The 230686-nt window shown below is 60.4% G+C and carries 204 protein-coding genes, 2 tRNA genes and 1 other RNA gene (2 of these 207 cut by a window edge); 106 read left to right on the top strand and 101 right to left on the bottom strand.

From position 1 onward, the window contains the following. Positions 1-156 carry the 3' portion of a tRNA (guanosine(46)-N7)-methyltransferase TrmB gene (gene trmB, locus MRS74_RS02340; protein ID WP_254578658.1) on the top strand. The gene continues 537 nt to the left of window position 1, outside the view, so 156 of the gene's 693 nt are visible here — the last part of the coding sequence; its start codon lies beyond the left edge, outside the window; its stop codon occupies positions 154-156. A 137-nt stretch (positions 157-293) separates the two neighbouring features. Here the strand turns inward: trmB and gcvA are convergent, their stop codons facing one another. Further along, positions 294-1196 (bottom strand): transcriptional regulator GcvA, encoded by a 903-nt coding sequence (gene gcvA / locus MRS74_RS02335; RefSeq protein WP_254578657.1) that lies wholly within the window; start codon positions 1194-1196, stop codon positions 294-296. A 202-nt stretch (positions 1197-1398) separates the two neighbouring features. Between gcvA and MRS74_RS02330 the strand changes: the two genes are divergently transcribed. The 9 genes from MRS74_RS02330 (at position 1399) to MRS74_RS02290 (ending at position 11190) form a co-directional block, all read left to right on the top strand. Next, the gene (locus MRS74_RS02330) at positions 1399-2253 is read left to right on the top strand and encodes a transketolase (RefSeq protein WP_254578656.1); all 855 of its coding nucleotides are present in this window, start codon (positions 1399-1401) and stop codon (positions 2251-2253) included. Beyond that, a complete protein-coding gene (locus tag MRS74_RS02325; protein WP_254578655.1) occupies positions 2250-3248 on the top strand; it encodes a transketolase family protein in 999 nt (332 codons plus the stop codon). The genes MRS74_RS02330 and MRS74_RS02325 overlap by 4 nt, the downstream gene beginning before the upstream one ends. A 50-nt stretch (positions 3249-3298) precedes the next feature. Continuing rightward, positions 3299-4063, top strand: coding sequence for an SDR family NAD(P)-dependent oxidoreductase (locus MRS74_RS02320; RefSeq protein ID WP_254578654.1), 765 nt, complete (start codon positions 3299-3301; stop codon positions 4061-4063). Positions 4064-4242: 179 nt separating this feature from the next. Next, positions 4243-5214, top strand: a complete 972-nt coding sequence (locus tag MRS74_RS02315) for a TRAP transporter substrate-binding protein (protein WP_254578653.1) — start codon at positions 4243-4245, stop codon at positions 5212-5214. Continuing rightward, positions 5211-5774, top strand: a complete 564-nt coding sequence (locus MRS74_RS02310) for a TRAP transporter small permease (RefSeq protein ID WP_254578652.1) — start codon at positions 5211-5213, stop codon at positions 5772-5774. Before MRS74_RS02315 ends, MRS74_RS02310 begins: the two co-directional genes overlap by 4 nt. Beyond that, entirely contained in the window at positions 5771-7030 is a 1260-nt protein-coding gene (locus tag MRS74_RS02305; protein ID WP_254578651.1) for a TRAP transporter large permease, read from the top strand. The genes MRS74_RS02310 and MRS74_RS02305 overlap by 4 nt, the downstream gene beginning before the upstream one ends. Positions 7031-7094: 64 nt before the next feature. Then, the gene (locus tag MRS74_RS02300) at positions 7095-7973 is read left to right on the top strand and encodes an NAD(P)-dependent oxidoreductase (protein WP_254578650.1); all 879 of its coding nucleotides are present in this window, start codon (positions 7095-7097) and stop codon (positions 7971-7973) included. Between the two features lie 238 nt (positions 7974-8211). Continuing rightward, positions 8212-10200, top strand: coding sequence for a transketolase (gene tkt, locus MRS74_RS02295; protein WP_368671245.1), 1989 nt, complete (start codon positions 8212-8214; stop codon positions 10198-10200). Between the two features lie 24 nt (positions 10201-10224). After that, positions 10225-11190 carry a D-2-hydroxyacid dehydrogenase gene (locus MRS74_RS02290; protein ID WP_254578648.1) on the top strand — a complete coding sequence of 322 codons (966 nt, stop codon included), beginning with the start codon at positions 10225-10227 and terminating at the stop codon, positions 11188-11190. Positions 11191-11222: 32 nt separating this feature from the next. Here the strand turns inward: MRS74_RS02290 and MRS74_RS02285 are convergent, their stop codons facing one another. Together MRS74_RS02285 and MRS74_RS02280 are read right to left on the bottom strand one after the other, a co-directional pair. Further along, positions 11223-12233, bottom strand: a complete 1011-nt coding sequence (locus MRS74_RS02285; RefSeq protein WP_254578647.1) for an aldose epimerase family protein — start codon at positions 12231-12233, stop codon at positions 11223-11225. A gap of 69 nt (positions 12234-12302) precedes the next feature. Further along, on the bottom strand, positions 12303-13091 hold the full coding sequence (locus tag MRS74_RS02280) for an IclR family transcriptional regulator (protein WP_254578646.1): 789 nt from the start codon (positions 13089-13091) through the stop codon (positions 12303-12305). A gap of 233 nt (positions 13092-13324) precedes the next feature. On the opposite strand from MRS74_RS02280, the gene MRS74_RS02275 reads away from it, so the two are divergent. From MRS74_RS02275 to MRS74_RS02260, 4 genes are read left to right on the top strand one after another with little or no spacing between them, the layout of a single operon-like run. Continuing rightward, positions 13325-13516, top strand: coding sequence for a hypothetical protein (locus MRS74_RS02275; RefSeq protein ID WP_254578645.1), 192 nt, complete (start codon positions 13325-13327; stop codon positions 13514-13516). Continuing rightward, positions 13513-14448, top strand: coding sequence for a 2-dehydro-3-deoxygalactonokinase (locus MRS74_RS02270; RefSeq protein WP_254578644.1), 936 nt, complete (start codon positions 13513-13515; stop codon positions 14446-14448). The genes MRS74_RS02275 and MRS74_RS02270 overlap by 4 nt, the downstream gene beginning before the upstream one ends. Position 14449: 1 nt before the next feature. After that, complete coding sequence (locus tag MRS74_RS02265) at positions 14450-15061, top strand: 2-dehydro-3-deoxy-6-phosphogalactonate aldolase (protein WP_254578643.1); 612 nt, start codon at positions 14450-14452, stop codon at positions 15059-15061. After that, on the top strand, positions 15058-15918 hold the full coding sequence (locus MRS74_RS02260) for an SMP-30/gluconolactonase/LRE family protein (RefSeq protein ID WP_254578642.1): 861 nt from the start codon (positions 15058-15060) through the stop codon (positions 15916-15918). The genes MRS74_RS02265 and MRS74_RS02260 overlap by 4 nt, the downstream gene beginning before the upstream one ends. Positions 15919-16025: 107 nt before the next feature. Here MRS74_RS02260 and MRS74_RS02255 read toward each other — a convergent pair whose 3' ends face one another. Further along, positions 16026-16373: a hypothetical protein gene (locus MRS74_RS02255; RefSeq protein WP_254578641.1), complete on the bottom strand. Its 348-nt coding sequence runs from the start codon at positions 16371-16373 to the stop codon at positions 16026-16028. Between the two features lie 309 nt (positions 16374-16682). Continuing rightward, positions 16683-17162 (bottom strand): Spy/CpxP family protein refolding chaperone, encoded by a 480-nt coding sequence (locus MRS74_RS02250; protein WP_254578640.1) that lies wholly within the window; start codon positions 17160-17162, stop codon positions 16683-16685. Positions 17163-17318: 156 nt separating this feature from the next. Between MRS74_RS02250 and MRS74_RS02245 the strand changes: the two genes are divergently transcribed. Continuing rightward, entirely contained in the window at positions 17319-18023 is a 705-nt protein-coding gene (locus MRS74_RS02245) for a response regulator transcription factor (protein ID WP_254578639.1), read from the top strand. Beyond that, a complete protein-coding gene (locus tag MRS74_RS02240; RefSeq protein ID WP_254578638.1) occupies positions 18020-19306 on the top strand; it encodes an ATP-binding protein in 1287 nt (428 codons plus the stop codon). Before MRS74_RS02245 ends, MRS74_RS02240 begins: the two co-directional genes overlap by 4 nt. A 4-nt stretch (positions 19307-19310) precedes the next feature. On the opposite strand, the gene astD is transcribed toward MRS74_RS02240, so the two are convergent. From astD to glnK (MRS74_RS02210), 6 genes are all read right to left on the bottom strand, one after another. Then, positions 19311-20783, bottom strand: a complete 1473-nt coding sequence (gene astD / locus MRS74_RS02235) for a succinylglutamate-semialdehyde dehydrogenase (protein WP_254578637.1) — start codon at positions 20781-20783, stop codon at positions 19311-19313. Next, positions 20780-21814, bottom strand: a complete 1035-nt coding sequence (gene astA, locus MRS74_RS02230) for an arginine N-succinyltransferase (protein WP_254578636.1) — start codon at positions 21812-21814, stop codon at positions 20780-20782. The genes astD and astA overlap by 4 nt, the downstream gene beginning before the upstream one ends. 21 nt (positions 21815-21835) lie before the next feature. After that, positions 21836-22639, bottom strand: coding sequence for a DUF1338 domain-containing protein (locus MRS74_RS02225; RefSeq protein ID WP_254578635.1), 804 nt, complete (start codon positions 22637-22639; stop codon positions 21836-21838). Between the two features lie 531 nt (positions 22640-23170). Continuing rightward, on the bottom strand, positions 23171-23509 hold the full coding sequence (gene glnK, locus MRS74_RS02220; RefSeq protein WP_254578634.1) for a P-II family nitrogen regulator: 339 nt from the start codon (positions 23507-23509) through the stop codon (positions 23171-23173). 268 nt (positions 23510-23777) lie between these two features. Then, positions 23778-25052 (bottom strand): ammonium transporter, encoded by a 1275-nt coding sequence (locus MRS74_RS02215; protein ID WP_254578633.1) that lies wholly within the window; start codon positions 25050-25052, stop codon positions 23778-23780. A 35-nt stretch (positions 25053-25087) separates the two neighbouring features. After that, positions 25088-25426, bottom strand: a complete 339-nt coding sequence (gene glnK, locus MRS74_RS02210; protein WP_254578632.1) for a P-II family nitrogen regulator — start codon at positions 25424-25426, stop codon at positions 25088-25090. Between the two features lie 330 nt (positions 25427-25756). Between glnK (MRS74_RS02210) and MRS74_RS02205 the strand changes: the two genes are divergently transcribed. Together MRS74_RS02205 and MRS74_RS02200 are read left to right on the top strand one after the other, a co-directional pair. After that, positions 25757-26020, top strand: coding sequence for an accessory factor UbiK family protein (locus MRS74_RS02205; protein WP_254578631.1), 264 nt, complete (start codon positions 25757-25759; stop codon positions 26018-26020). A 129-nt stretch (positions 26021-26149) separates the two neighbouring features. Next, positions 26150-27673 (top strand): YifB family Mg chelatase-like AAA ATPase, encoded by a 1524-nt coding sequence (locus MRS74_RS02200; protein WP_254578630.1) that lies wholly within the window; start codon positions 26150-26152, stop codon positions 27671-27673. A 42-nt stretch (positions 27674-27715) separates the two neighbouring features. On the opposite strand, the gene MRS74_RS02195 is transcribed toward MRS74_RS02200, so the two are convergent. Next, complete coding sequence (locus tag MRS74_RS02195; protein WP_254578629.1) at positions 27716-29428, bottom strand: two-component system response regulator; 1713 nt, start codon at positions 29426-29428, stop codon at positions 27716-27718. Positions 29429-29749: 321 nt separating this feature from the next. Here MRS74_RS02195 and rep point away from each other — a divergent pair, with 321 nt between their 5' ends. Further along, on the top strand, positions 29750-31762 hold the full coding sequence (gene rep, locus MRS74_RS02190) for a DNA helicase Rep (protein ID WP_254578628.1): 2013 nt from the start codon (positions 29750-29752) through the stop codon (positions 31760-31762). Between the two features lie 23 nt (positions 31763-31785). Beyond that, positions 31786-32346, top strand: coding sequence for a class I SAM-dependent methyltransferase (locus MRS74_RS02185; protein WP_254578627.1), 561 nt, complete (start codon positions 31786-31788; stop codon positions 32344-32346). Positions 32347-32373: 27 nt separating this feature from the next. Here MRS74_RS02185 and MRS74_RS02180 read toward each other — a convergent pair whose 3' ends face one another. Together MRS74_RS02180 and MRS74_RS02175 are read right to left on the bottom strand one after the other, a co-directional pair. Then, positions 32374-32772, bottom strand: a complete 399-nt coding sequence (locus MRS74_RS02180) for an acyl-CoA thioesterase (protein ID WP_254578626.1) — start codon at positions 32770-32772, stop codon at positions 32374-32376. 29 nt (positions 32773-32801) lie between these two features. Beyond that, positions 32802-33455, bottom strand: a complete 654-nt coding sequence (locus MRS74_RS02175) for an HAD family hydrolase (protein WP_254578625.1) — start codon at positions 33453-33455, stop codon at positions 32802-32804. A gap of 147 nt (positions 33456-33602) precedes the next feature. Here MRS74_RS02175 and MRS74_RS02170 point away from each other — a divergent pair, with 147 nt between their 5' ends. Next, on the top strand, positions 33603-35525 hold the full coding sequence (locus tag MRS74_RS02170; protein WP_254578624.1) for a PhoX family protein: 1923 nt from the start codon (positions 33603-33605) through the stop codon (positions 35523-35525). 38 nt (positions 35526-35563) lie between these two features. On the opposite strand, the gene radD is transcribed toward MRS74_RS02170, so the two are convergent. Both radD and MRS74_RS02160 read right to left on the bottom strand, forming a co-directional pair. Further along, positions 35564-37318, bottom strand: a complete 1755-nt coding sequence (gene radD / locus MRS74_RS02165; RefSeq protein ID WP_254578623.1) for a DNA repair helicase RadD — start codon at positions 37316-37318, stop codon at positions 35564-35566. After that, on the bottom strand, positions 37318-40416 hold the full coding sequence (locus tag MRS74_RS02160; RefSeq protein WP_254578622.1) for an ABC transporter transmembrane domain-containing protein: 3099 nt from the start codon (positions 40414-40416) through the stop codon (positions 37318-37320). The genes radD and MRS74_RS02160 overlap by 1 nt, the downstream gene beginning before the upstream one ends. Before the next feature lie 387 nt (positions 40417-40803). Between MRS74_RS02160 and MRS74_RS02155 the strand changes: the two genes are divergently transcribed. Then, entirely contained in the window at positions 40804-43059 is a 2256-nt protein-coding gene (locus MRS74_RS02155) for an arginine/lysine/ornithine decarboxylase (RefSeq protein WP_254578621.1), read from the top strand. A 374-nt stretch (positions 43060-43433) separates the two neighbouring features. Next, positions 43434-44789, top strand: a complete 1356-nt coding sequence (locus MRS74_RS02150) for an MFS transporter (protein WP_254578620.1) — start codon at positions 43434-43436, stop codon at positions 44787-44789. A gap of 140 nt (positions 44790-44929) precedes the next feature. On the opposite strand, the gene ilvN is transcribed toward MRS74_RS02150, so the two are convergent. Continuing rightward, a complete protein-coding gene (ilvN, locus tag MRS74_RS02145) occupies positions 44930-45421 on the bottom strand; it encodes an acetolactate synthase small subunit (RefSeq protein ID WP_254578619.1) in 492 nt (163 codons plus the stop codon). Positions 45422-45423: 2 nt separating this feature from the next. Then, entirely contained in the window at positions 45424-47145 is a 1722-nt protein-coding gene (locus MRS74_RS02140; RefSeq protein ID WP_254578618.1) for an acetolactate synthase 3 large subunit, read from the bottom strand. Positions 47146-47716: 571 nt separating this feature from the next. Between MRS74_RS02140 and MRS74_RS02135 the strand changes: the two genes are divergently transcribed. Further along, complete coding sequence (locus tag MRS74_RS02135; RefSeq protein WP_254578617.1) at positions 47717-47983, top strand: hypothetical protein; 267 nt, start codon at positions 47717-47719, stop codon at positions 47981-47983. Between the two features lie 117 nt (positions 47984-48100). On the opposite strand, the gene MRS74_RS02130 is transcribed toward MRS74_RS02135, so the two are convergent. Beyond that, positions 48101-49066, bottom strand: a complete 966-nt coding sequence (locus MRS74_RS02130) for a LysR substrate-binding domain-containing protein (protein WP_254578616.1) — start codon at positions 49064-49066, stop codon at positions 48101-48103. A gap of 189 nt (positions 49067-49255) precedes the next feature. Next, complete coding sequence (locus MRS74_RS02125; RefSeq protein WP_254578615.1) at positions 49256-50959, bottom strand: BCCT family transporter; 1704 nt, start codon at positions 50957-50959, stop codon at positions 49256-49258. Between the two features lie 677 nt (positions 50960-51636). Between MRS74_RS02125 and MRS74_RS02120 the strand changes: the two genes are divergently transcribed. The 3 genes from MRS74_RS02120 to MRS74_RS02105 all read left to right on the top strand — a co-directional run bounded on the left by MRS74_RS02120 (position 51637) and on the right by MRS74_RS02105 (position 55895). Beyond that, a complete protein-coding gene (locus tag MRS74_RS02120) occupies positions 51637-52821 on the top strand; it encodes an aromatic ring-hydroxylating oxygenase subunit alpha (RefSeq protein WP_254578614.1) in 1185 nt (394 codons plus the stop codon). 157 nt (positions 52822-52978) lie between these two features. Continuing rightward, a complete protein-coding gene (locus MRS74_RS02115) occupies positions 52979-54424 on the top strand; it encodes an aldehyde dehydrogenase family protein (RefSeq protein ID WP_254578613.1) in 1446 nt (481 codons plus the stop codon). A 100-nt stretch (positions 54425-54524) separates the two neighbouring features. Then, positions 54525-55895 (top strand): FAD-dependent oxidoreductase, encoded by a 1371-nt coding sequence (locus tag MRS74_RS02105; RefSeq protein WP_438362311.1) that lies wholly within the window; start codon positions 54525-54527, stop codon positions 55893-55895. Positions 55896-56242: 347 nt separating this feature from the next. On the opposite strand, the gene MRS74_RS02100 is transcribed toward MRS74_RS02105, so the two are convergent. The 6 genes from MRS74_RS02100 to hemB form a co-directional block, all read right to left on the bottom strand. After that, entirely contained in the window at positions 56243-56983 is a 741-nt protein-coding gene (locus MRS74_RS02100; RefSeq protein ID WP_254578612.1) for an ABC transporter permease, read from the bottom strand. 40 nt (positions 56984-57023) lie between these two features. Further along, positions 57024-57716 (bottom strand): ABC transporter permease, encoded by a 693-nt coding sequence (locus tag MRS74_RS02095; protein ID WP_254578611.1) that lies wholly within the window; start codon positions 57714-57716, stop codon positions 57024-57026. Positions 57717-57783: 67 nt separating this feature from the next. Next, on the bottom strand, positions 57784-58539 hold the full coding sequence (locus tag MRS74_RS02090) for a transporter substrate-binding domain-containing protein (protein ID WP_254578610.1): 756 nt from the start codon (positions 58537-58539) through the stop codon (positions 57784-57786). Positions 58540-58598: 59 nt separating this feature from the next. Next, positions 58599-59375, bottom strand: a complete 777-nt coding sequence (locus MRS74_RS02085) for an ABC transporter ATP-binding protein (protein ID WP_254578609.1) — start codon at positions 59373-59375, stop codon at positions 58599-58601. 282 nt (positions 59376-59657) lie between these two features. Then, entirely contained in the window at positions 59658-61853 is a 2196-nt protein-coding gene (gene ppk1, locus MRS74_RS02080) for a polyphosphate kinase 1 (protein ID WP_254578608.1), read from the bottom strand. Positions 61854-61912: 59 nt separating this feature from the next. Further along, entirely contained in the window at positions 61913-62923 is a 1011-nt protein-coding gene (gene hemB, locus MRS74_RS02075; protein ID WP_254578607.1) for a porphobilinogen synthase, read from the bottom strand. 310 nt (positions 62924-63233) lie between these two features. Here hemB and MRS74_RS02070 point away from each other — a divergent pair, with 310 nt between their 5' ends. After that, a complete protein-coding gene (locus MRS74_RS02070) occupies positions 63234-64112 on the top strand; it encodes a phosphate/phosphite/phosphonate ABC transporter substrate-binding protein (RefSeq protein WP_254578606.1) in 879 nt (292 codons plus the stop codon). A gap of 5 nt (positions 64113-64117) precedes the next feature. Then, a complete protein-coding gene (locus MRS74_RS02065) occupies positions 64118-66250 on the top strand; it encodes a putative bifunctional diguanylate cyclase/phosphodiesterase (protein WP_254578605.1) in 2133 nt (710 codons plus the stop codon). A 66-nt stretch (positions 66251-66316) separates the two neighbouring features. Here the strand turns inward: MRS74_RS02065 and hisF are convergent, their stop codons facing one another. The 4 genes from hisF to hisB all read right to left on the bottom strand — a co-directional run bounded on the left by hisF (position 66317) and on the right by hisB (position 69171). Further along, positions 66317-67090 carry an imidazole glycerol phosphate synthase subunit HisF gene (hisF, locus tag MRS74_RS02060; protein WP_254578604.1) on the bottom strand — a complete coding sequence of 258 codons (774 nt, stop codon included), beginning with the start codon at positions 67088-67090 and terminating at the stop codon, positions 66317-66319. Positions 67091-67103: 13 nt separating this feature from the next. Then, positions 67104-67841 (bottom strand): 1-(5-phosphoribosyl)-5-[(5-phosphoribosylamino)methylideneamino]imidazole-4-carboxamide isomerase, encoded by a 738-nt coding sequence (gene hisA / locus MRS74_RS02055; protein ID WP_254578603.1) that lies wholly within the window; start codon positions 67839-67841, stop codon positions 67104-67106. Positions 67842-67929: 88 nt separating this feature from the next. Continuing rightward, positions 67930-68577: an imidazole glycerol phosphate synthase subunit HisH gene (hisH, locus tag MRS74_RS02050; RefSeq protein ID WP_254578602.1), complete on the bottom strand. Its 648-nt coding sequence runs from the start codon at positions 68575-68577 to the stop codon at positions 67930-67932. Beyond that, positions 68578-69171, bottom strand: a complete 594-nt coding sequence (gene hisB / locus MRS74_RS02045; RefSeq protein ID WP_254578601.1) for an imidazoleglycerol-phosphate dehydratase HisB — start codon at positions 69169-69171, stop codon at positions 68578-68580. 188 nt (positions 69172-69359) lie between these two features. Between hisB and MRS74_RS02040 the strand changes: the two genes are divergently transcribed. The 10 genes from MRS74_RS02040 to MRS74_RS01995 all read left to right on the top strand — a co-directional run bounded on the left by MRS74_RS02040 (position 69360) and on the right by MRS74_RS01995 (position 79420). Further along, on the top strand, positions 69360-71510 hold the full coding sequence (locus MRS74_RS02040; protein WP_254578600.1) for an AsmA family protein: 2151 nt from the start codon (positions 69360-69362) through the stop codon (positions 71508-71510). Beyond that, positions 71510-72553 (top strand): A/G-specific adenine glycosylase, encoded by a 1044-nt coding sequence (gene mutY, locus MRS74_RS02035; RefSeq protein ID WP_254578599.1) that lies wholly within the window; start codon positions 71510-71512, stop codon positions 72551-72553. The genes MRS74_RS02040 and mutY overlap by 1 nt, the downstream gene beginning before the upstream one ends. Before the next feature lie 227 nt (positions 72554-72780). Beyond that, positions 72781-73059 carry an oxidative damage protection protein gene (locus MRS74_RS02030; protein WP_067376707.1) on the top strand — a complete coding sequence of 93 codons (279 nt, stop codon included), beginning with the start codon at positions 72781-72783 and terminating at the stop codon, positions 73057-73059. Positions 73060-73383: 324 nt separating this feature from the next. Then, positions 73384-76179 carry a monovalent cation/H+ antiporter subunit A gene (locus MRS74_RS02025; protein ID WP_254578598.1) on the top strand — a complete coding sequence of 932 codons (2796 nt, stop codon included), beginning with the start codon at positions 73384-73386 and terminating at the stop codon, positions 76177-76179. Continuing rightward, positions 76179-76532, top strand: a complete 354-nt coding sequence (locus tag MRS74_RS02020; RefSeq protein ID WP_254578597.1) for a Na+/H+ antiporter subunit C — start codon at positions 76179-76181, stop codon at positions 76530-76532. Before MRS74_RS02025 ends, MRS74_RS02020 begins: the two co-directional genes overlap by 1 nt. 1 nt (position 76533) lies before the next feature. Beyond that, complete coding sequence (locus MRS74_RS02015) at positions 76534-78057, top strand: monovalent cation/H+ antiporter subunit D (protein WP_254578596.1); 1524 nt, start codon at positions 76534-76536, stop codon at positions 78055-78057. Position 78058: 1 nt separating this feature from the next. Beyond that, positions 78059-78547: a Na+/H+ antiporter subunit E gene (locus MRS74_RS02010; protein WP_254578595.1), complete on the top strand. Its 489-nt coding sequence runs from the start codon at positions 78059-78061 to the stop codon at positions 78545-78547. Then, positions 78541-78810 (top strand): K+/H+ antiporter subunit F, encoded by a 270-nt coding sequence (locus MRS74_RS02005; protein WP_067376718.1) that lies wholly within the window; start codon positions 78541-78543, stop codon positions 78808-78810. Before MRS74_RS02010 ends, MRS74_RS02005 begins: the two co-directional genes overlap by 7 nt. Before the next feature lie 66 nt (positions 78811-78876). Then, complete coding sequence (locus MRS74_RS02000; RefSeq protein ID WP_254578594.1) at positions 78877-79227, top strand: Na+/H+ antiporter subunit G; 351 nt, start codon at positions 78877-78879, stop codon at positions 79225-79227. A gap of 117 nt (positions 79228-79344) precedes the next feature. Then, a tRNA-Phe gene (locus MRS74_RS01995) sits at positions 79345-79420 on the top strand. A 143-nt stretch (positions 79421-79563) separates the two neighbouring features. On the opposite strand, the gene MRS74_RS01990 is transcribed toward MRS74_RS01995, so the two are convergent. Together MRS74_RS01990 and MRS74_RS01985 are read right to left on the bottom strand one after the other, a co-directional pair. Next, positions 79564-79893 (bottom strand): hypothetical protein, encoded by a 330-nt coding sequence (locus MRS74_RS01990; RefSeq protein ID WP_254578593.1) that lies wholly within the window; start codon positions 79891-79893, stop codon positions 79564-79566. Between the two features lie 312 nt (positions 79894-80205). Then, positions 80206-80913, bottom strand: coding sequence for a FadR/GntR family transcriptional regulator (locus MRS74_RS01985; RefSeq protein ID WP_254578592.1), 708 nt, complete (start codon positions 80911-80913; stop codon positions 80206-80208). 832 nt (positions 80914-81745) lie between these two features. Between MRS74_RS01985 and MRS74_RS01980 the strand changes: the two genes are divergently transcribed. From MRS74_RS01980 to MRS74_RS01955, 6 genes are all read left to right on the top strand, one after another. Continuing rightward, the gene (locus tag MRS74_RS01980) at positions 81746-82249 is read left to right on the top strand and encodes a DUF3015 family protein (RefSeq protein WP_254578591.1); all 504 of its coding nucleotides are present in this window, start codon (positions 81746-81748) and stop codon (positions 82247-82249) included. A gap of 64 nt (positions 82250-82313) precedes the next feature. Then, complete coding sequence (locus MRS74_RS01975) at positions 82314-84197, top strand: Lnb N-terminal periplasmic domain-containing protein (RefSeq protein ID WP_254578590.1); 1884 nt, start codon at positions 82314-82316, stop codon at positions 84195-84197. 151 nt (positions 84198-84348) lie between these two features. Beyond that, entirely contained in the window at positions 84349-85572 is a 1224-nt protein-coding gene (locus MRS74_RS01970; RefSeq protein ID WP_254578589.1) for an MFS transporter, read from the top strand. Positions 85573-85677: 105 nt separating this feature from the next. Continuing rightward, positions 85678-86391, top strand: a complete 714-nt coding sequence (locus MRS74_RS01965) for an NYN domain-containing protein (protein WP_254578588.1) — start codon at positions 85678-85680, stop codon at positions 86389-86391. Between the two features lie 580 nt (positions 86392-86971). After that, complete coding sequence (locus MRS74_RS01960; RefSeq protein ID WP_254578587.1) at positions 86972-88045, top strand: sugar ABC transporter substrate-binding protein; 1074 nt, start codon at positions 86972-86974, stop codon at positions 88043-88045. Positions 88046-88064: 19 nt separating this feature from the next. Next, on the top strand, positions 88065-90185 hold the full coding sequence (locus MRS74_RS01955) for an adenylate/guanylate cyclase domain-containing protein (protein WP_254578682.1): 2121 nt from the start codon (positions 88065-88067) through the stop codon (positions 90183-90185). 111 nt (positions 90186-90296) lie between these two features. On the opposite strand, the gene MRS74_RS01950 is transcribed toward MRS74_RS01955, so the two are convergent. From MRS74_RS01950 to MRS74_RS01910, 9 genes are all read right to left on the bottom strand, one after another. Further along, positions 90297-91895: an alkaline phosphatase gene (locus tag MRS74_RS01950; protein ID WP_254578586.1), complete on the bottom strand. Its 1599-nt coding sequence runs from the start codon at positions 91893-91895 to the stop codon at positions 90297-90299. 150 nt (positions 91896-92045) lie between these two features. Further along, positions 92046-93242: a choline ABC transporter ATP-binding protein gene (gene choV, locus MRS74_RS01945; protein WP_254578585.1), complete on the bottom strand. Its 1197-nt coding sequence runs from the start codon at positions 93240-93242 to the stop codon at positions 92046-92048. A gap of 2 nt (positions 93243-93244) precedes the next feature. Then, positions 93245-94090: a choline ABC transporter permease subunit gene (choW, locus tag MRS74_RS01940; protein ID WP_254578584.1), complete on the bottom strand. Its 846-nt coding sequence runs from the start codon at positions 94088-94090 to the stop codon at positions 93245-93247. A gap of 94 nt (positions 94091-94184) precedes the next feature. After that, positions 94185-95135: a choline ABC transporter substrate-binding protein gene (locus tag MRS74_RS01935; protein ID WP_254578583.1), complete on the bottom strand. Its 951-nt coding sequence runs from the start codon at positions 95133-95135 to the stop codon at positions 94185-94187. A 172-nt stretch (positions 95136-95307) separates the two neighbouring features. After that, the gene (gene betB, locus MRS74_RS01930) at positions 95308-96768 is read right to left on the bottom strand and encodes a betaine-aldehyde dehydrogenase (protein WP_254578582.1); all 1461 of its coding nucleotides are present in this window, start codon (positions 96766-96768) and stop codon (positions 95308-95310) included. A 2-nt stretch (positions 96769-96770) separates the two neighbouring features. Beyond that, positions 96771-97394 carry a transcriptional regulator BetI gene (gene betI / locus MRS74_RS01925; protein WP_256557731.1) on the bottom strand — a complete coding sequence of 208 codons (624 nt, stop codon included), beginning with the start codon at positions 97392-97394 and terminating at the stop codon, positions 96771-96773. 408 nt (positions 97395-97802) lie between these two features. Then, positions 97803-98399, bottom strand: a complete 597-nt coding sequence (locus tag MRS74_RS01920) for a DUF938 domain-containing protein (RefSeq protein WP_254578580.1) — start codon at positions 98397-98399, stop codon at positions 97803-97805. Positions 98400-98528: 129 nt separating this feature from the next. Beyond that, positions 98529-100058 (bottom strand): sensor domain-containing diguanylate cyclase, encoded by a 1530-nt coding sequence (locus tag MRS74_RS01915; RefSeq protein ID WP_254578579.1) that lies wholly within the window; start codon positions 100056-100058, stop codon positions 98529-98531. A 453-nt stretch (positions 100059-100511) separates the two neighbouring features. Beyond that, positions 100512-100928, bottom strand: coding sequence for a c-type cytochrome (locus MRS74_RS01910; protein ID WP_254578578.1), 417 nt, complete (start codon positions 100926-100928; stop codon positions 100512-100514). Between the two features lie 618 nt (positions 100929-101546). On the opposite strand from MRS74_RS01910, the gene MRS74_RS01905 reads away from it, so the two are divergent. The 3 genes from MRS74_RS01905 (at position 101547) to MRS74_RS01895 (ending at position 104698) form a co-directional block, all read left to right on the top strand. Then, positions 101547-101623, top strand: a tRNA-Arg gene (locus MRS74_RS01905). Between the two features lie 47 nt (positions 101624-101670). Next, positions 101671-101795, top strand: a non-coding RNA gene (locus tag MRS74_RS01900) — RtT sRNA. 671 nt (positions 101796-102466) lie between these two features. After that, positions 102467-104698, top strand: a complete 2232-nt coding sequence (locus tag MRS74_RS01895; RefSeq protein ID WP_254578577.1) for an NADP-dependent isocitrate dehydrogenase — start codon at positions 102467-102469, stop codon at positions 104696-104698. A gap of 137 nt (positions 104699-104835) precedes the next feature. On the opposite strand, the gene MRS74_RS24150 is transcribed toward MRS74_RS01895, so the two are convergent. Both MRS74_RS24150 and MRS74_RS01885 read right to left on the bottom strand, forming a co-directional pair. Beyond that, positions 104836-106731, bottom strand: a complete 1896-nt coding sequence (locus tag MRS74_RS24150) for a sensor histidine kinase (protein ID WP_254578576.1) — start codon at positions 106729-106731, stop codon at positions 104836-104838. Positions 106732-106751: 20 nt separating this feature from the next. Continuing rightward, positions 106752-108968, bottom strand: a complete 2217-nt coding sequence (locus tag MRS74_RS01885) for a putative bifunctional diguanylate cyclase/phosphodiesterase (RefSeq protein WP_254578575.1) — start codon at positions 108966-108968, stop codon at positions 106752-106754. 256 nt (positions 108969-109224) lie between these two features. On the opposite strand from MRS74_RS01885, the gene MRS74_RS01880 reads away from it, so the two are divergent. The 5 genes from MRS74_RS01880 (at position 109225) to MRS74_RS01860 (ending at position 113763) form a co-directional block, all read left to right on the top strand. Beyond that, positions 109225-109569 carry a metalloregulator ArsR/SmtB family transcription factor gene (locus MRS74_RS01880; RefSeq protein ID WP_254578574.1) on the top strand — a complete coding sequence of 115 codons (345 nt, stop codon included), beginning with the start codon at positions 109225-109227 and terminating at the stop codon, positions 109567-109569. Positions 109570-109711: 142 nt separating this feature from the next. Continuing rightward, the gene (locus MRS74_RS01875; protein WP_254578573.1) at positions 109712-110725 is read left to right on the top strand and encodes an ArsJ-associated glyceraldehyde-3-phosphate dehydrogenase; all 1014 of its coding nucleotides are present in this window, start codon (positions 109712-109714) and stop codon (positions 110723-110725) included. Further along, entirely contained in the window at positions 110725-111948 is a 1224-nt protein-coding gene (arsJ, locus tag MRS74_RS01870; protein WP_254578572.1) for an organoarsenical effux MFS transporter ArsJ, read from the top strand. The genes MRS74_RS01875 and arsJ overlap by 1 nt, the downstream gene beginning before the upstream one ends. A 283-nt stretch (positions 111949-112231) precedes the next feature. After that, on the top strand, positions 112232-112876 hold the full coding sequence (locus tag MRS74_RS01865; RefSeq protein ID WP_254578571.1) for a GNAT family N-acetyltransferase: 645 nt from the start codon (positions 112232-112234) through the stop codon (positions 112874-112876). Beyond that, positions 112873-113763, top strand: a complete 891-nt coding sequence (locus MRS74_RS01860) for a carbon-nitrogen hydrolase family protein (RefSeq protein WP_254578570.1) — start codon at positions 112873-112875, stop codon at positions 113761-113763. Before MRS74_RS01865 ends, MRS74_RS01860 begins: the two co-directional genes overlap by 4 nt. Positions 113764-113767: 4 nt before the next feature. Here MRS74_RS01860 and MRS74_RS01855 read toward each other — a convergent pair whose 3' ends face one another. The 3 genes from MRS74_RS01855 to MRS74_RS01845 are packed head-to-tail and all read right to left on the bottom strand — an operon-like array spanning position 113768 to position 115603. Further along, positions 113768-114097 (bottom strand): DOPA 4,5-dioxygenase family protein, encoded by a 330-nt coding sequence (locus tag MRS74_RS01855; protein WP_254578569.1) that lies wholly within the window; start codon positions 114095-114097, stop codon positions 113768-113770. A gap of 40 nt (positions 114098-114137) precedes the next feature. Next, a complete protein-coding gene (locus tag MRS74_RS01850) occupies positions 114138-114542 on the bottom strand; it encodes a hypothetical protein (protein WP_254578568.1) in 405 nt (134 codons plus the stop codon). Between the two features lie 17 nt (positions 114543-114559). Beyond that, complete coding sequence (locus tag MRS74_RS01845) at positions 114560-115603, bottom strand: phytanoyl-CoA dioxygenase family protein (RefSeq protein WP_254578567.1); 1044 nt, start codon at positions 115601-115603, stop codon at positions 114560-114562. 163 nt (positions 115604-115766) lie between these two features. Here MRS74_RS01845 and MRS74_RS01840 point away from each other — a divergent pair, with 163 nt between their 5' ends. After that, the gene (locus MRS74_RS01840; protein WP_254578566.1) at positions 115767-116009 is read left to right on the top strand and encodes a GlsB/YeaQ/YmgE family stress response membrane protein; all 243 of its coding nucleotides are present in this window, start codon (positions 115767-115769) and stop codon (positions 116007-116009) included. A gap of 73 nt (positions 116010-116082) precedes the next feature. Here MRS74_RS01840 and purT read toward each other — a convergent pair whose 3' ends face one another. The 4 genes from purT to MRS74_RS01820 form a co-directional block, all read right to left on the bottom strand. Further along, a complete protein-coding gene (gene purT / locus MRS74_RS01835) occupies positions 116083-117258 on the bottom strand; it encodes a formate-dependent phosphoribosylglycinamide formyltransferase (protein ID WP_254578565.1) in 1176 nt (391 codons plus the stop codon). A gap of 154 nt (positions 117259-117412) precedes the next feature. Further along, the gene (locus tag MRS74_RS01830) at positions 117413-118126 is read right to left on the bottom strand and encodes a DUF5602 domain-containing protein (RefSeq protein ID WP_254578564.1); all 714 of its coding nucleotides are present in this window, start codon (positions 118124-118126) and stop codon (positions 117413-117415) included. Positions 118127-118407: 281 nt separating this feature from the next. Beyond that, positions 118408-120978 carry an ATP-dependent chaperone ClpB gene (gene clpB / locus MRS74_RS01825; RefSeq protein ID WP_254578563.1) on the bottom strand — a complete coding sequence of 857 codons (2571 nt, stop codon included), beginning with the start codon at positions 120976-120978 and terminating at the stop codon, positions 118408-118410. Positions 120979-121306: 328 nt separating this feature from the next. Then, positions 121307-121933, bottom strand: coding sequence for a M15 family metallopeptidase (locus MRS74_RS01820; protein ID WP_254578562.1), 627 nt, complete (start codon positions 121931-121933; stop codon positions 121307-121309). Between the two features lie 175 nt (positions 121934-122108). Between MRS74_RS01820 and MRS74_RS01815 the strand changes: the two genes are divergently transcribed. Then, entirely contained in the window at positions 122109-123326 is a 1218-nt protein-coding gene (locus tag MRS74_RS01815) for a GGDEF domain-containing protein (protein ID WP_254578561.1), read from the top strand. A 125-nt stretch (positions 123327-123451) separates the two neighbouring features. Here MRS74_RS01815 and MRS74_RS01810 read toward each other — a convergent pair whose 3' ends face one another. Further along, the gene (locus MRS74_RS01810) at positions 123452-123949 is read right to left on the bottom strand and encodes a MarR family winged helix-turn-helix transcriptional regulator (RefSeq protein ID WP_254578560.1); all 498 of its coding nucleotides are present in this window, start codon (positions 123947-123949) and stop codon (positions 123452-123454) included. Between the two features lie 321 nt (positions 123950-124270). Here MRS74_RS01810 and ectA point away from each other — a divergent pair, with 321 nt between their 5' ends. From ectA to MRS74_RS01780, 6 genes are all read left to right on the top strand, one after another. Then, a complete protein-coding gene (gene ectA, locus MRS74_RS01805; RefSeq protein WP_254578559.1) occupies positions 124271-124786 on the top strand; it encodes a diaminobutyrate acetyltransferase in 516 nt (171 codons plus the stop codon). An 11-nt stretch (positions 124787-124797) separates the two neighbouring features. After that, positions 124798-126075 carry a diaminobutyrate--2-oxoglutarate transaminase gene (gene ectB / locus MRS74_RS01800; protein WP_254578558.1) on the top strand — a complete coding sequence of 426 codons (1278 nt, stop codon included), beginning with the start codon at positions 124798-124800 and terminating at the stop codon, positions 126073-126075. Positions 126076-126086: 11 nt separating this feature from the next. Continuing rightward, positions 126087-126482: an ectoine synthase gene (locus MRS74_RS01795; protein ID WP_254578557.1), complete on the top strand. Its 396-nt coding sequence runs from the start codon at positions 126087-126089 to the stop codon at positions 126480-126482. A 74-nt stretch (positions 126483-126556) separates the two neighbouring features. Then, entirely contained in the window at positions 126557-127486 is a 930-nt protein-coding gene (gene thpD / locus MRS74_RS01790) for an ectoine hydroxylase (RefSeq protein ID WP_254578556.1), read from the top strand. A gap of 76 nt (positions 127487-127562) precedes the next feature. Continuing rightward, a complete protein-coding gene (locus tag MRS74_RS01785) occupies positions 127563-128993 on the top strand; it encodes an aspartate kinase (protein ID WP_254578555.1) in 1431 nt (476 codons plus the stop codon). 253 nt (positions 128994-129246) lie between these two features. Then, entirely contained in the window at positions 129247-130491 is a 1245-nt protein-coding gene (locus MRS74_RS01780; protein ID WP_254578554.1) for an EAL and HDOD domain-containing protein, read from the top strand. 63 nt (positions 130492-130554) lie between these two features. Here MRS74_RS01780 and bfr read toward each other — a convergent pair whose 3' ends face one another. The 3 genes from bfr to ilvD all read right to left on the bottom strand — a co-directional run bounded on the left by bfr (position 130555) and on the right by ilvD (position 133803). Beyond that, entirely contained in the window at positions 130555-131031 is a 477-nt protein-coding gene (gene bfr / locus MRS74_RS01775; RefSeq protein WP_254578553.1) for a bacterioferritin, read from the bottom strand. Positions 131032-131221: 190 nt separating this feature from the next. Then, positions 131222-131416 (bottom strand): (2Fe-2S)-binding protein, encoded by a 195-nt coding sequence (locus tag MRS74_RS01770; RefSeq protein ID WP_254578552.1) that lies wholly within the window; start codon positions 131414-131416, stop codon positions 131222-131224. Between the two features lie 539 nt (positions 131417-131955). Beyond that, complete coding sequence (ilvD, locus tag MRS74_RS01765) at positions 131956-133803, bottom strand: dihydroxy-acid dehydratase (protein ID WP_254578551.1); 1848 nt, start codon at positions 133801-133803, stop codon at positions 131956-131958. A 210-nt stretch (positions 133804-134013) separates the two neighbouring features. On the opposite strand from ilvD, the gene MRS74_RS01760 reads away from it, so the two are divergent. The 4 genes from MRS74_RS01760 to MRS74_RS01745 are packed head-to-tail and all read left to right on the top strand — an operon-like array spanning position 134014 to position 137023. Further along, complete coding sequence (locus MRS74_RS01760) at positions 134014-134583, top strand: glycine zipper 2TM domain-containing protein (RefSeq protein WP_254578550.1); 570 nt, start codon at positions 134014-134016, stop codon at positions 134581-134583. A gap of 36 nt (positions 134584-134619) precedes the next feature. Next, positions 134620-134964: a PepSY domain-containing protein gene (locus tag MRS74_RS01755; RefSeq protein ID WP_254578549.1), complete on the top strand. Its 345-nt coding sequence runs from the start codon at positions 134620-134622 to the stop codon at positions 134962-134964. Beyond that, positions 134961-135647, top strand: a complete 687-nt coding sequence (locus tag MRS74_RS01750) for a response regulator transcription factor (protein WP_254578548.1) — start codon at positions 134961-134963, stop codon at positions 135645-135647. The genes MRS74_RS01755 and MRS74_RS01750 overlap by 4 nt, the downstream gene beginning before the upstream one ends. Then, positions 135647-137023, top strand: coding sequence for an ATP-binding protein (locus MRS74_RS01745; RefSeq protein ID WP_254578547.1), 1377 nt, complete (start codon positions 135647-135649; stop codon positions 137021-137023). Before MRS74_RS01750 ends, MRS74_RS01745 begins: the two co-directional genes overlap by 1 nt. Before the next feature lie 107 nt (positions 137024-137130). Here the strand turns inward: MRS74_RS01745 and argA are convergent, their stop codons facing one another. From argA to MRS74_RS01725, 4 genes are all read right to left on the bottom strand, one after another. After that, positions 137131-138474, bottom strand: a complete 1344-nt coding sequence (gene argA / locus MRS74_RS01740; RefSeq protein ID WP_254578546.1) for an amino-acid N-acetyltransferase — start codon at positions 138472-138474, stop codon at positions 137131-137133. 1 nt (position 138475) lies between these two features. After that, positions 138476-139645: an acetylornithine deacetylase gene (argE, locus tag MRS74_RS01735; RefSeq protein WP_254578545.1), complete on the bottom strand. Its 1170-nt coding sequence runs from the start codon at positions 139643-139645 to the stop codon at positions 138476-138478. Positions 139646-139959: 314 nt separating this feature from the next. Next, the gene (locus tag MRS74_RS01730) at positions 139960-141225 is read right to left on the bottom strand and encodes an inorganic phosphate transporter (RefSeq protein ID WP_254578544.1); all 1266 of its coding nucleotides are present in this window, start codon (positions 141223-141225) and stop codon (positions 139960-139962) included. A gap of 24 nt (positions 141226-141249) precedes the next feature. Further along, a complete protein-coding gene (locus MRS74_RS01725; RefSeq protein WP_254578543.1) occupies positions 141250-141930 on the bottom strand; it encodes a TIGR00153 family protein in 681 nt (226 codons plus the stop codon). 193 nt (positions 141931-142123) lie between these two features. Between MRS74_RS01725 and MRS74_RS01720 the strand changes: the two genes are divergently transcribed. Then, on the top strand, positions 142124-143218 hold the full coding sequence (locus tag MRS74_RS01720; RefSeq protein ID WP_254578542.1) for a CYTH domain-containing protein: 1095 nt from the start codon (positions 142124-142126) through the stop codon (positions 143216-143218). Between the two features lie 107 nt (positions 143219-143325). Further along, the gene (glnE, locus tag MRS74_RS01715) at positions 143326-146253 is read left to right on the top strand and encodes a bifunctional [glutamate--ammonia ligase]-adenylyl-L-tyrosine phosphorylase/[glutamate--ammonia-ligase] adenylyltransferase (protein ID WP_254578541.1); all 2928 of its coding nucleotides are present in this window, start codon (positions 143326-143328) and stop codon (positions 146251-146253) included. 204 nt (positions 146254-146457) lie between these two features. Here the strand turns inward: glnE and MRS74_RS01710 are convergent, their stop codons facing one another. After that, entirely contained in the window at positions 146458-147453 is a 996-nt protein-coding gene (locus tag MRS74_RS01710) for a branched-chain amino acid aminotransferase (protein WP_254578540.1), read from the bottom strand. Between the two features lie 353 nt (positions 147454-147806). Here MRS74_RS01710 and MRS74_RS01705 point away from each other — a divergent pair, with 353 nt between their 5' ends. The 8 genes from MRS74_RS01705 (at position 147807) to MRS74_RS01670 (ending at position 156401) form a co-directional block, all read left to right on the top strand. After that, on the top strand, positions 147807-148688 hold the full coding sequence (locus MRS74_RS01705; protein ID WP_254578539.1) for a mitochondrial fission ELM1 family protein: 882 nt from the start codon (positions 147807-147809) through the stop codon (positions 148686-148688). Continuing rightward, positions 148685-149785: a glycosyltransferase family 4 protein gene (locus MRS74_RS01700; protein WP_254578538.1), complete on the top strand. Its 1101-nt coding sequence runs from the start codon at positions 148685-148687 to the stop codon at positions 149783-149785. The genes MRS74_RS01705 and MRS74_RS01700 overlap by 4 nt, the downstream gene beginning before the upstream one ends. Beyond that, complete coding sequence (locus MRS74_RS01695) at positions 149782-150588, top strand: polysaccharide deacetylase family protein (RefSeq protein WP_254578537.1); 807 nt, start codon at positions 149782-149784, stop codon at positions 150586-150588. Before MRS74_RS01700 ends, MRS74_RS01695 begins: the two co-directional genes overlap by 4 nt. A 7-nt stretch (positions 150589-150595) precedes the next feature. Further along, entirely contained in the window at positions 150596-151585 is a 990-nt protein-coding gene (locus MRS74_RS01690) for a glycosyltransferase (protein ID WP_254578536.1), read from the top strand. Continuing rightward, positions 151578-152612, top strand: a complete 1035-nt coding sequence (locus MRS74_RS01685; protein ID WP_254578535.1) for an ELM1/GtrOC1 family putative glycosyltransferase — start codon at positions 151578-151580, stop codon at positions 152610-152612. Before MRS74_RS01690 ends, MRS74_RS01685 begins: the two co-directional genes overlap by 8 nt. A gap of 63 nt (positions 152613-152675) precedes the next feature. Beyond that, positions 152676-153725: a glycosyltransferase gene (locus tag MRS74_RS01680; protein ID WP_254578534.1), complete on the top strand. Its 1050-nt coding sequence runs from the start codon at positions 152676-152678 to the stop codon at positions 153723-153725. Positions 153726-153788: 63 nt separating this feature from the next. Continuing rightward, positions 153789-155357: a capsular polysaccharide export protein, LipB/KpsS family gene (locus tag MRS74_RS01675; RefSeq protein WP_254578533.1), complete on the top strand. Its 1569-nt coding sequence runs from the start codon at positions 153789-153791 to the stop codon at positions 155355-155357. Between the two features lie 66 nt (positions 155358-155423). Beyond that, a complete protein-coding gene (locus tag MRS74_RS01670; RefSeq protein WP_254578532.1) occupies positions 155424-156401 on the top strand; it encodes a sulfotransferase family protein in 978 nt (325 codons plus the stop codon). Positions 156402-156469: 68 nt separating this feature from the next. Here MRS74_RS01670 and MRS74_RS01665 read toward each other — a convergent pair whose 3' ends face one another. From MRS74_RS01665 to MRS74_RS01635, 7 genes are all read right to left on the bottom strand, one after another. Then, on the bottom strand, positions 156470-157156 hold the full coding sequence (locus MRS74_RS01665) for an acylneuraminate cytidylyltransferase family protein (protein ID WP_254578531.1): 687 nt from the start codon (positions 157154-157156) through the stop codon (positions 156470-156472). Then, positions 157156-158307: a UDP-N-acetylglucosamine 2-epimerase gene (neuC, locus tag MRS74_RS01660; protein WP_254578530.1), complete on the bottom strand. Its 1152-nt coding sequence runs from the start codon at positions 158305-158307 to the stop codon at positions 157156-157158. Before neuC ends, MRS74_RS01665 begins: the two co-directional genes overlap by 1 nt. Next, positions 158304-159317, bottom strand: a complete 1014-nt coding sequence (locus MRS74_RS01655) for an N-acetylneuraminate synthase family protein (RefSeq protein WP_254578529.1) — start codon at positions 159315-159317, stop codon at positions 158304-158306. The genes neuC and MRS74_RS01655 overlap by 4 nt, the downstream gene beginning before the upstream one ends. After that, complete coding sequence (locus MRS74_RS01650; RefSeq protein WP_254578528.1) at positions 159314-160327, bottom strand: hypothetical protein; 1014 nt, start codon at positions 160325-160327, stop codon at positions 159314-159316. The genes MRS74_RS01655 and MRS74_RS01650 overlap by 4 nt, the downstream gene beginning before the upstream one ends. After that, complete coding sequence (gene lpxL / locus MRS74_RS01645) at positions 160324-161283, bottom strand: LpxL/LpxP family Kdo(2)-lipid IV(A) lauroyl/palmitoleoyl acyltransferase (protein WP_254578527.1); 960 nt, start codon at positions 161281-161283, stop codon at positions 160324-160326. The genes MRS74_RS01650 and lpxL overlap by 4 nt, the downstream gene beginning before the upstream one ends. A 491-nt stretch (positions 161284-161774) precedes the next feature. Beyond that, positions 161775-162944: a nucleotide sugar dehydrogenase gene (locus MRS74_RS01640; protein WP_254578526.1), complete on the bottom strand. Its 1170-nt coding sequence runs from the start codon at positions 162942-162944 to the stop codon at positions 161775-161777. Between the two features lie 178 nt (positions 162945-163122). Further along, positions 163123-163287 (bottom strand): lysophospholipid acyltransferase family protein, encoded by a 165-nt coding sequence (locus tag MRS74_RS01635; protein WP_254578525.1) that lies wholly within the window; start codon positions 163285-163287, stop codon positions 163123-163125. 356 nt (positions 163288-163643) lie between these two features. Between MRS74_RS01635 and msbA the strand changes: the two genes are divergently transcribed. Both msbA and waaA read left to right on the top strand, forming a co-directional pair. After that, the gene (gene msbA, locus MRS74_RS01630; protein WP_254578524.1) at positions 163644-165404 is read left to right on the top strand and encodes a lipid A export permease/ATP-binding protein MsbA; all 1761 of its coding nucleotides are present in this window, start codon (positions 163644-163646) and stop codon (positions 165402-165404) included. A 3-nt stretch (positions 165405-165407) separates the two neighbouring features. Next, entirely contained in the window at positions 165408-166682 is a 1275-nt protein-coding gene (waaA, locus tag MRS74_RS01625) for a lipid IV(A) 3-deoxy-D-manno-octulosonic acid transferase (RefSeq protein WP_254578523.1), read from the top strand. A gap of 79 nt (positions 166683-166761) precedes the next feature. Here the strand turns inward: waaA and cyaY are convergent, their stop codons facing one another. Further along, positions 166762-167085: an iron donor protein CyaY gene (cyaY, locus tag MRS74_RS01620; protein WP_254578522.1), complete on the bottom strand. Its 324-nt coding sequence runs from the start codon at positions 167083-167085 to the stop codon at positions 166762-166764. Positions 167086-167195: 110 nt separating this feature from the next. On the opposite strand from cyaY, the gene lptM reads away from it, so the two are divergent. The 6 genes from lptM to MRS74_RS01590 are packed head-to-tail and all read left to right on the top strand — an operon-like array spanning position 167196 to position 171767. Further along, a complete protein-coding gene (gene lptM, locus MRS74_RS01615) occupies positions 167196-167345 on the top strand; it encodes an LPS translocon maturation chaperone LptM (protein WP_254578521.1) in 150 nt (49 codons plus the stop codon). A gap of 14 nt (positions 167346-167359) precedes the next feature. After that, positions 167360-168619: a diaminopimelate decarboxylase gene (lysA, locus tag MRS74_RS01610; protein ID WP_254578520.1), complete on the top strand. Its 1260-nt coding sequence runs from the start codon at positions 167360-167362 to the stop codon at positions 168617-168619. 14 nt (positions 168620-168633) lie between these two features. Further along, positions 168634-169464 (top strand): diaminopimelate epimerase, encoded by an 831-nt coding sequence (gene dapF, locus MRS74_RS01605; protein ID WP_254578519.1) that lies wholly within the window; start codon positions 168634-168636, stop codon positions 169462-169464. Next, positions 169461-170147 carry a DUF484 family protein gene (locus MRS74_RS01600; protein ID WP_254578518.1) on the top strand — a complete coding sequence of 229 codons (687 nt, stop codon included), beginning with the start codon at positions 169461-169463 and terminating at the stop codon, positions 170145-170147. Before dapF ends, MRS74_RS01600 begins: the two co-directional genes overlap by 4 nt. Beyond that, on the top strand, positions 170147-171049 hold the full coding sequence (gene xerC, locus MRS74_RS01595; protein WP_254578517.1) for a tyrosine recombinase XerC: 903 nt from the start codon (positions 170147-170149) through the stop codon (positions 171047-171049). The genes MRS74_RS01600 and xerC overlap by 1 nt, the downstream gene beginning before the upstream one ends. Continuing rightward, positions 171042-171767, top strand: a complete 726-nt coding sequence (locus tag MRS74_RS01590; RefSeq protein ID WP_254578516.1) for an HAD family hydrolase — start codon at positions 171042-171044, stop codon at positions 171765-171767. The genes xerC and MRS74_RS01590 overlap by 8 nt, the downstream gene beginning before the upstream one ends. Positions 171768-171798: 31 nt before the next feature. Here the strand turns inward: MRS74_RS01590 and hemW are convergent, their stop codons facing one another. The 8 genes from hemW to MRS74_RS01550 form a co-directional block, all read right to left on the bottom strand. Continuing rightward, entirely contained in the window at positions 171799-172938 is a 1140-nt protein-coding gene (gene hemW / locus MRS74_RS01585) for a radical SAM family heme chaperone HemW (RefSeq protein WP_254578515.1), read from the bottom strand. 134 nt (positions 172939-173072) lie between these two features. Further along, on the bottom strand, positions 173073-173690 hold the full coding sequence (gene rdgB / locus MRS74_RS01580) for an RdgB/HAM1 family non-canonical purine NTP pyrophosphatase (RefSeq protein WP_254578514.1): 618 nt from the start codon (positions 173688-173690) through the stop codon (positions 173073-173075). Further along, positions 173687-174148 (bottom strand): DUF4426 domain-containing protein, encoded by a 462-nt coding sequence (locus MRS74_RS01575; RefSeq protein ID WP_254578513.1) that lies wholly within the window; start codon positions 174146-174148, stop codon positions 173687-173689. Before MRS74_RS01575 ends, rdgB begins: the two co-directional genes overlap by 4 nt. A 14-nt stretch (positions 174149-174162) precedes the next feature. Then, entirely contained in the window at positions 174163-174753 is a 591-nt protein-coding gene (metW, locus tag MRS74_RS01570) for a methionine biosynthesis protein MetW (protein WP_067377042.1), read from the bottom strand. A gap of 1 nt (position 174754) precedes the next feature. Next, on the bottom strand, positions 174755-175921 hold the full coding sequence (gene metX, locus MRS74_RS01565; protein ID WP_254578512.1) for a homoserine O-succinyltransferase MetX: 1167 nt from the start codon (positions 175919-175921) through the stop codon (positions 174755-174757). 306 nt (positions 175922-176227) lie between these two features. Continuing rightward, a complete protein-coding gene (locus tag MRS74_RS01560; RefSeq protein WP_254578511.1) occupies positions 176228-176770 on the bottom strand; it encodes a YggT family protein in 543 nt (180 codons plus the stop codon). 78 nt (positions 176771-176848) lie between these two features. After that, the gene (proC, locus tag MRS74_RS01555) at positions 176849-177673 is read right to left on the bottom strand and encodes a pyrroline-5-carboxylate reductase (protein WP_254578510.1); all 825 of its coding nucleotides are present in this window, start codon (positions 177671-177673) and stop codon (positions 176849-176851) included. Then, positions 177670-178383 carry a YggS family pyridoxal phosphate-dependent enzyme gene (locus MRS74_RS01550; RefSeq protein ID WP_254578509.1) on the bottom strand — a complete coding sequence of 238 codons (714 nt, stop codon included), beginning with the start codon at positions 178381-178383 and terminating at the stop codon, positions 177670-177672. Before MRS74_RS01550 ends, proC begins: the two co-directional genes overlap by 4 nt. Positions 178384-178476: 93 nt before the next feature. On the opposite strand from MRS74_RS01550, the gene MRS74_RS01545 reads away from it, so the two are divergent. The 4 genes from MRS74_RS01545 (at position 178477) to MRS74_RS24145 (ending at position 182849) form a co-directional block, all read left to right on the top strand. Then, on the top strand, positions 178477-179511 hold the full coding sequence (locus tag MRS74_RS01545) for a type IV pilus twitching motility protein PilT (protein WP_254578508.1): 1035 nt from the start codon (positions 178477-178479) through the stop codon (positions 179509-179511). Between the two features lie 27 nt (positions 179512-179538). Beyond that, positions 179539-180705, top strand: coding sequence for a PilT/PilU family type 4a pilus ATPase (locus MRS74_RS01540; RefSeq protein ID WP_254578507.1), 1167 nt, complete (start codon positions 179539-179541; stop codon positions 180703-180705). A 231-nt stretch (positions 180706-180936) separates the two neighbouring features. Further along, the gene (locus tag MRS74_RS01535) at positions 180937-182181 is read left to right on the top strand and encodes an MFS transporter (RefSeq protein ID WP_254578506.1); all 1245 of its coding nucleotides are present in this window, start codon (positions 180937-180939) and stop codon (positions 182179-182181) included. 146 nt (positions 182182-182327) lie between these two features. Then, positions 182328-182849, top strand: a complete 522-nt coding sequence (locus tag MRS74_RS24145; protein WP_368671242.1) for a 2-amino-4-hydroxy-6-hydroxymethyldihydropteridine diphosphokinase — start codon at positions 182328-182330, stop codon at positions 182847-182849. On the opposite strand, the gene MRS74_RS01530 is transcribed toward MRS74_RS24145, so the two are convergent. From MRS74_RS01530 to metK, 13 genes are all read right to left on the bottom strand, one after another. Next, complete coding sequence (locus MRS74_RS01530) at positions 182730-183443, bottom strand: SDR family NAD(P)-dependent oxidoreductase (protein ID WP_254578505.1); 714 nt, start codon at positions 183441-183443, stop codon at positions 182730-182732. The two genes, MRS74_RS24145 and MRS74_RS01530, sit on opposite strands and share 120 nt — an antisense overlap. Positions 183444-183503: 60 nt before the next feature. After that, entirely contained in the window at positions 183504-185465 is a 1962-nt protein-coding gene (locus tag MRS74_RS01525) for a putative bifunctional diguanylate cyclase/phosphodiesterase (RefSeq protein WP_254578504.1), read from the bottom strand. Positions 185466-185494: 29 nt separating this feature from the next. After that, on the bottom strand, positions 185495-186001 hold the full coding sequence (locus tag MRS74_RS01520; protein ID WP_254578503.1) for a putative pterin-binding protein: 507 nt from the start codon (positions 185999-186001) through the stop codon (positions 185495-185497). Positions 186002-186306: 305 nt separating this feature from the next. Then, complete coding sequence (locus MRS74_RS01515) at positions 186307-187578, bottom strand: dihydroorotase (protein WP_254578502.1); 1272 nt, start codon at positions 187576-187578, stop codon at positions 186307-186309. Positions 187579-187598: 20 nt separating this feature from the next. Beyond that, positions 187599-188609, bottom strand: coding sequence for an aspartate carbamoyltransferase catalytic subunit (locus MRS74_RS01510; RefSeq protein WP_254578501.1), 1011 nt, complete (start codon positions 188607-188609; stop codon positions 187599-187601). 14 nt (positions 188610-188623) lie between these two features. Then, a complete protein-coding gene (gene pyrR / locus MRS74_RS01505) occupies positions 188624-189133 on the bottom strand; it encodes a bifunctional pyr operon transcriptional regulator/uracil phosphoribosyltransferase PyrR (protein ID WP_254578500.1) in 510 nt (169 codons plus the stop codon). Beyond that, positions 189114-189590 carry a Holliday junction resolvase RuvX gene (ruvX, locus tag MRS74_RS01500; RefSeq protein ID WP_254578499.1) on the bottom strand — a complete coding sequence of 159 codons (477 nt, stop codon included), beginning with the start codon at positions 189588-189590 and terminating at the stop codon, positions 189114-189116. Before ruvX ends, pyrR begins: the two co-directional genes overlap by 20 nt. A gap of 161 nt (positions 189591-189751) precedes the next feature. After that, positions 189752-190321 (bottom strand): YqgE/AlgH family protein, encoded by a 570-nt coding sequence (locus MRS74_RS01495; RefSeq protein ID WP_254578498.1) that lies wholly within the window; start codon positions 190319-190321, stop codon positions 189752-189754. 33 nt (positions 190322-190354) lie between these two features. Then, positions 190355-191332: an energy transducer TonB gene (locus MRS74_RS01490; RefSeq protein WP_254578497.1), complete on the bottom strand. Its 978-nt coding sequence runs from the start codon at positions 191330-191332 to the stop codon at positions 190355-190357. 8 nt (positions 191333-191340) lie between these two features. After that, positions 191341-192291: a glutathione synthase gene (gshB, locus tag MRS74_RS01485; RefSeq protein ID WP_254578496.1), complete on the bottom strand. Its 951-nt coding sequence runs from the start codon at positions 192289-192291 to the stop codon at positions 191341-191343. An 80-nt stretch (positions 192292-192371) separates the two neighbouring features. Then, positions 192372-193106 (bottom strand): 16S rRNA (uracil(1498)-N(3))-methyltransferase, encoded by a 735-nt coding sequence (locus tag MRS74_RS01480; RefSeq protein ID WP_254578495.1) that lies wholly within the window; start codon positions 193104-193106, stop codon positions 192372-192374. A 572-nt stretch (positions 193107-193678) separates the two neighbouring features. Then, positions 193679-194797 (bottom strand): alanine dehydrogenase, encoded by a 1119-nt coding sequence (ald, locus tag MRS74_RS01475; RefSeq protein WP_254578494.1) that lies wholly within the window; start codon positions 194795-194797, stop codon positions 193679-193681. 285 nt (positions 194798-195082) lie between these two features. After that, positions 195083-196273 carry a methionine adenosyltransferase gene (metK, locus tag MRS74_RS01470; RefSeq protein ID WP_254578493.1) on the bottom strand — a complete coding sequence of 397 codons (1191 nt, stop codon included), beginning with the start codon at positions 196271-196273 and terminating at the stop codon, positions 195083-195085. Between the two features lie 291 nt (positions 196274-196564). Here metK and tkt (MRS74_RS01465) point away from each other — a divergent pair, with 291 nt between their 5' ends. The 4 genes from tkt (MRS74_RS01465) to fba all read left to right on the top strand — a co-directional run bounded on the left by tkt (MRS74_RS01465) (position 196565) and on the right by fba (position 202026). Further along, the gene (tkt, locus tag MRS74_RS01465) at positions 196565-198559 is read left to right on the top strand and encodes a transketolase (RefSeq protein ID WP_254578492.1); all 1995 of its coding nucleotides are present in this window, start codon (positions 196565-196567) and stop codon (positions 198557-198559) included. Between the two features lie 49 nt (positions 198560-198608). Then, positions 198609-199628 (top strand): type I glyceraldehyde-3-phosphate dehydrogenase, encoded by a 1020-nt coding sequence (locus MRS74_RS01460; RefSeq protein ID WP_254578491.1) that lies wholly within the window; start codon positions 198609-198611, stop codon positions 199626-199628. Between the two features lie 49 nt (positions 199629-199677). Continuing rightward, complete coding sequence (locus MRS74_RS01455; RefSeq protein ID WP_254578490.1) at positions 199678-200838, top strand: phosphoglycerate kinase; 1161 nt, start codon at positions 199678-199680, stop codon at positions 200836-200838. Between the two features lie 123 nt (positions 200839-200961). Beyond that, positions 200962-202026: a class II fructose-bisphosphate aldolase gene (gene fba / locus MRS74_RS01450; protein WP_254578489.1), complete on the top strand. Its 1065-nt coding sequence runs from the start codon at positions 200962-200964 to the stop codon at positions 202024-202026. Positions 202027-202107: 81 nt separating this feature from the next. Here fba and MRS74_RS01445 read toward each other — a convergent pair whose 3' ends face one another. From MRS74_RS01445 to MRS74_RS01410, 8 genes are all read right to left on the bottom strand, one after another. Further along, positions 202108-203586, bottom strand: a complete 1479-nt coding sequence (locus MRS74_RS01445) for a mannitol dehydrogenase family protein (RefSeq protein ID WP_254578488.1) — start codon at positions 203584-203586, stop codon at positions 202108-202110. A 152-nt stretch (positions 203587-203738) separates the two neighbouring features. Then, positions 203739-204848 carry an ABC transporter ATP-binding protein gene (locus MRS74_RS01440; protein ID WP_254578487.1) on the bottom strand — a complete coding sequence of 370 codons (1110 nt, stop codon included), beginning with the start codon at positions 204846-204848 and terminating at the stop codon, positions 203739-203741. 71 nt (positions 204849-204919) lie between these two features. Continuing rightward, positions 204920-205753 carry a carbohydrate ABC transporter permease gene (locus MRS74_RS01435; protein ID WP_254578486.1) on the bottom strand — a complete coding sequence of 278 codons (834 nt, stop codon included), beginning with the start codon at positions 205751-205753 and terminating at the stop codon, positions 204920-204922. A gap of 113 nt (positions 205754-205866) precedes the next feature. Further along, on the bottom strand, positions 205867-206709 hold the full coding sequence (locus MRS74_RS01430) for a carbohydrate ABC transporter permease (protein ID WP_254578681.1): 843 nt from the start codon (positions 206707-206709) through the stop codon (positions 205867-205869). 187 nt (positions 206710-206896) lie between these two features. Beyond that, on the bottom strand, positions 206897-208216 hold the full coding sequence (locus MRS74_RS01425) for an ABC transporter substrate-binding protein (protein WP_254578485.1): 1320 nt from the start codon (positions 208214-208216) through the stop codon (positions 206897-206899). A 423-nt stretch (positions 208217-208639) separates the two neighbouring features. Further along, on the bottom strand, positions 208640-209674 hold the full coding sequence (locus MRS74_RS01420; protein ID WP_254578484.1) for an NAD(P)-dependent alcohol dehydrogenase: 1035 nt from the start codon (positions 209672-209674) through the stop codon (positions 208640-208642). Between the two features lie 162 nt (positions 209675-209836). Next, the gene (locus tag MRS74_RS01415; RefSeq protein ID WP_254578483.1) at positions 209837-210727 is read right to left on the bottom strand and encodes an AraC family transcriptional regulator; all 891 of its coding nucleotides are present in this window, start codon (positions 210725-210727) and stop codon (positions 209837-209839) included. A gap of 176 nt (positions 210728-210903) precedes the next feature. Continuing rightward, entirely contained in the window at positions 210904-211797 is an 894-nt protein-coding gene (locus MRS74_RS01410; protein ID WP_254578482.1) for an AraC family transcriptional regulator, read from the bottom strand. A gap of 253 nt (positions 211798-212050) precedes the next feature. On the opposite strand from MRS74_RS01410, the gene MRS74_RS01405 reads away from it, so the two are divergent. Both MRS74_RS01405 and MRS74_RS01400 read left to right on the top strand, forming a co-directional pair. Next, on the top strand, positions 212051-212608 hold the full coding sequence (locus MRS74_RS01405; protein WP_254578481.1) for a L,D-transpeptidase family protein: 558 nt from the start codon (positions 212051-212053) through the stop codon (positions 212606-212608). Positions 212609-212693: 85 nt separating this feature from the next. Beyond that, entirely contained in the window at positions 212694-212969 is a 276-nt protein-coding gene (locus MRS74_RS01400) for an Lpp/OprI family alanine-zipper lipoprotein (protein WP_254578480.1), read from the top strand. Positions 212970-213270: 301 nt separating this feature from the next. Here the strand turns inward: MRS74_RS01400 and MRS74_RS01395 are convergent, their stop codons facing one another. Next, positions 213271-214215, bottom strand: coding sequence for a L,D-transpeptidase family protein (locus MRS74_RS01395; RefSeq protein WP_254578479.1), 945 nt, complete (start codon positions 214213-214215; stop codon positions 213271-213273). Between the two features lie 92 nt (positions 214216-214307). Next, the gene (locus MRS74_RS01390) at positions 214308-216080 is read right to left on the bottom strand and encodes a SulP family inorganic anion transporter (protein ID WP_254578478.1); all 1773 of its coding nucleotides are present in this window, start codon (positions 216078-216080) and stop codon (positions 214308-214310) included. Positions 216081-216207: 127 nt separating this feature from the next. Here MRS74_RS01390 and MRS74_RS01385 point away from each other — a divergent pair, with 127 nt between their 5' ends. Both MRS74_RS01385 and MRS74_RS01380 read left to right on the top strand, forming a co-directional pair. Continuing rightward, complete coding sequence (locus MRS74_RS01385; RefSeq protein WP_254578477.1) at positions 216208-217044, top strand: LysR family transcriptional regulator; 837 nt, start codon at positions 216208-216210, stop codon at positions 217042-217044. A 142-nt stretch (positions 217045-217186) separates the two neighbouring features. After that, positions 217187-218494, top strand: a complete 1308-nt coding sequence (locus MRS74_RS01380) for a Glu/Leu/Phe/Val family dehydrogenase (RefSeq protein WP_254578476.1) — start codon at positions 217187-217189, stop codon at positions 218492-218494. A 50-nt stretch (positions 218495-218544) separates the two neighbouring features. Here the strand turns inward: MRS74_RS01380 and MRS74_RS01375 are convergent, their stop codons facing one another. The 3 genes from MRS74_RS01375 to MRS74_RS01365 form a co-directional block, all read right to left on the bottom strand. Next, positions 218545-219282 (bottom strand): DUF6969 family protein, encoded by a 738-nt coding sequence (locus tag MRS74_RS01375; protein ID WP_254578475.1) that lies wholly within the window; start codon positions 219280-219282, stop codon positions 218545-218547. A gap of 120 nt (positions 219283-219402) precedes the next feature. Beyond that, entirely contained in the window at positions 219403-220149 is a 747-nt protein-coding gene (locus tag MRS74_RS01370) for a c-type cytochrome (protein WP_254578474.1), read from the bottom strand. 31 nt (positions 220150-220180) lie between these two features. Continuing rightward, a complete protein-coding gene (locus tag MRS74_RS01365) occupies positions 220181-220582 on the bottom strand; it encodes a hypothetical protein (protein WP_254578473.1) in 402 nt (133 codons plus the stop codon). Between the two features lie 347 nt (positions 220583-220929). Here MRS74_RS01365 and MRS74_RS01360 point away from each other — a divergent pair, with 347 nt between their 5' ends. From MRS74_RS01360 to nuoJ, 11 genes are all read left to right on the top strand, one after another. Continuing rightward, positions 220930-221343: an NADH-quinone oxidoreductase subunit A gene (locus MRS74_RS01360; protein WP_254578472.1), complete on the top strand. Its 414-nt coding sequence runs from the start codon at positions 220930-220932 to the stop codon at positions 221341-221343. A gap of 59 nt (positions 221344-221402) precedes the next feature. Beyond that, positions 221403-221972 carry an NADH-quinone oxidoreductase subunit B gene (locus MRS74_RS01355; protein WP_254578680.1) on the top strand — a complete coding sequence of 190 codons (570 nt, stop codon included), beginning with the start codon at positions 221403-221405 and terminating at the stop codon, positions 221970-221972. 12 nt (positions 221973-221984) lie between these two features. After that, positions 221985-223766, top strand: a complete 1782-nt coding sequence (nuoC, locus tag MRS74_RS01350) for an NADH-quinone oxidoreductase subunit C/D (protein WP_254578471.1) — start codon at positions 221985-221987, stop codon at positions 223764-223766. A gap of 18 nt (positions 223767-223784) precedes the next feature. Beyond that, on the top strand, positions 223785-224309 hold the full coding sequence (gene nuoE / locus MRS74_RS01345) for an NADH-quinone oxidoreductase subunit NuoE (RefSeq protein ID WP_254578470.1): 525 nt from the start codon (positions 223785-223787) through the stop codon (positions 224307-224309). Between the two features lie 3 nt (positions 224310-224312). Next, a complete protein-coding gene (gene nuoF / locus MRS74_RS01340; RefSeq protein WP_254578469.1) occupies positions 224313-225596 on the top strand; it encodes an NADH-quinone oxidoreductase subunit NuoF in 1284 nt (427 codons plus the stop codon). A 127-nt stretch (positions 225597-225723) separates the two neighbouring features. Next, positions 225724-228534: an NADH-quinone oxidoreductase subunit NuoG gene (gene nuoG / locus MRS74_RS01335; RefSeq protein ID WP_254578468.1), complete on the top strand. Its 2811-nt coding sequence runs from the start codon at positions 225724-225726 to the stop codon at positions 228532-228534. Beyond that, entirely contained in the window at positions 228527-228649 is a 123-nt protein-coding gene (locus MRS74_RS23945) for a hypothetical protein (RefSeq protein ID WP_256557724.1), read from the top strand. The genes nuoG and MRS74_RS23945 overlap by 8 nt, the downstream gene beginning before the upstream one ends. Further along, positions 228642-228836, top strand: a complete 195-nt coding sequence (locus tag MRS74_RS01330) for a hypothetical protein (RefSeq protein WP_254578467.1) — start codon at positions 228642-228644, stop codon at positions 228834-228836. The genes MRS74_RS23945 and MRS74_RS01330 overlap by 8 nt, the downstream gene beginning before the upstream one ends. Continuing rightward, positions 228818-229762: an NADH-quinone oxidoreductase subunit NuoH gene (gene nuoH / locus MRS74_RS01325; RefSeq protein ID WP_254578466.1), complete on the top strand. Its 945-nt coding sequence runs from the start codon at positions 228818-228820 to the stop codon at positions 229760-229762. Before MRS74_RS01330 ends, nuoH begins: the two co-directional genes overlap by 19 nt. Positions 229763-229795: 33 nt before the next feature. Then, positions 229796-230311 (top strand): NADH-quinone oxidoreductase subunit NuoI, encoded by a 516-nt coding sequence (gene nuoI, locus MRS74_RS01320; RefSeq protein ID WP_368671241.1) that lies wholly within the window; start codon positions 229796-229798, stop codon positions 230309-230311. Between the two features lie 9 nt (positions 230312-230320). Beyond that, positions 230321-230686, top strand: the 5' portion of a protein-coding gene (gene nuoJ, locus MRS74_RS01315; RefSeq protein ID WP_254578465.1) for an NADH-quinone oxidoreductase subunit J. The gene runs 144 nt beyond the window's last position; 366 of the gene's 510 nt are visible here — the first part of the coding sequence; it begins with the start codon at positions 230321-230323; its stop codon lies off the right edge, out of view.

The raw sequence follows: 230686 nt of genomic DNA, 5'->3' as shown, positions 1-230686 counted from the left end.
ATGGAAGTCATGTCGGCGGCCGATGGCTATCGTAACAGCGCCGGCGCCGGCGAGTTCTCGCCGCAGCCAGATTTCCGCCCGGTGACCAAGTTCCAGAACCGTGGCGAGAAACTCGGCCACGGCGTCTGGGATCTGATCTTCGAGCGCATCGACTGATCTTGAATCAGTCGGCAGCGAAACAGAAATGCGGACAGAGATGTCCGCATTTTTTTGCCTGTCGTTTGGGAATTCAGGCCGTATTGTAGGTCCGCATTATTCTCTGGTGTCTATGACTGCAAGGCGTACCGGGCTGCTCAGGTCGCGTTTCTGTCCAGCTCTCCGAACAGCCAGTCCTGAAAGGCGCGGATCTTTGGCAGTCCGGCCTGGTTTTTCAGGATGTTGAACGTATAACCCTGGACCTTGGGGCCGTCGAAGCCCAGCGGTGCGACCAGACGCCCGCTCGCGAGCTCGCGCTGCACCAGCAGCAGACTGTCCAGCAGTATGCCCATGCCGTCGACCGCCGCGCTGATGGCCATGAAGGAGCGGTCGAAGCGCGGACCCCGGGAGATATCGAGTTGCACCTTGCGGTGCTCGCGCAACCAGTCGCGCCAGCTGACCAGGCAGATCTCGCTGTGTATCAGGGAGTGGTGCTGCAGGTCCGCCACTGTGCGGATGGGATGCTCGCCCTCGGCCAGCTCGGGCGCGCACATCGGCACAATGGTTTCCGGCGGAAAGGGCAGTACCATGGTGCCGGCCGGCTGCAGCCGTCGCAGGCCATAGCGGATGTCGATGTCCACACCCTGCGTCAGCAGATCCGGCGGTACCGGGTAGGAGGCATTCAGTCTAACGTCTATATCAGGGTGGCTGGCACTGAAGCGCGCCAGCCGTGGCATCAGCCACTGGGAGGCAAAACTCGGTGTCGAGTGCACCGTCAGGATATCGCTTCGCGCGGTGCGTCCGAGTTCCCGTGTCGCCAGATCGATGCGGCTGAAGGCCCCCGTCACTTCTTCTGCATAGCGCCGGCCGGCGTCGGTCAGGATCACCGCCCGGTGCACCCGGTGAAACAGTTTCACCCCGAACTGCTCTTCCAACTGTTTGATTTGATGGCTGATGGCCGACGGTGTGACGAACAGCTCTTCAGCCGCCAGCGCGAAGGAAGAAAGCCGTGCAGCTGCTTCAAATGCCTGTACCGCCTTGATTGGAACCCTGCTTAGCATGGCACTTTTCACCTGAGCTCAGATCATCTGTAAGCCATATTAATTCGTTTGAGCGCAAGTTACCAAGCGCATAACCTAAACAGGACTCATCGGAGAGCAGAAACAGCATCCGCTACGAGTACTGACAAGGACTGCTCCTGAACACGAATACAGATTTTTCGGACGCCTCCGACAGGTGGCGCTTTAAAACGAGGAGAACCGCGTGGATACAAGCATAAAACCCACCCGCGCCGACTTGGCAAAGCTCATGGACCATGCCTACCGCATCCGGCGCTACGCGCTGCTGATGGGTGAAGTCCAGGGTCAAGGCTATGTCGGTCAGGCACTTGATATCGCCGACGTACTGGCAGTGGCCTACTGCCATGCCATGACGTACCGCCCCGAAGACCCAAAATGGGACGGCCGCGACCGCTTCCTGCTGTCCAATGGCCACTATGCGATCGCGCTGTATGCCGCGCTGATCGAAGGGGGCATCATCTCCGAAGCGGAACTCGAAACCTACGGTAGTGACGACAGCCGGCTGCCGATGTCCGGCATGGCCAGCTACACCCCGGGCATGGAAATGTCGGGTGGCTCCCTCGGCCAGGGCCTGACCATTGCCGTCGGCCATTGCCTGGGCCTCAAGCGCAAGGAGTCGGATGCCTTCGTCTACACGCTGTTTTCCGATGGCGAACTCGACGAGGGCGCCATCTGGGAAGGCCTGATGTCGGCCGCCCACTGGAAGCTCGACAACCTGATCGCCATCGTCGACGTCAATAACCAGCAGGCTGACGGTCCTTCCAGCCAGATCATGGCCTTCGAGCCGCTGGTCGACAAGATGGAAGCCTTCGGCTGGTTCACACAGCGTGTCGACGGCAACGATATCGAGGCTGTCGCCAATGCCTTTGATGCCGCACGCAATCACCCCGAACCGAAACCGCGGATGATCATTGCTGATACCCGCATGGGCTGCGGCGTGCCGTTTCTTGAAGCCCGCGAAAAGAACCACTTTATCCGCGTCGACGAGCACGAATGGCAGCTCGCCCTGCAAGCGCTGGAAGCCGGGAGGACAGCATGAGCACCACAACCCAGAAACCCAAGCTCAAGACCTCGGCAATGATCGCCTCGATCGCGTCTGAAGGTCAGAAGACCCAGTCTGCACCCTTCGGACATGCGCTGGTCGAACTTGCCGCAGAGCGTCCCGAGATCGTCGGCATGACGGCGGACCTTGGCAAGTACACCGATCTGCACATCTTTGCCAAGGCCTTTCCTGAGCGCTTCTACCAGATGGGCATGGCCGAACAGTTGCTGATGGGCGCGGCCGCCGGCTTCGCGCATGAAGGCGCGATGCCGTTCGTCACCACCTACTCGGTATTCGCCACCCGTCGCGCTTACGATTTTATGCACCAGGCGATCGCCGAGGACAAGCTGAACGTCAAGATTGCCGGCGCGCTGCCGGGTCTGACCACCGGCTATGGCCCCAGTCATCAGGCGGCGGAAGACCTGGCCCTGATGCGGGCCATGCCGGGCATGACCGTCATCGATCCCTGTGATGCGCTCGATATCGAGCAGATGGTGCCGGCGGTGGCGGATCACAACGGGCCGGTCTACATGCGCCTGCTGCGGGGCCATGTGCCGCTGGTGCTGGACGAGTACAACTACAAGTTCGAACTCGGCAAGGCCAAGCTGGTGCGTGACGGTCGCGATGTGCTGGTGATCTCATCCGGCATCATGACCATGCGGGCTCTCGAGGTCGCCAAGGAACTTGCGCGCGACAACGTCGATGTGGCGGTACTGCATGTCGCGACGATCAAGCCCCTGGACACCTCGACCATCCTGCGCGAGGCAGGCCGTTCCGGCCGTCTGGTGGTGGTGGCCGAGAACCACACCTCGATCGGCGGTCTCGGCGAGGCGATCGGCACCGAGCTGCTGCGCGCCGGTGTTACGCCTCAATTCCGCCATATCGCGCTGCCCGATGCGTTCCTCGATGCCGGTGCGCTGCCGACGCTGCACGATCGCTACGGCATTTCGACCAACGTGATGGCCGAGACCATCAAGAGCTGGATCAGCTGAACGCAAATCACCGATACGTATCCACAAAAACACAATAACGGGATTACATCATGAGCAACTCGCTTCTTCTTCAGGACAAGGTCGCGATGATTTCCGGCGCAGCATCTGCGCGTGGTATCGGCCTGGCTACTGCCCGCCTGTTCGCCAGCCACGGTGCCAACGTCATCATTCTCGACCTCGACGAACAGGCTGCGGCCGAAGCTGCTGCTGCGATCGGCCCTCAGCATCGTGGCTATGCCTGCAATGTCACCGACAAGGACGCGTGTGTGAAAGCTGCAGAGCGTGCGGTCGAGGAATTCGGCCGGATCGACATCCTGATCAACAATGCCGGCATCACCCAGCCGGTGAAAACGCTCGAAATTGACCCGGCTAGCTGGGACCGCATTCTCGACGTCAACCTGCGCGGTGTGCTGTACCTGTCGCAGGCCGTTATCCCGCAGATGCAGAAGCAGCAGTCGGGCTCGATCGCCTGCATGTCCTCCGTCTCGGCCCAGCGCGGCGGCGGCATCCTCGGTGGTCCGCACTACTCGGCGGCCAAGGCCGGCGTGCTGGGTCTGGCAAAGGCAATGGCGCGGGAATTCGGCCCCGAAAACATTCGCGTCAACTGCGTTACCCCGGGCCTGATTCAGACCGATATCAGTGCCGGTAAACTGAGTGACCAGCAGAAAAGTGACATCGCCGCGAGTATTCCGTTGAATCGCCTGGGCAATGCCGGCGAAGTCGCTAGTGCCTACCTGTTCCTGGCGTCCGACCTGTCGTCCTACATCACCGGCGCCGTGATCGATGTCAACGGCGGCATGCTGATTCACGGTTGATACCGTACCGCCACGGACGGCGTAACTTTTTGAAAAACAGTGGAAAATTGTCGACATCAAGCCCATCTCTGCCGCACTACGGACGACAGGAGGGCGCAGTCGCAATAGAATCGATTTCAATCTGCGTGGCGTCGCCACGATATCCTGAACTATCACAAAAACAATAGAAGGAAACAGTCATGAAAAAGACACTGATCGCACTTGCAGCGGGCCTGGCGCTCACGGCGTCCTCAAGCTGGGCGGAACAGGTACTGCGTCTGTCGCACAACGCGGCGCCGGGCAACCCCAAGGCCGAGGCGTCGCTGAAATTTGCCGAGCTGGTTGAGCAGAAGACTGACGGGCGCGTCAAGGTAGAGGTTGGCGGCAGCGCACAGTATGGCGACGATGCCGAATCCATCACCAACATGCGCCTGGGCACCTTGGCCTTTAGTGCCAACTCGCAGGGCACCACGTCCAGCGTTGTGCCTGAATTCGGGGTGCTTGGGCTGCCGTTCCTGTTCCGTGATCTGCCCCATGCCTACAAGGTTGTCGACGGTCCCGTCGGCGACAAGCTCAACGAGCTGGCGCAGGACAAGGGCCTGGTGCTGCTGGCGCTGTGGGACAACGGCATCCGCCAGGTCAGCAACAATGTGCGTCCGATCACCAAGCCGGAAGACCTCGCGGGTATCAAGCTGCGTACTCCGCCCGATCCAGTGACCCTGGACATCTTCAACTCGCTGGGCGCCAACCCGGCCCCGCTGGCATTCTCCGAGCTCTACATCGCGCTGCAGCAAGGCGTGTTCGACGGTCAGGAGAATCCGCTGATGAACATCTATTCGTCCAAGCTCTACGAAGTCCAGAAGTACATCTCCCTCACCGGCCACAAGTACGAGACCACGCCGCTGCTGGCGAGCAAGATGATCATGAGCCAGCTGTCGCCGGAAGATCAGCAGGCGGTGAAGGAAGCCGCCGTTGAGGCCGGCACACTCAACCGCGAGATGTCGCTGGCGGCCGACGCCGATCTGCGCCAGAAACTGACCGACGCCGGCGTGATCATCAACAAGGTGGATCAGGCGCCGTTCATCGAGAAGACCCAGTCCGTTTACGCCAAGTGGGAGAAGCAATACCCGGAACTGGTCAAGCTGGTTGTGTCGGAGGCTGCCAAACAATGAATACTACCCACTCCCCCAATACTGTGATGGCGAACGGCCTCACGGGCTCGGTGGTGAAGTGGGTGGACTCCTCGATCGTGGTCGCCGGCTCGGTGATCGCGATCTCGGCCCTCGTCATCATGTTTGTGTCACTGATGGCCGAGGTGATCGTCCGCTACTTAACCAATCAGGGCATGGGATGGCCCACCGAGATGCCCAATATCCTGTTCCCATGGCTGGTCATGAGCGGCGTCGTGCTGGCCGCCCAGCGCGGGCAGCATATCGCTGTCTGCGCCATCAATACCCTGCTGGGAACCGCCGGCAACCGCATCCTGATGCTCGCGTTGCAGGCGCTGGTGGCGGCGACCTTTTTCTACCTCGCCTGGGTCGGCCTTGATGTCATCGAGATCACCGGCAGCGAAGTGTATCCGGTCACCGGTATCTCGTCGCGCTGGGCCTACATGGCGCTGATCGTCGGTTTCGTCGGCCTGGGTATAACGGCGCTGAGTACCTTCGTACGCCTGCTGCTGGCCAGCGACCCGCTGAGTGTGCGCGTGCATCATGTTGAGGAGGACGTATGACTATTGCAATGATCCTCGTGTTTGGCGTCCTGCTGATGCTGGCCATGCCGGTGGGCTATGCGCTTGTCATCAGCTCCGGCCTGGCCGCTATCACCGTCGGCGGCATACCGGCCGTGGCCGCGGTGGTGAAAATCTTTCAGCCGACGCAGAGCTTCCCGCTACTGGCGATTCCGTTCTTCATGCTGTCCGGCAGCCTGATGATGGGGGGCGAGCTGGGCAAGCGACTGATCCATTTCGCCACCTCGCTGGTGGGACGTTTCCACGGCGGGCTCGGGCAGGTGACGGTGGTTGGGTCGACCGTATTCGGCGGCGTCTCCGGCTCGGCAGTGGCCGAAGCCTCGGCACTCGGCGCCATGCTGATCCCCTGGCAAAAGCGCGAAGGCTATCCGGCCGCGTTTGCCGCCTCGGCCACGGCGTCGTCGTCGGTCATCGCCGGCCTGATTCCGCCGTCGATTCCACTGATCCTGTTCGCGACCGTCTCCAACCAGTCGATCGCTGCACTGTTCCTGGCCGGGGTGCTACCGGGCCTGCTGCTGTGCTCAGGATTCATGCTGGTCTGTTACCTGTCCGGGCGTCTGCGTGGCTTCAAGCGTCTGACCGCCAAGGTGACGCCACGCGATATCCTGCGCGCGACGCTTAATGCAGCGCCGGCGCTGGCCATGCCGGCCTTTATCGTGGTGTTGCTGCGTGCCGGTATCGCGACCCCCACCGAGGTGAGCGTGCTCGCTGTCGCCTATGGGCTGTTCGTCAGCTCGGTCATCTACCGTGACCTGACGGTCCGTCGCCTGTATGAGGCGCTGTCCCATACCGCTGTTACCACCGGGGTGGTGATGCTGGTCATTGCGGCGTCGAACCTGGTGGGCTACGTGCTGACGGTGGAAGCGATCCCGACCCATGTCGCCGAATGGGCGCTGGAGACGCTCAAGTCGCCGGTGATGATCATTCTGATGATGAACCTGATCATGCTGATGGTCGGCATGTTCCTCGACCTGCCGGCGGCGATCCTGCTGCTCGGCCCGACCTTCGTCGCCATCGGCAACGCCATCGGTCTGGACCTGGTGCAGCTTGGCGTCATGATGGCGGTCAACCTGAGTATCGGTCTGTTCACGCCGCCGGTCGGCACCACCCTGTTCATTGCCGCAGCCATTTCGCGCGAGCCGGTCGGCAAGATCGCCCGTGAACTCTGGCCATTCTATCTGGTGGCGATCTCGGTTCTGGGACTGATCTCCTTCGTACCGGGCTTCACCCTGTACTGATATGGGCCGGCCCCGTGATCACCGGGGCCGCCCGTCCAATACACGACTGATACGGACAACAACAATGAAGACGATTGCATTCGCCGGCCTCGGCGCGATGGGGCTGCCTATGGCCAAAAATCTGCTTGCCGGCGGCTTTCGCCTGCGCGGCATCGACCTTAACCCCAACGCACTGGCGGCACTGGCCGAGGCCGGAGCCGAGCCTGCAGCCTCGGCCGTCGAGGCGGCCACCGGTGCCGATGTGCTGATTTTGATGGTCGTCAATGCCGCCCAGGCGGAACAGGTGCTGTTTGCCAACGGCGCACTGGCGGCGCTGAACGACGGTGGCACGGTCTGCCTGATGGCTACCTGTCCGCCTGGCGGTGTCGAGCGTATCGCCGAACAGGTGGCCGCTTCCGGCCGGCGCTTTGTCGACGCACCGGTGTCGGGGGGCGTCGCCGGGGCTGTCGCGGGTTCGCTGACCATCATGGCCGCGTGCGAGGCCACCACCTATGCCGACGTGCTGCCGGTATTCCAGGCTATCGGCCAGCGCATCTTCCATGTCGGCGACAAGCCCGGACAGGGCGCGGTGGTCAAGACGGTGAACCAGCTGCTGTGTGGCGTGCACATTGCGGTCGTTGCCGAAGCCTTTGCACTGGCGGCAAAGGTCGGTGTGGATCTTGAGGTGCTGCTTGAGATCATGGGCGGTTCGTCGGCCTCGAGCTGGATGCTCCGGGATCGCGGGCCGCGGATGCTCGAAGCCGATCCGCTGGTCACCAGCGCGGTGGACATCTTCGTCAAGGATCTTGGCATCGTGCTGCAAACCGGACGCGAGACCCAGGTGGCACTGCCGCTGGCGGCGGTCGCGCATCAGCTGTTCCTCGCGACGTCCGGTCGCGGCGACGGACGCGCAGATGACAGCCAGGTGATCCGAAGTTATCAGGTGCTGAACGGCACGGGCTGAATCCGGCCCCCGTTTTATCGCATCCAGTCAGTTATTTTCAGTAGCGCCTCCCCAGCAGCCTGTCGGACTTGACCGAGCGTAGCGAGGGAATGGCCGTTTTGAGGCAGTTTTTGGGCTCTTTTGAGGCGAATAGTGGTTCTATTTAACGAAAAAGAGTACGAAAAATGGCCAAAATCGGCGTTTCCGCAGTAGGTCAGTGTTAAGTCCGACAGGCTGCTAAGGGAAAGGTGCAGAGGATATTTTTGCCATGACCACTGACGATCTGAAGCCGTTGGCCAATGCCATCCGTTTTCTTTCCATCGACGCCATCGTGCGCGCCGGTGAAGGCCACCAGGGTGTGCCGCTGGGGATGGCCGAAATCGCCACGGCGCTCTTTGCGCAACACCTGAAGTTCAACCCCCAGGATCCGACCTGGGTCGATCGCGACCGCTTCGTGCTGTCGAACGGCCATGGCTCCATGCTGCTTTATTCGCTGCTGTATCTGACCGGATACGAGGCCATCAGCCTGGATCAGATCAAGCGTTTCCGCGAGATGGGGTCCCACTGTTCCGGCCATCCCGAGATTGATCCGGCCTGTGGCGTCGAAGTGACCACCGGTCCGCTGGGCCAGGGCATCGCCAATGCGCTGGGCATGGCCGTCGCTGAGGCGTTTCTCGGTGCCCGCTTCGGTAGCGGGCTTGTCGATCACTACACCTATGCCTTCGTGGGTGATGGCTGTCTGCAGGAGGGGATCGGGCAGGAGATGATTTCGCTCGCGGGGCATCTGCGCCTTGGCAAGCTGATGCTGTTCTGGGACGACAACCGCATTACCGACGATGGCAGCACCGAGCTCTCGATCAGCGAGAATGTTGCCGACCGTTTCCGCGTCGCCGACTGGCACGTTATCGAGGTCGATGGCCACGACATCGAGGCGGTTGCGGCCGCGATCACGCTGGCGAAACGGGACCCGCGTCCGTCGCTGGTCGCCTGTCGTACCGTCATCGGGTGCGGTATTCCAAGGGTTCAGGGGCAGCGCGGCGGTCACAGCGCGCGTCTGTTCAACGAGGATGCGGCCGAGGCCCGTAATCTGCTGAACTGGCCGCACGAACCCTTCAGCGTCCCGGACGATATCCTCGCCACCTGGCGAGAAGCCGGCCGTCGCAGCCGTCCGGACTATGCTGCCTGGCAGACCCGCTATGCGGCGTTGTCTGCCTCCGAGCGCGCCGAATTCGACCGTATTCAGGCGGGTGAGCTGCCGCAGGGCTGGCGGCAAACGCTGCTGGACTACAAACAGCGGGTGGCGGGCGAAACCGAACCCAAGCCCGGCATTTACGCTTCCGCCGAAATCAATGACCTGCTGGTGGATATCCTGCCCGAGCGTCTTGTCGGCTGTGCCGACCTGGAGGCGCCGACTTCGCACAAGCGCAATCTGGCGGCCTTTACCGCCGATGAGCGGGGTGGCGGTTACGTTCACTGCGGCGTGCGTGAGCATCTGATGGCGGCGATGGCCAACGGCATGGCGGCCCACGGCGGGGTGATTCCGCTGGCCGTTACTTATCTGGCGTTCTCTGATTACGAGCGACCGGCGATGCGCATGGCCGCGCTGATGGGGTTGCCGGTGCAGTTCGTTTTCAGTCACGACTCCATCGGCGTCGGTAAGAACGGCCCGACGCACCAGCCGGTGGAGATTCTGGCGTCGCTGCGCGCGATGCCCAACATGCTGGTGCTGCGCCCGGCCGACGCGGTCGAGGCCGCCGAGTGCTGGGAAGTCGCGCTCGAACATCGCACCGGCCCGAGCAGCCTGATATTCGCCCGCCAGGCCCTGCCCGTGGTTCGTCAGTCTGTGAACGACGAGAACCTGTGCCGTCGTGGTGCCTATGTGCTCGCCGAAGCGCAAGGCGGCGAGCGGACGGTGACCCTGCTGGCCACCGGGTCCGAGGTTGCGCTGGCGGTGGAGGCGCGCCGGCTGCTGCAGGCGGACGGCGTGCCGACGGCGGTCGTCTCGATGCCCAGCTGGGAGCTTTTCGATGAGCAGGACGCGGCATACCGCCGCGAGGTACTCGGGGTGGGTACGGTACGCATTGGCATCGAAGCGGCGCTGCGTTTTGGCTGGGACCAGTATCTCGGGGAGCGCGGCGGTTTCATCGGCATGCGCGGTTTCGGGCTCTGTGCGTCGGCCGAACGTCTGTATGAGCATTTCGGCATCACGCCGGCCGCGATTGTCGCCGAAGCGAAACGTCACCTCTGAAGTCAACGCAGGAGAACGATAACAATGCACAAGATGGTATTTCTCGACCGTTCCACCATCGCCCCGCAGATTCGCCTGCGCAGCCCGGCCTTCGAGCATGGGCTGATTCAGCACGCGAGCACCCGACCCGATGAGGTGGTGGAGCGGCTTGCCGGCGCCACGATCGCCATCACCAACAAGGTGCCGTTGCGGGCCGAGACGCTGCGACAGCTTCCTGAGCTGCGGCTGATCGCCGTTGCTGCGACCGGCACCGACTGCGTCGACAAGGCGTTCTGTCAGCAGCGGGGTATTGCCGTCGTCAATATCCGCGGTTATTCGGTCAATACCGTGCCGGAGCACACCTTCGCGCTGATGCTCGCCTTGCGTCGCAATATCGTCGCCTACCGCGATGATGTGCTCGCCGGTGAATGGCAGAAATCCGGGCAGTTCTGTTTCTTTAACCATTCGATCCACGACCTGGCCGGCGCCCGTCTCGGGATTATCGGCGAAGGGGCGCTGGGGCAGCGTGTGGCCGACATTGCACGTGCCTTTGGCATGCTTCCGCTGTTCGCGACGCACAAGGGCAAGAGCGGCTACGGCCGGCTCTACACGCCCTGGGACGAGGTGCTGGCGACGAGCAACATCATCACGCTGCACAGCCCGCTGACCCCTGCAACCCGCGGCATGATTGGGCTGGACGAATTCCGCGCGATGCAACGCCGACCGCTGATTATCAATACCGCCCGGGGCGGCCTCGTGGTGGAGGAAGACCTGGTCACCGCGCTCGATGAAGGCTTTATCAGCGGTGCCGGCTTCGATGTCACCGAGAGTGAACCCCCGGCCGTGGACAGTCCGCTGATGCTCATCGCCGGGCGTCCCAACGTGATTCTAACACCGCACGTTGCCTGGGCCTCCGACGAGGCCCAGCAGGCACTCGCCGATCAGCTGATGGACAATATCGACAATTTCGTGCGAGGTGAGCCGACAAACCTGGTGGGAGGATCCTACTAAACAGTCTGTTTTTGGTACGGAATGGAGTGCGCTCAGGCCAGCCCTTCAAAATGCCAGGCGCTGGTCTGTCGGTAGACATCGCCCGGGGCCAGCGCAATGGACGGGAAGGCCTCATGGTGCGGCGCGTCGGGCCAGCGCTGGGCTTCCAGGGCCAGGCCGGCATGGGGGCCGTAGGGCGCCTTGCTGAGCGTGTGCTGTGCCGGTGCGCTGATGTGACCGCCATCATAGAGCTGCAGGCCGGGTTCGGTGCTGTGCAGCTCCAGGCTGACCCCGGATTTGGGGCTGAACAGGCTGGCGATACGGCGCAGTGGCTGCACCTGCCGGGCCAGGCAGAAGTTGTGGTCATAGCCTGGGTGCGGCTCTGCGCTGCGTAGCGGTCGTGCGGTACGAAAATCAAAGCGCGTGCCCTGGACGGGGGCGATCTCGCCGCTGGGAATCAGCTCGGCATCGACCGGCAGGTAATGGTCGGCATCGATCTGCAGCTGGTGATCCAGTATGTCGGCGCTGCCATCGAGATTGAAATAGCTGTGGTGGGCGATATTGCACAGGGTTGGCGCGTCGGTGACGGCCTCGATGTCCAGCTGCAGTGTCGCCGGCGCACTGATGCGATAGGTCAGGCGTACATCCAGGTTGCCAGGAAAGCCCATATGGCCATCGGCCAGGCTCAGGCCGAGCGTGATCTGCGCCTCGTCCGCCTCAATGATGTGCCACAGCAGGGTGTCCATGCCGTTGGCACCGCCGTGCAGCAGGTGTTTTTCGGCGCCCTGCAGCGCAAATGCATGGTCGCTGCCATTGATGCTGGCGCGGCCACCGGCGATGCGGTTGGCCACGCGCCCGACATTGGCGCCGAAGCAGCGCATGCTGTCCTGGTAGGGGGCAAACCGGTCGGCGCCCAGCACCAGCGGGTGCGCAATGCCGTCCAGTCGCAGATCCTGCACGCTGGCGCCGTAGGTCAGAATGGCTGCGCGCAGGCGGCCGGATCGCAGCCAGTGGCGATGCACTGGCTGGCCGGTTTTCAGGTAACCAAAAATTTCTGTTTTCACCACATTCGCCACCGTTGCGAGGGATCTTGCAGGGGATGAGCCCGGCATTTCGACAGTGCGCTGCGGGCACTACGACTGTAATTCCGGGAACTGCCAGAGGTCGGCCTGTTCACCGATTCTGCGGGCCGTTTCGAGCAGGTCCGGCTTGAATTTTTCCAGTGTCTGCAGCGTATAGCGTTGCGTGGAGGTCGCAATGGACAGGCCCCCGAGCACCCTGTTGCCGCCGGAAAGTATGGGAGCGGCAATGCAGATGATATTGGGCTCGTGCTCCTCGCGGTCGAATGCCACGCCTTCCCTGCGTATGGTGTCCAGTTCGGCGCCCAGCGCTGCGGCAGAAGTGAGCGTGTGGGCTGTGTAGGCATGGTAGGCCTGCTGTGACAGGCACTGTGCACGACGGGCATCGTCCAGAAAGGCCAGCATGGCCTTGCCCACCCCGGTGCAATAGCCCGGTCCTATCTTGCCGGCATCGGAAAACATGCGCAGCGGCGCGGCCGGGTTGCGCTTGTCGACATAGAGCACCTGGCCGTGATCGAGCTGGGCCAGATGCACGGTCTCGCCGACCCGCTGCGACAGCGCATCCAGCAGCGGCCGTGCTATGGGCGCCAGGGATGACTGCTGCCAGGCGGCATGGGCCAGCTTTACCAGCCGTACACCCAGACTGTAGACCTGGCGGTCCGTATCGTAGCTGAGCATGCCCTGGCTGGTCAGGGTCTGCAGCAGGCGGTAGAGCGTGGCCTTGGGGTGTTCGCTGTCGGCCAGCAAGTCGCTGAAGCGTACCGGGTGACCGATAGCGGCTACCTGATCCAGCAAATCCAGCGCCTTACCGACCGTGCCATCACTGTTTTTAGCGGCTGTCATCCAGGCGTCCTCATTTTTTCATTGTGCCAAACTGTGTAATCAGCGTTGACAAACATAGGCTGAATCCCGCATATTTTCAATAGTTGGTACGTTGTTCCAATATATGGAACCAATATCAGGTCTAAACGACACAAGAATAGGGTGATGTGACGGCCGTTTACAGGCATTTGGCCGCTAGTGTCCGGGTAAATCGCATTCCCAGCGGCCCGCAGGGGTCTTGAAGGTAAAAAATTATGACAACCAAGAAAATGCGCCGCTCCCAGGCCTGGTACGGCAAACTCGACCGTGACGGCTTCATGTGCCTTAAAGAGCACCTGGTACCGCTGGACATCGTGGACGCCACGCTGTTTCTGGCCTCCAAAGCCAGCCGGATGATGACCGGTCAGACCCGGGTCGTCGACGGCGCCCTAGTGGTGACCGGATGAGCATCACCGATAAAAGCACCGATAGCACTACCGATAAAAGAGCAGACTGGATCGCCGTTGACTGGGGTACCAGCCGGATGCGCGCCTGGGCCATGACGGACGGCGGTGAAACCCTCGCCAGCGCCAGCAGCGACAAGGGCATGGGCAGCCTGGCGCCGCACCAGTTTGAAGCGGCCCTGCTGGCCGACATCGGCGACTGGCTGAGCGCGGGCCGCACCACCCCGGTGGTTGCCTGTGGCATGGTGGGTGCCCGTCAGGGCTGGAAGGAAGCGGCTTACAGGGCGGTGCCCTGTAAGCCGGCCCCAGAGCTGATGAGTGTGCCCGTGACTGACGACCGCATCGCGGTGTACCTGTGTCCCGGGCTCAAGCAGCAGGTGCCCGCCGATGTGATGCGCGGCGAAGAAACCCAGGTGGCCGGCCTGCTGGCCGCTCACCCCGGTTTTGAAGGGGTCGTCTGCCTGCCGGGGACCCATAGCAAGTGGGCGCGGGTGATTGACGGCCAGCTAAGCAGGTTCCAGACCTTCATGACCGGCGAGCTCTATGCGCTGCTGGCAACCCAGTCGGTGTTGCGCCACTCCGTTGGCGCCGAGGGCTGGGATGATGTCGCCTTTGCCAGCGCGATTGCAATCGCGCTGCAGAGCCCGGCTGCGGTTTCGGGGCGGCTATTCTCGCTGCGCGCCGAAGCCCTGCTGGCCGACCTTGCGCCCGAGTCCGCCCGGGCGCGGCTGTCCGGGTACCTGATCGGGCTCGAGCTGGCGGCAGCCAGAGCCTACTGGGGCGGGCAGTCGGTGGCCATCATAGGCGCGTCGGCGCTGGGACGGCACTATGCAACGGCGTTGCAGCTGCTGGATGCACGCAGTGAGATTCACGATGGCGAGGCACTGACCCTCAAGGGACTGCACGCCGCCTATCAGCAGATCACCGGAGTTTAAGATGCCAGAACGCGAACTGATTGCAATATTACGGGGTATTCAGCCCCATGAAGCCGAGGCCATTGCCGGCGCCCTGATCGAGGTTGGTATTACCAAGATTGAAGTGCCGCTCAACTCGCCGCAGCCGCTGGACAGTATTTCCCGCATGGTGCGCGCCTTTAAGGGCCTGGCGACATTCGGGGCCGGTACTGTGCTGAGCTGTGATGATGTTGATGCCGTGGCACAGACTGGTGCCCAAATGATCATTTCCCCCAACTGTAATCTGGATGTTATCCGCGCCACCAAGGAGAAGGGCATGCTGTCCTATCCCGGCGTATTTACGCCCAGCGAGTGCTTCGCGGCTCTGGCCTGCGGTGCCGATGGTCTGAAATTTTTCCCGGCCTCGATCATAGGCCCGTCCGGTGTGGCGGCGATGCGGGCGGTGCTGCCGGCGGCGGTACCGGTGTATGCCGTGGGCGGCGCCAGCGCCGACAACTTTGCCCAGTGGATCGCTGCCGGCGCCCAGGGCTTTGGCATAGGGTCGGCGCTCTACAAGCCAGGTCGCAGTGTCGCGAAGGTGCGGGCGCTGGCGCTGGAAATGGTCGAAGCCTATGACCGGGCAATCGCGTCATGATGCAGGTCTATGACAATACCGTCTGCGGTCTGGGTGAAGGGCTCCTGTGGCATCCGCTGCGCGGGCAGCTGTTCTGGTTTGATATCACCGGCAGGACGCTCTATTGCCGCGATGGAATAGAGTTGCAGCAGTGGCATTTTGACGAGTGTGTCTCGGCGGCAGGCTGGGTCGATCGCGATACGCTGCTGATCGCCAGTGAAACGGCGCTGTTGCGCTTTGATCTTGTGAGTGGCGCCCGGACACCGCTGGTAGCGCTGGACGCCGACAACGGGCTGACACGTTCCAATGATGGTCGCGCAGACCCCTTCGGCGGCTTCTGGATCGGTACCATGGGCAAGCAGGGTGAGCGAGGGGCCGGCGCCATCTACCGCTATTACCGCGGCGAACTGCGCTTGCTGGTCGATAATGTCTCCATCACCAATGCCATCTGCTTTGCGCCGGACAAGAGCTGTGCCTACTACGCCGATACGGCGGAGCAGATTGTCTGGCGTCAGCCGCTGGAGCCGCTGCATGGCTGGCCTGTGGGCGAGCGGCAGCTGCTGCTTGATCTGCGCGGGGAGGATCTGAATCCAGACGGCGCTGTCTGTGATGCCGCTGGCAATCTGTGGATCGCCCAGTGGGGCGCTGCGCGTGTTGCCCAGTATTCCCCGGCAGGCGAGTTTCTCCAGGCGGTTGCGGCGCCCACGCAGCATGTCACCTGCCCCGCCTTCGCCGGCCCCGGCCTGAACCGGCTCTATGTCACCTCGGCGACCCAGGGCCTCTCGGCGGCTCAGATCGTCGCAGAGCCTGCCGGCCAGACACTGTTTATTGATACCGATACCAGGGGCCTGGCTGAATACCCCGTCATTTTGGAGTAGCAGCCTGAGGCGCATCCGCGGCGTTGATGTTTGATGACAAATCGGTCTGGTGCTGGTGGATCCAGCCCCTGAGTTGGGTGCCGCTCTTGCGGTTAAATCAAATGGGGTTAAAGCCAGACGCGCTCGGGGGCTTGCAGCGGCTGCGGGCTGTGATTCTGCGGTGGCACCAGCTCGGGTGGGCAGGCGCTGGACTGGGGCAGGAGCGGGCTGGACTCGGTCCCGGGACTGGACTGCCGTCTGTCCGTTGTGCTCCAGTCGCTCAGAGCCCGATTGTGTGATTCTTGCGTTGGCATCAGATACTGCATGCGCAACAAGGCTCCGTGATCGGAATTGACCGGATCACGACTGTCGTGACCCGGTGAATCCAGCGGGTCGCAAACGAACGTATTGGCCTGTGCGACGGCGCTGAGCGCGAGGCTCAGAAGCAGCAGTGCCGGAGTCAGGTATCTTTTCATCACTCTGTTCATGGCGTTGCAGGTTTTAACCCTGTTCTTGCAGTCTAGACGCGATGCCCCAGGTTCAGGCGGCCTGTTGCCAGCGGTCGGCTCTCGGCGAAATGCAGGCGCCTGCTGCAGGTCGCTGCAGCGGCAGGGCTCTGACACGCAGCAGAACATGCAGTTTTTTCAGTAATGTTGCAAACATATTAGGGTCCCGGTCGTCCTGATGCGAGGGGTGAGCACGGTTTTAGCCGGCCCTCGCGAGGGATTGGCGAATCAAAAAAAAACGGCCCGGCGGGGCCGTAAAGGAATGTTCGTCTGGGGCTATCAGCTCTTGTCGCGCTCGCCGCCGTGGTGACCATGGTGTTCCATCTTGTCCATGCGTTTTTGGGTTATTTCTGCGAGTTTCTTTTCCTGTTCATCGGTGAGGATGTCCTGCATGGCCTGGTGTTTGGCCTGGCGTTCACGAATCTGCTCGCCGAGCTGCTGCTGTGCCTGTTCGATCAGGCCGTCGAGGCGCTGATTGTAGTCGGCAGCGGTTGTGTCCAGTTCGCGGATCTGACGCTGCAGATCACGTTTCTCGTCCCTGCTGGCCCTGCGCTCGGCGGGTTCGTCCATCAGTTCCTTCACCTGGGCGCGCTGTTCGTCACTCAGTCCGAGTTCTTCGCTCATGTGTTCAAAGCGTTTCTCCTGGTGGCGCTGCTGCCGCTCGCCATTGTCGTCGCCCTTGCCGTGGGCCATTGCCAGTCCGCTTGCGGTGCCGGCCAGAGCCAGGGTGGTCAGAACTATCATCATGGGCTTGCGCATGGGGTCTCTCCTGCTGTGTTTGATATGACGCGTTTTGATGAGTCCAGTATCCGGTATTGGCCTGCAAACTTGGGTTACGGCACTGTAAAGTTAGGTAAAGGCTCAGTGCGTATCGGGTGGCGGCGGTATCATGGGGCCTGAATAACGGGGGCCGGAATGAAAGAACGACTGCTGCTGGTGGATGACGACGTTGAGCTGTGCGAGCTGCTGGGCGACTATCTGCGTCACGAAGGGTATGAAATTGACTGTGCCCATAACGCGCGTGAAGCGCTGGTACGGCTGGAGGGGAATCACCCTTATAGCCTGATGGTGCTGGATGTAATGATGCCGGGCCAGAGTGGTCTTGAGCTGCTGCAGCAGATGCGCCCGCGGGTGCAGCTGCCGGTGATCATGCTGACGGGCCGGGGTGAGGAGATCGACCGTATTCTGGGCCTCGAAATGGGCGCCGATGATTATCTGGGGAAACCCTGCAATCCGCGCGAGCTGCTGGCGCGCATCCGGGCCATTCGCCGGCGCAGTGAAGTGCCGGCGCAGCAGACGGAGTTCCCGCAGCGGCCGATCGAACTGCACGGGATCCGCCTGGACCCGGGCCAGCGGGAAGTGCGGGTGGCGGGCGAAGTGGTGGAATTGACCTCCGCCGAATTCAACGTGCTGGCCTATCTGCTGCATAACGCCGGTCGGGTGATGTCAAAGGCGGAGCTGACCGAGCGGGTACTGCACCGTCCGCTCACGGCCTATGATCGCGCCATCGATGTGCACGTGAGCCGCTTGCGGCAAAAACTGCAGCGTGGCGGCGATAGCCAGGAGCTGATCAAGACATTGCGCGGTGAAGGTTACCTGCTGGTGCTGGAGGCCGGATGAAGTGGTATCGCAGTCTGTACTGGAAGATCTTCCTGGCCATCTGGCTCAGCAGCGTGCTGGTGATCCTGGCCACGGTGGTGATTGTCGGCAGCATGTCGCACCATGAACGTGATGCTGAGGTGCAGGAGACCCGTGCCCGGGCCCTGGCCGAGCGCATGCTGGAGCGCTACGAGGAAGGTCATGAACTGGAGCGGCTGCGGCGCAAGTTATCCCGCGGCGGTCCCGGCATGCGCATTGTTGAGCTGAGCAGCAATGAGCGGGTATTTGATTCCCTGCCCAAGCGCGGACCCGGTGCCAAGCCTGTTCTGAACTTCGAGCTGGTGTCCGAGTCCGGGCGCAGCTACCGCGTGCAGGTTGGCGCCTGGCCGCAGCGGGAGCAGTTCGGTCGTTTCCTCGGCTTGCTGGTGTCGGTGCAGATAGTGCTGATACTGCTGGTGTCGGCGCTGACCAGCCTGGTGTTGACCTGGCTGGTGGTGCGGCCGCTAAAACGCCTGCGGCTGCATACAAGGGCCTTGGCCCAGGGTGATCTGGCGGTACGCAGTGATCAGAAACTGAGCACCCGGGGTGATGAGATCGGCGAACTGGCGCGGGAGTTCGATACCATGGCGGACTATGTCGAGCGCACCCTGGGAGCCAGTCAGCGGCTGATGCAGGATGTATCCCACGAACTGCGTGCGCCCCTGGCGCGCCTGCAGGCCGCGGCCGGGCTGTTGGAGCAGCGCCTGGGCGAGACGGATCCCCTGTTACAGCGGCTTAATCGTGAGTGCGGTCGAATCGATCGCCTGATTACCGAAATTCTCTCGCTGTCGCGCCTCGAGGCGCTGGAGCCGGGGACCGATGCCTTCAGCGTGCAGCAGCTGGTGACGGAACTGAGGGAGGATATCCACTTTCAGCAGCCTGAACGCAGACTGTCCTTTGATGTGCCGAGAAGCTGCCGGGTGCGGGGCAATCGCCAATTGCTGGAACGTGCGCTCAGCAATGTATTCAATAACGCCCTCAAGCATACGCCCGCGGGTACGGCGATTGAACTGAATCACGCCGTCGTTGGCGGCCTGCACGAGCTGCGGATTCGGGATCATGGCCCGGGTGTGCCGTCTGATTCCCTGGAGCAGCTGTTTGATCCATTCTTCCGTCAGCGTAGCGGCGTCGATGCCGAAGCTGATGGCTATGGCCTGGGGCTGAGCATTGCGCGCCGTGCGCTGCGCATTCTGGGGGGCAGCATCGAAGCGCGCAATCACCCCGGGGGCGGGCTGGAGCTGCTGATTCGCCTGCCCCAGGCTTGAGCCGTCAGAGGTTCAGGCCGGGCGGCAGAGTGGCCGGCATATCGAGCTGCTCCGCCTCCTGGGACGCTACCGGATAGGCGCAGTAGTCTGCCGCATACCAGGCGCTGGGCCTGTGATTGCCACTGCGGCCTATGCCTCCAAAGGGCAGGCCGCTGCTGGCGCCGGTGAGCGGGCGATTCCAGTTGACGATACCGGCGCGGATGCGCTGCAAAAACCGCTGATACTGCTGTGCGTCGCTGCTGAACAGGCCCGCGCTCAGGCCGAAGGCCGTGGCATTGGCCAGATCCAGCGCCTGATCGAAGCTGTCGTAGCGGATGATCTGCAGCAGCGGGCCGAAATATTCCCTGTCTGGCAGGTCGCGTACGGCGCTGACATCAATCAGCCCCGGCGACAGCAGGCCGGTACGGGGGCGCAGCTGGCTCATGGACACAAGCACCCGGGCGCCGAGCTGCACCAGCTCGTGCTGGGCCTGCAACAGCTGCTGTGCCGCCTGCTCACTGATCAGCGCACCCATAAAGGGCTGTGGCTGCTGGTTGTAGGGCCCCACCTGAATATCCAGCACGGCCAGGCGCAACTGTTCGATAAAGGCATCGCCGCTGCGCCCCCTTGGCACCAGCAGCTTGCGGGCACAGGTACAGCGCTGGCCCGCGCTCAGATAGGCCGACTGAATGGTCATCAGCACTGCGGCGCGCAGGTCCGGGGTGTCGGCCACGATCAGCGGATTGTTGCCACCCATCTCCAGCGCCAGAATCTTTTCCGGATGGCCTGCGAACTGCTGGTGCAGGTAACTGCCGGTATCGGCGCTGCCGGTAAAGAACAGGCCATCGAGCCCGGGGTGAGCGGCCAGGGCCTGGCCGGTGCTGCGCCCGCCCTGCAGCAGGTTGAGCACGCCATCCGGCAGGTCGGCCTTCTGCCAGAAGTGCATGCAGAGTTCCGCCACCCGGGGCGTCAGCTCGCTGGGTTTGAACAGCAGGGTGTTGCCCGCCAGCAGCGCCGGAATGATGTGCCCGTTGGGCAGGTGGCCGGGGAAGTTGTACGGGCCAAACACCGCCACCACGCCGTGGGGATGATGCCGCAGCGTTGAGGTGATGCCATTGCCGTGCTGGCGCTTTTCGCCGCTGCGTTCCAGCGCCGCCTGAATCGAGATGTCGGCCTTACCGATCATGGCGGCCACTTCGGTGGCGGCTTCCCATTGCGGCTTGCCGGTTTCCTGGCCAATGGTGTCGGTGAGCAGGTCGCGGTGCTGTTGCAGCTGGCTGACGAATCGGCGCACCAGGGTGGCGCGCTGCTCAAAGGTCATCAGGCGCCAATGCTCAAAGGCGTCGCGGGCCGCCACAACCGCGTCGTTAACCTGTTCATTGCTGGCGGCGCGCCCGCGCCAGATGCGCTGGCCGTTTCCCGGGTTGAAGGATTCCATGTCGGCGTCGTCACCACGACACCACTGGCCATTGATAAACAGGGAGGCGGGTTCGCTCATTCGGACTGTCTCGCTTTGATGGGGACTATGCGCAGCGGATCACCGTTTGAGACCCGCAGTGCTTCAGCCAGCTGGTGGCTGATCTGGGCAGCACTGCCCTCGGGTTGCAGGGGCGCGACTGTGCAGCGAAAGTCTTCCAGCAGGGTGTTGCTTATCAGGTAGAGGTGGTCACTCCTGGATGGGGTGTCGCTGATCCTTGCCTTGACGTAACGGCTGTCGCGTACGCTGCGAATGTCGTTGAGGCGGGTCGCGACTGTGGGGCCGGCGTCGAAGATGTCGATATAGCCCTCAAAGCGAAAGCCTTCGTTTTCCAGCATGCGCTTGGCAGGCTCCGTATTACGGTGCACCTGGCCGATCACCCGTTGCGCATCCTTTGGTAGCAGATGCAGATAGATGGTGTGCTTGGGCATGAGCTCGGCGATAAAGACCTTGTTGCCGGAGCCTGTGAGGTAATCCGCCTGGGAATATTCCATGGAAAAAAAGTGCCGTCCCAGGCCGTCCCAGAAGGGCGAACGGCCCCTGTCATCGGAGTAGCCGCGCATCTCGGCGATGACCCGCTCGGAAAAGCGTTCCGGGTACTCGGCCATGAACATGAAACGGCTCTTGGAGAGCAGATTGCCGTTGCTGCCCTTGCGAAAGTCGGGTTTCAGGTACAGGGTGCAGACCTCGGCGCAACCTGTGTAGTCGTTGCACAGATCCAGGGTGCGGAAATTGTTGTAAACGTTCAGCTCGCGGGAAGCATGGACGACGGTGCCGATACGGTAGTGATACCAGGGCTCGTTCAGGCCGACGGCGGTTTCGATGCCGCTGGTGCCGATCACCTGGCCGCTGGCAAGGTCCTCCATGACGAACAGGTAGCCCTGGCTGCCGTCCAGGGCGGGTTCCTGTTGCAGCGTCTGGCGGGTACGTTCGATCTTGGCCTGCAACAGTTCGCGGTTGTCCGGCAGAGAGGTAAAGCCGGGCCCGGACTCCCTGGCGATGTCACACAACACATCCAGATCGCTCTCGCGGATCGGCCTCATTATGATCATGCAACTCTCCTTGCCATGGGGTCAGCGGTATTGTGGGTAAGACGCCGATGACGCGGCGGATGTTCTGATAAAGCCCTGGTAGAGCCTGCCATCGCTGCCGGGGTAGCGGCGGATAAAGGCGCAATGACTGCCTGGCACCTGTGCCTGCTTGTCGCTGAATTCTACCTCCGTGCTGGCAGGGACTGTGGCGGACTGTTCGAGGTACTCATCGGCAGATCCCTGCACCAGACCAAAGCGACTGTCGAGACGAAAGCCCTGCTCCAGCAGATAGTCATTCAGCTCATCAATGCCGTCGTCGTGACTTAAGCTATTGATCAGTAAAGCATAGTGGTGGACACAGAAGCCAAAAGCGGCGATCCAGGCGGCATGCTCGGAACTGCGCTGCAACTGCTGATAGCTGTCGAAATCGATCTTCCAGTGCCGGCCTGATATGCAGAAGTCGTCCTGCTGCGGTGCCGCAGACGGAATCTGACTGATCAGCTGGTGCAGAATATTGCGCACCTCATCGCCGAGAGAATCGACATTCAGCTCGGTGAACAGCAGTTTCGGCAGTGTGGTGTCGGGGTGTTGATAGTGGCGGGCAAACAGGCGGGTGCCGCTAATGTCGAATTCGCCGCAGGCCTGGTAACCGGCGCGCTCGAATGGTTTGGCCAGCTGGGTAATATTAACCCTTGGCAGTGCCAGGGTGTGCAGGCTCAGGTGGTCAATGCGCAGCTGAGGATTATCGTTCAGCAGCAGGCTGTGAATGCGGCGGGCATCGGGGGTTCGTGTAAGGAAGTCTTGCCAGAGCATCTCCAGCATATGATCCAGCTGCTCGCGTCTCATAACGCACCCCCTCAGGATTGGTTGCACCGCTATTATCCCGCAGTGTGTTACAGCGCAGTGGTCACACCATTGCAAATGTCAGTTTAGACGCTCTGCCATCAATTAGGCGCCGCGAGGGCTGCGGTGTCTGCTGTGAGTGTCACGCGCATTGGCCGGCTAATCGCCAGGCGAACCGGCATGGAAAAAACAGGAAAGCGGGGGTAATGCGAGGGAGCCTAAATTGGGGGTAACTTTTCAGGGCTCTGTTTTAGCGTGCTGTGCATAAATAGGTATAAGTAGTTTAATGTCTAACTATTTCAATATAAAACAGCATGTTAGCGTTTATTTTTTGAGCAGGGCACAGGCTTGAAACAGGTTGTTCACAGCTTTTGTTTTGTGAATATCTTGTGGGCTATTTGTCGACAGAAAATATCCACATTCGGTTTAACGCTTTGATGGGCACAAAAAAAAGCACCTGACAGGTGCTTTTTGGTGCCTGAAGTTATCCACAGATGGGCAGAATCGAGCGCCGTCGGTGGAAAATGTCTGTGCTCAGAGTGCGTCCGGGCCGGTTTCGCCGGTGCGGATACGGATAACCTGTTCGAGCGGGGTGACGAAGATTTTGCCGTCGCCAATCTTGCCTGTGTTGGCTGTCTTGGTGATGGCTTCAATGACCTGGTCAATCATGTCGTTGTCCACAGCCACTTCAATCTTGACCTTGGGCAGAAAGTCGACCACATACTCGGCGCCACGGTACAGCTCGGTGTGGCCTTTCTGGCGACCGAAGCCTTTGACTTCGGTTACCGTAACACCCTGGATGCCGATTTCGGACAGGGCTTCGCGAACATCATCAAGTTTGAATGGTTTGATAACCGCAGTAATCAACTTCATAGCGTGCTCCCTATGCGATCCTGTGCCAGATACGGCGCTGGACGCTGTAATGGAAAGTAAAATCCGTGTTCTCGCCCGGCTTTGCAAGCCCGGTGCCGGGGCTGTCTGATGCCCCCAGAACCTGAATGCTCGAAAAATTCACGTCAGTATACCCGTAAAATCAGCCTGGCGCCTACGCTGCACTCTGTGCAGATCAGAGTGGTCGCCGCTGTGTCGGGGGAACGAAAAGGGCGCCCTGCGGCGCCCTTGAGTTCCAATTACCTCAGCACTATTTTTTGCTGGAGCTGAATTCCGGGTAGGCTTCCATGCCGCATTCGGCAAGGTCGACACCTTCGTATTCTTCTTCTTCGGTGACACGGATACCCATGACAGCCTTGAGCAGCAGCCATACCAGCAGGCTGGCGAGGAAGACCCAACCGAAGATGGAAATGATACCCAGCAGCTGACCACCGAAGGTCGCATCAGCATTGTTGAGCGGTACCGCCAGCAGACCCCAGACACCGGCGATGCCGTGTACAGAGATGGCACCAACAGGATCATCAATCTTGATCTTGTCCAGGGTGACGATGGAGAACACCACCAGCACGCCACCCACACCACCGATCAGGGTTGATACCAGGGCACTGGGAGACAGCGGATCGGCAGTGATGGCAACCAGGCCTGCCAGAGCGCCGTTGAGTGCCATGGTAAGGTCAGCTTTTTTGAACCACAGACGCGCTACGATCAGGGCGGCGATGACGCCACCGGCTGCAGCGGCGTTGGTGTTCACGAAGACCTGAGCGACCGCATTGGCTTCACCGACGTCGGACAGTTTCAGCTCGGAACCACCGTTGAAGCCGAACCAGCCCAGCCACAGGATGAAGGTACCCAGGGTTGCCAGCGGCAGGTTGGCACCCGGAATGGCATTGATTTCGCCATTCTTGCCGTACTTGCCTTTGCGGGCACCCAGTACCAGTACACCGGCCAGGGCTGCAGAAGCACCTGCCATGTGGACGATACCCGAACCTGCAAAGTCAGAGAAACCCGCTTCGCTGAGGAAACCGCCGCCCCAGGTCCAGTAGCCTTCAACCGGGTAGATAACACCGGTCATGACTACTGCGAAGGCCAGGAAAGCCCAGAGTTTCATGCGCTCGGCAACGGCACCGGACACGATGGACATCGCCGTGGCCACGAATACAACCTGGAAGAAGAAGTCCGAACGGGACGAGTAGTAGGGGGCGTCATCGCCACCGGCCAGCACCGCATCGACGCCGTTTTCATCGCCGATCAGGGCGCCGAAGCTCGGCAGTACGCCACCGGCATCGGAGCTGTACATGATGTAGTAGCCGCAGAGCAGATACATGGTACAGGCGATGGCGTAGAGCGCGATGTTCTTGGTCAGGATTTCGGTCGTGTTCTTGGCGCGCACCAGGCCCGCTTCGAGCATGGCGAAACCTGCCGCCATCCACATTACCAGAGCGCCGCATACCAGGAAGTAAAAGGTATCCACGGCGTATTTGAGCTGGGATAAATCCGCAGCGGTTGTTTTAAGAAGCTCTTCCATCTCGACAGCCCTCCGTTCAGGCGCGATTGGTGAATTTAAAGTGCGTCGTTACCGGTTTCGCCGGTGCGGATTCGGATAACCTGCTCCAGCGGTGTGACAAAAATCTTGCCGTCGCCGATTTTCCCGGTGTGGGCCGCCTTGCTGATGGCTTCCACCACCTGGTCCACGAGATTAGCCGACACGGCCGCATCAACGCGGACCTTTGGCAGAAAGTCGACGACATATTCGGCGCCGCGGTAAAGTTCGGTATGACCCTTCTGGCGACCAAAGCCTTTTACTTCGGTCACGGTAATGCCCTGAACACCAATTTCGGACAGCGCTTCACGGACATCGTCCAGTTTGAAGGGCTTGATGATCGCCGATATAAGTTTCATGTGTCTGTCCCTCATCTTTGGACTGGTTCCTTTTACGTGCCGCCCGGCTGCGAGTGACCCGTAACGGTTGATTACCTCTAAGCGAAACTTGTGCCATATTTAATAAGTTTATAAATAACAATGAATTGCAGAGATATTGGCGTGCAGGGTAGGAAAATGACGCCGAATTGGGCATTGCCGGGTGATTATTGCGTGCACGATTTGGGTGCGCGCACCAATTTGGTGCCAAATAGGCGCAGCCTCGGCCCAGGCCCGCGCCAGCACCTGGGCTCAGCTGCTCCGTAGAGGCGAAAAATGCTAAGCTTGCGCGAAATTACCGGAGATTGTGCAATGCTTAATCAAAAGATTATTGAGACGCTTTCGGCCCAGCTGAGCGAGTTGTTTGAAGGTGGGCGTGGTCTGCCTGGGCAGGAAGCGATGCGCCAGCAGGTACGCGCGGTGCTGCAGAGCAGTTTTGCCCGCCTGGACCTGGTAACGCGGGACGAGTTTGATGCCCAGGCCGCCGTGCTGGGGCGTACCCGCGAGAAGGTCGATCAGCTGGAACGCAAGCTCAGCGAAATTGAACAGCGGCTGGATAACGGTAACGGCGCGTAAAAGATGCTATACAGCCAGGCGCACGACGATAGCCCGTAAAGCTGGCTAAAAAATGCACAAGGATGGTGCAAAAACGCGTAACACCCGACAGCACCGTTTGGGAGCAGCCGCAAACCAGGGATGGTATCTATGTCACTTGCAGTGGTTCATGCCCGCGCCATGCTGGGAATTAGTGCACCGGCAGTTACGGTGGAAGTGCACCTTTCCGGTGGCCTGCCGTCGCTGTCCATCGTCGGCCTGCCTGAAGCCGCGGTACGTGAAAGCAAGGATCGGGTGCGCAGCGCCCTGATCAACTCCGGTTTCGATTATCCGCAACGTCGCATCACCATCAATCTGGCACCCGCCGACCTGCCCAAGGAAGGTGGACGTTATGATCTGGCGATTGCACTGGGCATTCTGGCGGCTTCAAAACAGCTGCCACCTGAGTCCCTGGCCGGCTGGGAAGTGCTGGGCGAGCTGACCCTGGCGGGGGAGATCAGGCCGGTACGGGGCGTGCTGCCGGCGGCCATAGTGTGTCGCGATCTGGGCCGCGCCCTGCTGGTGCCCCGCCTCAATGGTGCAGAGGCTGCCCTGGTGCAGGGCTGCGATGTGCGGGTCGCCGATCACCTGCTGCAGGTCTGTTCGGCCTTGCGCGGCGACAGCACTCTGGAGCTCGCCCTGGCAGTACCGCCGCCTGCCGTATCAGGCCTGCCCGACCTGATGGAGGTGAAGGGGCAGTATCAGGCACGCCGGGCGCTCGAGGTCGCTGCCGCCGGCAGCCATAATCTGTTGTTCAGCGGCCCGCCCGGCAGTGGCAAGAGCATGCTGGCGGCGCGCTTGCCGGGGCTGCTGCCGGTATTGGGTGAGCGGGAACGGCTGGAAGTGGCGGCGGTGTATTCGGTGGCGGGCTGTGCCATTGATACCGTGGGTCACGGCAACCGGCCCTTTCGCAATCCGCACCATACGGCGTCGGCGGTGGCGCTGGTGGGCGGCGGCAGTCAGCCGCGCCCCGGCGAGATCTCCCTGGCGCACCAGGGCGTTCTCTTTCTGGATGAGCTGCCGGAGTTTCCCCGCGCCGTGCTGGATGTGCTGCGCGAGCCGCTGGAGACCGGTGAAATTCTTATTTCCCGCGCCGCCAGTCAGATGCTTTTCCCCGCGCGCTTCCAGTTGCTGGCCGCCATGAATCCCTGCCCCTGTGGCTATTTCGGTGATCCGTCGGGCCGCTGTCGCTGTACGCCGGACCAGATTCAGCGCTATCAGGGACGTATCTCGGGTCCGTTGCTGGATCGTTTCGACATGCAGCTGAATGTGAAGGCGCTGGACCCTGCCCAGCTGCTGGATCCCGCTCGCGGCCAGGGGGAAGCCAGTGGCGTGGTGGCCCAGCGCGTGGCCGCCGCCATGAGCCTGCAGCAGGCGCGCCAGGGACGGCCCAATCGGGATCTCGGGGCGGCGGAGCTGGATCAGGTCTGTGGGCTGGCGGCTGCGCAGCGGGATTTGCTGGTGAATGCTGCAACAAAACTGGGGCTGTCGGCCCGCGCCTGCCATCGCATACTGCGAGTAGCGCGCACCCTGTCGGACCTGGCCGCAGAGGAGCGGGTCGGCGAGGCGCAGTTACTGGAAGCGCTGAGCTTTCGCCAGGGGTTGCTGCGCCAGGGTGGCTCGGGTTCGCGCTAGTCCACATGACCCTCAGAGTTTCCGGCTGGCTGCAGCGGTGGCTCAGTTACCGCGCAACATGCGCATGAAGTCTTCGATGGGGACCGGGGGACTGAAGAAATACCCCTGTACCTGATCACAGTCGTGACGGATCAGAAATTCCAGCTGGGTCTTGTTTTCGACGCCTTCGGCAATGACCTTTTTCTGCAGGTTGTGGGCCAGATTAATGATGGCGCGCACGATCTCCTCATCATCCTTGTTCTGGTTCACACCGGCGACGAAGGACTTGTCGATCTTGAGGGTGCTGATCGGCAGCTTTTGCAGCAGAGCAAAGGACGAGTAGCCGGTGCCGAAGTCGTCCAGCGAGAAGTCGATGCCCAGCGCGCTGAGTTCTTTCAGGCAGCTCTGCACATGGGCTTCGTCGGAGAAGAGTGCGGTTTCGGTGAGTTCGAACTCCAGTCGGTGCGGATCTATCTGGTTCTTGTCGATGATGCGCCGGATTGTCTTGGCGAGGAAGTCATCCTTGAATTGTCGAAAGGACAGGTTGACGCCGATGCTGCCGTAGCGAAAACCCGCTTCCTTGAACTTGAGCATGTCCTGGCCGGCCTGGTGAATCGCCCAGTATCCCATGGGAACGATGAGGCCGGTTTTCTCGGCGATGGGGATGAACTCATCCGGCTGTACCAGGCCGCGTTCGGGGTGGTTCCAGCGCATCAGGGCTTCGGCGCCGATGATCTTGCCGGTGCGCAGGTCGATGCGGGGCTGGTAGTAAAGTACGAACTGCTCCTGGCGCAGGCCGGTCCAGAGTTCCGGTTCCAGGGTGATCTGGGTGGCGGGGTCTGTGTCCTTGTCGGCTTCGAATATGGCGTAGCTGCAGCCGTGTAGCTGTTTGGCGCGCTGCCGCGCCTGGGAGGCCTGGCGGATCAGCGAGTCCAGCTCGCGGCTGTGCTCAGGCGCAAAGGCCACGCCTATACTGCTGGGCAGCATGATTTCCCGTTCGCTGCACTGGTAGGGGTGGCTGACATACTGCATCAGCCGGGTAATCAGCCCAAGGGTGCTGGCGCGCAGGTCGGTGTCCGGCTCGGCTTCCAGAATGATGGCGAACTCGTCGCCGCCAATGCGGCACAGCTGTTCGTCCTGCAGACAGCTTTGCAGTCGCTGGCTCAGCTGGCGTACCACATCGTCGCCGGCGGAATGGCCAATGCTGTTGTTAAACTTGCGAAAGCCATCAAGGTCCACAGTGATCAGCGCCACACCGTGCTGATGGCTGTCGATGCGCGCCAGGGCTTCGAGCAGCTGGCGGTAGAAAAACTGCCGGTTGCCGATGGCGGTGAGCGGATCGGCATGGCGCAGGTAATCGATCTGGGCGTGCTGTTGCTGGCTGCCCAGCACATAGCGAATGGCGCGCTGCAGGGTGTCGGCCGCCAGTGTCCGCAGTGGCAGATAGTCGGCCACTGCCTGATTCAGCAGCTTGCGCCCGGTCAGATCATTGATGTCGTCATCCAGCACTATGATGGGAATGGTGCTGTTGCAGCGCTGGAACGTCAGCAGGGTGGCATTGTCGAGCAAATACTTTGCCGGCAGGCAGAGAAACAGCAGGTCGACCTTCTCGCAGCCGATCAGAATCAGTGCCTGGGACACATCTGCACAATGCTGTATGTCGTATGCATGTTCAGTATTGAGCAGGGTGCCGATCTTGTCCGATGTCTGGAGGTCATCTGCGACGATCAGTAGCTTGATTACTGACTCGCTGGTTTGCCGCTGGGCAGACTGCATCAGGTTAATACCTCACAAATGGACAGCAATACACAGGTGCGTGCGTTGGACTGCCGTCGCCGGTTGGTGAGGGATCCTTTGTGCTTGTGTGGCCCCGTTCGTGGCATAATACGCCGTCCTGCGCGCTTGCAGGACAAACTTAGCACGAGGCGCCAACAATATAAATGACAGCGAAGGCCCGTTTAATCAGGCAGTTGTTGCTGTTATTTCAGTCAATCCTTGAATGTATCCGGAACCTACCCAGTCCCGGATTCCCCTTCCGATATTGACCGTTAGCGGCCGTGTTTCCCGCGGCTTTAGTACTTTTTCGAATACTGACTCATGAGCAAGCTCAATCCCAGACAGAAAGAAGCGGTGGAGTATGTGGGTGGCCCGCTGCTGGTTTTGGCCGGCGCAGGCTCCGGCAAGACCAGCGTTATCACGCGCAAGATCGCCTATCTGATTCAGAAATGCGGTGTTGAAGGGCGTCATATCGCCGCCGTAACCTTCACCAACAAGGCATCCCGCGAGATGAAGGAGCGGGTCGGCCAGCTGGTGAAAGGCAAGGAAGCCCGTGGCCTGACGGTGTCGACCTTCCACAACCTGGGTCTCAATATTATCCGCCGGGAGCACCGTACCCTGGGGTTGAAGCCTGCGTTTTCGCTCTTCGATGATCAGGACAGCAAGGCGTTGCTGCGCGACCTGATGCTGCAGCAGGACGAGGATGCCGAGCAGGTCGACAGCGTGCGCAACCAGATCTCGAACTGGAAAAACGACATGCTGGAGCCTGGCCAGGCGCTGGCCCTGGCCGCGGGCCCGGACGAGCTTCTGGCGGCCCGTGCCTATGAGTCCTACGAAATCCATCTGCGCGCCTATAACGCGGTGGATTTTGACGACCTGATCCTGATTCCGGTGCGGCTGTTCCAGAACAATCCCGAGGTACTGCAGCGCTGGCAGGGGCGTATCCGCTACCTGCTGGTGGATGAGTATCAGGACACCAACCTGTCGCAGTACCGTCTGGTGCGCCAGCTGGTGGGGCACCGCGGCGCCCTGACGGTGGTCGGCGACGACGACCAGTCGATCTATGCCTGGCGCGGCGCGCGGCCCGAGAACCTGATTCAGCTCAATGAGGACTTCCCGAGCCTGAAGGTGGTCAAGCTGGAGCAGAACTACCGTTCTACCCGCTTGATTCTGAAGGCTGCCAACACCCTGATCGCCAACAACCCCCACGTGTTCGAAAAGACGCTGTGGAGCGATATGGGCTATGGCGATCCTATCCGGGTGATCTACAACCGCAACGAAGAAACCGAGTGCGAGCGCATCGCCACCGAAATACTCGACCGGCACCTGCGCAAGGCCGTGCCCTTCAAGGATTTCGCCATCCTCTACCGCGGCAACTTCCAGGCCCGTCTGCTGGAGGTCAAGCTGCAGGCGTATCAGGTGCCCTATAAGCTCAGTGGCGGAACTTCCTTTTTCTCCCGCGCTGAGATCAAGGATGTGATGGCCTACCTCAAGGTGCTGATCAACCCGGATGATGACAACGCCTTCCTGCGCATCATCAATACGCCCAGGCGCGAAATCGGCCCCAGTACGCTGCAAAAGCTCGGCACCTACGCGTCCGAGCGCCAGGTAAGCATGTTTGCCGCCTGTGATGAAATGGGGCTCGAGCAGATGCTGCCGGCGCAGGCGATCGATCGTCTGCGCCGTTTCCGCGACTGGATGCAGCGCATCTATCGCCAGTGCCAGGAAGTCGATCCCGTGGATGCCATTCGCGAAATGGTGCGCGATATCGACTACGAAGGCTGGATACGGCAGAACACCGCCAGTGAAGCGGCGGCTGACAAGCGGGTACAGAACGTCTGGTTTCTGCTGGACTCCATCCGCTCGACCCTCGATAGGCTGCGCGAAGACGACCCCGATGCCGGTATCGAGGAAACCATCACCCGCCTGATCCTGCTTGACCTGCTGGACCGCCAGGAAGAAGAGGATGACTCCGACCGGGTGCAGCTCATGACGCTGCACGCATCCAAGGGGCTGGAGTTCCCCCATGTGTTCATGATGGGGATGGAAGAAGAGTTGCTGCCACACCGCAACAGCATCGAAACCGGCACCATCGAGGAAGAACGCCGGCTGGCCTACGTCGGCATCACCCGGGCGCGGGAAACCCTGACCATGACCCTGGCGCGCCAACGCAAGCAGTACGGCGAGATGGTGGACTGCCTGCCGAGCCGCTTTATCGACGAAGTGCCGCAGGAAGATCTGGTGATCGAGGGGCTGGAGCGCAACCAGGATCAGAACAAGGCACGCGGAAAGGCCACGCTGAACAGCCTCAAAAGCCTGCTCGACAGTTTTTAGTTGGTCTTTTCAAGGAATTGCAGATGAATGCCGCACGGGAAAAATGGAATCGACGTTACGAGGCCCGCTCGCAAGCAGCTCCCGCAACCCCCGCCTTTGTGACCCAGGTGGCGCCCGGGCTTTTGCCGGGTTCAGTGCTGGATCTGGCCGCCGGCGATGGTGCCGCCAGCCTGGCACTGGCACGGCTGGGCTTTGCGGTAACTGCGGTGGATATTGCCGAGGTTGGTTTGGCTCGCCTGGTGGGCTTTGCCACCGCCGAACAGCTGGCAATCCAGACCCACTGCCGTGATTTGGCTCAGCCGGACTGCCTGCAGGGCCTCGGTCCCTTCGATAACATCCTGGTCTGCCGCTACAAGCCCGAAGCTGCGCTCTGGCCGCAACTGGCTGCCGCCCTGGTGCCCGGCGGTCTGCTGGCGTTCAGTACCTTCAACCTGCAGCAGAATGAGCGGCACGGCTTCCCTGCCCGCTTCTGCGTAGCGCCCGGGGAACTGGACGCCATTGATCCTGGGCTTGAGCTGCTGAGCTGGGGGAGTGTCATGCGCGGCGACGACTGCTTCGATGATTACCTGTTTCGCCGCCGCTGATCCGAACGCGCACTGTATTGCGCGGGCTCAGGCCTCGAACAGCGATTCAATCGCCGGCGAGATATAGGGCCGGCCGCGTTCGTTCAGTGCCGTGCCTGTCACCAGACCGTCGAGCATGACCTTGTCGTCGGCCAGACGAATGACCCGCTGGCGAAAGCCGAAGCGTACCTTGCCCAGGCGCTCGGTCGTGACCTCGACCACAAAACGGTCGCCGCTTTTCAGTGGCGCCTTGTAATCCAGTTCACTGCGAATCACCACCAGATGGATACCATCCTGGGCCAGGGCGGCGAAATCCACGCCTTTGGCCAGCAGGTACTCGTGACGGGCGTGCTCCAGGTAGTTGAAATAGACGCCGTTATTGACGATGCCCTGGATATCCAGTTCGTAGTCCCGTACCTGGAATTCAAGGCGAAATGGCTGTGTCATGGGGTTTCCCGTGTCGTTGAGTGAATCGTTTAATGTTGCTGGCGGATCCAGGCGTGCGCTTCTGTCAGGTTGTCCAGGATGATGCTGGCAGCGGAAAAGTCATGGCTTTGCGCCTCTGGGCTGCGGATGGCGACCACGCGCAAGCCCGCGGCACAAGCGGCGGTAACGCCCACTTCGGTATCCTCCACCGCGATGCAGTTATCGGCCTCGAGCTGCATCAGTGACAGTGCCTGCAGATAGCCATCCGGGGCCGGCTTGTTTCGGGCAACATCGTCGCCGGTGACCACATGCTCGAACAACGGCTCCCAGGCGTGGCCGCGCAGGGATGCCTGCACGCAGTTACGCTGAGAGCCGCTGACCAGTGCCAGGCGCAGTTCGCCTGCGAGGGCACGCACCACCGTATCGGCGCCCGGCATCTGTGGAAAGTAGGCGTGGGCGAGATAGGCTGCATTGGCGGCAAGCTTGGCGGCCGTCAGTTGTTCGATGCTGGCATCGGGCCTGTACAGCGCCAGAATATCGGCGGCGTTTTGCCGGATCGGCACGCCCAGCATGCGGCTCCAGTAAAGCTCGTCGCTGATCGTCAGCCCCCAGGGCTCGAGCGCCTGGCGCCAGAGCTGCAGGTTGACCGCCTCGGAGTCCACCAGGGTGCCGTCGTGATCAAACAGAATTGCGTGCAGTGCCATCCAGATGCTTCCTGTCGCTGATGTTGATTGATGCGCACTCTAGCATATTCCCCGTTACGCGCTCAGCAGCAGGTGGTTCCCTGGGCTGTCATGCGATGGTCATGTTCACTGACTAGCATGCACGCCATTCTTGCAGGAGGAAATTCCATGAAACCCACACAGTCTGACGTTAATGCCCAGGATACCGATAGCCTGGTAGGCACCGATTTTGATGCTCTGGTCGACAAGGCCCTGAGCCGTCGCAGCCTGCTCAAAGGCGGCATGGCGGCCGGCATGCTCGGATTTTTCAGCCTGTCGCCCATGGCCCAGGCAGTTGCCGCCGCCATGGAGCCGTCCCGCCTGCTGGGCTTCAAGGCGATCAAGGCGTCCACCGACGATGCCATAGTGCTGCCCAGCGGCTATCGCTCCTCGATTCTGATGTCCTGGGGTGATCCGGTACTGCCCGGTGCGCCGGAATTTGACCACCAGGGTGGCAACAGCGCTGCCGATCAGGCGCTGCAGTTTGGCGACAACACCGATGGCATGGCGCTGTTCCATTTCAAGCGGGCCGACGGTTCCGTCGATCCGGACCGTGCGGTGCTGGCAGTCAACAACGAATACTGCAACTACGAGTACCTGCTGAAAAACGGCACGGTTGAATCGCGCGAGGATGTGGAAAAGGCCAAGGCCGCGCACGGCAACACGGTCGTGGAGCTGGCGCGCGACGGCGAGGGTCACTGGCGCTATCTGCGCGACTCGAAGCTGAACCGCCGTATCCACCTGGAAACCGAAATGACGCTGACGGGGCCGGTCGCCGGGCACGAGCTGGTCAAAACCGCCGCCGATCCCAGCGGTCGCAAGGTTTTGGGTACTGTGAACAACTGTGCCAACGGCCGCACGCCCTGGGGCACCTACCTGACCTGCGAAGAGAACTTCCAGAACGTGTTCGGCGCCGACCGTGACGAGGACGTGCCAGCGGATCAGGCCCTTTATGGCGTCAAGGCGGCGGAAGACCGCTACGGCTGGTGGCGGCATGACGAACGCTTCAATCTGAGCCGCACGCCGAACGAACCCAACCGTTTCGGCTGGATCGTCGAGTACGATCCGTTCGACCCGCAGTCGACACCGATGAAACGCACGGCCCTGGGCCGCGTGAAGCACGAGAACGCCGAACTGGTGCTCAATGCCGATGGTCATGCCGTGGTTTACATGGGCGACGACGAGCGCGGCGAACACATCTACCGCTTCGTCTCGAAGGGCAAGTACGATCCGGCCAATGAAGCCGCCAACCGTGCCCTGCTGCAGGACGGCACTCTCTATGTGGCGCAGTTCAACGGTGGCGAGGGTGACAAGCACGCCGGTACCGGTCGCTGGATCGAGCTGACCCATGGCAAGAATGGCCTGACCGTCGAAAACGGCTTTGCCGACCAGGCGACACTGCTGGTGCACACCCGCAAGGCGGCCAAACAGGTCGGCGCCACCAGCATGGACCGCCCGGAATGGGTCAGCGCCAACCCGCTGAACGGCCAGGTCTACTGCACCCTGACCAACAACAAGAACCGCGGCAAGAAGGACGACCAGCCGCTGAACGGCCCGAACCCGCGCGCCGCCAACCACTATGGCCAGATTATCCGCTGGGAAGCCAAGGGCGGCGACCATACCGCAGAAGAGTTCGTCTGGGATCTGTACCTGATTGCCGGCAATCCGGCACAGCACCAGGATGCCTACGCCGGCTCGTCCAACATCACTGCCGATAACATGTTCAACAGCCCGGATGGCCTGGGTTTTGACAAGGACGGGCGGCTGTGGATCCTGACCGACGGCGAGGACTCCAACGAGGGCGATTTCGCCGGCATGGGCAACAACCAGATGCTCTGTGGCGACCCGGCCAGCGGCGAGATCCGTCGCTTCATGGTCGGTCCGACCGGCTGTGAAGTCACAGGTCTGACCTTTAGTGAAGACTACAAGACCATGTTCGTCGGCATCCAGCATCCCACCGGTGGCTTCCCGGACTACCAGGATGGCGGCAAGCCGCGCTCCAGCATAGTGATGGTTACGCGGGAAGACGGCGGCGTGATCGGCGCTGCCTGAACCTGACGCCCGGAGGCTGGGCTCCTGCGACTCACCACTTACAATTCATTCGCCTTGCGATAGCGCCCGCTATAGTCGAACAGCCGCTCGCGCACCCGCCAGTGGGGGCCGGCCTTGCGGGCCACGACAAAGTCCGGTGCGCTGAAAGCGTCGGCCACGGCCAGCACCTCGGCCAGGGTTTTGAAGTGGCGGGGTTCGGTGGCGGCATTGAAACGGCGGCCGAACAGGCGGTTGAAGACCGCCCGCTGGCCAGGCTGCCTCAGATCAAAACGTTCGTGCAGTTCCTCGCCCTGTTCATCGTGGTAGCTGATGCGCAGGGCTTCCCTGTGTTCGCTGAAACTGACACCGGCGCAGCGGATCACGCGGGCATCCCTGAGCTGCAGGGCGCGCTTGAGCAGGTCGTCAGGATCTATGATGGCTTCGCTGCACTGGTGGCACTGGCGTGCCGCTATATCATTCTCAGCGCCACAGTGCGGACATTCCTTGAAACGAAAACGGTAGTCGCACTGCTCCTTGTGGCCAGTGTCATCCTCGAGCAGGCCCTGACAGCGGCGGCCATAGTGCTCGGTTACAGTGCCGGCGCCATCGGTCTTGCCCCAGAAAATATTGGCAAAGCCGCAGCCCGGGCAGAACACCTGCACCGGCTCGCTGTCGCTATCGGGTTTCTTGCTGCCGACTTCAGGGGCGAACAGGTTGAAGCCGTTGCCGGCGTAGTCGATCACCAGGCAGTCGGTCTTGCCGGGGGCCAGACGCAGGCCGCGGCCGACGATCTGCTGATAGAGGCTGACCGACTGTGTGGGTCTGAGGATGGCAATCAGATCCACATGGGGTGCATCGAAGCCGGTGGTCAGCACCGCCACGTTCACCAGGTACTTGAGCTCCCGCGCCTTGAAACCTGTGATCAGGGATTCGCGCTCAGCTGCAGGGGTGGTACCGGTCACCAGGGCAGTGCAGTCGCCGGGCAGGTAACCGGTAATTTCCTGTGCATGCTTGATGGTGGCGGCGAAAATCATTACGCCGGCACGCTCGCAGGCCAGTTCCTGTATCTGTTCGCAGATGGCCCGGGTTACGCGCGGGTACTGGCTCAGCAGGCTGTTGAGCTCAGACTCGCTGTAGTGGCCGGCAGCATTGGCCTGCAACGCTGAAAAGTCGTAATGGGCGATGCTCGCATCCACCAGCTCTGGCCGGGTGAGAAAACCATCGCGGATCAGCTGCGACAGCGGCAGTTCGTAGATGCAGTGGCGAAAGGGACGGCTGTCTTCAGCCCGGACAAAGCCGCGGTAGTGGTACTGGTAGATCCAGCCCTGACCCAGGCGATAGGGCGTGGCGGTAAGGCCCAGTACCTTGAGGTTGACGTTCTGCTCGCGCAGCGTCGCGACCACCTGCTGATACTGGCTGTCATCACTGTCACTCACACGGTGACATTCGTCGATGATGAGCAGCGAATAGGCGTTACGAAACAGCTCCAGGTTGCGTGCCACGGACTGCACGCTGGCGAAGGTCACCTGGTGCCCGCTATCCCTGAGCCCCAGACCTGCCGAGAAGACACCGGCGCTGAGGCCGAAGGCGGCGTATTTGGCGTGATTCTGCTCCACCAGCTCGCGCACATGGGCCAGCACCAGAATACGGCGCCGCGCCAGGCGGGCCAGCTCGGCGATGACCAGGCTCTTGCCGGCGCCGGTGGGCAGTACGATCACGGCAGGTTCGTCGCCGCCACGAAAGTGGCGCAGCGTCGCATCGACGGCGTCCTGCTGGTAGGGGCGCAGCTTGATGCTGGGAGACCCGGACGCCATCAGTGCTCGCCCGTGCGTTCGCTGCGAAGGCTTTCGGCGGCGCTGAACAGGTGTCCCGAGACGGTGCGCAGCAGGTGCATGGCCACGGCGGCGTCATTTTCCACGATCTCGAGTAGCTCGCGACGCTCGATGCGCAGGGCCAGCACGGGCTTGATGGCCTGCAGGTCCATGTTGCGTGGCTGATCGACAATCACCGAGAGGTCACCGATCAGGCGGCCCGGTCCCACCGCGGTTATGGGTTCGTCGGCAGCTGTGGCGTCGGGCCAGCGCAGCTCGGCCAGGCCTTCTACGACTATGTAGGCGCCATCGGGCAGGTCGCCGCTGCGAAACAGGTGCTCGTCGGCCTCGACCCTTATCCAGCGCGACGCATAGGCCAGCAGGCGCACATGGGCGGGGCTGAGTTTGGCGAAGGCTTCAGTGCTGGCAATCACCTTGCGCTTGTTCTCGAAGTCTTCGATGGTTTCTGACGGCGGCTCCGCCGGCGCCTGGGTGTCGCCACCCTGCGGGACCTGGCCGTCCTGCAGATTGATCGACTGGTCGAACTGCTCAATGTTATGGAAGCTGGGTTCCAGCACAAAAATGGTGGCTTCAGGCAGCAGGCGCCTGATCTTGCGCAGGGCCTCGCTGCGCTGGGCGACCGAGTGGCTCGCCAGCGCCTGATCCAGCACCAGAATATCCGGCTTCTTGATGGTTGCGCGCAGGAAGGCAAAGCGCTCCTGGGCGATGGGCGGTATTTCGGAACCGCCCAGCCCCACCGGTATGCTGCGGATCAGCATGGACAGGGGCCCGTGCAGCCCCGCCTGCAGCAGCTCTTCGGCGACGATGCTGCGAATATTGCGTTCGTTGGTTTCGCCGGCACGGGCCAGCTTGCCGAAAATCAGGTTCTCCAGCACGCTGATGCCGGGGTTGACGAGTTTTTCATCCAGAGGCCGGTAACGGCTCTGGAACAGCGCTTCGTGCAGCGGGATACATGCATCGCGCATGGCCAGCACGGCGGCGCAGATCGACCGCGGCAGCGGCATGTCCAGTTGCTCGGGGGTCACCATAAAGGGCAGAGACAGGCGCAACTCGGCTTCGGCGTTGGTCAGCGGGCGGCCGGTGTCCTGTTTCTGGTGTACCTCCTGCAGCGCCCGGAATATTTCCGGGGTCAGTCCGCCGAGGCGTTTGAACATCGGGTGATTGGCGCCGATGGAAGCAAAGGTGTGTACCAGGGTTTCCAGCAGACCCCGGGCGAAGTGCTCAAGCTCAGGCCCAAAGCCCGCCGCACTGAAGCGCTTGATCAGCTGACGGGTGGTGGCGGCATGCTCGTCGCGGCTGGAATGCAGATGCACCGCGAACAGCAGGTTTTCGGTCAGTGTAAGGCTCGGATTCAGGCCATCACGTTCGAAAGGATGAATAAAGCGGGCCAGGTTTTCCTCTGCCAGCCGGCGCGCCAGACGGGGACGAAACTCAATCATTTTTTCGGCCAGGGAGGGCCTATCCGAGGGCTCAAAGCGGGCATCCAGAGCGCGTTGCGACAGGTAGTCCTCGCTGCCCATGGAGTCGACGATCATGAGCCACCACTGATTCAGCTCGTCCAGCTTGCTGAAGCGGGCGATATCCAGATCCAGCCATTCGGCATTGACCGGATAGGTACTGTTGCCCGAGGCCAGGGATTCCTGCAGCTCGGGGTCATCCAGCTCCTGAACGCCGAGGTCTGCGCGCGGGTTGCGGCGCAGCGGCATGTAGATGTTTTCACCCACAGAGGCGTTAAACAGATAGGGCGTTGAGGTGGCAATGCCGATACGGGCGGAGATGACCGCCTGATTCAGCCGTCCCAGGTTGTGCGTGCCGATATTTACCTGGCCGGACGACAGGCTGATGCTGCGTGACAGGACCTGGGAGAAGGCCTTGCGTACCGTGCTGTTACTACTCTGGACGGCCACCATGGCGCCCGCCGGTACACTCAGGCTTATATTCGACAGTACCCGGCTGCCGTTGGGGTCGGTAATGCAGACCTGGTCAAAACTGATAGCGCCGTTGAGGCGCGGCAGTTCATCGCCGGATTCCTCGAACAGCTCGGCGTCGAGAATGTCGTCGGGCTGGAACTGGTCGCGCAGGCTTTTATAGCGGTCGCTGGTTTCCTGAATCTGGCTGATGTAATTGAGCAGTTCGCGCCAGGGCGTGACTATGTCCTTGTAGGCGGTGATGGCGGCGACCAGGGCACCGATGGAGAGCGAGCCCTGAATCACCAGGTAGCCGCCCACGGCGTAAAACAGGAAGGGGGGCAGATTATTGATGAAGTTGTTGAGGAACTTCATGAAGAATTTCTTGCGGAAAATATCGCCGCGGATATGGAAAATGCCCCCCAGTCGATGGCTGAAAATCGCCAGCGCATAGGGAGTGCCACCGTTGCTGCGCAGGTCATCCAGCCCCTGCACGCATTCGCCGATCAGCTCGGACAGCTTGCGTACCCGGCGTACCCGTTCGCGGTGCAGTCGGTTGATGCGTCGCTGCAACAAGGGCGTAATGATGGCCTGTAGCGGCACCAGCGCCACGGCGGCGAGGCCAAACCAGGGATTCTGGATAAACAGGAAGGTCAGGATGGTGAGCATCTGGCCGGCCTGGAACAGCGGCAGCGCCAGGGCATCGCCCATGATGCCGCTCAGGGGCTCGACCTCGGCCGTGACCATGGATACCACTTCGCCCTGGGACGTGCGTCTGAAGCGGGCGGCGGGGAAACGCAGCACCTGGGTGATCAGACGGTAGCGCAGGCGCCGCAGCAGGCGTTCGCCGACGATGCCCTTGTAGATGTTCAGCCGCATCTTGATCAGACCGCCACAGAGCACCATGAACAGAAAGGTAAAGCTGAGCAGCAGCAAAAAGGGCAGTTGCAGGAAAGCAACGCCCATAATATGCACCGGAAATTCGGTACCGCCGATGGCCTCATTGAGGATGCGCTTGGGCAGCTCGAGACTGGCATAGAGTACGGGAAACGACAGCAGCGTAATGGCCAGCAGCGCAAACTGATGGCGGGAACTGTAGCGCCAGATAAAGCTCAGCAGTGTGGGCTCTAGCCGATCCGGGGGAGTGCTGGACTGGCCTGGTCGCCACTTCATGCCGATAAATCTTCCTGAGATTCGTACAAGGCTGTCGCCTTAAGTGTAGCCCTGACACAGCCTGTCGCTGCCGGGGATCGCCGCTGCCTGGGAACCGATGCGGATATCCCGCTGCGGGGGAGGGATTCTAGCAGATTGTATTCTCTGCTATCACATGGATATCAATCTGGTAAAATTGGCGTCCTGCGTCCGGGTTTCCAGTACCGAGCCTGTCGCAGGGACTGGCCACGCTGCTATGATGCTTTGAGCGTGTTCGCAGGAATCCCCGGATTGGTTTCATCCGCTGATTCTGTGGTGTGAATGGTGTGCTGTCGGGGCGGAATCGCTCGTGCAGTGGCGCCGCGCACTTCCCCTACTCACCTGTTTTTACCGAGTGACTGGCCCCACATGAAATTTCGCTTTCCTGTAGTCATCATTGATGAAGACTTCCGTTCTGAAAATATCTCGGGTTCCGGTATTCGCGACCTTGCCGAAGCCATCGGCCAGGAAGGCGTTGAGGTTATCGGCTTTACCAGTTACGGCGACCTGACCGCCTTTGCACAGCAGGCCAGCCGTGCCTCCAGCTTTATCGTCTCGATCGACGATGAAGAGTTTGGTGATGGCAGCGATGCCGATGTCGAGAAGGCGCTGGCGGGTATTCGCGGCTTTATTCGGGAAGTGCGCAAGCGCAACACCGACATTCCGATTTTCCTGTATGGCGAGACCCGCACGTCACGCCATATACCCAATGAAATTCTGCGTGAGCTGCATGGTTTCATTCACATGTTTGAAGATACGCCCGAGTTCGTGGCGCGGCATATCATCCGTGAAGCCAGGAAGTACCTCGATTCCCTGGCGCCGCCCTTCTTCGATGCCCTGATGGATTACGCCAGCGACAGTTCCTATTCCTGGCACTGCCCCGGCCATTCCGGCGGCGTGGCCTTTCTGAAAAGCCCGGTCGGGCAGATGTTCCACCAGTTCTTTGGCGAGAACCTGCTGCGCGCAGACGTCTGCAACGCCGTGGACGAACTCGGCCAGCTGCTGGATCACACGGGCCCCGTGGCTGCCAGCGAGCGCAATGCGGCACGCATTTTCGGCTGCGATCACCTGTTCTTCGTCACCAACGGCACCTCGACCTCCAACAAGGTGGTCTGGCACTCCACGGTGGCGCCCGGCGATATAGTGGTGGTGGATCGCAACTGTCACAAATCGATCCTGCATTCCATCATCATGACAGGCGCGATTCCGGTGTTCCTGATGCCGACCCGCAACCACTACGGCATTATCGGGCCTATTCCCAAGAGTGAGTTTGCCCCCGAGACCATTCGCCAGAAGATCGCCGACAACCCCTTTGCCCGCAATGCGGTCAACAAGAAACCGCGTATTCTGACCATTACCCAGAGCACCTACGACGGTGTGCTCTACAACGTCGAAACCATCAAGGACATCCTGGGCGGCACCATCGATACGCTGCACTTCGACGAAGCCTGGCTGCCCCACGCGGCCTTCCACAGCTTCTACCGCGACATGCACGCCATCGGTTCCGGCCGTCCCCGTTCGGACGACACCCTGGTGTTCGCCACCCAGTCGACCCACAAGCTGCTGGCGGGCCTGTCCCAGGCGTCGCAGATCCTGGTGCAGGACAGCAAGAACCGCAAGCTCGATACGCATCGCTTCAACGAATCCTACCTGATGCATTCGTCCACCAGTCCGCAGTACGCCATTATCGCTTCCTGCGACGTGGCGGCGGCGATGATGGAAGCGCCGGGCGGCACCGCGCTGGTGGAAGAATCCATTCTGGAAGCGCTGGATTTCCGCCGCGCCATGCGCAAGGTGGATGACGAGTTCGGCGCCGATGACTGGTGGTTCCAGGTCTGGGGACCGGACCGCCTGGCCGACGAAGGCATGGGGGATCGTGACGACTGGGTGATTCATTCCGGCGATCGCTGGCATGGTTTTGGCGAGATCGAGTCGGGCTTCAATATGCTGGACCCGATCAAGGCCACCATCATCACCCCGGGGCTGGACGTGGACGGCAGCTTCGACGACGTCGGCATCCCCGCGGCTATCGTCAGCAAGTACCTGGCCGAGCACGGTATTATCATCGAAAAAACCGGACTCTACTCTTTCTTCATCATGTTCACCATCGGCATCACCAAGGGCCGCTGGAACTCGATGGTGACGGAACTGCAGCAGTTCAAGGATGACTTCGACAACAACGAGCCGCTGTGGCGCGTCATGCCGGAATTCGCCAAGCGTTTTCCCAAGTACGAGCGTGTCGGCCTGCGCGACCTGTGCAGCGAGATCCACGAGGTCTACCGCCAGTACGATGTGGCCCGCATCACCACCGACATGTATCTGTCCAAGATACAGCCGGCCATGACCCCGGCCGATGCCTGGGCCAAGATGGCGCATCGCCAGGTAGAGCGCGTGGCGATCGACGATCTGGAAGGTCGCATTACCGCCATGCTGGTAACGCCCTATCCGCCGGGTATTCCGCTGCTGATTCCGGGCGAGTGCTACAACAAGATCATCGTCAGTTACCTGCAGTTTGTGCGTGACTTCAATGGCCGCTTCCCGGGCTTCGAGACCGACGTACACGGTCTGGTGCGCGAGAAGGTCAACGGCGAAGATCACTACTTCGTGGATGTGGTGAAAAGCTGATTCGTAACGGATACCGGGCTGCTGACGCAGCCCGGCCCGACAGCAACACCCTTCTCCCTGCCGCTCTGCACGCAGGAATTGTTTCGCCGTACCTATAACCGCTGTCGCCGAAGGCACCTACTTGCCTTTGCCTTTGCCTTTGCCTGCGCCTTGGCTTCCGCCTCCCCCCTTGAACCTGCTATTGCCCCCGATCAGCACCCTTTGCAGCCAATGGATAGTCATTGCAGGCTGCGTCATTTAGATCCCTGTCAATTGCTTGATACTGCAGCTATGGCTCTGGACTGTACACAAGTTAACCAAAGCCGCGTGCGTTTGCTTCAGCCCCCGCGTGGGCCGGGCGACATAAGAATAAGGTTGGCTGACGGGAGAATGCTGTGAAAACGGTAGATGTGCATAAAATTATCGATGAAGCTCGATTCAACAAATTTCACTGGCTGGTGCTGTTCTGGACTGGTCTGATCATTATCTTTGATGGCTATGACCTGATCATTTACGGTGTGGTACTGCCCAAGCTGATGGCCGAGTGGAATCTGTCTCCGGTGGATGCCGGCACCCTGGGGAGCACGGCGCTCTTTGGCATGATGTTCGGTGCCCTGTTTTTCGGTCCGCTGTCGGACAAGATAGGGCGCAAGAAAACCATTATGATCTGTGTCGCCCTGTTCAGTGGCGTCACCTTCCTCAACGGCTTTGCCCGTGATCCGCTGGAGTTTGGACTCTGCCGTTTCATTGCCGGTCTTGGTATTGGCGGTGTCATGCCCAACGCCGTCGCCCTGATGACCGAATATGCGCCAAAGAAGATGCGCAGTACCCTGGTCGCCATCATGTTCAGCGGCTACTCCATCGGTGGCATGGCTTCGGCTTTTATCGGCATGAACCTGATTCCGGCCTATGGCTGGCCTTCGGTCTTTTTCGTCGCAGGCATACCGCTTCTGCTGCTGCCGCTGATCTGGCTGCTGTTGCCGGAATCTGTCGGCTACCTGCTGCAGTCTGGCCGCAAGGCAGAGGCGGTAAAGATGCTCAACCGGCTTGATCCAGGCTGCAATGCACAACTCGGGGACGATCTGCAGATGCCAACCGGGAAGGAGCCCGGCAGCGTACCGCTGCTGTCTCTTTTCACCCACGGCCGTCTGCTGTCTACGCTGATGTTCTGGGTCAGCTTCTTCTGCTGCCTGATGATGGTCTACGCTCTGGCCTCCTGGCTGCCGAAGATCATGGAAGCCGCCGGCTACGAAGTGAAGAAGGGGCTGCTGTTCCTGCTGGTGCTGAATTTTGGCGCCATGTTCGGGGCCATCGGTGGCGGCTTGATGTCTGACCGCTTTCACCTGCGTCGTGTGATCACCATCATGTTCCTGCTTGCCGCTCTGTCCATCGGGCTGCTGGGCTTCCTTAAAGGTTCGATGACCGTTCAGTATCTGCTGATTGCCATCGCCGGTGCCTGCACCATTGGTACCCAGATTCTGCTGTACGCCTACGTGGCACAGTACTATTCGGTGTCCAACCGCTCCACCGGTATCGGCTGGGCCTCCGGGGTGGGCCGACTTGGCGCTATCCTGGGCCCGATCCTCGGTGGTGTACTGATGGCAGCGGAGCTGAACGTCGAGATGAATTTTGTTGCCGTCGGTGTGCCGGCGCTTGTCGCCGCGCTGGCCATTTTCCTGGTGGGGCGTGAGCCCCGGCAGGCTCCGGTCGTCGCCGCGGCATCGCTCGCCACCCAGGCGGCCAGGTCATAGACCGGCGGTGAAACAGGGCTGCCGTCTGGCGGCCTGACGAACTGTGCGGCCCGGAGCCCGCTGGGCATTGACAGGCCGCACGCATAAAAAAGCCGCTCCTCTGGGGGAGCGGCTTTTCTGTCGCCGGCTGATCCTGCGGATCAGGGGCTGAGGGTTTTCTCGCCGCGGGCGATACCCGAAACACCCGAACGCACCACTTCCATGATGTTGGCGGTGCCCAGTGCGCTGATAAAGGCATCGAGCTTGTCGCTCGCACCGATCAGCTGCACTGTGTAGGTACTGGGTGTCACATCGATGATCTGGCCACGGAAGATATCCGCGGTGCGCTTGATCTCGGCGCGGGCAGCGCCAGAGGCCTTGAGCTTGATCATCATCAGCTCGCGCTCGATGTGCTCGCCTTCGGTCAAATCGACCACCTTCACAACGTCAATCAGCTTGTTCAGGTGCTTGGTGATCTGTTCGATAACACGGTCATCCCCGATGGTGGTGACGGTCAGACGCGACAGGGTCGCATCGTCCGTCGGCGCCACGGTGAGGGATTCGATGTTGTAATTACGCTGGGAGAACAGGCCGACCACGCGAGACAGGGCACCCGGTTCGTTTTCCAACAGAACTGAAATGATATGTCGCATGCTCAAGTTCTCTCCGTTTTGGTCAGCCACATGTCACGCATTGAGCCACGCGGTACCTGCATGGGGTACACGTGCTCGAACTGATCCACATAGATATCCATGAACACCAGACGATCCTTCATGGCGAAGGCTTCGCGCATGGCGGCTTCAAGGTCGGAATACTTCTCGACCTTCATGCCGACATGGCCATAGGCCTCGGCCAGCTTGACGAAGTCGGGCAGGGATTTCATGTACGAGTGTGAATGACGCGACTCGTAGTTCATATCCTGCCACTGGCGCACCATGCCCAGCGACTGGTTATTCAGGTTGATGATTTTCACCGGCAGGTCGTACTGCTTGCAGGTGGAAAGCTCCTGAATGTTCATCTGGATGCTGCCCTCGCCGGTGACGCAGGCGACGTCGGCATCGGGGAAGCTCATCTGCACGCCCATGGCCGCCGGCAGACCGAAGCCCATGGTGCCAAGACCGCCCGAATTGATCCAGCGGTTGGGCTTGTTGAACTTGTAGTACTGCGCCGCGAACATCTGGTGCTGGCCCACATCGGAACACACATAGGCGTCGCCGTTGGTGACCTTGCTCAGCATTTCGATGACCTGCTGCGGCTTCATCTTGTCGGAGTCGTCGGTGCGGTAGCGCCCGCCGTGGCGCGTGCGCCATTCGTCGATCTGTTCCCACCAGGTCTTGATCGCCGCCGCATCGGGCTGCTTCTTGGACGCGCCTACCAGTTCGATCATTTCCGCCAGAACCGCCTGAGCCGGGCCCACGATGGGGATATCGGCCTTGACGGTCTTGGAAATGGACGCAGGGTCTATATCGATATGGATAATCTTGGCGGTGGGGCAGAACTTGTCCAGACCGTTGGTAACACGGTCGTCAAAGCGCGCGCCCACGGCCAGAATCAGGTCCGAATGGTGCATCGCCATGTTGGCTTCGTAGCTGCCGTGCATGCCCAGCATGCCGATAAACTGACGATCCGTACCCGGGAAGCCGCCCAGACCCATCAGGGTATTGGTGACCGGGTAGTTGAGCATGCGCGCAAGCTGAATCAGCTCAGCACTGGCATTGCCCATAATGACGCCGCCGCCGGTGTAGAGCACCGGGCGCTTGGCCGCCAGCAGCAGATCGGTCGCTTTCTTGATCTGGCCGCTGTGACCGCGGTTAACCGGGCTGTAAGAGCGCAGCTTGACCGACTTGGGATATTCGTACTCGTAGCGTTCGGTTGGCGATGTCATATCCTTGGGGATATCCACGACCACAGGCCCCGGGCGACCGGTCTGGGCAATGTGGAACGCCTTCTTGATAATGGCCGGAATATCTTCCGGACGGGACACGCTGAAGCTGTGTTTCACGATCGGACGGGAAATGCCCATCATGTCGGTTTCCTGAAACGCATCTTCGCCGATCAGATGGCTCATGACCTGACCGGTGATCACCACCATGGGGATCGAGTCCATATAGGCCGTCGCAATGCCGGTAACAGCATTGGTCGCGCCTGGGCCTGATGTCACCAGCGCCACGCCGGCCTTGCCGGTCGCGCGGGCATAGGCATCGGCCATGTGCGTTGCCGCCTGTTCATGGCGCACCAGTATATGTTGCACATCTTCCTGACGGAAAAGGGCATCATAGACGTGCAGCAAGGCACCGCCCGGATAGCCATAGATGTACTTCACACCCTCGTCATGAAGGGCACGAACAACCATTTCTGCGCCTGATAATAATTCCACAGTATTCACCCTCTGATGCACCAGTTCCCGGCAAGGAAAAGGCGCGTAACAGTTTTTGTTTCTGCAACGTTGAACGTGACCCACCCACTTAAGCGGCGTTGATGCTTTGGTGGCAAAATTCTCAACCATTCCAGGGCAGAGACGTGGCGGCTCATGTTCGGGTGCTTACCGGTGCTGAGGATTGCTCAGCCGGCAGACCAGCGGGAGACGATACTGGAGATCGACTCGCCAGAGCTTCGGGGTTACCTACTCGCTCAAGGCCTCTAAAATCGAGCTGCACATTCTCTCATCGGGTCAGGTTTCGATCAACCGATGGCGGCCTAATCGACCCAAAAAGCCGGCATGGGGAGCGATTTACACGCATTTAGGCCGTAAAATTGCAAAAATCGGCGCCGTTTTCCCGAGTTCCAGGCTATTGAGCGCTAATCTTTGGGGGTGCGGTGCAGGTGCAGGTGCAGCTGTTGATGTGGCAAAAGAGGCTGCCAGGGGGCCTAGCGTCGCCAGCTACGACGGCTGCAACGCGGCCTGAAAACAGGTTATAGTGCGGGAAAATGCTGAGCGGAGTTACGCCATGAATGTGTCTGAAATCAAGAACAAGGATCGGGTCATCAATGAGCTGTTGCTGTTCATCCGCAAGGTGCTGGTTGAGCCCGATATCAACACCAGGGCGCTGGATATTGCCCGCAAGTATATCAACGAGAAAAACGCCGATGTGCTGATTGCCGATGAGCTGTCCTCGACCACTAACGTGAAGATCCCGGTTGAGCACAGTGATGCCGACAAGCTGTTCCTCAAGCTGCTGCGTGATGTGGTGCGCGACGAAAAGGCGCTTTACTGATTTAGCCGCAAGTAGCAAGTAGTTCGTAGCCGGAATGAGCGAAGCGATTTCCGGGAAATGAGCCCCCGGCGAGCTTCGAGGATGTGCCTGCGAATTCCGGGAAATTAGCTGCCGGCCTCAGGCAGTCCGGGAAGTCTCGCTGCGGGCCTCAGTGTCCTCGCATGTCCCTGCACGCTGCAGCAGCCAGTGGCGAAACTGCTCCACGCCGGGCTTGCGGCGCATGGGCTCCTGGGGCTCCAGCATGTAAAAGCGGGCGGTGGTGTTCAGCTCCATCGCCACGGGCCTCACCAGCAGGCCGCTTTGCAGGTAATCCGCGACCAGTTGCTCCCATCCCAGGGCAATGCCCTGACCATTGAGCGCCGCCTGCACCAGCATGGCGTAGTTGTTCAGGTTCAGGCGGCGGCGTGGTTCCTGCGGTGCAATGCCTGCGGCGCTGAACCACTGACTCCAGTTAAGCCAGTCCTCCCCCGAATCCAGCCACAGCTGGGTGGTGCCCAGAATATCCTCGTCGTTCAGCCCTTCGATGCCGGCGGCGGTGTTGTTACTGCGACAGCGTTCCAGAAAGGCCGGGCTGCAAACGGGGAACACCCTTTCGTTGAACAGCGGTGTCGCCACCAGACCCGCCGGCGGTGTGCGGCAGTAAAAGAGCGCGACATCGAATTCGGAGCTGCGCAGCCCCAGCAGGGAGTCGGTGGCCAGAATACGCACATCGATATCCGGGTGCAGATCCTGGAATTCCGGCAACCGTGGCAGCAGCCAGAGCGAGGCCATGGCATTGGAGGTGACCACAGTGAGCTGCTGGTTACCCTGCCACTGCACTATGGCCCCGGTGGCGCTGGATATCAGCAGCAGGGACTGCTGCACGCTGTCGTAGTATTCGGCGCCGGTCTGGGTGAGGCTCAGCTGGCGTTTGTCCCGCACGAAGAGGCTGCGTCCGAGGTATTCCTCCAGATGGCGGATCTGGCGGCTGACGGCGCCCTGGGTCACGCTCAGTTCAAGCGCGGCCTGGGTAAAGCTCAGATGCCGGGCGGCGGACTCGAAGGCAACCAGGCTGTTCAGAGGCGGTAACGGCTTGATCTTCAACCAGGTTTCTCCTTTTCTTATTGTCATGGCGGGCCAGCGGGCGCTAGGGTTAAGTGTCCCCCGCGGCTGGCGGTTTGCCGGCAGTGTAGCAGCTGCGTTCTTTGGCCAGGTGCCCAGATTGTACCCCTGCAAACAAAAACACCGGCGTTCGCCAGAAGCGAAGGCCGGTGTTTTTATCCAAAGCCTGAATCAGCGTTCGCCGCTGGCGCGCAACATGGCAGGCTGGGCCTCAAAGGGCTGGGTCGCAACATCGCTCTGGGTGGCGCTGTGGACGGCCTGGGGTTTGCTGCCCCGCTGGGGTCCGAGGGGAATGGGCAGCAGGCCCGCTTCGGCGCGCAGCGCCTTCATCAGGCTGACGGACATCAGCAGGGTCAGCACCGCAATTGGCAGGCCGGCGATGATGGAGGCGGTCTGCACCGCTTTCAGACCGCCGGCATAGAGCAGGCCTCCGGCGATAAAGGCCTGCATGGCGCCCCAGATAATGCGCAGCCGAAGCGGTGGCTCCATGCTGCCCCGCGTACTGAGGGTGCAGAGCACCAGGGTGCCCGAGTCCGCCGAGGTGATGAAGTAGGTGGCCAGCAGCAAGGTCACCAGTATCATCAGCGCCTGTCCCAGAGTGCCGGAATCAAGCTTCTCGAACAGGGTGAAGATCGCCGAGGTGGTTTCGGCCTTGGTTGCCAGCAGGATCTCGCCGCCGTTGAATTCAGCGGCCTCGCCGGTCAGGGCGGCGGCTTCAACCAGTTCCTGGTGGGCAACGCGATCCTGCTGTTCCATCTTTAGCGCTGAGCCGCCAAATACCGACATCCAGATAAAGGTCACCAGGGTGGGTACCAACAGGGCGCCGATGATCAGCTCGCGAATAGTACGGCCACGGGAGATGCGTGCGATGAACATGCCGACGAAGGGTGACCAGGTCATCCACCAGGGCCAGTAAAAGGCGGTCCACCAGTTCTGCCAGCCCGAATCCGCCTGGGTGTCGCTCCAGGTGCTCAGCATAATCAGGTTGCTGGCGTAGTCGCCGGTGCTTTCGATGAAGGTGTGCAGAATGTAGCGGGTGGGGCCGATCAGCAGCACGGCGATCACCAGAATGATCGACAGCAGCATGTTCCACTCGGACAGCAGGCGGATGCCGCGGCCGACACCTGAGACCACCGACAGTATCGCCAGGAAGCTGATGACGGCAATCATTATCAGCTGGTTGCCGATACTGATATCCATGCCGAAGACGTTGTTGAGGCCGGTATTCATCTGAATGACACCCAGCCCCAGGGACTGGGACACGCCGAAGGCGGTGATCGCCACTGTGAGGATGTCCACCGTATGGCCGATGGGGCCATAGATGCGATCGCCGATCAGCGGGTAGAGCACCGAGCGCATGGTCAGCGGCAGGCCCTTGCGATAGGCAAAATACGCCATCGTCAGGGCGACGATAATAAAGATGGCCCAGGGGTGAAGGCCCCAGTGGAAGAAGGTAATGCGCATTGCGGTGGCGGCGGCCTCATCGCTGAGGCCGGCGGCGGCAAAGGGGTTGCCGGCATAATGCCACATGGGTTCGGCCACCGACCAGAAGATCAGGCCAATGCCCATGCCGCCGCTGAACAGCATGGCGAGCCAGGAGCGGTAGCTGAATTCGGGTCTTTCATCGTCCCGGCCGAGGCGGATATTCCCGTAGCGGCTGAACATCAGGTAGATCAGCAGCCCGAGTACACCGGTGACGACGCTCAGGTAGAACCATTTGAAGTTGGTGAGAATGTTGTCGGACACTTGCTGGAAGAAGGCGCCTGCGGCTTCGGCCTGCAGACCGCAATAAATTACGAAACCAATCACCACCATCATGGAAATGAGGGTGACGATTGGGTCCACGCCTCGCACAAGTCCGCTGTCGGCTCTCATCGCTTTGTCCACCTTGCTTATTATATAAAGTCATGCCCGCCGCTCGATTGCAGAACCGGATACGGGCAGTGAGGGGGCTGCCTGTAGGGCAGCAGCGAACCGGAATTCGCAATGGCGCCATCTTGTGTAAAAGCTTGATCCAGATCAAACGACTTTTTCACTCAAGCTCATGAGTTTTTGTAATGAAACGGTGAGATTCTCTGAGGTGGTGGCACAACATTGCCGCCAGCGTTCAGGGTTGAGACAGCCAGCATGACTGGCGTGCAGGTGCGGGCATGATCAAAAAACACACAGTCATGTTCGCCTCGCCAGCGTGAACACAAGCCGCTGCCCTGAGTCATGGTATTACCTTTTATCATGTTTTATGCACGGCGTCTGGCGTGATGGCAGCGGCTGTCCGCGACCTTCGTAGCCGAATTTCAGCCTGTTAAAGCCTCATGAATCGCCCCGTCCATCTGCATGTCCCTGTGCTTGAAGGGAAATTTCTTCATAAACTCAGGCGCTTGCAAACCTGTGAGTTTTTATCATGACGTCGGGGCTGAAAAGTCGTTTGTCCGGGCGATTTTGTATTCAGTACTATGCACTCAAACAGAGTATCGACAGGTGATGTACCTGTCGGTCTATAAGAGAAACCAGCAGCCTTCCCAAGTGCAGGCCGTGACGTGGAGATAAGCGCGATGACAATCAAGTCTCAGATGATTCCGATGGCAGCCCTGGACAGCGTGCGCAAGCCGATTGCCGATGCCTCCGGCATGCCGAATGCCGTCTATGACGATCCCGCCTACTTCGAGTTTGAGCGTGACGAAGTGCTGGGCAAGACCTGGGCCGCCGTCGGCTACACCAGCGACCTGCCGCGTAACGGTTTCGCCAAGCCGGTGGACTTCATGGGTCTGCCGCTGGCGATCATGCGTAATCGCGATGGCGAGTTCAATGTCTTCCACAACGTCTGCAGCCACCGCGGCATGATTCTGCTGAGCGAGGAAACTGAAGTCGAAGGCATGGTGCGCTGCCCGTACCATTCCTGGACCTACGACCTGAACGGCAACCTCAAGGGCACCCCGCATATCGGTGGCGTCGGCGTTCACAAGGCCGAGGGCTTTGTGTGTGAAAAGCACGGCCTGCGCACTGTGCGCTCCCACGTCTGGATGGGGATGGTGTTTATTAACCTGTCCGGTGATGCACAGTCGTTCGACGACTTTATCGCACCGCTGACGCAGCGCTGGAACGAGTTCTGCGGCAAGGATGGCTGGAACAACCTGCACATTGCGCAGACCGGCAGCCAGATGCAGCTGGAAGTGAACTGCAACTACAAGCTGGCCATCGAGAACTATTGCGAAGCCTATCACCTGCCCTGGGTACACCCGAGCCTGAACACCTACTCGCCGCTGGATCAGCACTACAACCTGGAGGTCAGCGAGGGCATGTCCGGCCAGGGCAGCTACACCTATAACCTGTCCGACGTTGCCGGCACCCACCTGCCGCGCTTCGCCGACTGGCCGCAGGACAAGCTGCGCCAGGCTGAATATGTGTCCCTGTACCCCAACGTACTGCTGGGCATTCAGGCCGACCACTTCTTCACCATCATTCTGGAGCCCCGTGCCCATAACCGCACGCTGGAAAATCTGCGCCTGTTCTACGTCGGCGAAGAAGCCTGCGGCGACGAATTCTCCGCCTGCCGCCAGGCCGTTCTGGAAGCCTGGAAAGTAGTCTTTGGTGAAGACGTCTTTGCAGTCGAAGGCATGCAGGCCGGTCGCAAGTCGCCGGGCTATGCCGGTGGCGTCTTCTCGCCGGTACTGGATGGCCCGACCCACCATTTCCACACCTGGGTTGCCAACAGGTACGCCGAATCAGCCCAGGGCTGATTCTACCCTCGAGCACCTGAAGCCGGTCGCCAGGTTATTAAACCTGCGCGGCTGGCCTCATTTCAGGGCTTCTTCTGCCACAAGCAGTCTGTCGGGCTATGCCGCAGCAGATCAGTGTTAAGTGCTACAGACTGCAAGACTCACGGGTAGCTTTCCCATGCTGAATTCCAACACCAACCACTGGCTCAACTTTATCGCCGGCGACTGGGTCGATAGCGATAGCGCCATTGAAGTGCGTGATCCGTCCACCAATGAAGTGTTCGCCACCATCGCCAGCGCCACCCTGGACGACGCCGAGCGCGCCATTGCAGCGGCGCGTGAATGCGTGCGCGAGGGTCGCCTGACCCGTCAGCGTCCGGCCCAGCGGGCCGAGCTGATGTACCGCATTGGCGCCGAAATTCGCGCCCTGGTGGAAGACGCGGCGGTACTGGCATCGCGTGAGAACGGCAAGTCGATCAACGATGCCCGCGACGAAGTCAGCGAAGCAGCACGGTATTTCGAATACTACGCCGGCATGGCGGACAAGATCGAAGGCAAGTCCATCCCGCTGGGGGAAGACTATATCGATTTCACCAGCTATGAACCCCAGGGTATCTCGGTGCAGATCGTGCCCTGGAACTTCCCGGTTTCCATCTGTGCCCGCTCCCTGGCACCGGCACTGGCGGCCGGCAATGCCGTTATCGTCAAATCCCCCGAGCTGTCGCCGCTGGCGATTACCGTGCTGGCTAAGGCCTGCGAGCGTGCAGGACTTCCCAAGGGGGCGTTGAGCATTCTCGCAGGTCCCGGGCGTGAAGTCGGTGCCGCCCTGGTGGCGCACAAGGAAACCAACCAGATCGTCTTCACAGGCTCAGTACCGACCGGGCGCGCCATCATGCGCTCTGCCGCTGAAAACGCCGTGCCCTGTGTGATGGAACTCGGCGGCAAGTCCGCGGCGGTGGTGTTCCCGGATGCGGATCTGGATCAGCTGGTCAGCAGTGTGCGCTGGGGCATTTTCTTCAATGCAGGTCAGGTGTGTTCCGCCATGTCCCGCCTGCTGGTGCAGCGCGATATCTATGACGAGGTCGTGGCCCGCGTGGCGGAACTGGCCTCCAGCCTGAGCATAGGCGCCGGCAGGGACAACCCGGACATGACGCCGGTGGTCTCGATGGGCCAGCGAGACGGCATTCTGGAAATCTGCCAGCAGGCGGTCGAAGACGGTGCCCGCCTGGTGTGTGGCGGCAAGGCCGCGCCCGGTCTGCCCGGTGCCTTCGTGCAGCCGACGGTATTCGCCGATGTCAGCACCGACATGCGTCTGTTCGGTGATGAGGTCTTTGGTCCGGTGGTGGCTATTACCCCCTTCGATACCGAAGAGGAAGCCTACGCTCTGGCGAACAACACCGACTACGGACTGGTCGCCGGTGTTTTCACCCAGGACATCAGCCGCGCCTTGCGTGCCTCCCGTGCGCTGGATGCCGGTCAGGTGTTCGTCAACGAATGGTTTGCCGGTGGCATCGAAACGCCGTTCGGTGGCAATGGCCTGTCCGGCTATGGTCGCGAGAAGGGCCAGGAAGCGCTGTACAGCTATGTACGTACCAAGAACGTGGCAATTCGCGTCGCCCGTTAATAATAAAATAAGGCGCCTGCGGGGGCCGGGCACTGCGCCCGGCGCCACCGGCACCAGACCCGCTGCTAGTTAATGCCGCGGGCGGATAGAGGACTGAAGAATGAAAAAGTGGCTGTGCATCATCTGTGGATTGATTTACGACGAAGCCAAGGGCTGGCCCTCGGATGGCATCCTTGCCGGTACCCGCTGGGAAGACGTGCCTGAAGACTGGATCTGCCCGGATTGTGGCGTCGGCAAGGCGGATTTTGAAATGATCGAAATCTCGGCGGCCGCGAAACCGGTGGATGCGGTTGCGGCTGCGGTCATCAGCAATGAGCCAGCGGTGGTCATTATCGGCAGCGGCTACGCCGGCTACGGTATGGCCGAGGCGCTGCGCCAGCGCAGCCCCGAAAAGCCGATCGTGCTGTTCACCACGGATGATGGTCACCACTACTCCAAGCCTGCGCTGTCCAATGCCCTGGCGCGGGCAAAGTCGGCGACGGACCTGGTCAGTGAAACGCCGCTGCAGATCGAAGCGCGCCTGAATATCCGCATCTATAGCCGTTGCCGCGTAAAGAGTATCGATGTGCAGAAACACCTGCTGCAAACCGATGTTGGTGAGCAGGTTTACAGCAAGCTGGTACTGGCCCTGGGGGCCGAGCCCATTCGACTGCCCTTTGCAGGCTCCGGCGCCGCCGATGTGCTGAGCGTTAACGACCTGCAGGATTACCGCCTGATGCGGGATCAGCTGGAAGGCTGCAAGCGGATTACCATTATCGGCAACGGCCTGATCGGCTGCGAGTTTGCCAATGACCTGGCAGCGGCCGGTTACAGTGTGGATGTGGTGGGTCTCACCGCCTGGCCGATGGATCGGCTGGTGCCGTTCGCGGTCGGTGAACAGCTGCAGCAGAAGCTGTCGGCACAGGGTGTCAGCTGGTATCTGGAAAATACCGTTGAACGCATCGAGCGCGACGGCGATGCCTATCGCCTGCAGTTGCGTGACGGTACTGAACTGGCGACTGATCTGGTGATTTCCGCCGTGGGTCTGCGTCCGCGCATGGCGCTGGCGGCAGCGGCTGGCATCAAGGTTAATCGCGGCATTGTCATCAATGGTGGCATGCGTACCAGCGCGCCGGACATCTTTGCCCTGGGTGACTGCGCCGAGATCAACGGACAGCTGCTGCCCTATATAGCGCCGATCAACTACGGCATGCGGGCGCTGGCGGACACCCTGCTGGGGCGCCCGACCATGGCGCAGTACCCGCTGATGCCGGTGATCGTGAAGACGCCCGCCCTGCCCCTGACGCTCCTGCCGCCGGCGGCGGGTATCGAGGGTGAATGGCAGGTGGAAACGCTGGACAGCGGTATGCGTGCCTTCTTCGTACAGGCCTGCGGCACCCTGCGCGGCTTTGTACTGGCGGGTGATCAGACCACAGAGCGCCAGCAGTGGCTGGATCGCTGTGGCCAGCTGCTGGAGCAGTCTGTCGCCTGAGTTCTGTCCTGATTCGGGCATGCAGGGGCTGTGCTAGCCGTCATCTGCGTGCCCGCAAGCGAGTCGTAAGTAGTCCTTTGCCCGCCCTGTGCGGGCTTTTTTGGGCTCTTCGTGCTTTGGCGGAAATCCGCAGGATGGGTGAAGTGGCGTAATCTGCCGTATGCAAACGGATACTCTGGGCCGGCACGCCGCCGAACCCATCAGGATTTCCGGGTGGAGGCTGCTGCTCTTGATGGGTTGCACCGGCTTGAACCCCGGTGCGAGCCGGTCACGCAAGCAGCCTTGGCGGTTTCACTCATCCTGGACTCAGCAACAGCGGCCGCCCACAGGCGCAAGGGGCGCAAGAGTCAGTCCTGCAGGCGCGGGTCTATCTTGGTGAGTTCCGTCGGCACCTGGTGGCGGTAATGCTGGTAGCGGTTGAGGCGTTTCTCCAGCAGGCGGAAGCAGCCGATAAAGACACCACTGATCAGCAGATAGATGACACCGGCGGCGAGGAATATTTCCAGCGGCGTGTAGGTGCGGGCGATGATGGTGCGGGCCATGCCGGTGAGGTCGAGCAGCGTGATGGTGGATGCCAGTGAGCTGCCCTTGAGCATCAGGATAAGCTCGTTGCCATAGGCCGGCAGTACTATGCCAAAGGCCCGCGGCAGCACGATGCGGCGTACCTGCAGGGGCCGGCTCATGCCGAGCGCCTCGGCGGCCTCGATTTCGCCCCTGGGAATGGCCTGAATGGCACCACGAATCAGTTCTGCACTGTAGGCCGCGGTATTCATCGAGAAGGCGATGATGGCGCACCAGTAAGGCTGGCGCAGAATCTCCCAGAACACCGATTGCTTGACGGCTTCAAACTGCGATGCGCCGTAGTAAATCAGGAATATCTGTACCAGCAGAGGGGTGCCGCGGAAAAAGAATATATAGGCAAAGGGAAAGGCCCGTACCCAGGGGCTGGTCGAAACCCGCATCAGCGCCAGTGGCACCGCCAGGGCGATGCCGATCAGGCCCGAGATGGCCACCAGCTCCAGCGTCAGCCAGGTGCCTTCCAGCAATCTTGGCAGATATTTCAGTATGACGCTCCAGTCCCAGTTCATCGGGGAACCTCTTGCATGTTAAGGCGGGTGAACGGCTGATTCATGCGCGTGATCCGCGGGACACGGGATTGCTGGCACGCTCCATCAGCATGGTGGAGGCGGTGGCGATGGCGGTGAGGCCCAGATAGATAAAGGCCGCAGCCATGTAGAAGGTGAACGGCTCCTTGGTCGAGCCGGATGCCACGTAGGCCTGGCGCATCAGCTCATCGAGGCCGACGACCGAGACCAGCGCTGTGTCCTTGAGCAGCACCTGGAACAGGTTGCCCAGGCCCGGCAGCGCCAGGCGCCAGACCTGGGGCAGGATAATGCGAAAGAAGGTCTGCGGGCCTGTCATGCCCAGCGCATAGGCCGACTCCCACTGCCCCTTGGGCAGCTCTATCAGGGCGGCACGGAACACCTCGGTGGCATAGGCGCCAAAGGCGATGGACAGCGCCGCGACACCGGCGGCAAAGGCGCTGATCTCGATATAGTCGGTATAGCCGAAGAAGCTCGCCAGCCACATCAGCAGCATTGAGCCGCCAAAGTAGATGCTCAGTACCAGCAGCAGTTCCGGAATGCCCCGCACCAGGGTGGTATAGAGGGTGCCCAGAATGCGGGCGAAGCGAAACTTCGACAGCTTCGCCGCCGCGCCTATAAGGCCAAACAGCAGGCCGAAGGCTAGGCTCGTCAGGGCCAGCTTCACTGTGACCCAGGCGCCGGAAAGCAGCAGATGACCGAAACCCTGAAGATCCATTTGTGAAGTGTCCTGTGGCAGAGGGGGATGCAGGTACGGCGCTCAGAGAGCGCCGTACCCTGGCAGATCAGTAGATCGAGAACGGAAAGTACGCTTCGTTGATCTTCGCATAGGTACCATTGTCCACAATGGCCTTGATCGCGGCGTTGAATTTTTCTTTCAGCGGGTCGTTCTTGCGCACGGCAATGCCGATCTTGTCGTCAATGTCGATATCGGCACCCTTGAACTCGAAGCCCTGGCCTGCCTCGCTGGCCATCCAGTCGTAGGCGGGAAACTTGTCAGACAACAGGCCATCCAGACGGCCGGCGGCCAGATCGAGGTAGGCGTTGTCCTGGGTGTCGTAGAGCTTCACTTCCACGGTATCAGCGAGGTTGTCTTCAAGGTAGAGGCCTGCGATGGTCGCTCGCTGGGCTCCTATGACCTTGCCTTTCAGGCTGTCTTTGTCGGTCTTGAAGTCGCTGCCCTTGGCGGCGGCGAAGGCCAGTACGTTGGAGTAGTAGCGTTCGGTAAAGTCCACTACCCGCAGGCGCTCTTCGGTGATGGACATGGAGGCGACAATCGCATCGTACTTGCGTGTCAGCAGGCCAGGAATAATGCCATCCCAGTCCTGTGCCACGAGTTCGCAGTCGGCGTTCATTTCGGCACAGAGCGCATTGGCAATGTCGACGTCAAAACCCTGGAGGTCGCCCTTGGCGTCGATCATGTTGAAAGGGGCGTAAGCGCCTTCAGTGGCGATACGAATTTTTTCAGCCTGGGCGGCGCTGGCGGCCAGGGCGGTGCCTGCTATCAGGCTCAGGGTCACAATGAGTTTGCGCAGATTCATAGAGGTCGTTTCTCTTGCTGAGGGGCTTTCTTATTGTAGGCCGCTTGTAGGCCCGCGTGTCAGGACAGGTGGCTTGACATGAAATCCCGCACCCGTGCGGATTTGGGATTGTCGAACACCTGTTCCGGTGAGCCGATCTCCTCGATCTGTCCCTGGTGCAGGAATACAACCTGGCTCGATACTTCGCGCGCAAAGCGCATCTCGTGGGTGACGATCAGCATGGTTCTGCCTTCGTCCGCCAGTGAGTGCATCACGCTGAGTACTTCGTTGACCAGCTCCGGATCCAGTGCCGAGGTGGGTTCATCAAACAGCAGCACCTGCGGGTCCATGGCCAGGGCGCGGGCGATGGCAATGCGCTGCTGCTGGCCGCCGGACAGGTTGCCGGGGTAGGCATTGCGCTTGTCCGCCAGGCCGACGCGGGCCAGCAGTTCTTCTGCGCGGGCAACGGCCTGGGCACGGGGCTGTTTCAGCACGCGCATGGGGGCTTCGATAATGTTGTCCAGGATGGTCTTGTGGGGCCAGAGATTGAAACTCTGGAACACAAAGCCGATGCGCGAGCGCATGGATTCCAGCTGTGGGCGGCTGGCGGCGTCGAGGTAGCCATCCTTTGCAGGCTTGAGTTCCAGTTCCTCGCCGGCAACGATAATGCGCCCGGCGTTGGGGTGTTCCAGCAGGTTGATGCAGCGCAGCAAGGTGCTCTTGCCGGAGCCGCTGGAGCCCAGAATCGAGATGACATCGCCATCATTGGCCTTGAGGGAAATCCCCTTCAAAACTTCAAGGTTGCCATAGGACTTGTATATGTCGACCAGTTCAAGTGCCGGTTGAGCTTGGGACATCTTGTAGATTCCGTTATCGCCTGAATTTAAGGCGGATTCAGGCAGGATCTCTGCGTGACCAGCCCGGTGATCTGACTGTTGGCGCCAGGTTTCCCCTGTTGCTCGACGTGTCGCGGACGGGAAAGGGGCGCTATTGTCCGCAAAAATCGGCAAAAGGCAAATTTTTGCCACTGACAACGCCGGGAAAGAGCTGACAGCTTGAACAGGAAGTGTAGCGGCGGCGGGAGCCGGAGGGAAGCAGCACCGACAAATTGCCGATGCTGCAGGCGGGAACCCGGATAGTTAGCTGGCGTATTCGCTGAGCAGTTGCTGCTGGGCGCTAAAGGGCTCTTCGCCTTCGGCGGGCTGGCGCAAGGTATAACTGCCATCCGAGGCCAGCACCCAGCTGTGGGTGTTGTCGCGCAGGTAGTAGTCGAGCTCGCGCTTGATGCGCTCGGCATGCTTGCCGGACAGCTGGAAGCCGGTTTCAACCCGGTGCAGCATATTGCGCTCCATCCAGTCGGCGCTGGCGCAGAATACATCGGGTTTATTATCGGCGTTCTCGAAGTAGTACACCCGGGTGTGCTCCAGGAAGCGGCCGACAATGGACACCACCCGGATATTGTCCGAAATGCCCTCGATGCCGGGGCGCAGACGGCAGGTGCCGCGTATGACCAGATCCACCTGTACGCCAGCCTGGGAGGCTTCATACAGGCCGCGGATCAACTTGGGCTCGGTGAGACCATTGACCTTGACGATAATGTGCGCAGGCTTGCCGGCGCGGGCATGCTTGATTTCACGCTGGATCAGCTCAAGCATCTTGGCGTGCAGGGTAAAGGGCGCGTTATAGAGCTTTTTCAGGCGCTGAATCTTGCCCATGCCGGTGAGCTGCTGGAACACCTTGTGCACGTCCTCGCCCATCTCCGGATCGGCGGTCATAAAGCTGTAGTCGGTGTACAGCCGTGCGGTGCCGGAATGATAGTTGCCGGTTCCCAGGTGGCAATAGCGCACCAGCCGGGTACCTTCCTGGCGCACGATCAGCATCAGCTTGGCGTGGCACTTGTAGCCCACCACGCCGTACACCACCAGGCAGCCGGCTTCCTGCAGCCGGCTCGCCAGGTTGAGGTTGCTCTCCTCGTCAAAGCGGGCGCGCAACTCGATCACCACCGTGACTTCCTTGCCGTTGCGCGCAGCCTCCACCAGGGCGTTGACGATGTCGGACTTGACGCCGGTACGGTACAGCGTCTGCTTGATGGCCAGTACCTTGGGGTCCTTGGCGGCCTGGCGCAGCAGGTCCACTACCGGTGAAAACGACTGCCAGGGATGCAGCAGCAGCTGTTCGCTCGCGGTGAGGCTTTCAAAGACGATCTTTTCATCCTTGAGCTTGTTCGGAATGCCGGGAGAAAACGGCTTCCAGCGCAGATCGGTGCGCTCCACCATGTCGCGCACCGCCATCAGGCGGGTCAGGTTGACCGGGCCATCGACGCGGTAAACCTGGCTGTCACTGATGGTGAATTCGTGCTGCAGGAAGCGGATGTACTTTTCTGGCGTGCGGTTGTCGATTTCGAGCCGTACCGCGTCGCCGTATTTGCGCGAATGCAGCTCCCCCTTGAGTGTGCGGGCCAGATCTTCGATTTCCTCGAAGTCGAAGGTCAAATCCGCATTGCGGGTAATGCGGAACTGGTAGCAACCCTCGACCTTCATGCCGGGGAAGAGGTCTTCGGCGAATTCGTGAATCATCGATGACAGGAAAACCAGGTTGTCGCCACCCTCGCACAGCTCGTCCGGCAGGCGCACCAGGCGTGGCAAGGGGCGCGGCGCCGGGATAATGGCCAGGCCCGTTTCGCGGCCGAAGGCATCCTTGCCATCCAGCTGGACGATGAAGTTGAGGCTCTTGTTGACCAGGCGCGGGAAAGGATGGGAGGGGTCGAGCCCGATGGGGCTGATAACCGGCACCACGTTCTGTTCGAACCAGTTCTTGACCCAGGCGCGCTGCTCCTTGTTCCAGTCGCCACGGCGCACGAAGTGGATGCCCTGCTGGGCCAGTTCGGGGAAGATGGTCTCGTTCAGGATCTTGTACTGACGGGTGACGTTGATGCCGCAGATTTCGCTGATGCGCTCGAGCATTTTCTGCGGGTGCATGGCGTCGGGGCCCACGGCCTCGCGGCCGTACTTGAGCTGACGCAGCTGCTCGGCGACGCGAATCTCGAAGAATTCGTCCAGATTGCTGGAGAATATCAGCAGGAACATTAGCCGTTCCAGCAGCGGGTAGCTGGGATCCAGTGCCTGCTCCAGTACCCGCACGTTGAATTGCAGGTGGCTGAGTTCCTGGTTTATATAGAGCTCCGGGGCCTTGAGGTCCAGCGGTGTCTGCTCCACCGGCTCGGTAATGGCCAGGCTCTCGCGGCTTTCCAGCAGGGCCTGCGCCGCCTCCGCGGCTTCCAGCTCGGCCTGGTCGACAACCGGTTCGATGACCGGCTCTGCTATCTGAGTATTCATTCCCTGTGCTCCTGATCTTTGCTGTCCATTGCCCCGGTGACCCACTGGCAATGGCCCTGTTATTCGTTGAGCGCCCGCGCTGCGCGCTTGGCAAAATAGGTCAGCACGCCGTCGGCGCCGGCGCGCTTGAATGCCAGCAGGGATTCAAGTGTTACCGAGCGCTCGTCCAGCCAGCCGTTCTGGAACGCCGCCATGTGCATGGCGTACTCGCCACTGACCTGATAGACGAAGGTGGGTACCTTGAACTCGTCTTTGACCCTGCGCACGATATCGAGGTACGGCATGCCGGGTTTGACCATGACCATGTCGGCGCCTTCAGCCAGATCCATGGCGACTTCGTGCAGCGCCTCGTTGCTGTTGGCCGGATCCATCTGGTAGCTGGACTTGTTGCTCTTGCCCAGGTTCGCAGCCGAGCCCACGGCATCACGGAAAGGGCCGTAGTAGGCGCTCGCATACTTGGCAGAGTACGCCATGATGCGGGTATTCACATGGCTATCGGCTTCCAGTATTTCGCGGATGGCGGCAATGCGACCGTCCATCATGTCACTCGGTGCCACCACATCGGCGCCCGCTTGGGCGTGGGACAGCGCCTGGCGCACCAGGGTTTCGACGGTGCGGTCATTCAGCACGTAGCCGCGCTCGTCGATAATGCCGTCCTGGCCGTGGGTGGTGAAAGGGTCCAGTGCCACATCGGTGATGACGCCCAGATCCGGGCAGGCATCCTTTACCGCACGCACTGCACGCTGGGCCAGGCCATCCGGATTCCAGGATTCTTCTGCCAGCTCGGATTTTGCGCTGGCCGGTGTCACCGGAAACAGGGCGATGGCGGGAATGCCGAGGGCTTGTACCTCGCGGGCATCCTGCACCAGGCGGTCGATGGTCATGCGCTCGATACCCGGCATGGACGCGATGGTTTCGGTCTGCCCCGTGCCTTCTATCACGAACACCGGGTAGATGAGGTCATGCGGCGTCAGCTGGTTCTCGCACATCAGGCGGCGGGAAAAGCTGTCGGCACGCATGCGTCTCAGGCGGGTTTCGGGATAAATTCGCTGGCTGTCGTTAAAGGCCACGGGTAAATACCTCTTGTCTTATCAATAATTAGAAAGCGTTTGTGTGACAGCCGGATAACCTGTGCCAAAACAGATTGGCATCGGGCGGCTGGCAACAGCAGGATTAGCCCAATGATACGCCGAGCACCCGTTGGCGGAAACTGCGTGCGGGCTTCTGACTCCGCGGTATTAGGCTTGTGCCGTGGCCTTTAGTGCTTTGTGTGGGTGTATTTGGGCGTGCGAGTAGGCTCCGAAGCTGTGTTGGGGTCTTTTGTTTCCCAATAGTTTCAAGTACTTTGGTGTCATGACCAACCTATAATATGAAAACAAGATGTTGTCACGACTGATACTGTTAATGCTGGGGCTGGTGCTTTTCTCCGCGGTCGAAGCTCGGGTGCTGGTATTGGGTCAAGTCAGTGACAGGCCCAGCAAGGACTACGAGCAACTGCGCCCGATGGCGGATTATGCCGCGCAACAGCTGGCTCCCCTGGGCATCAGTTCTGCTGAGGTGCGACTGTTTCCGCAGGCGGCCGACCTGGTGGCGGCGATGCGCCGGGGTGAGGTGGACTGGGTGACCGAAACCCCCTTTACCGCGGCGCGCCTGGTACATGAGGCCGATGCCCGCCTGCTGTTACGCAAGTGGAAGCGCGGCCAGCGGGAATATCAAAGCATTATTTATACCCGGCTGGACTCCCCGGTGCGCAGCCTGGATGACCTGGTAGGCCAGACGATTACCTTCGAACATGCGGACTCATTCAGCAGCTACTATCTGCCCCGACGGTTGCTGGAGCAGCGAGGTATGATACTGAGCCCGATGAAAGACCTGCAGCAGCCGTCTGTTGCGGGGCGCGTCAGCTACATGTTTAGCCGTAACGAGCGCAACAATGCACTCTGGGTGCACAAGTCGCTCATCGTTGCCGGTGCGCTGAGTAGTAGTGACTGGGATGATTCGGCCCGGGTGCCGCCGGCGCTGCGAGACGAATTGCGGATCATTTTTCGCTCGCCTTCCTACCCGCGGGCACTGGAACTGGTCTCCGCCGGGCTGGCGCCTGAGCTGGTGGCGGCGCTGCGAGATCTGTTGCTGCGCATGACGCCCGCGAATGCCCCCGAGCTGATGGCAGCTTACGAAAAAACGACCGGCTTTGAGCCGATCCTGCCGGATGACCTGCCATTGCTGAATGATATCTACCGAAGTAGCCGCGCGTGGTAGGCCTGATGCGACGTTCCATCGCCACCCGCTACGGCGCCATTCTGATGCTGATAACCCTGGGTGCCAGCAGTGCGCTGCTGGTGTTTTCGCTCTATGTCCTGCAGGGCGCGTACAGCCGCATCAGTGTCGCCGGTCAGGATGCGATCGAGACCAGTATCGTGCGCCAGGTCAGCCGCGATGCCCTGCTGCTCGGCGAAACCCTGGCCAATAGCCTGTCGGGTCCTTTGTATCTGCGGGACTTCAGTGAAATTCAGGGCATTCTGTCGCAGCTAAAAGAGCGCGCCGAGATCGGTTATATCTATGTCTACGGTACGGATCGACGGATTTTGCACGATGGTACCGCTGACCTGCTGTCCTATGGCGAGCTTCTGGGAGGTCGTGTCCCGGCGGGGCTGGGGAACCATTTCCAGCCGGGCGCACGGCCTCTGGGGCAGTATCTGCATGTGGTCTACCCCATCACGGCAGGCTCTGCCACCCTGGGCGCGGTACGTTTTTCGATGTCCTACCGTGCCGCCCAGACCGATATCGACAATGTTTCCCGGCAGCTGACGACTACGCTGGGAGGCCTGCGCCAGGAGGTCAAGCTGGTGCTGCTGTTTGGCTTTGTCGTGCTGGTGCTGTTTACGCTGGTGCTGTCGGTGGCGGTGAGTCGCTGCCTGACGCGACCGCTGAAGGAGCTGGCTGCCCGCAGCCGCAAGTTCCGTGGCCATGACGACTGCATCAGTTTCACTCTGGGGCGTGACGATGAAGTCGGTGAGCTGGCGGATGCGCTGGAGCAGATGCGCCTGCGGGTGCGGAGCAGCCATGGTGAGGTATCGCGCCTTGCGTTCCATGATCCCCTGACAGGCCTGGCCAATCGTCGTTTGCTGCAGCAGGAGCTCGAACAGATGCTGCTGGACTGCAAGGACCGGGGGGAATCCCTGGCCATGATGTTTATCGACCTGGATCACTTCAAGCAGGTCAACGACGGTGCCGGCCATGATATTGGCGATCAGGTATTGAAGGTGGTGGCGGCGCGCTTGCAGCAGCTGGTGCTTGATGCAACGCTGGATGGCTTGGCTGGCGGGACCAAACCGCTGATTGCGCGTCTGGGCGGGGATGAGTTCACGCTGGTGCTTCCCCTCTGTGATAGCGCCTGCACCGATACTCTGGCGCAGCACGTCAGTGACCTCTTTGTCGAGCCGGTAAGCCTCGAGGGGCAGCGCTTCAGCGTGTCGGCCAGTATCGGTATTACTCTTTTCCCCGACGATGGCGAAACGGCCCAGGACATGATGCGCCACGCCGATATCGCCATGTATGCCGCCAAGCACGCCGGGCGTCACCAGTACTGTTTTTTTCGCCAGGAGTTGAAGTCCCAGCTGCAGGATCACCTGATGGTGTTGCAGGGGATAGACGCGGCCATCAGCGAATCGCAGCTGTTTCTGGAATATCAGCCGATATTCGATCTGCAGACCAACCAGATCAGCGGTGCCGAGGCGCTGATTCGCTGGAATCACCCCGAACATGGGCTGATACCACCGGGGCGCTTTATCCCAGTAGTGGAGGATTCCGACCGTATAGAGGCGCTGACGTTCTGGGTCATGGAGTGCAGCTGCCGGGCTCTGCGCCAGCATATTCTGCCGCAGATGCCGGACTTCAAGCTGTCGCTGAACGTATCCGGTGTGGCACTGCAGTCCGATCGGCTGCGTGACGGCATTCTCGAAATTCTGCTGCGCGAGCGGGTGCCGCCGGGCAATCTGCGTATCGAAATTACCGAAACCACCATGATGCGCAACGTCGAGAAATGCGCCGAGACGCTGCGCCACTGGCAGCACGCGGGCTTGCGCGTACTGATCGATGATTTCGGCACTGGCTACTCGTCGCTGAGCTACCTGACCACCCTGCCGATCGACGGCCTCAAGGTTGACCGCAGTTTCATCAGCAACCAGTTGCCAGGCAGCTACTGCCCGGTGGTGGAAGCGATACTGGCGCTGTCCAAGTCGCTGGGTATTCAGTCCATTGCCGAAGGCGTGGAAACAGAGTTTCAGTTGCAGGCGCTGCGGGAAATGAAGGCCACCCATGCCCAGGGTTACTTGCTTGGGCGCCCGATGGCACTGGAGACGCTGCTGGAACGGCTGGGGGAAGTAGAGGTTGGCTAGCAGCCTGTGCGTGAAGCTGTAAGACGAGTGACGCCAGGAGGCTGTCACTCGCAGGTGGCGCTTTTTTCAGAGTCGCACTTCGATACCGCGTTCGCGCATATAGGCCTTGGCCTGGGGAATACTGTATTCATTGAAGTGGAAAATGGACGCCGCCAGTACCGCATCGGCCTTGCCTTCGATACAGCCGGCCACCAGATGATCCAGGTTGCCAACGCCACCGGAGGCGATAACCGGCACATGCACCGATTCGGAAATGGCCCGGGTGACACCCAGATCAAAACCGTTTTTGGTGCCATCGCGATCCATGGAGGTCAGCAGGATCTCGCCGGCGCCATACTCCACCATCTTGCGTGACCACTCCACCGCATCCAGCCCGGTGGGCTTGCGTCCGCCGTGGGTGAAAATCTCCCAGCGATCGGTCTCGCCCTGCAGCGAGACCTTCTTGGCGTCGATGGCCACAACGATACACTGGGAGCCGAAGCGCTGGGCGGCCTCGCGCACGAACTCCGGGTTGAAGACCGCGGCGGTGTTGATGGACACCTTGTCGGCGCCGGCATTGAGCATGCGGCGGATATCGTCACAGGTACGAATGCCGCCACCGACGGTGAGCGGGATAAAGACCTGTGAGGCCATTTTCTCGACCGTGTGCACCATGGTGTCACGGCCTTCATGGCTGGCGGTAATATCCAGGAAAGTGATCTCGTCGGCACCCTGCTCATCGTACTTGCGGGCAATTTCGACCGGGTCACCGGCGTCGCGGATATCGAGGAACTGCACGCCCTTGACGACACGGCCGTTCTCGACATCAAGACAGGGAATGATACGTTTGGCCAATGCCATGGCGGTACTTCCTTCAGTTGCCGAGTTGGTCGCAGAGCTGCTGGGCCTGGGCCACATTCAGCGTGCCTTCGTAAATGGCGCGTCCGGTGATGGCTCCCAGAATGCCCTGATCCGCCACGGCGGCCAGAGCATGGATATCGTTGATATCGGTGACGCCGCCAGAGGCGATAACCGGCAGGCCGCATTCGCGTGCCAGTTCCGCCGTGGCCTCGACGTTGACGCCCTGCATCATGCCATCACGGCTGATATCGGTGTAGACAATGGAAGAGACGCCGTCATCGCGAAAACGCCTGGCCAGATCCACAGCCTTGACGCTGGAAATCTCGGCCCAGCCATCGGTGGCCACGTAGCCGTCCTGGGCATCGATACCGACGATGATGTGGCCCGGGAAACGGCGGCACATTTCGGTCACGAATTCGGGTTCCTTTACCGCCTTGGTGCCGATAATCACGTATTCAACACCGGCCTTTAGGTAGGCTTCGATGGTTTCGGCGCTGCGAATACCGCCGCCGATCTGGATCGGCAGGTCGGGGTAAGCTTTGGCGATGGCGCTGACGATCTCGCCATTGACCGGTGTGCCGGCAAAGGCGCCGTTCAGGTCTACCAGGTGCAGCCTGCGGCAGCCGGCATCAACCCACTTGGCGGCCGTTTCGACCGGGTTGTCGGAGAAGACGGTGGAGTCGTCCATCCGGCCCTGACGCAGGCGCACGCATTTACCGTCTTTCAGATCAATCGCAGGGATAATAAGCATAATGGTCTCGCTGATCGTTTGATGCCGGTGGCAGCCTCCTGTTCAGAGACCGCCACCGTCGTTCAGGGTGGGACGCAGACGCGCCTGGCTACAGGGTGCCGTCCCAGTTCAGGAAATTCTTCAGTAGCTGCAGCCCGGCCTTCTGACTCTTCTCCGGGTGAAACTGGGTGGCGAACACGTTCTTGTGCTGCAGCGCGACGTCAAACTGGGTGCCGTATTCGCAGGTGGCGGCAACCTGGTCGCGCTGGCCCAGCTGTACATGGTAGCTGTGCACGAAGTAGAAACGGCTGCCGTTGTCGATCTCGGCCCAGAGCGGGTGATCGCGGGTCTGTTCGACGCAATTCCAGCCCATGTGCGGCACCTTGAGTCTTTCACCGGCGCTGTCTTTCAGGTCGTCGCCGAAAAAACGCACCTGGCCATCAAACTGGCCCAGACAGTCAACGCCGCCATTTTCTTCCGAGTGCTGCATCAGCGCCTGATAGCCGACGCAGATGCCCAGAAACGGCTTGCCCGAGGCAATGGCCTCGGCCACTTCGCGGTCGACGCCCAGACGGCGAATTTCCGCCATGCAGTCGCGGATGGCGCCTACGCCCGGCAGCAGTACCCGGTCGGCGCTGCGCACCTGCTCGGGATCGGCGGTAACGCGCACCTCGACACCCGGCTGCACGAACTCCAGTGCCTTGGCCACGGAGTGCAGATTCCCCATGCCATAATCGATAACCGCAATACTCGACATTTACAGGCTTCCCTTGGTCGAAGGCACCTGATTGGCGGCGCGTTCGTCGATCTGCAGCGCAAAGCGGACCGCGCGGCCGAAGGCCTTGAAGATGGTTTCGGCCTGGTGGTGGGCGTTAAAGCCTTTCAGGTTGTCGATATGCAGCGTGACGCCGGCATGGTTGACGAATCCCTGGAAGAACTCCCAGAACAGCTGGGTATCGAGCCGGCCGATGGAGGCGCGGGTGAATTCGACGTCCATGTGCAGGCCGGGGCGTCCGGAGAAGTCGATGGTCACGCGGGACAGGGCTTCATCCAGCGGTACATAGGCGTGGCCGTAGCGCATGATGCCTTTCTTGTCGCCGACGGCCTTGGCCATCGCCTGACCCAGGGTGATGCCGATATCTTCAACGGTGTGGTGATCGTCGATATGGATGTCACCGACACAGTGAATATCCAGATCCAGCAGGCCGTGACGGGCTATCTGCTCAAGCATGTGTTCGAGGAACGGAACCCCGGTATCAGCATTCAGTTTGCCACTGCCGTCGAGATTGACCGAGACGGTGATTTTCGTCTCCAGTGTATTGCGGGTGACCGTGGCGGTACGCTCTGCCATGGGGGGCTCCAGATAGCTTGATCAAGGCGGCGATTATACAACTAACTCAGGGGCGGCGCACGACCCGCCAGCGGCGATGCAGCTGCTGCCTTCAAGGATGCTCCGCAAGCGTGCGGACGGGCGCTAAAGCATTGCTTCCTGACGGGATCCTATTATGCTGGCGCACTGACATATGAATGGAGGCAGCCATGAAAGGCTTGACGAAACTGGTACTGGGTCTGGCGGCTCTGCTCGTCATCCTGATTGCGAGCGCAGGGATTCTGCTTGGCGTTTTTTTCGAACCCAATGATTACAAGGCCGATATCGAACAGCTGGCGCTCGAAAAAGCCGGGCTGGAGCTGAGTATTGACGGCGATATCGGCTGGTCAGTCTTCCCATGGCTGGGGCTGGAGATCAGCCAGGTCAAGCTACAGTATCCGCAGCAGCCGGCTCTGGCGAGTCTGGAACAGGCGCATGTGTCAGTGAAACTGTTGCCACTGCTGTCCAGCAAGGTCGAGATGAGCAGCATCACTGTCGAGGGACTGGATCTCAATCTGGTGCAGGCGGTCGATGGCAGCAACAACTGGAGCGCCCCCGGCGGCGCCCCGGCGCAGTCCGAAGGCAGCGGCGATGCAGGCACCGACAGCGACGGCAGCGCGAAACTTGCGCTGGATATCGAGAGCATTGCCGTCAGCAATGGCCGTATCGCCTACGCCGACCTCAAGGCCGGCACCCGCGTGCAGCTGCAGGAGCTGGCGCTGACCTCGGGCCGTATCCGCCAGGCCGAGTATTTCCCGATCGAGCTGAGCTTCAAGCTGGATCGGTCCGCCACTGATGCAGCGCCGACACTGAGCGCCGACACCAGCCTCAAGGCCGAGGTTCAGCTCGACCCGCTGACACAGCAGTATCGCCTGCGCGGACTGGACAGCAGTGTGCAGCTGCGCCTGGCCGCGTTCGGTGACAAGCCGGTGGATCTGAAACTCAGCGGCGATGTAGCCGCCGACCTGGTCGCACAGCTGGCCCGCATCGACAATCTGAACCTGAGCGTTGCCAGCCTCAAGGCCAGCGGTTCACTGTCGCTACAGGGTTTTGCCGAACCCCTGTTGGGCGGCGAGCTTAAACTGGCCGAATTCAATCCGCGCAGTCTGCTTCAGCTGCTCGGTCAGCCATTGCCTGCGATGCAGGACGACAGGGCGCTGACCAAGCTGTCTCTTAGCGCCGTGCTGGGTGGGTCGACCAGCCAGATCAGCCTCAAGCCGCTGACGCTGACGCTGGATGACACCCACTTCAATGGTGCCCTGGCCTACAGCCTGGCCGACGGTGCCATCAGCCTGGATCTGAATGGCGATACCTTCAATGCCGATCGTTACCTGGCGCCAAAGAGCGAGAGCTCCAAGGGGGCGGATAAGGCGTCGGCCGGCAAAGCCGCCAGCGGCGAGCGTTACTCCAAAGAAGAGGTAATTCCGGTGGCGCCGCTGCAGGCGCTGTTGCTGGATGCCCAGTTCAAGCTGCAGGCGCTGCAGGTGTCGGGCATTGCCCTGAGCGATGTTGACCTGGCGGTCAATGCCCGCAACGGTCTGATCAATGCGTCGCGTATCAATGCCAACCTGTTTGGCGGCACGGTGCGCAACAGCGCAGTACTGGATGTACGGGGCACACCGGTGAAGCTAAAATCGAGCAAAAATGTCAGTGGTCTGCAGGTCGGTGACCTGCTGCAGGCGTTCAATAGCGCCGAAAAGCCCGCCATGACCGGCACCCTGAGCAGCCAGGCTGAAGTCAGTGCCCAGGGTCGCTCCGTGCATGCCATCGTCAACAGCCTCAACGGCACGGCCAGGTTTAATGTGACGGATGGCACCATCAGCGGCATCGACATGGCACAGACCGTCTGCCAGGGCTTCAACAACCTTGCGAGCCTGGGCGTCAATGCCGAGCAGGTGGATGGCTCCACGCCCTTTGCCAATCTGGGCGGCAACTTCACCCTGCGCAATGGTGTGGTGCGCAATGAGGATCTGCAGGCGTCGCTGGATGCCGTCGGCCTCAAGGGCCGTGGATCGGTGGACCTGCCCAGGGCGCTGATTGATTACCGCCTGGGGCTGACGATTCAGGAAAATCTGTTCAAGCAGAGTTGCTCGGTCAACAACAAGATTCAGGGTGTCGAATGGCCGGTGAACTGCAAGGGCTCCTTCGATACGCCGCCGGCCCAGCTGTGCCGCCCGGACCTCAGCCTGTTCGAAAACCTGATCAAGCAGCAGCTCAAAGAGAAAGTGCAGCAGAAAGTTGAGGAAAAAGTGGAGAAAAAACTGCAGGAGAAGCTTGGTGACGGAGCCAAGGGGCTGCTTAAAGGGTTGTTCGGAAACTGATGACGCCAGAACAATTCCATAATGCCGTCCTGAGCTGGTTTGACCAGCACGGCCGCCATGACCTGCCCTGGCAGGCCGACAAGAGCAGCTATCACACCTGGGTCTCCGAGATCATGCTGCAGCAGACCCAGGTGACGACGGTGATCCCGTACTTCGAGCGCTTTATCGCGCGCTTCCCCGACGTAGAGACGCTGGCGGCGGCGGACCAGGACGAGGTGCTGCATCTCTGGACGGGTCTGGGTTACTACGCCCGGGCCCGTAACCTGCACAAGACAGCGGCTATAGTCGCACGCGAGTTCGATGGCTGCTTTCCCCAGAGCGTTGAGGGGCTGGAGGCGCTGCCCGGTATTGGCCGCTCCACCGCAGGTGCCATTCTGTCGATCTCGACCGGCAAGCGCGCCGCCATTCTGGATGGCAACGTCAAGCGGGTGCTGGCGCGCTTTTACGCCCTCGAAGGCTGGACGGGCAGCACGGCGGTGATGCAGGAACTCTGGGGCTATGCCGAGCGCAATACGCCCTGGCAGCGCGCCGGTGACTATACCCAGGCCATGATGGACCTGGGCGCAACCCTCTGCAGCCGCAGCAAGCCTGCCTGCGGGCGCTGTCCGCTGCAGGGTGATTGTGCGGCCCATGCCCAGGGGCGCACGGCCGAACTGCCGATGCCAAGGCCGAAGAAGGTTCTGCCGGTACGCCAGACGCTGATGCTGATGGTTCAGAACGAAGCCGGCGAAATACTGCTGCAGCAGCGCCCGCCGAGCGGCCTCTGGGGCGGTCTCTGGAGCCTGCCCCAGGCGGCGGACCTGCGCGACGCCGAACGTGAAACCGGCCTTGCGCTGGATCTCGACAGCGCCCGGGTGCTGGCGCCGCTACGCCATACTTTCAGTCACTTTCATCTGGATATAACGCCGGTACTGGTGCGACCCAGTGACGCAGAGGCTGTCATGGAAGGGGCACCGTTACTCTGGTATAACATAGAGCGGCCCGCCAGCGTGGGCCTTGCCGCGCCGGTCAAACGGCTGCTGGCGGCCTGTCAGGCGTTTTAAGCCGACAGCCGGTGTAAGCCCGAGGGCTTCACCGCTGGAGACACTATCAACCCGACGGGTTAATACATGATGCATGGATGCTGCATCACTGGCCGCTGGCCAGTGCGAGCGCCAGGTTAATGGCGGCCATGCTTATGATGGATCAAAGAGCCTTTGGCGTGACGGTCGACTCCGAGCCTGAGTCGGTTTGTCCGCAAGGTTAAAAAGTAATTTATTCGGAGACACCGATGACCCGTACCGTATTCTGCCGCAAGTACCAACAGGAGCTGGAAGGTCTAGCGCGTCCGCCCTATCCCGGCCCAAAGGGCATGGATATCTACGAGCATATTTCCCAGCAGGCCTGGACCGAATGGACCGCCCATCAGACGCTGCTGATCAACGAGAAGCACCTGAACATGATGGATCCCTCGACCCGCGAATTTTTGCAGAAGGAAATGGATAAATTCATGCGCGGTGATGATTACGCCCAGGCCGAAGGCTACGTTCCGCCTAGCGACGCCTCCTGATCCCTGCTAGCAGCCTGTCGGACTTGGCCGGTCGTAGCGAGAGAGCGACCGATTTGAAGCAGTTTTTGAGCTCTTTTGCGGCAAATAGTGGTGCTATTTAACAAAAAAGAGTACGGAAAATGACCAAATTCGGCCTTTCCGCAGTAGATCAGTGTTAAGTCCTACAGGCTGCCAGGGCGCTTTTTCGGACAGCCTGCAGGGCCCTGCTTACATGGGCCTTGGCTTGCACCGGAGTGAAGTGGCCAGTCTCGTTGCCATGCTTTCGGGCCCTGGGATTTTGGCCCGCTCACCATCAATTTTGCCTGGAACAGGAATGAACACGGCATGATTCTCATGTGGATACCCCTGCTGCCACTGTTGGGGGCGCTCGTCCCCATTCTGGCGTCGGGCCTGGGACGCACGGCCTGTGCCTGGGCCACGGCGGTACTGCCGGCACTGGCACTGCTGCTGACGCTAAGCCTTATTCCCCAGCTTGAGGGCAGCAATTCGATTCAGGCGCAGCTGGAGTGGCTGCCGGCGCTGGGGCTGAATATCAGCTTTCGCTTTGATGGCCTGGCGCTGCTGTTTTCCATTCTGATTCTGGGCATTGGCCTGCTGGTTATCCTCTACGCGCGCTATTACCTGTCGGCGCAGGATTCCATGGCACGGCTGTACGCCTATCTGATGCTGTTCATGACGGCGATGCTGGGCATAGTGTTGTCGGGCAACCTGCTGCAGCTGTGGATGTTTTGGGAGCTGACCAGTATCAGCTCCTTTCTGCTGATCGGCTACTGGTGGCACAAGAGCGAGGCCCGCCGGGGGGCTCGCATGGCGGTGACCGTAACCGGCGCAGGCGGCCTGGCACTGCTGGGCGGTATTCTGCTGCTGGGCAAGATCACCGGCAGCTACGAGCTGGATGTGATTCTGGCCAGCGGCGATCTGATTCGCGCGCATGCCTGGTACCCGGTCACTTTGGTGCTGGTGCTGCTGGGTGTCTTTACCAAGTCGGCGCAGTTTCCGTTCCATTTCTGGCTGCCTCATGCCATGGCGGCGCCAACGCCTGTCAGCGCCTATCTGCACTCGGCCACCATGGTCAAGGCCGGGCTCTTTTTGCTGGCCAGGCTTTATCCTGCGCTGTCCGGCACCGATCTCTGGTTTGCGCTGGTCAGCCTGACGGGCCTTACAACGATGCTAGTGGGCGCTTACTTCGCCCTGTTCAAGCATGACCTGAAGGGTCTGCTGGCCTACTCCACGGTCAGCCATCTGGGTCTGATTACGATGCTGTTTGGCCTGGGCACCAAGCTCGGTGCTGTGGCGGCGGTGTTCCATATTATCAACCATGCCACCTTCAAGGCCTCGCTGTTCATGGCCGCCGGCATCATCGACCACGAGTGCGGCACGCGGGACATGCGCCGTATCAACGGCATGTGGAAATACATGCCCTATACCGCGGCCCTGGCCATGGTGGCGGCCCTGGCGATGGCCGGCGTGCCGCTGATGAACGGCTTCCTGTCCAAGGAAATGTTCTTTGCCGAAACCCTGCAGCAGGATTTCCTGGGCTCCCTGTCGTGGATTATTCCGGTGCTGGCAACCCTGGCCGGGATCTTCTCGGTAGCCTATTCGACACGCTTTATTCACGATGTCTTTTTCAACGGCGAGCCGATCAACCTGCCCCGGACACCCCATGAACCCCCGCGCTACATGAAAGTGCCGGTGGAAATTCTGGTGGCGCTCTGTCTGCTGGTGGGTATATTCCCGAGCCTGGTGGTGGGTCCGCTGCTGGCGCTGGCTTCGTCCGCGGTGCTGGGCGGTGCGCTGCCCGAGTACAGTCTGGCGATCTGGCATGGCATCAATACGCCACTGATCATGAGCCTGGTGGCCATGTGCGGCGGTTTGCTGGTGTATTTCAATCGCCGCAATATCTATGCGTTTCAGAAGCAGTTCCCGGAGTTCAATGCCAATGAGGCCTTTGAACGCCTGGTTCGGCGTCTGGTTGCGGCCGCGAGCTGGCTGCTGGAGTGGCTCGATAACGGCTCGCTGCAGCGCTACCTGGTGCTGATGCTGCTGTTGTGGGTACTGCTGGCGGGACAGTCGATGCTGGATCTGGTGAGCCTGACCGGCAGCCGGCCTCAGCTGCCGCTGGATGGGGTTGCCGTGGCCATGGCGCTGCTGCTGTGCATCGGTGCCGTTGCCACGGTGATTTACAACCGCAACCGGGTCGTGGCCTTGCTGATGCTGTCTGTTGTGGGGCTGGTGGTGTCGCTGGTGTTTGCGCGCTTTTCAGCACCGGATCTGGCCCTGACGCAGCTGGTGGTGGAGGTGGTGACCCTGATCCTGCTGATGCTGGCGCTGTTTTTCCTGCCGCAGCGCACGCCGCGGGAATCACGCCCGAGTCACATACTGCGAGACCTGTCGCTGTCGATTATGATCGGTGGCCTGATGGGCTCGATCAGCTACGCGATGCTGACACGCAGCTTCAATCCGATTTCGGACTTCTTTCTGCAGAACAGCAAAACCGGCGGCGGTGGCGACAATGTCGTCAACGTCATCCTGGTGGACTTCCGAGGCTTCGATACCCTGGGTGAAATCACCGTACTGGGGATAGCGGCGCTGGGCATTTACAACCTGTTGGCGGGGCTGCGGCTGTTCATGCCCTCGGGGGATGCTGATGGCCGTAGCTGGGCCCGGGACCGTTATCCACTGGTGCTGGCTACCATTTCCCAGAGCGTGCTGCCGCTGGCGTTGCTGGTGTCGGCGTTTATTTTCCTGCGCGGCCACAATATGCCGGGCGGCGGCTTTATCGCCGGACTGGTGACGGCGGTGGCGTTGATTCTGCAGTACATGGCCCAGGGCGTGGACTGGATGAAGGCGCGGGTACGGGTGACCTATCCGCGCCTGATTGGTTGTGGTGTGCTGTTGTCGACCCTGACCGGTGCGGCCAGCTGGCTGTTTGGCCGACCCTTCCTGACGTCCTGGTTCGGTCACTTCGAGCTGCCGCTGGTGGGCGAGTTCGAACTGGCCAGCGCCATGGCCTTTGATCTGGGGGTTTACATGACCGTGGTGGGATCCACGCTGCTGATTCTTGCCAATCTCGGTCAGATGACTACCAGTGAAAGACCTGTGACCAAGGAGCAAGATTGATGGAAGCCCTGTATGCCGTTTGTGTCGGCGTTCTGACCGCTGCAGGTGTGTTCCTGCTGCTGCGCGGACGCACCTTTCCCGTGGTGGTGGGTCTGACCCTGCTGTCTTATGGTGTGAACCTGTTTCTGTTCTCTTCCGGGCGCCTGAATGACAGTGCCGCCGCGGTGCTGGGTGCCGGCAGCAATCATGCCGATCCGCTGCCCCAGGCGCTGGTGCTGACTGCGATAGTGATTGGTTTTGCCATGACAGCCTTTGTCGTCATTCTGGCCATGCGTGCCCGGGGAGACCTTGGCAACGACCATGTGGACGGCCGCGTGCCGGAAATAGTGCTGGATTCAGAGGAGCGCAGCTGAGATGCAGCATCTGATCCTGTTACCGCTTATTCTGCCGCTGCTCGGCGGCCTGCTGATGTTGCTGCCCCCCCTGACCGAGAGCCGCGTGCGCCAGCGCAACTTTGCCCTGGTGCTGTCGGCTGCCACTATGCTGATCAGTGTTCTGCTGGTGCAGCAGGCACAGCAGGGGGAGACAGGGGTTTATGCGGTGGGAGACTGGGCCGCGCCCTTTGGCATTGTGATGGTGGCCGATCGCCTCAGTACCCTGTTGCTGCTGCTGACCTCGGTGCTGGCTTTCTGTTCGCTGCTCTATACCTTCGGCCCCCGGGATGAGGAGGGCTCCTTTTTCCAGCCGCTGCTGCAGTTCCAGATTCTGGGTATCAACGGCGCCTTCCTGACCGGCGACCTGTTCAACCTGTTCGTATTCTTCGAGATTCTGCTCATCGCCTCCTATGGCCTGCTGATGTTCGGCGGTGGCAAGACGCGTACGCGGGCCGGACTGCACTATGTGATTTTGAATCTGGCGGGTTCGGCCATCTTCCTGTTTGCGCTGGGCATTCTGTACGGCACCCTGGGGACGCTGAACATCGCTGATCTGGCGCTCAAGGTGCAGCAGCTGGACCCCGCTGAAGCGCCCCTGGTACGTGCCGGAGGCCTGATGCTGCTGATCGTGTTCGGACTCAAGGCCGCCATGTTGCCGCTGCAGTTCTGGCTGCCAGCGGCCTACGCGGCCTCGACACCGGCGGTGGCAGCGCTCTTTGCGATCATGACCAAGGTGGGCATCTACGCCATCCTGCGGGTGTTCACGGTGGTTTTCGGTGACGCAGCCGGGCCGCTGAGTCATATTGCCGGCCCCTGGCTCTGGCCTCTGGGCCTGATGACAATTCTGATCGGTTCCATCGGTGTATTGGCCTCGCAGGACCTGCGCCGGCTGATTGCCAACCTGATTATCGTCTCGGTTGGCACATTGCTGGCGGTCATTGCAATGCAGCGTGAAAATGCCACGGCGGCGGCGCTCTATTACCTGCTGCACAGCACCCTGATCAGTGGCGGTCTTTTCCTGCTGGCCGACCTGATTGCACGTCAGCGCGGCAAGGTAGGCGATCGGCTGGTGCCGGGGCGTGGCGTGGGGCAGGGTCGACTGCTGGGGTCGCTGTTCTTTATCGGCGCCATTGCGGTTATCGGCATGCCGCCGCTGGCGGGCTTTGTCGGCAAGGTGCTGATGCTCAGTGCCGCCAGCAGCGTAGCTGAAATGAGCTGGCTCTGGCCGCTGCTGCTGGGCAGCAGTCTGGTGACGCTGATTATGCTGTCCCGCGCAGGCAGTACCCTGTTCTGGAATCCGGCGGGCAAGCCTGTCGAGATTCTGCGGGCCCATCCGGTGCAGCTGCTGGCAACAGTAATGCTGCTTGCCATGCCTCTGCTGCTGTCGGTTTTTGCCGGGCCTGTGACGCAAATGGTGGCCGCCACGGCGCAGCAGCTGCATGATGTTCAGGGCCAGATCGGCAGCGTTTTGCCGCCGATGACTCAGTTGGTGGAGGTCAAATAAGATGCGTACCTGGCTGCCATTACCCTATACCAGTTTGCTGTTGCTGCTGGTCTGGCTGTTGCTGAATCAGACGGTCGCGCCCGGCCATCTGCTGCTGGGGTCCGTGCTGGCGGTGATGATTCCGCTGCTGACAAAGCATCTGCGCAACCCCCAGCCCGCCATCCGCCACCCGCTCAAGGCGCTGATGTTCCTGTTTCGGGTGCTTTGGGACATTCTGGTGGCCAATATGGAAGTGGCGCAGCTGATGCTGCGGCCACAGCTGAAGCTGCGCCCGGCCTTTGTTGAAGTGCCGCTGGATATTACCCGGGACTTTCCCATCACGGTGCTGGCCAGCACCATTTCACTGACGCCGGGTACCCTGAGCGCCGATGTGTCGGCGGATCGCAGCCGCTTGTTGTTGCATGTACTTGATCTGGAAGACGAGGCGCAGTTGATCGCAACCATCAAGCACCGTTACGAGACACCGCTGCGGGAGATTTTCGAATGTTGAGCTGGGTCATACCCCTGGTGTTCGCCATGCTGTGTCTGGCGATGCTGATGAACCTGTGGAGCCTGCACACCCGTTCGGGGCTGCCGGACCGGGTGCTGGCGCTGGATACGCTGTACATCAACAGCAGCGCACTGATCATTCTGTTCGGGCTCTGGAAGGCGACAGAGCTTTATTTTGAGGCCGCACTGCTGATCGCCCTGCTGGGCTTTGTCAGCACAGTGGCGGTGTGCAAGTACATGCTGCGTGGCGACATTATCGAATAGGACACTGGCATTGGCGCTCTGTCTGCGCCTTGCCAGGTCATGAATACGCAATAAGGAGGCTGGCCTATGCCATTCTGGTTTGAACTGATTGTCTCGTTGCTGCTGCTAGGTGGTGGCACCTTTATACTGCTGGGCTCGCTGGGGCTGGTGCGCATGCCGGACTTCTATACGCGCATGCACGCGCCCACCAAGGCTACGACCCTGGGAATGTGGGGGCTGCTGATCGGCGCCCTGCTGTTGTCTTCCTGGAACAGCGGTGTACTGAGCATGAATCAGCTGCTTATCGCTGTATTTCTGCTGCTCACCACGCCCGTCAGTACCCATATGCTGGCCAAGAGTGCGCTGCATCATCGCCTTGAGTGGGAGGATAATACCCAGGGTCAGGAGTATGCGAAGCGCTTTATGGATGATCACTGACCAGCCGTTAACCTGGCTCTGTGGTGTTCTGGTATTTATCACAAAACCCATGAAATTTATGGAAATATAGCGTTGACATGAGGGCTCCCAAAGAGAATAATACGCGCCTCTTGAGTTGCCCGGATAGCTCAGTCGGTAGAGCAGAGGATTGAAAATCCTCGTGTCGGTGGTTCGATTCCGCCTCCGGGCACCAAGTAATGCTTAGAAGCCTCGCTAGCAATAGTGGGGCTTTTTTGTGTCTGATCGCTCAGTGGGTGAGACTGCATCGAACCGCTGCGGCTTTCGGTCTTTATGCACAGGGCCGCGTTGCTGCTGTAATGGCGATCGGACGGGGGCTTAGCGGCCTTCGGAAACGTATCTGGCGTAGAGTGCGCACTGGCGCCGGGACTCCTTGTCGGTGGTGTCGCTCGGACGTTGCCGGTGCATCTGCTGCCAGTCCTGGCAGGAGCGCGCCAGGGCGCGGCCCCGGCGATCGTTGCTGCGTTGAGCGCGTGCAGCCTCGTTCTGTTGCTGCTGTTGTGCACTCAGGCGGTTGCTGATGGCCTCGGTGGCGCGTTGCAGCTGATAGGTCGCGTACTGGGCAGAGATATAGTTGGACAGCAGGTTGCCTGCGCAAACTCCAAGGCTGATCACCAGGAACAGAGCGAGATAGTTGAAGCTTTTCACTGCGGTACTCCCTGTGGTGCAGTTGGTTCCAAACGCCTGCAGGCGCTAGTGTACTGCTTCGCCCTAATGGGTGCTTATAGAGCCCGCCAATTCGTGTCCGGCAAGGCGCCGTTCGCAGGTAATAGTGGGGCTCTTGCCAAGAGCGGCAACGCAGCAGGGCGCGAATTGGCGAGCTCCCTGCGGGCGAGCCGCCAGGAGGCCGTCCGCGGTGTTGCATTTCCTCGAAATAGGCCCACTATGGCTTCGAAAATGCGCCGTGCGGTCAACCTCCTGGCGACTCGCTAAAAGCGCCTCTAAGAGCGAAGCAGTACACTAGTCACCGGTACCTTCGAACATGCGGGTCTTGGCATTGGTCAGGTGGGCCCGCATGGCGGATTCGGCGCGCGGGCCGTCGCCGGCTACGATGGCCTCCAGAATCTCGTCGTGCTCTTCTTGTACCATCTTCAGGCGCTTTTCCGAGGCCTGCAGCGACAGTGTGTGGGTGATGTTCATACCCTCTTTTATATTATCCTGCAGCGACTTCAACGCGGTTGAGTAGTAGCTGTTATTGGCCGCTTCGGCAATGGCAATATGAAACTCGAAGTCTGCATCGGTGGATACAGCATGGTGCTTGCTGGCCTCCGTCATGGCCGTGACGGCACTGATAACTCTGTCCAGCTGCTCTTTGGCATGGCGCACGGCCGCAAGGCCGGCGGCGCCGCTCTCAATGTTGGTTCTGAATTCAAAGCAGCGCTGGATGTCCGAGATGCTGGATATTCTGGAAAACTGCAGCACGGTGCTGTCGGGGCGCTTTATCACGAAGCTGCCGGAGCCCCGTCTGGAGACCACCAGGTTGTCTTCCTTGAGCCGGGTTAAGGATTCTCTGATCACCGGGCGCGAAACGTTGTAGATATCGCATAGCTGGGCTTCGGTGGGCAGCTTTTTATTAACGCTGTATTCGCCATTGGTGATCGCGGCAAGGATCTTTTCATAGACCAGCGATGACAGGGATTCCGGCGATTTGATTCTTTGAGTGTTCATGGTCTGGGCCAGATAAATTTTACAAATGGTATTTAGGCAGGTCAGTGTTGTCAACGAAGGCCCGTCCGGGCCAGGTGCGGCTAGGGGGAGACGGGCGCTAGTACGTGCAAAATAGAGCTGTGCAGAGGTAAAACAGCATGGTCTGCGGCGAGACAATTACTGTCTGGACGATGCCTGTCTGTAGCACGCAGCAGTTAACAAGGGCTCTGTGTTGAGGGCGGATATTTGTAACAAGTTATTTTATTTGTACGTTTGTGTTCCAATTGACTCTACTTTCAACCCATCCGTAACGGTAAGCGTCCAATGCGCGAATAAAATAACCGTCAGGCGTTGGATCCGCGGATCAAGCAGTTGCTAACGTAATTGTCCACAGCGACAGTGCAGCGCGCGCCACATGGGTATGCCTGTTTTATGTGCCACCTGTGATACGCGCAGCATCTCAGTCGCAAGCGTCGCAATCCAGCGTTACCTGTGTCCGGTGTGCTATTAGAACCTGTCCCGGGCGTTTTGCACTGCACGATGAAAACCACCCCGGTTGCTCCGGCCTGATGGAGGTTAAAAGGGGGCTTTAACAGGCTGTTTTAATACCTTTTTAACGCTCTGATCGCTATGCCCACGCCAGACTCTGCCCGAGTATGACGCTTTGCGATCCTGTGGGGACATCTTATTCGTAATCAGATCCGTGCTTTTTAATATCCTCTATGGCACGCAAACTGTTTTTTAATTGACGCCGATTTTCGATGCTGTATTTTTGCGTGGGTATCCTTGAGGGCGTCTGCCCCGAATACTAAATGGATAAATGGATTTACTTGCCCTGGAGGGGCCCTTCCTGATGAACATCAAGCACAGCCTGTTATCCCTGGTGCTCGCCGGCACCACCCTGAGCATGTCTGCCGCCACCCTGGCAGAAACCAAGCCTGTGGGCTCAGGCCCCAACCCCTATGTGAACTGCGGCATAGGTGCGGCACTGTTCCCGACGACTCACTGGGCGGCCGTTACCTCCAACATCATTTGGGATCTGGGTACCACGGCGGTCACCTCTGCGACCTCCAGCCCGGAGACCTGCAGCAAGCGTAACGTCGCAGTGGCACAGTTCATTCTGGATACCTATGACAACCTTGCCGAAGAAACCGCGCAGGGCCAGGGTGAACACCTGAGCGCCATGCTCGAGATCATGGATTGCCAGCAAGGCGCCCAGCCTTCAGTCATCAGCGCCGTGCGCAGCCAGATGGGCCAGCAGATTGGTGTTGCCGGCTATGCAGAGCAGACTAAAATCGAAAAAGCCGCCATCTATTACGATGTGGTGAATGCGGCCGCTGCCAACTGCGCAGCCTGAGCCTGACCCGGGCTTGCCGGCTTTCTGTGCCGGCAAGCTCTCCCCGCTGAAAGTCCGAACTCCCATGCTGATACGTTCTCTCCTGCTGCTCGGTACCCTGGCAGCGGCGCTGCTGTTGTCGTTTATTGCCCAGGCTAGCCCTGTCATGGCGGCAGGCACATCAAGTCCGTGGCAAGAGCCGGCCTGGCTCAAACTGTTGCACTACGAGCCGGATCGCAGTTCAGCCAGTGGCTATCGCAGTGCCATTCATGACGCTGCGTTTTTCCTGAGCCCGAGCGGCGCCACGGACCCGCAGGCAGAGTTTGAGGCGACGCGCCAGGCCTTTGCACGGGCCCCCGGTGCCAATGTCGATGAGCATGCCCAGTGCCTGTTCCCGGCGCGCTTTATCTGGATCAGCCAGGGTGCAGGGCCGAGCGCGTTCAAGGCGCTGGAGTGTACGGCATTCAATGCCTGGAACCGGGGTAATCGCATTGACTCCATCAGTCTGGTATACGCCACCGGTTATCTGGGCAACCCGGCCTCCTTCTATGGCCATACCCTGCTCAAGTTCAACTCCGCCAGCGAGAGCGGACAATCGAAGTTGCTGGACAACAGCCTCAATTACGGTGCCGTGGTACCGCCGAACGAAAATCCGCTACGCTATATGTATAAAGGCGTTTTCGGCGGATATGTCGGTGGTTTCAGCGAAGTTGAATACTATTTCCATAGCGGCGTTTATGGCGAGGTGGAGTTGCGTGACCTGTGGGAATACGAGCTGAATCTCAGCCGCGAGCAGGTCGATTTTGTTGTCGCACACGGCTGGGAACTGTTGCGGCGTGAGTATACCTATTACTTTTTTCGCAAGAACTGCGCCTATCGTGTGGCCGAGCTGCTGGAGATCATAGACGGGCTGGACATTATTCCCGCCGCCCGCTTTGCCACCATCCCCCAGGCGGTTATACAGAAGATGGCGCGCGGCACCCTGCAGGGACAACCACTGATCCGCACTCTGCGTTATCACCCGTCCAGGCAGACCCGTCTTTACAACCGCTTCTTTGCCCTTGATGCCGATGAGCGCGCCGCGGTGCGCACTGCCGCCGAACAGCCTGAACGGTTACAGGAGGTGCTGGGCGGCGCGCCGGGCCTGGCGCCTCGACAGCGCATTCTCGACACCCTGCTGGATTATTACCAGTATGTACGCGAGCCCGACCAGGGCATGGCTGATATCAACAACAGCCATTACCAGCAGGTGCTGCAGGCCCGCTTCAGTTTGCCGCCGGGGGCGACCGAGTTGCCGCCAAGCCGCCAGCCTGCGCCGCACCAGGGGCGCAATCCGAGTCTGGTGCGCATTGGCGGGCTGCATAACAGCGCACGGGGCACTGGGCTGCAGCTGAGTCTGCGCCCGGCCTATTATGATGTGCTGGATTCGGGCAATGGCCATATCAAGAACTCGGTGCTGGCGATGGGCGAGATCAGCGCCGTGCACTTCGACGGCCGCACAGAGCTGCGTGCAATCAATCTGGTCAATCTGGAGAGCCTGAACGATTCCGTTACCGGCCTGCCGGGCGACAACGGTCGTTACTGGAAGCTCAAGCTGGGTGCCGAGGTGGACAACCTGGCCTGCAGCCGCTGTCTGGTGGCGCAGGCGGAAGGTGCGATCGGCACCGCGAGGCGCATCAATCGCCACCTTCTGCTGGGCGTAAGCGCTGCTGGCATGGCGCAGGAAAATTATCAGAACAGTGGTCATATGGCGGCAAAAGTAGCTTTCTTCGCTAATATGAACCTGGGTTCAAGCTACAGTGGGCGCCTGCAGTTGAACCAGCACCGGGCGCTGGACGGCGACCAGCGCTCGCGCTCCGGCGTGACGCTGGAGCTGAGAAAGGCGCTGGATACCCATCTCGACCTGCGCCTGGGGTATCGCCGGGATCGCGCCGAGGAAGCGATGCTGTCGCTGGGCTACTATTTCTGACGCGGCCTCGCTTCAGTGTCGTTTTTCAGCTGTATGAGGACGCAGTCAGTTGTGGCAGTCCAATTGAGAGCCGGGAACTTAACTGCGATAATTTCGGGCCCGATGCCCTTCTCTCCCGACCGCCGCTGTGGTCACTATGGAAATCAGACATATGCGCACTCCAGTCAAACTGCTGAGCATTTTCGTCGCCTTTGCCTGTCTGCTGCTGGCCATCAACTTTGGTCTGCGCTCGTCCATGGGTTTTTTCATGGCGCCCATTTCCGAGGAGTTCGGCTATGGCCGCGAGATCTTTGCCTTCTCGCTGGCATTGCAGAACCTGTGCTGGGGCCTGTTCCAGCCGTTCGCAGGTGCCGTGGCTGATCGTTTTGGCACCGCCCGAACCCTGATCGGGGGGGCGATTGTGTATGCGCTGGGGCTCTATATTACCTCGACCGCCGACAGTATCTGGTCGTTGCACATCGGCGCCGGCGTGCTGATTGGCATGGGCATCGCCGGTACCGGCTTTGGGGTGGTGCTGCCGGCGCTGGCCAGAATGGTGGCGCCCGAGAAGCGCGCCTTTGCGCTGGGTCTGGGTACCGCGGCGGGGTCCGCCGGTCAGCTGCTGGTGATACCGGTGGCGCAGAGCTTTATTACCAGCTACGGCTGGCAGACGGCGCTGCTGTTGCTGGCGGGTGGTGCGCTTAGCATGCTGCTGCTGGCCGCGCCCTTTAGCGGCGATGGCGCCAAGGGCCGTCCCGGCAACGAGGCTGAGCCCGAACAGACGCTGCCCGCGGCGTTGAAGGAGGCGACCAGTCATGTACATTACTGGCTGCTGATTGCGGGTTTCTTTGTCTGCGGCTTCCAGCTGGCCTTTATTACCGTGCATATGCCGGCCTTTCTGGCTGACAGCGGTTTTGATCCCCAGGTGGCCGTAATCAGCCTGTCGCTGATCGGGCTGTTCAATATCTTTGGCTGCCTGCTGTTTGGGTCCTGGTCGGGCAAGTACTCGAAAAAGAACCTGCTGGGTATTATCTATGCGCTGCGCGCAATTGCCATTGCCCTGTTCATGCTGGTGCCCATCAGTACCGCCAGCGTGTATCTGTTCTCCATCGCCACCGGTTTTCTGTGGCTGGCGACGGTGCCTGCGACCTCCGGTCTGGTGGCACAGATGTTCGGACTGCGCCATATGGGCACCCTCTATGGCCTAGTGTTTCTTAACCACCAGCTGGGGTCTTTCCTCGGCGTCTGGCTGGGTGGCTATCTGTACGATGCCACCGGCACCTACAACATTGTCTGGTGGTCTGCCGCGGCTATAGCCCTGCTGACCGCCGTGATACATATCTTCATTGATGAGCGCCCGGTTGCGCGCCTGCGCCGCGCCGCCGTCGCGGCCTGAGCGCGGCCTGAGCGCGGCAATTCCATAGCCGGCTTGCCTGTCCAGGATGGGTTTCAGGCGCTACGCTGAAGCTGTAAGTGACGGGCAACAGGGTGGCGCTGCGGCATGAAAGATCTGGATCAACACAAGAAAATTGCTGTGCTTATCGATGCTGATAATGCACAGCGTTCCAAGACCAAACACATTCTGGACGAGCTGTCCGGACACGGCCATATAGTGGTCAAGCGTGCCTACGGTGACTGGTCGTCGGAAAACCTCAAGAACTGGCGCACTACGCTTAACGAGTTGGCTATCCAGCCCTGTCAGCAGTTTGCCTACACCACCGGCAAGAACTCCACCGATGGCGCCATGATTATCGACGCCATGGATCTGCTCTATTCCCAGCGCTTCGATGCCTTTGCCATCGTCAGTAGCGACAGTGATTTCACCAGCCTGGCGTCCCGGCTCAAGCAGTCGGAGATCTATGTCTTCGGCTTTGGCGAGAAAAAGACCCCCATCTCGTTTCGCAATGCCTGTGACGACTTTATCTTTACCGAAATTATCGGCGATGCTCCGGCCGAGAGTCTGCCCGGCAATCCGGATCTGGATCAGATCAAGCGCCTGCTGATCAAGGCCTGGCGCGAACATTCCGATGAGGAGGGCTGGATGAACATGGGCCATGCCGGCAGTCTGCTGAAGCGGCAGCGGCCGGATTTTGACCCCCGTACTTTCGGTGCCGCCAGCTTCAAGGAGTTCCTGCAGCTGTTCGCACCGGATATTACGGTGGAGCAGAAGCAGCGTGGTAATGGCCGGCCCTACATGTATCAGGTCGCAGGTTAGGCACCGGGGAGCGCTTATTCGTTTGCTGTGGGTAACTTTTCTTATGCACAGCGGCGCCGCCAACGGTCAGGCTGCCTTCATCTGTGTATAACTGATCTGTGCGTAACTATTCGGTAGTAGGCTCAAAAAACTGTGCACAAAATACCTGAGTAACTCTGTGCATAAGCTCCGCACAAGCTCATCACAGTTAGCTATAGCCCCCGCGTTGGCAAGCCCTGAAAAAGTTGATCAGGGATTAATCCACAGCGTGGAGAAGGCGATTGTGGAAAACTTACGAGTCTGACGATCTGGATGATATGCACATCTTATGCACAGCTTTAGCTTCGACCTGGTGTGCAATGCTCAGGCGGGCAGGGTTGAATACTGTTCGCCAAGGGCAGGCTTTGGCCGCTGCAGCCCGGTCGATCTGCGGGTGTCTAGCAAGCCAATCCGGCAGAAGTTTCTTAGACTGAAGGAGATCATCAGCCTGGCAGCCTGTCGGGCTTTTCCGCAGCAGATCAGTGTTAAGCCCGACAGGCTGCTAGTACGGGCAGCGCCTGGCCGACCCGGCCCCGGCGGATTCCGACGACGAGGAAGAGCCATGAGCAGAGTACGGGGGCTTGGCGCAGGCTTGCGGAACACCCTGATGCGACGGATGGGTATCCTGTTGCTGGTGTTCGGTCTGCTGCCGGGCTGCGGTCAGGATGCGCAGCAGCGGGCCCCGGTACTGAAACCGTCCCAGGTATTGGCAGACAATATTGCCAGTAGCGATTCCAGCCGCAATCCGTTTGGCCCGAATGTCAGTATCAAGGCCCGACATCCCTGGCGTATCGCCTTCCTGATGAAGAATTTTTCCTGGGCCAATCCTTACTGGCGCCGTGCCAACAGAGGTGCCGATCTTGCGCGCGAAAGCATGGCTGTGTCCCTGCGGGCACTGGGGGTCCAGGAGTACGGTATCGAGGCCCAGATCAAGAGTCTTGATAATCTGATTCGCGAGGGGCGTACCGACGGTCTCATCATCGCGCCTGTGGATAGCAACCGCCTGTCTCCGGTGGTGGAGAAGGCTGTTGCTGCCGGGATACCGGTCATCGTCTACGACACACCTTTGAATGCCGATGGCATCCTGACCTTCGTTGGCTTCGACAATTTCAAGGCCGGAACCCTGTTGGGCCGCTGGGTGGTCGAGCAGCTGGAGGGTCAGGGTAATGTGCTGATTCTGGAAGGCCCGGCGGGTAATCAGAATGCGCTGGACAGGCGTAACGGCATGATGGCCGGGCTGCGCGAGGGGGACATCAATGTGCTGGGCCTGAAATCCGGAGGCTGGCGACGCGATCAGGCACGTCATATCAGCGCCGCCTGGCTGGAGCGCTATCAGCATATCGATGCCATTCTGGCGGCGGACGATGAGATGGCGCTGGGCGCTGCCGATGCGGTCGAGGCCGCCGCGCGCCAGGGCATTATCATCACCGGCTTCGATGCCAACGCCGATGCATTGCTGGCGATTCGGGGCGGCACACTTCACGCCACCATAGACCAGCAGCCTGAATTGCAGGCTCGCAGCGCGATGCAGCTGATGGTGCGGCATCTCGAATCGGGGGGCTCCTATCCGCCTGTGCAGCTGTGGGACAAGATTCAACTGATTACCGCCGAGAATGTCGTTAGTTTCCAGAAGTAGGGGCCAGGCCGTGACTGCGATGGGCATCAAGAACAGGCTATTCGCTAAAACGGGCTCCATCGGGCGCCGCCTGCACCAGCTTGTGCTGCTGCTGGCCTCCATCGCCATGCTGGGGCTGGCAGTGGCCATTCTGATCAGTTTGCTGGGAGTCCGGGACCGGCTGGAGGGCCAGTTTAGTGTCGCCGGCATGACGGCCACCCACGCCTTCGATTCCTACCTGCTGGATGTCAGAAGCGATCTGATCGCGACCGCTGCGGCCCTTGGGCCGTCCGTGGACCAGAGCGACCTGTTGCGTCAGCTGATTGCGCGCCGCCCGACTCTGTTCGAGCTCGAGCTGATCGATACCCAGGGTCGCATTCTGCTGCAGCGTAACCGGGTAGGAAGGCCCAACAAGGCCGCACGCGGCGAACAGCCCTGGCTGGACAGCGTGCGCAGCGGACAAAGTTATCTGGGGCCGGTGGGCTTTGGCGAATTCAGCGTGCCGACGGTTACCCTGGCGGCCCCGGTGAGCAATGAGCTGGGTGTATTTTCGGCCACGTTGGTGGCCAGGTTCGATTTGACCACGCTGTGGAACATTGCCATCAGCCTGTCGGTGGGCAATAGCGGCTATATCTATATCGCCGATCAGAATGGCCACCTGGTCGCCCATCGCAATCTGCGGCTGCTGTACAGCGAGGACTCGATGGAACAAAGGCTGGGGCTGTCGCCCCAGAGACTTGCCGATGGCAGCCTGCATCTTTACTCCAGCCTGTATGGCCGCTGGGTCATCGGTTTTGGCAGCGCCATGGAACTGGCCCCCTGGTTCGCCATCGTCGAACAGCCGCTGGCCGAGGCGCTGGGGCCTTCACTGATCCGCGTTCTCATCATGCTGCTGGCGCTGGTGCTGGCGTGGCTGCTGGTAGGCAGTATCCTGCGCTTCACCCGGCAGCAGATTCTGCGGCCTCTGGCGCTGTTGCGTGAAGGCGTCGAGCGCTTGCAGGCCGGTGACCTCAGGGCCCGCACCGGACTGGAGCCCGGGCGCGGCGAACTGAACCAGCTGGGGGCTGCGTTTGACCATATGGCGGCGCAGCTGCAGGGGCGCGAACAGCAGTTGCGCCAGTCGCTGACCGAGACCACGGAGCTGAAAAACCTGCTCGACAACGTATTTTCATCCATCGTCAGTGGCGTCATGACCACCGATATGGACGGTCGCATATCATTGTGCAACCTGGCGGCGCTGCGCATCCTCGGCTACGGCGATAGAAAGGCGCTGATCGGGCAGACAGTGGCCGAGCTGGTCGCGCCACTCGGGCGCATCCTGCTGCCCCATGTGGAGACGGTCAGTCGCTTGCACCGGCCGGTCATCGGCCTGGATATCAGCGCTGACCTGTCCGAACGCGGTGCGGTACATCTGCGTGTCAACCTGTCGGAATTACGCAGCGCCGAACGGCCCCAGGGCATTGCCATCGTGATCGATGATGTGACAGAGATGAAGCAGATGGAGGCGCAGCGCCGGCTGCTGGAGCACATGGTATCGCCGGCCATCCTGAGCCAGATTGACCCTGACCGGCTGCAGCTTGGCGGTCAGCGACAGGTGATTACCGCGCTCTTTGCCGATATCCACGGCTTTACCAGTATCAGCGAACAGCTGACACCGGAAAAGCTGGTGGGCCTGCTGAACCGCTACCTGGGCGCCATGGCCGATGCCGTGCTGGCGGAGGAAGGCACCATCGACAAGTTTCTCGGCGACGCCATCATGGCCTGGTTCAATGCGCCGCTGACGCAGGCCGATCATGCCCTGCGGGCGGTACGCACGGGGCTGCAGATTCGCGATGCCTTTGTGCAGTTGCATAAAGAGCTGCCCGAGGAACTGCAGCTGTCATTTGGCATCGGCATCCACACGGGGGATGCCGTGCTCGGGTTGATCGGCAGCCAGGATCGCATCGAATACACCGCCATCGGCGATGATGTGAACACCGCCAAACGCATCCAGGAACACAGCGGCATCAACCAGATTCTGATCAGCGCGCAGATCTACCAGGCGGTGCAGGCGGACGTGGAGGTACGGCCGCTGCAGCGTATTCAGGTGAAGGGCAAGCAGAAACCGCTGGAGGTGTATGAGGTCGTGGGTCTGAAGTGCGGGCCTAAAAATATGGTTTAAAAACAAAGGCCCCGTCGAATTCGACGGGGCCTTGAGCATTTCAGGGATACCACTGCAGGGCTATACTCTCAACGCAGCGGTTGCAGAATCGCGATCACGGGCGCTCGATGCTTACCGGGCGGTAGCTTCCATTACGGCCTGCAGGTGCTGACCGATCTCAGTATGGTGCAGCAGACCAGACAGTGGACGGGTTGCTGCGTCCGGCCCCCAGGCAATCACGTTAACCGGGGTGCTTGTGTGGGTGCCTGTGCCCCAGACCACGTTCTGTGCCTGCGCCAGTTCTCGCCCAATCAGATCGTACTGAATCTCATCGCCATAGACGTAAAATGCCTGGAAATCCTGCACCTTGGGCAGCTTTTCTGCAGACAGATAACTGTGATCCGGTGTCAGGTAGGGGTTGTCGTTCATCGCCAGAATCCGCGTAGCCTGCTCTTCGGTGATTGTGTAGGCATTATTGGCAGTGATAATACCGGCCAGTGCGCTGGCGGTACGATCGGCTTCAGCCAGTTCCGCGAATTCGCTCATCATGTCCGGAAAGCTTTTCCGCTGGGCATAGATGTCATCGAGCTGGCTGGTCGCGCCGAAGTTAAAGTTGGGCTGGTACTGGCGGGATTCAAACGCAGGCCCCGGCAACGAAGATGCATCTGGCAGGTTGGCGGCTGAATAACTGAAGCCGAAGGAGCCGGTTTCGTGATCGGCCGTTACAATGATCAGGGTATCGTCGCGTCCCTGGGCCCACTGCTGTACATAACCGATGGCCTCATCGAATTTGAGCATCTCGTGCAGCATGGTGCCGGTATCGTTGTTGTGTCCCGCCCAGTCAATTTGCCCGCCTTCCACCATCAGAAAGAATCCGTCTTCATCCTTGCTCAGCACATCCAGTGCGCTCGCGGTCATCTCGGTTAGGGTCGGCTCGCTGCGTGCTTCATCTTCGCGTGTCTGGCTGTAGCGAATACCGTCCATCATGCCGGAGTAGGCGAACAGCCCCAGCAATTTTCCGGAACTGTCTGCGGCGTCAAGCTGTGCTCGGTTGAAGGCCAGTTGATAGCCCTGTGCCTGGGCTTCAGTCAGCAAATTGCGACTGTCCTTGCGCTTGGATTTGAGTTGGATAGCGTCGCCTGTCATGGCCTGAAGCTGTTGATAAACCTCGCCCTTGTCGTTAACTTCCTGCGGAATCCAGTGTCGCAGCCCCCCTGACAGCATCACATCAGGGCCGGTTTCAAGCATCTGTACTGCAATCTCGTTTTCCAGCGATCGATGCGGCTGATGGGCGGCGAAGGCGGCGGGGGTTGCATGGGTCAGGCGAGTATCGGAAACAAGGCCGGTGGCCTTGCCAAGGCGTTTGGCCTTTTCAAGTACCGTCTCCTGTGGATAACCCCGGTCATCGATGCCGATAACCTCGGACGCTGCACTGCGCCCCAGGGCCAGCTGCGTGGCGGAACAGGCCGAGTCGACGACGATAGCATCCTTGGGATAGGTCATCGAAAAGCCGGTAATACCCTCGCTGGCCAGACTATGGAGGGCGGTATCACGGCCCTGATAGATTGACATGGGCGCGAGCTGAGCATAACTCTCCAGCAGGCCAATCTGTTGTGGTCCCATCCCGTCGCCAATCATGAGAATGACGTTCTTGATGGGGGCCGCCAGCACCGTGCCCGATACCCACAGGCTGCATAGCGCAGCAAGTCCCAGGGTCTTGATTGGTTTCATGCAAACTTCCTTATTTTTGTTGTGGTTTTGTGTGATCGCGGCGCAGTACAGCGCCAGAGTCTGCAAGACTAATGCAGGTTTGGCGCCGAACATATTGCGGTTAAAAACGACTGATGTTGCACTATTAACGAATTCGATAGTGGGTCGAATTCAGGCCGGATCGGTGCCGAAGTGCTTGCCCAGCAGGGCGTGGTAGAAATCGCGGTCGCGCAGCACGCCGACCAGGCCGCTGGCTTCGCGCAGCAGTACCGGCAGGCCGGTCTGGTAGCGGATTTCCAGCGCTTCGCGCATCGAGATATCGGGGCTGGCCACCACCAGGGTACCCTCGTTAAGGTCGTTCAAGGTGCTGCTGCTTTCCCACTGGTGCAACTGCAGAGCCGTTTCCTGGCGGCTGGCGGACAGCAGCTGTCCCTGCGCATCCATCTTGAACCAGCTGTTTTCCTCGCGGTTGAGAACCAGCATTTCGTCGAGTCGCTCCAGCTGATCCAGCCCGGTCATCAGCGAGCGGCCCTTGAGCACGTTCAGCGGGTTGGTGTGGGCGACGAAGTTGCGCACGTATTCGTTGCAGGGGTTGAGGACTATATCCTCGGGCCGGCCGTGCTGAATGATGCGCGCCGACTCCATGATGGCGATATGGGTGCCAATCTTGAGGGCTTCGTCCAGGTCATGGCTGACGAAGATGATGGTCTTGTTGAGCTTGCGCTGCAGCTCCAGCAGCTCGTCCTGCAGCTGGTTGCGGATCAGCGGATCCAGCGCCGAGAAGGGTTCGTCCATCAGCAGGATATCGCTGTCCATGGCGAAGGCACGGGCCAGGCCTACACGCTGCTGCATACCGCCCGACAGTTCGTGGGGCAGCTTTCTGGCCCATTTGTCCAGACCCACCATTTCGAGCTTTTCCATGGCGCGGCGCCGGCGCTCGGCCTTGCCGATGCCCTGCATCTCGAGGCCGAAGGCGACGTTATCCAGCACGCTAAGCCAGGGCATGAGGGCGAACTTCTGGAACACCATGGAGACGCGCTTGCTGCGCATATGGCGCAGGGTGTTGGCGTCACAGTTGGCCATATTGACCATCTCGTCGCCATCCTGCACCAGCAGCTCGCCGCGGCTGATGGGGTTGAGCCCGTTTACGGCGCGCAGCAGGCTGGACTTGCCGGAGCCCGACAGCCCCATCAGTACGCAGATTTCGCCACGCTGCACCTCGATGCTGGCGTCCTGCACACCGACGACCTGGCCGGTGGCTTCAATGATTTCCTGGCGGGTTTTACCCTGCGCAAGCAGCTCCAGGGCAGGTTTTACCTTCTTGCCAAACACCACATCGAGATTCTTGATACTGACGGCAACGGACATGTTCAAGCCTCCTCTTTGGCGTTGGGTGCCTTGCAGATTCGATCCAGGATGATAGCGACCAGCACTATGGCCAGACCTGCTTCAAAGCCCTGGGAAATGTTCACGGTGTTAAGTGCCCGCACCACCGGCTTGCCCAGGCCATCGGCCCCGACCAGGGCGGCGATAACCACCATGGACAGCGATAGCATAATGCATTGGGTGATACCCGCCATGATATTGGGCATGGCCGCCGGCAGCTCCACCTTGAGCAGCAGCTTCATCGGCGTGGCGCCAAAGGCCTTGCCGGCTTCGATCAGCTCTTCGGGCACCTTGCTGATGCCCAGATAGGTGAGGCGAATGGGGGCGGCGATGGCGAAGATGATGGTGGAAATCAGCCCCGGCACCACGCCAAGACCAAAGAGCACCAGCGTCGGAATCAGGTAAACAAAGGTGGGGATGGTCTGCATCAGGTCGAGAATCGGGCGCAGTATGGTGTAGACCCAGGGCTTGTGCGCGGCCAGCACGCCTATGGGCAGGCCCAGCACCACCGACAGGGTTGTGGCGGCGAGCACCAGCACGAAGGTTTCCAGCATTTCCTGCCAGTACCCCAGATTGAGGATCAGCAGCAGTGCGGCGACCACAAAGATCACCAGACCAAGGCTGCGGTGCAGCAGCCAGGCGAGCGCGGCGGTCATAAGGATGGGCACATAGACCGGAAACCACTGGAAGATCGCGACCATATTCAGGATCAGCCATTCCAGCGAGATGGCAATGGTGTCAAAGAAGCCGGCGGCATGGGTGGTCAGCCAGTCGACGAAAAGCTCCATCCAGCTGCCAAGGGGTATCTTGTGGTCTGTAAACCAGTTCATGAGCGCTTTCCTCCGGGTGTGCGGGACCGTCCACCGCGCCAGCAGGCGCGGCAGCCATTATTTCAGGGTGCTAAACGACATCTTGAACGGGCGATCAGAGGCCCAGGCTGGTGCGAACGGCGGCCAGACCAGGCTGGCCGTCCTTGGTCTGGACGCCATCCAGCCAGGCGTCCAGCACTGCAGGATTTTTCTGCAGCCAGCTGCGGGCGGCGTCACGGGGCTTCTGGTTGTCGTCCAGAATGGCGCCCATGACTTCATTTTCCATGGCCAGGGAGAATTCCAGATTGGTCAGCAGCTTGCCGATATTGGCGCACTCCTGCACATAGCCCTTGCGTACATTGGTATAGACGGTCGCACCGCCGAAATCCGGGCCGAACCAGTCGTCACCGCCGCTAAGGTATTCCATCTCGAAGTTGGCGTTCATCGGGTGGGGCGCCCAGCCGAGGAAGGCGATCCACTTGTTGCGTCTTTCCGAACGGCTGACCTGCGCCATCATGCCGGCTTCGGAGGACTCCACCAGCTTGAAGCTGCCCAGTTCAAAGGCGTTTTCATCGAGCATTTTCTGGATCAGGCGGTTGCCGTCGTTGCCCGGCTCGATGCCGTAGATGCTGCCGCCGAGCTCGTCGCTGAATTTCGCCAGATCCGCAAAGGATTTTACGCCACCGTCGTAGGCGGCCTTGGAAACCGCCAGGGTGTACTTGGCTCCCTTGAGGTTGGCGCGCACGGTTTCGACCGAGCCCTCGTCACGGTACTTGGCGATATCGCCTTCCATGGTGGGCATCCAGTTACCCAGGAAAACATCAATATCACTGGCCGCCAGGGAGTTGTAGGTCACAGGTACCGACAGCAGGTCGGTGCGGCTCTCGTAACCCAGGGCTTCCACCAGCTCGGAGGTGACAGCGGTGGTGGAGGTGATGTCGGTCCAGCCGACGTCGGCGAAACGCACAACATCGCAGCTGCCAGCGGCCAGTGCGGTGGTGCTAATACCCGCGGCGCACATCAGAGTGAAAAGGCCGTTGCGTACATGCTTGATCGTGGGGGTCATAGTCAGTCCTGTTTAGTTATCATTATTCTGTACCTCCAGGGCAACCCGAAGCGCGTGCGGGCTGGCGTGGAGCCACAGCGGCGCGGACACAAGGCCCGCGCACCTGTTGGTTTATCGTTTCGCTTTTGCTCTTTCTACCTTGCTACTTGCCTTGCGTCACTTGCCCCAGCTCTCAAGCGTAGGGATTTTCCAGTTCGCCCAGTTCCACATAAACGCTCTTGGTCTGGGTGTACTGATACAGGCTTTCAATGCCATTTTCGCGGCCAATACCGGACTCCTTGTAGCCGCCCACCGGCATTTCGGCCGGCGACGCGCCCCAGGTGTTGATCCAGCAGATACCGGCCTGCAGCCTGGCGATGACCCTGTGGGCGCGGCTGAAATCGCGGGTGAAGACCCCGGCGGCAAGGCCGAAAGGGGTATCGTTGGCGCGGCGGATCACTTCCTCCTCGTCGTTGAAGCGCAGTACCGACATCACCGGGCCAAAGATTTCTTCACGCACGTTGGGCATGTCGTCGGTGCAGTCGGCAAAGACCGTCGGCTCAACGAAGTTGCCCTGATCAAGCCCGGGCCCGGTGGCGCGCTTGCCACCGCACACCAGACGGGCGCCGGCCTGCCGGGCGGCCTCGATAAAGCCCAATACCTTTTCCATGTGCTGGCTGGAGATCAGCGCACCAATCTGGGTCGACGGGTCCATCGGATCACCGATGCGCAGTGCGCGGGTGCGAACTTCCAGCTCGGCAACGAATTCATCGTAGATGGCATCATGCACGAACACGCGGGTGCCGTGGGTGCAGACTTCGCCCTGGGTATAGAAGTTGGCCAGCAGTGCGCCGGACACGGCCGTTTCCACCTTGGTATCGGGGAAGACAATCATCGGCGACTTGCCGCCCAGCTCCATGGTGACGGATTTCAGCGAGCCCGCCGCGGCGCCCATGACCTTCTTGCCGGTACCGCATTCGCCGGTAAAGGACACCTTGGCGATATCGGGGTGATTAGTCAGCATGGCGCCGGTGCGGCCATCGCCCTGCACGACGTTGAAAACACCGTCCGGCAGGCCGGCTTCAGTAAAGATTTCCGCCAGCTTCATCACGCTCAGCGGGGTTTCCTCAGAGGGCTTGAAGATCATGGCATTGCCGGCGGCCAGTGCCGGGGCTGCCTTCCAGCAGGCGATCTGGATCGGGTAGTTCCAGGCGCCGATACCGGCGCAGACGCCCAGGGGCTCGCGGCGGCTGTAAAAAAAGTTGCCATTGCCAAGATCCTGATACTCGCCCTGAATCTTGGACGCGAGACCGGCGTAATACTCGATGACGTCGGCGCCGGTATGGATGTCCACCAGATCGGCTTCCTGCAGCGGCTTGCCGGTATCCTGTACTTCGAGGCGGGCCAGCTCGTCATTGCGCTCGCGCAACAGTTCCACGGCGCGCAGCAGGATGCGGCTGCGCTCGGTGCCGGTCATGGCTGACCAGATGGCAAAGCCTTCTCGCGCCGATGCCAGGGCCGCTTCAACATCGGCTTCGTTGGCCTGCTGCACCTGGGCCAGCAGTTCGCCGGTGGCCGGGTTGCGGGTTTCAAAGGTTTCGCCGCTGCTGGCGTCGCGGTAAGCACCGTGAATGTAGAGAGAGATAGTATTCATTGTTACCTTGCAGTCCGGGTTAAGCGATCTCTGGGGATCGCGGTCGGCGGCAGCTGCCGCTCCAGATAATCGGTGATGATGCGCTGAGCCAGTTCGCTGTTGATGCCACCTGGGGTCAGCGCACCCCGCAGCCAGATACCATCGATCAGGGCGGCGATGCCCTGGGCGACAAACTGGGCCCGCTCGGGCTCCAGGACACGCTTGAGCTCGCGCCGCAGGTGCGATAGCAGCCGTTGTTCATTGACCCGCTGCAGCCTGAAGAGCGTGGGGTGATGCATGGCCTGGGACCAGAACGTCAGCCAGGTTTTGACCACCTTGGAGTCGAGCTGGCGGCTGTCGAAGTTACCGCCCACGATCGCCTTGATGCGGGCGACCACATCGTTGGGGTCTGTATCGCCCAGGCGTTCGCGCACTGCATTCGACAGATCCCGCAGTACCGAGCGCATGGTGGCCTCAAGCAGGCCATCCTTGCCACCGAAGTAGTGGTTGATAATGGCCGGGGACACGCCAGCGTAACGGCTGATCATGGCAACGCTGGCTTTCTGCAGCCCAGCGGAATCAATGGCCTGCATGGTGGCCTTGATCAGCTGAGGTTTTCGGATTTCGGGCATCCCGACCTTGGGCATAAGCGCGTCGCACTCTTTTTTAATTAAATAGTCGTTTAACAAAAGATTGGCGTTTTAGCCGCGTACTGTCAACCCGCACTTGGGCGCCTTGGCGCAAACTGGTACGAAAAGCCACGAATTACGGCGAAAGTGTCGCAAATGAAATTGTGAAGGTCGTTATTAGGAATGGCTTGGGTGAGTTTTACGCGTTATTGCAGTGGTCGTTTTTGGCGCGTCAGGCAGCTAAATCGCACCCTGGTGGTGCGTTTATGGGCCGAAAAAAGACAGCAGTTTGGCCTCAAGGGCTGGCAGCTGAGAGAGAATCAGTGGTCATTGCTAGATGGTGACTTGTAATTGGCCATTGGCGACGCGGGCGGATCACGAATCACGAATCACGGATCACGGATCACGAATCACGAATCACGAATTTTACGTCTTGTGCCAGATCAGCAGCTGATTGTTGGCCGGCATGGCGATATCCCGTTCGAGTGCGAGGCCCTGAGCAAGCGCCTGCGCGTTTACCGCCTCGAAGTCACGGATGCCGCTCTGGGGATCGCGCTGTTGCAGCCAGTGGTCAAACTCGGCGTTGCTGGCACTGGTGTACTGGCCCTGGTAGCGGAACGGGCCATAAATGCACAGCAGCCCGCCACACTTCAGCAGCCGGCCGGTTCCCTGTAGCAGGGCGACAACCTGGGGCCAGCCCATGATATGCAGGGTGTTGGCGCTGTAGACCGCGTTGGCAGCGCTAACAGGCCAGCGCTCGGCAGTAACATCCAGAACCAGCGGCGGGTCTATATTGTCGCTGCCAAAATGCAGCAGGTTGGCGCCCAGCGCCGGCAGGTTGGTGGCCAGGTCCGTCGGCTGCCAGCGCAGCTGGGGCAGCGTCGCGGCAAAGTGTATGACGTGCTGGCCCGAGCCGCTGCCGATCTCCAGCAGGGTGCCTGTCGTTGGCAGCAGCGGCGCCAGTTGTTCCAGAATCACCGCCTGATTGCGGGCGCAGGCTTCGCTGTAGTTAAGCCAGTTCACGGCGGTTCCTGGGTGGGTTAGAAAGACAGGTCAATAGAGAAAGGTTAAAGCAGAGGGGATAATTGTAAAAGCAAAAATGTACCCCGCAATGACACGCCCTCAGTCTTGCCCGGTTTCCAAATTGGCCCCTTACCCGGCGGCGGTTTTCGGCGCATCTTCCTGGCTGCGGCTCTGTTTGCGCAGATACATCTGGCGGTCGGCCAGGCCGAGCAGGCCTTCGGCGTCGTCGGCATCTTCGGGACAGATGGCGAGGCCGAAACTACCGCTTTGGTGCAGCACTATGTCACCCACCTTGAAGGGGCGCTCGAACAGGGTTTCCAGCTTGCCGCGAATCCTGTTGAGCTGACGTTCGCCGCTGAACACTGGAATCAGAATGACGAACTCGTCCCCGTGGATGCGGGCCACGGTATCTTCACCGCGCATGGATTCACGCAGGCGCACGCCGATCTGGATCAGCAGCTGATCGCCAACATCGTGTCCCCAGGCATCGTTGACCTGTTTGAAATCATCCAGATCGAGAAAGAATACCGCCACCCGGCTGGAGGTGCGCTGGGCCGAGCGAATGGCCTGTTCGAGCCTGTCCAGCAGCAGGTTGGTGTTGGGCAGGCCGGTGAGGTGGTCAAAGTGGGCCTTGTTGTAGAGGCTACGTTGTTGTTCAAACAGGTGCTGGCGGGTGCGCCAGACGCGCCTCAGTACCCAGCCGACCTGCAGCATCAGCAGAAAGAGGCTGCCCAGCAAGCCGGCCAGCTGCCACAGATCCAGCGCCTGCCAGTGGGGCTGATACTGAATATTGAGCACGAGGTCGGCGGATGTGCCCGCAAAGCGATGGCTGCGGGTCATGGACGGTATAGGCAGTGCGAATTCTGGCGTGGGCTGGCTTTCAAACAGGGTCACGGGGCTGTCGGTGGATTCCTGGAAGATCAGGCGCAGGCCCAGGCCGGGTTCATCGACCATCCCAGGTGCAAACAGGCCCTCGGCACTGACCGCCAGCAGGGCGTAATCGGAAAACTGCGCGGGCAACTGGTGGCTCTGTGCATCGAGCTGCGTGTCTATGGCGTGGTAGATCAGATACCCGGGCCCGTTACCCAGCAGAATGGGTTTGGACATGCCGCTGGGCAGCACAACCCCCGACAACCGGCCGCTGAGTGCAGACGGCTCGCTGGCCAGGTCCAGCCCCAATAGTGACCGGGCTTCGGGACGCTCGGGCACCAGCAATACAACTGGGTAGAGATCCTGCGCGCTGCTGCCAGTGACGTTACTGGCGGAGGTCTGGATGCGAAAGCCGCGGGACTGCAACGCGGCCATGCGTTGTTCAAATGCTTCGCGCTGGTTTGGTTCAACCCGGCTGGCGATGGCAAACATGTAGAGATCGGGGGAGTGTTGCAACAGGCTTTGTGCGATGTTTTGTGCCTGGAGATAGGCAAATTCGGGTTGGCTGGACAGGCCGTGGGCGAAGCTTTCAAGTGCCAGCTGCTGTTCTCTGAGCTGGTATTCGACCTGACGAGTGATGTTCTGGGAGAGAGTATCGAAGCGTGATTCCAGCAGGCGGTACTCGAGCGCGACAATGCTGCCGGCCATCAGCACAAAGGCGACAATCCAGGTCGCGACATAGCCAATGACCTGTGATCTGGGCAGCAGATCAACGGGGGAGCGCTCCATGCTGTACATCCGGGCGTCGAAGGAACTTGAATGATGTCTCCAAAACTCGCTTCAATCAAGAAAAATCGGTAAATCTGCGCGCGGCGAGCTTCCGATTTGGCTGGAATGGCAGGGTCGCAGAGAGCTGGAAAAATGGGCAAGGCGCAGGGAACAAGGTTAAAAAATCCGGTGTTCGCCGGTATTGGTGATTTGCTGTTTTGTGATTAGTTAGTCATTCGTAGCCCAGCCCCGATTCACCCATCAATCCGTAGTCTGGAATGAGCCTGCGAATTCCAGGACACAGGTGAAGCCTCACTGAGTTCGAGCAGGCGACCTAAGTATCCACTTTGGTGGGGCCGCATCACATATTGTTCGTGGTTCTTTCCACCATTCATTTTTTACCCTGCATCTGTTTGCAAACAGCAAAAAACCCGCCGTGGCGGGTTTTTTTGTCAGTCAGCTCAATGGCCGCGCTTACTTGGCGCTGTCCATCATGTGCTCGATAGCACCTTTGAGCTCGTCATCGGAGCAGCTGGCGCAGGTGCCGCGCGGCGGCATGGAGTTGATGCCGCTGATGGCGTTGGCTAGCAGGGTTTCGATGCCCTTGGCGCCGCGATCGGCCCAGTCGCTGGTGCCGAACTTCGGTGCACCCAGCACACCGGTGCCGTGGCAGGCGGAGCAGCTGGTGGTATAAACGTCTTCACCGCTGCGTCCAGCGCTGCCGGTGCTTGCCGCGGCGGCGCCGCCACAGCTATCGTCACCGACCACGCATACGGAACCTACCGGCTTGATGCGCTCGATGATCTTGTCGTTGTCGGTTGCCGCCTGAACAGACGTAGCCAGTACGGCACCCAGACCCAGTGCGCAAAGCGCAGAAACAAATTTATTCACACTCAGGACCCTCATTACTTTTAAAAAATTCAGCGTATCCGCCCGTCTGCTACAGACGGCCCTGCAAAGCTACGTGAGCACAGAGCCAGGGACAGACGCGACAACGCAATGAGCAACAGGCGCGGAATTATAACGGCAAAACTCCGATACCGATACGCCATGCAGTGGGAAAGGCTTGTACCCCAGCTGAATGCTGGCAGATAAGTTGCAGTCAAACGGCCGCGCCTGCCGGAACAGCCAGGGCACCATAGAGAAAACTCGACTAGGAGGCTGTCCGACAATACTCAACCTACTGCGAACTACCTGAGTTTGGCTGTTTTTTGTGCTGTTTTTCGTTAAATAGAACCACTATTCGCCTTAAAACACCGCGAAAAACCAGCTCAAATCAGCCGGCTCTCGCTATGGCCAGCATTCTCGGACAGCCTCCTGGAGGGAATGAAAGGGAAGCGCCATCCTTGGCTGGTCCCTGCCGATACGTATCCTGATCAGCTAGCCAATCCTAACCCGCGACTGTGACGCCACCATGACGGCGCGGCACCGAAATCACAGGCGCATGAAAATGCTTGGCAAACACCTTAGTTATCCGTAACATACCGGCCTGCAAACAACTTCTTTTGCGCGCCTGTAGCTCAGCTGGATAGAGTAGCAGGTTCCGATCCTGTTGGTCGGGGGTTCGAATCCCTCCAGGCGCGCCATCTTTTCCCGTTTCGCTATCCTTCCAGACTATTCGACCCTGTCGAATAGAACGTTTACGCCTGGAGGGTGAGAATCCCCGATGGGGTTCGAGTCGAGCGCAGCGAGACAACGTTGCCGCAGGCAACGGCCCGCAGGGCGAGGCGAAGCCGAATCATCCCTCCAGGCGCGCCATCTTTTCCAGTTTGCACCTCTTTGCTTTATCGTCATTCGCCATGCGTTCGTCCTCATTGGTCTGTATAGAACCCGGAATTCCCACGTTCATTCCAGGCCTCGGTGGGCCATCACAAGCTTCGTTATTCGTTATTCGTTATTCGTGACGTAACCATCACTCACGAGTCACGACTCACGCCCCGCCTTCGACCATGGTCCAGTGCCGATCTTGCACTTTCGGCCTGTCAGGGGCGAGCCGGATTCGATTGTCGGTGGTATGATTAGGCCGCTATATGACCAGCCAAGGCTTGGCGGCGCTCAGGCCCGCCCTGTTCCAGGCCTTGTGCATTGCGTGATCATCGGTGTATCAGGCCCGATCATGGTCGTGCGCACAGGGTGTTGGGCCAGTAATGGCGGGTTGATATGGCACCCTGAACCGTCGGAGCGGTCGGGCGGCCCTGGCAGGCAGGCGTACATGTACCTGATGACAAGCGTCATTTCTGCCACCGGTGTCGATAAGTGATCAAGCAGGCGAAGACCCGCGATCCAGCAACCTGCGTCAGGTGCCGGCATGAATATTGCTTGCAAAAGAGCCCTTGCGCAGGTTCAACACTATCTTTCGCATAACGGAGTCTCCGGTACGGCATCAGCCACAAGCCGTTGCACGCAGCCGGAACATACAGAGTGATACTATGACCAAACAGACTATTTACTACACGCTCACCGACGAAGCGCCTTCTCTGGCGACCTGCTCGTTGCTGCCGATCGTTCGTACCTTTACCAGCGCTGCCGGCATTGATGTTCAGATCACCGACATCTCCCTGGCGGGCCGTATCCTGTCTGCGTTCCCGGACTTTCTGACCGATGATCAGCGCGTGACCGATGGTCTGGCGTTTCTGGGTGCGCTGACGCAGGACCCGAATGCGAACATCGTCAAGTTGCCGAACATCAGCGCCTCAGTGCCGCAGCTCAAGGCGTGCATCGCCGAGCTGCAGTCCCAGGGCTACAAGATCCCGAATTTCCCCGAAGTGGCGCAGAACGATGCCGAACAGGAAATCCGCGGGCGTTACTCCAAGCTGCTGGGCAGCGCGGTAAACCCGGTGCTGCGTGAAGGCAACTCCGACCGTCGCGCGCCGGCGGCCGTGAAGCAGTTCGTGCGCAAGTTCCCGCACAGCATGGGCAAATGGAGCATGGCGTCGCAAACCCATGCCGACTACATGCGTGGTGGTGACTTCTATTCCAGCGAACAGTCTGTGACCGTTGATGAGCCCACCGACGTGCGCATCGAGTTTGTTGGCAAAGACGGCGCCGTCAGCCTGAAGAAGGAACTGAGCCTGGAAGCCGGCGAAATTCTGGATGGCATGTTCATGAGCGCCAGGGCGCTGCGTCAGTTCTTTGAAGACTCCCTCAACGATGCCAAAGAATCCAACGTCATGTGGTCGCTGCACGTCAAGGCCACCATGATGAAGGTGTCTCACCCCATAGTGTTCGGCCATGCCGTTACCGTGTTCTACAAGGATCTGTTCGAGAAGCACGGCGAGCTGTTTGCAGAGCTGGGTGTTAACCCCAACAACGGCCTGAGCAGCGTTTACGAGAACATCGAATCCCTGCCGCGCTCCAAGCGTGAAGAGATTCTGGAAGACATACACGCCTGCTACGAAAATCGCCCGGAAATGGCGATGGTGGATTCCGTCAAGGGCATCACCAACCTGCACGTACCGAGCGATGTCATCGTTGATGCCTCCATGCCCGCCATGATCCGTAACGGCGGCAAGATGTGGGGTCCCGATGGCAAGGCCAAGGACACCAAGGCCGTGATGCCGGAAAGCACCTACTCCACCATCTATCAGGAGATGATCAACTTCTGCAAGACCAACGGTGCTTTTGATCCCACCACCATGGGTACAGTGCCGAACGTTGGCTTGATGGCGAAGAAAGCCGAAGAATACGGTTCCCACGACAAGACCTTCGAAATGATGGCAGACGGCACCATGCGTGTGGTCAAGAGCGATGACACCGTGCTGATGCAGCATGAAGTCGAGCAGGGTGACATCTGGCGCGCCTGCCAGACCAAGGACGAGCCCGTGCGTGACTGGGTCAAGCTGGCGGTAACCCGTTCGCGTCAGTCCGACACCCCGGCCATCTTCTGGCTGGACCGCAACCGCGCCCACGATATCCAGCTGATCAAGAAGGTTAACAAGTACCTGCAGGATCACGACACCAGCGGTCTGGACATCCGTATCATGACCTATGTTGAGGCGATCCGCCGCAGCATGGAGCGCATGGTGCGCGGCCGCGATACCATCTCCGTGACCGGCAACGTACTGCGTGATTACCTCACCGACCTGTTCCCGATCATGGAGCTGGGCACTTCTGCCAAGATGCTGTCCATAGTGCCGATGCTCAAGGGCGGCGGCATGTACGAAACCGGTGCCGGCGGCTCCGCGCCCAAGCACGTGCAGCAGGTTGAAGAAGAAAACCACCTGCGCTGGGACTCCCTCGGCGAATTCATGGCCCTGGCCGTGTCGCTGGAAGAGATGGGCATCAAGCAGAACAACCCGCGCGCCAAGATCCTGGCCAAAACCCTGGATGCAGCCACCGGTACACTGCTGGAAAACAACAAGTCGCCGTCGCGTCGCACCGGTGAGCTGGACAACCGTGGCAGCCACTTCTATCTGGGTATGTACTGGGCCCAGGCCGTTGCCGCCCAGACCGAAGATCCGGAACTGGCAGCGATGTTTGCACCGCTGGCTGAAGCCATGACCACCAATGAAGACAAGATCATTGGCGAGCTGGCCGCAGCCCAGGGCAAACCGGCGGAGCTGGGTGGCTACTACCACGCCCTGCGCACCAACGTGAAGAAAGTCATGCGCCCAAGCGCCACGCTGAACGCCTTGCTGGCGGATGCCAACAGCCAGCGTTAATCTAAGCTTCGCAAGACCCAAGCCCGGTGCAGGTAACTGCTCCGGGCTTTTTAGTGCGGCGATGTTGGGATGCGTAATTAGGTATTCGAGGTTACCCATCACACTTCGTCATTTGCAGCGCATATGGCGACCACAAATCAATCCCTGTGCCCTTTCACCTCAATCGGAATATCGAGGCTGAAGGTGGTGCCTGTCTTGTCTGACTCGACGCTCAGAGACCCTTCAAGTAGCTGATAAACCCACTGGTGCACCAGATGCAGGCCGAGGCCCGTATGTCCTTCGCTGCGCCTGGATGTCACGAAGGGGTCGAACAGAGCGTCGCGTACCTGCGGGTCTATGCCCTGGCCGTTATCACTCACGCTCAGCTGCAGCCGTTCGCCGCTGACCGTGGCGCAGACGTGAATTTCGCCTGCCTGCCCGGGTTTAAAACCATGGCTGAGCGCATTGTCGACCAGATTTTGCAGCACCTGGGACAGAATGCCGGGGTAGCCTGTGAGCTGCAGCGGTTCGTAGACCTCCATTACCAGGCTGACCGGGGACTTTTTCAGGCGGTGGCTGAGGGAGTTTCTCAGGTCACGTATCAGCTCTGCGAGGTCAAATTGGCTGATCTCGTTGTGGCTGCGATCCACCGCCATGCGTTTGAAGCTGCGTATCAGGTCGGCTGCGCGGCGCAGGTTGTGATGCGCCAGTTGCAGCCCGCTTTCGGTGTGGCTGAGGAAGCTTTCCAGCGCGGTACGGGTCATGCCATCGTGCATACTGTTCTGCAGTTTCAGCAGTTGTGCCTGCAGCGTGGAAATGGCCATCAGGGCGCCGCCCGTGGGGGTATTGAGCTCGTGGGCAACGCCTGCGACCATCATCCCCAGGGAGGACAGCCGGCGTGACTCCACCAGTTCGTCCTGCAGTTCCTGCAATTTAATATGGGACTGTTCGAGATTGCTGTAGGCGCGCACCAGTTGCTGCTGTTCCTGTTCCAGCGCCTCTGTGAGCCGGGACCGCTCCCGGTGGGCCCGGTGGAGGTGATAGAGCGCTGCAAGCCCGAGGGACAGCAGTACGAGGCCCGCCAGGGTGATGGCCGTGAGCAGGCGGTTGCGGATCGTTGCGATGGCTCCCGGGATGCTGGCAACCAGCACTAAGGCATGTGCGGGCGATCCCTTGCCGGTAGCATCAAGATCATAGTACAGGCGCGCAGAACTCCAGAGCCTGCCGTCCTGCAGCAGATTGTCGCCGATTTGAGGCCCCGTCAGTGATTGCCACAGGGCTGGCGAGAGTCGGCCAAGGTTCTGGTCGCGGCGGTTCAGTTGCAGGCCCCATTCCCGCTCCCGCTCAGGGTGGAGCAGCCAATAGCCCTGCTCATCCACCAGCTCGAGTGTCATACGGGAGTCGGCCATGGATCGCAGCTGCTTGAAAAACGTCGCCAGGTTGATGTTGATGATCAGCACGCCGGGATGCAGGCCGTCATGTGTTCCCGTGAGTATGGTGGCCCGCAGGCTGGGTTCCAGTGGCTGTACGATGAGGTTGTGTTCCAGGTTGAGGTCGAGTCTCGACAGGTACACCTGCCCGGGCGCGGTGCGCTGCGCTTCCTGGAAGTAGTAGCGCTGCGCCTTGTTCTGAAGCTCTGCCTCGCCAACGCGGTAGGGGCGTCCGGCGCTCAGGTTAACGCGTACCTTTTCCTCGCCATTGGGGTCGAGCCAGCGGACCTGGGAGATGGTCGGCACAGCGCGGGCGAATTGCATGAAGCTGGCGGCGAGCGCGTCCAGGTCTGCCGGCCGGCCGGCGTCCAGAGCCTGCTGCACCGCGGAACTGTTTTGCAGCACGCTGGTCAGGTTGCGGATATGCCCAAGCTCGCGGCTGAACGCAGAGACCACCCGCTCGACGCGCAGGTTTTGCCTGGTTTCAAAAGTATTTAGCTGCAGCCCCAAGATCCCGATATAGGCGAAGGTGCCCCCTGTGCCCAGCAGGATCAGCAGGAGTAGCAGCATCGCCGTCAGGGTGGCGATAAAGCGGTGGTCGTTGCTGAATGCTCTCTGCTGCACCGGTGGCTCTCGCCTCGCGGTCATGAGGCTTGTGCTCTGGCCCATTCAATTGCCTTGAGCAGTGACATCGGGCGGGCGAACAGATATCCCTGTCCCAGCTGGCAGCCCAGGCCCTGCAACGCCAGGTGCTGCTCTGCGGTTTCAATGCCCTCGGCAATGATGCTGAAGCCGAAGCATTCACCCAGGCGCAATATCATGTCCACCACCTGTTCGTCGGCGCGGGAGTGACCAAGCCGGTCGATAAAGGATTTGTCGATTTTAAGGGTGGTGGCGGCCAGGTCCGTGATGTGGCTCAGGGAGGAGTAGCCGATGCCAAAGTCATCGATACTGACGCCCATTCCCAGTGCTATCAGCTTGCGCAGGTGGGGTGAGACACGGCTGTAATCCTTGACGGCCTGGGTTTCGGTAATTTCGAGTTCGAGCTGGCCGGGGCTTATGCCGGCCTCCTGGATCAGGCTCAGCATGCGGTTGAAAAATCTGGGCTCTATCAGGTCCGGGGAGGAGACATTGAAGGCAATGGGCACCTCGATGCCGGCGGCCTTGAGTTCGTGCAGGGCGCTGCAGGTCTGTTGCAGGATAAGCTGATCCAGTCTGCCGATCAGGCCGGAGGTCTCAGCCAGCGAAATAAACTGGTAGGGGGGAATCTGTTGGCCGTTGGGATGCTTCCAGCGGGCCAGGGCCTCAAACCCCAGTAGTTTGCCGTCGGACAGGCGCACCTTGGGCTGCAGCTCCAGATACAGCTGCTCCTGGGACAGCGCGCTGCGCAGCTCGCTCAGCAGGGCGTAACGGCTGGCGATATCCTGTTCAAATTCGGGGTTGTAGGCCAGGTAGGCCAGCTTTTGCCTGTGGGCTGTTTCGACGGTACTTTCGGCCAGGCGCAGAATCTGGTCCGGCTTGCGGTTGGCCTGCAGGCGCAATGAAACTACGGTAACCGTCGCCGCGATGCGGTGTTCTGCGTCGGCGATGATCAGTGGCTGGTTCAGAAACTGGGTGAAAAAAGACTGATCGAGGCTCTGGCTGGCACAGGTCAGCAGTGCAAAGCTGTTGCGGTCAATGCGGGCGATAGTCACATTCTTGGAGAGCGCCGCGACCAGCTGGCGATACAGGCAGTACAGCAACTCATTGCAGAAGGGTTCGCCAAAGGCGATGCCGATGTCGGTGAAGTCATTAATCTCCAGCACGACCAGTTCGGCCTGCTCGCGCTGGGTCTGTGACATGTTGCCAAGCTCGCGCAGCAGCCAGTTGCGGTTGGGGATGCCGAGCAAGGGGTCGCTGTAGGCCAGTTCGGTCAGCTGACTGTAGAGCGCGACATTGGTAAAGCCGGTGCTGATGTTTTCGCTGAAAACCTGCAGCAGGTTCAATTCGCTATCGAGCAGCGGGCGCTGCGTCTTGATCAGCACCAGGTATTCCTGTGTGTCGACCACAGAACTGCTGAAATAGAACAGTGAATAGCCATTGATGAAGCAATGGTCGCGACGGCTGGCGGCTTCGTGAAAGGCCTGTCTCAGCTCGCTGGACTCGATGGACTTTACGGTGTGGCCCACGAGGCTGCTGAAATCAGCGGTTGCCGCCAGAATGGCGGCGTTGTCGGCCGCCCGTTCGGCCGGCAGCAGGGTACAGAGGATGCCGCCCTTTTCGACCCCGAGGATGTGGCCAATCTCGGTCAGCACGGCGTGGGTAAAACTGCTGAGGTCCCGTTTCGAGCTGATGGCTTCGCTGGCATCTATCACCATCTGCAAGCCCTGGCGGGCCTGGGTCAGCTGGGTCAGATGATCCCAGGTGCGGATATTGCTGGTAATGATGGTCAGCAGATGGTCGTTGGTCAGCTCGGACTTGCACCAGTAATCGTCGATATCGTAGCGCTGCATAACATCATCGCGCGGTGCCATGCCGGGCTGGCCGGTCAGCAGAATGATGCGTACTTCGGAGTTGCCGATAACATCCCGGATGGTGCCGACCAGGCGTAAGCCGGCTTCGTCGTCCTCCATGACAACATCCAGCAGAATAACGCTGATATCGGGGTTCTGGGCGATGATCTGGGTTGCCTCGAACGCCGATCCTGCTGACAGCAGCTGCGCCTTGCGGCCTAGTACCTCCAGGGATTCCAGCGCGAAAAGCAGCGATGCCTGATAACCGGCATCGTCTTCGACACTGAGGATTTTCCACGGTTTTTGCGCAGGTGCAGCATTGGCTTCGACTTCAGGCTTGAAGGCGAACAATGGTCCATCGATCGACATATCTGTACTCCCTTACAGATGATACCCCGGGCTCTGAGGCCTGAATCTGAGTATCCGCCAAATAAGTGTAGTTGTCGTGCCATTAAACGGCCTAATTTGTGGTGCTGCTGCACCTGCTTGCGCGGCCAGGGCATCATTGTTTGGTAACGATGGCAGGGTAAAATATATATGAAAAATCGTATATACGAATTAACCTATATCAAGTGTTCCGAACAAGCCTCAAGCCTGGGGCGCTGAAGCATCACAGGAGCAAAAAATGAGCGCCAAGCTGACACCGACCCAGGTCTTCAAGTGTCTGGCCGACGATACCCGGGCCCGCGTGCTGCTGCTGATTCAGCGCGAGCAGGAGCTCTGTGTGTGCGAGCTGATCTGCGCGCTGGATGAAAGTCAGCCCAAGATATCGCGCCATCTGGCTCAGCTGCGCAAGTGTGGCCTGCTGCAGGATCGCCGTCAGGGGCAGTGGATTTACTACCGCCTGCATCCGGAGCTGGCTGCTTGGGTGCGGGAGGTTCTGGCCGCGACCCTTGCGGCTAATCGCCTGTGGCTTGAAGCCAGCCAGCAGCGTCTGGATGCCATGGGGCATCGCCCGGTTTGTGGGTAAAGCTGGGTGAAAGGGGGCGAAGGGCACGCCCGTAGGAGCCGCGTCTCGCGGCGAAGCTGTTAGTGGCGCACGTAGCAACCACGGCTCACGACTTACGAATCACGGCATCCTATTAGTTACAAAACTCAAGGTAATCAATGTTATGGCTATCAAGATTGGTATCAACGGCTTTGGCCGCATGGGGCGGCTGGCACTGCGGGCAGCCTGGGGTTGGCCTGAAGTGGAGTTTGTTCAGATCAACGATCCTGCGGGGGATGCTGCGACCCTGGCGCATCTGCTGAGCTTCGATTCGATTCACGGCCGCTGGCAGCATCAAGCCGGCAGCGAGGGTGATGACATTCTGGTGGGCGCGCAACGCATCCGCACCAGCCGCAACAGCGCGATTGGCGAGACCGACTGGTCGGGCTGCGATCTGGTGATCGAGGCATCCGGCAGGATGAAAACCCGCACACTGCTACAGGCCTATCTGGATCAGGGTGTGAAGCGGGTGCTGGTGACGGCGCCGGTGAAGGAGTCGGGCATACTGAATATGGTGATGGGCGTGAACCATGATCTTTACGATCCGGCGCAGCACCGCATTGTCACGGCGGCCTCCTGCACCACCAACTGTCTGGCGCCGGTGGTAAAGGTGATTCAGCAGGGGCTGGGCATTCGCCATGGTTCCATTACCACCATCCATGATCTGACCAACACTCAGACCATACTCGATGCCCCCCACAAGGATCTGCGCCGCGCCCGTGCCTGCGGCACCAGCCTGATCCCGACCACCACGGGCTCCGCCACGGCCATTACCGAGATCTTTCCCGAACTCAAGGGGCGGCTGAACGGCCACGCCATCCGGGTGCCGCTGGCCAATGCCTCTATCACCGACTGCGTATTCGAGGTCGAGCGTGCCACCACGGCAGAGGAGGTCAACGCGCTGCTCAAACAGGCTGCCGAGCAGGAGCTCAAGGGTATTCTCGGCTATGAGGAGCGCCCGCTGGTGTCGGTGGACTACAAGACGGATCCGCGCTCCAGCATTATTGATGCCCTCTCGACCCTGGTGATAAACGGCACCCAGGTGAAACTCTATGCCTGGTACGACAACGAATGGGGTTACGCCAACCGGGTGGCGGAGCTGGCGCGCATGCTGGGTCTGCGGGATCAGATCGCCTGATGTGGTTGGCACAGCTGTCTGAGGGGGTGCGTCAGTACCTGCTGGTGACGGCCAATTACTGGGCCTTCACGCTCACCGACGGCGCCCTGCGCATGCTGGTGGTGCTGCATTTCCACGCCCTGGGTTACAGCCCGCTGCAGATCGCGCTGCTGTTTCTGTTCTACGAGCTATTCGGCGTGGTGACCAACCTGCTGGGAGGCTGGCTGGGTGCGCGCCTGGGCCTGAATCGCACCATGAATCTGGGCCTGGCGCTGCAGGTGGTGGCGCTGGCCATGCTGTTGCTGCCGGCGCCGAGCCTGACGGTGGCCTGGGTGATGGCGGCCCAGGCGCTGTCGGGCATCGCCAAGGATCTCAACAAGATGAGCGCCAAGAGCGCCATCAAGCTGCTGCTGCCGGGGGAGGCCCAGGGAGCGCTCTATCGCTGGGTGGCACTGCTGACCGGCTCCAAGAATGCGCTCAAGGGCGTGGGTTTCTTTCTCGGCGGCGCCCTGCTCAGCCTGCTGGGCTTCCAGCTGGCGGTGGGCGTGATGGCGGCGTTGCTGGCGCTGGTCTGGCTCGGCAGTGTTGTACTGCTTAAAAAGGATTTGGGGCGGGCCAGGGTCAAACCGAAATTTCGCGATCTGTTCTCCAAGAGCGCGGCGATCAACCGACTGTCGGCGGCCAGACTGTTTCTGTTCGGCGCCCGGGATGTCTGGTTTGTGGTGGCGCTGCCGGTGTTTCTGGCGACCTCGCTGGGCTGGGATTACTGGTCGGTGGGCAGCTTTCTGGCGCTGTGGATTATTGGCTACGGGGTGGTGCAGTCCGCCGCGCCCTGGCTGACCGGCCGCAGATCCGGGCGGGTGCCGGACGGTCGCAGTGCCTTTGTCTGGGCGCTGGCGCTGTCTGTGCTGCCGGCGGCCATCGCGCTGGGGCTCGATACCGGGCTGGATACCGCCACGGTGCTGCTCGGGGGTTTGATGCTGTTTGGCGTGGTCTTCGCGATCAACTCGTCCCTGCACAGCTATCTGATCGTCAGTTACGCCAGTCGCGATGGCGTCTCGCTGGATGTGGGCTTTTACTACATGGCCAACGCCATGGGGCGCCTGGTCGGCACCCTGCTGTCGGGCTGGCTGTACCAGAGCGCGGGGCTTGAAGCCTGCCTGTGGGTGTCGAGTCTGTTTATTGGTCTCGCGGCTCTGTTGTCTGTCAGCCTGCCGCGGCGTGAGAAAGCAGTGGCAGGGTGAAAGCAGGTTCAAGGGGCAAGGTTAAAAAAGCGGCAAGATTGACGATCTTCGGCCACCTGCGATGAAAAGCGCTGCAGTTATCGTAGGGGCCGCGTCCCGCAGCGAAGCTGGCAAGGGGCAAGGGGCAAGGCGTGATTGGTGATTGGCCCTGCACGCTGATCACGACTCACGACTCACGACTCACGACTCACGACTCACGACTCACGCGGATGTCGCTCTGAGTCAGGCGCGGATGGGCCGGCGTGGTATAACAGGCGTTTTGGCGTAACAGGAGAGCGTTTCGATGACGGGCAGCGCCGGGCAGGTCGATCCCTTGCAGAACAACTCAAGCGCGGGCGGAACCGTGCAGGTCAAGGTCATCCGTGGTGCTGATATCGGGCCCTATGTGGCGGATCTGGCGCGGCTGCGGATCAGCGTGTTTCGTGCCTTTCCGTACCTTTACGATGGCGATCTGGACTACGAGCGCGGCTATATCAGCCGCTATTCGGCGTCGCTGCGCAGCCTCTTTGTACTGGCGCTGGATGGCGAGCGCGTGGTGGGCGTGGCTACAGGGGTGCCGCTGGCGGATGAAGCTGAGTCGTTTCGGCGTCCATTTGAGGCGGCCGGACAGACCATCGACGATATTTTCTATTTCGGCGAGTCGGTGTTGTTGCCGGAGTATCGCGGGCGGGGGCTGGGTGTGCGCTTTTTTGCCGAACGCGAGTGCCATGCCAAGGCGCTGGGGCTGCGCATTTGTGCCTTTTGCGCCGTGGAGCGGGGCAAGGATCACCCGCGCCGACCGGTGGATTATGTGCCGCTGGATGGGTTCTGGCACAAGCGGGGCTATCGCCAGGCACCGCAGCTGCGCACCCAGCTGAGCTGGAAGGATATGGGTGAGGCGAGCGAGTCGCTCAAGTCGCTGTCGTTCTGGCTGAGGGAGCTGCCATGAGCCGCATAACCTTGGCGGCCTGCCAATATGCCATCGAATTGCTGCCGGACTGGAACAGTTACGAGTCCCATCTGAGGGCGCTGGTGGCCGATGCGGTGGGCCAGGGCGCGACCCTGCTGCTGTTGCCAGAGTACGCCGGTATGGCGCTGAGTGGCCAGTTGCCTGAGGCGGTGCGCACTGATCTGCAGGCCTCCATCGCCGAGCTGCAGCCCCTGATTCCGCGCTGGCTGGCGCTGTGCGAGTCGCTGGCGCGGGAGCACCGGATCTGGCTGTGCCCGGGCTCGGTGGCGGCGCTGGATACGGATGGCATCTACCGTAACCGCTGCTGGCTGTTTGGCCCCGAAGGTATGGCAGGGCATCAGGACAAGCTGATCATGACGCGTTTTGAGCGTGAGCAATGGCTGATAGGGGCTGGCTCCGGCCTGCGTGTGTTTGAAACAGCCTTTGGTCGCGTCGGCATTCTGATCTGTTACGACAACGAATTTCCGTTGCTGGGGCGCACCCTCGCCGAGGCCGGCGTCGATCTGATTCTGGCACCGAGCTGCACCGATACCCGCGCAGGCTTTCATCGTGTGCGTATTGGTTGCCAGGCGCGGGCGCTGGAGGGGCAGGTCGCGGTGCTGCAGGCGCCGACTGCGGGTCTGGCGCCCTGGTCGCCGGCGCTGGATATCAATACCGGCCGGGCGGCGCTCTATCTGCCGCCGGATTACGGCCTGCCGGACGATGGCGTGCTGGCGCAGAGCGTTGCGCAAAACAGCGCGCAATCGAACTGGCTGCTGTGCGAGCTGGATTTTGCCGCCTTGCATGACGTGCGCCTGCGTGGCCAGGTCATGACCCGGCGCGACTGGCCCGAGCAGCTGGACGGGCGCGCTGCGTTGTTGACATGACAACTTACTGAAAAATGCTCAGATCCAGTGACAGCATCGTGCCCATCCAGATAGCGTGGTCGGTGTGATCCCGGAGGTCATCGCCGGTCACCAGGTGACTGAAAACGGTAAGGCCGTTACGGTGCTGCGCCAGCCAGGCAAGGGTGGCGCCGAAGTTGTCGATGTTGTCGGACAGCTGGCAGCTCCAGCGCGGGTGCGGGCCGACCCGTTTGCAATGCACGCGGCCGACCTTCAGGCCCAGCGCCGTACCGGCCTGCTGGCACAGTTCGGTTGCCTGTTGCTGGGTCTGGGCATCGAAATAGACATGGGCATGGAAGGCTTTGGCGGGGGGCATGGGGTTTCCTCTGGAATTAAAGGTGGCGCTTGGCAGCCTGTCAGGTGTCGGGCGCCAGCATCCGGGTGAGTGTCCCGGCGGGATCTGGCGGCAACTGGGCCGGCAGGCTCAGAAGCGGTATTCTCAATCGTCGCAGTTCCCCGAGTATGGCTTCATCAAGGGCCGGTCTTGTTGTTGCCTCCACCTCGGTCACTGCACAGGCTCGGTGCTTGTGCACCAGCGCCAGCAGTTCGCTGGGGTATCTGACCTGGGCTGCGCCGATGCAGGTGCGATGATTCCAGGGTTCGTCGTCAATAAAGGCGCTGATCCGAAATTGATTTCCCGCGGTGAGGGCACCGTGCCACTGGTGACAGCCGTAATCGATGCCAAGCATGATCAGCGTGCGGGGCTCGCGTTTGCGAAATCGGCTCAGGAGCTGCTGCCAGCGGGATGTGCCGGTGTTCATGCGGGGGCCTCCCACGCTCAGCAGCCCTGGTTCGTAACCGCGTCGGTAATATGCTGGCGCTGAACGGCACGCCAGGGGCTGCCCTTGCCACCCAGGCGTTCCCGTCTGTCCAGATACCACCAGAACAGCCGTACCTGACGTCCGCGCAAAAACGGCAATGACCAGAGATCGAGCCCCAGCCAGGGCAGGAAGGGGTTGCGTCGCGCATAGGCCCAGATTTCAACCCGCACTGAGGCCTTCAGGCTTCGGCCGCGAGCATGGAACCCGGACGTATCGCCCACCACCAGGGTATTGCCGGGCACGACCATCGGACGCGCCTGGGGCAAGCCAAGTTCGGCGAGTTCCTGCGGGTGAATGCGCATGGATCCACGGGCCGAGAGGCTGTTGTCGCCCTGGCCAAGACTAATACTTTGACGTTTTTCCCAGGCCAGCCGGGCGATGGTCGCCCTGTGAGAGCCGGGTACATAGGTAAAGGGTCCCTGGTCGGCTTCGACGGCGTCCATGAACAGCCAGGCTTTCATGGAGGGATGAAAGGCATCCATATGCAATGCGGTCTGGGGGTCGTCGGGCGCGTCACCGACCTGGGTCAGGATCGCCTGGATGTAATACACCGGCTCCATGCGATAGCTGCTGACGTAGTGCATCAGTCCCTGCCAGCTGGAGCTGCGAAGCAGGCGCGCCAGGGTCGGCATCTGTTCAAGGGTGCGTTTATCGAGCAGCACCCGGCGGGTTACCGCATTGCCCTGCGTCATTTCGCGCATTTCGCCGCTGTAGCCGTAGACTTCCTGGCGCAGGGCCGCAAATTCAGTCTCGGGTAGCAGGTCATGCTTGAGGATAAATCCGTTGGCGTTAAACGCCTCGCGTTCCTGTGGCAGTATCGCGCTGGCCAGGCGTGAACGGCGCCAGTCCGCCAGGTCGCAGGCGACTTTTTTGCGCCAGACATGCAGGCCATATCGGTTCAGAGTCACACTGCCGAGAATGGGGTTGGCTTTGAAGGATTTGGCAGAGGTGGCTATTTCAGCTAGCCAGATGGGCAGCTTCAGCCATCGCAATACGCGCATGGTGTTTCCCTGAAAGGCAAGGTGTAAGCAATGTGACGGTTTCTACCGACAGCACACTATCGCGCTCTCTTGTTGATGACAAGTCCTGGCCGGGGTGTCCCGGTTGTAGATAAGTTTGCTGTGTATACTGTGGCCTGGTTTGTTTAAGCGATGGGAAGGACACATGGGCATTTTGATTTTTCTGCTGATCGGCGGTATTGCGGGCTGGCTGGCCGGCACCATCATCAAGGGTCGCGGTTTTGGGCTGGTGGGGAATATAGTGGTGGGTATCGTTGGCGCGGTGGTCGGCGGCCTGCTGTTTGATTTTCTGGGTGTGCGCAGTGGCGGCATTCTGGGCTCGATCATCACCGCTACCCTGGGCGCGGTGATTCTGCTGTATGGCGCCCGGCTGCTCAACCGGCGCTGAGGTAGCGGCAGGCGCAGGGAGCAAGGCGAAAAGAGCGTTTTTCGCCATTCACCTTGCGCCTTGCATGGGCACCTCAATAACTGATTTTGATCTTGGCGGCGGCACTCAGCGCGGCGCTAATGGCGTTGTCGATGCTGTCGGCCCTGGCCAGGGCCACGCCCAGGCGGCGCTGACCGTCGATGAAGGGTTTGGCGAACAGGCGCAGCTGGGTGCCCGGCACACTGAGGGCATCGGCGATGCCGTCAAAGCGCAGGTTGTCCGAGCGGCCATGGCCGAGGATCACCGCCGAAGCGCTCGGCCCCTGCTGGCTGATCTGGCCAATGGGCAGACCCAGAATGGCACGTACATGCAGCGCAAATTCCGACAGATCCTGGGATATCAGCGTGACCAGCCCGGTATCGTGCGGACGCGGCGATACTTCGCTGAAAAATACGTTATCGCCCTTGATAAACAGCTCCACGCCGTAAATTCCCCAGCCTGCCAGGTTTTCAACCAGGCGGCGGGCCAGCTGCTGTGCCCGTTCCAGCGCCAGTGGCGACATGGCCTGGGGCTGCCAGGACTCGCGGTAGTCGCCATCTTCCTGCCGGTGACCGATGGGCGCGCAGAAATGGATACCGTCCACGGCGTTGACTGTCAGCAGCGTGATTTCGTAATCAAAGTCCACAAAGCCCTCGACGATGACGCGGCCCCTGCCGGCGCGGCCGCCCTGCTGGGCGTAGTCCCAGGCGGCATCGATATCGGCGGCGCTGCGCACCAGACTCTGGCCCTTGCCGGATGAGCTCATCACCGGCTTGATAACGCAGGGAATGCCGATGGCGGCGATGGCGTCGCGGTATTCCTCCTGCGTATCGGCAAAACGATAGGCCGAGGTGGGCAGCGCCAGCTCTTCGGCGGCCAGGCGGCGAATGCCTTCCCGGTCCATGGTCAGACGGGCGGCCCGGGCCGTGGGCACCACGGTGTAGCCTTCCCGTTCCAGCTGCAGCAGGGTCTCGGTGGCCAGGGCTTCGATCTCCGGCACGATCAGATCCGGTTTTTCCTGCTCGATCACCGCCCGCAGGGCATCACCATCCAGCATGTTGATGGTGTGGCTGCGGTGCGCCACCTGCATGGCCGGGGCGTTGTCGTAACGATCGACGGCAATCACCTCTATTCCAAGGCGTTGCAGTTCGATAACCACTTCTTTGCCGAGTTCGCCGCAGCCACAGAGTAATACTCGGGTGGCGCAAGGGGTAAGTGCTGTGCCTAACATGGGATTACGTCCAAACGGTTAAAAATTGGACGCTATTGTAGGGGCGCGCCGGCCGATCGGCCAGCGTTGCAGGAGCGGCGCCCCGTCGCGTATGGTCCGCCGCGCGGTTGCGGTTCGCTGCGAGGCGCAGCTCCTGCGGTTTCTGGGAGAAGACTCAGTGACGCGCCATTTCGTCCAGTGTGATCTCGAACTGCCTGGCACCCGCATCGTAACGGATACCGTAACTGGCCGGATAGGCAAAGTCAGGGTGATAGGCCTGCGGCTGTTTGACCGGGGTGGACGTGTTCGGTCGCGATTGCAGGAAGGCGAGGGTTATCATTGGCTCCGTGAAAATCACCTGGCCATCGTAAAAGCCGTAGATAAAGGTCTGCGTAAAGGGCTGATGCTGGAATTCGGCGCTGCCAGGATCAATGGCATGGGCGCCCATTTTCGGCACCTCGGTGCCGGGTGGCAGCACGTAGTCCGCCGGCATATGGGAAGGCTCAGGTGCCTTGTGAGCGCGCTCCAGGTCTTCGCCCATGGCCGTGATCGCGTTGCGCGCGGTGCTGTCGATGGCATAGAAGTGGAAATCAAAATGGGGCACGTTGTAGACCCCCTCGGGAATATGCCCTGCCGGATTCCAGCCCACGACGACATGCTTGTATCCGGTGCCGGCAGCCTCGGTCGGCAGGGCCAGCTCGTACTCCCACTCGCCGTGGGGCGGAACCTGCTGGGGCAGGTCGGACAGGGCCGCTTCGCTCAGCCTGATACCCAGCGTCTGGGAGTGTCCTTGTGCATCCAGCGTGACGAAAGTTCTTGCCTTCCCCTGGCCGATGGCGACAGCCGGACCTTCATAGGTGCCGGCCATGGAAACCTCTTTCTGATGCATGGAGCAGCCCGTGAAAAGCACTGTTCCAAGCGCAAGCAGTAGTGTGCGCAACCGCTGTGGATCCATTCGACTGACACTCATCATTGGGAACCCTCTTGTTCGCTTTCCTGATAGACCGGCGGGCGGCACTGTCCGTCGGCGTGCCCGACAAGCATGGCCCCAGTACCGGCCAAACGCCAGTGGCTATCGATACGCTTCGGTGCATCCGGAATCATCCAAGCAAAAAGGGCCCGCTGCGGTGGCAGCGGGCCCTTTTCAGCCAGGCGGCCTGGCGTATTGTATTACCGGAACACGAACTCCCCGGCTTCCACATCCACGGCGATTTCGTGGCCCGGCGGGTAGGCGCCGGCGAGGATGCTCTGGGCCAGCGGGTTTTCGATCCAGCGCTGGATGGCGCGTTTCAGCGGCCGGGCACCGTAAATGGGCTCGAAACCCACCTCTACCAGCTTGTCCATCGCGGTGCTGGTGAGCGTGAGGGTCAGATCGCGTTCGGCCAGGCGCTTGCGCAGCCTGTCCAGCTGAACTTCGGCGATGCCGGCCACCTGTTCGCGGCGCAGGCTGTGGAAGACCACCACTTCGTCAATGCGGTTGATCACCTCGGGGCGAAAATGCGCGCTGACCGACTCCATGACGGCAGCCTGCATCAGGCTGTAATCGTCATCGTCGCTGAAGTTCTGGATCAGGTCTGACCCCAGGTTGGACGTCATTACCACTATGGTATTGCGGAAATCCACCGTGCGGCCCTGGCCATCGGTCAGGCGACCGTCCTCCAGCACCTGCAGCAGGATGTTGAAGACATCAGGGTGGGCCTTTTCCACCTCGTCGAGCAGCAGCACCGAGTAAGGACGACGTCGCACGGCCTCGGTCAGGTAACCGCCCTCTTCGTAGCCGACGTAGCCGGGGGGCGCGCCTATCAGCCGTGCCACGGAGTGTTTTTCCATGAACTCGGACATGTCGATGCGCACCATGGCGTCATCGGTGTCGAACAGGAAGCTGGCGAGGGCTTTGCACAGTTCGGTCTTGCCGACCCCGGTGGGGCCCAGGAACAGGAAGCTGCCGTTGGGCCTGTTGGGGTCCGCAAGCCCTGCGCGGGAGCGGCGCACCGCGTTGGCGACGGCTACCACGGCTTCGTTCTGACCGATCACGCGCTGGTGCAGGGCGTCTTCCATGCGCAGCAGTTTTTCCCGCTCGCCCTCCAGCATCTTGCTGATCGGGATGCCGGTCCAGCGCGAGACCACCTCTGCGACCTCTTCTTCGGTCACCTTGTTGCGCAGCAGGGTGGTTTCCCTGGGTTCCTGCTGGTCGGCGGCGGCGAGCTGTTTTTCAAGCTCGGGTATGTGGCCGTACTGCAGTTCGGACATGCGCGTCAGGTCGCCGGCGCGTTTGGCCTGCTCCATTTCAACCCGCGCCTGATCCAGCTGCTCCTTGATGTGCTGGGAGCCCTGCAGGGTGGCCTTTTCGGCTTTCCAGATTTCCTCGAAATCGGCGTATTCCCGCTCCAGCTTGTCGATGTTCTGCACCAGCTCGGCCAGGCGCTTGCCGGACGCCTCGTCGGTTTCCTTTTTCAGCGCTTCGCGCTCCATCTTCAACTGGATCAGGCGCCGATCCAGCCGGTCCATGTCCTCGGGTTTGGAATCCATTTCCATGCGGATGCGTGAGCCCGCCTCGTCGATCAGGTCGATGGCCTTGTCGGGCAGCTGGCGGTCGGTGATGTAGCGCTGGCTGAGGCGGGCCGCGGCGATAATGGCCGAATCGGTGATGTCGACGCCGTGGTGGATTTCGTAGCGCTCTTTCAGGCCGCGCAGAATTGCGATGGTGTCTTCTTCACTGGGTTCATCGACGATGATTTTCTGGAAGCGGCGTTCCAGCGCGGCGTCCTTTTCGACGTACTGGCGGTATTCGTTCAGGGTGGTGGCGCCCACGCAGTGCAGCTCGCCCCGGGCCAGGGCGGGTTTGAGCATGTTGCCGGCATCCATGGCACCTTCGCCCTTGCCGGCACCGACCATGGTATGCAGTTCGTCGATGAACAGGATGATCTGGCCTTCCTGCTTCGACAGCTCATTGAGCAGGGCCTTGAGGCGTTCCTCGAACTCGCCGCGGAACTTGGCACCGGCGATCAGGGCGCCCATATCCAGTGCCAGCACGCGTTTGTGCTTGAGGCCTTCGGGCACCTCGCCGTTGACGATGCGCTGAGCCAGGCCCTCGGCGATGGCGGTCTTGCCGACGCCGGGCTCGCCAATCAGCACCGGGTTGTTCTTGGTGCGGCGCTGCAGCACCTGGATGGTGCGACGGATTTCCTCGTCGCGGCCGATCACCGGATCCAGCTTGCCGGACTCGGCCCGCTCCGTCAGGTCGATGCAGTATTTGTCCAGCGCCTGGCGGGATTCCTCGGCATTGGGGTCCTGTACGCTTTCGCCACCGCGCATTTTATTGATTGCCTCTTCCAGTTGGGGTTTGGTGACACCGGCTTCGCGCAGCAGCTTGCCGGCGTCGCCCTTGTCGTCGAGCATGGCCAGCAGTATCAGTTCGCTGGCGATGTACTGATCGCCGCGCTGCTGGGCCAGCTTGTCGGTAAGGTTGAACAGCCGCGCCATGTTCTGGGACAGGCGAATTTCACCATCCGGGCTCTGCACGCTGGGCAGACGCTCCAGCGCCTCGCCAAGCTTGTGGGTGAGGGTCTGGAGGTTGGCGCCGGCACGGCCGAGCAGGGGCCGGATGGCACCGTCGCGCTGTTCGATAAAGGCCGCCAGCAGGTGCAGCGGTTCCATCGTGTTGTGGTCCCGGCCAACGGCGAGTGATTGCGCGTCGGACAGGGCTTCCTGCAATTTGGAGGTGAATTTGTCGGGTCGCATCGGGCGCTCCTCGGGGTTACTGTTCGTCTAACCTCCGGGGCGGACTGCGCGCCCCGTCATTGGCAAAGATATTGTGGCATTCCCTTAGAGGTTCAAGGGTTATTGAATGGTAAATTAGAAAAAACTTAATAAAGAGGGTTGCCGAAACTCCGGACGGAGGCCGGGTAGAGCGATGCATCGGTATCGAGGGTGACGCGCCTTGCGCGGCATGGGTATCGCGAAACCCGCCATATCGATCGCAGTACAGGTCGATTGGCTGCGGTTGGCACGCATTATGTTGGGTTGCGGTCGTTCCGACCTACACCCTACCTACAAAGCTTATACCCAACTACCGGATTGGAAAATCGAAGCACGAATGGGGGTAAGGTTCGTCGTGCAGGGTGAAGTGCCACCATTCGTGGTGAAAGGGGATAAAGCCTGCACGGGTCATTAGTTGTTGCAGCAACAGGCGATTGGCGCGTGCCTGGAGGGGCAGGCGGTCGCAGTCGAGCCAGGACTCAGGGCCGAAAAAGTCAAATATTGTGCCCATATCCAGTTCTTCTCTGCGATCTTCGGCGTTGTTCAGCGATACGATGGTCAAGTCGATGGTGCTGCCGCGGCTGTGGCTGGAGCTTTTGCTCAGATAGCCTTCGCTGAACAGTTCGGCCTTTTCCAGGCCGGGGTAGTAACGTGCCTTTAACGCGGCCTCGCAGGGGCTGTCGCACCAGCGGATAAAGTGGTCCACCGCGCGCTGTGGCCGGTAGGCATCGAATATCTTGAGTCCCAGATCGAAGCGCGCCAGGGCCCGCTGCACGCCGCCGAGTGCAAGGGCTGCGGGCTCGGTAAGCCAGGCTTTGGGGGCCTCGTAACCGTCCACCGGGGTGCCCATGAAATTGTCGCTGGTGCAATATTTCATGTCCAGTACAAGATCTGGCACGTAATCGGTCAGTTCGACAAGCAATGGATGTGTGCTCAAACCTGTTTCCTTTCGCAGCAGTGGATAGTTGAGTGTTCTCGGACAGCCTCCTGCAGGGCAGGCGCCGCGGGCTTTGGCAGTCCGCATGGTTGCGTCACGGTGTTGGGATGGTTTGCCGCGCTATAGTTGTGTATTGTCGATGCGATAACGGATCTCTGCATAGAGGCGAGCAGCCATGGAACTCCACAGCACTTCCAGTGAAATGATGGACGGCGCAGTAAAATCAAATATTACCGAACAAACGCTGGCCGAACAGCTAAAGATTACAGAACGCGAAATTGAGGAAAGAAAGCAGCTGATCGGGTTTTCCAGCGCCGATGTGACAGCACTGCTGCAGTGGAAACCCATTGTTCAGCGTGATATCGAACTGATCGTTGACGAGTTCTATCGGCGTCAGCGGTCGATCTCCGAAGTAGCCCTGCTTATCGGTGATGCGGAAACCTTTCGTCGGCTGCATCACTCCATGCGCCGTTACGTGCTGGAGCTTTTTGATGGTTTCTACGATTCCGAGTACGTTAACAAGCGGTTGCGCATCGGCAAGGTTCACAAACAGATTGGAGTTTCCCCCAAACTCTATATCGCTGCGATCGTGACCCTGCAGGAAGTCTTGCGCCAGCATTTGGAGGCGGTGGTGCAGAACGAGCCGCAGCAGCATGAGCCTCCCCCCCTGCAGTCGCTGCATCGGCTGATGATGTTCGATGTGCAGTTTGTATTCGATACCTACATCCACAGTCTGGTGTCGGAAGTCGAATCGATCCGTCATCGCGTAGAAAATTACGCGTCCAGCCTTGAAACCACCATTGCCGAGCGTACCCGCGAGCTTGAACGTCTGTCCCAAACGGATCCGCTGACGGGACTGCAAAACCAGCGTTCATATTATGAACATCTGCGCCGGGAAGTCGCCCGTGCCGAGCGTCAGGGAGCTCTGCTGAGCCTGCTCTACATCGATTTGAATCAGTTCAAGGAATTGAACGATCAGGCGGGGCATCGGGCTGGCGATGAGCTGTTGGTGCTCTTCAGTCAGGCGCTGCAGAACGTAAGCCGTGTCTCGGATATCGCCTGCCGCTATGGCGGTGACGAGTTTGTGATGATTCTGCCAGAGACCGGGCCTGAACAGGCTGAAAAGGTTGCGCAGCGCCTGATCCAGCTGTTTTCGCAAGGCGACACCCAGGGCATCACGCTGAGCATTGGTATTGCCCACACGTCCCCCGACAATCTGCTGGACCCGGAAAATCTGACCCATCTGGCCGACAAGGCCATGTACAGCGCCAAGCAGCACAGCCGTGTCAGGCTGGATAACTATATTCATCAGCTGGAGCGAGATAGGGCCGAAGATGGCGCAGAGGCGGCGACTGAGGTCCGAACACCACAGGATCGTGAAAGCGAGAGCTGATACGACCTTTTACAGGCGGCTGGCCGGCGTTTCGATGCTGTCGCCAGCGTGGCGATACCAGACATTCTTCGTTGGCGGCAGGGTTCTGAAGGCTGCGGGCTTGAATGACTGCCCGGTCTGAGCCTTCAGTCGTGTTTGTCGCCGTCTACGGATGAGCGCGCCAGGTCACCGATATCAAACACCGGGGCGGCATCGATATCCAGCGCATTGATGATGCCCGCCACGCGTTCCAGCGACGTTATCACCATGGACTGCTCCCATTCCTCCATGGCCTCGAACTTTCCAACAAACAGATCCTGAACCGAGGTTGGGGCCGCTGCCAGCAGGCGCGTGCCGGTCTCCGACAGGCAGGCCCATACCTTTCGCTTGTCGTGGCTGTCGCGCAGGCGTTCCACCAGCTGCTTCTTTTCCAGCCGGTCCAGGATGCTGGTGACGGTGGCCTGGGCCAGGTTCATTTCCCGTGCCAGCAGGCCAATGGTCATGGAGCCGCCTTCCTGCAGTGTCTGCATGGCCAACAATTGCGGCAATGTGAGCCCGCTGACGCGGCTGAGCTGCTTGTCGTGCAGGTCGGTAGCGCGAATGATCTGGCGGATCAGAATAAGGGCGGACTGGCTTTTGCTCATGTGGGCTCGGGCGCTGGATCTGTGGTGAGGGCTAGTGCCGTCTTTTTACGGCCTTGCCAATAATAAAGCAACGACTGCCGAGGGGTCTGCTGTGCTGGATGGGGCTATCTGTATCGTAATGCTATGTAATTTTCTGCACGATTGACGGACTGTTCAATAAAAACATTTCGTGTTGCGAACTATATTATCTATCTGTTTTGCGCGAAATCATACTGTAACTTTTTGTATTAGCCTACTTTTTAATCATATCCTGCGGTTGATGTTATGGTGCGGATATGTTTTATAATAAAAAGCATCGTAATACGAAAAGTTATCTACACTATGGAAGTTGATTTAATAAAGTTTCGCAAACCCAGTGGCCTTGATGGCCATGGGCTCCACCAGCTGATCTCCCGTTGTGCTCCGCTGGATACCAATTCCGTTTATTGCAATCTGCTGCAATGCACCGATTTCGCCGATACGGCGATCGCAGCCCAGGGGCCCGATGGGCAACTGCTGGGCTTTATTTCGGGATACCGCCCACCGGGGCGGGAAGACACCCTCTTCGTCTGGCAGGTGGCCGTCGACGAATCCGCCCGCGGACTGGGCCTAGGCAGTCGCATGCTGCTGGCGCTGATCCGACGGCTTGCACCCCAGGGTGTACGCCATATAGAAACCACGATTTCACCCGGTAATGATGCGTCCGAAGCCCTGTTCCGCAAGGTTTTCGGTGTGCTCAATGCTCCCTGGGACAGGCAGCTGCTGTTTTCCCGCGAGGCCCACTTTGCCGGTCAGCATGATGACGAAATGCTGTACCGCGCCGGCCCCTTCGCGCTGCCCATCCCCTCACAGGCTTAATTGGAGAAACAATGAATATTTTTGAACAGAATGAATCCGCTATCCGCAGCTATTGCCGGTCTTTTCCGGTGGTTTTCAAGCAGGCCAAAGGCGCCGAGCTGATACTGCGTGACGGTGAGCGCTACATCGATTTCCTCGCCGGTGCCGGTACTCTGAACTACGGTCACAACAACCCGGTTCTGAAGCAGGCGCTGATCGATTACATCGAGTCTGACGGCGTGACCCACGGCCTGGATATGCACACGGACGCCAAGGAAAGCTTTCTGGAAGTGTTCAACCGCGTCATCCTCGAGCCGCGTGACATGGGTGACTGTGTGGTGCAGTTCACAGGCCCCACCGGCTCCAACTCGGTTGAGGCTGCGCTCAAGCTGGCCCGCAAGGTGAAGGGGCGTCGCAACATCATCAGTTTCACTAATGGTTTCCACGGCGTGACCACCGGCGCCCTGGCCTGCACCGGCAATCAGCATCACCGCGGGGCGGCTGGCGTGACCCTGGGGGATGTGACGCGCATGCCGTTTGACGGCTATATGGGCGACAAGATGAACACCCTGGCCTATATGGACAAACTGCTGAGTGATCCGAGCAGCGGCATTGACCATCCGGCGGCGGTGATTGTGGAAACCGTGCAGGGCGAAGGCGGCCTGAATGTGGCTTCAGCCGACTGGATGCGCCGGCTCGAGCGTCTGTGCCGCAAGCACGACATGCTGCTGATTGTGGATGATATCCAGGCCGGTTGTGGCCGCACCGGCTCCTTCTTCAGCTTTGAAGATATGGGCATCAAGCCCGATATGGTCACGCTGTCCAAGTCACTCAGTGGCTATGGCCTGCCGCTGGCGGTACTGGTGCTGCGCAAGGAACTGGATCAGTGGGAACCGGGTGAGCATAACGGTACTTTCCGTGGCAACAATCACGCCTTCATCACGGCTACCGCGGCCATCGAATCGTTCTGGAGCGACAGCCGCTTCGCCGAGGACGTGCAGCGCAAGGCCAAACTGGTACGCGAGCGTCTGCAGTCGATTGTGCAGCGTCAGGGGCCCAATTCACTGCGCGTGAAAGGCCGTGGCCTGATGATTGGTATCGAGTGTCCGAACGGTGAAATTGCCGCCAGTGTCTGCAGTCGGTCCTTTGCCCGTAATCTGGTGATCGAAACCAGTGGCGCCCAGAATCAGGTGGTGAAATGCCTCTGTCCGCTCACCATCACCGATGAGCAGATCACCACGGCACTGGATATTCTGGAAGGTGCCTTCGCCGGCGCCATGGCTGAACAGATCAACACCGCGGCTTCCTGAGGAGACTGAACATGATCGTACGTACACTGCAGCAAGCCGAACAGAGCGAACGCCGCGTGGTTTCCGACAACTGGGAAAGTACCCGCATGCTGCTCAAGCAGGACAACATGGGCTACTCTTTCCATATCACCACCATCTACGCTGGCACCGAGACGCATATCTGGTATCAGAACCATTTCGAATCGGTGTACTGCATCAGCGGTGAAGGCGAGATCGAAACCCTGGCCGACGGCAAGGTGTACCCGATTCGTCCGGGTACGCTCTACAACCTGGATCAGCACGATGAACACCTTCTGCGGGCCTCGTCCGAGCTCAAGCTTGCCTGCGTCTTCAATCCGCCGCTGAACGGGCTGGAAGTGCATGACGAAAACGGTGTTTACCCGCTGGAAGCGGATGCCGTTGCCTGATTGACGCCGGCGGCCCGGGGCTGACTATCCCCGGGCGCTGGTGGTCGTCCCCTAATTTGTTTGCCGGAGAATTCATGAGTTCGCGTCAAGATCTGTACCCGTCCCGTCAGCAGGCTGAGCCTGTCTGGCTGGAACGTCAGGACCCTGTGGTGTATGCGCAGGACAGGGCGGAGGCACCGCTGGCGCCCGAGCTGATTGCCCAGTTCGAGCGTGACGGTTACATGGTGATTCCCGAACTCTTTTCAGCGGCAGAAGTGGCGGCCATGAGCGCGGAGCTTGAGCGCCTGCGCAGCGATCCGGCCGTGCTGGCCTCGGATGAGGCCATTCGTGAACCCGGGAGTGGAGTGCTGCGCTCCCTGTTTGAGATTCACCGCCATGACGGGCTCTTTGCGCGTCTGGCGTCGGATGTGCGCCTGGCAGGCCTGGCGCGCTTTATCCTTGGCGGCGATGTGTATATCCATCAGTCGCGCATGAACCTCAAGCCGGGGTTTGTCGGCAAGGAGTTCTACTGGCACTCCGATTTTGAAACCTGGCATGTGGAAGACGGCATGCCGCGCATGCGTGCGCTCAGCGCCTCTATCCTGCTGACCGACAATGACAGCAACAACGGGCCGCTGATGCTGGTGCCGGGCTCCCACCGCCATTACATCGGCTGTGTTGGCAAGACGCCGCAAAGCCATTACCAGTACTCCCTGCGCCGGCAGGAGTTCGGGGTGCCGGATGATGCCAGCCTGACGCGTATGGTGGGCCGTTACGGCATCGATACCGCCACCGGGCCTGCGGGATCCGTGGTGTTTTTTGACTGCAATACGCTGCACGGTTCCAACAGCAATATAACGCCGGCACCGCGTAGCAATCTGTTCTTCGTGTTCAATCACGTCGAGAACCGCCTGCAGGCCCCGTTTTGTGACCAGCCGCCGCGCCCGGGCTTTGTCGCGGACCGCGGCCCTGTGCAGCCGTTGGCCCCCCAGTCACTGGATATAGCCGCGACTGCAGGCGCCTGACTCCGCATCTAACTTCTTTTTCTGCTGTCGCAGCTGCTGCGCTGGCACCCCATTTCAAGGAACTTTCCATATCAGTATGCATACGGTAGAGAAAATCGGCGGCACGTCCATGAGCCGCTTTGATGAAGTCATGGACAACATCCTGCTGGGTGGTCGCACTGACGACGCCCTTTATAACCGCATCTTTGTGGTTTCAGCCTACGCCGGCATGACCAACCTGCTGCTGGAGCACAAGAAGACCGGCGAGCCTGGCGTCTATGCCCGCTTTGCCGATGCCCACAGTGAAGATGCCTGGCTGGATGCACTGGAAGGCGTGCGCAGCCGCATGGTGCAGAAGAACGCCGAGCTGTTCGACAGCGACTATGAGCGCAGCGCCGCGGATCACTTTGTGCAGGAACGCATCGACGATGCCCGTGACTGCATGCAGAGCCTGCAGCGCCTGTGCACCTATGGTCACTTTCAGCTGGAAGAGCATCTGATGAAGGTACGCGAAATGCTGGCGGCCATCGGCGAGGCGCACAGTGCGCACAATACCGTGCTGGCACTGCGCAGCCGCGGCGTCAATGCCCGCATGGTGGATCTGACCGGCTGGCATCAGGATGCGCCCATGTCGTTCGAAGACATGGTGCGCAACGGTTTCGAAAACATCGATCCTGCCACGGAACTGGCGGTCGCGACGGGTTACACCCATTGCAAGGCAGGCCTGATGAACACCTATGATCGTGGCTACAGCGAGATTACATTCGCTGAAATCGCCACCGTCACTTCGGCCCGCGAAGCCATTATCCACAAGGAATACCACCTTAGCAGTGCCGATCCGATGCTGGTCGGCACCGATAAGGTGGTGACCATCGGGCGCACCAACTACGACGTGGCTGATCAGCTGTCGAACCTCGGTATGGAGGCGATTCATCCCAAGGCGGCCAAGTCGCTGCGCCGTGCCGGTGTTGAGCTGCGCATCAAGAATGCGTTTGAGCCCGAGCATGACGGCACCCTGATCAGCCAGTCCTACGTCAGCGACCGGCCCTGTGTCGAGATCGTCGCCGGGCGCAAGGATGTGTTCGGGCTGGAGGTGTTTGATCAGGAAATGCTCGGCGATGTCGGTTATGACATTGAGCTGACCCGTCTGCTCAAGCAGCTCAAGCTCTATGTGGTGAACAAGGATTCGGACGCCAACAGCATCACCTACTATGTGTCGGGCTCGCGCAAGATGGTCAACCGCGCGGCCCGGCTGGTGGAAGAGCGCTACAAGGATGCCGAGGTCACGGTGCACAACGTGGCCATCGTTTCCGCTATAGGTTCGGACCTCAAGGTGAAGGGGATGCTGGCGCGCATGATGTCCGCCATGGCCGAGGCGGGAATCAGTGTGCAGGGCGCGCACCAGTCGATTCGCCAGGTGCAGATGCAGTGTATCGTCAGGGAGGAGGACTACGCCCAGACGGTGGCCGTGTTGCACCGGGCGCTGGTGGAACGTGAAGGTTACGAGGACGTGATCTCCGCCGCCTGATAGCCCTGCCGGCAGCTGGCGCAGGGGTTGTCCTGCATTGGTGACAGCTCCCCGAAAGCGCCGGGGAAGTGCATGGCTGCGTATTGAAAACCCGGGCACCGCGTCCGGGTTTTTGCTGTGTGGCGGCCGGTGCCGGAGGCGGTACTCGCAGGATCGGCTGCCGGCCTGGCCTGAATTCGATTTTACCGCGTGTTAGTGTCATTATGGGCCCAGTTTTCTACCAGAACGACTGTGAAACATGGAGAGCCGAGTCGTGAGCGCAGTGCTGAAATCCCTGAATGACACAGACCAACTGCCCGTGCTGCTGGCGCGGCAGCCCATTTATACCAAGAATCAGGATGTGGTCGCGTTTGAGCTGCTGTTTCGCAGTCAAACCGGCGAGGTCGATCACTCGATTACTGATGATGCCGCGACCCTGGCGGTCATCACCAATAGCTATGCCAGTGTCTGCAGCGATGGCGAGATCCGTACCCTGCCGTGCTACCTCAAGCTTACCGACAAGGTGTTGCTGAACAGTAACTTCCCGGAGCTTCCCAAGGAAAGCTTCGCGCTCGAACTGCTCGGTCACACCGAGGTGACGCCCGAGCTGCTGGAGCGCCTTAAGCAGCTGGCCAGGACAGGTTATCGACTGGTATTGGCGGATTACGACCCAAGCGACCCCAAGTTCGAACCCCTGCTGTCCATCGTGCATGTACTTAAACTGGATATTCTCAAGCTGGGGCTGCACGATCTGCCGGAGATAATACGCAAGCTCAAACCCCATAATCTGGAGTTGCTGGCCGACAAGGTCGAAAACAAGGAGCAGTTCAGGCAGTGTCTTGAAATGGGCTTCTCGCTCTATCAGGGGTATTTCCTGAGCAAGCCAATCCCGGTGCGGGGCAAGAAAATTTCCGGCAACAAGGTTGTGCTGCTACAGCTGCTGGCTGAATTGCAGAACCCCGACACCACGGCGGCAGCGCTGGAGCAGATCGCGGTCAATGATGCGGCTCTGACATTCAAGATACTCAAGGTGGTGAACTCGGCGGCGTTCAGCCTGAGACGCGAAGTTGAATCCCTGTCCCATGCCATTACGCTGCTGGGGCTGGATCAGATCCGCCGCTGGGTGACCCTGTTCCTCGCCGGTGCCGAACCGGGCAAGCCGGATGAACTGACCCGCAACATGCTGCTGCGCGGGCGCATGTGCGAACTGCTGGCGGAACTGATGGGGCGGCCCCATACGATGAACTACTTTATTGTCGGTCTGCTGTCGCAGCTGGATGTTCTGCTGGACATCGAGATGAGCGAGCTGATGGAGCAGGTGCCGCTGCAGCAGGATATCAAGGCGGCGCTGCTGACCCGCGCAGGCATGCTGGGAGAAGTACTGCAGGATGTGGAAGTATACGAACGGGGCGAGTTCGCTGCGCTGAAAAAGCTCGTGGATCCCTCCTTCTACGAGGTGTCCTATCGCCACAGCCTGCTATGGGCGCAGCATGTCATGCAGGCCATGTCTGAAAGCTAGAAATAGAATGCAGTCGGGAAAGACAGGTGACAGGGGGAAAAGTCACCTGTCACTTGTCACCTGCTAGCTGGCGCTTTCCATCTGGGATTGCAGATAGTTCTGCAGGCCGACCTTGTTGATCAGCTCCAGCTGGGTTTCCAGATAGTCGATGTGTTCCTCTTCCGATTCTAGGATATCCTCCAGCAGCTCACGGCTGGTGTAGTCCTGTACCTTCTCACAGTATTTGATGCCTTCACGCAGGTCTGGCAGCGCATCCAGCTCCAGTGCCAGATCGCATTGCAGCATCTCCTTTGTGTCTTCGCCGATGCGCAGCTTGCCGAGATTTTGCAGGTTGGGCAGGCCTTCCAGGAACAGAATGCGCTCGATCAGCCGGTCGGCATGTTTCATTTCATCGATGGATTCGTGGTATTCGTGATCGGCCAGGGCCTTGAGCCCCCAGTCTTTCCACATGCGTGAGTGCAGGAAGTACTGATTGATGGCAACCAGTTCGTTGTACAGGGCCTTGTTGAGATACTCGAGGGCTTTCTTGTCGCCTTTCATGCCGCTGTCTCCCCGTTGGGTAAACAGAAAACAGTATTGGAGGCAGGCGGGGATCTGTCAAAGACGATGGGGAGTGGAAGTGCAAAGGCCAGGAGGCTGTCCGACAATACTCAAGCTACTGCGATCTCGCTACGGTCAGCATTCTCGGGCAGCCTCCTGGCGGTATGGGCATGGAGCGGGTCCGCGGGAATCAGGCCGCAATCACCTCATTCGCCAGATGCAGAAAAGGGTGCTCGGCGATAATTTCGCGCGTGGCGCAAATGCATTTGCCGCATTCAGAGCCGACGCCTAGCTCACGGTAAACGTCACGCAGGGTACGGGCACCCTGATCGAGGGCTTCGCGAATCTGGCGGTCACTGACATTTTTGCAGATACAGACTTTCATGGCTCGGCCCGCTGGTGTCTTGATACGGAATGGTAATGATAATAGTTATCATCACTTTCTTTGGCAAGACCTAATACCAGACTGAACTTGAAAGTTATTTAATACGCTTTGGCTATTAACTTTAAATAATCGGTAGTTATTGGTTATTCGTCATTCGTCATTCGTCATTAGTGAATCGTAATGCGCAGTGCCACCATCATTCAGGATTCACCGCAGCTGAGGGCAGGGCACAAGGGGGCAAGGTGAAAGGAAAAGCAAAGTGGCACAGCTTCGCTGTGGATGTCGGAATTCGCTGCGCGCATATTTCCAACCTGCATAAGGCAGATTTTGCGGCGGGTTTTGAGCGGGAACGGCAGGCCCCGTAGCCTGAATGAGTTTACGAATTCCGGGGATGATTCTGCAAATTCCGGGGCTTAGCTTAAATCAAGCTCCGGGATTTACTGTGCATTTAATCAATCACCAGAAACGCAAAAGGCAGCCGAAGCTGCCTTTAAGGTCACTGCTCAGGCCCCGGCTGCAGTGCAGCCGGGGCCTGACGCCTAGTCCTCCAGCTTGGAGAGATCGCGTACCGCACCCTTGTCGGCGCTGGTGGCCAGCAGGGCGTAGGCCTTGAGTGCCGCCGAAACCTTGCGCGGACGTGGCTCTGCCGGCTTCCAGCCATCCTTGCCTTTCTTGTCCATTACCGCGCGGCGGTGCGCCAGCTCTTCCATCGGCAGCTTCACGTCTATGCTGCGGTTGGGGATGTCGATGCGGATGATGTCACCGTTTTCCACCAGACCAATAGCGCCACCGGCGCCGGCTTCGGGCGATACGTGTCCGATGGACAGGCCCGAGGTGCCGCCGGAGAAGCGACCGTCGGTCAGCAGGGCGCAGGCCTTGCCCAATCCCTTGGACTTGAGGTAGGACGTCGGGTAGAGCATTTCCTGCATGCCGGGGCCGCCTTTGGGGCCTTCGTAACGCACTATCACCACGTGGCCGGGTTTGACCCGGTCTTCCAGGATATGGCGTACCGCTTCGTCCTGGGACTCGGTGATATGCGCCGGGCCTTCGAATACCAGGTTGTCGTCGTCAACACCGGCAGTTTTCACCACGCAGCCATCTTCGGCGATGTTGCCGTACAGGACGGCCAGGCCGCCTTCCAGCGAGAAAGCGTGTTCAATGGAACGGATGCAGCCGTTTTCACGGTCGCCGTCCAGCGTGGGCCAGCGGGTCGACTGGCTGAAGGCCGTCTGGGTCGGGATGCCGGCGGGGCCAGCCTTGAAAAATTCCACCACGGCGGGAGACGGGTTGCGCATGATGTCCCACTTATCCAGCGCCGCCTTCATGCTGGGGCTGTGGACGGTGGGGATGTCGCTGTGCAGCTTGCCGGCACGGTCCAGTTCACCAAGGATGGCCATGATGCCACCGGCGCGGTGCACGTCTTCGACATGGTACTTGGGCGTGTTCGGCGCCACCTTGCACAGCTGGGGCACCACGTGAGACAGGCGGTCGATATCCTTGAGGGTGAAGTCGATTTCGGCTTCAAGGGCGATGGCCAGCAGGTGCAGGATGGTGTTGGTGGAACCGCCCATGGCGATATCCAGCGTCATGGCGTTTTCGAATGCCTTGAAATTGCCGATGCTGCGCGGCAGGGCGCTGTCGTCATCCTGCTCGTAGTAGCGCTTGGACAGTTCGACGATGGTACGACCGGCTTGGAGGAACAGCTCTTCGCGGTCGGCATGGGTGGCCAGCACGGTACCGTTGCCCGGCAGGGACAGGCCCAGGGCTTCGGTCAGGCAGTTCATGGAGTTGGCGGTGAACATGCCGGAGCAGGAGCCGCAGGTCGGGCAGGCGGATCTTTCGTACTCGGCGACCTTTTCGTCGGAGGCGCTGTCGTCAGCCGCAATCACCATGGCGTCGACCAGGTCCAGCTTGTGCTCGGACAGTTTGGTCTTGCCGGCTTCCATAGGGCCGCCGGAGACGAAGATCACCGGAATGTTGAGGCGCATGGCGGCCATCAGCATTCCCGGGGTGATCTTGTCGCAGTTGGATATGCACACCAGCGCATCGGCGCAGTGTGCATTGACCATGTATTCCACCGAGTCGGCAATGATGTCGCGACTCGGCAGCGAATACAGCATGCCGTCGTGACCCATGGCGATACCGTCATCGACGGCGATGGTGTTGAATTCCTTGGCGACACCGCCGGCTTTCTCGATTTCACGCGCCACCAGCTGGCCCATGTCCTTGAGGTGGACGTGGCCGGGAACGAACTGGGTAAAGGAGTTGGCGATGGCGATAATCGGCTTGTGGAAATCCTCGTCAGTCATTCCGGTTGCGCGCCAGAGCGCGCGGGCGCCGGCCATGTTGCGACCGGCTGTCGAGGTCTTGGAACGATATTGCGGCATGACCTTGTGTCCTCGGCTGCTGCGGCGCGCCAGCATGGCTGGCGACACGCCTGTATTGGGAAACGGCGAGTATAACAGAAGCCAACTAGGGTGCAGTACTGCCGCCGGATGTGGTGTTGCTGCGGGGCTGGGGAGTTAATGCCGGATTCAGGCGCTCCTGTCTAAAGTAGGTGTCAGAGTAAAGCATTCCTGAGATCAAGGAGGCAGATAATGTCACGCATACTATGCACAGGATTAATTGCGATCTGGCTACTGGCGCCCCTGGCCCAGGCCGGTTCCCGGGACGGTGACGACTGGCACGAATCCAGACATCATGGCCGCTACGACTACGCCAAGGTGGTCGACGTTGATCCCATTATTCAGCGCGAGCGGATAAGGGTTGAGCGAGAGGTTTGCTGGAATGAGCAGGTACGGGTCAGGGCCGATGGCTACCGCCGCGGCGATGCCGTCGGTGGCGCGCTGGTAGGCGGTGTTATCGGTGGTGTCGTCGGCCATGAGCTGGGACGCGACCGTCACCAGCATCAGGCAGGGACCGCCGTGGGGGTGGCCGTAGGTGCCACTCTGGGGCACGAGCTGGCCGGCCGCCGGCATGAACGCTACGACACGGTGACCGAACGGCGCTGTGCCGTAAAACCGGATGTGGAGTATCATGAAACCGTTTCCGGATATCGCGTCAGTTACCGTTATCGAGGTCAGGTGTATCACACCACGACGGCGGATCATCCCGGCAAGCGCATTCGCGTCAAGGTGGATGTGGCACCCGTACACAGGCATGGCTGAAGGGCCGGACAAGAATAGAATCAGGAGCGGACCTTGATGTTGCGAACCTATAGTCTTCGGCGCCTGTCGGGCATCAGCTTTACCTCGTGTGCGCTGATGCTGTGCCTGGCGCTGGTCCCGATTGCCCGGGCTGAAAATGTCACCGGGGGCCTGTTAATGCAAGCCCCGCTGCTGCAAGTGGCGGAGCGGGGCATCAGCGTGCAGCAGGCGGTCGAGCTGGTTCGCAGCCAATACAAGGGTCAGGTGGTCAAGGCGACCGAAATTGAATTTCAGGGACGCCCGGCTTATCGCATCCGTCTGGTCAATGCCGGACGGGTGCGGGATGTGCTGGTGGATGTCCAGTCGGGTCAGATAATCAATGCCAGGGGTAACGACGGATGAAAGTACTGATCGTCGAAGATGACAAGGATTTGCGCCGCCAGTTAAAAACGGCGCTTGAGAGTCGCGGTTACACCGTGGAAGAAAGTGCCGACGGTGAAGATGCCGCCTTTATGGGGGTGGAATATCCCTACGATCTTGCGGTGGTGGATCTGGGGCTGCCCAAACTGTCCGGGGTCGAAGTGATTCGCCGCTGGCGGGCAGAACAGAAGCTGTTTCCAGTGCTGATCCTGACTGCGCGCGGCGATTGGCAGGACAAGGTCGAGGGGCTGGAAGCCGGCGCCGACGACTATCTGGTGAAGCCGTTTCATGTCGAAGAGCTGATGGCGCGTCTCAATGCGCTGGTGCGCCGGGCTGCAGGTCATGCGACTCCGGTGATGCGCTTCGGGCCCATAGCACTGGATACCTCGGGCCGGGTGGTGACGCTGGAGGACCGGCCGGTGAAGCTCACCAGCTACGAGTTCCGCACCCTGGAATACCTGATCCTGAATGCCGGCAAGACCATTTCCAAGACCGAGCTGACCGAGCACCTGTACCACCAGGACTTTGACCGTGACAGCAACGTGCTGGAGGTGTTTATACGCCGCCTGCGCCAGAAGCTGGATCCGGACCAGACCCTGCAACCCATTACGACCGTGCGCGGCCTGGGTTATCGCTTTGATCTGGCGCAGGTTACCCAGGACTGATGCTGCGACTGCTCCGCCCCCGGGTACGCTCTCTCAGGGCGCGCCTGCTGTTTTTTTCCTGCAGTCTGCTGCCGGTGGTTTTCTTCAGTGCCTGGTTTGCACTGCAAAATGCATTTCTGCACAGCCTTGAAACCGCCGAGCGTGAACGCCTCAAGCTGCAGGTATACCTGCTGCTGGGCGCCGCTGAATTTCAGGAGGGGCGGCTGAGTATTCCCCAGGCGCTGCGCGAGCCGCGCTTCGGACAGGTAGAGTCCGGTCTCTATGGTGTGATTGAAAGCCGCAGCGGCGCGCTGCAATGGCGCTCCGAATCCAGCATGCTGCTGTCGGCGTCCCTGCTGCTGGCGTTGCACGATACGCCCCTGGCCCCCGGGGACGTCCTGTTTACCCATTTGCCCGAACACGGCCTCTATCTGTACCAGTACCCGGTGGTGTGGGAAAGCGCCGGCCGGGAGCATCAGTACCTGATCAACGTGCTGGAAACTGACCGGCCGCTGCAGGCCGAGTTGCGGGCCTATCGCAATCAGCTGGTGAGCTGGCTCAGCCTGCTGTTTTTGCTGGCCATTCTGGTGCAGTACGTGATTCTGCGTTGGAGTCTCAAACCGCTGGACGCCCTGGCGCTGGATCTCAAGCGTATTGAGAGCGGCGACGCCCGCAAGCTGGAAGGCGCCTATCCGCTGGAAGTGCAGCCGGTGACCGAAAATCTCAATCTGCTGCTCGACAGCGAACGGCGTCAGCGCGAGCGCTACCGTAATACTCTGGGGGATCTGGCGCACAGTCTCAAGACGCCGCTGGCGGTGATTCGCGGGCTGGCTGAGGAAGCCCTGCCCTATGATGAGTACCAGCACATCGTCAATGACCAGACCGAGCGCATGGGGCAGATAGTGCAGTATCAGCTGGCCCGGGCGGTGAAGAGTCAGGGCCGGCAGATTGCCGCCGGCGTGGATGTGGCGCCCATAGTGCAGCGTATCTCCCAGGCGTTGATCAAAGTTTACCGTGACAAGGACGTGCAGATTGAACACCAGCTGGCCGAAGGGCTGCGCTTTGCCGGCGATGAACGGGATCTGATGGAGCTGCTGGGCAATCTGCTGGAAAACGCCTGCAAGTATGGTCAGCAGAAGGTGCGCGTGGTTGCCAGGCTGCAGGATGCCGACAACCTGCAGATCTATATAGACGACGATGGTGCCGGAGTGTCGCCCGAGCGCCGTGATGTGGTGCTGCAGCGCGGCGAGCGGCTTGATACCTCGGCGCCGGGGCAGGGCATTGGTCTGGCGGTGGCGGTGGATATTCTCAGCAGCTACAACGGCGAGCTCAGTATCCATGAGTCGCCGCTCGGCGGTGCCCGTTTTCGCATCCTGCTGCCGGCCGTCTCCGTCTGAAGAGCGGCCGCCAGCGTGGCCTGAGCTGTCGCCTGATCCGCAGTGCGGACGCTCAGATCGGCTTGATAAAGACCTTGCACGAATCGTTGCTGGGTTGTTGCCGAGTGTCAGATAGGTTTGATAAAGACCTTGGAGTTACGCTGGTAGTTGTAGAGTTCCTTGCGCTTGCCGGGCAGCTGTTCCAGCGGCGCCTCGACAAAACCGCGCTCGACAAACCAGTGCGCCGTGCGCGTGGTCAGCACAAATAACTGCGATAACCCCATTTCCCGGGCCACATCCTCGATGGCGCCGAGCAGCATGTCTCCGCGCTCGCCGCCGCGATAGAGGTTGGACACCGCCACACAGGCCAGCTCCCCCATACCTTCATTGCTGAACGGATAAAGTGCCGCGCAGGCGATAATGGCGCCATCGCGCTCCACTATGGTGAACTGTTCGATCTCCGCTTCCAGCAGTTCGCGTGAACGCCGCACCAGAATGCCGGCCTGTTCCAGCGGGGCTATGAGTTCCAGAATGCCACCGACATCCTCAATAGACGCCTGGCGCACCTGTTCGTAGGATTCGCGTACCACCATGGTGCCGGCGCCGTCGCGGGTAAACAGCTCGCTCAGCAGGGCTCCGTTCTCCTGGTAGCTGATCAGGTGGCAACGGGGGATGCCGTGGTTGCAGGCGATCACGGCGGCGTCGAGCTGGCGCGACAGTTCGGTATATTCCTGATCCGGCGCTTCGGACTCCATACGGGTGAGGTACTGCTTGACCATGCGCTCGGCGGTGCGGGTCAGCAGTTCGCTGCGCAGCACGCCGCTGCTGTCGAACACACCTTTAGTGGAGCCAAACAGGATCAGCTTTTCGGCGCCCAGCGCCTTGGCGGCTTCAGTCGCGACCTCCTCGATGGCCAGGTTGAACATTTCCCCGGTGGGGGAGTAGCCAATATTGGACAGCAGGATGATTTCGCCCTGATCCAGGTGGCGCGCGATGGCGGTCTTGTCTACCCGGCGCACTTCACCGGTATGCATCAGGTCCATACCCTCATGGATGCCGTAGGGGCGTGCTGTTACAAAGTTGCCGGAGCAGACGCGAATGCGCGCACCGTGCATAGGCGTGTTGGCCAGTCCCATCGACAGCCGGGCCTCGATAAGGCAGCGCTGATAACCACAGGCATCGATAACGCAGTTCAGGGTCTCGCTGTCGGTCACGCGCATGTCGTGGTGCAGGCGTGACTGCAGGCCCCGTTCCGCCAGGCGCTGTTCGATCTGCAGGCGCGATCCGTATACCAGCACCAGGCGTACGCCCAGGCTGTTGAGCAGCACTATGTCATGCACGATATTGGCGAAATTGGCGTCCACCACCGCATCACCCCCGAGCATCAGTACGAACGTCTTGCCGCGGTGAGCGTTGATGTAGGGCGATGACTGGCGGAACCAGTTTACGTATTGCTGGATGTCGTTTGTCACGTCAGGAGTCCGTTGCGCCGTGCAGGCAGTATTTCTGAATCAGTTGTTCAAGCACCGCAACCATGGGGTTGATCTGGTCGTGGTCGAGGTATTCGTCGGGCTGGTGCGCCTGGGCAATACTGCCGGGTCCCATGACGATGGTATCCATCCCCAGGCCCTGCAGGAAGGGTGCCTCGGTACCGAATGCAACCGCTTCGGCCTGGTGGCCGGTCAGTTGTTCTGCGGTGCGTACCAGTTCCGATGTACGCGAATTCTGGAACGGCGGTATGCCCGGGAACAGCTCCTCGACATCGATGGTTACGCCGAAGGGCTGCTGCAGGGGTGCCAGACGCTTGTGGATGGATTCGCGCAGTACATCGATACTCATGCCCGGGAGCGGGCGCAGGTCGAACTCCAGCTCGCAGCGGCCACAGATGCGGTTGGGGTTGTCGCCACCGTGGATGCAGCCCAGATTCAGGGTCGGTACCGAGACGGTGAAATCGCTCTGCCGATACTGCTGCTGCAGCTCGCGGCGAAAGGCGATCAGCTCCCCCATAACGCTGTGCATGGCTTCAAGCGCGCTGGCACCCAGGCTTGGGTCCGAGGAATGGCCGGAGCGGCCGCGGACCCGCACCACATCCATCATGATGCCCTTGTGCATGTAAATGGGCTTGATACTGGTTGGCTCGCCAATGACGGCATAACGGGCCTTGGGGCGGCCGGCTTCGGCCAAAGCGCGGGCGCCGCTCATGGAACTTTCCTCATCGGCGGTCGCCAGGATGATCAGCGGCTGCTTAAGGGGCTGACCCACGAAGCGCCGTGCCGCTTCAATGGCAATCGGGAAGAAGCCCTTCATGTCGCAGGTGCCAAGGCCGTAGAAGCGGTTGTCCCGTTCATCGAGGCGAAACGGATCGCTTTTCCACAGCTCGCTGTTGCAGGGAACGGTATCGGTATGGCCGGACAGCACCAGTCCGCCGGGCCCTGTCCCCAGGGTGGCGATCAGGTTGGATTTGCCGGGCTGGCCGGGCACGGGCATCACCTCGGTGCTAAAGCCCAGATCCGACAGCCAGCTTTCAAGCTTGGTGATAACGCCGTGGTTGCTTTGGTCCCAGTCGGGGGACGAGCAGCTGATTGACGGAACCGCGATCAGTTCGCGCAACATGGTGGCCAGATCGGGAATGGCGGCGGGCATGACAGACCTCGAAGGCAGATGACATGCGCTCTATTGTGCAGGCTTTACGGACACTGGTCTATGTTGTGTCCTGGCAGATTTGCAGCCTGTCGGACTTACCACTGATCTACTGCGGAAAAGCCGAATTTGATTATTTTTTGTACTCTTTCTTGTTAAATAGAACCACTATTTGCCTCAAAAGAGCTCAAAAACTAACTCAAATCGGTCTTTCCCTCGCTACGATCGGCCAAGTCCGACAGGCTGCTAGAGGGCACTGAAAACAGAAATGGCGCCTTCGGATGAAGGCGCCATTTGCGTAGAGCGGGTTTGGATTGCTAGCTGAACATGCCCTTGAACATGAAGAAGAACATGATGGCCAGCAGTGCGCCGGCCGGCAGGGTAATGATCCAGGATATAAAGATGGTGCCAACCACGCGCAAGTTTAGTGCCGCCAGGCCTCGGGCCATGCCCACGCCCAGTACGGCGCCCACCAGGGTGTGGGTGGTGGAAATCGGCAGACCGGTACCCGATGCGATTACCACGGTGGTGGCTGCCGCCAGGGTCGCGGCAAAACCGCGACTCGGTGTGAGTTCCGTGATGTTGTTGCCCACGGTCGCGATAACCTTGTGGCCATACATCATCAGGCCGGCAACGATACCTGCGCCACCGAGCAGCAGAATCCAGGTGGGCATTGAGGTTTTCTGTGCCACGGCACCGCCTGCGCTGACAACGCCGACGATGGCGGCCAGCGGACCAACGGCATTGGCCACGTCATTGGAACCGTGGGCAAAGGCCATGGCGCAGGCTGTGAACATCATCAGGATGGCAAAAATCTTCTCGACGCTGGCAAAGTGGTAGTCACGATCCGCCACTGGGTTGGGCTGGATGTTGCGCTGCAGCATCACACCCACCAGCAGGGTGAAAATACCAAAGCCGACGGAGTAGAGCACACTTTCGGTCCAGCTAAGGTGCAGGCCAATATGCTTGAGGCCCTTGGTGAAGGTCACCATGGCAATGATGAAACCGACCAGAAAGATGTAGGCAGGCACATATTTTTTGGCGTTCTTGAACGGATCTGCCGTATCCAGGATCAGCGCCTGCACCGTACGGAACAGGAAGAAGGCGATAAATCCGGCCATCAGTGGCGACACTACCCAGCTGGCAACAATGCTGGTGACCTTGCCCCACTGTACCGCCTCCGGCGATATGCCCACGGCGGCAAAGCCGACAATGGCACCCACGATGGAGTGGGTAGTGGATACCGGCCAGCCGTAATGGGTGGCAATCAGCAGCCAGAGGCCCGCGGCCAGCAAGGCGGCGAGCATGCCGTAAATCAGCAGATCCGGTGAGCCTGCGAGCAGGTCCGGATCAATAATACCCTTGCGGATAGTGTCTGTGACTGCGCCGCCGGCCAGGTAGGCGCCGGCAAACTCGAACAGAATGGCGATCATGATCGCCTGTTTCAGGGTCAGGGCACGGGAGCCGACTGAGGTGCCCATGGCATTGGCAACGTCATTGGCGCCTACGCCCCAGGCCATGAAGAAACCGAAGATGCAGGCAAGGATGACGATCATATCGCCGTGCTGTGCAATCATGTTCATGTGGAAATCCTTGGTACGAAAGGCTTAGCGTGCGAGCAGCAATTGCAGGCGCGCGCCTACTTGCTGGGCGCGGTCGGCGAGGTCGCCGATCCAGTTGATGACCTTGTACAGGAACATCGCATCGATCGGGTGCATGTCTTTTTCCACGGCGAACAAGGCGCTGCGGATTTCGCGCTCCAGGTCGTCGGCATCGTGTTCGAGGTCGTCAATGCTGTTGATCATCCCTTCAACAGACTTGACTTCATGACCACCGAAACCCGAGCTGATCAGTTCGTCCAGTTCGTTCAGCGCTGTCAGGGCCTGGGCGGATGTCTGCAGCGCACTGCGGACAAAGAGGCTCATCTGTGGCTGGATCGCAGCGGGTACGGCCATTTTGCGCCCGAGCATCAGGCCGGCGATGTCCTTGGAACGGTTCGCGATCTTGTCCTGCATGCGCAGCAGTTCAAGCAGATCGGCCCTGGGGACGGGCAGAAAAATGCTGTTGGGCAGGTGCGTACGAACCTCCTTTTTCATCGCATCCGCTTCATGCTCCAGTACAGCAATCCGCTGCTGGACGGCCGCAGCTGCTTCCCAGTCATTAGCCATTACGGCATCAAAGAATGGAATCAGCTGAAGGGCGCAAGACTGAGCCTTGGCAATGTGTTCCTGCATGGGTTTGAACGGCGAGCGTGCAAACATCTGCAGAATCGGATTATTGGTTACCATGGGGTATCCCTGTTGGTTGTCACGACTTCGGGCGCAAGTATAAGTGGGCATAAAGCGCTGGTGTAGTAAAAGTGGAATATTTTTTTAACACTTTTATGCCCAGGCAGCCGTGGTGTTAGTCCCGTTCCGATCTTACGCAGGGCGCTGCCGGGCGGTTAAACTCCTTATTCAACCCTTCTAGACGGAAGCATTCATGGCGCGGGAAATTGAGTTAAAGCTGAGTATCGATCCGCAGCAGGCGGCTGCATTCATGGCTCTGCCGCTACTGGCAGAGTCTGATTCGGGTGCCTGTCAGCGCCTGAGTAACCAGTATTTCGACACCCCCGATCGGCTGCTGGCGCAGCACCGTGTGGCGCTGCGTATTCGCGAGCAGGGTGAGCGCTATATCCAGACCCTGAAAACCCGGGGGTCGAGCCGCGGCGGTTTGCATCAGCGTAACGAATGGGAATGGGATCTGCCGACGCCCGAACTGGATTACAGCCTTTTGGCGACGGCGGACTGGCCCGAGGCGCTGCAGGGGAGCGAGGTGCAGCGGCGCATTGTACCGGCCTTTAGCACCGATTTTGAGCGCACCAGCTGGATGCTGCGGCCACAGAGCACCGGCGGTGAGCAGGCACTGATCGAGCTGGTGCTGGATCGGGGCCTGGTGAGCGCGACAGCGGCCGGCGCCGCTGCGGTGACCACGGCGCTGTGTGAGCTGGAGCTTGAACTCAAGCAGGGCTCGGCGGCGGATCTGTATAGCGTTGCCATGATACTGGCCGAGGCAGTTCCGGTGTTGCTGAGCGATATCAGCAAGGCCGAGCGGGGTTATCGCCTGCTGGGGGCTATGGACGAGCGCCCCGAGGCCCCCTTGCACCCCGCCGAGCTGAATTCAGAGGATACTTTTACAGCTCTCGCCCAGCGCGCGCTGACCCGCGCCAGCCGTGGTCTTGATGGCTGGCGCGGTTCTCTCAGCCTGGACCCAGGCATGGCGCAATGCATGGCCCGTGACTGGTCGGGCGCTGAAAGCGCCGCCGCTGCCTGCCTGGAGTTGCAGACCCTGCTGCATTGCTTTTCGGCCCTGCTGCCGTTAACGGCCGAGTTGCAGGCACCCCTGGCGCAACTATGCCAGGCGCTTGAGCGGGCGCTGGGTTGGCGTCGGCTGCAGCCCAGGTTCGATAAGGCAGCAGGAGAGGTCTGGGCAAGGGCGCAGGCACCGGTTGCCGCGGGCCAGCTGGATGCGCTGCTGAAGGATCCCGCAACCGGGCGGGTACTGCTCGGCTTCGGCGCTCTGTTGCAGCGCCTGTGATACCGGACCTGGGGTGAGCCGCGCAGGTCGGCCTCCTGCGTCGACTCTGGTAAGCTCTGCAGGTATATCAAGCTAAAAATATGGCAGCTTCAGGGAGTAGGAAACGCATGCTTGCACCGCAACTTGATCTGATACCGCAGCCGCTGCACGGGCTGGTTGAACAGCACTGGCAGGCGCTGGCCGATGTGCTGGAGCCGCTGGAATTCGCATCCGGCCCGTTGACGGCCCAAGAGTTTGCGCGCCAGCTCAGTTGCGTGCTGGTGGGCAGTGACTATGTCGCCACCCAGCTGCGGCAGAGGCCCGATTTGCTGCAGGAGCTGCTGGAACGGGGGGATCTTGCACGGGATTATTCCGCCAATCACTACCGCGAGCAGCTGGCGGCATTGCTGGCACAGGTGAGCGATGAAGCCGGTTTGCACCGCTGTCTGCGCCAGTTTCGCCAGCGCGAGATGGTGCGCATCATCTGGCGCGACCTGACCCGCCAGGCCGACATGCGCCGCACAACGCTCGAACTGTCCTGGCTGGCCGATACCTGCATCGACCTGGCGCTGGAAAAACTGTACCAGGACGCCTGCGACAAATGGGGCACGCCGCACTCCCGTCCCGATGCCCGGGGGCAAACGCAGCCGCAGCGCATGGTGGTGCTGGGCATGGGCAAACTGGGTGCCTTCGAGCTGAACCTGTCGTCGGATGTCGACCTGATCTTCAGTTTCCCGCACAACGGCGAAACCCAGGGGGCGCGGCGCAGCCTGGAAAACCAGGATTTCTTTATTCGCCTGGGGCAGAAGCTGATTCAGGCGCTGGACAATGTCACTATTGATGGTTTCGTGTTCCGCGTCGACATGCGGCTGCGGCCCTTTGGCTCGGCCGGCCCTATGGCGTGCAGCTTCGGCGCACTGGAGGGTTATTACCAGGATCATGGGCGCGAATGGGAACGCTACGCCATGATCAAGGCCCGGGTCGTGGCCGGTGACATCAAGGCCGGTGCCCGGCTGCAGGAACTGCTGCGCCCCTTTGTCTACCGCAAGTACATCGATTTTGGCGCCTTCGAATCGCTGCGTGAAATGAAGGACATGATCAACCGTGAGGTCCGGCGCAAGGGACTGGAGCAGAACATCAAGCTGGGCTCGGGCGGCATTCGTGAGGTGGAGTTTATCGCCCAGGCGTTTCAGCTTATTCGCGGCGGGCGCGATTCCAGGCTGCAACAGCGCGAGCTGCTCAACATACTGCCGCTGCTGACGGAGTTTGGCATGCCCCAGGGTGCGATCGATGAACTGCAGGTGGCCTATACCTACCTGCGCAACGTCGAACACGCGCTTCAGGCCCGGGCAGACAGGCAAACCCAGGAGTTGCCCGCGGATGACATGGACCGTCTGCGTCTGGCCTGGAGTATGGGCGCGGCCGACTGGGACAGTTTCAGTGTCGAGCTGGAGCTGCATCGCGCCCATGTGCGGCAGCATTTTGCCGATGTGATTGCACCGAGCAAGAGTGCCAATGCCGAGGTGCTGGAAGATGTGGCCGAGTGGCGGGCGCTCTGGGATGACGCCCTGGAGCCGGAGGCGGCCTCGCAGTATCTGGCTGAGCAGGGCTTTGATGACCCCGCTCGCAGCCTGCAGCAGCTGAATGATCTGCGCAGCTCCCGTACCCTGGCCACCCTGCAGACCGTGGCGCTGGAACGGTTGCGCATCGTGATGCCGCGGTTGCTGATGGATGTAGCGACGGTGGATAACGCCAGCGAAACCCTGGCGCGGGTACTGCAACTGATTCAGGCGGTGCTGCGCCGCTCCGCCTATCTGGTGCTGCTGGCCGAGAATCCCGGGGCCCTGCGCCAGCTGGTCAGGCTCTGTTCCGGCAGCAGCTGGTTTTCCGACAAGCTGACGCGCCTGCCCATACTGCTGGATGAGCTGATTGATCCGCGTACGCTCTATGCGCCGCCCGACAAGCAGGTGCTGCAGCGCGAATTGCACCAGCATCTGCTGCGTATCCCGCAGGAGGATGTCGAGCAGCAGATGGAGGCACTGCGCTACTTCAAGAATGCCCATGTACTGCGGGTGGCAGCCTCCGATATTACTGGCGCCCTGCCGTTGATGAAGGTCAGTGACTACCTGACCTGGACCGCCGAAAGCATTCTGGAGGCGGTGTTCGATATTGCCTGGCGCCTGCTGGTGGAAAAGCATGGTGTGCCACAGAAAGCGCCCGGGGAGCCCTGTGATCCTGACTTTGTCATTGTGGGCTATGGCAAGCTGGGCGGGATTGAACTGTCCTACGGTTCGGATCTGGATCTGGTGTTCCTGCACGATGCGGACCCCAATCTGTCCACCACAGGGGAGAAGCCGGTGTTCAATAACGTGTTTTTTACCCGCCTGGGACAGCGCATCATTCATATTCTCAGCACCTTCACCGCCGGTGGCTTGCTGTATGAAGTGGACATGCGGCTGCGGCCGTCAGGCAATGCCGGGCTGCTGGTCAGTTCGCTCAAGGCCTTTGCCGAGTATCAGCACAAGGAAGCCTGGACCTGGGAGCATCAGGCGCTGTCGCGGGCACGGGTGGTGGCCGGTTGTCCGCGCCTGGCGCGGGCCTTTGAGCAGGTGCGGGCCGAGATTCTGTCCCAGCCGCGGGACCAGGCCCAGTTGCGTCAGGAGGTGTGTGATATGCGCATCAAGATGCGCGATCACCTGGGCAGCAAGCCTGTGACCGATGATGCACAGGGCGTCTTCAACCTTAAGCAGGACAGGGGCGGGATCGTCGATATCGAGTTCCTGGTGCAGTACTGCGTGCTGGCCCATGGCGGCCGCTATCCGCAGCTGCTGGAGTTTACCGACAATATCCGCATTCTGGATGCGGCTGAGCAGGTCGGCCTGCTTTCGGCCGCGGATGCCGAGAGTTTGCGCGAGGCCTACAAGGCGTACCGTTCGGCGGGGCACCGCCTGAGCATGCAGGAACAATCGAGTGTGATTGCCGCCTCGGAGATGGGGGACTACCGCGCGGCGGTGAGCCGCATCTGGGCACAGCTGATGGAGCCTGGGGCTGCATGATGGAACGCCGCGCCCGTACCTGGAATGAGCTTGCGAATTCCGGGAAATGAGCCCCAGGCGAACTTCGAGGTATCGTAGGAGCCGCGTCTCGCGGCGAAGCTTTTGGGATGCAGGTTCAAGGGGCAAGGAGCAAAAAGCGCCAGACATCACTGTCTGGCGCTTTTTCTTTTATTACGGAGATTGCCCGTGGTCGTGTAACGCTGATCAGATGCTGGTGAGCCAGCCGTGCCTGTCTTCGGCCTTGCCCCACTGGATATCATTCAGTGCCTGGCGCAGTTTGACCGTGGTGGCGCCAACGCCGCCGTTGCCAACCGGGTATTCCTTGCCGTGGTAAATCAGGGTGCCGACCGGCGCCAGTACCGCTGCGGTGCCGGACAGCGCCGCTTCGCAACCCGGTTTGGCGGCGCGCTCAAGCAGCTCGTCGATGCTGAGCGCACGCTCCGAGACCTTCATGCCCCGGTCCCGCGCCAGCGTCAGAATGGAGTCGCGGGTAACGCCGTGCAGGAAGCTTTCGTCCAGCGCCTTGGTGATGATCTCGTCGCCGTCGATCAGCAGGAAGTTGGCGGCGCCGGTTTCCTGGACATCACCACCGGGGCAGAAGAGTACCTGGTCGGCCTGGGCTTCAGCGCGGGCCTTCATGATCGGGCGCAGGGCACCGGCGTAGTTGCCGCCACTCTTGACCATGCCCATGTGCGGCGGGCAGCGCATGCCCTGGTCATCGATCAGCAGGCGCAGTGCCTTGTCGCCACCGGCGAAGTAGTCACCCACCGGCGACAACAGCACGTACTGGCATGACGTCAGGGAGGGGACGGCGGCCTTGCCAATGGCAGGCTCGGTGCCAAAGTGTGTCGGACGGATATACATGGATCCCGGAGGCGCCGGCACTTCGTCAGCAAAGCGTGCCACGATCTCGGTAATCATGCGGGTGGTCTGGGCGGCGTCGATCCTTGGCAGCGCCAGCAGCTCGGCGCTCTGGGCAAAACGGGCAATGTTCTGGTCCATGCGGAAAATCTTGATGGAACCGTCTGCATGGCGAAATGCCTTCAGGCCTTCAAAACAGGTGCTGGAGTAGTGCAGGACATGAGCGCCAGGGTGCAGCTGGATGCTGTCGCTCGATACCACCTGACTCTCACTCCAGCTAGAGCCATCAAACCAGGAAATCGCCATTTCTGGCATAAAAAGTGAGCCGAAAGCCGCCATACTGACCATCCTAAAAACAAGTGCGGAAAAATAGAGTCCTCGCGGAGGCAGGAGTGATAGAGCCATCGCAGATCTATAATACAGGACGCTAGATTGTAAGCATCCTCAGAAAAAATGGAATTGTCTGGCGCGTAAAAAATGGGTCAGAACCGATATTTCGCGCTCGCCGGGTGCCGCTGTTGCCGGGCTCGGGCCAATTTCGGCGCCTGTGACGTGGGTCTTTGACGGGAATTTGATTATCATGGTCAGCCGGCTGTGCAGGCGCAAGCCTCGCCCGCGTGGGCAAAGGGCCATGCATAGTCGCCACGCCCGTAACTTTCGCCCTTAAAGACAGGCTCGCAACAGGATGCTCAGTGACCCATATCTGCATTATCAGCGACGGCAAGCCTGGGCACCTCAACCAGTCGTTGGGACTGGCCCGTGCGGTGCAGGCGTTGCAGCCCGACGCCGTGATCGAAACCCGATCACCACTGTCGGGCTCGCAGCTGATGCAGGCGTTTCTGGGGCGACTGAAATGGCCAACCTCCAAACCCTCGCTGCTGATAGGTGCCGGTCACGGCACTCATCTGAGTCTGCTGGCGCTGCGCAGGATCTGCGGTGCGCCAGCCGTGGTGCTGATGCGCCCAAGCCTGCCGCTGGGCTGGTTTGATCTGTGTCTTATTCCGGAACACGACTGTCCGCCTGTGCGCGGCAATGTGATCAGCACCCAGGGTGCGCTCAATCGGATGCAGCCTGGTTCCAAGGCCCCCGGCTATGGCTTGATTCTGCTGGGTGGGCCGTCGAAACATTTTCAGTGGAATGATGAACAGATACTGGCGCAGCTGCGTATTCTGCTGGCGCGCGATCCGCGTCACTGGCGGGTCGTGACCTCCAGACGCACGCCGCTATCCATGCAGCAGGCGCTGGCCGCCATCCCGGGTATTGAACTGGTCTTGCCCGAACAGACCGACGCCGACTGGCTGCCGGCGCAGCTGGGTGCGGCAGAGTGTTGCTGGGTCAGTGCTGATAGCGTGTCGATGATCTACGAAGCACTCAGCGCCGGTTGTGCGGTGGGCCTGCTGGATCTTGAGCCCGCTGCCGACAGTCGAGTGGCGCGGGGTGTCGCGAGTCTGTTGCAGCGCGCCCAGGTGTGCTCGCTGGCGCAATGGCAGGGCCAGCCGTTAGAGGCGCCGGCACAGGGATTCAATGAAGCGGGACGCTGTGCCCAGGAGCTACAGGAGCGGTTTCTTTTATGAAGGTCGTGCAATTGTTACCGGCCCTGCAGGGCGGCGGTGTCGAGAAGGGCACGCTGGAAGTGGCCCGCGCGCTGGTGGAACAGGGCCATGAGTCTATTGTGATTTCTGCCGGCGGCCGCATGGTAGAACCGCTGGAGCGCGACGGCAGCCGTCATCTGTGCTGGGACCTGGGGCGCAAGTCTCCCTGGACGCTGCGCAACATCTGGGCCCTCAGGCAATGGCTGAAGCAGGAGCAGCCGGACATTCTGCATCTGCGCTCGCGCATGCCGGCCTGGGTGGCCTGGCATGCGTGGAAAGGCCTGCCGAAAAACACCCGTCCAGGCCTGGTGACAACTGTGCATGGCCTGTATTCGGTGTCTGGTTACAGTGGCATCATGTGCCGGGGTGAGCGGGTGATCGCGGTATCGAAAACGGTTGAAGCCTACATTCGAGACAACTACCCGCAGACCGACATGTCGCGGCTAAGGCGCATCTATCGCGGCATCGACCCGCTGGAGTTCCCCCATGGCTACAGACCGGAGTCGGCCTGGCTTGAACGTTGGAAATCTGAATATCCGGCGCTTGTCGGTAAGCGGGTGCTTACTCTTCCCGGTCGCCTGACGAGGCTCAAGGGGCATAATGACTTTATCGACCTGATACTGGCGCTGAAAACCGCCGGTAGTCCGGTACATGGTCTGATCGTCGGCGGTGAAGATCCCAAGCGCCAGGCCTATGCCCAGGAAATCCGCACACGCATCAAGGCGCTGGATCTGGGCGCCGACATCACCCTGACCGGTGGGCGCGATGATATCCGTGATATCTACGCCATATCCGACCTGGTGCTGTCGCTGTCGACCAAGCCCGAGTCCTTTGGCCGCACCGTGGCCGAGGCACTGAGCATGGGTGTGCCGGTGGCCGGTTATGCCCACGGTGGCGTGGGAGAAATACTGGCCGCACTCTATCCCGCAGGTGCCGTGCCGCTGGGTGACAAGGAGGCTCTGGCAGGTACCGTTAGAGCGCTGCTGGGCGGTGGTGAGCGCCCGAGCGGGAATTCGGTTTTCCTGCAAAGCACTATGCTGGAACAGACCCTGGCGGTGTACCGGGAGCTCTGTCCTTGATCTGGCTAGGCGTGACACTGTTGCTGGCCAGTGCTGTTTTCAGCCACCGCTATGCCTGGTGGCGCCCCGCTGTGGATAACTCGCACCCCCGCATCCTGATGTACCACATGGTGAGTGAGCATCGCCCGAGGGCCAGGTTCAACAAGTTGCGCGTGCCGCCGGCGATGTTCGAGTATCAGGTGCGCTGGTTGAAGCAGAACGGCTGGCACTTTGCCTTGATGTCGGAACTGGCCGATCCCGCCGCGCTGCCGGCTAAAACCGTGCTGCTGACCTTCGATGACGGCTTTGAGGACAATTATCGCAACGCTCATCCGATACTGCAGAAGTACGGCGCCTGTGCGACCCTCTATCTGGTGGTGGATCGGTTTGACCGGGACTGGTCGACGTCCAAGAAGGCCCACCACGACAGCGGCGAGCTGATGCACGAGCCCAAGCTCAGTGACGACCAGGTCCGGGCGATGCTCGCATCCGGCTGCTGGGAGCTCGGCGGCCACACGCGGACCCATGCCAACCTCGCCCGGCTAGACGCGATTGGCAAAAAGGCGGAAATCGCCGACGGGCGTGAGCAGCTTGAGCAACGCTTCGACGCACCGGTACGATCGTTCGCCTACCCCTTTGGGATCTATGATGCACAAGATGTGCGATTGACCGAAGCTGCAGGGTTCGACAACGCCGTGACCACCGTCGAGGGCATCGACGCGGATATTTGCGCGCGGCGCTTCGAGCTGAGCCGAGTGAAGGTCTCGGGCAAGGACAGCCGGTTGGCGTTCCGGCTGCGCATGCGCACCGGGCGAAGGAGTTGAGGACGGCGTGAAGGTCTTGATGTTTATGGGGGGCGATGAAGAAGGCGGTCTTGAGAAGCACTTCGTCGAGCTGGCAAACGGGCTGGCCGAGCGCTGTGAGCTGATCGCTGTGGGCCACGGGAAATATGCTGATCGCTTCAGCGCGCAGGTGCGTTTTCATGCGATCGACCTGAGCCGCGGGCGTCTGGATCCGCGTTCGCTGTGGCGGCTTGTCCGACTGATTCGCCGGGAAGTTCCCGATGTGGTGCATGCGCAGGCCAGCAAGGCGGCGCAGATGCTGGCATTGCTGCAGCGCTGGCTGCCGGGGCGCAAGGTGGCCACCATTCACAATCTGAAAACGCCAAGGGCCTTCTACGGTGGCTTTGATCGCTGCATCTGCGTCAGCCGCAATGCCGGCGAGCACCTCGGTTTGTCCCGCTATTCAGTCATCTATAACGGCGTCCGTGCCCGGCCAGCAAGCCTGCCACCGCCGGTGGCGGGCCGCCCCCGGGTACTGGCCGTGGGCCGTCTGGTCGAGGCCAAGGGCTTCGATACCCTGATTAATGCCTGGCAAGCGGTGAACGCAGAGCTTCGCATCGCCGGCAGTGGGCCGCTCGAAGCGTCCCTGCGGCGGCAGATCGCGGACCTGGGGCTCGAGGGCCGGGTTCAGCTGCTCGGTCACCGCAGTGATGTGGAGGATCTGCTCGAACAGAGCCAGCTGACCGTTATCAGCTCCCGCTGGGAGGGCTTTTCCTACGTCTTCGCCGAAAGCCTGCTGGCCGGTCGGGCCGTGATCGCCACCGATGTGCCGGTAGCCAACGAGGTGCTGCATCGGTCGCTGATCGTTCCACGGGAGGATCCCGAGGCGCTGGCGGCGATGGTCAATGCCGCGCTGCTGGATCTTGAAGGCTTCTATCGGCGATATAAGCCTTACTTCGACTTTGCCCGGGCGAATTTTACGCTCGAGCGGATGGTCGATCATACCTACGAACTCTATCGGGAGCTGCTCAATGGCTGAGTCAGACAGGCGCCGGCCGCTGCAGGTACTGCTGCTGAGCGATGGCTTGCCGGGGCATGGTAATCAGGCACGAGGCCTGGTCAACTGGCTGCGCAGCCGTTACCAACTGGAATGCCACGAACAGGAGGTCCGGCTGCGGCTGAGGCCCCTGGCGCGCCTGCTGATGCCCTGGCTGCTGCGCCTGGGACGGCCCGGCGCCGGGCTGGTCCGGTGTTTCTACCGGCTGGATTCGACCCCGGTTGGCGTGCCGGACCTGATCGTATCGGCCGGCGGCAATACCTCCTTCCTCAACGTGGCGCTGGCCCGCTTGAAAGGCGTGCCGAATGTTTTCCTCGGTTCCAAACGGCGCCTGAGGTCGGATGACTTTTCTGCTCACCTGACCCTGCAACCGACAGGCGAACCGCATAATATCGTCATGGAGCTGGTGCCAACCTTGACTGACGTCGAGGCGCAGCGCGAGGCCGGCGATGCACTGCGCCGCGAGCTGGGTGTCGAGGCTGGTGAAAAGCTTTATGCTCTGGTCATCGGGGGCAATGGCGCCGGCTTCGCCTATGACGAGGCCTCCTGGCAGCAGCTTACTCGGTTGGCTACGGAGCTGGCGCAGCGGGACCGCTGTCGCTGGCTGCTGACCACCTCGCGGCGTACCGGTAGCGCCGGCGAAGCCGTACTGCGGACGAGTCTGGACGGGCAACTGCTGGCCGCCGCCGTCTGGTGGCACGAGGCGCCCCGCAAGGTCATGAACGCCTACCTCGGGGCGGCTGATGCAGTACTGGTGACGGCCGACAGCATGTCGATGATCAACGAATGCATCGCCAGCGGCAAACCCACCCTGCTGCTCGAACCGCCCGGGGCGCAGCCCGATGCCCGCTACCGTGGAGCACTGGAGCGCTTCGTTGCGGCCGACTACTGCCGCCACCACCGGCTGGGCGAGCCACTCCCTGCACTCGGCTGGCAGGCGCCTGCGAATCAGGCCATCAGGAGCCGGCTGCTGGATGTACTCGAGCAACAGCTTGCACTGGATTCATAGTAAACTGTTGACCCAGCGGGTAACGCCGCTGCAGATCTTCGGGAACGGAACGGACGACAGGCCATGAATACAAATACACCAATTAGAGTCGCGCAGGTATTGGCGGGCGCCGCTGTGGGCGGCGCAGAGAACTTCTTCGTGCGCCTGGTGGCCGGCCTGAACGAGCGGCCCGAACTCGATACCCATGCCTTTATTCGCGGTCATGCCCATCGTCTGGAAGCGTTGAGGAGCAGCGGCGTGACGACGCAGGGATTCCGCTTCGGCGGCAAGCTGGACATACTGGGGCGGCGGAGCTTCCGTCAGGCGCTGAACGCCTTCGAGCCCGAAGTCGTCATGACCTGGATGAACCGCGCCAGCATTAGCACGCCGAAGTCCAGCCGGTACCGGCTCGTGGCGCGTCTGGGCCACTACTACAACCTCAAGTATTATCGCCACGCCGATTACTGGGTCGGGAACAGCAAGGGCATCTGCAAACACCTGATCGACGGCGGCATGCCGGCTGATCGGGTGGTGCACATACCGAACTTCGCCGACGAAACACGGGTCGAACCGTTGCCGCGCGACAGCTTCGATACGCCGAGCGATCGCCCGCTGATTCTGGCTGCTGGCCGGCTGCACGTGAACAAGGCCTTCGATGTGCTGCTGCACGCCCTGGTGGACCTGCCCGGTGTCACCCTGTGGCTGGCGGGGTCCGGGCCGGAGGAAGCCAACCTCAGGGCGTTGTGCAGCAAACTGGGTCTGGACGAGCGCGTACGCTTTCTGGGCTGGCGCAATGATGTCACCGCACTGATGCGCACCGCTGATCTTTTCGTCTGCCCGTCGCGCCACGAGGGGCTCGGCTCCATCGTGATGGAGTCCTGGGTTCATGGCTGCCCGATTGTCGCCACCAATTCCCAGGGCCCCGGTGAAGTCATCACCGACGGCCTCAGCGGACTCATTACGCCGGTCGACGATGCGCGAGCGCTGACCGCGGCGATTCGCTCGGTTTTGGAGAGTGACGATTTGCGGCGGAGCCTGATAGAAGGTGCCAGTCAGGTGTATGCCCAAGGTTACAGCCGGGAATACATCGTCAATGAATACGCGGAGTTCTACCGCAGGGTCACGGGGCGCTAGCTCGATCGTCGAGTGGGGCTCGGCAGCGGACCCTGTTACAGCAATTTTCCGGACAGATCCTGAATGAAAGTGATTCTGAGCGAATTCTCCGATCCCGCCTGGGTGCGGGCCGTCGAACGGATGCAGCAGGCGCGGGCCTGGCAGCCCGTGCTCTGGGTGGCCGAACAAAACGTCAAAATGGCGGTCGAGTCCGCCTTCCCCGAGTGTCGTTTTCTTAATCGCGTCGATGCGATCCGCATGGCGCCGCCGGCCGGCGTCGACACCGGGCGCGCCGTCGTCGGACCCGAGCTGCTCAATGCCACGGCGTATTACCAGTTGCAGGCGATCAAGATGATGGCCCGGATGGATAATGACGGCGCCTCCTTCACGGCTGAACAGCGGATGGACTATTTTCACAATCTGCTGTCGTTCTGGCAGGTCGTGCTGGATGAGCTGCAGCCGGATCTGGTGGTGTTCCTGGAATCGCCCCATGTGATTTACGACTATGCCCTCTATGCGCTGTGCTGTTTCAGAAACATCGAAACACGGATGTTTGTCCGTACCAAGATCGGTGACTATGTGGCCCCCACTGCGAGATTTGAGCACGGGCCTGAAAGCATCAGCCGGGCCATGGCCGAGATTAATGCGGCCGGGTACGACACTGCGTTGCTGCAGCGCAGCCTGCCGGATGCCATGGTCGCGGAGGTGGAACGGATTAAAGGTGATTTCGCCTCCGGCATGGAAACAACGGCCAAGGGGCAGATTGACCATTACAACAAGCGCGCCGAACGCCTGGTGTTAAAACACTACGGCAATCTGCTGAAGGATATTGTCCGGCTGAAGCTCGACTGGCTGAGAAAAACCCTGAGCGGCGATACCCTCCACAAGAGTACCTATCTGAAATCCCCGCAAGCAGCTTCGCCCCGGGAGTGGATGACAAAATACCAGTATAAAAAGGCAAAGGTGCAGGGACGGCGGCTGCGTTATGGCAATGAACAGAGTTACAGCCGCTACGCCATCATGCCGGATCTCGCTGCGCCCTATATCTATTTTCCACTGCATTTTCAGCCGGAACGCTCCACCTGCCCGGACGGCGGCTGGTTCGTCGATCAGCGTCTGGCGATAGCTAACCTGTCGGCTGTGCTGCCCGCTGGATGGAAAATCTATGTGCGTGAGCATCCTGCCTCCTTCATCGCCACGTCCCATGCTGGCAGAGGCCATATGTTAAGGCCCAAGGGCTTTTACGATGATCTGGTGGCGCTGGGCAATGTTGAGCTGGTAGGCATGGGAGTCGATCCTTTCTCGCTGACCGACAATGCCAAGGCCGTGGCGACGGTCACCGGCACCGCCGGCTGGGAGTCGGTGGTGCGGGGACGCCCGGCGCTGGTGTTCGGTGCGCCCTGGTATCGCGATTGCCCGGGTGTTTATCACGCCGATGTGGGTGCCGAGGAGCTGAGCCGGATTATTGAGAATATTGCCGATGGCAACTGCGTCGCCGAGGACGAAATTTACCGCTTTCTGCTGGCGGTGCATCGCTCCTGCATTGCCTGTCGCATCAGCACGCGCATACGCACTCAACCACTGGATACGCCGGATAATGTGGAAAAGCTGGTTGCGCTGCTAACCGGCAGCGAAGCGGTCTGCGATGCTTGAGCACAGCGGGAGCGGCGTGGTGTTCCCGCGTGACAACAATCATTCCCTGTGTCCGGGTGGAGGTCTATGAAGGGTCCGGTGTTCGTAATTGGTTTTCCGCGTTCAGGTACCACGCTGGCCCGCGCGGTCGTGGGCGCTCATCCCGAGATCGGGATGGTGAACGAGCCTGAACTGATATATGCGCTTTTTCGGGATGGCTCGCTGAAACCGCACTTCGACCCATCGGAGATTGAGTCCTTACTGAGCCGGATGGATGTGGTTGGCCTGTGCGGTGCGCACCTGGCAGGTTTGCCGGCGGAGACTGCGCAGAATCTGTCGCAACAGCAGGGCACACTGGAGCTGCAAGCTCTGTATGAGTCACTGCTGCCCAAGCCCGATACCCCGGTCTGGGGTGAAAAAAGTCTGAACAACAATTTTTTCGTCGCGCAGCTGCTGGAACTCTACCCTGATGCCGTGTTCGTTTCGGTGGTACGGGACCCGCGGGCGGTGCTGTTGTCTTTGGCGATAAAACGGGGCCTGGCCGAGGAAACCGACGAGGATCTGAAAATCCTGCATCCGGTCGAGTTGCTCAAGATGCTGGAAATTGAGAGTTACAAATGGCAGCTGTGGAACCGGATTGCGCTGCAGAACGAGCGGCAGGTCAAAACGGGAAAGTGGCTGTCTCTGCGCTACGAAGATCTGGTCGCAGATCCAGAGTCGGGGATGAAAAAACTGTGCGCAATGCTGGGTCTTGCATTTGACGAGCAGATGCTGAGCCACCGGCAGCGTGCGCAGGATCCTGTGCTTAAGACGCGCTCCGGTTACGCGCATCAGCGACTGAGCGCTGAACTGGACAGCACGCGCATCAGTGCCTACCGCAAGTGGCCCGATTGGGCGCTGGCGGTCATAGAGCAGCACTGTGGGCAGACCATGGAAGCCTTTGACTACCCAGTATCCGACCCGGGTATGTGCCGCTCGACTCTGGTTGCCCGACTGGCGGCGCGAGTGGCTGGGCTGGTCAATGCGCGCAAGAAACGCAAGTTCCGCCGTCAGCGCGGCATCTGATGCCTACCCGGGTCGGGAGACTTCCGGCCCTGGCGCAGCCCAGTGTTTATGCCGGTTCAGCTCTGGCCCTAAGGCGCCAGCAGGTGATCGAGGGCGCCCTGGCGGTAGTGGTAGTCCAGCATCAGAAGATCCTGCGGCTGGTCGATATTGACGAACTGTGTCGACTCGATGGCGGCGGTTCCGGCGGGCACGAAACCGCGGTGTTGCAACAGGGCCTCCTTGCGTATTGCATACACCGCGCCTGTCAGTTGATAGGCCGGCGGCAGGGACTGGCGCGGAACATCGCTGCGCGCGCCTTCGATGAAGGGGGCGAGCCTGTCCTGCTCCAGCCGGAACAGTTTGTAGGGGTGGGGTTCTTCCAGTCGACACACGGTGACGGCCGCCGGGTGATCGGCCAGCGCGGCGATCGCGCGATCAATCAGTTCGCCGTCCCGTATGGGGGAGGTCGGTTGCAACAGCACGATCTGCTCGCACTCGGGCAACTGTTCGAGCAAGGCCTCAATCACCTCGAAGGTGGTGGTCCTGTCGCCAGCCAGCAAGGTCGGACGCAGGCCGAGGCTGTCAGCCCCGGCCTGTCGCGCTATGTCTTCGTACTTGCTGCTGTCCGTCGAGATCAATATGCGGTCCAGTCGGCTGGACTGACGTCCGGCCCGCACCGCCAGCTCCAGCAGGCTGACGCCACCCACCGCGTGGATGTTTTTGTCCGCAATCCCCTTGGAGCCTGCCCGAGCCGGAATGACAGCGATAGTGCTCATCAGTAGCTGTTGCCTTTCTCGAAGTTCAGCTCAATCTGCGCCAGCATCCCGGCAATTTTCTTGCCGGCATCCCCGTGACCGAAGAGGCTGTCATGTTCGTAGGCCCTGGCCTGCAATTGCCTCGTAACTGCGGCCTGAACTGACGCCTGGGTGTAGTCGGCGAAGGTGACATTGGAGCCGTGTTCGCGGTTGCGCTGACGGTCTCCCACCACCACGGCGGGTACGCCCAGGAAACTGCCTTCGCGAATAAAGGACGACGAGTTGCCGATGCATACGCTGGCGTTCGCCAGTACCCGTACATAGTCTTCCGGGGAAAAGTTGCGGTAAAAGTGGAAGCCGGCGGATTCGCCCCGCTCGCGAAAGCTTCGGATTCCCTTGGCGACGTCTTCGCTGCCGGCGTCCGAGTTTGGCCAGAGTACAACCTTCTGATGATCCGGGAATTCGCACAGCGCATGCAGAGTCTCCATGACCTGCTGCATGCCATTGCCAAAACTGGTGGTGACCGGGTGCTGCACCATCAGCATATAAGGCTTGGTCCAGTCGATGGCGCTGCCCACACCACCGTATCCTGCCATGACTTCGTTATCGATGGCGGTGTCTTCATTGGCGATGACATCCATGGCCGGACAGCCATAGTTAAAGACACGATCCTCGTCTTCACCCATGCGAATCAGGCGCTCGCGCGACTGTTCGGTGCAGGGGAAGTGGATATCGGCCAGCTTGGTGATGGCATGACGCACGCGGTCATCAATATTGCCGCTGACTTCACCGCCTTGCACATGCACCAGCGGAATGTTCATGTAGCTGGCGGCAATGGCGGTGGCCATGGTCTCGTAGCGATCCGCTACCGTGACCACCATGTCGGGCTGCAGATCCTGGAAGGCGGTGGACAGTTCGACGATGCCCAGGCCGGTTGATTTCGCCTGGGTCAGGGGGGTCTCGCCTTCAACGACGTAAAAAATGCTGCGATCCGGCTCAAAGCCTTCCTTGCGAATGATATCGACAGCCCGTCCGTAGCGTTCCAGCAGTGTGGAGGCACCGACAATGAGCTGCAGCTCCAGCTCAGGGTGCTCCTGAACCGCCCTCATGACGTACTTGATCCGACCGTAGTTGGCGCGGCTCGCGACCACAACACATACTTTTCTTTTCATGCCTGTTCCAAATCTTCTGAGTTGAGGAATGCCCACTGCGACAAAGGCTGTTTCAAGGGCTGCCCGATCACCTGTTGCCAGTCACGGGCGGCAATGCCCTGCCCAGCCGGCTTTTTGGCTTCCAGATCCCCAAAACTGAGGCGGTGGCCTGCGGGTAAATCCTTGTTAACCGCCAGCGACTTTTCGAAGATGCCTTTCAGTTCCCGGTAGGGCGTCAGGTCATCCTTGTCGATGGGGTTGGCCAGGCTGGTGTCGATCATGCGAATACCCTCTACCATCTGGCTGAGCTGGTCAAGGCTGAGGGATGAGCGACTGTCGGGGCCGAACATGCGCTTGTCGAAAACAGCATGGACTTCCACCAGTTCGGCGCCCAGTGCTGCAGCGGCAATCGCCGGGTGGGGCGTGCCTGAATGATCCGACAGGCCTGTGGGCAGTCCGTAACGCTGTTTCAGTTCGCCGATTATATTGAGGCCCAGGCGTTCGGCCGGCGTCGGGTAACTGGTGGTGCACTGCATGACGGACAGCTGAATGTCGCGCGCCTGCAGGTAGCTGACGGCGGCGTCGAGCTCGTCAAAGCTGCTCATGCCCGATGACAGTATGACCGGCTTGCCGGTCTGGCTGAGGCGTTCGAGCAGGAGGAAATTACTGACTTCTCCGGAGCCCACCTTGTAGCGTTCGATGCCTATATCTTCCAGCAGGTCCACCGCGGCATTGGAAAAGGGCGAACTCATGAACTCGAGACCGACTGAATCGCAGTGTGCCTTTATCTCGGCCCACTGGGCGGCATCGAAGGACATCCGCTGCCAGTAGTCGTACCGGGTCTTGTCGACATAAGAGAATTTCACCCGAAAGGGCTCGTGGATACTGCTTTCCGCGGCCGCTATATGGGTTTGAAACTTGATGGCATCGACACCGGTCTGGGCAACAGCATCAATATAGGAGTGCAGAATACCCAGGCTGCCGTCATGGGCCTGGCCTATTTCGGCAATGACAAACGTGGGGTGTTTCATGGTGTCATGTGTCCCTTGTCGCGGATAAAGCGCGGATGGCGGCTGGCGAGCTCCTGGTACAGCTGGCGCCATTTGTCCTTGTTTGAGTTCGGGCCCAGCCTGTTCTGCGCAATTTCAAAAATGGTGACCGGCAGGCCATAGAGTAACTGCAGCGTGTCTGCGGCAGACGAGTTGAAGGTCGCGACTTCGCCTGGCAGCCAGCCCTGTACCAGAGGTTCGCACTCCAGAATATTGGCAAATCTGACCACCTCGAAGCCCAGAGGCTCGGCCAGGGGCTTGACCCGCTCTGCATCCTCGTATCGATGCAGCACATAGAGGAGTTTGCGCCCTGCGTAATGGGAGCTCACCCGTTCCAGTAGTTCGGTAAACAGGGCGGGGTCCTGGATATGTTTTGGGTGAGTATTGGAGCCAATGAACAGCACCAGATCCCGTTGTTCAAGCCCCTGACCTTTTTCGCGCAGGCAGCGGTAGTCATTTAATATATGCCGTTCGCGTGCCACCCAGGGGAGTTCATAGAGCGAAAAATACTCGGGTTTGACGTCCTTGGTGACAGTTCTTCTGCGGCGCAGCAAGCGGTCGGTGAACCGCCTCCGGGGTTCGCCCGGCGACTCGCCGTTTTCGATCCGGGACGAGAGTATGAGTATTTCATTGCCATCATCAATCAGGCAGGTGCGGTCAGGCTGCCAGGTGTTGTAAATGTGCGCATGCAGGTGTTTCAGCCAGGCGGTATAAAGGCAGTGTATCTGAGTCTGGCTGCCCAGTTTCAGCCACAGCAGCAGTGGGTAGAAGTAGCGGCTGAACAGGTTGAGTCGCAGCGGGATGACGCGATCCCAGTTGTCATCCAGCAGCGGCTTGCAGAGGTTCAGGTCGGCAGGCTTGCGATAGGTGAGCAGCAGAACATTCTGCTCCGGCCCATCCCGGTGAAAGCGGTCCCGGGCCTCAATGCAGTTAAGTAGCTGCAAGGGTGTGCGCGAGATGAACAGGTTGATGCTGCCGCTGACGACGCTCATTGGGAATCGCTCTGATGAACATCCACAGCGTCCGCGGCCTGGCGGTATAAAAAATTCTTGCCCCTGGGGTGTGTCTTGAAGCGCTTGTGCACCCACATGTACTGCGCCGGATCCTTGCGGATGGCGCGCTCAAGCTCTGCATTGATGCGTGTAGCATCGGCTTCCTCATTCCCGCTGGGAAACGGCTCGATTACCGGCAGCAATTCGAGTTCGTAGCTGTCGTCGGGCAGGCGGTGCTGGGCGAGCATCAGAATGGGGGAGTCATTTAGCTTCACCAGGCGGGTAGTGGCCGTGATGGTGGCCGCCGGGACACCGAAGAAGGGCGCATATACGGATTGCTTGATACCGAAATCCTGGTCGGGGGCGTACCAGATAATATGGTTTTTTCTGAGGGCCCGAATTACCGAACGAATGTCCGAGCGCTCGATGGCCTGGCCAAAATAGCGGCCGCGGCTGCGGGTGATAATCTCTTCCATCAGCGGGTTGTTGTGGCGTCGGTACATGGCATCCACCGGATAAAACTCCGAGAACAATAGCCCTCCGAGATCCAGCGTCGAAAAATGGGCGCCCAGCAGTATTACACCCTTACCCCGGGCAAGGGCGGCGTCCAGGTGTTCGCGCCCTTTCAGCACAGTGCGGTGGCGGAACCACTGTTTCGGTGACCACCAGGCCATCGCCGTTTCGAATACGCCGATGCCATTGTTGATAAATATTTCCCGGGTCAGATGGCGCTGTTTTTCAGCGTCGAGTTCAGGAAAGCACAGCCGGACATTGACCTCGACGACATGGCGCCGGCCGCGTGCGACCAGGTAGAGGATTTTCCCGAAGGTACGGCCCAGAGTCAGCTGGCCTGCGTAGGGCAGTCGGTTGAGTAGCCATAGCAGCCCCATGCCAAGCCAGGTCAGTCCGAATCGGGGGTGCCAGTAAGGCGGCTGTGATTGGTCTTTGCGCGCCATGTGCTTACCATACTTTTCGCCGGGTGAAGGGCTGCATTTTACGGCTGCGCGGTCCGATCGGCAAACAGCGTGTTCAGGCGTTGACTGAGGCTACGCCCTCTAATGCAAAAACACCATGGCTATTCGATGGCCTTGGCAGCCTGTGGGACTTAACACTGACCTACTCGGCTCGGGCATCCTGCTTCGCCCTAGCTCCTGCATCCATGCAGTCGTGCGGAAAAGCCGATTCTCTCCGGCAAAGAGGGGGTTATTTTATGTACTCTTTTATAACGCCACTATGCACAAGCTACATCCCTGTAGCTTGCCCGGTGGGCAGCTAACGCTGTGTGAATCGGCTATCCTGCCGATTTATCATCTCACAAGAGTTCAAAAGCTGCCTCGTTCAATCGTCAGGAGCGATAGAATGTGCAAACCCCGAAGGGGTGAAGCACATGGATGTGCTGAACAAAACGGACTTACCCTCGCTACGATTGGCCAAGCCCGACAGCCTCCTAGCAATCTCCCCCGAACAGGTCGCGTGTGTAAACCTTGGCTTCTACATTACGGAGTTCGTCGGTCATGCGGTTGGCGACGATTAAATCGGCGCGGGCCTTGAATGCGTCCAGGTCAGCGATCACTTCGGAATGGAAGAATACGCTCTCCTGCAGCACCGGTTCGTAGATGACGACCTCGATTCCCTTGGCCTTGAGCCGTTTCATCACGCCCTGAATCGCCGAAGCACGGAAGTTGTCGGAATCAGCTTTCATTACCAGGCGGTACAGGCCGACGATTTTAGGCTCGCGGCGCAGAATCGACTCGGCAATGAAGTCTTTGCGCGTAGTGTTGGAGTCGACGATGGCGCGGATCAGGTTGCTCGGCACGTCGGCGTAGTTAGCCAGCAGCTGCTTGGTGTCTTTGGGCAGGCAGTAGCCGCCATAGCCAAATGACGGGTTGTTGTAGTGGCTGCCTATGCGCGGATCCAGGCTCACGCCTTCGATGATCTGTCGGCTGTCCAGGCCGCGGGATTCGGCGTAAGTGTCCAGTTCGTTGAAGTAGGCGACGCGCATCGCCAGAAAGGTGTTGGCGAACAGTTTGATGGCTTCGGCTTCGGTGCTGTCCGTGAACAGCGTTGCCACGTCCTGTTTGATCGCGCCCTGTTGTAACAGGGCGGCAAAGGTATTCGCACGCTCACTGCGCTCACCGACGATAATCCGTGATGGGTACAGGTTGTCGTGCAGTGCCTTGCCTTCTCGCAGGAATTCCGGTGAGAAGATCAGATTGTCGGTGCCGAAGGTCTGTTTTAGCTCAACAGTGTGGCCGACCGGGATGGTGGATTTTATCACCATTACGGCATGCGGGTTGATCGCCATTACATCGCGGATAACGGCTTCGACGCTGGATGTGTTGAAGTAGTTGGTCTGCGGGTCGTAGTCGGTTGGCGTGGCGATTATGACGAACTCGGCGTCCTTGTAGGCTTCTGTCTTGTCCAGCGTTGCGCGCAGGTTGAGCGGTTTTTCCTGCAGGTAGGCTTCGATCTCGGTATCGACAATCGGCGAGCGTCGCGCGTTGATCAATTTGATCTTCTCTTCAATGAGATCAAGGGCGACCACTTCGTTGTGCTGTGCCAGCAGCACGGCGTTCGATAGGCCGACATAGCCGGTTCCGGCAACTGCAATTTTCATACGCTATGGTACCTGTTTGTAAGCTTGTTTGGCCTGAATGGTACCACCGAGGTACGCTTGTCGCGCATAGAGGCACGAGTTAGATGTCACGAAAATCAGTCGGTATTCTGGTAGAGAAAAATTTTCCCTTCGGGTGCGTCTTGAATCGTTTGTGTACCCACAGGTACTGGGCCGGGTGCTAGCGGATGGCGCGCTCAAGTTCTGCATGGATGCGAGCTGCATCGGCGGCTTCATCGCCGCTGGAAAAGGGGTCTATAGCCGACAGCAGCTCGAGCTCAAAACTGTTATCAGACAGGCGGTGCTGGGCCAGCATCAGGAAGGGGGAATCATTTAGCTTCACCATGCGCGTGGTGGCCGTGATTGTCGTCTGGTCCGCAGCTTTGCCTCAGTGTCAATTGAACGCCGTATGGCTGGCGTTTGAGCAGTCATGGCAGCCCCCATGGCAAACCAGGTCAGCCAGAATCACGGATGCCAGTAATGTGCCTCAGTTTGGTTTTTGTTTGCCATGAAAGTCGCCCAACCCTGGGTCTCCAGTGAAGAACAGAATTTTACGGCTGCAAGGCAGGATCGGCAAACCCGCTGCCGGTGGCTTTGATCCGTTACAAATTTCTGCGGGTTAAGGTGTTGATCTTGCTCCGCTTGCCCAGGGGCATCCATGTATAATGAGCGTCGAAAATAACGGAACCGGTGCGGTCATTGATGAGTAAGCAACAGACACCCACAACCGAGTTGAGCAGCTGGATGATTTACCAACGGCTGCTGGTCTATGTAAAACCCTACTGGTTCGCGTTTGTCGTCAGTTTTATTGCTTTTGGCCTTTACGGTGCATCCCAGGCGCTGTCGGCCAAGTGGCTGGAGCATGTGGTGGATGCGGTTGAAAAAGGCGCTCTGGACCAGCGTGGGGTGCTGGCGCTGGCAGTGCTGGGAATTTTTGCCCTGCGCGGCATTGGCACCTTCGTGGGTACTTACAGTATCAGTCATGTTGCACGCCAGGTGGTGCATGGTCTGCGTACGGATCTGTTCGATTGCATGCTGGCGTTGCCCAGCAGTTACTATCAGCACAGTACCAGTGGAGAGTTGCTGGCCAAGCTGACCTATAACGTCGAACAGGTGACCGGCGCCGTTACCGAGGCAATCAAGACGCTGTTGCGAGAAGGCCTGACCGTGATAGGCCTGTTCGGTTATCTGTTTTACCTTAACTGGAAACTGACGCTGATCTTTATAGCGGCGGCCCCGCTGATTGCAGTGGTGGTCACTGTGGCCTCCAGGCGCATGCGCAAGCTGAGCCGGCGACTGCAGAAATCGGTGGGTGATATTACCAGTGCCGCGTCCGAAGCCATCAAGGGCTATCAGATCGTGCGGATCTTCGGCGGTACGAAATTCGAGCGCCAGCGTTTTCACGACGCCAGCGACCACAATCGCCGCCAGTTCATGAAGATGGTGGTGACCCAGTCGCTCAATACCCCCGTCGTGCAGTTTCTGATCGCACTGGCGCTGGCCGGGCTGCTGTATACGGCGATGCATCCGGACGTCATGGGCGGCATGAGTACCGGTCAGTTTGTGGCCTTTCTGACGGCGGCCGGCTTGATTACCAAGCCGTTGCGGCAACTGACGGACATCAGTACGCAGGTACAAAAGGGTATTGCCGCGGCAGAGTCGGTGTTTGCGGTCATGGACGAGGCGCCCGAGAAGGACGCTGGGCAGCATCAGGTGAGCCGGGTGCATGGCGAGCTTGGCTTTGACAAGGTCGGTTTTCGCTACCCGGGCGCAGATGGCGTGGTGCTGCACGAACTGGACCTGCAGGTCAGGCCGGGGCAGACAGTTGCGCTGGTCGGGCGCTCGGGCAGTGGCAAGTCGACCCTGGCGTCCCTGATTCCCCGTTTCAATGACGGCTGGACGGGGCGCATACTGCTCGACGGTACGCCATTGCAGGACTATCAGCTGGCTAACCTGCGCGAGCAGATTGCGTTGGTGAATCAGCAGGTGGTGCTGTTTAACGGCACTATTGCACAGAATATTGCCTATGGTGCCATGGCCGATTGCAGCGAAGCCGAGATCGAGGCGGCGGCCGAAGCTGCCCATGTGATGGAGTTTGCCGCCCGCCTGCCCAAGCGGCTTCACACCCCCGTGGGTGAAAGCGGCCTGCTGCTCTCCGGTGGACAGCGACAGCGCATTGCCATTGCCCGGGCCATCCTCAAAAATGCCCCCATCCTTATTCTGGACGAAGCCACCTCGGCTCTGGATACGGAATCCGAACGGCATATTCAGGATGCGCTGGATCAGGTCATCAAGGGACGCACAACCCTGGTCATTGCCCACAGGCTTTCCACGGTCGAAAAGGCTGACCTGATTCTGGTGCTGGATCAGGGGCGTATCGTTGAGCAGGGCTCCCATGCGCAGCTGATCGAGTGCGATGGCGCCTACGCCCAGCTGCATCGCATGCAGTTCGCGGACAGCTGATTGATGGCGCGTCTGCTGTATACGGTATTGCTGTATCTGGCTTTGCCCATCATCCTGCTACGGTTGTGGTGGCGCGGGAGAAAGGCGCCCGCCTATCGCAGCCGCTGGCGCGAGCGCCTCGGTTTTGTGACGCCCTGTGACAACCGTCCCTTGTGGATTCATGCCGTGTCCGTGGGCGAAACCGTAGCCATTGCCCCGCTGGTGGAGCTGCTGCTGGCGCGCAGGCCCGATCTGCCACTGTTGCTGACCACCACGACGCCGACCGGTTCGGCGCGTGTCAGCGCCCTGTTTGGCGATCGGGTGCAGCATGCCTACTGTCCCTGGGATCTACCCGATGCGCTTGCGCGTTTTCTGCATCGCACCCGGCCACGTGGCTGCATCATCGTTGAAACTGAACTCTGGCCCAATCTGGTACAGGGTTGCCATGCTGCCGATGTGCCGGTATTGCTGGCGAATGCGAGGCTGTCGGCCCGCTCGGCCCGGGGTTATAAACGCTTTGCGGCGCTCACGAAGCCGATGCTGCAGTGTCTGAGTCAGGTGGTGGCGCAGCATCAGGATGACGGGGCGCGCTTTGTCGAGCTGGGCCTGCCGGCACGGCAACTGAGGGTAAGCGGCAGCATCAAGTTTGATATTGAAACCCGGCCGCAATGGCTTGAAGCCGGTGCCCAGCTGCGTAAGTGTTGGGGCGAACGCCCGGTGCTGGTGGCGGGCAGCACCCATGATGGGGAGGATGCCGCGCTGTTGCGCGTGCTGGAGCAGTTGCGCAGCGAATTCCCGACGCTGTTACTGGTGCTGGTGCCGCGTCATCCTGAGCGTTTTGAATCGGTGTACCGGCTCTGTCTGGAGGCCGGCTGGTCGGTTGCACGGCATTCGGGACATGGCGAGTCGGCGTCGCAGGCGGGGGCAGTCGATGTTTACCTCGGCGATACCATGGGTGAGCTGATGGGATTCTATGCCGCGGCGGATATTGCCTTTGTCGGCGGTAGCCTGGTGCCCCGTGGCGGACACAATCCGCTGGAGCCCGCAGCCTTGGGCAAGCCCGTGCTGATGGGGCAGCAGGTGTTCAACTTTCAGGCCATCTGCGATGCGCTGGATAACGCCGGCGGGCTGATCCGGGTGGCCGATGAAACGGCACTGGCCCGGGTCGTGCGGGAATTACTGGCGGATCCTTTGCAGTGCCAGCAGCAGGGCGCTGCGGCCCAGGCCTTCGTGGCGCAAAACCGCGGGGCCCTGGAGCGGCTGTACCAGCAGGTCGAGGAGACGCTGCTGAGGCCTTAGAAGTTCAATGCTCAGCGATTAGCCGCTTTTGTTTGGCTGTGCGCCAGTGCGTTCCAAGCGGCTGATTCGGGAAGGCTGTTCAAAATGGGAACCTCAGATCCTCATCCGCCTGCAGGCGGAAAATCTCGTTAAGAACCTCGGCCAGCGGTGCCTTGTCGGTATCGCGTATCCAGCGCTCCAGCGACTCATCAAAGTCAAAATGATAGCCGCCGTTGCGCGCCGCGACCCAGAGCTGCTTGACCGGCGGCTGGCGGGTAAAGATCACCTGGCTGCCATTTTCGCAGACGATGGTGAGCATGCCGCCATGGCTCTCGACGTCCAGATCGCTGTCGACATCCTCCAGCAGGTCTTCGAGGGTGATGAGGGTTTCATCGACGCGGTCGTTGAATTCTGATTCGGTCATCGGTCTGTGGTTCCGCAGTGCTTGGAGCCCGGCAGTATATCCGAGTTTCTGCCGCTACTCATCCCGGGTATAATCGCTGCTTTGGAATCGCCGGAATAGGGGCTGCAATCGTGAAACGCTGTTACTGGATGCTCTTCGTAACCTTTGCGCTGCTGTCTGGCTGTGGCAACAAGGGCGCGCTCTATATGCCGGATCAGGTTGATCCCGCCGCCCCCGTCTCGCAGACATCGGCCCAGCCGCCGGCTCCCGCACAGAACTGATAACGGACAGATTGATGGATAACTTTGAGTACCGCGATGGGCGCCTGCACTGCGAGGACATGAACCTCGAGCGCATCGCTGAAGAATACGGCACACCGCTGTACGTTTATTCCCGTGATGCGCTGGAACGGGCCTATCTGGATTACGCCCAGGCCCTGGAAGGACGTGATGCGCTGGTGTGCTTTGCGGTAAAGGCCAACAGCAATATCGCGGTGCTGAATGTACTGGCGCGCCTGGGCGCGGGCTTTGATGTCGTGTCACTGGGCGAGATTGAGCGTGTGGTCAGGGCCGGTGGCGATCCCGCCAAGGTGGTTTTTTCCGGCGTGGGCAAGCAGGCGCACGAAATTCGCCGCGCACTGGAACTGGGTATCCACTGCTTCAATATCGAGTCGGAAGCCGAGCTTGAGCGTGTCAACGAAGTTGCCGCAGCGATGGGCATGACGGCGAAAGTATCCTTCCGGGTCAATCCGGACGTGGACGCCGGCACCCACCCCTATATCTCCACCGGCCTCAAAGAGAACAAGTTTGGCATCGCCATCGAGCGCGCCCGCGGCGTTTATCGCCGTGCGGCGCAGCTGGCCAGTATCGAGATCGTCGGCATGGACTGTCATATCGGCAGCCAGCTGACTGAGCTTCGGCCCTTCCTTGATGCGCTGGATCGTCTGCTGGTACTGGTGGACGAACTGGCCGAAGACGGCATCCAGATCAAGCATCTGGATCTGGGGGGGGGTCTGGGCGTGTGCTATACCGACGAGCAGCCGCCCTCTGCGGCCGACTACATTGCCGCCGTGCTCGACAAGCTGGGTGATCGTCCGTTGAGCCTGATTTTTGAGCCGGGCCGCTCCATTGCCGCCAATGCCGGTGTCCTGCTGACGCGGGTTGAGTTCCTCAAGAGCAACGGTGACAAGAACTTTGCCATTATCGATGGCGCCATGAACGATCTGATCCGTCCGGCGCTGTACAGTGCCTATCAGGAAATTGTACCGCTGACGTTGCGTGAAGAGGGTGAAAGCAAAACCTACGATCTGGTGGGCCCGGTGTGCGAAACCGGTGATTTCCTCGGCAAGGATAGAGACCTCAATCTGCAGCCCGGCGACCTGCTGGCGGTGTGCTCGGCCGGTGCCTATGGCTTTGTCATGAGCTCGAATTACAACACCAGGCCCCGTCCGGCCGAAGTCATGGTCAGCGACAATCAGGCTCACCTGGTGCGCAAGCGCGAAAGCATCGGTGACCTGTTGCATGGTGAGCAGTTGCTGCCCAAAGATCATTACTGAGAAGCGAAACAGCTATGTTGGTACGTTTTACCAAGATGCACGGCCTGGGTAACGACTTCATGGTGGTCGATCTTGTCACGCAGCGTGCCAAGATCACCCCCGCGCTGGTGAGCCGTCTGGCGGACCGCAATTGCGGCGTCGGCTTTGACCAGATGCTGCTGGTGGAACCGCCGACGGACCCGAAGATGGACTTTCGCTACCGTATTTATAATGCAGATGGCTCAGAGGTGGAGCACTGCGGCAACGGCGCGCGTTGCTTTGCCAAGTTTGTGCGTGACAAGCGCCTGACCATCAAGCCGGTGATCTGCGTTGAAACGGCCAAGGGCAAGGCGGTACTGCGGGTGCTGGAAGACCGCCAGGTGGAAGTGGATATGGGCGCGCCCGAGCGGCTGCCGGCCGAGATCCCTTTTGTGGCGGATGGCGTTGAGGTCAGTTATCCCATCGAGGTGGCCGGTCAGTGGCTGGATATCAGCGCGGTCTCCATGGGCAACCCCCACGGCGTGCTGCTGGTGGATGATGTCAGCACCGCCGCGGTGGATACCCTGGGGCCTCTGCTGGAGCGGCACGAGCGCTTCCCGGCACGGGCCAATATCGGCTTTATGCAGGTTCTGTCCGAAAATGAAATTCGCCTGCGGGTGTACGAGCGCGGTGCCGGCGAAACCCGTGCCTGCGGTACCGGTGCCTGCGCGGCCGTTGTGGCCGGGCGTCTGCGCGGCCTGCTGGGGGATGATGTACGCGTGCATCTGCCAGGCGGTGAGCTGCATATTCGCTGGGCGGGCGAGGGTACATCCGTATTGATGACCGGCCCTGCGACAACTGTTTACGAAGGGCAGATTTTCATATGACCGATCAGGCCAAAGAGCAGCCTAGCGGGCTGGACGAGCAGCAGGTGGCGGAATATCTGGCGCAGAACCCTGATTATTTTTCCCGTCATACAGGCTTGCTGGAAAAACTCTACGTGCCCCACGAAACCGGCACTGCCGTGTCGCTGGTGGCACGCCAGACCGGTGTGCTGCGGGAAAAGAACCAGCAACTGCGCACCCATCTGTCCGATCTGATCGACGTGGCGCGTCACAACGATGTGCAGTTCGAAAAAACCAAGCGCATGGTGCTGGCGCTGCTGGGCTGTGAAACCCTGGATGATGTCGCCATCGCCATAGACGAGAGTCTGTGTCGTGATTTTCAGGGAGATATCACGACGCTGATGCTGCTCGGTGAGGGCGAAGAAAGTGGTGCCGAGCGCTGGCTGAGTGAGGCCGATGCCCAGGCGCTGGAGCCGCTGCTGGGAACCAACCTGCCCAGCTGCGGGCGACTGCCGGAACCGCAGCATCTGTTTGTGTTTCAGGAGCAGGCGTTCCGGATTCAGTCGGCGGCGGTGATTCCGCTGGTGCAGGGCGAAACCCTGGGTCTGCTGGCCATTGGCAGTTACGATCCGCATTACTTTCAGAGCAGCCAGGGCACCCTCTTCCTGTGTTATGTCGGCGAAGTGCTGAGCCGGGTGCTGTCCCGCATACTGAGCCGGCGCTGATGTCGCCTGATCCGGATGTGCTGGATGCATTTGTGCGCTATCTGCGTACCGAACGCCAGTACTCCGGGCACACGCTGGACAACTACAGACGCGATATCGAGCGGCTGCTGCGCTACGCCGTGGCGAACAGCCTGAGTGACTGGAACTGCATCAGGCCGCGGGATCTGCGTGCCTTTATTGCCGAAACGCACCGCGAGGGCCTGGCCGGCAAAAGCATTCAGCGGCTGCTCTCAGCTATCCGCTCCTTCTATCGCTATCTCAATCGCGAAGGCCTGAGCCAGCAGAATCCTGCGCTGGGCATCAGTGCCCCCCGCTCACCCCGGCGTCTGCCAAAAACACTGGATACCGATCAGGCGGCTCATCTGATGCAGATCCCGGTGACCGATGCGGTATCTGCCCGCGATTGTGCCATGATGGAACTTATCTACTCGTCCGGTCTGCGTCTGGCGGAGCTCGTCAGTCTGGATCTGGGGGATATCGATTTTCGCGACGCCAGCCTGGTCGTGACTGGCAAGGGGCGCAAGACCCGCATGCTGCCGGTCGGCAGCAAGGCACTGACGGCGCTGGACGTCTGGCTGGGGCAGCGCGGCAGTTTGTTGCGCGGCGAGCAGCCGGCGCTCTTTATCAGCAAGCGCGGCAACCGTATCAGTACCCGCGCCGTGCAGCAGCGGCTCGAACACTGGGGCCTGCACCAGGCCACCGATGGCAAGGTGCATCCGCACCGGCTGCGCCACAGTTTTGCCAGTCACCTGCTGGAGTCCAGCGGTGATCTGCGCGCGGTGCAGGAACTGCTGGGGCACGCCGATATCGCCACGACCCAGATCTACACGCATCTGGATTTTCAGCATCTGGCCGATGTTTACGACAGGGCCCATCCAAGAGCGCGCAAGAAAGATGATTAAGTGTGTCACCTTCGATCTGGACGATACTCTCTGGGCCATTGACCCTGTGATCGAGATTGCAAACAACTCGCTGTTCGACTGGCTGCAGCGCAATGCGCAGCTCTTTGTGCGTCAGTTCAGCATTGCCGATCTGCCGCGTCTGCGCGATGACATACTGGCGCGCTACCCCGAGATCTCCCACAGCGTCACCCAGATTCGCCTGCGTCTGCTGCAGGAGGGCATGCGCACGGCCGGATACGGGCCAGAACAGGCCGAGGCGCTGGCGCTGCAGGCGTTCGAGGTGTATCTGGAAGGACGCCATCAGGTGGAGTTCTTCGAGCATGCGCTGACCATGCTGAAGGTGCTGCGTGAGCGCAATCTGCAGCTCGGTGCCCTGAGCAACGGCAACGCCGATGTAAGGCGGGTGGGGCTGGGGGACTATTTCGACTTCCAGTTCAACGCCGAGAGCACGGGCCACGAAAAGCCCCATCCGCTGATGTTCCAGCAGGCGCTGGCGCATGCCGGGCTGCGTCCCGAGCAGGTGGTGCATGTGGGTGATAATCCGGTGGCCGATATCGAGGGCGCGCACAACGCAGGCCTCTGGACCATCTGGGTCAATCTCAACGACCAGGCCTGGCCCGGCGGTCCTGCGCCGACGCAAACCGTGCGGGCGCTGAATGAAATCCCCCAGGCGCTGATCGATATCGCAGAGCAGGCCGCAGGTCGCGTCACTCTCTAATCGTTCAGCGACGCGCCGCTCAGCGCTGAGCTTACAGAAACATTTCCAGCAGGTTGTTCAGGAACAGTCGGCCCTGATGGGTCGGCCGTATGTGGGCCGGATCATCCTGCAGCAGCCCCTGCTGTATGGCTCGGTCGAGCTGTACGCGGATGCTGTCCGGGCTGATGCCGGCACGGGCCTGCAGCAGCTGCAGCGGCACGCCGTCCACCAGTCGCAGTGCATTGAGCATGAATTCGAAGGCCAGTTCGTCCTGGGCAATGGCGTTCTCAGCCCCCAGACGTTTGGTCACATCCATATAGGCGGCCGGTTGACGCTGCTTCCAGCGTCGCATGATGCGGTTGTCCGCAGGGCGGGTCAGCTTGCCGTGGGCGCCGGCGCCGATGCCGATATAGTCGCCAAAGGCCCAGTAATTGAGGTTGTGCGCCGCCTTGCGACCGTCGCGGGCATAGGCTGAAACCTCGTACTGGGCAAAGCCCGCTGCGGCCAGCTTGTCCTGCCCATGCTCCTGAATTTCCCAGAGTACTTCATCCACCGGCAGATTGGGCGGGCGGGCATTGAACTCGGTGTTGGGCTCGATGGTGAGCTGGTACCAGGACAGGTGATCGGGTTGCAGTGACAGGGCTGTATCCAGATCCAGCATGGCGCCGGCCAGATCCTGCTGCGGCAGGCCGTGCATCAGATCCAGGTTGATGTTGTCGAATCCAATGGCTCGGGCACTGGCGACGGCGCGGTAGGCTTCATCGGCGTTGTGAATGCGCCCCAGCGCCTTGAGCTGGGCATCGCTGAAACTCTGGATACCAATGGACAGGCGGTTGACGCCGGCGGCCCTAAAGCCTGCGAAACGTTCCTGCTCGAAGGTACCGGGGTTGGCTTCCATGGTGATTTCGGCCTGGGCGGACAACGGCGTGCGTGCGGCGACGCCGGCCAGAATCTGCTGGATTGCCGTGGCGGAAAACAGGCTGGGGGTGCCGCCGCCGATAAAGATGGTGTCGATGTTGCGGCCCTGTACATCGTGCAGCTCTGTGTCCAGGTCCTCCAGCAGTGCCGCAACATAGTCCGCTTCCGGCAGTTCGCCCCGGGCGGCGTGGGAGTTGAAGTCGCAATAGGGGCACTTGCGTACGCACCAGGGAATATGAATATAGAGCGACAGAGGTGGCAGCTGCAGGGACATGGGGTCAGGGCTTCAATAGGAGGAAAAACACCGGTGCTCGATTCCCCCTAAGGTGAACGCGGGAGCCGAATTCCGCTGTCCAACAAGAGCTGGGGCGGAATCCGGATTATCCCATGAGTTGCGGGCAAAGTCCGTCAATTATTCAGGTAGGGCCCGATCTGCTCGGCCAGGCGGGCCACGGCCTGACCGCGGTGGCTGAGGCTGTTTTTCTGCTCGCGGGGCAGCTCGGCGGAGCTCAGGCCGAGTTCCGGCAGCAGAAACAGTGGGTCATAGCCGAATCCCTGCTCCCCCCTGGGCGCATGCAGGATATGGCCTTCCCAGGTGCCGATACTGATCAGCGGACTCGGGTCTTCGGCGTGGCGCATAAAGGCGAGCACGCAGCGAAAACGCGCGCTGCGCCGGGCGTCTGGCACGTCCTTGAGCTGGTGCAGCAGGCGGCTGTTGTTTTCGGCATCGGTGGCGCCGGGGCCCGCGAAGCGCGCCGAGTAGATGCCGGGGGCGCCGTCGAGGGCGTCCACCTCGAGGCCCGAGTCATCGGCCAGTGCCGGCAAGCCGGTGCTGCGACAGGCATGACGCGCCTTGAGGATGGCATTCTCGATAAAGCTGAGGCCCGTTTCGTCGGCGTCGCTGACATTAAAGGCGGATTGCGGCAGCACCTCGATGTTCAGGGGGGCGAGCACCTGGCTGAATTCGCGCAGTTTTCCAGCGTTGCCGCTGGCCAGAATGATACGGGGGTATTTGAGAGTGGTCATTCGGCGTAGAAGGTCTGTTCAAGCTGGATGCTGTAGGCGGGCTGGTTCGGGTCCGGCTGGACGTCGAGCACGATACGCATTAGTTGCTCGTTGGAAAAGGGCAGGCCGCCGATGTAATAAAGCGCGCCCGTTTCTTCTATTTTTTTGAAACTGATGTCGCTGCTCTGGCCGATCAGGTTGCTGGCGCTCCCCTTGACGATGGCGGTCACGGGGGTCTTGCTGCCATCACTGGCTTTTTGCAGTACCGATACATTGATCAGGGCCAGGGTTTTGCTGCGGGTCAGACCATAGCTCTGGGCTACCTGCGGCTCGACAAAGGTGCTGTTGAAGGCGTTGTAGTGCACTTCATAGTCGCCATAGGCGACGAACTGGTCAGCCTGGGCGAGGCTTGCGCTGAGTGCAAGGCCTGCCAGCAAGCCCTGCACAGCATGGCGTACGGTGGGTGTTAACGCGTTCATGGGGGCTCCTGATGTTATCGGGTGATGCGGTAGATGGCGATTTCGCCCAGCATGTTGGGCCAAAGTCGCAGCCACCAGCGATCACGGTGTTCATTGTCCACGACGGTACGATCCAGGATATGAATGTTGCGTTCAACACACAGACGCTCAAAGTCCTTAAAGGTACAAAAGTGGATGTTCGGGGTGTTGTACCAAGTATAGGGCAGGAATTTTGACACCGGCATCTTGCCGCGCAGTGCCAGATAGCTGCGCGCACGCCAGTGGCCAAAGTTCGGGAAGGTGATGATGCATTCCTTGCCGATACGCAGCATCTCGTCAATGATCTGATCGGGACGGTGCATGACCTGCAGCGCCTGGGTCATGATTACGGCATCAAAGCTGGCATTGCGCAGCGTCGCCAGGCCCTCATCGATGTCCTTCTCGATCACATTGACGCCAGCCTCCAGGCAGGCGGTAATGTTGTCGTGGTCTATCTCCAGGCCGTAACCCTCGACCTGCTTGTGTGTGGCAAGGTAGCTCAGCAGTTCGCCGTCGCCACAGCCGAGATCCAGTACCCGGGTGCCGGGCCTGATCCAGTTCTGAATGATGTCCAGGTCTACGCGCATCTCAGCGGCTCTCCTGCACAGCGCAAGGGATGTCGGCGACGACCTGGCCCATGCAGGCGCCGAACACTTCCATATAACGCGGTATGGGAATCAGGAAGGCGTCATGGCCCTGGGGGGAGTCGATTTCGGCATAACTGACGGCCTTGCCGGCATCGATCAGGGCATCGACAATCTCCCGCGAGCGCTCGGGTGAAAAGCGCCAGTCGGTAGTGAAGGAAATGACCTTGAACTTGCACTGCGCGCCGCGCACCGCTTCGCTCAGGCTGTCGCCAAAGCTGGCGGCCGGGTCGAAGTAATCCAGTGCCCTCGTCATCAGCAGATAGGTGTTGGCATCGAAGGCGGTGGAAAAACGTTCGCCCTGATACTGCAGGTAGGACTCGATTTCGAATTGCGGGCTCAGATCAAAGCTCAGCTTGCCGCTTTTCATGTCGCGGCCGAATTTCTCCCGCATGCCGTCGTCCGACAGGTAGGTGATATGGCCCACCATGCGCGCCAGCATCAGGCCGGTCTTGGGGATGGCCTGTTCGGCGTAGTAGTGGCCGTCGTGGAACTGCGGATCCCGCGTAATGGCCTGGCGTGCCACCTCGTTGAAGGCGATATTCTGCGCCGAGAGTCGGGCGGCGGCAGCGATGATAATGCAGTGGCGCAGGCGCTGCGGGTAGTCGATCGCCCACTGCAGTGCCTGCATGCCGCCCAGGCTGCCCCCGATCACGGCGGCCCATTGCTGGATACCGAGATGGTCTGCAAGACGAGCCTGGCTTTCGACCCAGTCGGGCACAGTGACGATGGGAAAATCCGGGCCATAGGGCACACCTGTTTCCGGGTTGAGCTGATTGGGCCCACTGGAGCCGTGACAGCCCCCCAGATTGTTCAGTCCGACGACAAAGAACCGTTTGGTATCAATGATCTTGCCAGGGCCGATGGCCGAATCCCACCAGCCGGGCTTGCGGTCGTCCATGCTGTGATAACCGGCCAGGTGATGATTGCCGGAGAGGGCATGGCAGATCAGAATCGCATTGGATCGGTCGGCGTTCAGCGTGCCGTAGGTTTCGACCGTCAGGCTGTAGCTGTCCAGCTGGCGTCCGCAGGCAAGCTCCAGTGGCTGGTCAAAGTGGAATTGTTGTGGCTGGACCAGACCGACCGAGTCTGCGGGGATGGACGTTGGCATGTGCTGATATCCAGGTGCTGAAGTAATCGGGGGCAGGCCGTGCGAAGGACCTGTAACCGGGAGTAAAAAACGGCATGGGCGGGTTAGGGCCAGCCACTATTCCCCTGTCCGGTGATGTCCGGGCCAGGGGCCAGATGTGTACAGGCTTTTGCCGGCCCGGCCTTTGATGGGCACCGCCTAGATGCATAAGTTCAGACTGTCAGCCTTGCTGACGGCCACAGAACTTGCCCTTTGAGACTACTCCGGGTTACAGGCGGCTGTTGTGTGTCAGGTCATTTCCCTGTCACTGAATGGCAGCTCGCCATCCTACATTACCAGGCGGCTGACCTGGGACTGCATGATCTGAATGGCCAGAAAAATCAGGATCGGCGACAGGTCCAAGCCGCCAATGGGCGGAATCACCTTGCGGGCCAGGGCAAACAGCGGTTCGGTCAGCTGAAGGATCAACTGGGGTGCTGGGTGATAATTGTTGGGCGCTATCCAGCTGATTATTACCGCACCGATGACGGCCCAGAAGGCGATGGTCAGCAGGGTATTCAGCAGGCCTGCGAGGGCAAACAGCAGCAGGCTGGCGATGGGCACGCTTTGTCCCGCGGCCAGCACCAGCAGGAAGAGTGTAAGCAGCTTGACGCCATAGGCCAGCACCAGCGCAGACAGGTCTACCGAGCCCGCCCGGGGAATGATCCGCTGCAGAGGTCGCAGTGGGGTGCTGGTCAGCCGTGCAACGGCCTGGCTGATGGGGTTGTAGAAATCCACCTTGGCCAGCTGCAGTAAGAAACGCAAGACGACGATAAACGCATAGAGCTCGCCGATTGTGCGGATGATCAGAAGGATCGGATCCTGTCCCATGGCTGTTTCGCCGCCTTAGATTCAAGCTGTTGATTTGCTGGCAAGTATAGAGCCTTTCAGGCGCTGAATGAACCGCTGCTAGTCTTTCAGAAGCTCTGCGAGTTCCTTGGAACGATTGGCGCAGGCCTGCATGGCATCGTCCACCAGGGTTTCAAGTTGTGCGCCCTGAAATGTCAGTATGGCCTGCTCTGTGGTGCCCTTGGGAGAGGTGACACCCTGGCGTAGCTGGGTTGGGCTGAGCGCGCTGTCGCTCGCCATGCGCGCAGCACCAAGGGCCGTCTGCAGTGTGAGCGCGGTAGCGGTTTCAGGAGCCAGCCCCAGCTTTTCTCCGGCAGCGATCATGGCTTCCATAAACAGGAAATAATAGGCGGGCCCGGAGCCTGATACGGCGGTTACTGCATGAATCAGTTCTTCGCGTTCAACCCAGAGCGCCAGCCCGACGTGCTCCAGCAAGCCTTCGGTCTGCTGTTTCTGCAGCTGCGAGACCCTCGCGTTGGCGAACAGGCCGCTGGCACCGGTTTGCACCTGGGAGGGGGTATTGGGCATGCAGCGCACTACGGCGTTATCGCCGCCCAGCCAGAGATCCAGACTGTCACAGGCGATGCCGGCGGCCACCGAAACGATCAGCGGACGCCGCTGCATGACTGTATCGCGCAGCGGTGTGCAGACCTGTTTCATCATCTGCGGCTTGACCGCCAGAATAAGGATATCCGCGGCGGCCGCGGCGGCATTGTTGTCGGTGCCTGTGTGAATGCCCAGGGTGCTGAGATCGGCCAGTTTGTCTGCCTGAGTGCCAGTGGCCCAGATGCGGGTGGCCGGATAGCCGTTGTGCAGCAGTCCTGCGATGATGGCGCGGGCCATGTTGCCAGCGCCGATAAAGGCAACAGTCGGTTGTGTGCTCATAGTGAATTTTCCTGGGTATTTGCGGGCGAGGTGCGGGGGCCGAAAATGGATGTGCCAATACGCACTATACTGGCCCCTTCGGCGATGGCGGCGTCCATGTCACCGGACATGCCCATCGACAGGGTATCCAGCTGTGGCAGTTCGGTTTGCAATTGCTGCAGCAGGGTGCGCAGGGCAGCAAAGGCCTGCTGCTGCAGTTGCGCATCCTGGCTGGCAGCGGGAATGGCCATCAGCCCGCGTAGCTGCAGGCGGGGCAGCTGCGCGACCTGTAGTGCCAGATCCATAACGGTATCGGGCAGGCAGCCCGATTTGCTGGCCTCGGCGCTGATATTGACCTGCAGGCAGACGTTCAGGGGCGGCAAGTTAGGGGGGCGTTGCTCGGACAGCCGGCGAGCCACCTTGAGGCGGTCGACACTGTGCACCCAGTGAAAGTGCTCGGCAAGCTGGCGGGTTTTATTGGACTGGATGGGACCAATAAAATGCCATTCGATGGCAAGGTCGGCCAGTGCCGCTATCTTGTCCAGACCTTCCTGCAGGTAGTTCTCGCCGAACGCGTGCTGGCCGGCGGTGAACGCCTGGCGCAGTTCATCGGCCTGGCGTGTCTTGCTGACAGCCAGCAACTGTATGCTCTGGGGAGACCGTCCGGTAAGATGCGCCGCGCGGGAGATTTGTGCGCGCACAGCGCAAATATTGTCTACTATATTTTTCATACCCTGCTTTTAGCGCCGTTGGCCATTGGATTGACTGGACTATTCTGCTAGAAATAGGGGCTCCAATGGAAGTGGTACCGGGTGCCGAACGCTATGGATATAACCGAACTACTCTCGTTTGCGGTGCAGCAAGGGGCTTCCGACCTGCATATCACGGCCGGTATGCCACCGGTTATTCGTGTCGACGGCGACATACGCCGTATCAAACTGCCGCCACTGGATCAAAAGGCCGTTCAGTCGCTTATTTATGACATTATGAACGACAAGGTCCGCAAGGCCTTCGAGGATACCTTCGAGGCCGATTTCTCGATTGATGTCCCCTCGCTGGCGCGTTTTCGTGTCAACGTATTCAACCAGAACCGCGGCGCGGCGGCGGTTTTTCGTACCATCCCCAGTCGTGTGCTGACACTGGAAGATCTCGGGATGGGCAAGGTGTTTCAGGATCTTGCGTCCCTGCCCCGGGGGCTGGTACTGGTGACCGGGCCTACCGGTTCCGGTAAAAGTACCAGCCTGGCGGCCATGATCGATTACGTCAATGATACTCGACCCGATCACATTCTCACCATCGAGGATCCGATCGAGTTTGTGCACGAAAGCAAGAAGTGTCTGATCAACCAGCGCGAGGTGCACCGCGATACGCAGAGCTTTTCAAACGCACTGCGTTCGGCGTTGCGTGAAGACCCCGACGTTATCTTGGTGGGTGAGATGCGAGACCTTGAAACCATTCGTCTGGCACTTACGGCGGCGGAAACCGGTCATCTGGTGTTCGGCACATTGCATACCACCTCGGCGGCCAAGACTATCGACCGTGTGATCGATGTTTTCCCGGCGGCCGAAAAATCGATGGTGCGCTCGATGCTTTCGGAGTCGCTGCAAGGCGTTATTTCCCAGACGCTGCTCAAAAAGACTAACGGCGGCCGTGTGGCGGCGCATGAAATCATGATAGGCACACCGGCCATACGCAATCTGATCCGTGAAGACAAGATTGCACAGATGTATTCATCCATTCAGACTGGCGCGGCTTTTGGCATGAAGACGCTGGATCAGGCGTTGCTGGAATTGTTGAAAAAAGGACTGATTTCGCGCGACATTGCGCGGGAAAAAGCAAAGAATCCGCAGGGTTTCTGACGGGTACATGGCTCGGGGTAACAGGCAGTGGACTTTACACAACTTTTAAAAGTAGTCATCGACCGCGACGCATCGGATTTATTCGTGACCGCGGGCGCTCGTCCGAGCATCAAGGTAGACGGGACCATAAAGCCGCTCACCAAGGAGCCGCTTACCCAGTCGCAGGTGCGCTCCCTGGTGTACAGCACCATGAACGACAAGCAGCTGGCCGAGTTCGAAGGCACTAGTGAGTGCAACTTCGCCATCAGTGCCCGAGGCATGGGGCGCTTTCGAGTCAGTGCCTTTATGCAGCGCAACTCGCCGGGCATGGTGCTGCGCCGTATCGCGACGCATATCCCCTCGATGGAGGAGCTGAATCTGCCTCCGGTGCTGAAAGATCTGGCCATGACCAAGCGCGGGCTGATCCTGTTTGTCGGCGGCACCTCGACAGGTAAGTCCACCTCGCTGGCATCCATGATTGACTATCGCAACAAGCATAGCCGCGGTCACATCATCACCATCGAGGATCCGATCGAGTACATCCACGATCACAAGGAGAGCATCATTACCCAGCGTGAAGTGGGTATCGATACGGAAAGCTTTGATGTGGCGTTGAAGAACACACTGCGCCAGGCGCCGGATGTGATTCTGATGGGGGAAATTCGCTCCAAGGAAACCATGCAGCACGGCCTGGCCTTTGCGGAAACCGGCCATCTGTGTATGGCTACACTGCACGCCAACAATGCCAACCAGGCGCTGGATCGCATCATCAGCTTCTTTGGGCCGGAGCACCACAGTCAGATATGGATGGATATGTCGCTCAACCTCAAGGCCATAGTGGCACAGCAGCTGCTGCCCACCACTGATGGCAAGGGGCGGCGCGCCGCGATTGAGGTCATGATCAATACACCGCTGATTCAGGATCTGATTCGCAAGGCCGAAGTGCATGAGATCAAGGAAGTCATCAAGAAATCCACCAACCTCGGCATGCAGACCTTTGACCAGGCGCTGTTCGAGATGTACAGGCAGGGCACCATTACCTACGATGCCGCGCTTGCCCATGCCGACTCGGCCAACGACCTGCGTCTGATGATCAAGCTGAGTGCGGATACCAACCCGGACCTGGCGGCAGCGCCGGAAGACAATTCCTTCCTGTTGCAGGAAGAAGATGACTATCTGAACGAAAAAGGCGATATCGACATAAAAACCATGTAGCCCTCTCGCCCGTTTGGAACCGTCGTATTGACGACCCCACAGAAATGGAGCCGCAGGGCTCCATTTCTGTTTTTGACCAGCAACCCCTTGCGGGCTGGAAGTCGCACAGTTTTAGTGTAAATTACTGTAATAACAGCGTTTTGCGCCTGACTCTACAGCTGTACGGGTAGCTGAGAGTCCGGCAATGCAGTGGCGTATGATTATAATAATAAGCTATGGATCAGTATGGTTTTGCAACGAAGCATTGAAAGCCGGTCGTCCTGTCGGTCGGCGTTTTCATCCCGCATATTCTGTCTCTATTTCGGAGGCAGCGCCTTTCTGACGCTGGCGACCTGGATTACCCGATTTTTGATTGGCTGGAGTACCTGGGATCTGACGCAGTCGCCGCTCTGGGTGGGTGCGGTCAGCGCCGCCATGCTGCTGCCTACTTTCTTTTTGTCGCCGGTGTTTGGGGTACTGGCGGATCGCCTTGATCCGCGCAAGGGCATGCTGGTGGCTTATCTGAGTGAGGCTGTAATCAGCATCAGCGCTGCGGTGGCCAATTTTCAGGGCGTATTTTCGCTGAACTGGATATTGTGCCTGGCCTTTATGCTCGGTGTGGTTTCTGCCGCTCAGCACCCTATGCGCCTTGTGCTGTTACCGCACCTGGTGGCGCGGCCATCGCTGCCCAGTGCCGTCGGACTGGCATCCATCACTTACAACCTTTCACGCATTGTGGGGCCGGCGCTGGGCGCCTGGCTGCTGCTATCCGTCTCCACCGCAGCGGCATTCCTGCTGGTATCGGCCCTGTTTGGGGTGGGTTCGCTGTTTTTGCTGCGCATCCGGGTGCATGTCCCTCGCTCGCAACATCATGCCGAGTCCATTTTAACGGCCATGTCACAGGGGCTGGTGGTGATTCGCAACTCCCCGCTGATACGGCTGGTACTGATTCTGACCATGGTGGATGGCATGATCGGGCGCAGCATCATGGAGCTTTTGCCGGCAATTTCGGGCCGCCTTATCAATGGTGACGCCAGTACGCTGGCGAGTCTGAGTGCTCTTGCGGGTCTTGGCTCTGTACTGGGCGGGGTCATAGTGTCGCGCATGCGTGGACGGGAACGCACGCTGTTGCAGCTGGTATTTGCTTCCCTGCTGTTGAGCTCTGTGGTGGTGCTGATGGTGGCCTGGGTGCGTGACTTGGCGGGGCTGGGGCTCATGATCATGCTGGTGAGCATGGCTGTTACCATGATTGGCACGGGGTGTCAGGCGCTGATTCAGGTCTGTGTGGCGGATGCCTACCGCGGTCGAGTGTTGAGTATCTGGACGGTGGTGAGCCTTGGTGTACCGGCACTGGGGGCCTTTTTTATGGGCTCGGTCGCTGAACTGGTGGGTTTTGTGGTGGTGCTCATCGCCTGCGCTCTGGCTACGGCTGCGCTGGTCGTGCTGCTGTGGCAGCGGTGTCAGGTTGCAGCCGTGCTCAAAGGCGTAACGGCATAATGTTTATCGGTTGAAAGCGTGCATTCGTACCGCGATGAAAGCGGCTGGGGCGAGGATCCAGAGGCTCGTACCTGAAGTGCGATCCCTCTGTCACGGCCCTGATTCATAAAAACAAGGCGCCCTGGTTGGGCAGGGAATGAGGCTATATGTATTACTATCTGTCGGTTGGCTCCAATATCGATCCTGAGGCGAATATTGCGAGGTGCCTGGAAATTTTACTGGAGCATTTCACCACGGCCTTCGTATACCCCTGCACCTATACCAAACCTGAGTGCATGGTTACCGACAAGGTCTTTATCAATACGCTGGCAGTGATTGAAAGTGATATGGCTCAGGATTCACTCAAGGCATTCTTTTGCAGCGTGGAAGAAATTCTCGGGCGGGACCGCACAGACAAAAATCGCAGTATCAAGGACCGTACCTGCGATATTGATATCATTCTGTGCAGCAGTGAGTTCTCGCTGAATGTTTTCAGCGGCTGTCGTGAAAGCTATTTGCAGCAGGTACTGTGTGAATCATCTGACAAGGCTCGCGTGGCGCTCTTTGGGTCATATTTTTCCGATCGACCGGCCGCCATCTATTTTAACGCTGCTGCCCGTAACAAACTGGTTATCGACTATAAATCCTATTCCCTGAAAAATGGGTTCGAATCCGGATTCTCCCGCTAACAGGGTTTCATCGAGCACCGCTTTCTTTTCATCGTCCTTGTGGCTCGGCAGGAACATGAGCGGGCCAGGAGCTATGCTGTTGACCCTGATGCCGGGGGCATACTTTTTGGCGAAGGATTTTGTCAGGTTTTCAAGTGCCGCCTTGGTACTGCAATAGAGGCCAAACTCCCGATTGGGGTTGTCGGCGTAAATATCCGTGATATGAATGATACATCCGGGCTGCGCTTTGTTGTACAGCAGTGACTGGAGCGCTTCATTGAGGTAGGCGGGCAGGCGCATGTGTACCCGGTAGAGTTCGTCGTAAAAACCGCACAGGTCATCCTTGTGGGTCGCGTCCTTTTCGAACAGTGATGCATTGTGGACCAGCAGCGAGAGTGCGTCATTCTGACTGCGAATGCTGTTGACGGCCGCTGCGAGGGAGGTTTCGCAGCTGTAGTCGGCCAGTACGACCTGCAGGTTTTGCGTACCCAGTGCATCAAGTTCTGCGCTGGCCTTGCGGGTAAGGGCAATCACCTTGCAGCCCTGTGCAAGGAAAGCCTGAGTCAGATACAGGCCGAGCCTGCGGCTCGCGCCGGTAATCAGTACTGTGTTCACTCGGTGTCTCTCGATAGTGTTTATGCTGTCGGCATGGTATGGGAAGTTTGCCAGGCCTGGTTATCCCAGGTCCTGGACCTGGACGCTCAGGGTGTGGGCTTCGAACAGTTTTTCGAAGGCTGCTGCCGAGACTGGGTGAGAGAACAGGTATCCCTGCCCGAAGTCGCAGCCCATGGCCTGGAGCAGTTTTTGCTGTTCGTTCGTCTCGATACCTTCGGCAATGACCATAATACCCAGCTTCTGGGCCATTACGAGAACTGCTTCGCAGATGGCCAGATCGCTTGCGCCCTGTTGCAAGTTTGCAACAAAGGACTTGTGTATCTTGAGGTAGTCGATGTCGAATTTCTTCAGATAGGACATGGACGAGTAGCCGGTGCCGAAGTCGTCCAGTGACACCTCAATCCCCATGTCGTGAATGGCAACGAGGCGCTTGGTAAAGCTGGCATCCATCAGCAGGCTTTCGGTGATCTCGATGGCAATGGCATTGCCGGGCAGCCCAACGGACTCGAGACTTCTGCGCCAGTGCTCCAGACTGTTTGTCTCGGACCTAAGCTGCAGTGGCGAGGTGTTTATACTCACCTGGAAAGCGGGCTGGTACTGCTGGCGCCATCGCTGCGTCTGACGGGCGGCCTCATGGAATACCCAGTTGCCTATGTCGATGATCAGGCCCGTCTCCTCGGCGATGGGGATAAACTCCAGTGGGTAGATGATGCCGCGCAGCGGGTGCTTCCATCGCAGCAGTGCTTCTGCCTTATGCACCGTGCCGGTGGCCAGTTCGATGATGGGATGATAGTACAGCTGAAATTCTTCATTCGCCAAGGCGTTGCGCAGGTCATTGACCAGATGCATCTTGGTCTGAGCCGCTTGCTGCATGGAGGCGGTGAAGTAGTGGAAGCGGTTACGACCCTGTTCCTTGGCAACGTACATGGCTTGGTCGGCGTTCTTTAGCAGCGCATTTACATCGTTGGCATCGTCGGGGTAGAACGTAATGCCAATGCTGGCGGAAACGAAGCCTTCCCGGCCATCGAGTTCAAACGGGTCGCTGAGGGTTTTTAAAATCGCCTGGCTTATACTGGCGACATGTTCGGTGTCGTCCAGATCGCTCAGAATAATGGTGAACTCGTCGCCGCCCAGGCGTGCGACTGTATCGGACTCACGCACACATTCGCCGAGCCGTCGTGCGGCTTCCTGCAGCAACAGGTCACCGACTTCGTGTCCCAGGGTATCGTTAATATCCTTGAAGTTGTCCAGGTCGAGGAATAACAGTGCCAGGCGGTCTTTGGTGCGGTGTGCTTTGCGGATCTCCTGCCCCAGTCGGTCAAGGAACAGGCGCCGGTTGGGCAGGCTCGTCAGGGGGTCGTAGTTGGCCAGCTGGCTCAGGTCTTCCCGACTGGCCTGCAGCTGTTTGATCTGCCGAATAACGATATAGAAAAATAGTAGCGTCAGTAGCAGCTGAAACACGATCAGCCCGGTGCTTATGGCAATCTGGCGCTGCACTTCAGATGCACGGTGTTCGGCATGGATGCCAGACTGATGCACGGAGGCCAGCGAGAGGTCATTCAGGCTCGCCTGCAGGGGCTCGAGCTGTTTCAGGATGGACTCTATAACTGCCTGATCCAGTGGCTGTTGGGAGTCTTGGGTGAAATAGCCCTCGTTGTTACGCAGGAAGGCATCAATGCGCTGAAAGATTGGCGCATAATCGGTCCCCTCAAGCAGCTGTTCTGTGGCCGGATTTTGTCTGACTGTATCGACACGGCTGTAAAAAAGATCATACCGCAAGCTCAGGTAATCCATATCCATGGAGGATGGATCCAGCACCGCCGTATAGAGGGCATTGTTGAAGCGCAATGCTTCGGATTGCAGCTGAAAAACGTTCCAGCTGACATTGCTTTCACTGTACTGGACGGTGCTGCTGAGCAGCCGGCTATGGTGAAATTGCAGATACAGCACACCGGTAAACACCAGCAGCAGTGCGGCGCTTATGAGGATTAGCCAGTATGTGACTCTCTTGTTCGACTGCATGTGTGCTCGTCTTAGTAGCTCAGGCTGTTCTAGTCGATGTGGATAGCCTTAAGCTGCCATATAGATTGGTCGTAGTATACCTGCGACTGGGTTTCACTATCACTATCAAAGGGATAGATCACAAAGAGCGGCCCTTTCTCGCGTACTGACATACGCTTGTCGTCTTTGTGTGTCGCCACAATCAGGTTGAAACGGGTGCTGTTGTCCATAGGTATGCTGACTTTGTAGTCATTCAGCGCGATCGCCGTAAGGGTTTCGCCCTGGGCGCCGACCTTGGTCAGGATATCTCGCATGAGCGGGCCGGAAAACTTGTGCGGCTCCGGGAACCAGGGGGTGGAGGTGGTAAAGCTGTACTGTGGCAGTTGCTCAAGCATAGCCATGTCAAACTCATAGCCACTGTCACTGTTGGTCTGACTGATGGCGCCGCTGAGGGTCAGAATTGGCTTTTTCGCGCGCACTGCGTCCTCGGCGTGGCTTGGTAATGCGGCGAAAAACAACAGACCCAGTGAAATTATCATTCGACGGAAAGCAAACATTTCAGTAGTCCTTCTTGGCTGAGGCTTGTGCCAGTGCGAGTGGTCGCGGCAGGCTGCGAAAGCACCGGTGTTCCGAATGGCCTGCGGTTGCAGGTTAAGGGGCGGTAACGAATATCTGGAAGGGCGCTGCCCTGGCGGGGTATAGAGTTTTATTGGGTGCATCTGGCCATGATCATCCCTGAGTTAGGCAAGCCGCTTAAGCCTAGAACATTAAAGGAGAAAATCAATTTTCAGGCGGCAGGTTTAGGAGCTCGTGGGTAGGGGTGAAAGGCGGTGCCACAGGGCTGCGGTACCGCCTTGGGGCGCTAGCGCTGAAACACCATAGTGCCGCCCAGCAATGTATGGGTCACCTGGCCACGCAGTTCGATGCCCATAAAGGGGCTGTTAGCCCCACCGGAGCGGGTGGTGGCCGCCAACGGAGTCCAGCGCGCTGCCGGGTCGAAGATGCAGACATCCGCCAGGGCGCCTGTTGCGAGTGTGCCGGCCCGAATGCCGAGAACCTGTGCGGGTTCCCAGGTGAGCTTGGCGATGAGCTGCGGCAGTTCCAGTACATCCTGATCAACCAGCATCAGGCTCAGTGACAGCAGGGTTTCGAGTCCGGCAATACCGGGCTCGGTGGCCGCAAAGGGGGCCTGCTTGGCAATGGGGTCATGGGGCTGGTGGTCGGAGCAGATGGCCTGGATGCCATCTGCCAGCAGCACCTGACGCAAGCCGGCACGATCCAGCTGGCTGCGCAGCGGCGGAATCACATGGAAGTTGCTGTCAAAACCATTGACGTTGCTGTCGCTGAGCAGCAGATGGTGCACCGCGATATCGGCGCTCACCTGCAGTCCCCGTTCGCGCGCCTCCATGATCATGCGGGCCGAGCGTTCACAGGATATCTGGCCGAAATGGGCCCGCGCGCCTGTCTGTTCGATCAGCATCAGACAGCGGGCCACCTCCACCGTTTCGGCCGCTTCCGGGATGCCCGCGAGACCCAGTCGGGTGCTGGTCGTATCATCATGCATGCAGCCGGTGGCCAGCTCCGCATCCTGGGCCTGAAACAGCACCAGAAAATCATGGGTGGCGGCGTATTCAAGGCAGCGCATCAGCACCAGGCTGCTGCGAATGGGGCGGCGGCCGTTAGTGAAGGCGATGCAGCCGGAACTTGCCAGGGCGTGCATCGGCGAAAGCTGCTCGCCTGCCAGACCCTGGGTCAGGGCGCCCATGGGCAGCACACGGGCCTTGCCGGCGGCACGGGCCTTGTCCTGGATCAACTGCGCGACCGCCGGGGTGTCGACAATCGGACTGGTGGTCGGCATCGCCACCAGAGTCGTGATGCCGCCTGCGGCCGCGGCCCGGCTTTCCTGAGCGATGCTGCCCTTGTGGGTGGCTCCGGGTTCGCGCAGGTGGGTACAGAGGTCGATCAGCCCCGGGCAGACCACCTGTCCGGTCGCATCCAGGGTGCTGTCCGGCACAAAGCCCGCCGGCGCGTCGCCAAGTGCTGCGATAAGGCCGTTACTGATATACAGGTCGCAGATCTTGTCCAGTGACTGGCTCGGGTCGATCACACGGCCACCGGCTATCTTGATGTTCATCGAGTGGTTTCCTGTTGTGGTCAGTTGGCGGGCGGAGCCGGCTGCTGCAGCTGTTTTTCGACCAGCTGGCCGCTCATGGCCATGGACATCACGGCCATGCGCACGGCGATGCCGTTGGTGACCTGATCAAGAATCAGGGAGCGGGGGCCGTCGGCGATGGCGGATTCTATTTCGACGCCGCGGTTGATAGGGCCAGGATGCATCACGACGGCATCGGGGTGGGCGTAGGCCAGCTTTTCGGTGGTCATGCCATAGAGCTTGTAGAACTCGGATTCGCTCGGCAGCAGGGCGCTGGTCATGCGTTCCTTTTGCAGGCGTAGCATCATGATGACATCGACATCCTTAAGCCCCTGGCGCATGTCGGTGAAGACCTTGACGCCCATGGCTTCGATATGGCGCGGCAGCAGTGTCTTGGGGGCTATGACGCGGATTTCGCTGGCGCCCAGAGTACGCAGTGCATGGATCTGCGAGCGCGCTACGCGCGAATGCAGAATATCGCCGACGATGGCGAATTTCAGCGGCTCGAAGCTGCCCTTGTGGCGGCGAATGGTGAGCATGTCGAGCATGGCCTGGGTCGGGTGCGCATGGCGGCCATCGCCGGCGTTGATCACCGCGACATGGGGCGTCACCTGGCTGGCGATAAAGTGGGCTGCGCCGCTGTCGGCATGGCGTACCACAAACATGTCCGAATGCATGGCTTCCAGCGTCATCAGCGTATCTTTCAGGGTTTCACCCTTGGAGGTGGACGAGGTGCTGATGTTGAGGTTCAGCACATCGGCGGACAGACGCTTGGCGGCGAGTTCAAAGGTGCTGAGGGTGCGGGTACTGGCTTCGAAGAACAGGTTGACCACGGTGCGGCCACGCAGCAGCGGCATTTTCTTGATCTGCTTGGCGCCCATGTCGACGAAGGAGTCGGCGGTGTCGAGAATTTCGGTCAGCAGCTCGCGGGACAGGCCTTCGGTGGTCAGAAAGTGTCGCAGCTGACCGTTGCTGTTGAGCTGTATCCGGTTGGGATCGTTGTGTTCAAACATGATATCGGCCCGAATCAGGTACGTTGGCGAATGGTGAGTTCCAGCGGCTGTGGGCCACTGAGCTTGACGACCTGATTGGGGCCCAGCACCAGGGTGGCGCCCACAACGTCGGCCTGCACCGGTAGTTCGCGGCGCTGCAGGTCCAGCAGTGTCACCAGGATGACCGAGGCGGGTCGGCCGAAGTCGAACAGTTCGTTGAGGGCCGCGCGCACGGTACGCCCGGACATGATGACATCGTCCACCAGAATAATGTGCCGATCTTCGGTGTCGCCCTGCAGCTGGGATGGCTGCACGCTGGGGTTGAGGCCCTTTTGGGTGAAATCGTCGCGGTAAAATGAAATATCCAGGATGCCAATGGGGTCCTGCAGGGCGAGCCGGTGCTGCAGCCGTTCAGCCAGCCAGACGCCGCCGGTGCGGATGCCCACGATCAGCGGGTTGCTGATCTGGCGCTGTTCCAAAATGGATTTGAGCTGCATGCCCATATTGTCGAGCAAGGCGTCGACACTAAGATTGTCCGATGTCATAGAGGTCCTCCAGTCGTGAATGGCTGGGAATGCGTTGCTCGCTGGAAAACCAGCCTTCAAGAATCAGTTGTGCTGCGATGCCGTCCACTGATTCCTTCTTGTAGTTGGTGCCGCCACCGGCGGCGCGGTGAATCGCCTTGGCCTCCCGTGTGCTCAGGCGCTCATCCATCAGAAAGCTCGGCAGCTGATAGCGTTCATGCAGGCGGTTGGCGAACTTGCGCGCGCGGCGGGCCATGTCGCTGATACTGCCATCCATGTTCAGGGGGATGCCGACCACCAGGGCATCGGGCGACCATTCCTGCACTATGCGGTCGATCTGATCCCAGTCGGGAATGCCGTCGCGTGCACTGATCGGTGCGATTGCGGTGGCGGTGGCGGTAAGGGTCTGGCCGACGGCAACGCCAATACGGCTGGTTCCGAAGTCGAAGGCTAATGCTTGTAGGCAGTCTGCGCTCATTCAATCCGCAATCTGTGGTGGCCCGGGGAGGCGGTGAGAAGGTCCGGCGCCCACAGGGGATGCGGGGTCAGAATCGCGCACCATTATAGCCAAGTTGGCGTCACAACTTAACAGCTGGTTGGCTGTTCACCGGTATAGGGTCAGAGGCAGGGAGGCGCTATTCAGGTATGGCCGACCTGGGCGGTGAGCAGATCCAGATTAATACCCAGGATGGAGGCGGCGGCATGCAGGCGCTGTTCGGCCGGCAGCCTGAACAGGATGTCGAGATTGGCGGGGCAGCTGAGCCAGGCGTTGTCGCTTATTTCGCGTTCCAGTTGTCCGGCCCCCCAGCCGGCGTAACCCAGAGCGATCAGGGCGTCCGGCGTCCCAGTGCCGGCGGCGATGTCTTCGAGAATATCGATGGAGGTCGTCAGGCAGACCTCATCGGTCACCTGGTAGGTCGCCAGCCAGGGACTGTCCTGGCTGGCGTGCAACACGAAGCCGCGCTCGCCCTGAACTGGCCCGCCGGCGTAGATCTGGCGGTTATCCTTTATCTGCAGACTGTCTGCGGTGTTCAGATGCTCGAGCAATGCGTCCAGGCGCAGGTCGAGGGGGCGGTTAATGACGATGCCCATGGCGCCGTATTCGCTGTGGTCACAGATGTACGTCACGGTATGCTCGAAATGGGCATCGTGCATGTGTGGCATCGAGATCAGAAACTGGTCGCGCAGACTGCTGGTCTTGATAGACATCGGCGTACACCGCTGGGGAGGTTCACCTAAGGCTTAGTACAGCCGGGTCTGATTCTCAAACTTCCAGGTTCGAATTATTTCAAGTTCATCGGTCGTTTTGCGCATGTCCACCGGGAAGGCCTGAAAGGGCGCGGCCAGCTGTACTATCTGCTTGGCCGCATCATCGAGCACCTTGTAGCCCGAAGACTGTAGCACTTCTATCTTGCGGATACTGCCATCCGGCAGTATGGATACCAGCAGGCGCAGGCTGCCGTGAATACCCTGCTTGCGGGCTTCGGCGGGGTAGTTGTCGTTGCCGGTGCGCTCGATTTCGCGACGCCAGTTATCCAGATAGGCCGCATCATTGCCCTTGAGCGTGGCGGCGGCGGTGAGACGGCGCACCCTGGGTTTCTTGGCAAACTGCTCCTGTTGCAGGTCAAGCTGCGCCTGCAGGCTGGCAATTTCCAGGCTGCGGGCCAGCAGCGAGGTGGATGCCCCCGGTGTCGGCGGCGGAGAAAGGGACTTTGCCGCCGCAGGCTGGCTGCTCTGCTTCTGTTTGGCAGGCGCAGTGGTGGTGACCACTTTCTGTGGCTTGGGGGCGGCCTTGACGGGCTTGGGCTCGGCGATTTCAGGCGCCTGCGCCGGCGTCGGTACAGGTTGGGGTGCAACCTCCTGGGCCTTGGGTTGTGGCAGGCTTTGCTGTCGGGCCTGTTGCTGTTGTTCGTTGCTGTGAAAGGGGGCGTCTTCTAGCGTCGAGGGCGCATGCTTGGTCTCGGCGGTGCCGCTGCCCAGCTGATTGGCCTGGGCGATAAAGTCGGCTTCTTTTGGGGCCTCTGGCGACGCGAAGCGGGCCAGGGTGATATCCAGAGTCTTGCGTGGCGGCTTGTATTCCGCCGTCGAGAAACTGATGCCCAGCAGCAGAATGGCGTGCACCGTAATGGCGACGAAGAGGGTAAAGCCAAAACGGTCCATAATGCCCACCGCCGGCGCAGGGCCGGTGGTGGCAGGGATCGCAGTGGTGAGCCTGTTCACGCGGCGCCTCAGGACTGCAGCTTGCGCTCGATGGCATCCATCAGCTGCATGCCGATGTCGAGCCCGAACTGGTTGTCCAGCTCGCGGATGCAGGTCGGGCTGGTGACATTGATTTCAGTGAGATAGTCACCAATGACATCCAGCCCGACAAACAGCAAGCCCTGTTCGCGCAGCGTGGGGCCTACCTGGGCGCAGATCCAGCGATCGCGCTCGGTCAGCTCGCGGCCCTCGCCGGAACCTCCTGCGGCCAGGTTGCCGCGGGTTTCGCCGGCCATGGGAATGCGGGCAAGGGCATAGGGCACGGGCTCGCCGTTCACCATCAGGATGCGCTTGTCGCCCTGGGCGATTTCGGGCAGGTATTTCTGCGCCATGATGGTTTCGGTGCCGTATTTGGTCAGGGTCTCGATGATGACACCGAGGTTGACGCCCTCGGGCTGGATGCGAAAGATCTGGCTGCCACCCATGCCGTCCAGCGGCTTGAAGATGACATCGCCGTGCTCGGCGTGAAACTGGCGCAGCAGGTCATCGCGCCTGGTCACCAGTACCGGCGGGCAGCACTGCGGAAAGTGGGTGGCAAACAGCTTTTCGTTGAAGTCCCGCAGCCGCTGTGACGGGTTGACCACCAGGGTGCCCTGCTTCTCGGCCTGTTCCAGCAGGTAGGTGCTGTAGACAAACTCATTGTTGAACGGCGGGTCCTTGCGCATCAGGATCACATCCAGATCCGCCAGTGGGGTGGTGGCGTAGGCGCCACGGGTGAACCAGTTGTCCGGATCCATGGCCACGCGCAACGGTGCCATGTCGGCCAGGGCCTGCCCATCGCGGGAGTAAAGGTGCTGCTGTTCCATGTAGTACAGCTCCCAGCCTTTCTGCTGGGCGGCCCAGAGCATGGCCAGGGAGCTGTCTTTCTTGAAATTGATGGACTCGATGGGGTCCATGACGATGCCAACCTTGATGGACATGCGCGGGTGCATCCTGTGTAAGCCTGATGATAGGGCAAGTGTACCGATGGATGGCGGTGGCAGCCAGCACCGCCGACGATTCAGCCTGCGCTCAAATCACCCCAGTAACTTTGCAGAATGGCCTGGGCCACCACAGGCGCGGTTTCGGTGCGCAGTACCCGAGGCCCCAGCGCCACTGGCTGAAAGCCTGCGGCTATGGCGAGCTGGACTTCGGCTTCGGTCAGGCCACCCTCCGGGCCTATCAGCAGCGCGATGGACGACGGGCGGGGCAGATCGCCCAGGGGGCGGGCGCTGTGGTGATGCAGCACCAGTTTCAGATCCGCCTCGACGCTGCCGACCCAGTGTTCCAGAGGCTCGGGGGCATCCAGTTGTGGCAGGGTGCAGCGCAGGCTCTGTTCGCAGGCGCTGATGGCCACCTGCTGCCAGTGGCGCAGGCGCTTGTCCTGGCGCTCGCTGTTGAGTTTGACTTCGCAGCGCTCCGAGAACAACGGCGTCATGCGCGCCATGCCAAGCTCTGTTGCTTTCTGCACTGCATAATCCATGCGCTCGCCACGGGACAGGGTCTGGCCGATATGTATCTGCAGCGGGCTGTCGCGGCCGGGTCTTTCCTGGCTTTCAATGCGGACCTGCAGGCTGCGCTTGTCCACCTCGGTCGCGGTGGCGAGACACTCGCTGCCATCGCCATTGAACAGCATAACCTGGTCGCCGGCACGCATGCGCAGCGTACGGGCCAGATGCTGCACGTTGTTGTCGCTCAGCAGCAGGGTGTCGCCGGGGTTCATGGGCTGGGGTTCATGACAACGCGGAATACGCATCCGGCAGGGCTCCGTGGGGATTGGAAAACGGCCATTATGCCACAAGGTGTCAGTGCTGCTGTCCCGAATCCACGCTGCCGGCTTGAGAGCGGCGGGCCGCGTGGGGGGGGGGGCGCTTTTGCGACAGGCGCGAAAGCGCGTGCAGGCGGAGGTGACTATTGCTCCGTGGCGCATCGGCGGAGCTGTTGGCAACCGCCATATCCGGTGCGGCCCTGGCACATGGCCCGCTGAGGGTCGGCTTCGTCTATAGCGGCTCTGGCGGGTGTACGGGCTATACCTATGCCCATGACAAGGGGCGTTAATGGATGGAGGGGAAACTGGGCAACCAGGTGACGTCCACATGTGTCGAGAATGTCGCCGAGAGGCCGACGCCGAGCGAGTGATTCATCTGGCAGCCCTTTTTCGTGCTGGCAGCCTGTCGGACTTGACCGGTCGTAGCGAGGAAATGGCCGTTTTGAGTCAGTTTTTGGGCTCTTTTAAGGCGAATAGTGGTTCTATTTAACGAAAAAGAGTACGAAAACTGGCCAGAATCGGCGTTTCCGCAGTAGATCAGTGTTAAGTCCGACAGGCTGCTAGTCCGAGAGTGCCTCTTCGGCGCTCTGGTAGCGGTAGCCCAGCGCCTGGGCCACCGCTTCGCAGGTGACCTGGCCGCGATGGACATTGAGACCGTTGCGCAGGTGGACGTCGTCCTGCAGTGCCTGCTTGTAGCCCTTGCCGGCCAGCGCGATCACGTAGGGCAGGGTGGCATTGGTCAGGGCGAAGGTGGCAGTGCGGGCGACGCCGCCGGGCATGTTGGCGACGCAGTAATGCACCACGCCGTCGACCTCGTAGGTCGGTTCCTGGTGGGTGGTGGCTTTGGAGGTTTCAAAGCAGCCACCCTGGTCGATGGCGACATCGACCAGCACCGCGCCGGGGCGCATCAGCTTGAGCATCTGGCGGGTCACCAGCTTGGGTGCGGCCGCGCCCGGAATCAGTACTGCACCGATCACCAGGTCCGCTTCGCGCACGCAGGCTTCGAGGGCATCGGTGGTCGAGTAGAGGGTCTTCAGCGCCGGCCCATAGAGGTTGTCCAGCTCCTTGAGGCGGGGCAGGGAGCGGTCCAGCACTGTGACTTCGGCGCCCAGGCCGATTGCCATGCGTGCGGCATGGGTGCCGACCACGCCACCGCCAATTACCACCACCCTGGCCGGGGTAACGCCCGGCACGCCGCCGAGCAGGGTGCCATTGCCGCCCTGGGCTTTCTCCAGTGCATGGGCACCGGCCTGGATCGACATGCGTCCGGCGACTTCGCTCATCGGCGCCAGCAGCGGCAGGCCGCCCCGGGCATCGGTAACGGTTTCGTAGGCGATGGCGATGGCGTTGGACTCGACCAGCAGTTCGGTCTGCTGCGGGTCCGGTGCCAGGTGCAGGTAGGTAAAGAGCACCTGGCCGTCACGCAGCATGCGGCACTCTTGCGGCTGGGGCTCCTTGACCTTGACGATCATCTCGGCCGTTTCGAAGATCTCCGCAGCGCTGTCGACGATGCGGGCACCGGCGGCTTGGTACAGCTCGTTGGTCAGGCCGATCGCCTTGCCACCATCCTTCTGGATCAGTACCTGATGGCCCAGCCCGACCAACTCGCGTACGCCCGCCGGGGTCATGCCGATGCGGTATTCGTGGTTCTTGATTTCCTTGGGTACGCCAATAATCATTTTTATTCTCCTGCGTCCTATGGGTGTTTATTCGATGCTAGGGGAATAAGGTCAGAAAATGTCTTTGAACTTCGGTTTTTGGCGAGATTATTTTCTGTAAAAGCTGCGTTGTGCGGGGAAATGACTTATGCGCCGCCATGGTGGTGAGGGAAATCAAGGCGTTGGACGTGGCGGCTGATGCGGGGGCTTGAAGATTGGCAAAGGGTGTTGTGCGGCCCCGCCCAGTCTGTAAAACGCAAAAGGGCTGCCCGAAGGCAGCCCTTTTCAGGCGGTTGTGGACTCCACTCAGAGTCCGGCGTCGGCGCGCAGCGCTTCGGCCTTGTCAGTACGTTCCCAGGTGAAAGCGGTGAAGGTATCGTTGCCCACCGTCATTTCGTAGGGATCGCGACCGAAGTGACCGTAGGCCGCTGTGGCCAGGTACATCGGGTGCAGCAGGTCGAGCATGCGGGTGATGGCGAACGGACGCAGGTCGAAGTGCGCGTTTATCAGCTGAATGATCTTGTCGTCGGAGATCTTGCCGGTGCCGAAGGTGTTGATGGCGACAGAGGTCGGCTCTGCCACGCCTATGGCGTAGGACACCTGAATCTCGCAGCGATCCGCCAGGCCGGCGGCCACAATGTTCTTGGCGACGTAACGGCCGGCGTAGGCGGCGGAACGGTCGACCTTGGACGGGTCCTTGCCGGAGAAAGCGCCACCACCATGACGGGCCATGCCGCCGTAGGTATCAACGATGATCTTGCGTCCGGTCAGGCCGCAATCGCCCACTGGGCCGCCGATGACGAATTTGCCGGTCGGGTTGATGTGGAACTTGGTGTCCTTGCTGATCCATTCGGCCGGCAGAACGTGCTTGATGATCAGTTCCATCACAGCTTCACGCAGGTCGTTCTGGTGAACTTCCGGGTTGTGCTGGGTCGACAGTACCACCGCATCGATACCGCAGGGCTTGCCGTTTTCGTAACGGAAAGTGACCTGGGACTTGGCATCCGGGCGCAGCCAGGGCAGCAGACCCGAGCGGCGGGCTTCAGCCTGACGCTCAACCAGACGGTGGGCGTAGGTGATGGGTGCCGGCATCAGCACGTCGGTGTCATTGGAGGCATAGCCGAACATCAGACCCTGGTCGCCGGCGCCCTGATCTTCGGGGCGTGAGCGGTCAACGCCCTGGGCGATATCGATGGACTGCTTGCCGATGATGTTGATAACACCACAGGTCTCGCCGTCGTAGCCGACATCGGAGGAGGTGTAGCCGATCTTGCAGATCACGTCACGGACGAGGTTCTCCAGGTCGATCCAGGCATTGGTGCTGATCTCGCCGGACACGATGGCAACGCCGGTCTTGACCATGGTTTCGCAGGCCACACGGGCGTACTTGTCTTCGGCAATGATGGCATCAAGTACTGCGTCGGAAATCTGGTCCGCAATCTTGTCTGGATGGCCTTCAGACACGGATTCGGAAGTGAACAAGCCGTATTCGCTCATCTGCGCTATGCATCCTCTTTTCAGGGGTATAACTAATAAGGAACCCGGGCCGGACCGGCCAGGCGATTTCATAATTGCGCGCATTTTACCGGCGATGGATGCAAAATGCATGACGAATGCCGGCGTTTTTAATGAAATTTTCCCTAATTCATATGAAATTACCTCATTCAGGTGCAAAAAAGATCGATTCCCATTTGAAGCCGGAGGGCAACTAAGCGAAAATTACGCCTTTCAAATTTTCAGTCCTCCACACTCTTACTAGTTCGGGTCAAAATCCCAGGAGTTGTTTTAATGTCCTCTCGCAGAGAACTTGCCAACGCCATTCGTGCGCTGAGTATGGATGCCGTCCAGAAAGCGAAGTCCGGCCACCCCGGAGCGCCCATGGGCATGGCGGATATCGCCGAAGTGCTTTGGAACGACTTCCTGAAACATAACCCTACCAACCCGCAGTGGTTCGACCGCGACCGCTTCGTGCTGTCCAACGGTCACGGCTCCATGCTGGTGTACTCGCTGCTGCACCTGAGCGGCTATGACGTCAGCATCGACGACATTAAAAACTTTCGTCAGCTGCATTCCAAAACCGCCGGTCACCCCGAGTATGGTTACTGTCCGGGTGTCGAAACCACCACAGGCCCGCTGGGTCAGGGCGTGTCCAATGCCGTGGGCTTTGCCATCGCCGAAAAGACACTGGCGGCGCAGTTCAACCGTGACGGTCACGACATCATCAATCACTACACCTACACCTTCATGGGCGATGGCTGCATGATGGAAGGGATCTCCCACGAATCCTGCGCCCTGGCCGGTACCCTGGGACTGGGCAAGCTGATTGCGTTCTGGGATGACAACGGCATCTCCATCGACGGTGAAGTGGAAGGCTGGTTTACCGACGACACGCCCAAGCGTTTCGAATCCTACGGCTGGCAGGTAATTGCCGGTGTGGATGGTCATGACGCGGATCAGATCCGTGCCGCCATCGAACAGGCCCAGGCCAACAGCACCCAGCCGACCCTGATCTGCTGCAAGACCATCATCGGTTTCGGTTCCCCTAACAAGGAAGGCAAGGAAGACTGCCACGGCGCGCCGCTGGGCGACGACGAGATCGCCCTGACCCGGGCACGTCTGGGCTGGACCCATGGCCCGTTCGAAGTGCCGCAGGACATCTATGACGACTGGGATGCCCGCGCGTCCGGCAGCCAGGACGAAAACGAGTGGAATGCGCGCTTTGCCAGCTATCGCGCCGAGTTCCCGGAACTGGCCGACCAGCTGCTGCGTCGCATCAGCGGCGACCTGCCGGCGGATTTCGCTGCCAAGGCTGATGCCTGGATTCAGGCAGTGGCCGACAAGGGCGACACCATTGCCTCGCGCAAGGCGTCCCAGAATGCCCTCAATGCATTTGGTCCCATGCTGCCTGAACTGCTCGGCGGCTCGGCGGATCTGGCTGGCTCCAACCTGACCCTCTGGTCCGGCGCCAAGGGCATCGGCCGTGACGACGCCAGCGGCAACTACCTGTTCTACGGCGTGCGCGAATTCGGCATGTCGGCCATCATGAATGGCCTGGCCCTGCACGGCGGCTTTATTCCCTACGGCGCCACCTTCCTGGTGTTCATGGAATATGCCCGTAATGCCCTGCGCATGGCGGCCCTGATGAAGCAGCGTGTGATCCACGTCTATACCCACGACTCTATCGGTCTGGGTGAAGACGGCCCGACGCACCAGCCAGTGGAGCAGATCTCCAACCTGCGCCATACCCCCAACATGAGCCTGTGGCGCCCCTGTGATGCGGTTGAATCCGCGGTGGCCTGGAAGTCCGCGCTGGAGCGTACCGATGGCCCGAGCGCGCTGATCTTCTCGCGTCAGAACCTGCCGCACCAGGTCCGCAGCGCCGAGCAGCTGGCCAACATTGCCAAGGGTGGCTACATTCTGCGCGACTGCGCCGGCCAGCCCGACGTCATCCTGATCGCCACCGGCTCCGAAGTGGGTCTGGTGATGGACGCCGCCGAGATCCTGAGCAAGGAAGGCAAGCAGGTACGGGTGGTTTCCATGCCCTCGACCGATCGTTTTGAAGCCCAGGATGCCGCCTACCGTGAGTCGGTTCTGCCGGCCCAGGTCAGCGCCCGTGTGGCGGTGGAAGCAGCCCAGGCGGACTACTGGTACAAGTACGTGGGTCTTAATGGCGCTATCGTCGGCATGCGCAGCTTCGGCGAATCGGCCCCGGCCGGTGAGCTGTTCAAGTACTTCGGCTTTACCGTCGAAAATGTCGTCGACACCGTAAAATCGATTCTTTAATGGTTCCAGGGCCGGCTTTTGCCGGCCTTGCCTTTGGTGTCGGATGTCGATGAAATATCGCGTTGCAATCAACGGTTACGGCCGAATCGGGCAGTGTGTACTGCGTGCCATCTATGAGTGCGGCTTTCGCCGTGACTTCGAGGTGGTGGCGCTGAACGAACTGGCGGATATCGAGACGGTCAGTTACCTGACGCGCTACGACACCACCCATGGGCGTTTTCCGTTGCCGGTGTCCCATGATGGTAACGACCTGCTGATCGATGGCGACCGCATTCGCGTGCTGAATGAGCCGGATCCGCGCAATCTGCCCTGGCGCGAGCTCAAGGTGGATCTGGTGCTGGAGTGTTCCGGTGCCTTCAAGGATCGCCACAGTGCCGAGCTGCACCTGGCCAAGGGCGCGGCTAGGCTGCTGTTTTCACAGCCGGCGACGCCTGAGGTGGATGCCACCATCGTCTATGGGCTGAATCAGCAGTTGCTGCGGGCCTCCCATACAATAGTGTCGGCGGCCTCCTGCACCACCAACTGCGTGGTGCCGGTGCTTGATCTGCTGGATCGCGAATTTGGCATTGTGAATGGTGTCACCACGACCATTCACTCGGCCATGAACGACCAGCCGGTGATCGACAGTTATCATCAGACGGATCTGCGCCTGACGCGCAGCGCGCTGCAGTCGATTATCCCGGTGGATACGGGCCTTGGGCGCGGCATTGACCGTCTTTTGCCACATCTGGCGGGGCGTTTTGAGTGTCTGCACCTGCGCGTGCCGACCATTAACGTCTCGGCCATGGATCTGACCGTCAATGTGCGGCGTGAAACCTCGGTTGAAGAGGTCAATGGCCTGATGCGTGCCAGCGCCAGCGGTGCCCTGCAGGGGCTGCTGGGGTACACCAACGAGCCCCATGCCTCGGTGGACTTCAACCGTGACCCGCGCTCCGGCGTGTTTGATGCCACCCAGACTCGGGTCAGCGGCGGCACCATGCTGAAGATGCTGTGCTGGTTCGACAACGAATGGGGCTTTGCCAATCGGATGATGGATGTCGCACGATACTGGCTCAATATTCGGGACTAGGTTACGGGTTTACCGCTTTTTAATTTCACAAGCATAGGTAGGACACTCAATGAGCGTACTGAAAATGACGGAGCTTGATCTGGCCGGTAAAAGCGTCCTGATCAGGGAAGATCTCAATGTACCGATCAAGGACGGCCAGGTCACTTCGGATGCGCGCATCCGTGCGGCCCTGCCGACGCTGGAGCTGGCGCTCAAGGCCGGCGCCAAAGTCATGGTGATGTCTCACCTGGGCCGCCCGACCGAAGGCGAATTTGACGAGCAGTACTCCCTGGCACCGGTTGCGGCTCACCTGGGCAAGCTGCTGGGTCGCGAGATTCCGCTGATCAAGGACTGGACCGAGGGTGGCTTCAGCGTTGGCGAAGGCCAGCTGGTGCTGCTTGAGAACGTGCGCTTCAATGCCGGTGAGAAGAAGGACGATGAAGCCCTGTCGCGCAAGATGGCGGCGCTGTGCGATGTCTACGTCATGGACGCCTTCGGCACCGCGCACCGCGCCCAGGCCTCGACCCACGGTGTTGCCCGCTTTGCCCCCCAGGCCTGCGCCGGCCCGCTGCTGGCGGGTGAACTGGATGCGCTGGGCAAGGCACTGCTGAACCCCGCGCGCCCGCTGGCGGCCATCGTTGGGGGCTCCAAGGTGTCCACCAAGCTGGAAGTACTGAATTCGCTGTCTGATAAGGTCGATCAGCTGATCGTCGGTGGTGGCATCGCCAATACCTTCCTGGCCGCGGCCGGCAAGCCGGTGGGCAAGTCGCTGTGCGAGCACGATCTGATTCCGGTGGCCAAGGCGCTGATGGAGCGGGTTTCCATTCCGCTGCCGGTGGATGTGGTGGTGGCGACCGAGTTCGCCGAAACCGCCACGGCGACGGTCAAGCTGGTGGACGATGTGGCCGCCGATGACATGATTCTGGACATAGGCCCGCAGTCCGCTGCGGCCCTGGCCGAGTTGCTCAAGAGTGCCGGCACCATCATCTGGAACGGTCCGGTCGGTGTGTTTGAATTCGACCAGTTCGGCGAAGGCACCAAAACCCTGTCGCTGGCGATTGCGCAAAGCCCGGGCTTCTCCATTGCCGGTGGGGGTGACACCCTGGCGGCGGTCGACAAGTACGGTATCGCCGATCAGGTATCCTACATCTCTACCGGTGGCGGTGCTTTCCTCGAGTTCGTCGAAGGCAAGGTACTGCCGGCCGTGGCGATGCTGGAATCGCGCAGCTGAGTTAACTGAGCGGGCTGATGCACTGGTGTGTCAGCCACAGACCCGGCGCAGGCCGGGCATTGAACTGAATCCGGGTTGCCGCCACAGGCGACAGCCCTCTGAACTGAAACTAAGGGTGACCTAATGGCTCTCATCTCCATGCGTCAGCTGCTGGATCATGCTGCCGAATTCGGCTATGGCATTCCAGCCTTTAACGTCAACAACCTGGAACAGATGCGCGCCATCATGGAAGCGGCTGCCAAGACCGACTCTCCGGTGATCGTGCAGGCCTCTGCCGGTGCCCGCAAATACGCCGGCTCCAATTTCCTGCGCCACATGATTCTGGCCGCGATTGAGGAATTCCCCCATGTCCCGGTGTGCATGCACCAGGATCACGGCACCTCGCCGGCCGTGTGCCAGCGCTCCATTGCCATGGGCTTTTCGTCCGTGATGATGGACGGCTCCCTGGGCGAAGACGGCAAAACGCCGACCAGCTACGAGTACAACGTCGATGTGACCCGTCGTACCGTCGAGATGGCCCACGCCTGTGGCGTTTCGGTTGAAGGTGAACTCGGCTGCCTGGGCTCGCTGGAAACCGGCCAGGCCGGCGAAGAAGACGGCATAGGCGCTGAAGGCATTCTGACCCACGATCAGATGCTGACCGATCCGGATGAAGCGGCTGATTTCGTCAGCAAGACCCATGTGGATGCCCTGGCGATTGCCTGCGGCACCTCCCACGGCGCCTACAAGTTCAGCCGTCCGCCCACCGGCGACATCCTGGCCATCGACCGCATCAAGGCGATCCATCAGCGCATTCCGGGTACCCACCTGGTCATGCACGGCTCTTCGTCTGTGCCACAGGAGTGGCTGGCGGTGATCAACGAGTTCGGTGGCGAGATTCCGGAAACCTACGGTGTGCCGGTCGAGCAGATCGTTGAAGGCATCAAGTATGGCGTACGCAAGGTCAATATCGATACCGACCTGCGTCTGGCGTCCACCGGTGCAGTGCGTCGCTTCCTGGCGCAGAACCCGTCCGAGTTCGATCCGCGCAAATTCCTCAAGGCCACCATGACCGCCATGAGCGACATCTGTGTCGCCCGCTATGAAGCCTTCGGCACCGCCGGCAATGCCAGCAAGCTGCGCGCGATTTCGCTGGAAGACATGGCCACGCGCTATGACCGCGGCGAGCTGAATGCCAAGGTGAACTAAGCCGTGGGGTAATGAAAAAAGGCGACCTTCGGGTCGCCTTTTTGCGTTTATAGTCCTTCGGAACACCGTTGCAGGCTGGGCTCAGCCGGCCTGGCTGACCTGCTCCAGCGTGACGGCAACGCCCTGGTGCTGAAGTTGCTGCAGGGCGCGATCGAGGGCGGTGATAAAGTCGACACAGTGCAGCAGCTGTTCGCCGAAGATGTCTTTGAGGCCGAGAAACCGACGGCTGAGCCCAACGGATTCTGCCGTAGCGCTGAGTAGCTGGTCGGCCAGCGGATCTTCCACCTTGTCGTCAGCGCCGGGCTGCTGGGCTCCGTGCAGATAGAGCGCCCAGCTGGCCAGGATCAGCGCAAAGCGGTGGACTGGTGCGCCTGTGTCAAGGCGTTCTTCCAGCGTGGCCAGAATAAACTTGGGTATCTTGCTGGAGCCGTCCATACACAGGCGGCTCAGCTGGTCGCCGATACGCGGATTGGAGAAGCGCTTGATGAGGGTATCCTTGTACTGACTGAGGTTGATACCCTCCACCGGCTCCAGCGTCGGTGTGACATCCAGGTCCATGAAGTTGCGGATAAAGCCGCTCAGGCGGGCATCCTGCATGACTTCGTGGCTGTAGCGGTAACCCGCCAGGTAACCCAGATAGCTCATGGCCGAGTGACTGGCATTGAGCAGTCGCATTTTCATTTGCTCATAGGGTGCTACATCCCGGGTGAACTGGACACCGACCTTTTCCCAGGCCGGGCGGCCGTTACAGAAATTATCTTCCATGACCCACTGAAGAAACGGTTCGCAGACCACCGGCCAGGCATCGTCAATGGCAGCATAGTCCTGCAGTAGCTGCTTGTGTGCGGCGGTGGTCATGGGCGTAATGCGATCGACCATGCTGTTGGGGAAGCTGGCATTTTCGGCAATCCAGTCGGCCAGTGCCGGATCCTGGCGGGCGGCAAAGCTGAGCAGGGCGTGGCGGGCCTTGTCGCCATTGTGGGGCAGGTTGTCGCAGGACATCAGCGTGAAGGCCGGCAGGTTGCGCGCCCGTCGCATCGCCAGGGCGGCGCTAAGGTAGCCGAATACGCTGCGTGGAGACTCAGGCTGCGCCAGGTCATGCACGATATCGGCATTCGAAAAGTCGAACTCGCCACTGTGGTCATCCAGCAGGTAGCCGCCCTCGGTAATGGTCAGCGATACGATACGGGTGTCCGCTGCAGCCAGTTTTTCCACCACGGCGGCGGGGTTGTCAGGCGCAAACAGATAGTCGCTGATGACGCCGATCACCTCTACGCTCGGCTGCTCGGCCTGGCCCAGTGCCATCAGGCTGTAGAGGTAATCCTGTTCGTTCAGCACCTGCGCCATGGCACGGTCGCTTTCGCGCAGGCCGATGCCGCAGATGCCCCAGTGCAGGTCTCCCCCCAGGCGCAGCAGGTGCTCGGTGTAGACGGCCTCGTGGGCACGGTGAAAGCCACCCACGCCTATATGCACGATGCCGTGGCGCAGGTCCTGGCGGGAATAGGTGGGGTGCGTTATGCGTTCGCCCAGTTGAGCGATCGTGTCATTGTTCAGTTTCACAAGGATCACCAGGGAGTCATCGGAGCCTAAGGGTCCGCGGCAGCAAAGGCGGCGGCCAACGAATCTCGATTGGTTGTTATAAAAAACCGCTGTGCCTGGCGTGCCAGGCGCAGCGGGTGGCTGACGCCAAACCTGTTACTTTAACCGCGGCTTTATGCGGCCTGGGCCGGGGGGCGCGGGCGCGGGATTGTCTTGCCGCTGGCATCGAACAGGTGCGCCTGGGACAGGTCCGGCAGCAGGCCGGCGTTCTGGCCGTAATCGGCCATAAAATCCCCCGGCGCGCGCACGGTCATCATTTCGCCATTGGCCAGCTTGATGTAGCAGTAGGTGTCGGCACCCAGGTGCTCGGTGACATCCAGGCGCACCTTGAACGGGCTCTGATCGGCGGCGACCACTTCGATGTTTTCCGGCCGGATGCCGAAGGTGATGTCATCCCCTGGCTTGAGACTGGTGCTCTGGTGCGGCAGCTGGTAGTGCGGGCCGCAGTCCAGCGCCACGGTGACGCCGGCGTTGCTGACCGCCTTGACGGTGCCCTTGAGGAAGGCCATTTTCGGCGTGCCGATAAAGCCGGCCACGAACTGGTTCACCGGGTGGTGATACAACTCCAGCGGCGAGCCGACCTGTTCCACGCGCCCGGCATTGAGTACGACTACCTTGTCGGCCAGGGTCATGGCCTCGACCTGGTCGTGGGTGACGTAGATCATGGTGGCGTTGAGTTCCTTGTGCAGCCGCGCCAGTTCCAGGCGCATCAGCACGCGCAGCGCCGCATCGAGGTTGGACAGGGGTTCGTCGAACAGGAAGATCTTGGGATTGCGCACGATGGAACGGCCGATGGCCACGCGCTGGCGCTGCCCGCCGGACAGGGCCTTGGGCTTGCGCTCCAGCAAGGGGCCAAGTTCCAGCACCTTGGCGGCGTCCTCGACCTTGCGCTGGATTTCGGCCTTGTCGATGCCGGCCAGGTCCAGGGCAAAGGACATGTTCTTGCGCACCGTCATGTGCGGATAGAGGGCGTAGGACTGGAATACCATGGCCAGGTCGCGCTTGGCCGGCGCCACGTCGGTGATGTCGCGCTCATCCAGCTGGATGCTGCCGCTGGTGACTTCTTCGAGCCCGGCGATCAGGCGCAGCAGGGTCGACTTGCCGCAGCCGGAGGGGCCGACAAACACCACGAATTCGTGATCCTTTATATCCAGGTCGATGCCCTTGATGATGTGGATGTCTTCGAAGCTTTTTTTCAGGTTGCGAATGGTCAGATCGGACATGGGGAAAACCTCTTTCTTATTGAGCGCCGCCGGTCAGGTCACGGCAGCGTTAGTCAGCGTGTTGTTGTTATTTATTTCACGGCGCCGAAGGACAGACCGCGCACCAGCTGCTTCTGGCTCAGCCAGCCGAAGATCAGGATTGGGGCACAGGCGAGCGTCGATACGGCCGACAGCTTGGCCCAGAAGAGCCCTTCGGGACTGGAGTAGGAGGCCACCAGCGCGGTCAGCGGCGCGGCGGACGAGGCGGTCAGGTTGAGCGACCAGAAGGCTTCGTTCCAGCTCAGGATCAGGGAGAGCAGCACCGTCGAGGCCAGACCGCCCTTGCTGATGGGCAGCAGTACCCGGTAGATCTCCTGCAGCGCGGTGGCACCGTCCAGGCGGGCCGCTTCGAGAATGTCCTTGGGGATTTCCTTGAAGTAGGTGTACACCATCCAGACCATGATCGGCAGGTTGATCAGGGTGTAGATCAGCACCAGGCCGAATTTGGTATCCAGCAGGCCAAAGTCCTTGAAGATCAGGTAGATGGGCACCAGCACGCCGACCGGCGGCAGCATCTTGGTGGACAGCATCCACAGCAGCGTCGACTTGGTGCGCTTGGTCTCGAAGAACGCCATCGAGTAGGCCGCCGGCACCGCCAGCAGCATGCCCAGCAGGGTCGAGCCAAAGGACACCACCACCGAGTTCCAGGCGAAGTGGAAGTAGTCGCTACGCGCATCGATATGCAGGTAGTTCTCCAGCGTCGGCGTGAAGAACAGCTGCGGCGGCGTGGCGAAGGCGTCGATTTCGGTCTTGAAGCTGGTCAGTATCATCCAGAAGATCGGGAAGAAGATGGTCAGCGCCACCAGCCAGGCCAGGGTGCCGAGCAGTACGGTCTGCAGTTGGCGGCCTTGTTTGAGTGTCAGCATGGTGTGGCCTCCCAGGCTTTGTCTGTCAGCGTGTTGTTCAGATGAGCGCCGATCATCCGGATGAGGATGGATGGCACTGTGCGATATTGTTTTAATGTCAGCATCACGGCCTCCTAGCCTTTATCTGTAAGGTTCTTGCCGATCATCCGGATGAGGATGAACGCCGCTATGTTGGCGAGCAGTACCGCCACCAGGCCACCGGCCGAGGCCAGGCCGACATCGAACTGCAGCAGTGCCTGGCTGTAAATCAGGTAGGCCAGGTTGGTGGTCTCGTAGCCCGGGCCACCGCCGGTGGTGGTAAATATCTCGGCGAAGATCGACAGCAGGAAGATGGTCTCGATCATCACCACCACGGCGATCGGCCGCGCCAGGTGTGGCAGGGTGATGTGCCAGAAGATGGCGACGGGCCCGGCGCCATCGAGGCGGGCCGCATCCTTCTGTTCCTGGTCCAGCGACTGCATGGCGGTCATCAGCAGCAGGACGGCGAAGGGCACCCACTGCCAGGACACGATCAGGATGATGGCTTCCATCGGATAGGTGGCGAACCAGTCGATAGGCTCGGCACCAAAGAAGCGCCAGACGGCGGCGAACACGCCGGACACCGGGTGCAGCAGCAGGTTCTTCCACACCAGCGCACTTACGGTGGGCATGATGAAGAACGGCGAAATCAGCAGTACCCGCACGATGCCGCGGCCCCAGAAGGAGGTATCCACCAGCACCGCAATCAGTACCCCGACGACGACACTGATCAGCAGTACCGAGCACACCAGCAACAGAGTGTTCGTCATGCCGGCGGTAAAGCCTTCGTCGGTCAGAAAGAAGTAAAAATTCTCCAGGCCGACAAAGTCGTTATCGCCCGGGTACAGCAGGTTGTAGCGAATCAGGGAAAAATAAATGGTCATGGCCAGTGGAACCGCCATCCAGACCAGCAGTACTGCCACTGAGGGTGACACCATGGCCAGGCTGAGGCGGCTCTGTCGCTGACGCTCTTCATGCACGGTTACGGGGGGGGTCGAGGCGTGCGCCGTCCCCTCGGCTGGCAGACTTGAGATGCTCATGGGAAGTGCTCTTTTTGTGTTATTAGAAGGGCCGACACGGCTGTGTCGGACGGACAGGCACCGAACGGTGCCTGTCCGCAGCGGTTTACTGGTAGTAGCGGGCGCGCTTCATCTCGCGCTCGGTGATGGACTGTGAGCTGGACAGGGCTTCGTCCACCGTCATGCTGCCGGCCAGGGCACCGGACACCAGCTTGCCCACCTGGGTGGCAATGGACTGGAACTCCGGAATGGCCGCAAACTGAATGCCGGTATAGGGCGAGGGCTTGAGGGTAGAGTCATCGGGATCGGCGCGATCCATGGACTCCAGCGTTTTGGCGGCAAAGGGCGCAGCCGCCATGTAGTCGGCATTGGCATAGGTGGAGGCGCGGCTGCCCGGCGGCATGGCGGCAATGCCGAACTTCTCGGCCACCAGCTGGCTGTACTCCTTGGAGGTGGCCCAGGTCACAAACTCGGTGGCGGCATCTCCGGCATCAGAGCTGGCCGGAATCGCCAGACCCCAGGACCAGAGCCAGCCGGCGCCCTTGGTGGTGACCTGCTGCGGCGCCAGTGCAAAACCGACCTTGTCGGTCACGTTGCTCTGGGACGTATCGGTGACGAAGGAGCCGGCCACGGTGGAATCGACCCAGATGGCGCACTTGCCGGAGCCGAACAGCGCCAGAGTCTCGTTGAAGCCATTGGACGATACGCCCGGAGGTCCGTACTTGTTCAGGGCATCGACATAGAACTCGATGGTGTCTTTCCAGGCGCTGCCGTTGAACTCCGGCTTCCATTGCTCATCGAACCAGCGTGCGCCAAAGGCATTGGCCATGGTCGAGACGATCGCCATGTTCTCGCCCCAGCCCGCCTTGCCGCGCAGGCAGAGGCCATACTGGCCCTCAGCCGGCTTGTGCAGCGCCTTGGCGAAGTCGCGTATCTGATCCCAGCTCGGCTGGTTCGGCATGCTCAGGCCCGCGGCCTCGAACAGGTCGGTACGGTAGTAGGTCATGGAGCTTTCGGAATAGAACGGCAGCCCATAAAGGCTGCCCTCGGACGACAGGCCTTTGCGCACCGACGGGAAAATATCTTCCAGATCGTAGTCGGCCGGCAGGTTTTCCACTGGCTTGAGCCAGCCTTTCTTGCCCCAGATGGGGGCTTCATACATGCCGATGGTCATGACGTCGAACTGGCCGCCATTGGTGGCGATATCGGTGGTCAGACGCTGGCGCAGCACGTTCTCCTCCAGTACCACCCATTCCAGCTTGATATCGGGATGGGCCTGTTCAAAGGCGCCGGACAGTTCCTGCATGCGGATCATGTCGCCGTTGTTGACGGTACCTATGGTGACGGTGGTACTGGCAAGTGAGGCGCCTGAAACTGCTGCCAGGGTGGCGACAAACAGGGCGGAGCGTATCGGTGAATTATTCACGTGACGAACCTCTATTATCATTATGGTGTTGGTCGGTGTTGCGGTAATGCCGGTTCCGGGGTTTCAGGTCGACGCACGGCAGTGCGCATCACCAGGCCCTCAGGACAGGACTATTACACTGCGAACAGGGCGGGCGGCACAAATACCCTGTGGAGCCGAATCTATACTTTTTTGCCATTTGTCATGATTGAAACATGGCTAAGCCGCCGTATTTGGCGGTTTGAGTGTGTTTTAACAGCGCTAAATTCACAGTGAAAGTCATAAAAGTACTTATTTGGCGGATTGCCTGGCAATGTCATGCAGCAGGCTGGGCAACCTGCTGCGCGATCTGGCGAGCCAGGCGGTGGGTTTTGGTTCGGCCGCCGCAACCCCTGGAATGCATCTGCTGAGACCGTCAGTGATGGCGGTCAGATGCCGGTTTCTTTATTCGAAACTGATCTGTACCTTGATGTCACCGGGTTCGGCCCGGGCGGCCCTTTCGAATGCCTCGATACCCTTTTCAAACGGAAATACGCCGGAAATCATGGGCTTGATATCCAGCTTGCCGGAGCCGAGCAGCGCTAGCGCGCGGGGAAACTGATTGGCATAGCGAAACACGGATTCGATCCTGATTTCCTTGGCCTGCATGGCCACGATATCCAGGGTCACAGGCTGGGGTGGCATGCCGACCAGCACCACACAGCCACCGGGGCACGCCAGGTCAAACAGGTTTGCATAGGCTTTGGGGCTGCCGGAGGCTTCAAACACAACCTGGGCACCCCAGCCGTCGGTCAGGCTTGCAACCGACTCTGCCAGATTGTCGTGGGCTATGTTGACCGCCGTGACGGCGTCGTAACGGGCGGCGATATCCAGCTTTTCCTGCACCAGATCGGCGATGATCACACGGCTGCAACCGCCGGCCAGCGCGGCTATGGCCGTGAGCATGCCAATGGTGCCGGCACCGATGACCACGGCAACATCACCCGGCCGGATGCGGGCCTTGTCGGCGGCCTGCATGCCCGTGGCCAGAGGCTCGATGAGTGCGCCTTCTGCGAAACTGACGTTATCCGGCAGCTTGAAGGTGAAGTTGGCAGGATGCACCACTTCGGGCATCAGGCAGCCGTGGATCGGCGGAGTGGCCCAGAAACTGACCGCCGGATCCAGGTTGTATTTGCCTTCCAGGGTCGCCCTGGATTTCAGGTCCGGTATGCCGGGCTCCATGCAGACCCGGTCACCGGGCTGCAGATGCGTAACGTTGTCACCCACAGCGGTGACGATGCCCGAGGCTTCGTGGCCCAGCACCATGGGTTCCCTGACCACAAAGGGGCCTATGGCGCCGTGCTTGTAATAGTGCACATCGCTGCCACAAACCCCCACATTGCGAATGGCAATCTTTACGTCGTAGCGGCCCAGCGTCTGCTTGATGGCAATGTCGCGAATGGCCAGTTTTCCTGCTTTTTCCAGAATCAGCGCTTGCATGAGTGCACCCTTGTTTTATTGTTTGCCACAAGCCCGGGCGCCGGTGCGACCGAGTGTCGGCTGGAAGGGCCATTAGATGTCTTTTGAGGCAGCAGTAAAAATACGTGACGGCCACGCGGCTGTATTATTTTGCCGCCGATGCCGCCGATGCCGCCGATGCCGCTAGGTTATCCGTCCAGCGACTGTTTTGCGGTACTCGCTGGGGGTCATGTCCTTGAGTTCCAGAAAGCGGCGATTGAAGTTGGCAATGTTGTTATAGCCGACGTCGAAGCAGATTTCGGTGATGGGGGTGTCGCTGTGCGCGAGCAAGTCCGATGCCCTGTTAATGCGCAGCAGATTCACGAAATCGACGAATTTGTGACCCGACACGCGCTTGAAGCGTTTCGAAAACTGGGTCTGACTCAGTTCCATCTGCTGCGCGACCTCGTCCAGGGGTAATTCGCGCTGGTAGTGCTGCAGGATGTAGTCAATGGCGCTGTTGAGCCAGTCGAGGTGCTTGCTGTCGGTCAGGGGCTGGTGCCAGGCGCTGGACAGGGTGCGGTAGTGCTCGGTGCCGGTCAGCAGCTCCAGCAGTGTCAGGAAGCGGACCAGGCGCCTGAGTCCGTGGGACCGGGCGATCTCGTCGAACAGGGCGGTAGCCTGCGCAATCGTATCCGGATGGAAGAACTCCAGGCCCTGTTTTGCCCGCTCAAGCAGGGGCTCGAAGGCGAGCATTTCCGGAAAGGTGGCCTGCGTATTGCGCAGCAGAGCGGCGGGAAAGTGAATCACCTGGTCCCGCAGTGGCACCGTTTCGGCGTCGGCCAGGTCGCTGATCCAGTTGTGGGGCAGCTCAGGTGCGACGAGCACCAGGTTGCCTGGCCGAAAGTTGCCGATGTAGTCGCCAACAAACAGCTTGCCCGAGGTCGAACGCACCAGGTGCAGTTCAAATTCCTTGTGCTGATGCCAGCGGATGAGCGGGCTGGGGACGCCGTGCTGGATGTAGTGGATGGATTCGCAGGCGGGCTGTTCGACCCATTCGTAGTCCGGTTGGCGCGGCAGTTTGTCAGTATGCATGTGATCGGTCCGTTAGCGTTTGAGACGCAAAGGGGCGGGCGTGTATGGGTATTATAGAACCGGGAGGGGGCAGTGCCGGGGGCTGTCGCGCGGATGAAAAGCGCCATTGAACGCCAGCAGCGGTTTCCCGGCAAATACTCAGCGGCGTACCCGCTGTATTTATGTGCCATCCGGCGTCAGCCGCGGTAGAGGGCATCGGCCGAGGTGCGGCGGTATTCGGAGGGGGTCATGCCCTTGACCGCATGGAAACGACGATTGAAATTGGCGATGTTGTTGAAGCCGGCGGCAAAACAGATCTCGGTAATGGGCTCGTCGCTGTGTGCCAGCCGCTCGCAGGCGCGGTTGATGCGCAGGCCGTTGACGAAGTCGATAAAGCGCCGGCCGGTGGCCTTCTTGAAAAACTTCGAGAAGTAGCTTGGGCCCATGTCCAGCCGGCTGGCGACATCCTCCAGCATCAGGTCCTGGTTGTAATGCTCGACAATGTACTGCACCGCCTCGTTGACCTTCTCGAGGGTTTTCTTGTCGGCGATGGGAATGTAGTTGGTGGATGAAAGCACCCGGTAGTCCGACGTCGAGGCGAGCAGGTCAAGCAGCATCCAGAAGCGGGTCAGGCGGCGAAAACCGCGGACACTGGCCAGGTTTTCGAACAGGGCGTCGGCCTGGCGAATCATGTCGGCATCCAGAAACTCGATGCCGTATTGCGCACGCTCCCAGAAGGGGGCCAGGGATTGCATCTCCGGGAAGCTGGCGCTGCAGGTTTCAATCAGTGCGTGGGAAAAGTTGATGACCCTGTCTCGCAGCTGCACGGACTCGCCTTCGGGCAGCTGGCTGATCCAGTTATGGGGCAGGTTGGGACCCACCAGAATCAGCTGGTTGGCGTTGAAGTTGCCAATATAGTCGCCGACGAACACCTTGCCGCTGGTGGCCTTGATCAGGTGCAGCTCGTATTCCGAGTGATAGTGCCAGCGTACCAGTTCGCAGGGGTAACCGTGCTGCAGGTAGCGGATGGACTCGTCCTCCTGCTGGTCTACCCGTTCAAACTCTGGCTGAAGACGTGCTTTGTCTGTCATGGTTTCAGGTTTCGTTGCGGTGCCCAGGGGCCGCCGATGCTGTGTGTGAACCGGTTTCAGATCCCGTAGTGCAGTCTGCTGCACCAACAAGAGTCAGCCTCTTTTGATGCGCGCCTGTGCCTTATTCTCGCCTGAAGCGCACCCAGAGTGCCACCGAATTCCCCGTGGCGGACAAGTTTGCCCATTGTTTGGGCACCGCGTATTACCTATGCTGAGGGCAACGGTCAGGTATCAGTGGGGAGTGGACGCGAGCGTGAAAATCTGTGGCTGGGGTGTGCAGTGGCTTTTGGCCGCATGGCTCTGGGTATGCCTGACAGGCACCGCTGGCGCTGAGGTCTGGTTGCAGGTGGATACCCGGGCGCAGACCCTGAAGGTGCTTGCGGGCGACCAGGTCATGGAATCGTTTGATCGCGTTGCCCTGGGTGTAGCCGGCGCCGGACAGAAGCTGCGTCGCGGCGATGACAAAACCCCGCTGGGCAGTTTTCGGGTGGGCTGGTTTAACAGCCACAGCCGCTTCGGGCTCTTTATTGGCCTGGATTATCCGAACCGGGATTATGCCGAGGCGGCACTGGCTGACGGACGTATTGACAGTCGGACCCATGACCGCATTCTTGCGGCACTGGATGCCGGGCACAGGCCGCCGCAGGATACGCCCCTGGGCGGCCAGATTGGTATTCATGGCCTGGGCGCCGGCAATCCCGATGTGCATGCACTGTTTAACTGGACCAATGGCTGCGTGGCTCTGACCGATGCCGAGATGCAGCGCCTGAAAAAATGGGTTGAGCCGGGTACCCGGGTAGAAATCCACTAGGCACGCGGTCTGCGGCCGACTGGTCTATGCTGTGCATACAACCCCACCGGTTGCTACCCTTCCCCGTGATTCAGGAGTGTTTTAAATGAGGACCCGTGATGTGTTGAAAGTGTCTGCCCTTGTCGCCTTTGCGGCGCTGTTTTTTGGCTGTGCCAGCTCCGGTGAGATGCACAGCATGAAACAGATGCATGAGCAGGAAATGCAGCGTAGCCAGTCGACCGCGGACAGCGCCAAGGCGACTTCCGATGACGCTCTGCGTGTAGCCAATGAAGCCAGGGCCATGGCCGCCGAAGCCAATGCCCGCAGTATGGCGACCGAGGAAAAACTCAACCGTATGTTCCAGAAGTCCATGATGAAATAAGCCACAGGGCAGCGAACGAAAAGTCGGACAACCTGTTTAGCGGGGAAGGCGCCTCAACGCCTTCCCCGCTTTATGTTCAGGACGAACGGTATGCCGCGGGTGCATGGATGCACAGGAGCGGCGATGTTCAGGACGAACGGTCCCTGAAAACCGCATCCTGCGTTTTTGCATTTCCGCCGTCCCTGGCGGTCCACAAAAAACTGCTCCTGCGTTTTTGCATTTCCGCCGTCCCTGGCGGTGCACAAAAAACTGCTCTTGCGCTTTTGCACTCCTGCCATCCCTGGCGGTTCCTCGACAGGGACTAGCGACTGATGCGTTGCGGGATGCCGTCGGACTGTTCCAATACCAGCTCAACGGCGGAGGGAATCACGTCGGTCTGCCGCTGTTCGGCGGTGGCGGCGATCGTCAGCAGGGTCATGGCCTGCGGGTTTTGACCGTTGTCTGACAGTTCTGCCAGCGCCGGGTGGGATTCGATGTAGAGCGCGTCGAAGTGACGACCGATCTTGACCGGCTGGTTGACGATATACACCGGTGTGCCTACCGGTACCAGCTCGTAGAGTCGTTCGATATCTTCCGGGTAGAGACGCACACAGCCGTGGGTCACCTGCATGCCGATGCCGTATTCCTTGTCGGTGCCATGAATCAGGTAGCCGGGAATCCCCAGGCGCAGCGCAAAGCGCCCCAGTGGGTTACCGGGCCCGCCGGGAACCACATCGGGCAGTATGTCGCCGTTGGCGGCGTGTTCGGCCTTGATGGAAGCGGGCGGATACCAGGGCGGGTCAGCCTGTTTCTGAATCACGCTGGTTTTGCCCAGCGGGGTTTTCCAGTCCATGCGGCCGACGCTGACGGGGTGAGTGATCACCACCGGCACCTCGCCCTGTGCAGGTTTGGGATAATAGTACAGGCGCATTTCCGGCACATTGAGCACAATGCCGTCACGCGGGGCGTCGGGGAGAATCAGCAGATTGGGCAATACCACGTCGGTGCCAGGCCCTGGCAGCCAGCGGTCCACGCCGGGGTTGGCCCGCACGATTTCCTCGTAACCGAGGTTGAAGGCGCGGGCTATGTCCAGCAGGGTATCGGCCTGGCGGGCCCGGGTGATGCGTACTTCACCGACGAGGTCCTGATCGGGCGGAGGCAGCACAAATGTCTCGGCGCTGGTGAGTGTACAGGCGAGCGCGCTGACCAGGGCCAGTATAGCCCTCAGCACTCTGTGGCAAGCTCGGCCTGCTCGGGAATAAGTCATCGGTGAATCCGCAGTTCGCAACCGGTAGATACCTGGAGTATATGCTCTTGCACCCTGAGGGCACAGGGTGCAAGGGCATGGCAGCGGCTGGATCAGATGCGGCTGACAGCGATCATCTCGCCGTTGGCGGGCGTTGCGCACTCCCGGAATATACGCGCACTGCAGTTGTCGCAAACATCCTGATCCAGTGCCACGACCGAGTCGGCCAGTGCCGCCTCGGGGGAGTCGAAGAACAGCTCCTCGCCGATCTTCTCCAGATATCCATTGGCGCGCAGTTCATCCATCAGGGTGCCTTTGATCGAGCTGAACATCAGCTTGCCGCCGCGCTGCTGCAGACGTCTGGCCTCCTGGATCAGCATCTCGGCACCGGCGATATCGATAAAATTAATACCCTTTCCGATGATCAGTACCCGCTTGGTGCCGCTGCCTTCATGGGTCAGGGCCCGGATGCGCTGCTGGATATGATCGATGGCGCCAAAGAACAGCGAGCCGTCGATGCGGATGATCTTCAGCTGCGGGCACTGCTGCAGTGCATACCGCTGGATATTCTTGATCTGCCGGCGCGGGTGATCCTGAATGGGCGCCACCTCCATCACCGTCGGCCGCGATGTACGCCGCAGATAGATCCCCAGCGACAGGAACACGCCGATATAGATGGCAAATTCCAGTTCAATAAAGAGCGTCGACATGAAGGTCACCAGCAGCACTATGGCTTCGTTGCGGCTGGATTTGATGATCTGGCGAATATGGTGGAAATCGATCAGATTCCAGGCGATCAGCAGCACCGCGCCCGCCATGGCTGGCAGTGGCAGGTAGGCGGTCAGGCCGGGGGCCAGCAGCAGCACGCAAACCTGGATACTCGCCGCAAAGACGGCCGCCAGGGGCGTCCGGGCGCCGGCATCATAGTTGGCGCCAGAACGGGTAAAGGAGCCTGAGCCGACGAAGCAGGAAAAAAAACTGCCGAGGGTATTGGCCAGGCCCTGGCCGATAAATTCCTGATTGCCGTTGATCTGCTGATGTGAGCGCAACGCGATGGCCCGTGCGATGGAGACGGCTTCGATCAGCCCGAGCAGCGCCAGCGCAAAAGCGCCCGAGGCCAGTGACTGTATGGTGTGGGCAGACAGATCCGGCATGGACAGCGGCGGCAGCGTGCCGGGCAGCGCACCCACCAGTGCGACGTCATGCGCCTGACCGTCCAGCAGCGCACAGACCAGGCTACCGGTTGCCATGCCGATCAGCAGATGCGGCCAGCGGCGGTTAAGCCGGCGCACCAGCAGGGCCGACAACAGCGTAATGGCGCCGATCGCCAGGGAGAAGGTATTGACGGCACCGGTCTGGTCAATCAGCGCGGACACACCATCGATAAAGGACAGCCCGCCGGGCACGGCGACCCCCAGTACATGCTTGAGCTGACTGGTACCAATCAGGATGGCGGCGCCGGCGGTAAAGCCGATGACCACGGTGTGGGAGATGAAGTTGACCAGGGTTCCGAGGCGCAGCAGACCCATGCCGAACTGCATCAGGCCCACCAGCAGCGTCAGCGTCAGTACAGCGCTGAGGTACTGGGCGGGGTCCAGTTCGCCAATACCGCTGACGACACTTAAAACGACGATCGAAATCGCCGCAGCGGGCCCGGAAACCATATGCCAGGACGAGCCAAACAGCGCGGCGATCACCGAAATGATAATTGCGGAGTAGAGGCCATACTCGGGGGGTAGGCCGGCAATAAAGGCATAGGCCACCGCCTGCGGCAGGGCGATGACGGCACCGGTGATGCCGGCGATCAGGTCATCGGCCAGTGTGTTTTTGTTGAGGGAGCCACCCCAGCTGAAGAAGGGTAATCTCAATGGCAGCCGGCGCTTCATGATCTCTCCGTTAAACGTCTTGAGTTGGCAGGGTAGAGATTTTTTAACATCCTGAAAAACGAAAAAAACTGGAAGTTATGAACAATAAAATCGAAGATTGAGGCGTGCCGGTCGGAGGGCCTTATCCATGGATACCCTGTTGCTTAAAACCTTTCTGGAAGTGAGTCGCACACGAAATTTCGGCCGGGCGTCGGAAAACCTCTGCGTATCTGCGTCCACCGTCAGCGCCCGTATTCGCCAGCTGGAAGAGCATCTGGGGCTGTCGCTGTTTACGCGTCATCATCACCGTATTGGCCTGACGCCTGCGGGTGAGCGCATGGAACGCCATGCCCGCTTTATTCTCGGCGCCTGGGAACGGGCCTTTGAAGATACGGCATTGAGTGAGCGCCACCAGCGTCGGTTGGTGGTGGCCGGTGTATCCAGTCTGTGGGATATTTTTCTGCAGGACTGGCTCAGCGGTATTTACCGGGATTTTCCGAGCCTGGGATTGCGTGCAGAGGAAAGCACACCACTGCGCGTGGTGGAAAAACTGGAACAGGGCATGATCGATGTCGGTTTTATGTACGAGCCGCCGCGCATTCAGAATGTGGCGGTCGAAGAGGTCGCCAGCGTCCCCTTGCTGCTGGTGTCGAGCCGGGCGGGGCAGTCGGTGGAAGCGGTCATTGGCGAGGGCTACATCCGAGTGGAGTGGGGCACGACCTTTGCCAGCCTGCACGAAAGCCATTTTCCGCAACGTCTGCTGGCCCGGGGGCGGGTTAACAGTGGCCGGCTGGCGCTCAATCTGATTCTGCAATGCGGCGGGGCGGCCTATCTGCCGCAGGATATTGTTATGCCGTTGATCGCTGCACAGCGCCTGTTCGAGGTGCCCGGGGCGCCGCCGATCGAAATGAAAGCCTACGCCGCCTACGGCCTGCACGGTGAACATCACAAGCTGGTCGCAGAGCTGCTCCAACGTCTATCCTGAAACAGGGCTTCCCGGGTGCAGGACTCCCTTCGAGAAGTAGTCAGGTTGCGCCGGCCGATCCTCGGGGCGCTTCCGAGCCGGTAGCCTTGGCGGTATCGGTGCCATCGGATGCCGTCGGATAAGCTCTCAGCTGGAGAAAATCATGTCGGATCAGGACGTATTTCAGGATGCCTTGACGCGCATCAGGACGCTGGGCGAAAACGCCGGCATCATGCCCGATGTGGTGGAGTCTCTGTTGCACCCCGTTGCGACTCTGGAGGCGACTTTACCGGTGCGCATGGACGACGGCTCGATGCGTTACTTCCGTGGTTTTCGCTGCCACTACAATGATGTACTGGGCCCGACCAAGGGGGGTATCCGTTATCACCCACAGGTGACCCGGGCGGAGGTGCAGGCGCTTGCCCTCTGGATGACGATCAAGTGTGCCGTGCTGGGTCTGCCTTTTGGGGGGGCCAAGGGTGGAGTCGTGGTGCAGCCTAAAGAATTGTCGCCGATGGAGCTCGAGCGACTGTCCCGGGCTTATATACGCGCCATGGCGGATTTTATCGGACCCGACACCGATATCCCTGCACCCGACGTTTACACGAATTCGATGGTGATGGGCTGGATGGCGGATGAATATGAAGCCATCAAGCGTGTCCGTGCGCCCGCCGTCATTACCGGTAAGCCCATACCCCTGGGGGGTAGCCAGGGGCGGGAGGAAGCGGCAGGCCGCGGTGCTTACCTGTGCATCCGGGAACTGGCGGCCAGGCACGCCTGGCAGCCCGGCAAGATGCGGGTGGCTATTCAGGGATTCGGTAACGCGGCCTATCACGTTGCCCGCCTGCTGCAAACTGATGGCTACAACATCGTTGCCATCAGCGACTCCAAAGGCGGCATCTATTCGGAAAAGGGCTTCAGTATTGAAAGCCTCTGGGAAGAGAAGCAAAACAGAAAAAAAGTCCGGGCTGTGTACTGTGAGCAGTCAGTGTGTCAACTGGTGGAGCACGAGGAAATCAGCAATGACGAGCTGCTGGCGCTGGATGTCGATCTGTTGATTCCCGCCGCGCTTGAAGGCGTGATTGGTCGGCATAACTGCGACAGCATTCAGGCCAGAACCATTGTTGAGGTTGCCAATGGCCCTATTCGGTCTGAAGTCGAAGCCGGGCTGGAAGAGCGCGGTTTGACCATCGTCCCCGATGTGCTGGTCAACGCCGGCGGTGTCACCGTCAGCTATTTCGAGTGGGTTCAGAATCGCTCCGGTTACCCCTGGAGCCTTGATAAGGTACGTGACGAGCTTGAAACGCTGATGACTGCAGCCTTCAACGAAACCATGCATATCGCAGAAACGGAACAGCGAACCCTGCGAAATGCCGCCTACGTATTGGCCTTGCGCCGCATCGGAGAGGCGGTCAAGGCCCATGGCACCAAGGAGTATTTTCAAAATGGAGGCCCTGATGGCACCTCCTGACACAGGATGAGGACCTGCACCTATGTCCAGGTTTTTTGTCGTGTCCGGGCTTAGCAGGCTCGCAGATCACTGATCCAGCGCTGGGTATCGATTGCCAGGTAGCCGGTGATTTCCAGCTCCCGGTCTTCCAGCACATCCCGTTCGGGGTGGGCTTTTTGCCAGGCCGCAATAACCCGGTCCCGATGCTGCAGCAGCGCCGCAACCTGCGGGCGATACAGGCGCATGAACTGGGTCAGCCACTGATTAACCGCAAGATTGGGTCGGGCATGATCCACCGCAAAGGCATCCAGCAGGCGGATGCTGTCCTCGGCGCTGTACCAGGTCTGGTCGGTGACCCAGCGGTTGGTGGCAAAGAGCCCCACCGGCAGTCCCCAGCTGTCCATGGAGATGCAGATCAGGTGGGCCAGCTCGTCATCGCCTTCGGGCCAGGGCTCGGAACGGGCAAAGCCTGGCGCCGGTTGTATGTCCGCCGGCATGACCGGACGGCGGACAAAGGTATGAAAGTGGCCATGTTCACCGTCTTCCCGGTGGGCATGGTAGTAATACTGGCAGTGGCTCTGGTTATCGAACACATCTCCTTCGGGGAAATGGTTCATTTCATAGAAGGTACCCTGGCCTTTCAGAATCTCGGCCACCACATTGGTACCGCCGCGACTCAGGGCCAGCAGCGCCGTTTGCGCCTGTTGGGCGGCCTCCTGCAGGGCGCTGTGTTCTGTTGAAGCCAGTGCCGCAGCGGGTGCAGGCGGTAGCAGGGGAATTCGGGGCAACGCAGACCAGTCTGACGACATCGGTGTTTCCTGTACGGCATCTAGTTTGATAGATAGTAACGAATCACGCCGGCAAAAACGCCGCCTGATCGGTGTTGCCCAGATGCTGACTGCGGCTGGGCCACAGCGCAGCGCAGGCCGTTACATCTGTGCTTTGGCGGCGCAGGGGTTTTTCACGGCACAGGGATTTTTTGCGGCGCACGGATTTTTCGCAGCACAGGGATTGGCCGCACAGGGATTAGGTTTGAACCCTTGCTGGATTGCCGACGTGTAAGCCACCAGGGCCGCCAGTTCCTCGCCATCCCATGCCAGCGGCTTGGCGGCCATGGGCTGTACCATACAGAGCTGAATCATCTCGTCGAGCTGAATCGTCTTCATGCCATAGAGGTTGTCCGCCATGGCGACCCGGTGCGGGAAGGCATCGGCGAAGCCCGCCTGAAAGGATGCATTGCCATTGTGGCAAGTACCGCAGGACATGCCATTAGTGCTGAGGCTGGTGTCTTGGTAAAGCTCGGCGCCGCGCTCAATCAGGGCTGTCTGATCACCCTGGTAGGGGCGGTAATTGGCCGGTCGCTGTATCTGTTTTGCAGCACAGGGATTGGCCGCGGCGCAGGGATTCTTTGCGGCACAAGGATTTGCTGCACAGGGCTTAGCTGTACAGGGAGAGGACACTGCGCAGGGGTTTTTAACCGCACCAGGGTTGGCCGCACAGGGAGTGCTCTGTGCCTTTAGGGCGCAGGGGTTGGCGGAACAGCCGTTTTGAGCCGCCTGGCTAATGGGCACTGTTGAGAGCAACGCTGCCAGCAGGCCCGAAGAAATATATGCCATGGGCCGGTTCTGACGCGCAATGGCCGCGCTCAGTGCGTGCATATGGAATATTGGTTTCATTATTATCTCCTCGGGCTCAGGGCCGCTGCGTTTATTTAGTGGCGCAGGGGTTCTTGGCGGCACAAGGGTTGGCCGCGCAGGGGTTTTTCACCGCACAGGGGTTGGCTGCACAGGGGTTTTTGGCGGCGCAGGGGTTAGCGGCAGCGCAGGGGTTCTTCGCAGCACAGGGATTGGCTGCTGCGCAAGGATTAGCCGCGCAGGGGTTGGCAGCCAGGGGCTTTTTCAGTGCGCAGGGGTTCTTGGCCGCGCAGGGGTTGGTCTGGCTTTTGGCCGCACAGGGATTGGCGGCACAGGGGTTGGCCGCGCAGGATGCCTGGGCGACGGGGGCGGTGCTCAGCACGGCGGCCAGCAGCGCCGACGACACATAGACCATGGCACTTTTCTGTGGCGCTATGGCCTGGGTCAGAGTGCGGACGCGGAATGCATTTTTCATTGTTTTCTCCTGTACCCGTTCGGTACTTTTCCCGGTTGCTGCCAACAGTGGCAGCAGCGTTAAAACAGCCGATACGGGCATGATCTGGACTGAAGGTCATGGCGTCCCGCAGGGCGCGCCAAACTGTTCGCTCGTAAACATTAAGGTCTGCGGCGAAGCTGGAAATCACCTTAGTCCCTGAAACTGAATTGCATCTGAAAGCGATACGAGCTGCTGGCGCGCTGTTGCATGGGCCCCCGCAGCAGCCTCGGTTGGCAGCAACGGTGCACTGGCGACCCTGACAGTATGAGCAGTTTTGAAGCGGGCCTTCTATAGTTAGGGCGTTGTCTCCTGCAAGGTCACTGCTCATGTCCGCGACCGATCTGATATCCCAGGACACCTGGACGTTGCTCGCCTACGCGCTGGCTGTGCTGCTTCTTGTGGCCATCATGCTCGGGGTCTCGCATTTGTTTGGACCGCGTCACTATGACCGGGCAACGGACGAACCTTTCGAATCGGGCATTGTGGCGGTGGGTTCGGCGCGCCTGCGGCTGTCGATTTCCTATTTTGTGGTCGCGATCCTGTTCGTGATCTTCGATCTGGAAGTGATCTTTCTGTATGCCTGGGCCCTGGCCTTTGATGCCGTGGGGCTGGCCGGCTTTGTCGAGGCGCTGATTTTCATGCTGATACTGTTTGCCGCGCTGCTGTATCTCTGGCGCGAGGGTGCGCTGGACTGGGGGCCGCGTCAGCGCAGTTTAAAGGGCAGGGAGCGCAGCCCATGAGCTGGCATCTGACAAAGGCCGATACCATTGCCACGGACCGTGACAGCGCCTATGAGGACATGGTCCGCCAGAGCGTGCTGACGGCTAAACTGGAAGAGCTGTTGTCCTGGGGGCGCAAGCACTCGGTATGGCCATTCAACTTCGGCCTGTCCTGCTGTTATGTGGAAATGGCGACGGCCTTCACGCCGCGCCACGACATTGCCCGCTTCGGCTCCGAGGTTATTCGGGCCACGCCGCGCCAGGCCGACCTGATGGTGATCTCCGGCACGGTGTTTCTGAAAATGGCGCCGGTGATACAGCGGCTGTATGAGCAAATGCTGGAGCCCCGCTGGGTCATTTCCATGGGATCCTGCGCCAACTCCGGCGGCATGTACGATATCTACAGTGTGGTGCAGGGCGTCGACCGTTTCCTGCCGGTGGATGTCTATGTGCCGGGTTGCCCGCCGCGCCCCGAAGCCCTGCTGCAGGGGCTGATGCTGCTGCAGGATTCGATCGGCAAGGAGCGGCGTCCGCTGAGCTGGGTTGTTGAGGGGCATGCCGTGTACCGGGCCCCGCAGGACAGCCAGCGTGACCGCCTGAGAGAGCAGCGCCAGCAGGCGACAACATTGCGATCACCGGACAGCGTGTGATGGATCAAGCCCATGTCCACTCAGCCTGAAGATGCAAGCCTGGCTCCGAATGGGGCAGACCGTTCACCCCTGCAGCCGGCGCTGCAAACCCGATTCGGCGGGGGCGACACGCATGCGCAATCTACTGTCGACAGTATCGAGACTCTCTGGGTTGATCGCGACCGGCTCAGATCGCTACTGCAGCATCTGCAGCAGAGTCAGGGATTCGAGATGCTGTTCGATCTCACAGCCATCGACGAGCGCCAGCGCGAGCATCGCGACGGTCAGCCGCCGGCGGATTTCACGGTCGTTTACCAGCTGCTCTCGGTCAGCCGTAATCGGGATATCCGCATCAAGGTGGCCCTGTTGCAGCCGGCGCTGTCGCTGCCGAGCATTTGCGATATCTGGCCCAACGCCAACTGGTACGAATGTGAAGTCTGGGACCTGTTCGGCATCCGCTTTGACGGCCACCCGCACCTGCGCCGCATTTTACTGCCGCCCACCTGGGAAGGGCATCCGCTGCGCAAGGACCATTACGCCCGCGCCACCGAGGTGGAGCCCTTCAGCCTGAGCGAAGCACGCCAGGATACCGAGCAGGACGCGCTGCGTTTCCGGCCCGAGGACTGGGGCATGCAGCGCCAGAGCGAGGACAGTGATTTCATGTTCCTCAACCTGGGACCCAACCATCCCAGCGTGCACGGGGTCTTTCGTGTGGCGCTGCAGCTCGATGGCGAGGAAATCGTCCAGGCGGTGCCCGATATCGGCTATCACCATCGTGGCGCCGAAAAGATGGGCGAACGCCAGGCCTGGCACAGCTATATCCCCTATACCGACCGCATCGATTACCTTGGCGGCGTGATGAACAACCTGCCCTATGTGCTGGCCGTCGAACAGCTGGCCGGCATTCAGGTACCGCCACGGGCCCAGGTGATCCGCGTGATGATGGCCGAGCTGTTCCGCATCGCCAGTCATCTGGTGTTCTATGGCACCTTTGCCCAGGACGTGGGCCAGATGTCGCCGGTGTTCTACATGTTTGCCGATCGCGAAAAGCTGTTCGGCATTGTCGAGGCCATTACCGGCGGGCGCATGCATCCGGCCTGGTTTCGCATCGGCGGCGTGGCCCAGGATTTGCCCCGCGGCTGGGACCGGATGATTCGGGAGTTCATCGATTACCTGCCCGGCCGGCTGGCCGAGTACGATGTCATGGTGCTGGGCAACGGTACGTTGCAACGCCGTACCCGGGGTATCGGCGTCTACAATACGGCCGAAGGCCTTGCCTGGGGCGCCAGCGGACCGGGCCTGCGGGCTACAGGCCTGGACTGGGACCTGCGCAAAAAAAGGCCCTACAGCGGCTACGAACAGTTCGATTTCGAGGTCGTCACCGCCAGCCATGGCGACTGTTACGACCGCTGCCTGGTGCGGGTCGGGGAGATTCGCCAGAGCCTGCGCATCATCCGCCAGTGCCTGGAAAACATGCCAGAGGGGCTATACAAGGCGCAGCATCCGCTGACCACGCCACCGGTCAAGGACCGTACCCTGGCTGACATCGAGACGCTGATCCAGCATTTCCTCAACAGCAGCTGGGGGCCGGTCATCCCGCCCGGTGAGGCGATGGTGGCGATCGAGGCGACCAAGGGCATGAACGCCTATTATCTGGTCAGTGACGGCTCAACCCAGTCGTATCGGACCCGCATCCGCACGCCGTCTTTTGCCCACCTGCAGATGATTCCGCTGCTGAGCCGGGGGCTCTATGTCAGCGATCTGATTGCCATTATCGCCAGTATCGATTTCGTCATGGCCGATGTGGATCGGTAAACAGAGGGGAGGTTGGACATGAGCGCAATCTTTGCCCGCGACCGGGGCTGGTCCAACAGCTATCTCAGCCAGGCCGAGCGCGAGAGCATCGAGCAGGAAGCGCAGGCCTATCCGCAGCGCGATGCCTTGTGCATCGAGGCATTGCGGATCGTGCAGCAGCATCGTGGCTGGGTGTCCGACGACAGCGTGGCGGCGATTGCCGACTACCTGGGTCTGGGGGCGGCGCAGGTCGATGCGGTGGCGACCTTCTACAACCTGATTTTTCGCCAGCCGGTGGGGCGCCAGGTGATTTACCTGTGCAACAGCGTGACCTGCTGGATGCTGGGCTGCGATGCCCTCAGGGCCCGGATTGGCGAGGAGCTGGGCATCGACTTTGGCCAGACCAGCGACGACGGCGAATACACGCTGCTGCCCATTACCTGTCTGGGTGACTGCGACCATGCGCCGGCGCTGATGATCGGTGACCGGCACCACCATGACCTGGAACCCGATAGCCTGGCCGTGCTGTTGCGCCGGCCAGCGCCCGACCAGGCGACGGAGTAGCCGATGGAACGCCCGCTGACCCAGCATCTGAAACCGGACGGTTCGGCCCTGACTCTGGCGGAATACCGGGACCTGGGCGGCTACGAGGCCCTGAAAGCGGCCCTTGGCGGCATGAGCCCCGACGAGGTCGTTGCCCGGGTCAAGGACGCCAACCTGCGCGGACGTGGCGGGGCGGGTTTTCCCACCGGCGTGAAATGGAGCCTGGTACCGCGCGGCGATGGCGCGCCCCATCCCAAATACCTGGTCGCCAATGCCGATGAAATGGAGCCCGGTGCCTTCAAGGACCGACTGCTGCTTGAACGCCATCCGCACCAGCTGCTCGAGGGCATGATGCTGGCCGCCTATGCCATCGAGGCCGACGTGGCCTATGTCTTTCTACGCGGCGAGTATGTCGATGCCGCGAAGCGGTTACGCGCTGCCATCAGGGAAGCCTATGCGGCGGGCCTGCTGGGCGAACATATCCAGGGCAGCGGTTACAGTCTGCAGCTGTATCTGCATATCAGCGCCGGACGCTATATCTGCGGCGAGGAAACCGCACTGATCAATGCGCTGGAAGGCAAGCGCGCAACGCCCAGGGCCAAGCCGCCCTTTCCGCAGATCAGTGGCGCCTGGGGCCAGCCTACGGTGGTCAATAACGTTGAGACACTGTGCAATGTACCGCACATCATCCGCCATGGCAGCGCGTGGTATCAGGGGCTGGGCCTGGGCGAGGAAAGTGGCACCAAGCTGTTTGGCGTCAGTGGCCGGGTATGTCGGCCCGGCGCCTGGGAGCTGCCGATGGGCACGTCGATACGGGACATCTTCGAGGGTTGTGCCGGAGGCATGCGCGCGGGTTATCAATTGAAGGGCTTTCTGCCCGGCGGCGGATCCACCGATTTCCTGCTGCCGGAGCACCTGGACCTGCCGATGACCTACGAGAGTATCGGCAAGGCCGGCAGCCGCATGGGCACCGGGACCCTGATCGTGCTTGACGACAGGACCTGCCCGGTGGGCATGGTATTGAACCTCGAACGCTTCTTTGCCCAGGAATCCTGCGGCTGGTGCACGCCCTGCCGCGACGGCCTGCCCTGGACCCGCCAGCTGCTGGAGGCGATCGAGTCCGGCCAGGGACGGCCCGAGGATCTGGATACGCTGGCGGAGCACTGCCGTTTCATGGGACCGGGCAAAACCTTCTGTGCGCTGGCACCGGGTGCCATGGAGCCGCTGCAAAGTGCGCTGAAGCATTTTCGCAGCGATTTTGAACGTCATATCGAAGAGCACAGCTGCCCCTATCGGAGCTCGTTGTAGGAGCGGCGCCCCGCCGCGAACAGGTGCGGCACCCTCAGACCATTCGCCGCGAGGCGCGGCTCCTACGAATAGCCAGACCTTTGACTAAGCTTAGGGGCAAGCGCTTTTCGCCACCATTGAGGTCGCCATGAGCCGGATCCTGATCGACGACAGGGAGTACGAAGTTAACCCGCAGCACAATCTGCTGCAGGGGATTCTGTCGCTGGGTCTGAATCTGCCCTATTTCTGCTGGCATCCGGCACTGGGGTCGGTGGGCTCCTGTCGCCAGTGCGCGGTGACCCAGTATATGGACGACAACGACAGCCGCGGTCGCCTGGTCGTGGCCTGCATGACGCCCATCCAGGAAGGCATGCGCATCGGCCTGCACGAAGCCCAGGCCAGTGCCTTTCGCGCTTCGGTCATCGAAACCCTGATGACCAACCACCCGCACGACTGCCCGGTCTGCGAGGAAGGCGGCGAGTGCCATCTGCAGGACATGACCGAAATGAGCGGCCATAACCTGCGTCGCTACCGGGGGCTGAAGCGCACCCACCGCAACCAGTATCTGGGCCCGTTCATCAACCATGAAATGAACCGCTGCATCGCCTGCTACCGCTGTGTGCGGTTTTATCAGGACTATGCCGGTGGCCGGGATCTCAGTGCCCAGGCCTCGCACAATCATGTCTATTTCGGGCGTGAACAGGACGGTGTGCTGGACAGCCCGTTCAGCGGCAACCTGGTCGAAGTCTGCCCGACCGGCGTCTTTACCGATCGCACCTACAGCCGTCATTACAGCCGCAAGTGGGATCTGCAGAGCGCGCCTTCCATCTGTGCGCACTGTGCGGTGGGCTGTAATACCACACCGGCACAGCGCTATGACCGCATCCTGCGCATCACCAACCGTTATCAGCATCAGCTCAATGGCTATTTTCTGTGTGATCGGGGCCGCTTCGGTTATGACTACAGCAATGCCCCCGAGCGCCTGACCCAGGGCTACAGGCGCAGCGCCACCGGTACAGATGGCGCCGATGCAGGCCTGCTGCTGGCCGAGCTGCTGGAGCGGATCCGGGACCCCGCGCAGGCGGTGTTCGCCATCGGCTCGCCGCGTGCTTCGCTGGAGAACAACTTCGCCCTCAGTACCCTGGTCGGGCAGGCACACTTTTTCGCCGGCATCGCGGCGGGGGAATGGCAGTGTCTGCGGCGCTACCTGCGTATCGCCAACCGCCGCGATACGGGCTTTGCAACCCTGCGGGATATCGAGCAGGCCGATGCGGCCCTGATTATCGGCGAGGACATTGCCGCGACCGCGCCGCGCGTGGCCCTGTCACTGCGCCAGCTGATCCGCAACCGCAGCCTCGCCCGGGCGCAGGCGCAGAAAATAGCCCCCTGGCAGGATGCCGCGGTACGCAACCTGGGCCATGAGCAACGCAGCCCGCTGTGGCAGCTGGTGCCCTGCGGCACGGCGCTGGACGATATCACCGAGCGGCTGTTCTGCGTACCCGTGGACGACATTACCCGCCTGACCCGGGCCCTGGCGCGTCACGTTGCCGGCGAAGAGGCGGACAGCGGCCTGAGCGCTGCGCAGCGGGCCTGGGTCGAGGATGCCGCCGCGATGCTGTGCCAGGCCCGCCAGCCACTGCTGCTGGCCGGCTGCGGTCTGGGGGCCTGGGCCCAGCTCGATGCCCTGGCCGAACTCGAGCAGGCCCTGCGTGACCGGGGGCGCGAGCCGCTGCTCTATGTGGGCGCCATGGAAAGCAACAGCGTGGGGCTGGCCGCACTGGCACAGCAGGGGCTGGATGAGCTGATGGCGGCGCTCGAACGGGCACGGGAGCAGGGCCGGGCCGGCAGCCTGGTGATCCTGGAAAACGACCTGCAGCGCCGCCTCGCGCCCGAAGCCCTGGCGCGGTTGCGCCGCCTTGCCGCGCACTGGCTGGTGCTGGAGTGTCTCGATACTGACACGGTGCAGCGGGCGGATGCCCTGGTGCCGGTGCCGACGCAGTTTGAGCAGCAGGGAACCCTGGTCAATGCCTCAGGTATGGCCCAGCGCTTTCAGGCGGTGCAATCTACCGATTGCCAACCGCCCTGGCAGCAGCTGGCCCAGGCTGTCGTGCACCAGCAGCGCACGACGCAGGCCAGCCTGGATGCCCGCTGGGCACTGCTGGCGGGCTGGCACAACAGTGATGCGGTGCGGCACAGCCTGGCGGCAACGCATCCGGTTTTCGCCGATATCGAGCGGGCCGGCCCCACAGCCGACCTGCGTATCCGGGGATCCAGGCTGCAGCGCCAGAGTGCCCGCTACAGCGGTCGTACCGCGATGCATGCGCAGCAGCAGGTGCGCGAATTCCCGCCGCCGGCGGATACGGATTCACCGTACAGCTTCTCGATGGAGGGCGTACCGGGCCCCGGGGCTGCGCGGGCGAGTGTCTGGGCGCCGGGCTGGAACTCCGGCCAGGCGCTGAACCGTTTTCAGCAGGAGGTGGGCGGGGACTGGCGTGATGCACCGGCGCTGGTGCGGCTGGCTTTCAGGGTGCTCGATTCGCAGCAAGCCGCTCCTGCGCCCGTCGCGAACCGGACACCGCAGTGGCAGCTGATACCGCGTTACGAGGTGTTCGCCGCCGAGGAATTGAGTGGCTATGCACCCGCCGTGGCGGAGCGGGCCGGACCTGCGGTACTGGGTATCGATAGCCAGAGTGCCCGCCGGCTGGAACTGAACAGCTGGGATAGCCTGGAGCTGCACTACGGCGACTGCAGCCAGACGCTCTATGTCCAGGTGGACAGCAGCCTGCCAGCCGACAGTCTTGTCATACCGCAACGGCCCGGACTCTGGCTGGCCGGCACCGATCCGTCACCGGCGCTGAGCCTCAAACCGGCGCTACGGCCACTGCCACCGCCGCTGCGGCTGATCGCCAGCGACCGGGACGTTGATCAGGGACGCGATCTGGGAGGTGACCATGGCTGAACTGGGCGTTATTGGTTTGCGGGTCCTGTCGCTGCTGGAACTGCTGGTGATTTCGGCGGCTCTGCTTGCCTGGCGAGTGCGAAGGCGCCTGAGTGGGGAGTGCGGCGATGGCTGAACTGGGCGTTATTGGTTTGCGGGTCCTGTCGCTACTGGGACTGCTGATCGTGTCGGCGGCGCTGCTCACCTGGCTGGAGCGACGACTGCTGGGGCTCTGGCAGGACAGGCCTAAGAGGCGCCAAATCGGGCGGGGATTAACGGACTCTATCGAAGCAGGAGGACGGCGATGGCTGATGTCGGCGTAATCGTTGCGCGAGTGCTGTCGCTGCTGGGACTGCTGATCGTTTCGGCAGCGCTGCTCACCTGGCTGGAGCGACGACTGCTGGGGCTCTGGCAGGACAGGTACGGTCCCAACCGGGTCGGGCCCTTCGGTATACTTCAGGTCGTCGCGGACATGCTCAAGCTACTTGGCAAGCACGAATTCGTACCGCACTTTGCCGACCGGCCGGTGTTCGTGCTGGCACCGGCCATTGTCCTGGTGACGGTGCTGCTGACCTTTGTCATCATTCCGTTCACCCCCGCCTTTCCGCTGGTGGACATGAATATCGGCCTGCTGTTTTTTCTCGCCATGACCTCGCTGGCCGTTTACGGCATCCTGCTCGGCGGTTACGCCTCCAACAACAAGTACGCGTTGCTCGGAGCCCTGCGATCGGCCGCCCAGACGCTCAGTTATGAAGTCTTTATGGGGCTGTCGTTGCTCGGGGTCGTGCTGCAGGCGGGGTCCTTCAGTCTGGGCCGGATCGTCGAGGCGCAGCAGGGCCTCTGGTTCTGTGTGCCGCAGTTTCTCGGCATGCTGCTGTTCCTGTTCGCCGGTATTGCCCAGAGTCACCGTCTGCCGTTCGATCTGCCGGAGGCCGAGCATGAACTGACGGCGGGTTTTCATACCGAGTATTCGGGCATGAAGTTCGGCATGTTTTTCCTGGCCGAGTATCTCGGCGTGATTCTGGTGTCGTCACTGATGACGGCGCTGTTTTTTGGCGGCTGGCTCGGGCCCGTGCTGCCAGGCTGGCTCTGGTTTGTGCTGAAAACCGGCGTCTTTGTCGTGCTGTTCGTACTGATGCGGGCGGCTTTGCCGCGGCCGCGCTACGACCAGCTGATGCGTTTTGGCTGGAAATGCCTGCTGCCGCTGGCGTTGCTCAATCTGATCGTCACCGGCTGGGTACTGCTCTGATAACTGCGTCTGCAGACTGCGGAGGTAATCATCATGTTTAGTGAGCTGAGATCGCTCTGGAAGGTGCTGCAGCATACGGTTCGGCCGCGTGAAACGGTGCAGTATCCGGAGGAACAGCCGTATCTGGCGCCCCGCTACCGCGGTCGCATCGTGCTGACCCGGGACCCGGACGGTGAAGAACGCTGCGTTGCCTGCAACCTCTGTGCGGTGGCCTGCCCGGTGGACTGTATAGCCCTGCAAAAGACCGAGGATGATCAGGGCCGCTGGTATCCCGAGTTCTTTCGCATCAATTTTTCGCGCTGCATCTTCTGTGGCCTCTGTGAAGAAGCCTGCCCGACGCTGGCGATTCAGCTGACACCGGATTTTGAAATGTGTGAATACGACCGGCAGAACATGGTGTACGAAAAAGAGGATCTGCTGATCAGTGGCCCGGGAAAGTACCCCGAATACAACTTCTATCGCGTGGCCGGCAAGGCCATCGGGTGCAAGGACAAGGGGCAGGCTGCCCACGAAGCCGATCCAATTAACGTCAAGAGCCTGCTGCCATAGGAGAGTGTGATGCCATTCCTTTTTTACCTGTGTGCCCTCATCGCCCTGCTGGCCGCCTGGCAGGTGATTCGTGGCGTCAACGCGATGCATGCGCTGCTGTACCTGATCGTTGTGCTGCTGGCCATTGCGCTGATGTTCTTCATGCTCGGCGCCCCCTTCGCAGCAGCGCTGGAGGTGATCATCTATGCCGGTGCCATCATGGTGCTGATGGTGTTTGTGATCATGATGCTGAATCAGGGCGACAGTGCCGTCGGGCAGGAGCGGGCCTGGCGCGCAGGCCGGATCTGGCGGGGACCTGCGCTGCTCTGTGCAGTGCTGCTGGCACAGCTGGGCTATCTGCTGCTGCCGGCAGTTGTCAGCGCAGATGCGGCCGCT

Origin of the sequence: Marinobacterium sedimentorum (assembly GCF_024267675.1) — a bacterium.
GTDB lineage: Bacteria > Pseudomonadota > Gammaproteobacteria > Pseudomonadales > Balneatricaceae > Marinobacterium_A > Marinobacterium_A sedimentorum.
The sequence above is the reverse complement of the archived record's forward strand: the minus strand, read 5'-3'. Positions and strand labels throughout refer to the sequence as shown.

Coding starts and splice junctions, on each gene's coding strand:
- hisH (WP_254578602.1), bottom strand. CDS start 68,577: ATGTCGAGTATTGCGGTTATCGATTATGGCATGGGGAATCTGCACTCC.
- MRS74_RS02265 (WP_254578643.1), top strand. CDS start 14,450: ATGCCAGAACGCGAACTGATTGCAATATTACGGGGTATTCAGCCCCAT.
- betB (WP_254578582.1), bottom strand. CDS start 96,768: ATGAATACTATCTCTCTCTACATTCACGGTGCTTACCGCGACGCCAGC.
- MRS74_RS02170 (WP_254578624.1), top strand. CDS start 33,603: ATGAAACCCACACAGTCTGACGTTAATGCCCAGGATACCGATAGCCTG.
- MRS74_RS02090 (WP_254578610.1), bottom strand. CDS start 58,539: ATGAATCTGCGCAAACTCATTGTGACCCTGAGCCTGATAGCAGGCACC.
- xerC (WP_254578517.1), top strand. CDS start 170,147: ATGTCGCCTGATCCGGATGTGCTGGATGCATTTGTGCGCTATCTGCGT.
- hisB (WP_254578601.1), bottom strand. CDS start 69,171: ATGGCAGAGCGTACCGCCACGGTCACCCGCAATACACTGGAGACGAAA.
- MRS74_RS02275 (WP_254578645.1), top strand. CDS start 13,325: ATGACAACCAAGAAAATGCGCCGCTCCCAGGCCTGGTACGGCAAACTC.
- MRS74_RS01590 (WP_254578516.1), top strand. CDS start 171,042: ATGATTAAGTGTGTCACCTTCGATCTGGACGATACTCTCTGGGCCATT.
- MRS74_RS02225 (WP_254578635.1), bottom strand. CDS start 22,639: ATGAGACGCGAGCAGCTGGATCATATGCTGGAGATGCTCTGGCAAGAC.
- nuoI (WP_368671241.1), top strand. CDS start 229,796: ATGTTTAGTGAGCTGAGATCGCTCTGGAAGGTGCTGCAGCATACGGTT.
- MRS74_RS02000 (WP_254578594.1), top strand. CDS start 78,877: ATGCCATTCTGGTTTGAACTGATTGTCTCGTTGCTGCTGCTAGGTGGT.
- MRS74_RS01960 (WP_254578587.1), top strand. CDS start 86,972: ATGAGCAGAGTACGGGGGCTTGGCGCAGGCTTGCGGAACACCCTGATG.
- MRS74_RS02015 (WP_254578596.1), top strand. CDS start 76,534: ATGCAGCATCTGATCCTGTTACCGCTTATTCTGCCGCTGCTCGGCGGC.
- msbA (WP_254578524.1), top strand. CDS start 163,644: ATGAGTAAGCAACAGACACCCACAACCGAGTTGAGCAGCTGGATGATT.
- MRS74_RS01815 (WP_254578561.1), top strand. CDS start 122,109: ATGGAACTCCACAGCACTTCCAGTGAAATGATGGACGGCGCAGTAAAA.
- ald (WP_254578494.1), bottom strand. CDS start 194,797: ATGATTATTGGCGTACCCAAGGAAATCAAGAACCACGAATACCGCATC.
- tkt (WP_254578492.1), top strand. CDS start 196,565: ATGTCCTCTCGCAGAGAACTTGCCAACGCCATTCGTGCGCTGAGTATG.
- mutY (WP_254578599.1), top strand. CDS start 71,510: ATGACGCCAGAACAATTCCATAATGCCGTCCTGAGCTGGTTTGACCAG.
- MRS74_RS01390 (WP_254578478.1), bottom strand. CDS start 216,080: ATGAAGCGCCGGCTGCCATTGAGATTACCCTTCTTCAGCTGGGGTGGC.
- ectB (WP_254578558.1), top strand. CDS start 124,798: ATGAATATTTTTGAACAGAATGAATCCGCTATCCGCAGCTATTGCCGG.
- ilvD (WP_254578551.1), bottom strand. CDS start 133,803: ATGCCGCAATATCGTTCCAAGACCTCGACAGCCGGTCGCAACATGGCC.
- MRS74_RS01375 (WP_254578475.1), bottom strand. CDS start 219,282: ATGTCGTCAGACTGGTCTGCGTTGCCCCGAATTCCCCTGCTACCGCCT.
- MRS74_RS01810 (WP_254578560.1), bottom strand. CDS start 123,949: ATGAGCAAAAGCCAGTCCGCCCTTATTCTGATCCGCCAGATCATTCGC.
- metX (WP_254578512.1), bottom strand. CDS start 175,921: ATGCCAACGTCCATCCCCGCAGACTCGGTCGGTCTGGTCCAGCCACAA.
- MRS74_RS01370 (WP_254578474.1), bottom strand. CDS start 220,149: ATGAAACCAATATTCCATATGCACGCACTGAGCGCGGCCATTGCGCGT.
- MRS74_RS23945 (WP_256557724.1), top strand. CDS start 228,527: ATGGCTGAACTGGGCGTTATTGGTTTGCGGGTCCTGTCGCTGCTGGAA.
- MRS74_RS02030 (WP_067376707.1), top strand. CDS start 72,781: ATGACCCGTACCGTATTCTGCCGCAAGTACCAACAGGAGCTGGAAGGT.
- MRS74_RS01480 (WP_254578495.1), bottom strand. CDS start 193,106: ATGCGTATTCCGCGTTGTCATGAACCCCAGCCCATGAACCCCGGCGAC.
- ectA (WP_254578559.1), top strand. CDS start 124,271: ATGGAAGTTGATTTAATAAAGTTTCGCAAACCCAGTGGCCTTGATGGC.
- MRS74_RS01440 (WP_254578487.1), bottom strand. CDS start 204,848: ATGTCCGATCTGACCATTCGCAACCTGAAAAAAAGCTTCGAAGACATC.
- MRS74_RS02240 (WP_254578638.1), top strand. CDS start 18,020: ATGAAGTGGTATCGCAGTCTGTACTGGAAGATCTTCCTGGCCATCTGG.
- MRS74_RS02085 (WP_254578609.1), bottom strand. CDS start 59,375: ATGTCCCAAGCTCAACCGGCACTTGAACTGGTCGACATATACAAGTCC.
- dapF (WP_254578519.1), top strand. CDS start 168,634: ATGTTGGTACGTTTTACCAAGATGCACGGCCTGGGTAACGACTTCATG.
- MRS74_RS02205 (WP_254578631.1), top strand. CDS start 25,757: ATGCTTAATCAAAAGATTATTGAGACGCTTTCGGCCCAGCTGAGCGAG.
- MRS74_RS01675 (WP_254578533.1), top strand. CDS start 153,789: ATGAAAGTGATTCTGAGCGAATTCTCCGATCCCGCCTGGGTGCGGGCC.
- MRS74_RS01885 (WP_254578575.1), bottom strand. CDS start 108,968: ATGTCGATCGATGGACCATTGTTCGCCTTCAAGCCTGAAGTCGAAGCC.
- hisF (WP_254578604.1), bottom strand. CDS start 67,090: ATGGCATTGGCCAAACGTATCATTCCCTGTCTTGATGTCGAGAACGGC.
- MRS74_RS01985 (WP_254578592.1), bottom strand. CDS start 80,913: ATGAACACTCAAAGAATCAAATCGCCGGAATCCCTGTCATCGCTGGTC.
- MRS74_RS02010 (WP_254578595.1), top strand. CDS start 78,059: ATGCGTACCTGGCTGCCATTACCCTATACCAGTTTGCTGTTGCTGCTG.
- MRS74_RS02305 (WP_254578651.1), top strand. CDS start 5,771: ATGACTATTGCAATGATCCTCGTGTTTGGCGTCCTGCTGATGCTGGCC.
- MRS74_RS02260 (WP_254578642.1), top strand. CDS start 15,058: ATGATGCAGGTCTATGACAATACCGTCTGCGGTCTGGGTGAAGGGCTC.
- rdgB (WP_254578514.1), bottom strand. CDS start 173,690: ATGACCACTCTCAAATACCCCCGTATCATTCTGGCCAGCGGCAACGCT.
- nuoH (WP_254578466.1), top strand. CDS start 228,818: ATGGCTGATGTCGGCGTAATCGTTGCGCGAGTGCTGTCGCTGCTGGGA.
- MRS74_RS01750 (WP_254578548.1), top strand. CDS start 134,961: ATGAAAGTACTGATCGTCGAAGATGACAAGGATTTGCGCCGCCAGTTA.
- MRS74_RS01415 (WP_254578483.1), bottom strand. CDS start 210,727: ATGCATACTGACAAACTGCCGCGCCAACCGGACTACGAATGGGTCGAA.
- choV (WP_254578585.1), bottom strand. CDS start 93,242: ATGTCCGTTGCCGTCAGTATCAAGAATCTCGATGTGGTGTTTGGCAAG.
- MRS74_RS01860 (WP_254578570.1), top strand. CDS start 112,873: ATGAGCCGCATAACCTTGGCGGCCTGCCAATATGCCATCGAATTGCTG.
- MRS74_RS01845 (WP_254578567.1), bottom strand. CDS start 115,603: ATGCGCGTATTGCGATGGCTGAAGCTGCCCATCTGGCTAGCTGAAATA.
- MRS74_RS01525 (WP_254578504.1), bottom strand. CDS start 185,465: ATGCAGTCGAACAAGAGAGTCACATACTGGCTAATCCTCATAAGCGCC.
- proC (WP_254578510.1), bottom strand. CDS start 177,673: ATGAGCACACAACCGACTGTTGCCTTTATCGGCGCTGGCAACATGGCC.
- betI (WP_256557731.1), bottom strand. CDS start 97,394: ATGCCCAAGGTCGGGATGCCCGAAATCCGAAAACCTCAGCTGATCAAG.
- MRS74_RS02320 (WP_254578654.1), top strand. CDS start 3,299: ATGAGCAACTCGCTTCTTCTTCAGGACAAGGTCGCGATGATTTCCGGC.
- MRS74_RS01760 (WP_254578550.1), top strand. CDS start 134,014: ATGTCACGCATACTATGCACAGGATTAATTGCGATCTGGCTACTGGCG.
- MRS74_RS01955 (WP_254578682.1), top strand. CDS start 88,065: ATGGGCATCAAGAACAGGCTATTCGCTAAAACGGGCTCCATCGGGCGC.
- rep (WP_254578628.1), top strand. CDS start 29,750: ATGAGCAAGCTCAATCCCAGACAGAAAGAAGCGGTGGAGTATGTGGGT.
- MRS74_RS01520 (WP_254578503.1), bottom strand. CDS start 186,001: ATGTTTGCTTTCCGTCGAATGATAATTTCACTGGGTCTGTTGTTTTTC.
- MRS74_RS01365 (WP_254578473.1), bottom strand. CDS start 220,582: ATGAAAAATGCATTCCGCGTCCGCACTCTGACCCAGGCCATAGCGCCA.
- waaA (WP_254578523.1), top strand. CDS start 165,408: ATGGCGCGTCTGCTGTATACGGTATTGCTGTATCTGGCTTTGCCCATC.
- MRS74_RS02215 (WP_254578633.1), bottom strand. CDS start 25,052: ATGGAAGAGCTTCTTAAAACAACCGCTGCGGATTTATCCCAGCTCAAA.
- MRS74_RS01795 (WP_254578557.1), top strand. CDS start 126,087: ATGATCGTACGTACACTGCAGCAAGCCGAACAGAGCGAACGCCGCGTG.
- ruvX (WP_254578499.1), bottom strand. CDS start 189,590: ATGAGCGCAGACTGCCTACAAGCATTAGCCTTCGACTTCGGAACCAGC.
- pyrR (WP_254578500.1), bottom strand. CDS start 189,133: ATGACATCGGACAATCTTAGTGTCGACGCCTTGCTCGACAATATGGGC.
- MRS74_RS24145 (WP_368671242.1), top strand. CDS start 182,328: ATGTATTACTATCTGTCGGTTGGCTCCAATATCGATCCTGAGGCGAAT.
- nuoE (WP_254578470.1), top strand. CDS start 223,785: ATGAGCGCAATCTTTGCCCGCGACCGGGGCTGGTCCAACAGCTATCTC.
- MRS74_RS02325 (WP_254578655.1), top strand. CDS start 2,250: ATGAGCACCACAACCCAGAAACCCAAGCTCAAGACCTCGGCAATGATC.
- MRS74_RS02185 (WP_254578627.1), top strand. CDS start 31,786: ATGAATGCCGCACGGGAAAAATGGAATCGACGTTACGAGGCCCGCTCG.
- MRS74_RS01395 (WP_254578479.1), bottom strand. CDS start 214,215: ATGACTTATTCCCGAGCAGGCCGAGCTTGCCACAGAGTGCTGAGGGCT.
- MRS74_RS01515 (WP_254578502.1), bottom strand. CDS start 187,578: ATGAACATCAAGATAGCCGGTGGCCGTGTGATCGACCCGAGCCAGTCA.
- MRS74_RS01745 (WP_254578547.1), top strand. CDS start 135,647: ATGCTGCGACTGCTCCGCCCCCGGGTACGCTCTCTCAGGGCGCGCCTG.
- MRS74_RS01600 (WP_254578518.1), top strand. CDS start 169,461: ATGACCGATCAGGCCAAAGAGCAGCCTAGCGGGCTGGACGAGCAGCAG.
- MRS74_RS02200 (WP_254578630.1), top strand. CDS start 26,150: ATGTCACTTGCAGTGGTTCATGCCCGCGCCATGCTGGGAATTAGTGCA.
- lysA (WP_254578520.1), top strand. CDS start 167,360: ATGGATAACTTTGAGTACCGCGATGGGCGCCTGCACTGCGAGGACATG.
- MRS74_RS01510 (WP_254578501.1), bottom strand. CDS start 188,609: ATGTTTGAACACAACGATCCCAACCGGATACAGCTCAACAGCAACGGT.
- MRS74_RS01360 (WP_254578472.1), top strand. CDS start 220,930: ATGTCCGCGACCGATCTGATATCCCAGGACACCTGGACGTTGCTCGCC.
- metW (WP_067377042.1), bottom strand. CDS start 174,753: ATGCGCGTAGACCTGGACATCATTCAGAACTGGATCAGGCCCGGCACC.
- MRS74_RS01915 (WP_254578579.1), bottom strand. CDS start 100,058: ATGGAGCGCTCCCCCGTTGATCTGCTGCCCAGATCACAGGTCATTGGC.
- bfr (WP_254578553.1), bottom strand. CDS start 131,031: ATGAAAGGCGACAAGAAAGCCCTCGAGTATCTCAACAAGGCCCTGTAC.
- MRS74_RS01460 (WP_254578491.1), top strand. CDS start 198,609: ATGAAATATCGCGTTGCAATCAACGGTTACGGCCGAATCGGGCAGTGT.
- MRS74_RS01725 (WP_254578543.1), bottom strand. CDS start 141,930: ATGGTAACCAATAATCCGATTCTGCAGATGTTTGCACGCTCGCCGTTC.
- MRS74_RS02315 (WP_254578653.1), top strand. CDS start 4,243: ATGAAAAAGACACTGATCGCACTTGCAGCGGGCCTGGCGCTCACGGCG.
- glnK (WP_254578632.1), bottom strand. CDS start 25,426: ATGAAACTTATATCGGCGATCATCAAGCCCTTCAAACTGGACGATGTC.
- MRS74_RS01880 (WP_254578574.1), top strand. CDS start 109,225: ATGAGCGCCAAGCTGACACCGACCCAGGTCTTCAAGTGTCTGGCCGAC.
- MRS74_RS02135 (WP_254578617.1), top strand. CDS start 47,717: ATGAATGTGTCTGAAATCAAGAACAAGGATCGGGTCATCAATGAGCTG.
- MRS74_RS01635 (WP_254578525.1), bottom strand. CDS start 163,287: ATGGTGAAGCTAAATGATTCCCCCTTCCTGATGCTGGCCCAGCACCGC.
- cyaY (WP_254578522.1), bottom strand. CDS start 167,085: ATGACCGAATCAGAATTCAACGACCGCGTCGATGAAACCCTCATCACC.
- MRS74_RS01975 (WP_254578590.1), top strand. CDS start 82,314: ATGCTGATACGTTCTCTCCTGCTGCTCGGTACCCTGGCAGCGGCGCTG.
- MRS74_RS02005 (WP_067376718.1), top strand. CDS start 78,541: ATGTTGAGCTGGGTCATACCCCTGGTGTTCGCCATGCTGTGTCTGGCG.
- MRS74_RS01710 (WP_254578540.1), bottom strand. CDS start 147,453: ATGGCGGCTTTCGGCTCACTTTTTATGCCAGAAATGGCGATTTCCTGG.
- MRS74_RS01665 (WP_254578531.1), bottom strand. CDS start 157,156: ATGAGCACTATCGCTGTCATTCCGGCTCGGGCAGGCTCCAAGGGGATT.
- MRS74_RS01755 (WP_254578549.1), top strand. CDS start 134,620: ATGTTGCGAACCTATAGTCTTCGGCGCCTGTCGGGCATCAGCTTTACC.
- MRS74_RS01670 (WP_254578532.1), top strand. CDS start 155,424: ATGAAGGGTCCGGTGTTCGTAATTGGTTTTCCGCGTTCAGGTACCACG.
- nuoC (WP_254578471.1), top strand. CDS start 221,985: ATGTCCACTCAGCCTGAAGATGCAAGCCTGGCTCCGAATGGGGCAGAC.
- MRS74_RS02040 (WP_254578600.1), top strand. CDS start 69,360: ATGAAAGGCTTGACGAAACTGGTACTGGGTCTGGCGGCTCTGCTCGTC.
- MRS74_RS01575 (WP_254578513.1), bottom strand. CDS start 174,148: ATGAACGCGTTAACACCCACCGTACGCCATGCTGTGCAGGGCTTGCTG.
- MRS74_RS01655 (WP_254578529.1), bottom strand. CDS start 159,317: ATGAAACACCCCACGTTTGTCATTGCCGAAATAGGCCAGGCCCATGAC.
- MRS74_RS01700 (WP_254578538.1), top strand. CDS start 148,685: ATGAAGGTCGTGCAATTGTTACCGGCCCTGCAGGGCGGCGGTGTCGAG.
- MRS74_RS01720 (WP_254578542.1), top strand. CDS start 142,124: ATGGCGCGGGAAATTGAGTTAAAGCTGAGTATCGATCCGCAGCAGGCG.
- MRS74_RS01685 (WP_254578535.1), top strand. CDS start 151,578: ATGGCTGAGTCAGACAGGCGCCGGCCGCTGCAGGTACTGCTGCTGAGC.
- MRS74_RS02125 (WP_254578615.1), bottom strand. CDS start 50,959: ATGAGAGCCGACAGCGGACTTGTGCGAGGCGTGGACCCAATCGTCACC.
- MRS74_RS02245 (WP_254578639.1), top strand. CDS start 17,319: ATGAAAGAACGACTGCTGCTGGTGGATGACGACGTTGAGCTGTGCGAG.
- MRS74_RS01650 (WP_254578528.1), bottom strand. CDS start 160,327: ATGAGCGTCGTCAGCGGCAGCATCAACCTGTTCATCTCGCGCACACCC.
- MRS74_RS01730 (WP_254578544.1), bottom strand. CDS start 141,225: ATGAACATGATTGCACAGCACGGCGATATGATCGTCATCCTTGCCTGC.
- MRS74_RS01330 (WP_254578467.1), top strand. CDS start 228,642: ATGGCTGAACTGGGCGTTATTGGTTTGCGGGTCCTGTCGCTACTGGGA.
- neuC (WP_254578530.1), bottom strand. CDS start 158,307: ATGAAAAGAAAAGTATGTGTTGTGGTCGCGAGCCGCGCCAACTACGGT.
- purT (WP_254578565.1), bottom strand. CDS start 117,258: ATGTTAGGCACAGCACTTACCCCTTGCGCCACCCGAGTATTACTCTGT.
- lpxL (WP_254578527.1), bottom strand. CDS start 161,283: ATGGCGCGCAAAGACCAATCACAGCCGCCTTACTGGCACCCCCGATTC.
- MRS74_RS01495 (WP_254578498.1), bottom strand. CDS start 190,321: ATGTCTATCAAGACCAGCAGTCTGCGCGACCAGTTTCTGATCTCGATG.
- MRS74_RS02175 (WP_254578625.1), bottom strand. CDS start 33,455: ATGGCACTGCACGCAATTCTGTTTGATCACGACGGCACCCTGGTGGAC.
- MRS74_RS02120 (WP_254578614.1), top strand. CDS start 51,637: ATGACAATCAAGTCTCAGATGATTCCGATGGCAGCCCTGGACAGCGTG.
- choW (WP_254578584.1), bottom strand. CDS start 94,090: ATGAACTGGTTTACAGACCACAAGATACCCCTTGGCAGCTGGATGGAG.
- MRS74_RS01785 (WP_254578555.1), top strand. CDS start 127,563: ATGCATACGGTAGAGAAAATCGGCGGCACGTCCATGAGCCGCTTTGAT.
- metK (WP_254578493.1), bottom strand. CDS start 196,273: ATGAGCGAATACGGCTTGTTCACTTCCGAATCCGTGTCTGAAGGCCAT.
- astA (WP_254578636.1), bottom strand. CDS start 21,814: ATGATCATAATGAGGCCGATCCGCGAGAGCGATCTGGATGTGTTGTGT.
- MRS74_RS01970 (WP_254578589.1), top strand. CDS start 84,349: ATGCGCACTCCAGTCAAACTGCTGAGCATTTTCGTCGCCTTTGCCTGT.
- MRS74_RS02270 (WP_254578644.1), top strand. CDS start 13,513: ATGAGCATCACCGATAAAAGCACCGATAGCACTACCGATAAAAGAGCA.
- MRS74_RS01545 (WP_254578508.1), top strand. CDS start 178,477: ATGGATATAACCGAACTACTCTCGTTTGCGGTGCAGCAAGGGGCTTCC.
- MRS74_RS01550 (WP_254578509.1), bottom strand. CDS start 178,383: ATGAAAAATATAGTAGACAATATTTGCGCTGTGCGCGCACAAATCTCC.
- fba (WP_254578489.1), top strand. CDS start 200,962: ATGGCTCTCATCTCCATGCGTCAGCTGCTGGATCATGCTGCCGAATTC.
- MRS74_RS02065 (WP_254578605.1), top strand. CDS start 64,118: ATGCGACGTTCCATCGCCACCCGCTACGGCGCCATTCTGATGCTGATA.
- MRS74_RS02105 (WP_438362311.1), top strand. CDS start 54,525: ATGAAAAAGTGGCTGTGCATCATCTGTGGATTGATTTACGACGAAGCC.
- MRS74_RS02255 (WP_254578641.1), bottom strand. CDS start 16,373: ATGAAAAGATACCTGACTCCGGCACTGCTGCTTCTGAGCCTCGCGCTC.
- thpD (WP_254578556.1), top strand. CDS start 126,557: ATGAGTTCGCGTCAAGATCTGTACCCGTCCCGTCAGCAGGCTGAGCCT.
- MRS74_RS02095 (WP_254578611.1), bottom strand. CDS start 57,716: ATGGATCTTCAGGGTTTCGGTCATCTGCTGCTTTCCGGCGCCTGGGTC.
- nuoG (WP_254578468.1), top strand. CDS start 225,724: ATGAGCCGGATCCTGATCGACGACAGGGAGTACGAAGTTAACCCGCAG.
- MRS74_RS02300 (WP_254578650.1), top strand. CDS start 7,095: ATGAAGACGATTGCATTCGCCGGCCTCGGCGCGATGGGGCTGCCTATG.
- MRS74_RS01420 (WP_254578484.1), bottom strand. CDS start 209,674: ATGCAAGCGCTGATTCTGGAAAAAGCAGGAAAACTGGCCATTCGCGAC.
- MRS74_RS01980 (WP_254578591.1), top strand. CDS start 81,746: ATGAACATCAAGCACAGCCTGTTATCCCTGGTGCTCGCCGGCACCACC.
- argE (WP_254578545.1), bottom strand. CDS start 139,645: ATGCCCGCCGCCATTCCCGATCTGGCCACCATGTTGCGCGAACTGATC.
- MRS74_RS02020 (WP_254578597.1), top strand. CDS start 76,179: ATGGAAGCCCTGTATGCCGTTTGTGTCGGCGTTCTGACCGCTGCAGGT.
- MRS74_RS02160 (WP_254578622.1), bottom strand. CDS start 40,416: ATGAAGTGGCGACCAGGCCAGTCCAGCACTCCCCCGGATCGGCTAGAG.
- MRS74_RS01385 (WP_254578477.1), top strand. CDS start 216,208: ATGGATACCCTGTTGCTTAAAACCTTTCTGGAAGTGAGTCGCACACGA.
- MRS74_RS01840 (WP_254578566.1), top strand. CDS start 115,767: ATGGGCATTTTGATTTTTCTGCTGATCGGCGGTATTGCGGGCTGGCTG.
- MRS74_RS01560 (WP_254578511.1), bottom strand. CDS start 176,770: ATGGGACAGGATCCGATCCTTCTGATCATCCGCACAATCGGCGAGCTC.
- clpB (WP_254578563.1), bottom strand. CDS start 120,978: ATGCGACCCGACAAATTCACCTCCAAATTGCAGGAAGCCCTGTCCGAC.
- MRS74_RS01355 (WP_254578680.1), top strand. CDS start 221,403: ATGGTCCGCCAGAGCGTGCTGACGGCTAAACTGGAAGAGCTGTTGTCC.
- ilvN (WP_254578619.1), bottom strand. CDS start 45,421: ATGCGACATATCATTTCAGTTCTGTTGGAAAACGAACCGGGTGCCCTG.
- MRS74_RS02180 (WP_254578626.1), bottom strand. CDS start 32,772: ATGACACAGCCATTTCGCCTTGAATTCCAGGTACGGGACTACGAACTG.
- MRS74_RS01895 (WP_254578577.1), top strand. CDS start 102,467: ATGACCAAACAGACTATTTACTACACGCTCACCGACGAAGCGCCTTCT.
- MRS74_RS01680 (WP_254578534.1), top strand. CDS start 152,676: ATGAATACAAATACACCAATTAGAGTCGCGCAGGTATTGGCGGGCGCC.
- MRS74_RS02115 (WP_254578613.1), top strand. CDS start 52,979: ATGCTGAATTCCAACACCAACCACTGGCTCAACTTTATCGCCGGCGAC.
- MRS74_RS02100 (WP_254578612.1), bottom strand. CDS start 56,983: ATGAACTGGGACTGGAGCGTCATACTGAAATATCTGCCAAGATTGCTG.
- MRS74_RS02250 (WP_254578640.1), bottom strand. CDS start 17,162: ATGCGCAAGCCCATGATGATAGTTCTGACCACCCTGGCTCTGGCCGGC.
- MRS74_RS01455 (WP_254578490.1), top strand. CDS start 199,678: ATGAGCGTACTGAAAATGACGGAGCTTGATCTGGCCGGTAAAAGCGTC.
- MRS74_RS02195 (WP_254578629.1), bottom strand. CDS start 29,428: ATGCAGTCTGCCCAGCGGCAAACCAGCGAGTCAGTAATCAAGCTACTG.
- astD (WP_254578637.1), bottom strand. CDS start 20,783: ATGAGCGAACCCGCCTCCCTGTTTATCAATGGCCAGTGGTGTCGTGGT.
- MRS74_RS01380 (WP_254578476.1), top strand. CDS start 217,187: ATGTCGGATCAGGACGTATTTCAGGATGCCTTGACGCGCATCAGGACG.
- MRS74_RS01935 (WP_254578583.1), bottom strand. CDS start 95,135: ATGACCCCCACGATCAAGCATGTACGCAACGGCCTTTTCACTCTGATG.
- MRS74_RS01640 (WP_254578526.1), bottom strand. CDS start 162,944: ATGAAAATTGCAGTTGCCGGAACCGGCTATGTCGGCCTATCGAACGCC.
- MRS74_RS01850 (WP_254578568.1), bottom strand. CDS start 114,542: ATGAACACCGGCACATCCCGCTGGCAGCAGCTCCTGAGCCGATTTCGC.
- arsJ (WP_254578572.1), top strand. CDS start 110,725: ATGTGGTTGGCACAGCTGTCTGAGGGGGTGCGTCAGTACCTGCTGGTG.
- MRS74_RS01865 (WP_254578571.1), top strand. CDS start 112,232: ATGACGGGCAGCGCCGGGCAGGTCGATCCCTTGCAGAACAACTCAAGC.
- MRS74_RS02280 (WP_254578646.1), bottom strand. CDS start 13,091: ATGACAGCCGCTAAAAACAGTGATGGCACGGTCGGTAAGGCGCTGGAT.
- glnE (WP_254578541.1), top strand. CDS start 143,326: ATGCTTGCACCGCAACTTGATCTGATACCGCAGCCGCTGCACGGGCTG.
- MRS74_RS01830 (WP_254578564.1), bottom strand. CDS start 118,126: ATGCATCAGAAAGAGGTTTCCATGGCCGGCACCTATGAAGGTCCGGCT.
- MRS74_RS01965 (WP_254578588.1), top strand. CDS start 85,678: ATGAAAGATCTGGATCAACACAAGAAAATTGCTGTGCTTATCGATGCT.
- gshB (WP_254578496.1), bottom strand. CDS start 192,291: ATGTCCATCAAGGTTGGCATCGTCATGGACCCCATCGAGTCCATCAAT.
- MRS74_RS01400 (WP_254578480.1), top strand. CDS start 212,694: ATGAGGACCCGTGATGTGTTGAAAGTGTCTGCCCTTGTCGCCTTTGCG.
- hemW (WP_254578515.1), bottom strand. CDS start 172,938: ATGTCCCTGCAGCTGCCACCTCTGTCGCTCTATATTCATATTCCCTGG.
- ppk1 (WP_254578608.1), bottom strand. CDS start 61,853: ATGAATACTCAGATAGCAGAGCCGGTCATCGAACCGGTTGTCGACCAG.
- MRS74_RS02025 (WP_254578598.1), top strand. CDS start 73,384: ATGATTCTCATGTGGATACCCCTGCTGCCACTGTTGGGGGCGCTCGTC.
- glnK (WP_254578634.1), bottom strand. CDS start 23,509: ATGAAGTTGATTACTGCGGTTATCAAACCATTCAAACTTGATGATGTT.
- MRS74_RS02290 (WP_254578648.1), top strand. CDS start 10,225: ATGCACAAGATGGTATTTCTCGACCGTTCCACCATCGCCCCGCAGATT.
- MRS74_RS01855 (WP_254578569.1), bottom strand. CDS start 114,097: ATGCCCCCCGCCAAAGCCTTCCATGCCCATGTCTATTTCGATGCCCAG.
- gcvA (WP_254578657.1), bottom strand. CDS start 1,196: ATGCTAAGCAGGGTTCCAATCAAGGCGGTACAGGCATTTGAAGCAGCT.
- MRS74_RS01770 (WP_254578552.1), bottom strand. CDS start 131,416: ATGAAAGTCTGTATCTGCAAAAATGTCAGTGACCGCCAGATTCGCGAA.
- MRS74_RS02155 (WP_254578621.1), top strand. CDS start 40,804: ATGAAATTTCGCTTTCCTGTAGTCATCATTGATGAAGACTTCCGTTCT.
- radD (WP_254578623.1), bottom strand. CDS start 37,318: ATGGCGTCCGGGTCTCCCAGCATCAAGCTGCGCCCCTACCAGCAGGAC.
- MRS74_RS01875 (WP_254578573.1), top strand. CDS start 109,712: ATGGCTATCAAGATTGGTATCAACGGCTTTGGCCGCATGGGGCGGCTG.
- MRS74_RS01410 (WP_254578482.1), bottom strand. CDS start 211,797: ATGACAGACAAAGCACGTCTTCAGCCAGAGTTTGAACGGGTAGACCAG.
- hisA (WP_254578603.1), bottom strand. CDS start 67,841: ATGCTTATTATCCCTGCGATTGATCTGAAAGACGGTAAATGCGTGCGC.
- MRS74_RS01430 (WP_254578681.1), bottom strand. CDS start 206,709: ATGGTGTCACCCTCAGTGGCAGTACTGCTGGTCTGGATGGCGGTTCCA.
- MRS74_RS02310 (WP_254578652.1), top strand. CDS start 5,211: ATGAATACTACCCACTCCCCCAATACTGTGATGGCGAACGGCCTCACG.
- MRS74_RS01950 (WP_254578586.1), bottom strand. CDS start 91,895: ATGAAACCAATCAAGACCCTGGGACTTGCTGCGCTATGCAGCCTGTGG.
- MRS74_RS02070 (WP_254578606.1), top strand. CDS start 63,234: ATGTTGTCACGACTGATACTGTTAATGCTGGGGCTGGTGCTTTTCTCC.
- nuoF (WP_254578469.1), top strand. CDS start 224,313: ATGGAACGCCCGCTGACCCAGCATCTGAAACCGGACGGTTCGGCCCTG.
- MRS74_RS01435 (WP_254578486.1), bottom strand. CDS start 205,753: ATGCTGACACTCAAACAAGGCCGCCAACTGCAGACCGTACTGCTCGGC.